Below are 176,357 nucleotides of genomic sequence, written 5' to 3'. Positions count from 1 at the left end.
CGGCCGGCGCGCCGGGCGCCCGGCGACGACGCGCCGGCCGGCGCGGTCACCCGTACCCGCTCCGCCCGGTGCCGGCGCGCCGCCAGCACCGTCAGCCGCCAGCCGTCCGCCACCCGTACCTCGTCGCCGTCCTCCGGAATCCGGCCCAGCCGGGTGGCCAGCAGCCCGGCCAGCGTCTCGTACGGCCCCTCGGGCGCCGCCAGCCCGATGCCGGCCAGCCCGTCCAGGCGCACCCCGCCGTCCGCCTCCCAGGTCCGCGCCCCGGTCCGCAGCAGCTCCGGCCCGGCCACCGGGTCGTGCTCGTCCCGTACGTCGCCGACGATCTCCTCGACGATGTCCTCCAGGGTGACGATCCCGGCCGTGCCGCCGTACTCGTCGATCACCACGGCCATGGTGCGGACCGCGCGCAGCCGGTCCAGCAGCCGGTCGACGGGCAGCGACTCCGGTACGAGCACGGGGTCGGTGGCCAGCTCCGCGACGGAGGTGGCGGCGCGCCGCTCCGGGGGGAGGGCGAGGACGTCGCGGATGTGGACGGTGCCCAGGACCTCGTCCAGGCCGCCGCGGTACACGGGGAAGCGGGAGAGCCCGGTGGCCAGGGTCAGGGTGGCCGCGTCGGCCGCCGTGGCGCGCGCCTCCAGGGCCCGTACGTCCACCCGCGGCGTCATGACGTTCTGCACGGTCAGCTCGCTCAGGTGCAGCGTCCGTACGAACAGCTCCGCCGAGTCGGCCGGCAGCGCGCCCTCCTGCGCCGAGTAGCGGGCCAGGGAGATCAGTTCGGCCGGGCCGCGGGAGGACTCCAGCTCTTCGGTGGGCTCCAGGCCGAAACGGCGTACGAGCCGGTTGGCGGACTGGTTCAGATGGCGGATGAACGGCGCGAACAGCGCGCTGAAGGCGCGCAGCGGGCCGGCCACGAGCCGGGCCACGGCCAGCGGCCGGGAGATCGCCCAGTTCTTCGGCACCAGTTCGCCGACGACCATCAGCACCACCGTGGAGACCCCGACACCGAGCGCGGACGCGACCCCCGGGGCCACCGCGCCGGGCAGGCCGGCCGCCGTGAGCGGGCCGCGCAGCAGCGCCGCCAGCGACGGTTCCGCGAGCATGCCGATGACCAGCGAGGTCACCGTGATGCCGAGCTGCGCGCCGGACAGCTGGAACGCCAGCGAGCGCACGGCGCTCAGCACCCCTTCGGCCCCTCGCTCGCCCTCCTCCACCGCGCGCTCCACCGTGCTGCGCTCGACCGTCGTCAGCGAGAACTCCGCCGCGACGAACACCGCACAGGCCAGCGTGAGCGCCGACGCCACCAGTAGGAGCAGCACCTCGGCCACCGCGTCACCTCCCGCCGCACCTCGGTGCCCGGCGGCGGGCGGGTGAAACCTCACGTACGGCGGAGCGGGCGGTTCGTCGTGGCGGGCCGGGCCGTGCGGCTCAGACCGCTCCCGTACGGCGCCGGGCCCGCAGCCACCCGTGCGCCGCCCACGCGCACGCGGCGCCCACCGCGTACCAGAGCAGATCCGGCGCGTTGAAGGTCGAACCGAGCACCAGGCGGGCCACCACGCTGCGCCGGGAGAGTTCCGCCGGGACATCGCTGAGCTGCGCGAACTCCACCACCCAGCTGACGGCCAGGGCCACCACGGCCGCGACCGGCGGCCGCACGCGCGGCGCGGCCAGCACCACCAGCGTCTGTACGAGCACGGTGTAGAGCGCGTCGCCGGCGTACTTGGCGACCTCCGGGGCCAGCCCCGCGCGGGCCGCTCCGGCCCGTACGCCGAGCCCCGCCGCGACCGTCAGCAGCGCCGCCGCACCCGCCACCAGGCGCGTCCCGGCCGCGCCGCCGGTCCGCCCGCCCCGCCGTTCCCCGCCCCCGTACGTCACGCCGTGCCCTGCCCCTCGTACGTCACACCGTCCCCCCGTACGTCACGCCGGCCGTGCCTCCGGCTCCCGGCCCCGCGCCATCACGACGACCAGCCCGGTGTCCGTGTCGCGCCAGAAGCCCACCGCGTCCGCGATGATCTCCTCCGCGACGCTCCAGTCGTCCGGCGCGGCGGCCGCGTACCGCTGCCAGCCGCACACCACCAGCAGCCGGCCGCGGTCCGCCGGACACCACGACAGGTCGGTGAGGCAGTCCGCGAGCGCGTCCCAGTTGCGGCCGAACCAGTCCGGCAGCCTCAGCGCCCGCGCGCAGCGGTCCATGAACTCCGCCTTGCCGGTGACCCCTTCGAGGTCGAGCAGCGCACCGTGCCAGCCGGCCGCGCGCGCCGCGTCCAGCGCTTCCCCCGCGGGCCGGTCCTGCGGCCAGGGCACCACCCCGGGAGGCGTACTGCCGTCGAGCACCGCCGCGAGCGGCCGGGGCACGGGAGCCGTCATCGGAGCACCGCCTTGAAGGTCCGGTAATGGTCGTCGGTGTAGTACGTCTCGCGGCTGTCCCCGGTGACGATCCGCCGCGCGCCGCGGTCCTTCGAACCCGGCGTGCGGACCGTGTACTCGTGGTAGTAGCCGCGCTTCTGCTTCGGCAGCCGCCGCTCGTGGTTGCCGAAGACCGTGCCGTCCTTCGGGTACGGGAACGGGCCGCGCGCGTCGATCAGCCGCAGCGTCTCGCGGGCCTGCGCGGGCAGCCGGCCGGCCGGCACGGTCGCCATGCCCTTGGCCCAGTCCGGCGTGGGAGCGCTCGCCGAGGGCGCCGCGTGCGGCGGACCGGCGCTCCCCTTGCCGCCCCCGCCACCGCCTCCGGAGCACCCGGACACCGACAGCAGCAGGCAGGCCAGCAGCGCAGCGAGTACGCCGACGGCCGCACGGGGGACGGAGCGGATCACCATGCGCCGATGCTGTCACAGGGCGGCACGGGGTGCGCGCCCGCACCCGTACAAGATCACATGGCTGGCCGGCCGGGGCTCAGGCCCCGTCCGGATCCGCCCGCTCCAGCGCCGGGCGCGGGCCGGGGCCCGTCTCCAGGAGCAGGTGATCGGCGGCAGCGGTGTCCGTCACCAGACTGGTCACCAGCCCGGACCGCAGCACCGCGCCGATCGCCGCCGCCTTCTGGCGGCCGCCCGCGATGGCCACGACCTCGGGGATGCGGCGCAGCCGGTCCGCCTCGACCGTGATGCACCGCTCGCCCAGGTCCCGCCCGATGCGGCGGCCGTCGGCGTCGAAGAGGTGGGCGGACATCTCGGCGGCGGCGCCCAGCGAGGCGTAGTGCTCCCGCTCCTGCTCCGAGAGCATGTCGTAGACGGTCGAGATGCCCGGCGCCCAGGAGCCGATCGAGACACAGGCGACGGTCACCTTGTCGAAGTACTCGAACGCGCGGGCGATGCCGGTCTGGCCGCGCAGCGCGGCGGCCGTCGCCGAGTCGGGCAGCAGCATCGGCGCGTAGATCGGGTGCGCCTCGCCGCCGGAGACGTCGGCCGCCCGGCGTACCGCCTCGACCGAGCCGCGGTCCGCGGTGCCCGCGTCGTACACGCCGGTCAGCTGGACGACCGTGCACGGCGGGAGGCGGTGCAGCGCGGCCGCCATGTGGATGGTGGACCGGCCCCAGGCCAGGCCGAGCACGTCGCCCTCGGTGACCAGTTCGCCGAGCAGGTCGGCCGCGACCTCGCCGAGGTTCTCCGGGTCCGGGGCGTCGTCGGTGACGTCGGCGGGCGACTCCACCACGACCGCGTGCCGCAGGCCGTAGCGGGCCCGCAGCGCGTCGGACCGTTCCGCGTCCAGTTCCGCCGGGACGCGGATCTCGATCCGTACGAGGTCACGCTCCAGCGCCGTCTCCAGCACCCGCGCGACCTTGAAGCGGCTGACGCCGAACTCCTCGGCGATCTGGATCTTGGACTTGCCCTCTAGGTAGAAGCGGCGGGCCATGGCCGCGGCCTGCACCAGCTCGGCGGGGCCCATTGCGGACTGCGGGCGGCTGGCAACCACGAGATTCTCCCCTTGTGCGCACCTGATCGAGTCTTTGCTCATCCTTGCAGAAACCCGAGGTGGTCGGGGACCATCACCGCCCCGGCCGTCGTGAACGCTCGGTAGCGGCGACACCAAGAAACACCGGCGTACGGGGATCGGTGCGCGCTCCCCGCACACCCCGTGCGGCGCCGGCGCCCGCGCTGTCCCGCGGGCGCCCCTCGGGTCAGTGGGCGCAGCCCCAGCCGGCCGCGGCCGTCGCCGACTCGGCCTGCGCCCGCAGCTCGCGCACCGCCTTCGCCGGGTCGTCCGCGCCGTACACCGCCGAACCGGCCACGAACACGTCCGCGCCGGCCTCCGCACACCGCTCGATCGTGGACGCGGAGACCCCGCCGTCCACCTGGAGCCACATCTCCAGACCGTGCTGGGAGATCAGTTCCCGGGTCCGGCGGATCTTCGGCAGCATGATGTCCAGGAACGCCTGACCGCCGAAGCCCGGCTCCACGGTCATGATCAACAGCATGTCCAGCTCGGGCAGCAGGTCCTCGAACGGCTCGATGGGCGTGGCCGGCTTGAGCGCCATCGACGCCCGCGCCCCCTTGGCCCGGATCTCCCGCGCCAGCCGTACGGGTGCGGCCGCCGCCTCCGCGTGGAAGGTGACCGACCCGGCCCCCGCCTCGATGTACTGCGGCGCCCACCGGTCCGGGTCCTCGATCATCAGGTGCAGATCGAGCGGGGTGTCCGTCGCCTTGCTCAGCGCCTCGACGACCGGAGCGCCCAGCGTCAGGTTCGGCACGAAGTGGTTGTCCATCACATCGACATGCAGCCAGTCGGCGCCCTCGACGGCCTTCGCCTCCTCGGCGAGCCGGGCGAAGTCTGCGGACAGGATGCTGGGGTTGATCAAGGCCATACCCCCAGTATGTCCTGTCCCCCGGGGCACGCCTAAGCGGGTGCGCGGGAGACGGGCCGGGGGCGCGAGGCGGGGGTACGGGCGGGGGCGAGAGCGGGCGGAGGGGTGCGGCCGGTGGGGTGCGGGCGCGCGGGCGCCCGCGCGCGCTACGCCGTCCGTCGCAGCAGTGCCAGGTACATCGCGTCCGTGCCGTGCAGGTGCGGCCACAGCTGTACGTCCGGACCGTCGCCCAGTGCGGGTACGCCCGGGATCAGGGGGCGCGCGTCGATCCACTCCGCCGTCACCTCCGCGCCGACCCGGCCCTTGAGGACGTCGTCCACCACGGCGCGCGTCTCGGCCGGGTGCGGCGAGCAGGTCGCGTAACCGACGACGCCGCCGACCCGTACCGACAGCAGCGCCTGGCGCAGCAGTTCCCGCTGCAACGGCGCGAAGCCGTCCAGGTCCTCCGGGCGGCGGCGCCAGCGCGCCTCCGGCCGCCGGCGCAGCGCGCCGAGGCCGGTGCACGGGACGTCCATCAGTACCCGGTCGAAGGAGCCGGGCCGCCACGGCGGGCGGGTGCCGTCGGCCGCGATGACCTCGTACGGGCCGGGGTTGCCCGCCAGCGACCGGGCCACCAGGCGCGCGCGGTGCGGCTGCTTCTCCGAGGCGAGCAGCCGGGCCCCGCGCTGCGCGGCGAGCGCGCCCAGCAGGGCGGCCTTGCCGCCCGGCCCGGCACAGCCGTCCAGCCACATGCTGTCGGAGCCCTCGACCGGCGCGTTGGCCAGGGCCGCGGCGACGAGCTGGCTGCCCTCGTCCTGCACACCGGCCCGGCCCTCGCGCACCGCGTCCAGGGCCCCCGGCTCGCCGCCCTCGGCGAGCCGTACCGCGTACGGGGACCAGCGCCCCGGCAGGGCGCTCTCCTCCCCGACGGCCTCGATGAGTTCCTCGGTGGTGGACCGTCCGGGCCGGGCCACCAGCGTGACCTCGGGCCGCTCGTTGTCGGCCTCCAGCAGGTCCTCCAGGCCGGCGCGGCCGCCGCCGAGGGCGTCCCAGAGCGCCGAGACGATCCAGCGCGGGTGCGCGTGCACGATCCCCAGGTGCTCCTCGGGATCGTCGTCGTACTCCGGCGCGACCCGCTCCAGCCACCCGTCCAGGTCGTCCGCGGCGATCTTCCGCAGCACCGCGTTGACGAACTTGGCCCGCCCGTCCCCCAGCACCACACGCGCCAGTTCGACGGTCGCGCTCACGGCGGCGTGCGTCGGGATGCGGGTACCGAGCAGCTGGTGGGCGCCGAGCGACAGGACGTCCAGGACCGGCGGGTCCACCTCGCGCAGCGGCCGGTCCACACAGCGCGCGATGATCGCGTCGTACGTGCCCTGCCGCCGCAGCGTGCCGTACACCAGCTCGGTGGCCAGCGCGGCGTCCCGCCCGTCGAAGTTCTCGTTCTCGCGCGCCTTGCGCAGCATCGGCGGCAGCACCAGGTTGGCGTACGCGTCCCGCTCGTCGACGGCCCGCAGCGCCTCGAAGGCGAGTATCCGGACCGGGTCCTTCTGGGGCCGGCGGTAGGGCTTGCTGGGACGACGCGACTGACCACTCACGAGAAATGTGCTCCGCTGTTACGGGACGAGGTTCGCCCCCAGCCTACGTGGCGCGCCGGAGCGCGCCACGGGGCGGGCGGAGGGGCGTACGGAGGGCGGCTCCTCCCGGCCCCGCACTCCTCCGGCCCCGCCACTCCTCCGGCCCCGCACTCCTGCGGTCCCTGCCGCCCCGGCCGCACGCCCCGGCCTCCGCCCCGGCTCTCACTCCCCCAGCCGCTCCCCTTCACCGATCCGCACCCCACGCGCCCAGTCCGCGCCGCGCATCGGCTTCTTGCCCTGCGGCTGCACCCACAGCAGCTCGACCGCGTGGCTGCCCGTACCGGCGTACACGGCCTTCTTGGTGACGGCGAGTTCGCCGGGCGCCAGATCCGTACGGTCGGGAACCAGCCCGACCGTCATCAGCTTCAGCCGCTCGCCCCGGAAGACGGTCCACGCGCCGGGCGCGGGCGCGCACCCGCGCACGACCCGGTCCACGCGCAGGGCGGGCGCCGTCCAGTCCGCCTTCGCGTCCTCGACCTCGATCTTCGGCGCGAGGGTGACGCCGTCGGCCGGCTGCGGCACCGGCGTGAGGGTGCCGTCCTCGATGCCGTCCATGGTGGCGGCCAGCAGTCCGGCTCCGGCGAGGGCCAGCCGGGTCAGCAGGTCGCCGCTGGTGTCGGTCGGCCGTACCTCCTCCGTCACCACCCCGAACACCGGCCCGGAGTCCAGCCCTTCCTCGATGAGGAAGGTGGAGGCGCCGGTCACCTCGTCACCGGCCAGCACCGCGTGCTGCACCGGCGCGGCGCCGCGCCACGCGGGCAGCAGCGAGAAGTGCAGGTTCACCCAGCCGTGCGCGGGGATGTCCAGGGCCGGCTTGGGCAGCAGCGCCCCGTAGGCGACGACCGGGCAGCAGTCCGGCGCGATCTCCCGCAGCCGGGCGAGGAAGTCCTCGTCCCGCGGCCTGGCGGGCTTGAGCACCTCGATGCCGGCCTCCTCCGCGCGCTCGGCGACCGGGCTGGCGACCAGCTTCCGGCCGCGGCCGGCGGGGGCGTCGGGCCGGGTGACGACGGCGACGACCTCGTGCCGGTCCGAGGCGATCAGGGCATCCAGGGCGGGTACGGCGACCTCGGGGGTGCCGGCGAAGACGAGCCTCATGGGTGGCGTACTACCTCTCACACGCTGCGGAACGGCGCACCAGTCTATGGGCCACACCTTCGGGGGGCGTGCGAACAGACGCGCGCCCCTCATTGGAACCTGTACGCCCCCATACCGTGACCGAAGCCGCGTCTGTCGCGTTGGTCAAGCAGCATTGACCGACCGGGCCGCCCTCGCGGCCCGCTCGTTTTCACCTCTTGTCACGTTTCTCTGCACATTCAACGCCGGTTCGAGAGGCTTGTTCATGGCCGACCACGCAACCCACGACGCCCAGGCACGCGCCAGCCTGCACCTACTGGTACGGGACATCGAGCGGGTCCGCCGGCAGGTGGACGCCCTGCGCACCCTGACAGCTCAGCTCGGCAACGTCTACCGGCCGCGGCGCACCGGCCCGTCCGCCGGCTTCGTCGTCTACGGCCGCGCCCCCGCCCCGACCGTACGTCTCGCCCAGGAGCTGCGCGACAGCGTCGAGACCCTCGTCACGGCGGCGGTGGACTTCGACCGTTCGCTGGGCTTTTCCTGGGATGCGGTGGGTTCGGCCCTGGGCGTCACCAAACAGGCCGTGCACCGCCGTTACGGCGCCCGCCGCTCCAGCGCCCAGCCCGGCCCCGAGGGCGGCGAGGCGGTCCGTACGCCCGAGCCGTCCGCGGCCCGGAGCATGGCCGTCTCCCCCGGCCTGCCGAGCGCGCCGGCCGTCCCCGCCGCACGCACGCTGCCGGGCCAGTCCCCGGTGCCCGCGCGGGAAGAGGCGCGCCCCGGCGTCTTCCCCGGCCCCCGCAACGGCTGACCGTACGCACCGCCCCGGCCAGCCTCCGGGGCGGCCCCTTTCCTCCCCACCCAGCCGCGCCCGCACCACCACCCGCACGGGCCGGGCCCGCTCATCCCTCATACGTCATGCCCACCCACCCGTAGGCCAAGTGGGCCGAGCCCCCTCCCGCCTCCTGCACGCCTCCTGCCCACCTGATGTCCGATCACCGGAGATCGGGTGGAGCACCCGAGACCAGGCGGATCACCGGAGATGGCGCACCCGAGACCAGGCGGATCAACCGACGTCGGGCGGATCACCCGAGTTCAGTCGGATCACCCGAGATCTGACGGATCAATCGAGGCCGGACGGATCACCCGAGGTCAGGCGGATCCACCCGCACCCGCACCGCCTCCCCCTCCCGCTTGACCAGCCGCGCCGCCTGCGCCGTCTTCAGCGCCGCCGCCAGCGCGGCACCCTGGCCGGGGCGGACCCGCACCAGCGCCCGTACCCATTCCTCCCCGGGCGGCGGATCCCCCGGCCGGCGGGGCCGCCCCGCGTCGGGAGCCGGTACCGGTACGGGGCCGAGCACCTCGGCGCCCTCGGGCAGCGCGGCCGTCCCGAGCATCTCCGCCACGTCCTCGGGGCGGCCCGTCACCGACGCCATCCGGGACACCGGAGGGAAGCCCAGCTCGGCCCGCTCCGCCAGCTCGCGCACCGCGTGCCCGACCGGATCCCACCGCACCAGCGCCTGTACGGGGCGCAGCGTCGCCTCCGCGATGACCGCGACCGTACCGCCCTCGGCCTGACCCCGTACCAGCGCAGCGGCGTGCAGCCAGCGCCGCAGCGCCTCTTCGCCCGCCCGCAGGTCGGGCCGGCTCAGCAGCGCCCACCCGTCCAGCAGCAGCGCGGCGGCGTACCCGCCCTCGGCGACCGGTTCCGCCCCGGGCGTGCTCACCACCAGCGATGGCACGCCCGGCACCGTGTCCAGCACATGGTCACGCCCCGACGTGCGCACCGGCACGGCCGGGAACGCCCGTCCCAGCTCCTCCGCCGTGCGCCGCGCCCCCACGATCTGGGCCCGCAGCCGCACGCCCCCGCACTCCGCGCACCGCCAGTCCCCTTCTTCCCGCCCGCACCATCCGCACCGCAGCTCCCCCGCGTCCTGCGCCTCCAGCGGCCCCGCGCAGGCCCGGCAGCGCGCGGGCTCCCGGCACCGCTCGCACGCCAGCCGCGGTACGTACCCCCGCCGCGGCACCTGCACCAGCACCGGCCCGTGCTTGAGCCCCTCCCGCACCACCTGCCACGCGAGCGTCGGCAGCCGCGCGGTCCGCGCCGCCGCGTCCCGCGCCTCGTCGGCGTCGCCGACCGTACGCACCAGCGGCGCCGCGGCCCGCACCTGCTCCCGATCGGCCGTCAGCGGCCGCGCCCAGCCCGTCTCCACCAGCTGCGCCGCCTCGACCGTGCAGCTCAGCGAACCCAGCAGGAACCCCGCCCGCTCCGTCACCGCACGCTGCAACAGCACCTCGCGCGCGTGCGGCTGCGGCGCGTGCGGATCGCTGTGGCTCCCGTCCCCGTCGTCCCAGATGGCGACCAGCCCGACATCCCGCACCGGCGCGAACATGGCCGCCCGTGTGCCGACCACCGCCCGTACCGCACCCCGGCTGACCGCGAGCCACCGCCGGTACCGCTCCTCAGGCCCGGCGTCGGCGCTCAGCACCACGTGCCGCCCCTCCCCGACCAGCTCCCCCAGCGCCGCGCCCACCCGCGCGGCAGCCCGCCCGTCCGGCAGTACGGCCAGGGCGCCCCGCCCCGACGCCAGAGCCGCGGCCATCGCCCGGGCCAGCTCCTCCGGCCAGTGCGGCCCCGGCAGAGCGGTCCACACCGCGCGCGGCGCGTCCCCCCGCCCCAACGCCTCCAGAAACCCGGGCCCCGCCGCATACCGCTCCCAACTCCGCGGCTCCGGCATGGGGTTGGGCGGCAACGGCGCTCCGGACCCCTTCCCCTCCACCTTCGCCCGCCGCGGCGGCACCGCCAGCTGCACCACGTCCGCGAGCGTCCCCGCATACCGGTCGGCGACCGCCCGGCACAGCCCCAGCAACTCCGGCGTCAGCACCCGCTCGGGCGACAGCACCTGCGCGATCGGCGCGAGCACCCCCCGGAAGTCGCTCTCCGCCACCCGCTCCACCACGAACCCGTTGACCAGCTTCCCCCCTTCCCGCCGGCCCCCCTTCTCCCCGGCCCCGAACCGCACCCGCACCCGCACCCCGGGCTGCGCCTCCGCGTCCATCGCCGCCGGCACCGCATAGTCGAAGTACCGGTCGAGATGCACCAGCCCCTTGTCCACCAGCACCCGCGCCACCGGCAACCGCTCCGCCAACTCGGCCCCCCGCCACGTCCGCGGCTTCGCCCGCGCCCCCCGCACCGCCTCCCGAATCAACGCAAGCTGCTCCGGTCCCGCACCCTGCTCGTCGTCTTGCCTGCTCACGGGATCAGGTTTAGCAGATGGGACTGACAGCGCCGTCCGGGGCCGGGGCCGCCCGGCGGTCTCGACAGCCGTCGCCCCATCCGGTTCGCTCCCAGGTGGAAACGGGAAACGGCCCTGCTCGCCTTGTTCCGCCGTGCCGCCTGCCGCACGCTGAAACGCAACGCTCGCCGGCTGCCCGGACGAACAGTTACGGAGGGTGGAATGCTTCCGCAGCAGCCCCAGTCGTTCGGACCGGAACTCCGCAGACACCGTCTGGCAGCGGACCTCTCGCTGGATCAGCTGGGCCGACGGGTCCACTACAGCAAGGGGCAGCTGAGCAAGGTGGAACGGGGCCTGAAACCCCCGACCCCGCAGCTCGCCCGGCTCTGCGACGAGGAACTCGGTGCACGAGGGGCGTTGACCGGCCTTGTCCCGGTGGCCGCGCCGACGAGCGACCTTCCTCCTACGAGTCATGAGGGTGAGGTGTGGTTGATGCATTTGGACAAGGACGGATCCGGCTCGTTCCAGCCGATCGGCCGCCGCCGCGTGATCAGTGCCGGCGCGGCCTCGGTCCTGGGCATCGGGATGGGCGGTATGCACGTCACCACGGAGACCGGGGCCATGACACTGATCGACGCTTCACGGACGCTGTTCAGCCAGTATCGACGGCTCGGACAGGTGTCGGGGCCCGGCGCGTTGTTACCACAACTGATCTCCCAGACCCACAGCCTGCAGCAGCTGGCCACTCGTAGTGGCACGCGCACCCGCCAGACGCTCCTGGTACTCGCGTCCCGGTTCGCCGAGTACACGGGCTGGATGGCCCAGGAATCAGGGAACGACGCCGCCGCGCTGTGGTGGACCGACCGCGCCGTGGAACTCGCGGAATCGGGCAACGATCACAGTCTGACCGCGTACGCGTCGGCCCGTCGTGCACTGATCAGCCTCTTCCGGGGAGACACCGACGGGGCCATCGGGCTGGCGTCACAAGCCCTCGACAGTCCCGCGGCACCGCGGATCAGAGGTCTGGCCGCACAGAAACTGGCCCAGTGCCAAGCCGTCAAGGGAGACTACGACGCCTGCATGCGCAGTCTGGACCGGTCCCGGGAACTCCTCGCACTCGAACACCGTGACCCGCAGGAGCCCGTCATCGGCGCCTCCCACCTGCCTGACGTGGCGGCGATGTTCACCGGGTGGTGCCTCTACGAACTGGGACGGCCGGGGGATGCCGCGCAGATACTCGGCAGGGAGACCGCCCGGCTTCCCGCACACGCGCTGCGCACCCGCTCCCGGTACGAACTCCGCCGCGCCCTCGCGCATGCGGCGGCGGGCGAAGTAGAACTCGCCTGTCAGGTGGCCCGAGGGTTGCTCTCCACCATCGGTCTCGTGCAATCCGCGACGATCACCAGTGATCTGCGGCGGCTGGCACGCACGCTGGGGCGCCACCACCGAAACCCCTCCGTCCGGGAACTCAGCCCGGAGCTCTCCACAGCGCTGGCCACGGCCTCGCACTAGACGCCACCCGTATCCGCGCGGCAGGCCACGGTCCACCAACTCACCCGACACCATCAGGAAGGTCACTCAGTCATGCCCGAAATCTTCGTCAACTACCGCACCGGCGACGGCAAGGACACCGCGCAACGACTTGCGGAAGCACTCTGCGCACGCTTCGGCGAGAACAGCACCTTCCTCGCCGAGAGGTCGATTCCCCCGGGGGCGAAATTCAGCCGGGTCATGCTCGGCGCCGTACGGCGCAGCAGTGTCCTCCTCGCGCTGATAGGCGAACGCTGGATGAATGCCCCCGACCGACTGCAGCCGGAGCGGCGGGCGCTGGACAATGAGGACGACTGGGTACGCCGTGAGATCGAGGAAGCGTTCACCTGCGGAATCCTGGTCGTGCCGGTGCTGTTGGGTCGTCGTGTGGAGCAACTCGACCCGAAGTTGCTGCCGCCCTCCCTCACGGAGCTCGCAGAGTGCCAGTACGAACGACTGTGGTTGCGCGACGGCCAGGCAGCGATCGCGCGGCTCGGTGACCGTCTCGTCGCACAGGTCCCCGAGTTGGCTGCCTCGGACACGGCGAAGCCGTCCGCCGAACAGACCGGCCAGGAATCATCGGAGGAGCCCGAACCTCCGGTGCGCAACGAGGGACAGCGGGGTGGCATCGGGTCCGTGCGCGGCACCGTCGGCACCTTCGTCAACGAGTCCCACGCGCCGATGCACACCGGGTCCGGCGACCAGATCGGCAGCAGCACGGAGATCAACGGCGACGGAACGACCCAGATATCCGGTGACCACGCCCACGTGCCGATCAGCCACCGGTTCGGTTCCACTCCCCGGCCTCGGGGCGGCGAGCGATGACCGAACGCGTCGATAGCCATTTCGGCTCCTACGTCCACCAGGCACACGCTCCGATGAGCACCGGGGACGGCCCCCAGTTCAACTTCTATCTCCGAGAAGCCGTATCGCGCCTGGCCAACAGGGCCCGGACGCCCCTCGCCATCGCGGAGGACGACCGCCGCTGGCTCTACCAGCGCTTCATCTACCCGTCTGGTTTCCGCCACGCTCGTGAACTGCTGCGCGACCACAGCACCGTCCTGATCACCGGACAGCCCGGAAGCGGCCGGCGGGCTGCCGCACTGATGCTGCTGCACGAACTCTCCGAGGGCGCGAACAGCTTCCACGAACTTCCCGATACGCAGGACGACACAGCCGATCGGGCTCTCGATCCCACGCTGATCGGCAAGCACGACCGGATGCTGCTGGACCTGTCGAGCAGCGACGCCGAACGGTACAACGCCGTGCAGGCCGAACTCTCCGACTTCCGGTGCGTGGTGGAGGCCCGTTCGGCACGCCTCGTCGTTGTCCTGCCGCAGCAGTTCGACTACCTCCGACGCCAGGAGCTGCGCTGGCTCACCGCCGAGATCGACCGCCCGGAGGGCAGGAAACTGCTACTGCGGTACCTGCGCAGGGACGGCATCCGCCCGGAACCGGCCGATCTCGCCACGCCCCAGCTCACCCAGTACATGGCGGACGCCGCGATGCGGGACCTGACCGAACTCGCCGGCCTGATCCGGCGCGCGCGGGATTCCGAAGGAGTGGGCAGTAGCTTCCGGCACTGGTGTGACCGGGCGATGGCCGAGCGGGCCGACAGCCGCAGGCCTCAGGTCGCTGACTTCATCGCCGCTCTCACCGGACGCCGGCGCGCCTTGGCCCTGGCGCTGGCGATGTTCCACGGCTGCGCCCCTGCCATCGTGCTCCGCGCGGCCAACTCCCTGCAGAGCCTCCTCGAACACCCCTGTGACGACCGCCCCCGACTCGACCACACCGACCTCGCGGCCGAATTCAAGGCGGTCGAAGCCAGTACCGACAAGGACGGCGGGGTCCGCTTCCGGTCCATGGGATTCGACGCGGCGATACGAACCCATTTCTGGATCTACTTGGCCGACCTGCACGAGCAATACCGCGACTGGGTGCGTGACTGCGTCACCTGGCAGGATCTGCCCCAGGAGAATCGGACCGAGCTGATTCGCTGGTTCGCGGAACAGTGTCTGGCCAGTGGGCGGCCCCAGGACTTGTGGTGGCTGGCGGAGCAGTGGGGCGAGCAGCACGCCGGACGGTTGCTGGCCGACATCTGCCAGGCTCTGACGGAAGGCCTGAACAGCGACGCATTCGGGCGCGCATTCCGGCAGAAGATCTATGAATGGTCCTTTTGGGCGGGCATTCCCAAGGATCTGCGCCAAGCACTCGTCCTCGTCTGCTCTCAGGTCATGGCCCTGCGGCACCCGGACCAGGCGTTGGTGCGCCTGCATCACCTGGCCCGGGGCGCAGGCCCCCACGACCGGGGAGCGTTCGACGCACTGCTCGCTGTCGCGCGCAAGAGCCGCCGCCTCTTCCGTATGCTGCTCGGTCGCCTGCAGCCGGAACGATGGCCGACCGACGCGGCGGTCCTGCTGACCATGGCCGCGGAGGCGTCCCGTACCCGTGGTCTGTTCGAGAATCCGACGGTCCGGGAGCGGTTGACCGACGGCTGGGCCGTCGTGCTGCGTCACCGTCCTCACGAGGAATGGCGCGATCCGCTGGCGGACTGGCTGACCGCGGCCCTGGCCGCCGGACCACACCGAGAAACCCTGCTCACCGTCGTGGTCGAGGCCGCCGCGCGGACCTCGGGCGTCCTCGCCCGCCTGCACACCGTCGCCCGTGACTGGGTTCCGGCCGCCCCCGCCGAAGAAGCGGAGCGCCGACGGCTCTTCACCGTACTGGAGCGCCGTATCGATACGGCGCACGGTATCGAACCCACCGTTTCCAGCCGGTGACCGGCTCGGCTCCGGGAGATCACCATGAGTTCTGGCCACAAGACCGCCACGGTCTTCATCACCGTCATCTGTGCTCTGCTCCTGGTCATCGCCGGCCTGAGTCTGCGGTGGCCCATCTGGGCCTGGCCGGCGGCAGCAGCCGTGCTGATCACCGGCTCGGGCGCGGCCTTCCGGTCCGACTCCCGACGCCCGGCACGGCGCCCGGCATCCGGTGCCTGGGAGCATCCCGCCCACCCGGACCTGCCGGTGCCACCGGTCGAGCGCTGGGAACGCACGGTGGCGGGGGTGGCTCTCCCCAGCTCCGTGCCGGACTACGACTTCCTGTTCTCCGCCACGGTCCGCTGGCGTCCGCTCATCGCCGCGGTGGACGCCCCTCGCGTGAACGCGGGCGGGCTGGCGGTCGACGCGATCCTCGTCCGGGCCCGTGCCATCACCGAGCGGCAGAATCCGCACCACAGCACCTTGGCCCAGCACCAGCTCGACGGAGCTCTGGGCACCATGGAACCCGATGTGTCGGGCCGGGTCGAGGCCATGGCCGAGAACGTCACGCTGCAATTGTCGGACGCGGACCGGCAGCGTCTCACCAAGCTCTCGACCGTCCGCAAGGACGAGGACGTCTGGGAACACGAACGGAATTACGAACGCAGCAAGCGCGCCTATCTGGGCACCGAGGTGCTGAAGGACACCGGGAGCGCCGTGGTCTGGTGGATGGCCAAACACGACGACCGGGTCGAGAAGACCGTGGACCTGATAGGCCCACTGGCGCAGCTGTCCTCCGCCGCCAACAACCAAGAGGTACCGGAACTGTTCCGGCACTTGGTACCGCGACCCGCCTCGCCGGACGGCCCGCCGTTCACCCTGCATGATGAGGCGATGGACGGCAGCGCCTTTTCTCGCGGCGCGCACTTCTCGTCGTTCGTCGGCCCCGACGGACAACCCTTCCGCAACGGTGAACAGGAACCGGAGGAGCCGGACGTCCCCACCGTTCTGGAATCGTTCCTGGACGACGCCGGCCTCACCCGCGACGAGCACGTACGGGCCCTCTGTGCCCGCCGCATCGCCGACTGCCTGGCCGTCGAGGGGTGCGACGAAGCGGCGTCGGCCATCCGCCTACGCTTCGACTCCCCCGAGTCCACCGACGATTCCGACGAGGAGCCGTCGGAAGAGCCGGGCGAGGCCGATTCAACGGCGCCTGGGGACCGGTGAGGCGGGGCGGACGAGGCCGGCGCGGGTGGCGCTCGCAGCACTTGCGAACTCCGCCGAAGCAGCAGGTCGGCCCCCACGCGAAAGGCCCGCCCCAAGAAGGGGCGGGCCTCCGACGCTGTATGACCAGGAGCCTTACAGCCCCGCGGCCTTCTTCAGTGCCTCCACGCGGTCCGTGCGCTCCCAGGTGAAGTCGTCCAGTTCGCGGCCGAAGTGGCCGTAGGCGGCGGTCTGGGCGTAGATGGGGCGGAGGAGGTCGAGGTCGCGGATGATGGCGGCCGGGCGGAGGTCGAAGACCTCGGCGATGGCGTTCTCGATCTTTTCGACGTCGACGGTGGCGGTGCCGAAGGTCTCGACGAACAGACCGACCGGCTCGGCCTTGCCGATGGCGTAGGCGACCTGGACCTCGCAGCGGGCGGCCAGCCCGGCCGCTACGACGTTCTTGGCGACCCAGCGCATGGCGTAGGCGGCCGAGCGGTCGACCTTGGACGGGTCCTTGCCGGAGAAGGCGCCGCCGCCGTGGCGGGACATGCCGCCGTACGTGTCGATGATGATCTTGCGGCCGGTGAGGCCGGCGTCACCCATGGGGCCGCCGATCTCGAAGCGGCCGGTGGGATTGACCAGCAGGCGGTAGCCGTCGGTGTCCAGCTTGATGCCGTCCTCGACGAGCTGGTTGAGGACGTGCTCGACGACGAACTCGCGGATGTCGGGAGCGAGCAGGGAGTCCAGGTCGATGTCGCTCGCGTGCTGCGAGGAGACGACGACGGTGTCGAGGCGGACGGCCTTGTGGCCGTCGTACTCGATGGTGACCTGGGTCTTGCCGTCGGGGCGCAGGTAGGGGATGGTCCCGTTCTTGCGGACCTCGGACAGGCGCTTGGACAGGCGGTGCGCGAGGTTGATCGGGAGCGGCATCAGCTCCGGGGTCTCGTCGCAGGCGTAGCCGAACATCAGGCCCTGGTCGCCCGCGCCCTGCTTGTCCAGCTCGTCACCCTCCTCACCTGCGGCGGCACCCGCGACGCGCTTCTCGTAAGCGGTGTCGACACCCTGGGCGATGTCCGGGGACTGCGCGCCGATGGAGACGGAGACGCCGCAGGAGGCGCCGTCGAAGCCCTTCTTCGACGAGTCGTAGCCGATCTCCAGAACCTTGTTGCGCACGAGGTTGGGGATGTCGGCGTACGCCTTCGTGGTCACCTCGCCGGCCACGTGGACCAGGCCGGTGGTGATCAACGTCTCGACGGCGACCCGGGAGGCCGGGTCCTCCTTCAGGAGGGCGTCGAGAATGGTGTCGCTGATCTGGTCAGCGATCTTGTCGGGGTGACCCTCGGTGACGGATTCCGAGGTGAACAGGCGGCGGGACACATCGCTCCCTGGGGTTGCAGCGGCTGCTGGCTGATCATTGGCGGAAAGGCCGAGAGCTGCGCTCGGCGCGATCCGGGGCCAGTTTATCGGTCATGAGCGGCGTTCGGGCACGTAGTCTCGATTTCTGGACCTACCGTGACCTGGGACACCTTGCCGGAGAGGGGAAGATCCCGTTCCGGCGGAGGCCGCGCGGACGGCTTCCGGTCAGGGGGTGGGCGGGGCGGGAGGGGCCTGCGGGGCGGGGAGGCGAGGGGTCACGAGATCCCAGATCCGGTCCGAAAGAGCTTCCTTCGGGCCGTACGGTACGGGGGTCTCGGCGCCGTCGGCGGCCATGATCACCGCTTCGTTCTCCGCCGATCCGAACGCCTTGTGGTCGCCCACCTCGTTGACCACCAACAGATCGCACCCCTTTCGGGTGAGTTTGGCGCGACCGTTGGCGAGGACGTCGTCGGTCTCGGCGGCGAAACCGACGATCACCTGGCCGGGGCGGGGGCGGTCCGCGGAGATCTCGGCGAGGATGTCCGGATTGCGGACCAGGGCCACCGGCTCGGGCTCCTGGCCGTCCTTCTTCTTGATCTTCCCGGTGGCGTACGCGGCGGGGCGGAAATCGGCCACGGCGGCCGCCATGACCACCGCGTCGGCGTCCGCGGCGGCCTTCAGCACGGCCTCGCGCAGCTGGACGGCCGTACCGATGTGGACCACGTCCACCCCGGCCGGGTCGGGCAGTTCGCTGTTGCCGGCGACGAGGGTGACCCGGGCGCCGCGGGCCACGGCGGTGCGGGCCAGCGCGTACCCCTGCTTGCCGGAGGAACGGTTGCCCAGGAAGCGGACCGGGTCGAGGGGCTCGCGGGTGCCGCCGGCGCTGATGACGACGTGCCGGCCGGCGAGGTCCTGGACCAGGCCGAGCGGGCCGCGGGCCAGCACCCGGCGGCAGGTCTCGAAGATCTCGGACGGGTCGGGGAAGCGGCCCTTGCCGGTGTCCACGCCGGTCAGCCGGCCGACGGCGGGCTCAATGACGACGGCGCCGCGGCGGCGCAGCGTGGCGACGTTCTCCTGGGTGGCCGGGTGCTCCCACATCTCGGTGTGCATCGCCGGGGCGAAGATCACCGGACAGCGCGCGGTCAGGAGGGTGTTGGTGAGCAGGTCGTCGGCCAGGCCGTGGGCGGCCTTGGCCAGCATGTCGGTCGTACAGGGAGCGACGACCACCAGGTCGGCGGACTGGCCGATGCGTACGTGCGGGACCTCGTGGACCGACTCCCAGACCTCCGTGGAGGCCGGGTTGCCGGAGAGCGCGGCCCAGGTGGCCTCGCCGACGAAGTGCAGGGACGCCGCGGTCGGCACCACCCGGACGTCGTGCCCGGACTCGGTGAGCCGGCGCAGCAGCTCGCACGCCTTGTACGCGGCGATGCCGCCGCTGACGCCGAGGACGACCTTGGGGCGGCGCGCCGGACCGCTCCCGTGCGGCGTCCCGGTCCGGGCGGCTTCGTCGGCCGCCCCACCCGGATCCGCCGTCCCGGCCCCGTCGGCCCGCTGCGGCTCTGCCGGCTTGTGCATCGCGTTTCTCCCCACGCCGTGGGTTCCGTCCCTGGGCGGGTGCGGACCCGGTTGGTTACCTGTCCCATGACACACCAAGGGCCCGGCAGCGGCGCTGCCGGGCCCTTGGTCAAGGCGCCGTGCCGGGGTCCTCCGGACGCCGGGGCGCCCGGTTGCTCACTGAGCCGGGCCCTCGACGGCCTCGGAGGTCAGCAGACCCGCGTTGATCTCGCGGAGCGCGATCGACAGGGGCTTCTCGTGGACGTGGGTGTCGACCAGCGGGCCGACGTACTCCAGCAGGCCCTCGCCGAGCTGCGAGTAGTACGCGTTGATCTGACGGGCGCGCTTGGCGGCGTAGATCACGAGGCTGTACTTCGAGTCGGTGGCCTCAAGAAGCTCATCAATCGGCGGGTTGATGATGCCCTCGGGCGCGGTGATGGAAGAGGACACTCTCTGCCTTCCGAAGGGGGGTGTGAACCGGTGTAAAGATCAAAGAACCTTCATCAAGGCTAGCAGCTCACGACTGACGTCCTCGACGGAGGTGTTGACCAGGGTCTCGTCGAACTCGGTCTCGGCGGCCAGCTCGACCTTGGCGGCCGCCAGGCGGCGCTCGATGACCTCGGGGGCCTCCGTGCCCCGGCCGGTGAGCCGGCGGACCAGCTCGTCCCAGCTCGGCGGGGCCAGGAAGACCAGCTGGGCCTCCTTCATGGACTCGCGGACCTGCCGCGCGCCCTGGAGGTCGATCTCCAGCAGGACCGGCTCGCCGGCCTCCAGGCGGTCCTGGACCGCCTTGCGCGGCGTGCCGTAGCGGTTGCCCGCGAACTCGGCCCACTCCAGCAGTTCGCCGTTGGCGACGAGCTTGTCGAATTCCTCGTCGTCCACGAAGAAGTACTGGACGCCGTGCCGCTCCCCGGGGCGCGGCTTGCGTGTGGTGGCCGACACCGAGAGCCAGACCTCGGGGTGAACCTTGCGCATATGGGCGACGACCGTGCTCTTGCCGACCCCGGAGGGGCCGGAGAGCACGGTCAGCCGCGGACGGGCGTCCGGGGATACGGGGGATGCCCCCCGAGGTGTTGCAGCCATACGGCGATTATTCCAGTTCCCCGGCAGTGCCCGGAAACTCAGCCGGCTTTCTCGCCGAACTCGCGCTCCAAGGCGGCGATCTGGTTGGTGCCCAGACCACGCACCCGGCGGCTCTCGGAGATACCCAGCCGCTCCATGATCTGCTTGGCCCGGACCTTGCCCACGCCGGGCAGGGATTCCAGGAGGGCGGAGACCTTCATCTTGCCGATGACGTCGTTCTCCTGGCCCTGCTTGATGACGTCATGGAGGGAGGCGCCGGAGTTTTTGAGCCGATTCTTGACCTCGGCGCGCTCCCGGCGAGCCGCGGCGGCCTTTTCGAGCGCGGCTGCGCGCTGTTCAGGGGTAAGGGGCGGAAGAGCCACGCCTACGTCACCTCGGATGTAGAACTGTCGGATACGGACCGTGTGGAACCTAGTCGCCCCGCATCTGCGGAGCAACGAGCAACGCGCTTACGTGCACTGCTCTCGTCGGAGACTAGCGGCCTGGGCGCTCGGAGTCAGCGAGAACAGACGAAAAGTCCTGGTCAGACTCTGCTGACCAGGACATAACGGGACTAAAGTCCCTGACGTTCGACCGCTGTGCGCACCTCGTCGGCACATCCGAGGGCGGCCTCGCGAAGTGCGGCGACGTCGGGACCGTGCCGCAGCACCCCCCGGCTGACGCTCGGCACGACGTTGCGCACCGCGTCCCCGAAGACCCGCGGGAGGTCCGCGGGGGTCGCGCCCTGCGCGCCGATGCCGGGTGCGAGCAGCGGCCCGCCGGTCGCCAGGTCGTACGCGGACAGGTCGCCGAGCGTGGCGCCGACGACGGCTCCGTACGAGCCCAGCTCCCCCCGGGAGGCCGCGTCGGCGTTCTCCGCCTTCAGGTGCCCCAGCACGGTCGCGGCGACGGTACGGCCGTCGGCCCGTACCGCGTGCTGGACCTCCTGGCCCTCGGGGTTCGAGGTCAGCGCGAGGGCGAACAGGCCGCAGCCGTTCTCCCGGGCCAGCTCGACGGCCGGGGCGAGCGACCCGAAGCCCAGGTACGGGCTGACCGTGACCGCGTCGGAGAACAGCGGCGAGGCCGGGTCCAGGTAGGTGGCGGCGTACGCGGCCATGGTGGAACCGATGTCGCCGCGCTTGGCGTCCATCAGGACCAGGGCACCGGCCTCCCGGGCCGCCGCGACGGTCTCCTCCAGGACGGCGATGCCGCGCGAGCCGAAGCGCTCGAAGAAGGCGGACTGCGGCTTGAGGACGGCGACGCGGCCGGCCAGCGCCTCGACGACGGTGCGCGAGAAGGCCGCCAGGCCCGCCACGTCGTCGCTCAGGCCCCAGTCGGCCAGCAGGGAGGCGTGCGGGTCGATGCCGACGCAGAGCGGGCCGCGTTCGTCCATGGCGCGGCGCAGGCGGGCGCCGAAGGGTTCGGGGCTCACGAGGAGGTCACCTTCCTGTGCTCGGCGCCGACGGCGTCGGCGAGGGTGGCGTACGGGCTGTTGCGCAGGCGTGCGGCGAGTCCCTTGTGGAGGGCGCGGGCGTAGAACGGGCCCTCGTAGATGAAGGCGCTGTAGCCCTGTACGAGCGTGGCACCGGCGAGGATCCGCTGCCAGGCGTCCTCGGCGTTCTCGACGCCGCCGACGCCGATCAGGGTGACGCGGTCGCCGACGCGGGCGTACAGGCGGCGCAGCACCTCCAGGGAGCGTGCCTTGACCGGGGCGCCGGACAGCCCGCCGGTCTCCTGGACCAGCGCCGGGTCGGAGGCCAGGCCGAGGCTCTCGCGGGCGATGGTGGTGTTGGTGGCGATGATGCCGTCCAGGCCCAGTTCCACGGCGAGGTCGGCGACCGCGTCCACGTCCTCGTCGGCGAGGTCCGGTGCGATCTTGACCAGCAGCGGGACGCGGCGGCCGGGGACGGTGCGGTCGGCCGCCTCGCGGACCGCGGTGAGCAGCGGGCGCAGGTGGTCGACGGCCTGGAGGTTGCGCAGGCCGGGGGTGTTCGGCGAGGAGACGTTGACGACCAGGTAGTCCGCGTGGCGGGCCAGCCGCTCCGTGGACGTCACGTAATCGGCGATCGCCCGGTCCTCGGGGACGACCTTGGTCTTGCCGATGTTGACGCCCAGCGTCGTACGGAAGACGGGGTTGCGGGCGGCCAGACGGGCCGCCACGGCCGCCGAACCGTCGTTGTTGAAGCCCATGCGGTTGATGAGCGCGCGGTCCGGTACGAGGCGGAACAGGCGCTTCTTGGGGTTGCCGGGCTGCGGCTCGGCGGTGACCGTGCCGATCTCGACGTGGTCGAAGCCGAGCATGGCCATGCCGTCGATCGCGACGGCGTTCTTGTCGAAGCCGGCGGCCAGCCCGAAGGGGCCGTGCATGCGGCGGCCCAGGGCCTCGACGCGCAGCTCCTTGTAGCGGGGGGCCAGGACGGCCGCGGCGAAGGTGCGCAGCACCGGGACGCGCGCGGCCAGCCGGATCCAGCGGAAGGCCAGGTGGTGGGCCTTCTCGGGGTCCATGCGGCGGAAGATCAGGTTGAAGAGGAGGGAGTACACGAGCGGGCGGGGCCTTCCGCGGGTCGGGGAGGTCGAAGGAGACGGGGCTCATGAGCGGACCGGGCACGGGGCTCATGAGCGGTCCGGGGCACGGGTCTCATGAAGAGGGGGACACCGCGGCGGTGTCCCCCTCCGGGTGGCCCTACTCCTCGCGGGCCGCGGTCAGCTGCCGCGCGTGTTCCTGGAGGGACCGCACGCCCACGTCGCCGCGGGACATCGCCTCGATGCCCTGCACGGCGGCGGCCAGCGCCTGGACCGTGGTCAGGCACGGGACGCCGCGGGCGACGGCCGCGGTACGGATGTCGTAGCCGTCGAGCCGGCCGCCGGTGCCGTACGGCGTGTTGACGATGAGGTCGACCTCGCCGGCGTGGATGAGCTGGACGATGGTCTGCTCGCCGTTGGGGCCCTCGCCCTCGCTCTTCTTGCGGACGACGGTGGCGTTGATGCCGTTGCGGCGCAGCACCTCGGCGGTGCCGGAGGTGGCCAGCAGCTCGAAGCCGTGGGCGACCAGCTCCCGCGCCGGGAAGATCATCGCGCGCTTGTCGCGGTTGGCGACGGAGACGAACGCCCGGCCCTTGGTGGGCAGCGCGCCGTACGCGCCGGACTGCGACTTGGCGTACGCCGTGCCGAAGACCGAGTCGATGCCCATGACCTCACCGGTGGAGCGCATCTCCGGGCCCAGCACGGTGTCCACGCCCTGCCCCGAGACGTCGCGGAACCGCGACCAGGGCATGACGGCCTCCTTGACGGAGATCGGCGAGTCCAGCGGCAGGGTGCCGCCGTCGCCGCTCTTGGGCAGCATGCCCTCGGCGCGCAGCTCGGCGACGGTGGCGCCCAGCGAGATGCGGGCGGCGGCCTTGGCCAGCGGTACCGCGGTCGCCTTCGAGGTGAAGGGGACGGTACGGGAGGCGCGCGGGTTGGCCTCCAGGACGTAGAGGATGTCGCCCGCCATCGCGAACTGGATGTTGATCAGGCCGCGGACGCCGACGCCCTTGGCGATGGCCTCGGTGGAGGCGCGCAGCCGCTTGATGTCGTAGCCGCCGAGGGTGATGGGCGGCAGTGCGCAGGCGGAGTCGCCGGAGTGGATGCCGGCTTCCTCGATGTGCTCCATGACGCCGCCGAGGTAGAGCTCGTGGCCGTCGTAGAGGGCGTCCACGTCGATCTCTATGGCGTCGTCCAGGAAGCGGTCGATGAGGACCGGGTGCTGGTCGATCAGGCCGGCGTGCCGCTCCAGGTACTCGCCCAGCGACGGCTCGTCGTAGACGATCTCCATGCCGCGGCCGCCGAGGACGTAGGACGGCCGGACCATGACCGGGTAGCCGATCTCGGCGGCGATGCCCTTGGCCTCGTCGAAGGAGTAGGCGGTGCCGTACTTGGGGGCGGGCAGGCCCGCCTCGGTCAGCACCTGGCCGAACGCGCCGCGCTCCTCGGCCAGGTCGATGGCCTCCGGCGAGGTGCCGACGATCGGTACGCCGTTGTCCTTGAGCGCCTGCGCCAGGCCCAGCGGGGTCTGGCCGCCGAGCTGGACGACGACGCCCGCGACCGGGCCCGCCGCCTGCTCGGCGTGCACGATCTCCAGAACGTCCTCCAGGGTGAGCGGCTCGAAGTAGAGCCGGTCGGAGGTGTCGTAGTCCGTGGAGACGGTCTCCGGGTTGCAGTTGACCATGACGGTCTCGTAGCCCGCGTCGGACAGCGCGAAGGAGGCGTGCACGCAGGAGTAGTCGAACTCGATGCCCTGGCCGATGCGGTTCGGGCCGGAGCCCAGGATGATCACGGCGGGCTTCTCGCGCGGCGCGACCTCGCTCTCCTCGTCGTAGGACGAGTAGAAGTACGGGGTCTTCGCGGCGAACTCGGCGGCGCAGGTGTCCACCGTCTTGTAGACGGGGCGGATGCCGAGCGCGTGCCGGACCTCGCGGACGACGTCCTCGGTCAGGCCGCGGATCGCGGCGATCTGGACGTCCGAGAAGCCGTGCCGCTTGGCGTACGCCAGCACCTCGGGGCCGAGCTGGTCGGCGGCCGCGATCTCGTCGGCGATCTCCTTGACCAGGAAGAGCTGGTCGACGAACCACGGGTCGATCTCCGTGGCGTCGAAGACCTCCTCCGGGGTGGCCCCGGCGCGGATCGCCTGCATGACGGTGTTGATCCGGCCGTCCGTGGGGATCTCGGCCTTGACCAGCAGCTCCGCCTTGTCGCCGGGGTCGCCGGTGAAGTCGAACTGGCTGCCCTTCTTCTCCAGCGAGCGCAGCGCCTTGTTCAGCGCCTCGGTGAAGTTACGGCCGATGGCCATGGCCTCGCCGACCGACTTCATGGTGGTGGTCAGCCGGGCGTCCGCCGCCGGGAACTTCTCGAAGGCGAAGCGCGGGACCTTGACGACGACGTAGTCGAGGGTGGGCTCGAAGGACGCCGGGGTCTTCTCGGTGATGTCGTTGGGGATCTCGTCGAGCGTGTAGCCGACGGCCAGCCGGGCGGCGATCTTCGCGATCGGGAAGCCGGTGGCCTTGGAGGCGAGCGCCGAGGAGCGCGAGACGCGCGGGTTCATCTCGATGACGATGACCCGGCCGTCGACGGGGTTGACGGCGAACTGGATGTTGCAGCCGCCGGTGTCCACGCCGACCTCGCGGATGACGGCGATGCCGATGTCGCGCAGGGTCTGGTACTCGCGGTCGGTGAGCGTCATCGCCGGGGCGACGGTGATGGAGTCGCCGGTGTGCACGCCCATCGGGTCGAAGTTCTCGATGGAGCAGACGACCACGACGTTGTCGTTCTTGTCGCGCATCAGCTCCAGCTCGTACTCCTTCCAGCCGAGGATGGACTCCTCCAGGAGCACCTCGGTGGTCGGCGAGAGGGTCAGGCCCTGGCCGGCGATGCGGCGCAGCTCCTCCTCGTCGTGGGCGAAGCCGGAGCCGGCGCCGCCCATGGTGAAGGAGGGGCGTACGACGACCGGGTAGCCGCCCAGCTCCTCGACGCCCTTCATGACGTCGTCCATGGAGTGGCAGATGTAGGAGCGCGCGGACTCGCCGTGGCCGATCTTGCGGCGGACCGCCTCGACGACCTCCTTGAACAGGTCGCGGTCCTCGCCCTTGTTGATCGCCTCGACGTTGGCGCCGATCAGCTCGACGCCGTACTGGTCCAGGGTGCCCGACTCGTGCAGCGAGATCGCGGTGTTCAGCGCGGTCTGGCCGCCCAGGGTGGGCAGCAGGGCGTCCGGGCGCTCCTTGGCGATGATCTTCTCGACGAATTCCGGGGTGATCGGCTCGACGTACGTGGCGTCGGCGATCTCCGGGTCGGTCATGATCGTGGCCGGGTTGGAGTTGACCAGGATGACCCGCAGGCCCTCGGCCTTCAGGACCCGGCACGCCTGGGTGCCGGAGTAGTCGAACTCGGCTGCCTGGCCGATGACGATCGGGCCGGAGCCGATGACCAGGACGGACTGGATATCGGTGCGCTTAGGCACGCTGGCCCTCCATGAGCTGGACGAAGCGGTCGAACAGGTAGGCCGCGTCGTGCGGGCCCGCGGCGGCCTCGGGGTGGTACTGGACGCTGAAGGCCGGCCGGTCGAGGAGCTGGAGCCCCTCCACCACGTTGTCGTTGAGGCACACGTGGGAGACCTCGGCGCGCCCGTAGGGGGTCTCGGAGACCTGGTCGAGCGGCGCGTCCACGGCGAAGCCGTGGTTGTGCGCGGTGACCTCGACCTTGCCGGTCGTACGGTCCTGCACCGGCTGGTTGATGCCGCGGTGCCCGTACTTGAGCTTGTACGTGCCGAAGCCCAGCGCGCGGCCGAGGATCTGGTTGCCGAAGCAGATACCGAACAGCGGCGTGCCGCGCTCCAGCACGCCCCGCATGACGGAGACGGGGTGGTCGGCGGTGGCCGGGTCGCCCGGGCCGTTGGAGAAGAACACGCCGTCCGGGTTCACCGCGTACACGTCCTCGACGGTGGCGGTGGCGGGCAGCACGTGCACCTCGATGCCGCGCTCGGCCATGCGGTACGGGGTCATGCCCTTGATGCCCAGGTCCACGGCGGCGACCGTGAAGCGCTTGGTGCCCTGCGCGGGGACCACGTACGCCTCCTTTATGGCCACCTCGGCGGACAGGTCGGCGCCCTTCATCGCCGGGGCCGACTGCACCTTGGCGAGCAGCGCCGCCTCGTCGGCGAGGCCGGTGCCGGCCGGGCCGTCGAGCGCCGGGCCGGAGAAGATGCCGACCCGCATCGCACCGCGTTCGCGCAGGTGGCGGGTGAGCGCACGGGTGTCGATGCCGCTGATGCCGACGACGCCCTGGGCGGCCAGCTCGTCGTCGAGGGTGCGGGCCGAGCGCCAGTTGGACGGGGTGCGGGCGGGGTCGCGTACGACGAAGCCGGACACCCAGATGCGGGCGGACTCCGGGTCCTCGTCGTTGACGCCCGTGTTGCCGATGTGCGGGGCGGTCATGACGACGACCTGGCGGTGGTACGAGGGGTCGGTCAGGGTCTCCTGGTAGCCGGTCATGCCGGTGGAGAACACCGCCTCGCCGAAGGTCTCCCCCACGGCCCCGTAGGCGCGGCCGCGGAAGCTGCGGCCGTCCTCCAGGACGAGTATGGCGGGAGACGCCGCCCTCCTCTTCGAGGCGTTCCCCTGGATGGAGGTCGTCATCGTGCGCCTTCCGTTTCGGTGGTCTTGCTGTTCTTGCTGATCAGGTCGGTCAGAGCGGCGACCCACGCGGTGTGCTCGGCGGCCCGGTCGGACCGGAAACCGGAGTCGATCTCCTGGTCCCCGTGCGCCCAGGTGATCACCAGCAGGCCGCCCTCGGGCAGGACCTTGCCGGCGATGCCCTTGTCCAGGCGGGCGCCGCGCAGGGCCGCGGCCGGGACGAAGAAGTCCTGCGCACCGGGGCGTACGACGTCCACGCCGGCGTCGGTCAGGGTCAGCTCGGCACGGCTCCGGGTGCCCAGGCCGCGCGCGACGATGCGGTCCAGCCACTGTCCGGCGGTCGTCGAACCGTGGTAGCGGCCGGTCGTCGTCAGCAGCGGCGCACCGGCGTCCTCGGGGGCCGTGGGCAGCTCGGGCAGGTCGCCCTGGAGGGTGCCGCGCCACTTCCAGCCCTCGCGCATCAGCCAGTACAGGAGCGCGACGAACAGGAGCAGTCCGACGACCCAGCCGATCCGGGCCGCCCAGTCGGTGACCTCGGCGGACTTCTGCTCGGCTGCCAGTTGGATGAATGAAGATGTCACGCCAGTTTCCCGTCCACGACCGTTGCCCGGCCCCGCAGGAAGGTGTGGGTCACGCGACCCGGCAGCTCACGGCCCTCGTAGGGCGTGTTGCGGCTGCGGGAGGCGAAGCCCGCGGGGTCCACAGGTCCACGGTATGCCGGATCGAGCAGCGTGAGGTTGGCGGGCTCGCCAGGCGAGACGGGGCGGCCGTGGCCCTTGAGACGGCCGATCTCGGCGGGGCGGAAGGACATCCGGTCCGCGACGCCGGCCCAGTCCAGCAGGCCGGTGTCCACCATCGTGTGCTGGACGACGGACAGCGCCGTCTCCAGGCCGACCATGCCCATGGCGGCCGCGCCCCACTCGCAGTCCTTGTCCTCGTGCGGGTGCGGGGCGTGGTCGGTGGCGACGCAGTCGATGGTGCCGTCGGCCAGCGCCTCGCGCAGCGCCAGCACGTCGGCCTCCGTACGCAGCGGCGGGTTCACCTTGTAGACGGGGTTGTACGACCGTACGAGCTCGTCGGTGAGCAGCAGGTGGTGCGGGGTGACCTCGGCGGTGACGTTCCAGCCCTTGGACTTCGCCCAGCGGACGATCTCGACGGAGCCCGCGGTGGACAGGTGGCAGATGTGCACCCGCGAACCGACGTGCGCGGCGAGCAGCACGTCCCGCGCGATGATCGACTCCTCGGCGACCGCGGGCCAGCCGGCCAGGCCCAGCTCGGCGGAGACGATGCCCTCGTTCATCTGGGCGCCCTCGGTCAGCCGGGGCTCCTGGGCGTGCTGGGCGATCACGCCGTCGAAGGCCTTCACGTACTCCAGCGCGCGGCGCATGATCACCGCGTCGTCCACGCACTTGCCGTCGTCGGAGAAGACCCGGACGCCCGCGGCGGAGTCGTGCATGGCGCCCAGCTCGGCGAGCTTCTTGCCCTCCAGGCCCACGGTCACCGCGCCGACCGGCTGCACGTCGCAGTAGCCGGACTCCTTGCCCAGGCGCCAGACCTGCTCGACGACGCCCGCGGTGTCGGCGACGGGGAAGGTGTTGGCCATGGCGTGCACGGCGGTGAAGCCGCCGACGGCGGCGGCCTTGGTGCCGGTCAGGACGGTCTCGGAGTCCTCGCGGCCCGGCTCGCGCAGGTGGGTGTGCAGGTCGACCAGGCCGGGCAGCAGGATCTGGCCCGCGGCCTCGACGACGGTGACGCCCTCGGCGCTGGAGACGGTCAGGTCCGTGCCGACGGCGGTGACCGTGCCATCGGTGATCAGGACGTCCTGCGGCTCGCCACCCAGGACCTTCGCCCCGCGGATCAGGGTCTTGCTCATGATTACTTGCTCTCCTCGGTGCGAGTGGAGGGGCGGCGCGCAGCGCCTCCGTCCGGGGTGGTGGCGGGCGACGGGTGGGCGGTGGGGGCGGTGGTCGTGACGGCGGGTTCGTTGCCGCCCAGCAGCAGGTACAGGACGGCCATCCGGATGCTCACGCCGTTGGCCACCTGTTCGACGGCGGTGCAGCGCGGCGAGTCGGCGACCTCGGCGGTGATCTCCATGCCGCGGTTCATCGGGCCGGGGTGCATCACGATCGCGTGGTCGGGCATCCGGCTCATCCGGTCGCCGTCCAGGCCGTAGCGCCGCGCGTACTCCCGCTCGGTGGGGAAGAAGGCGGCGTTCATCCGCTCGCGCTGGACGCGCAGCATCATCACCGCGTCGGACTTGGTCAGCACCGCGTCGAGGTCGTAGCTGACCTCGCAGGGCCACCGCTCGACGCCGACCGGCACCAGGGTGGGCGGCGCGACCAGCGTCACCTCGGCGCCCAGCGTGGTCAGCAGGTGGACGTTGGAGCGGGCGACGCGGCTGTGCAGGATGTCGCCGACGATGGTGATGTGGCGGCCGGAGAGGTTCTGGCCCGCGCCGTCGGTCAGGTGCCGGCGCATGGTGAAGGCGTCCAGCAGGGCCTGGGTGGGGTGCTCGTGCGTACCGTCGCCCGCGTTGACGACCGAGCCGCCGATCCAGCCGGAGGTGGCCAGGCGGTGCGGGGCGCCGGAGTCGCCGTGCCGGATGACGACGGCGTCCGCGCCCATCGCCTCCAGAGTCAGCGCGGTGTCCTTCAGGGACTCGCCCTTGGAGACGGACGAGCCCTTCGCGGAGAAGTTGATGACGTCCGCCGAGAGCCGCTTGGCGGCGGCCTCGAAGGAGATACGGGTGCGCGTGGAGTCCTCGAAGAAGAGGTTGACGACGGTGCGTCCGCGCAGGGTGGGGAGCTTCTTGATCGGCCGGTCCGCCACCCGGGCCATCTCCTCGGCGGTGTCGAGGATCAGGACGGCGTCGTCGCGGGTGAGGTCGGCGGCCGAGATGAGATGACGCTTCATCCGGTTTTCTCCGTGAGTGGTGGAGGGGTACGGGTATGTCCGTCGAGCAGGCATGGCTGGGGGCCCGGGCGCACCGGGTCCGTCCAGGGGTGTGCTACTGCTCGCCGGCCGGGGCGGTCTGCTTGACACCGAGCAGTACGGCGTCGCGGCCGTCCTCCTCGGTGAGCTGGACCTTGACCGTCTCCCGCAGCGACGTGGGGAGGTTCTTGCCCACATAGTCGGCGCGGATCGGCAGCTCGCGGTGGCCGCGGTCGACGAGGACCGCCAGCTGCACGGCGCGCGGCCGGCCGATGTCGTTCAGGGCGTCGAGGGCGGCGCGGATCGTCCGGCCGGAGAAGAGCACGTCGTCGACGAGGAGGACCACACGGCCCTCGATGCCGTCACCGGGGATGTCGGTGCGCGCGAGGGCACGGGCCGGGCCCAGGCGCAGGTCGTCGCGGTACATCGTGATGTCGAGCGAACCGACCGGGACGGCGCGTCCGGTGATCTCTTCGAGCTTGGCGGCCAGCCGGCGGGCGAGGAAGACGCCGCGGGTGGGGATGCCGAGGAGCACCACGTCGTCGGCGCCCTTGGCGCGTTCGACGATCTCGTGGGCGATGCGGGTGAGCATGCGCGTGATGTCCGGCCCTTCGAGGACCGGACGCGCAGCGTTGGAGCTGGGGGCGTCCATGACGAACGGACCTCCTTCTCCGCCTCACAGGACGGACTTTAAAGGACGTCGGGGTTACGCCGTTCACGGTACCAGGACCTGCGGCGGAGTCCGAGCGCACCCCTTCGGGGCCACCGTGTGACTCATTCGGCTTGACGATGCCGAATTACGCTGCGTAACCTCACAGTGAGTTACCAGCCGCGCGGCCCGCGCCGCACGTCTACACAGCGTCCGGGGAGCTTTATGTCCAGCGAATACGCCAAACAGCTCGGGGCCAAGCTCCGCGCCATCCGCACCCAGCAGGGCCTCTCTCTCCACGGTGTCGAGGAGAAGTCCCAGGGCCGCTGGAAGGCCGTCGTGGTGGGCTCGTACGAGCGCGGCGACCGTGCCGTGACCGTACAGCGCCTGGCCGAGCTGGCCGACTTCTACGGGGTTCCGGTGCAGGAGCTGCTGCCGGGCACGACCCCGGGCGGCGCGGCCGAGCCGCCGCCGAAGCTGGTCCTGGACCTGGAGCGCCTCGCCCACGTCCCCGCCGAGAAGGCCGGCCCGCTGCAGCGCTACGCCGCCACGATCCAGAGCCAGCGCGGTGACTACAACGGCAAGGTGCTCTCGATCCGCCAGGACGACCTGCGCACCCTCGCGGTGATCTACGACCAGTCGCCTTCCGTGCTGACCGAGCAGCTGATCAGCTGGGGCGTGCTGGACGCCGACGCACGCCGCGCGGTGCAGCACGAGGACATCTGACCTCACGGGGGTCACCTGCAGAAACGTACCGCCGCTTCCGATCGCCTCGGGAGCGGCGGTTTTCTGTGCCCGGGGCCACGTCCTCGGCGTCCCGTACATGCGAAGGGGCCCGGAGCGTGTCGCACGCTCCGGGCCCCTTCACGGATCCACCACGCCTCAGTGCGCCTCGTCGCGCCGCAGGCTGGGCTTCAGTTCCTTCAGGCGGGCCAGCAGTCCGTTGACGAAGGCCGGGGATTCGTCCGTGGAGAACTCCTTGGCCAGCTGTACCGCTTCGTCGATCGCCACGGCGTCCGGCGTCTCGTCCACCCAGATCAGCTCGTACGCACCGAGCCGCAGGACGTTGCGGTCGACCGTCGGCATCCGGTCCAGCGTCCAGCCGACGGAGTAGGAGGAGAGCAGCTCGTCGATGCGCGCGATGTGCTCCGCGTACCCCTCGACCAGTTGCAGGGTGTACTCGTTGACCGGCGGCTGCCGCGGGTCGGTCCGGGCGTGACGCATCCAGTCCGCCAGCACGGACTGCACGTCGGCACCGCGCTGGTCGGCCTCGAAGAGGATCTGGAAGGCGCGCTTACGGGCCTTGTTGCGGGCGGCCACGGTTAGCTGTTCACCCGGCCGAGGTACTCGCCGGAGCGGGTGTCGACCTTGATCTTCTCGCCGGTCGTGATGAAGAGCGGCACCTGGATCTGGTAGCCGGTCTCCAGCGTGGCGGGCTTGGTGCCGCCGGTGGAGCGGTCGCCCTGGACACCGGGCTCGGTCTCCTGGATGGTCAGCTCGACCGCGGCCGGCAGCTCGACGTAGAGCACGTTGCCGTCGTGCTGCGCCACGACCGCCTCGAAGCCTTCGAGCAGGTAGTTGGCGGCGTCACCGACGGTCTTGCGGTCGATGTGCAGCTGGTCGTAGGTGTCCATGTCCATGAAGACGAAGTACTCGCCGTCCATGTACGAGAACTGCATGCCGCGCTTGTCGACGTTGGCCGTCTCGACCTTCACACCGGCGTTGAAGGTCTTGTCCACCACCTTGCCGGACAGCACGTTCTTGAGCTTGGTGCGGACGAAGGCCGGGCCCTTGCCGGGCTTGACGTGCTGGAACTCGACGACGGACCAGAGCTGGCCGCCTTCGAGCTTGAGCACCAGGCCGTTCTTGAGGTCGTTCGTGGAAGCCACGGTTGCGGAATCTCCTGGACTGCGGGTGGTGGGACTTCGGGCACCCGCGCGGCGAACCGGTCCGGCTCAGAGCGCGAGCAGCTCCTTGGTCGTGATCGTGAGTAGCTCGGGTCCGCCGTCCGCCTCGGGGCGGACGACGAGTGTGTCGTCGATCCGGACACCGCCACGGCCCGGGAGGTGAACCCCCGGATCGACGGTGACCGGCACGCAAGCGTCCAGTTTACCCATGGCCGCAGGTGACAGCCGAGGGTCCTCGTCGATTTCGAGGCCCACGCCGTGTCCGGTACCCGGTCCGAGCCGCTCCCCGTACCCCGCGCCGACCAGCACCTGGCGCGCCGCCCGGTCCACCTCACGGCACTCCACACCCGGCGCCAGGGTCTCCCGGCCGGCCCGCTGGGCTGCGAAAACGAGGTCGTACAGCTCGATCTGCCAGTCCGCGGGCGTGGTGCCGATGACGAACGTACGGCCGATCTCGCAACGGTAACCCCGGTAGTTCGCACCCAGGTTGACGGACAGGAAGTCACCTTCCTCGACCCGTCGGTCGGTGGGCAGATGTCCGGGTCGTCCCGCATGGGGACCGGAGGCGACCGAGGTGGCGAAGGCGGGGCCGTCCGCGCCGTGGTCGACCAGACGGCGCTCCAGCTCCAGGGCGAGATGCCGCTCGGTACGGCCCACCAGGATCGACTCCAGCAGTTCGCCGAGGGCCTGGTCGGTGATCTCGGCGGCGATCCGCAGGCAGGCGATCTCCTCGTCGTCCTTGACGACCCGCTGCGCCTCGACGGCGCGGGCCAGGTCGGCGAGCCGCAGCCGCGGGGCGACCTGGGCCAGCGCGCGGTGCCGGGCGACCGTGAGGTGGTGCTCCTCGACGGCCAGCGAGCCCGCTCCGGCCCGTGCGGCCTGCTCGGCGGCGGCCACGACCGTATCGCCGTCCGAGCCGGGCAGCTCGCAGACCCGCAGCTCCTCGGCGGGCCGTCCCTCCGTGGGATCGCCGCTCAGCGGCCCCTCGGTCAGCAGCAGGTCGTCGGCGGGCCCGAGCAGCAGGGCCGCGCCGGGCGGCGCGCAGCCGGTCAGGTAGCGGACGTTGGCGGGACGCGAGATCAGCGCCGCGGCGCTGCCGGCGGCGACGCAGCGGTCGCGCAGCCGCGTACGCCGGGCCGAGTAGAGCTCGGACATGCACCGAGCGTACGGGCCCCGGCCGAACCCGGCCGGTCGGACGGGGCCGGGCGGGGGACTGCGTGGTGCGGGGAGGGCCGCGTGATGCGGGGAGGGCCGCGTGATGCGGGGAGAGTCCGCGTGGTGCGGGGGCCGCGTGGTGCAGGGGGGCCGCGTAGTGCGGGGAGAGTCCGCGTGGTGCGGGGTGGACGGGGGCGCCCACCCACCCCGCCCCCGCTACCAGCTCGGCGGGCTCGCGATGCTCCGGGCGACCACGTCGTCCAGGAGGCGTGCGGTGGTGGGCACGTCGTGCGCGGAGTTGTCGATGATGGGCAGGCCGGAGCCGTACCAGCCCGCCATCCGGCCGTGGATGCGGGCGACCTCCTCGTCGGACAGGCGCCGGTTGCCCGTACGGCGGGCGTTGCGCTCCAGGACGATCTCCAGGCCCGGCAGCAGCACGATCGGCAGCAGCCCGGGGCCCACGTGCCGCTTCCAGCCGCCGAGGCCGATGACCGGGCGGTCCGGGAAGACGGCGTCGTCGAGGATGCAGGAGATGCCGTTGGCGAGGAAGTTGCGGGCCGCGAAGCCGCAGGTGCGGCGGGCCAGGCGGTACTGCGCCTCGGAGTGGTCGTTCCAGCCGGCCTGGGGGTCGGCGAAGCCGGACCGTACCCATTCGCGGACGTCGTCCAGGCTGATGTGCGCGGTGGGCACCCGCCGGGTGTCGGCCCAGTGCCGGGCGACGCTGGTCTTGCCGGCGCCCGCCGGACCGATGAGGAGCACGGCCACGGCGGCGTGCGCCGCGTCCGGCGCCGAGGTGCCGGCGGGCGGGCTGGGCAGCGCGACGGGGGCACCGGGCGGCAACTGGACGTGCCCGGTGGCCTCGGCGGACGGCGGCGCGGTCGGCGCGCCGTGCGGCGGTGCGGCGGGCGGCGGGGGCGCGGGCCAGCCGGGCGCGGGCGGCGCGGCCTGCGGCTGGTGCTGATGCTGGTGCTGATGCGGCGGTATGGGGTGGCCGGGGCCGGTCGCCGGGCTCATGGTGGCGGCCAGGCCCGGCACCGGTCCATGAGGCGGTGGCAGCGGAGTCCCCCCTGCGTGCTGCATCCGGTGGCTCTCCGTCTCGTGCGGTCGAATCTCGTGGCCGCCCGTGGCGTGCGGAGGGCTCGCGGTACGGCGGGACTGTCGTCCGTACGGTGCGCGCGCGTCCGGTGCGCCGGGCGTCCGGCCCGGGTGGGCCGAGGTGGTTGTCCGGCGAACGGTACCCAAAGAAGGTGGCCGCAGTCCTCCCCGGCGGGGCGGCCGGTGTCCCCGGCAGGCGACGGGTGCCCCAGGCAGGGCGGCCGGTGTCCCCGGCAGGACGGCCGGTGACCCCGGCAAGGGCGACGGGTGCCCCAGGCAGGGGCGGTCGGTCTTCCCCGCAGGGCGGTCGGTCTCCCGGGCAGGGCGGCCGACGTCCCCAGCAGGGCGGCGGGTGCCCAAGCGGGGGCGGCCGGTCTCCCGGGCAAGGCGACCGGTGCCCCCGGCAGGCGACGGGTGCCCCAAGCAGGGGCGGCCGGTCTCCCGGGCAAGGCGGCCGACGTCCCCGGCCGTCGACAGGGCGACGGCCGGGGACAGGGCGACGGCACGACGGCCGGGGGCGCGCGGGTGGGCTCAGCCCGTGAGTTCGGCGGCCAGCGCGCGTAGCGCCAGCTCGTAGGAGCCGATGCCGAAGCCGGCGATCGTACCGCTGGCCACGGCCGCGATCACCGAGGTGTGGCGGAACTCCTCGCGCGCGTACGGGTTGGAGATGTGCACCTCGACGAGCGGCGCGGTGCGCTGCGCGGCGGCGTCCCGCATCGCGTACGAGTAGTGGGTGAACGCGCCGGGGTTGATGACGACCGGAACCGAGCCGTCCGCCGCCTCGTGCAGCCAGCGGACCATCTCGCCCTCGTCGTTGGTCTCCCGGACCTCGGCCGCCAGGCCCAGCTCCTTGCCGAGCGCGGTGCAGCGCTCGACCAGCCCGGCGTACGACGTGGCGCCGTACACGTCGGGCTCACGGGAGCCCAGCCGGCCGAGGTTGGGCCCGTTGAGGACCAGGACGCGCCTCACGCGGCGATCTCCGCGTGCGCGGCGAGCAGCATCGCCGGGTCCGGGCCCTCCAGGACCGTGGGCTTGGCCAGGCCGTCCAGGACGATGAAGCGCAGCCGGTCGCCGCGGGTCTTCTTGTCGACCTTCATCGTCTCCAGCAGCTTGGGCCACTGGTCGCCCCGGTAGGTCAGCGGCAGGCCGACCGCGCCCAGCACGGTGCGGTGCCGGTCGGCGGTCGCGTCGTCCAGCCGGCCGGCGATCCGGCCCAGCTCGGCGGCGAAGACCATGCCGACGGAGACGGCCGCGCCGTGCCGCCAGTTGTAGCGCTCGTTCTTCTCGATGGCGTGCGCGAGGGTGTGCCCGTAATTGAGGATCTCGCGGAGTCCGGACTCCTTGAGGTCGGCGGAGACGACCTCGGCCTTGACCCGGATGGCGCGCTCTATCAGCTCGGCGGTGTGCGGTCCGTCGGGGCGCTTGGCACCCTCGGGGTCGGACTCGATCAGGTCCAGGATCGCCGGGTCGGCGATGAAGCCCGCCTTGATGACCTCGGCGAGCCCGGAGACGTAGTCGTGCACCGGCAGGGAGTCCAGCGCGGCCAGGTCGCACAGCACGCCGGCCGGCGGGTGGAAGGCGCCGACCAGGTTCTTGCCCTCGGCGGTGTTGATGCCGGTCTTGCCGCCGACCGCGGCGTCGACCATGCCGAGCACGGTGGTCGGTACGGCGATCCAGCGCACGCCGCGCAGCCACGTCGCGGCCACGAAGCCCGCCACATCGGTGGTGGCGCCGCCGCCGACGCCCACGATCACGTCGGTACGGGTGAAGCCGGTCTGGCCCAGCGCCTTCCAGCAGTACGCCGCGACCTCGGCGGTCTTGGCCTCCTCGGCGTTGGGCAGCTGGACGGCGATGGCCTCGTACCCCTGGCCCGCCAGGTCCTCGCGCAGCGCCTCGCCGGTGGCGGCCAGCGCCTCCGGGTGCAGTACCGCGACCCGCTGGGCCTTCTTGCCGATCAGGCCCGTCAGCTCGCCCAGCAGCTGCCGGCCGACCAGGACCTCGTACGGGTCGGTGCCCGCGGTGCCGCCGACCTGGATACGGGTGGCCTGCTCCGTCACGGGTGTTCCTCTCTCCCGGACGTGCCGGGCGCCGCGGCGTCCGCCGCCGGCGTCCCGGCCTCCGGTGGTGTGTGTAGCTGCAATGCGTCCAGTACGGCGTCGGCGACCTCTTCGGGCGTCCGGCTGTCTGTGGCGACCACGGCCCGCGCGACCTCCGTGTACAGCGGCCGTCGCGCCTCCATCAGCTCGCGCCAGCGCTGCCGCGGGTTGACGGCGAGCAGCGGGCGCGGCGCGTCCAGCCCCACGCGCCGTACGGCGTCGGCCAGTTGGACGTCCAGGAAGACGACGGGCAGTCCGGCGAGCAGGGCGCGGGTGCCCTCGTCCATGATCGCTCCGCCGCCGAGCGAGAGCACCCCGGGGTGGCTCTCGACCGCGGCGCGTACGGCCTGCCGCTCCAGCTCACGGAAGTGCGGCTCGCCGTGGTCGATGAAGATCTCCGGGATGGGCTTGCCCGCGCCCGCCTCGATGTCCGCGTCGGTGTCGCGGTACCCGGCGCCGAGCCGCTCGGCCAGCAGGGCCCCCACGGTGGACTTCCCCGCGCCCGGGGGGCCCACCAGCACCACGAGCGGCGGCGTCACTTGATCGCCAGGCCGTCGAGGAAGGAGCGCACGTTGCGGCGGGTCTCCGGCACGCTGTCGCCGCCGAACTTCTCCGCCACCGCGTCGGCCAGCACCAGCGCGACCATCGCCTCGGCGACGATGCCGGCCGCGGGGACCGCGCACACGTCGGAGCGCTGGTGGTGGGCCTGCGTCGCCTCGCCGGTGGTCACGTCGACGGTGGCCAGGGCGCGCGGGACGGTCGCGATCGGCTTCATCGCGGCCCGTACGCGCAGCAGCTCACCGGTGGTCAGACCGCCCTCGGTGCCCCCGGAGCGGCCGGTGGTGCGGCGAATGCCCTCGTCGGTGGAGACGATCTCGTCGTGCGCCTGGGAGCCGGGCACCCGGGCCAGGTCGAAACCGTCGCCGACCTCGACGCCCTTGATGGCCTGGATGCCCATGAGGGCACCGGCCAGCCGCGCGTCCAGCCGCCGGTCCCAGTGCACGTGCGAGCCGAGGCCGACGGGCACGCCGTACGCCAGCACCTCGACCACACCGCCGAGGGTGTCGCCGTCCTTGTGGGCCTGGTCGATCTCGGCGACCATCGCCGCGCTCGCCTCCGGGTCCAGGCAGCGCACCGGGTCGGCGTCCAGCCGCTCCACGTCCGAGGGCTTGGGCACCACGCCGTACGGGGCCTTGGCGGCGGCCAGCTCGACCACGTGCGAGACGATCTCGATGCCGGCCGTCTCCTTGAGGTAGGAGCGGGCGACCGTGCCGAGCGCGACGCGGGCCGCGGTCTCGCGGGCGGAGGCGCGCTCCAGGATCGGGCGGGCCTCGTCGAAGCCGTACTTCTGCATGCCGGCCAGGTCCGCGTGGCCGGGGCGGGGGCGGGTCAGCGGGGCGTTACGGGCCAGTTCGGCCAGCTCCGCCGGGTCGACCGGGTCGGCCGCCATGACCTTTTCCCACTTGGGCCACTCGGTGTTGCCGACCATGATGGCGACGGGCGAGCCGAGGGTGCGGCCGTGCCGGACGCCGCCGAGGAAGGTGACCTCGTCGCGCTCGAACTTCATGCGGGCACCGCGGCCATAGCCGAGCCGGCGACGGGCCAGGGCGTCCGCCACCATGTCCGTGGTGATCGGGACGCCGGCCGGGAGGCCCTCCAGCGTCGCCACGAGTGCGGGGCCGTGCGACTCCCCCGCCGTCAGCCAGCGCAACCTGCTCAACGATGCTCCTCATGTCCTGCTACTGCGCGAACAGTCTTCCCCTGATCCTCCCACGTCCGCCCGCGCGGCCCGCTTCCCGTCCAGGAAACGGACCGGTACCGGGGCGGGCGGGGCGGACGGGACAGGCGTCAAGGGCCCGGGCGCGGCCGCAGGTGCCGGGTCACCGCCCGGCGAGCGCCGCCTCCCCCGCCGCGCGCATCGCCTCCAGGGGAGCCGGGGACCGCCCCGTCATCTGCTCCACCTGGAGTACGGCCTGGTGGACCAGGAGGTCCAGGCCGCCCACGACCGCGCCGCCACGGGCGCCCCACGCCGTGGCGAGGGTGGTCGGCCACGGCTCGTACAGGACGTCGAAGAGGGTGCCGGGCTGTTCGGGCACGTCGGCGGCGAGCGCGTCGGTGGCCCCGGCCGGGGTGGTGGCGATGACGAGCGGCGCTTCGAAGGCCGCGGCCGCCTGCGACCAGTCGGCGGTACGGACGTCCACACCGAGCCGCTCGCCCCAGCCGCGCATCTCCGCGGCCCGCGCCTCGCTGCGTACGTAGGCGGTCACCTCGCCGACGCAGATCCGGGAGAGGGCCGCGAGCGCGGAGGAGGCGGTGGCGCCGGCGCCCAGGACGGCGGCCTGTTCGACCTGCCGCACACCGCGCTCGCGCAGGGCGGCCAGCATGCCCGGGATGTCGGTGTTGTCGCCCACGCGCCGTCCGTCCTCGGTGAAGACGACCGTGTTCACGGCCTCCACGGAGGCGGCGGTGTCGCTGATCCCGTCCAGCAGCGGGATCACCGCCCGCTTGAGCGGCATGGTCAGGGAGAGCCCCGCCCAGCCGCCGTCCAGCCCCGCCATGAAGCCGGGCAGCGCGGCCTCGTCGATCTCGTGCCGGCCGTACTCCCAGCCGGTCAGGCCCAGCTCGGCGTAGGCGGCCCGGTGCAGGACCGGGGACAGGGAATGGGCGATGGGCGACCCGAGGACCGCCGCACGGTGTCGGCCCTGGACTTCACTGGACATGCTGCTCCTCAGCTCGGACCCGCGAAACGATAGACGAACCGTCGCGCGGCGGCCGGAGCGCCCCCGGACCGGCGGCGGACCTCCCGGACCGGCAGCGGACCTTTCCGGACCGGCAGCGGGAAGCCCCGGACCGGCCGCCGCAGTCCCGCGGCGGCGGCCGGCGCCCGGGCCTACGACTGGCGCTTGCGCTTGTTGAACTGCTCGACCAGCTTCTCGTGGTCCTTGAGGTTGGTCGTGAAGTCCGTCTTCTTGCCGTCGATCGAGATGAAGAACAGCCACTTGGCGCTGTCGTCCGGGTCGATGGTCGCCTTCAGCGCGTCCTCGCCGGGGTTGCCGATCGGTCCCGGCGGCAGGCCCTTGTAGAAGTACGTGTTGTACGCGTCGTCGTAGTTGCGGATCTCCCGCGTACTGATGTCGATCTTGCTCTGGTTCTTCAGGTAGTTGTACGTGGAGTCGAATTCCAGCTTCTGGTTCGTGACCGTGTTGCTGGGCGCCAGCCGGTTGTAGACGACCGCGGCCATCTTGCGGAAGTCGTCGTGGGTGATGCCCTCGGCCTGGGTGAGACTGGCGACCGTGATCAGGTCCAGCGGCGACTTGAGGCCGAACTTCTTCGCGTTCTCCTCCAGGTCGTACTTGGTGTACTCCCGGTTGGCCCGCGCCACCATCTCCTTGAGGACGTCCGCCGGCTTCGCCGCGCCGCTGACGCTGTAGGTGGAGGGGTAGAGGAACCCTTCCAGCGGGTCCTTGATCTTCGGGTTGCTGTTCGCCCAGGACGGCAGGCCGAGGTTCTTGGCCTGGGAGACGGCCACGTCCTTGGTCGTACCGGGCTTCAGGCGCAGCTTCTTGTCGATCAGCTCGTAGACGGCGCCGCTGCGCAGGCCCTCGCGGACGGTGAGGCCGTTGCGGCTCTTGGGGTCCAGCATGAGCTTGACCGCGGCCGCCGCCGACATCTGCTTGCGCAGCGAGTAGGCACCGGGCTGGAGCCGCTTGCCCTGGTCGTTCTCGCTCGCCGCCTCGGTGAAGGCGTCGGCGCTCTTGACCACACCCTCGCGCTTGAGGATCAGGCCCATCTTCAGGACGGTGCTGTCCGCCGGGATCTGGACCTGGACCTCTCCGCTGCCCTCCCCTTCGAAGTCGGGGGCCGGGCCGAAGTGGCTCTTCCAGAAGTCGTAGCCGAAGTAGGCCACCGCGCCGCCGCCGACGACGAAGACACCGGCGACGATCAGGCAGGCCATCCGGCTGCGCTGCTTGGTCTTCTTGCCGCGGCGCTCCCGGCCGGCGCGGCGTTCCTCGCGCGGGTCGGTGTCGGTGCCGGCGTCGTCGTGGCCGTCCCGCTCGTCGCGCTCGTCCTGGAAGAAGGAGTGCGCCGGATCGCGTACCTGCTCGTCCTGGTCCGGCCCGGGAGCGGCCCGGAAGTCGTCGCCGGGCGGGGACGGGTGCGGCGGCTGGCGCAGCTGCTCCGGCCGTACGGCCTCGAACTGGGCGGACTGGCCGACCTGGTCACCCTGGTCGCCCTGGCCCTGCTGCGGTCCGTGGGGACCGGGCTGCCCGTGCGGGCCGGGCTGTCCGTGCGATCCCTGCTGCCCGGCCTGCTGCCGGAGGTGCTGCGGCCGCGGCGGCGGGTAGGCGTCCTGCGTTCCGTAGTAATCGGGACTCTGGCCGCTGTACGGGTCGACCGGCGGGTGCTGTCCGTACGGGTCGTACGGGGCGCCGCCGCCCTGCGAGGCGTCCCATCCGCCGCCGTACTGCTGCTGGGCCGGGGGGTAGGGACCGGACAGCTCGTCCCACTGCCGGTCCTGCGGCCGCTGCCCGTAAGACGGCTGACCGCCGTGCTGCGGACCGCCGTGCTGGGGACCGCCATGCTGTTGGGCACCGCCATGCTGCTGGCCCCCGTGCTGCGGACCGCCGTGCTGCTGCCCTCCGTAGGCGGCCTGCTGCCGGCCGCCGTACTGCCCCCCGTAGGAACCTTGCTGAGGTTGTTGCGGCTGGCCCCCGTAATGACCCTGGTCTCCGTAGAGAGGGTCGTCGGGATGCCACGGTTCGGAGCCGTAGCCCCGGCCATACTCAGTCATCGATCCCCTAGAGCCGCGAGGCGGTGCGCTCCTGGGTGGCAGCGCCTGCGGTACCGACCGCCTCTTTCTGCACGTGCGGTTGTTCGATCCGCCGCGACGTCGCGCGGAACGTTACCGTACCGCGATCAGATGACCACTTCGACGCTCTCTCCGGGTGGGTGACCGGACACCCGTTCGGTCTCCAGCGCGCTCTGCAGAATCACCACGGCAGCGGCCTGATCCACCACCGAACGGCCCTTCTTGCTGCGGACCCCGGAGGCCCGCAGCCCCTGCGTGGCTGTGACGGTTGTCATGCGCTCATCGACGAGACGTACCGCCACCGGAGCGATCCCGCGCGCCATCTCCTGCGCGAAGGCCCGCACCTTGGCCGCGGCCGGCCCCTCTCCCCCGTTCAGGGAGCGGGGCAGGCCGACGACGACCTCGATGGGCTCGTACTCCTCGACGATCGCCTTCAGGCGCCGGTGCGCGGCCGGGACGTCCCGGCCGGGCACCGTCTCCACGGGCGTCGCGAGGACCCCGTCGGGGTCGCACGAGGCGACCCCGATCCGGGCGTCCCCCACGTCGATGGCGAGGCGCCTGCCGCGCCGCATCTCCCTCACGCGCTCAGGCCGCCTCGGCCACGAGGCGCTCGACGGCCTCGACGGCCTCGGGCACCGCGGCGGCGTTCTGGCCGCCGCCCTGGGCCACGTCCGGCTTGCCGCCACCGCCGCCGCCGAGCGTCTTGGCGGCCGTACGGACCAGGTCACCGGCCTTGATGCCGCGCTCGCGGGCGGCCTCGTTGGTGGCGATGACGGTCAGCGGGCGGCCGTTGGCCACGGTGAACAGGGCGACCACGGCCGGGCGGTCGCCCGGGATGCGGCCGCGCACGTCCAGCACCAGCTTGCGCAGGTCGTCGGCGGAGGTGCCGTCGGCGACCTGGGCGGCGGCCAGCGCGACACCCCGGACGTCCTTGGCGCCCTGGGCCAGCCCGGCGGCGGCCTGGAGGACCTTCTCGGCGCGGTAGCGCTCGATCTCCTTCTCGGCCTCGCGGAGCTTGGCCAGCATCCCGGAGACCTTCTCGGGCAGCTCCTCGGGGCGGCCCTTGACCAGCTCGGTCAGCTGCGAGACGACGGTGTGCTCGCGGGCGAGGAACTGGTACGCGTCCACGCCGACCAGGGCCTCCACGCGGCGCACGCCGGAGCCGATGGAGGACTCACCGAGCAGCTTGACCAGGCCCAGCTGGGCGGTGTTGGCGACGTGCGTGCCGCCGCACAGCTCCTTGGAGAAGTCGCCGATGGTCACCACGCGCACCCGGTCGCCGTACTTCTCGCCGAACTCGGCGATGGCGCCCTGCTTCTTGGCGTCCTCCATGCTCATCACCTCGGCCTGGACGTCCAGCTCGCGGGAGAGCACCTCGTTGATGCGCTGCTCGACGTCGGTCAGGACGGTGCCGGGCACGGCGGCCGGCGAGCCGAAGTCGAAGCGGAAGCGGCCCGGGGAGTTCTCCGAACCGGCCTGCGCGGCGGTCGGGCCGAGCGCGTCGCGCAGCGCCTGGTGGGTGAGGTGGGTGGCGCTGTGGGCGCGGGCGATGGCCCGGCGGCGCTTGACGTCGATGGTGGCGTATGCGGACGAGCCGACCACGACCTCGCCGACCTGGACGACGCCCTTGTGCACCGTGACGCCGGGGACCGGCCGCTGCACGTCGCGGACCTCGACGACGGCGCCGGACTCCAGCCGGATGCGGCCGGTGTCGGCGAGCTGGCCGCCGCCCTCGGCGTAGAAGGGGGTGCGGTCCAGGACGACCTCGACCTCGTCGCCCTCGTGGGCGGCGGGCGCGGAGACGCCGTTGGCCAGCAGGCCCACGACGGTGGACTCGCCCTCGGTGTGGCTGTAGCCGGTGAAGACGGTGGCGCCGGCGCGGTCGGCGACCTCGCGGTAGGCGGACAGGTCGGCGTGGCCGTGCTTCTTGGCCTGGGCGTCGGCCTTGGCGCGCTCCCGCTGCTCCTTCATCAGCCGGCGGAAGCCGTTCTCGTCCACCGAGAGGCCCTGTTCCGCGGCCATTTCGAGGGTGAGGTCGATGGGGAAGCCCCAGGTGTCGTGGAGCAGGAACGCCTTGTCGCCGGGGAGCACCGTGCTGCCGGCGGCCTTGGTCTCGCTGACCGCGGTGTCCAGGATGTTGGTGCCGGCCTTGAGCGTCTTGAGGAAGGCGGCCTCCTCGGCGAGCGCCACCGTCTCGATGCGCTTGCGGTCCTCCAGCAGCTCCGGGTACTGCTGGCCCATCGTCTTGATGACGACGTCCAGCAGGTCGTGGACGACCGGGCCGGTGGCGCCGAGCAGGCGCATGTTGCGGATGGCGCGGCGCATGATGCGGCGCAGCACGTAGCCGCGGCCCTCGTTGCCGGGGGTGACGCCGTCGCCGATGAGCATGGTGGACGTCCGCATGTGGTCGGCGACCACGCGCAGCGACACGTCGGTGTCCTCGCCGGCGCCGTAGCGCACGCCGGTCAGCTCGCCGGCCTTGTCGATGACGACACGCAGGGTGTCGGTCTCGTACATGTTGTGGACGCCCTGGAGGATCATCGCCAGGCGTTCCAGGCCGAGGCCGGTGTCGATGTTCTGGCTCGGCAGGTCACCGAGGATCTCGAAGTCCTCCTTGCCGGTGCCGGCGCCGCGCTCGTACTGCATGAAGACCAGGTTCCAGATCTCCACGTACCGCTCGTCGTTGACGGCCGGGCCGCCCTCGACGCCGAACTCCGGGCCGCGGTCGTAGTTGATCTCGGAGCACGGGCCGCACGGACCCGGCACGCCCATGGACCAGTAGTTCTCCGACTTGCCCAGGCGCTGGATGCGCTCCTTGGGCACGCCGACGACCTCGTGCCAGATGCGCTCGGCCTCGTCGTCGTCCAGGTAGACGGTGATCCAGAGCTTCTCCGGGTCCAGGCCGTAGCCGCCGTCCGCCTGCGAGCTGGTCAGCAGCTCCCAGGCGTACGTGATGGCGCCTTCCTTGAAGTAGTCGCCGAAGGAGAAGTTGCCGCACATCTGGAAGAACGTGCCGTGCCGGGTGGTCTTGCCGACCTCTTCGATGTCCGGCGTGCGCACGCACTTCTGGACGCTGGTGGCGCGGGCGAAGGGCGGCTTGACCTCGCCGAGGAAGTACGGCTTGAAGGGCACCATGCCCGCGGGGACCAGCAGCAGCGTCGGGTCGTCCGCGATGAGCGACGCCGACGGCACGACGGTGTGCCCGCGCTCCTCGAAGAAGCGCAGCCAGCGGCGGCGGATTTCAGCCGACTCCATCAGTGGTCCTCATTTCCGGTCGGTCCGGTCGGTCCGGGTGTTCTCGTACGGTGCTGCGTGATCTGGTACTGCGTCGTTTCGAGCGCGGTGCGGGGGCGCGCCGGCGGCAGCTCGCGGGCGTCACCCCGGTCCGTCAGGCCCAGTGCTTCGTGCAGCTGCCCTTCACGGTCCGCCATTCCCGTCCGGACGTCCAACGCGAATTGGCGCAGCCGCTGTCCGGTCTCGACGGCCTTGTCGGCGGCCTGCGCCGCGAGGCTGTCGGGCTGGAGCTTGCGCAGCTTGCGGTTGACCTTGGTGGTGGCCCAGACTCCGGCGGCGGCGCCGGTGGTGAACCAGAATGCGCGGCGGAACATCGCGGCGATCAGTCCTTGGAGCGACGGTTGCGGCGCCCGCCTCGGCGGGCTGCGGGCAGGGTACGGCCGACGACGGTGCGCTTCGGCTCGGGCGGCGCGCCCTTCTTGCCGATCGCGCGGCGCACGCCGTAGCCGAACGCCGCGACCTTGACCAGCGGTCCGCCGAACGCGGAGGAGACGGTCGAGGAGAGCGCGGAGGCGTTGGCGGTGACCTCCTGGACGTCGGAGGCGATCGCGTCGACGCGGGCGAGCTGGGTGTGCGCGGAGCGGACGGTCGCGGACGCGTCGGCCAGGAGGGGTACGGCCTGTTCGGACACCTCGGCGACCATCTTGGTCGTCGCCTTGAGCGTCTGTGCGAGCCTCACCAGCACGAGGGCGAGGAAGGACACGAGGATCGCCCAGAAGACGGCCACGAGGATCCCGGCCACCTCTCCACCGGACACGTTGGCACCACTCTCCGACTGATTTGGTCTGGTCCCGTCCTGCTCGAACGGCAGAGCCCGAGCCTATCGCGCCGCGGCCGTCCGCCCGTACCGCGTATCCCGTGCGGCGCGGGGCCCACCGCCGGGCGATTGTACGGTGCGCACACCTGCGAGTACGCTCCGTGTTCCATGCGACGCTCCCTGCGCCCCGGTCCCGTTTCCCGCCCGTTCACCGCGCGCCTGCGGGTGCCCGGGAACCTGCCCGCGGAGCTGACCCGGTTCGTCGGCCGTGGCGGCGAGCTGGCCGCGCTCGCCGGTCACCTGGAGGATGCCCGGCTGGTGACGCTCACCGGTGTCGGCGGGGTCGGGAAGACCCGGCTCGCCACCCAGGCCGCAGCGATCTTGCAGGATCGCTTCTGCGATGGGGTGTGGCTGGTCGAACTGGCCGCCCTGCGCCACGGCGGCCTGCTGGACCACGCCGTCGCCGAGACGCTGGGCCTCGCCGACCACACCGGCCGGCCGCCGCGCGCCGCGCTGCGCGACCACCTCGCCGGCCGCGAGCTGCTGCTCGTCCTGGACGGGTACGAGCACCTGGTCGACGAGTGCGCCGCGCTCGCCGCCGATCTGCTCCGGCGGGCGCCCGGCCTGCGCGTCCTGGCGGCGGGCCGCCGCCCCCTCGGCCTGCCCGGCGAGCAGAACCTGCCGCTGCCGCCGATGGACGGCCCGGACGCGGCGGTCCTCTTCCGCGACCGCGCCACGGCCGTGCTGCCCGGTTTCCGTACCGACGCGAGCGGTGAGGCCACCGTCGCCGAGCTGTGCCGCCGGCTGGACGGCATCCCGCTCGCCCTGGAGCTGGCGGCCGGGCGGCTGCGGGTGCTGTCGCTGGAGCAGGTGCTGCACCGGCTCGACGACCGCTTCCGGCTGCTGACCGGCGGCGCCCGCACCGGTCCCCCGGCCTTCGCCGCACCGTCGCCGGGCGAGCAGGCGCCCGCGTCGCGCCACCAGACGCTGCGCACGACGATCGGCTGGAGCCACGAGCTGTGCACGCCCGCGGAACGGCTGCTGTGGGCGCGGCTTTCGGTCTTCGCCGGGCAGTTCGACCTCGACGCCGCGGAGTACATCTGCTCGGGCCCCGACCTGCCGGCGGTCGAGCTGCTCGACGTCCTCGGCGAGCTGGTGGCCCAGTCCGTGGTCGTACGGGAGGAGACCGCGGCGGGCCTGCGCTACCGGATGCTGGACACCGTCCGGGAGTACGGGGCGGGCTGGCTGGAAGCGCTGGGCGACGTCGAGCGGCTGCGCCGCAGACACCGCGACTGGTACGTGGGCCTGGCCACCTGGTGCGAGCTGGACTGGTTCAGCCCGAGGCAGGCCGAAGTGGCCGCCCGTATCGAGTGTGAGCTGCCCAATCTGCGGATCGCCCTGGAATACAGCCTCGACAGCCCCGGGGACGCACACCTGGGCCAGTACCTGGCGGGCACCCTGTGGTTCTACTGGGTCGGCTGCGGACGGCTCTCGGAGGGGCGGCACTGGCTCGACCGCTCCCTGGAGCTGGACAGCGAGCACGACGACGCCCGGCTGAAGGCCCTCTGGGTGGCCGGATACGTGGCGGTGCTCCAGGGCGACGCGGTCGGCGCGACGGTCGTGCTCCAGAAGTGCGGCGTGGAGGCGGAGCGCGCGGGCAGCGCCACCGCGGCCGCGTACGCCGTGCACCGCACCGGCTGCCTGGCGCTGGTCCGCGACGACATGCCGCGCGCCGAGCGGCTGCTGCGCGACGCGCTCGGCCGCTACCGGGAGATCGGCGAACTCAACAGCAACGTGCTGATGGGGCAGGTCGAACTGGCGATGGCGGTGGCCTTCCAGGGCGACCTGGCGCAGGCGGTGCGGCTCTGTGAGGACGTACAGCAGATCTGCGACGACCACGGGGAGCGGTGGACCCTGGCGTACGCGCTGTTCGTACTGGCCTATGCGGCCTGGAGCCGCGGCGAGGGGGCGCGGGCGCGCGCGCTGCTGGAGGAGTGCCTGGCCATCGACCACGCCTTCCACGACCTGCTGGGCGCCGTGCTGGCCATCGAGCTGCTGGCCCTGGTCACGCTCGGCGAAGGCGATCCGGCGGAGGCGGCGCTGCTCCAGGGGGCCGCCGGGCGGATCTGGCCCTCGGTGGGGCTGCCGCTGTTCGGCTCCCGCTACTACAACCAGCCGCATCAGCTGTGCGAGGAGCAGGCGCGGCAGCTGCTCGGGGCGGAGCGGTACGAGCGCTGCGTGGCCGCCGGCGCCCGGCTGGACCTGGACGCGGCGGTCGCCCGTGTCCTGGACGGCGACGGGGAGTCCCGGCCGGACGGTGCCGTACCGGGCCCGCGTGCCACGGCGCCGCGACCGCGCCCGGAAACAGACGAACCCGCCGCCTCCCCCACCGCGAGCGGCGGGGAGACGACGGGCTGAGCACGCGGTCGGCTGCGCGCGCGGGGCGCGCGGCCGTGCGGTGACTACGCCTGGATCAACGGGCGTAGTACTCGACGACGAGCTGCTCGTCGCAGATCACCGGGATCTCCTTGCGCTGCGGGTCACGGTCCAGGCGGAACGCCAGGGCCTTGAGGTTGACCTGCAGGTAGCGGGGGGTCTCGCCGTCGGGGGCGTAACCACCCTCGCGAGCGACCTGGAAGGGGTGCTTCTCGCGGCTGCGCTCGCGGACCATCACGACGTCGTCGGGACGGACGCGGAAGGACGGCTTGTCGACCTTGCGGTCGTTCACCGAGATGTGGCCGTGGACGACCATCTGACGGGCCTGGTAGATCGTCCGGGCGATACCCGAACGCAGGACGAGCGCGTCCAGACGGCGCTCAAGCTCGATGATCAGGGCTTCGCCTGTCTTGCCTTCGACCTTCCGAGCGCGGTCGTAGGCGCGCACCATCTGGCGCTCGCTGATGTCGTACTGCGCGCGCAGACGCTGCTTCTCCAGCAGACGGACCTTGTAGTCACTGTTCTGCTTGCGGCCACGGCCGTGCTCGCCGGGCGGGTAGGGACGGGCCTCGAAGTACTTGACGGCCTTCGGCGTCAGGGCGATGCCGAGAGCGCGCGACTTCTTGACCTTGGGACGCGACTGGTTCACGTGGAACGGACCTCCGTGTAGGTTAGGTTAGGCTTACCTTACTTCGAGGAGAACGCATGTTTCGACCTGGGATCCCCCTGCCCGGTGCTGGTCAGAGCACCGGGACGGGTCAGCCGCGTCCCGTGGAAGACGCCCAGCAGCCAGCCGCCGCCGAGCGCGTACGAACCCTCGTCGAGTCCCATGGTATGGCCTCGCTGAGCATCCCCGGAATCGAGGACCCCGACGACGCCGGACTCTCCGCACCAGTATGCCGTACGGTCACCAGTGCTGGTGACGTACTCCTCCTGGTCCCCGGGGACTCCGCGGCCGCCAGAGCCGCCGCGCACGCCCAGGACGACGACCTCACCGCCGTGATGGAGATCACCGATGTGGCACCCGTCTCGGTGCCCCACCGCATCCGCGGCCGCGCCTGGGTCGCGGGCTGGCTCACCCCCGTACGCAACGAGGAGCGCGCCCGCGCCGCCATGCTGCTCGCCGAGCGGCACCCGGTCGGCGAGCTGCTCGGCATCGGCGAGGCGCTGCAGCCGGACCCGCCGCCGGGCATGTTCGGGCGGCCGGCCTGGATGATGCTGCGCATGGAGGTCGGCGAGGCGGCCGTGGACGACCTGTGGGGCGCGCAGTCCGTCGAGCCGGAGGAGTTCGCCAGGGCCGAGCCGGACCCGCTGGCGACCCACGAGGCCGAACTGCTCCAGCATCTCCACTCGGCCCACAGCGACCAGGTCCGCGGCCTGTGCACGCTCCTCGGCGACCGCTCACAGCGCGCCTGCGACTTCCGCGACCGCGCGGTGCCCGTGGCGCTGGACCGCTTCGGCCTGCGCGTCCGCTTCACCGACACCGCGCACCGCTCCTTCGACGCCCGCTTCGACTTCCCGGAACCCGTCCGGGACGTCGCCGAGCTGCGCCGGGCGATGCACACCCTCTTCGACGCGGCCGCTTCGGGATGATCCCGAGAGCCGCCGGTCGCCGGACGGGCAGCCGGCCCGCCCGTCCGGCGACCGGCGAGCGGATCACAGATACAGCGTCCGGTTGACCGGAACGCCCTGCTCCTGGCAGCCGCGCTCGTAGTGGTCGATGAACCAGAAGACGTCGACCACCTCGGTCACCCGGTCCCGCTCGTCGAGGAACTCCACCGGCCCGTTCAGCCAGAAGACGGTCTTCATGCCCTCGTCGGAGACCAGGGTGTGGGTACGGCCCGGGCTCTCCCGGACGAAGTCGCCGGGCCGGCCGATCCAGTCGTACTCCAGGTAGCGCCAGCTGCCGTCGAGCACATAGCCCGAGACCGGGCCGCGGTGGCGGTGCCGGCCCAGCACGCCGCCGGCCTGCACCCACAGGACGTTCGCGGCCGAGCCGCTGCGGATGTCGAACGTCAGGTGCTTGATCATCACCTGCGGGACGAAGGGCAGCCAGGGCGAGTCGGCCTCCGCGATGTGGCCTTCCGGCAGCGCGTACTGGTCCCGGCGCCGGTCGATCCGCGCTTCGATCGCGGCCAGACTGTCCGCACCCGGGTTCGAGCTGATCGTCATGGCGGACGTCCTTCCGGTCGGCACTGCCACGGACACACGAGCACCCGCCATGTTCGACGCTGCCCGGCCCGACGCGACAGTGCCTTCCAGGACGGCCGCGGGCGAGCCCCGCCGGGGGCGGCCCTCAGCCGACCACACCTGACGGCCTCGGCCCGGCACAATGCGCGTTCGCCCGACGCTGGAAAACGCCCCGCAGCCCGGCAAGATCAAGCCCGTCCGGCGCTTGAGGACAACCCCGAACCCAGCAAAACCAAGCCCGTCCGACGCTTGGGAACACCCCCGAACCCAGCACAATCATGCCCGTCCGGCGTTTGAGGACGGCCGCCGGCCACCGGCAACCCGCACCCAGGAGCGGCACCGCCCCCCCCATCACCCCGCCCGTGATCACGGCTCCTCGCCGCGCAAGCGGCTCCGCACTCGCTCCGTCACCTCCGCGTACCGCGCCTCGGAGCCGTACCGCGTCGGCTCGTAATACCGCTTCCCGTGCACCTCGTCCGGCGCGTACTGCTGGGCCGCGATCCCGCCCGGCAGGTCGTGCGGATACTGGTAACCCTTGCCGTGGCCCAGCTTCTCGGCGCCCTTGTAGTGGCTGTCGCGCAGATGCGGCGGCACGGGGCCGGCGAGCCCGGCCCGTACGTCCGCGAGGGCCGCGTCGATCGCGAGGTAGGCCGCGTTGGACTTGGGGGCCAGCGCCAGCGCGATCGTGGCCTGGCTGAGGGTGATGCGCGCCTCGGGGAAGCCGATCAGCGCGACGGCCTGGGCGGCGGCGACCGCGGTCTGCAGGGCGGACGGGTCGGCGAGCCCGATGTCCTCGCTCGCCGAGATCATCAGCCGGCGGGCGATGAACCGCGGGTCCTCCCCCGCCTCGATCATCCGCGCAAGGTAGTGCAGCGCCGCGTCCACGTCCGAGCCGCGGATGGACTTGATCAGGGCGCTGGCGACGTCGTAGTGCTGGTCGCCGGCCCGGTCGTACTTCACGGCCGCCCGGTCGACGGACTCCTCCAGGGTCTGAAGGGTGATCTCCTTCTCCCCCTTGGAGATCGCGGACCCGGCCCCGGCTTCCAGAGCCGTGAGCGCGCGGCGGGCGTCGCCGCCCGCGATGCGCAGCAGGTGCGCCTCGGTGTCCTCGGGCAGCGTGACCGCGCCCGCCAGCCCGCGCGCGTCCGTCAGCGCGCGCTTGAGCAGGCCGCGCAGGTCGTCGTCGGTGAGCGGTTCGAGCGTCAGCAGCAGGGAGCGGGAGAGCAGCGGGGAGATCACCGAGAAGTACGGGTTCTCGGTGGTGGCGGCGATCAGCGTCACCCAGCGGTTCTCGACGGCGGGCAGCAGGGAGTCCTGCTGGGCCTTGCTGAAGCGGTGGATCTCGTCGAGGAAGAGGACGGTCTCCTTGCCGTAGCCGCCGGAGGCGCGGCGCGCGCCGTCGATGACGGCCCGCACTTCCTTCACGCCCGCGGTGATCGCGGACAGCTCCACGAAGCGCTTGTTCGTCGCCTGGCTGACCACGTACGCGAGGGTGGTCTTGCCGATGCCGGGCGGGCCCCACAGGAAGACGGAGGACGGGCCGGCGGGTCCGCCGTTGCCCTCACCGACCAGGCGGCGCAGCGGTGAGCCCGGCTTGAGCAGATGCTGCTGGCCGACCACCTCGTCGAGGGTGCGCGGACGCATCCGTACGGCGAGGGGTGACCCGGTCGGGTCCTTCTCCTGGCGGTCTTCGGCAGCGGCGGTGAACAGGTCGGGCTCCACGCTTCAGAGCCTATGCCACCGCACTGACAACGCGGCCGGGGGCCGATCGGTACGGGCACCGATCGGCCCCCGGCCGCGTTCCGCGCCTCAGATCAGGCTGCTCCAGTAGGACCACCACTTGGTGAGGATCAGCAGCGCGATCACGCCGTACCAGAGCACCGGCACCACCCAGTGGAACTCCAGCACGGCCTTCCGCAGGCCCGCCGGCGCGGGGATGATCCCGTGCTTGAGGTTGTGCACGGTGGTGTACCAGAACATCAGGATGGTGACGCACCAGGTCAGCGTGCACCACAGGCACAGCGAGTTGATGACGTACAGCGACTGCGACATCAGCCACATGCAGAACACGGCGCCCGCGAGCGAGCCGACGTTCAGACCGATCCAGTACCAGGCGCGGTAGCGGGCGCCCGCGAGCAGCCCGACGCCGATCCCGATGACCACGCCGAACGCGATGAGGCCGGCGACCGGGTTGGGGAAGCCGAAGACCTCGGCCTGCGGGCTCTGCATCACGCTGCCGCAGGAGACGATCGGGCTCAGGCTGCACGCCGGCTTGAAGTTGGGGTCTTTCAGCAGCTCGATCTTGTCCAAGGTGATCACCCAGGACGCGAGGAGCCCCAGGGCGCTGGTGATCACCAGCAGCCAGGCCAGACCCCGTCCCGAGCCGACCGTGCCGCCGCCGCGACCGGGGTGATCGTCGCCGGTGGACACGTCGTCAAGCGCTGTCGTCGTCATATCGCCGTTCCGTCGGTGCCTTGGGGAGTGAGCGGACGGCGCGTTCCAACTGGCGCGCGCCGGGCCCTCATTCTGCCCCAACCGGACACGCGACCACCGTTCACTGCGCATAAAGGCCCCCTTCCGAGCCACCGCGCGCACAGCGCGGTGGACGCCCGGAAGGGGGCCTCCTACCCGATGACGGGCGCCCCGTACAGGGGCGGCCGGGATCAGCCGAGCCGGCGGCGGACCTCTTCGACGACCCCGTCCAGGGCGACCGGGGTCTGTTCGCCGCTCTCCAGGTCCTTGAGCTGGACGACGCCTTCGGCCAGATCCCGCTCACCGGCGACCACCGCGAGGCGGGCGCCCGAGCGGTTCGCCGACTTCATCGCGTTCTTCAGGCCCTTGCCGCCGTACGCGAAGTCGGTGGCGACACCGGCCCGGCGCAGCTCGGTGACCGTGGCGAACAGCGCCCGCCGGGCCTCCTCGCCGAGCGGCACGGCGAACACCGCCGTGCTCGCGGGCAGCTCCAGCTCGACGCCCTCGGCCTCCAGCGCCAGGACCGTACGGTCCACGCCGAGCGCCCAGCCCACCGACGGCAGCGCGGGGCCGCCGATCATCTCGGACAGGCCGTCGTAGCGCCCGCCGCCGCCGACCGCGGACTGCGAGCCCAGGCCGTCGTGGACGAACTCGAACGTCGTACGGGTGTAGTAGTCCAGGCCGCGTACCAGCTTCGGGTCGTCCTCGTACACGACGCCCGCCGCCGTCAGCAGCTCGCGCACCTGCTCGTGGTACGCCTTGCACGCCTCGCACAGGTGGTCGCGCAGCAGCGGCGCGCCGACGAGCTGCTTCTGCACGTCGGGGCGCTTGTCGTCGAGCACCCGCAGCGGGTTGATCTCGGCGCGGCGCCGGGTGTCCTCGTCCAGGTCGAGCCCGTACAGGAACTCCTGGAGGGCGGTCCGGTAGACGGGACGGCACTCCTTGTCGCCGAGCGAGTTGAGCAGGATGCGGAAGTTCCGCAGGCCCAGCGACCGGTACGCGTCGTTGGCCAGGATGATCAGCTCGGCGTCCAGCGCCGGGTCCTCGGCACCGATGGCTTCGGCGCCGACCTGGGAGAAGTGGCGGTAGCGGCCCTTCTGCGGACGCTCGTAGCGGTAGTACGAGCCGGAGTACCAGAGCTTGACGGGGAGGTTGCCCGCCTTGTGGAGGTTGGCCTCCAGCGCGGCGCGCAGCACGGAGGCGGTGCCTTCGGGGCGCAGCGCGAGCTGGTCGCCGCCCTTCGTCTCGAAGGCGTACATCTCCTTGGTCACGATGTCGGTGGACTCACCGACACCGCGCGCGAACAGCTCGACGTTCTCGAATCCGGGCGTCTCGATGTAGCCGTACCCCGACCGCTTGAGCGGCCCGGAGATGGCCTCGCGCACCGCCAGGAAGGTCGCGGACTGCGGCGGGATCAGGTCGTAGGTGCCCTTGGGGGCCTTGAAGGTGCTCACGGAAGTTCTCGTCACATTCCTCGTCGCGGAGCCGGGCTGTGTGGTGCGCCGCCTCCGAGGCCGGCGGCCACCTCCCGCAGGAACGGGTTGGTGGCGCGCTCGCGGCCGATGGTGGTCTGGGGGCCGTGGCCGGACAGTACGACGGTCTCGTCCTGGAGGGGCAGGCACACCCGCTCCAGCGACCGCAGTATCTCGGCGTGGTCGCCGCCCGGCAGGTCGGTACGTCCGATGGAGCCGGCGAACAGCAGGTCGCCCGAGAAGAAGACCGGCGGAATGTCGGCCTGCTCGGGCATCCGGAAGGTCACCGACCCCTTGGTATGGCCCGGGGCGTGCGCGACCGAGAACTCCATCCCGGCCAGCTCCAGCGTCGCGCCGTCGCCCAGTTCCTTGACGTCGTCCGGCTCCCCCACGGTCAGCTCGCCCATGAGCTGCTGCCCGATGGAGCGGCCGAGGGCCTTCTCCGGGTCGCTCATCATGTAGCGGTCCTCGGGGTGGATCCAGGCGGGCACGTCGTGCGCGCCGCACACCGGGACGACCGAGGCGACGTGGTCGATATGGCCGTGGGTGAGGACGACGGCGACGGGCTTGAGCCGATGCTTCTTCAGTGCTTCCTCGACGCCCTGGGCGGCCTGGTGGCCCGGGTCGATGATCACGCACTCCTCGCCTGCGGCCGGGGCGACCAGGTAACAGTTGGTCCCCCAGGCCCCGGCGGGGAACCCGGCAATGAGCACGTTCGTCCTCAACATTCGACAGCGGCGGACGGATCACCGCGCGGTGATCCGGAAGATTTCGGCTGTTGAAGAGCCTACCGGCGGGACTCCCACCCGGGCGAACCCGTATACGGTACGGCCCACGGCAGACCTCAGCGCACACCTAGGAGACGACCGGTGGTCAGCAGCGATCAGCGGCGGCGGCAGCTCGCCCGTGAGAAGTTCGAGCGCCAGCGGCAGCGGCGGGAAGCGGCCCGGCGCAAGGCCAAGCGCCGCAACGTGATCGTCGCGTCGGCCGTGGCGGTCGCACTGGCCGCGGGCGCGGCCGCGTACGCCTCCGTCGGGCTGACGGGCGACGGCGGTACGGCGGACGCGGCGGCGCCGAGTCCGAGCAAGGCCGCCGACCCGTGCGGCAAGCCGGCCCCGGGCGCGCCGTCCAAGAAGCGCTGGGAGAAGGAGCCGGCGATGTCGCTGGACACTTCGGCGTCGTACGCGATGAAGCTGGAGACGACGTGCGGCGACATCGGCATCAAGCTGGATGCCGCGAAGGCACCGCACACCGTCAACTCGTTCGCTTTCCTGGCGGGCGAGAAGTTCCTCGACCACAGCAAGTGCCACCGTCTGGTCGACCAGAGCCTCTACGTCCTGCAGTGCGGCGACCCGACCGGCACCGGCTCGGGCACCCCCGGCTACACCATCCCGGACGAGAACCTGAAGGACCCGAAGCTCAAGGGCGACGTCTATCCGGCGGGCACGGTCGCGATGGCGAACCGTTACGACGGCAAGAGCGACAAGACCCGTGACAGCGGTGGCAGCCAGTTCTTCCTGGTCTACCAGGACAGCAAGCTGCCGCCGAACTACACGCCCTTCGGAACGGTCACCGAGGGCATGGACGTTCTGAAGAAGATCGCGGCGGCGGGTTCGACGCCCGACCCGGCGACCGGCAACACCGCCCCCAACGCGACGGTGGTGATCAACCGGGCGACGGTCACGAAATCCTGACCCGGGTGCGCCCCCTGGCACGCCGGAGGCGCCGCCGTGGTGTGCGAACCGCGAAATTTCGGTCGTGCTGGATGCGGACAGCCGACCCGCCGGTCGCCTAGATTGGCGTTGTGTAGGGTGCCTGCTCCGACGGCTGCCACCCGCACCCGCAAGACACCCGTCGGACCGGCCGGGGCGCTGCCCCCGCCGGACAGAAACTGTGGACGATGCCGGGGGGCGACGCTCCCGTCGGCATCATGTGGAGGAGGCGCTGTGAGCAGCGACCCATGGGGCCGCGTCGACGAGACGGGGACCGTGTACGTGCGTACCGCCGACGGCGAGCAGGTCGTCGGATCGTGGCAGGCGGGATCCCCCGAAGAGGCCCTCGCCTACTTCGAGCGCAAGTATGAGGGCCTGGTCGTCGAGATCGGCCTCCTCGAACGGCGGGTCAGAACCACCGACCTGTCGGCCAAGGACGCGACGGCCGCGATCGACCACCTGCGGCAGCAGGTCGACGAGCACCACGCGGTGGGTGATCTGGAAGCGCTGCGCAAGCGGCTGGACCAGCTCGTCACCGATGTCGAGGCGCGCCGCGAGGAGCGCAAGGCGCAGAAGGCCCGGCAGAGCGACGAGGCCCGGCAGGCCAAGGAGAAGCTGGTCGCCGAGGCCGAGGAGCTGGCGGCCAGCGAGCAGTGGCGGGCGGCCGGCGAGCGGCTGCGGGCCCTGGTGGACACCTGGAAGGGCCTGCCGCGGCTGGACCGCAAGGCGGACGACGAGCTGTGGCACCGCTTCTCGCACGCCCGCTCGGCGTTCTCCAAGCGGCGCAAGGCGCACTTCGCGTCGCTGGACGCGCAGCGCGAGGAGGCCCGCAAGACCAAGGAGCGGCTGGTCGCCGAGGCCGAGGCGCTGTCCGGCTCGACGGACTGGGGGCCGACCGCGGCCCGCTACCGCGAGCTGATGGCGGACTGGAAGGCCGCGGGCCGCGCCCAGCGCGAGCACGAGGACGACCTGTGGAACCGCTTCCGCGGCGCCCAGGACGTCTTCTTCCAGGCGCGCAGCGAGGTGTTCGCGGAGCGCGACGCCGAGCAGCGGGAGAACCTGACGCGCAAGGAGGAGCTGGTCGCCGAGGCCGAGAAGCTGCTCCCGGTCTCGGACCTGAAGGCGGCGCGGGCCGCGTTCCGTTCGATCAACGAGCGGTGGGAGGCCATCGGGCACGTTCCGCGGGACGCCCGCCCGAAGATCGAGGGCCGGATGCACGCGGTCGAGCGCGCCATCCAGGAGTCCGAGGAGGCCGAGTGGCGCCGGACGAACCCGGAGGCGCGGGCGCGCGCGGCGGGTCTGACGGGGCAGCTGCAGGACGCGGTCGACAAGCTCCAGAAGCAGATCGACGCGGCGCGTGCGGCCGGCAACGACGCCAAGGCGGACAAGCTCGGACGCGAGCTGGAGGGCCGCCAGGCCCTGCTGGACCAGGCCTTGAAGGGCCTTGAGGAGTTCGGCGGCTGAGACGCCGCAGACGAGGGCCCCGGTACGGATCTCCGTACCGGGGCCCTCGTGCGTACGTGGTCGCTACGGCCTGCGGGCCGACGTGACCCGGTACACGTCGTAGACGCCCTCCACGCTCCGTACCGCCTTCAGGACGTGCCCGAGGTGCTTTGGATCGCCCATCTCGAAGGTGAAGCGGGAGGTCGCCACCCGGTCGCGGGAGGTCTGGACGGCCGCGGACAGGATGTTGACGTGCTGGTCGGAGAGGATGCGGGTGACGTCCGACAGCAGCCGGGAGCGGTCCAGCGCCTCGACCTGGATGGCGACCAGGAAGACCGAGGACTGGGTGGGCGCCCACTCGACGTCCAGGATCCGCTCCGGCTGCTTGGACAGCGAGTCGACGTTGACGCAGTCGGCGCGGTGCACCGAGACGCCGTTGCCGCGGGTGACGAAGCCGATGATCGGGTCGCCCGGCACCGGCGTACAGCAGCGGGCCAGCTTCACCCACACGTCGTCGACGCCCTTGACCACCACGCCCGGGTCGGCGCTGGAGCGGCGCTTGGAGCGCGGCCGGATCGGCGTGGACTCGGCGATGTCCTCGGTCGCCTCGTCCTGTCCGCCGAGTGCCTGGACCAGCTTCTGCACGACGCTCTGCGCCGTGACGTGGCCCTCGCCGATGGCGGCGTACAGGGACGAGATGTCCGGGTAGCGCATCTCGTGCGCGAGGGTGACCAGCGAGTCGCCGGTGAGGATCCGCTGGATCGGCAGGTTCTGTTTGCGCATCGCGCGGGCGATGGCGTCCTTGCCCTGCTCGATGGCCTCGTCGCGGCGCTCCTTGGAGAACCAGGCGCGGATCTTGTTGCGGGCGCGTGGCGACTTCACGAAGCCGAGCCAGTCCCGGGAGGGGCCGGCCCCGGGCGCCTTGGAGGTGAAGACCTCCACGAGGTCGCCGTTGTCGAGGGTCGATTCGAGCGGGACGAGCCGCCCGTTGACGCGGGCGCCTATGGTCCGGTGGCCGACCTCGGTGTGCACCGCGTACGCGAAGTCCACGGGAGTGGCACCGGCGGGCAGCGCTATCACGTCACCCTTCGGCGTGAAGACGAAGACCTCGTTGCGGGACAGGTCGAAGCGCAGCGACTCCAGGAACTCACCCGGGTCCTCGGTCTCCTTCTGCCAGTCCAGCAGCTGGCGCAGCCACGCCATGTCGTTGACTGTGTCCTGGCCGTCGGCCTTGTTCTTCGGTACGTCCGTCCGCACCTTGGACGCGCCGGCGACGGCCTCCTGCTTGTACTTCCAGTGCGCGGCGATGCCGTACTCCGCGCGCCGGTGCATGTCGAACGTACGGATCTGCAGCTCGACCGGCTTGCCGCTGGGACCGATGACGGTCGTGTGCAGCGACTGGTACATGTTGAACTTGGGCATCGCGATGTAGTCCTTGAACCGCCCCGGGACCGGGTTCCACCGGGCGTGGACGGTGCCGAGCGCCGCGTAGCAGTCGCGGACGGTGTCGACGAGGACGCGGATGCCCACCAGGTCGTAGATCTCGGCGAAGTCGCGGCCCCGCACGATCATCTTCTGGTAGACGCTGTAGTAGTGCTTGGGCCGCCCGGTGACGGTGGCCTTGATGCGCGCCGCGCGCAGGTCGGCCTGGACCTCGTCGGTCACTATGGCCAGGTACTCGTCCCGCTTGGGGGCGCGCTCGGCGACGAGCCGCACGATCTCGTCGTACATCTTGGGGTAGAGGATCGCGAAGGCGAGGTCCTCCAGTTCCCACTTGATGGTGTTCATGCCCAGGCGGTGCGCCAGCGGAGCGTAGATCTCCAGCGTCTCGCGGGCCTTCTTCTCCTGCTTCTCGCGCTTGAGGTAGCGCATGGTGCGCATGTTGTGCAGCCGGTCGGCCAGCTTGATGACCAGGACCCGCGGGTCCTTGGCCATCGCGACGACCATCTTGCGCACGGTCTCGGCCTGCGCGGCCTCGCCGAACTTGACCTTGTCCAGCTTGGTGACGCCGTCCACCAGCAGCGCGACCTGGTCTCCGAAGTCGCGGCGCAGGGTGTCCAGGCCGTACTCGGTGTCCTCGACGGTGTCGTGCAGCAGGCCCGCCATCAGGGTGGCCGGGTCCATGCCCAGCTCGGCGAGGATCGTGGTGACCGCGAGGGGGTGGGTGATGTACGGGTCGCCGCTCTTGCGCTTCTGGCCGCGGTGCCAGCGCTCGGCGACCTGGTAGGCGCGTTCGACCTGCCGCAGGGTGGCGGTCTCGGTCTTCGGGTCGTTGCTGCGCACGATGCGCAGCAGCGGTTCGAGGACCGGGTTGTACGGGCTCTGCCGCTGCACGCCCAGGCGCGCCAGGCGGGCCCGTACCCGGTTGGAGGAACCGGTACGGCCGGTGTAGACGGGCGGCGTGGGCTTGGCGGCCGGTACGGGGGACGCGGCGGGCCGGACGGCGGGCGGCTGGGACTTGGGCACGCCGGTGCCCTCGCTCTTGTCGTGCGCACCCGAGGCAGCGCCGGGGCCGGGCTGGTCCGGGTGGGCGGACTGCGGCGCCCCCGGGCGGAGTCCGGGAGAAAGCGGCTGGGCCTCGTCTGGCAAGAGCACTCCTCAAAGGGGGTCCGGACCACAAGACCACGAACGGGTCGGGCTGCCATGGTATCGACCTCGGCGCTCCGGCTCTTCCGCGGCCGCCGGGTCCGTACATGACAGCAAAAGGGCATCCGGCTTTGTTCCGGATGCCCTTTTGCTTACTTTTTGCGGAATATCGTGCGTACGAGTGCGGTGCGAGCACCGCCGCCGTACGCCCCGCAGGCCCGTCAGACCGTGATCAGCGACTCCAGCGGAGCGCCCTTCAGGCCCGGCTCCAGCCGCTGCCGCCCGGCCAGGAAGCCCAGCTCCATCAGCACCGCGACACCCGCGACCTCGGCCCCGGCGCGCCGGATGAGCTCCAGCGACGCCTCGGCCGTACCGCCGGTGGCCAGCACGTCGTCGATCACCAGCACCCGGTCGCCGGGTGCGACGGCGTCCGCGTGTATCTCGATCTCGGCCGCGCCGTACTCCAGGTCGTACGCCTGGCGGAGCGTCGCACCGGGCAGCTTGCCCGCCTTGCGTACGGGGACGAAGCCGATGCCGGCCCGTACGGCCACCGGGGCGGCCAGGATGAACCCGCGCGCCTCCAGACCCACGACCTTGTCGGCCCCGAACCGCTCGCACAGGGCCACGAACGCGTCGGTCAGCGCGCCGAAGGCGGCCGGGTCCGCCAGCAGCGGCGTGATGTCCTTGAACACCACGCCCGGCTTCGGGTAGTCCGGCACGTCCGCGATCCGGCTGAGCAGCAGCTCCCGCAGGCCGTCGGGGGCGCTCATCGGCGCTTGCCCGACGGACGGCCGCGGCCGCGGTTGCGGGACGCGGGCTGGCTGCGCCGGCCGGCCATGCTGCCGGCCGCGGCCGGGTCCTCGTCGTCCGCCGCGTCCTGCGGCGCGATCTCGTCCCCGGCGTCCTGCCCGGCACCCTGCTCCGCCGGTCCCTCGGCCTTGGCGGCGGCCGCGGCACGCTTCGCGCGCACCCGCTTGGCCAGCGCCTTCATCTCCGGGTCGCGCTCCTTGAAGTCGGCGACCAGCGGGGTCGCGATGAAGATCGAGGAGTACGCGCCGGCCGCGAGACCGACGAACAGGGCGAGCGAGATGTCGTTGAGCATCCCGGCGCCGAGCACACCGCCACCGACGAAGAGCAGACCGGCGACCGGCAGCAGCGCCACGACCGTGGTGTTGATGGAACGCACCAGGGTCGAGTTGATGCTGCGGTTGGCCAGCTCGCTGTAGGTGAAGCGGGTCTGCTTCCCGATGTCCTTCGAGGTCTCCTTGAGGCTGTCGAAGACCACGACGGTGTCGTAGAGGGAGTAACCGAGGATCGTCAGCAGACCGATGACGGTGCCCGGGGTGACCTCGAAGCCGACCAGCGCGTACACGCCGACCGTGATGGTGAGGTCGTGGATCAGGGCGATCAGGGCCGCCAACGCCATCCGCCACTCGAAGGCGATGGCGAGGTAGATCACCACCAGGATCATGAAGATCCCCAGGCCCAGCCAGGCCTTGTTGGCGATCTCCTCACCCCAGCTGGGGCCGACGAGCTGGGTGTTGATGTCCTTGACCGGGACGTTCAGGTCCTTGGCCAGGGCTTCCTGCACGGGCAGCGACTGCTGGGTGTCCAGCTCGCTGATCTGGATGCGCAGACCGCCGTTGCCGAGCTTCTGGACGGTGGCCTGGTGGCCCTCCGCCGCGGCCTCGGCCCGGTGCTCCGCCTCCGTGGCGGAGACGCTGGTCTTCGGAGTGGTGAAGACCGCGCCGCCGGAGAACTCGATGCCCATGTTCAGGCCGCGCACCGCCAGGCCGACGATGGCCGTGATGGTGATCAGGATCGAGATGCCGTACCAGATCTTCCGCTTGCCGATGAAGTCGTAACCGACCTCACCGCGGTAGAGCCGGGCGCCGATGTTTCCGAGCTTCGACATCTCACGCCTCCTTCGTCTCGATGGGGGCGGTGGTGCGACGGCGGCGCAGCGGCGGCTTGGCGCCCAGGCGCTTGGGGTCCAGACCGGACCACGGGTGGCCGTTGGCGAAGAACTTCCGCCGGGCCAGCAGCGTCATCAGCGGCTTGGTGAAGAGGAAGACCACGACGACGTCCAGCAGGGTGGTCAGGCCCAGCGTGAACGCGAAGCCCTTGACCTTGCCGACGGTGACGATGAACAGCACGAACGCGGCCAGGAACGACACGAAGTCGGAGACCAGGATCGTGCGCCGGGCCCGCGGCCAGCCGCGTTCGACGGCCGGGCGCAGCGTGCGGCCCTCGCGGATCTCGTCCCGGATGCGCTCGAAGTAGACGATGAAGGAGTCGGCGGTGATGCCGATGGCGACGATGGCGCCGCAGACGGCCGGCAGGTTCAGCGCGAAGCCGATGGCCGGGCCCAGCAGCGTCATGATGGCGTACGTGAGGATCGCGGAGACCGCGAGGCTGGCCAGCGCGACCAGCGCCAGGCCCCGGTAGTACGCGACCAGGTAGACGACGACCAGCGCGAGGCCGATGGCGCCCGCGATCAGGCCCGCCTGGAGCTGCTCGCCACCGAGCGCCGCGGTGACCGTGGTCTCGTCGGCGATCTTGAAGGAGAGCGGCAGGGCGCCGTAGGACAGCATGTTCGCCAGGTCCTCGGCGGTCTGCTGGGTGAAGCCGCCGGAGATGGTGGCGCTGCCGCCGTTGAGCTGCTGGCTGACGCGCGGGTCGGAGACGACCGCGCCGTCCAGCACGATGGCGAACTGGTTCTGCGGCTGGGTCTTGGCGGCCAGCTTGCCGGTGATGTCGGCGAACTTCTTGCCGCCGGCGCCGGTGAAGTCCATCTGGACGATCCAGCCCTGGCCCTGCTGGCTGTCGAAGACCGCGGAGGCGTCCTTGACGTCGGTGCCCTCGACGCCGACCGGGCCCAGCACGTACTTCTGCGAACCGTCGTCCTTGCACGCCACGACCGGGTCGCTCGGCTTGGTGCCGGCGGCCTTCTCGCCGGCCTCGGCACGCGACTGCTTGGTGGAGCAGTCCAGGTCGGCCAGCTGCTTCTGCAGGGCGGCCGGGATCTCGTCGGCGCCGGTGGACGGCTGCGGCGTGCCGCTGGGCTTGGGCGTGCTGCTGCCGGAGGCCTTCGGCGGGTCGGACGGGCCCTTCTTGAGCGCGCTGGTCACGGCGCGGCCCTGGGTCGTGGAGCTGGGCGTCGGCTTGGCGGAGGACTTGTCGTCCTTCTTGCCGTCGTCCTTGCCGTCCTTCTTGCCGTCGTCGCCCTTGCCGCTCGCGGAGGGGGACGGGCTCGGGCTCGTGGGCGGCGTCTTCGTACCGGCGGTGGTGGTCAGCACCGGCCGGAAGCCGAGCTGAGCGGTGGTACCGACCTGCTGACGGGCCTGCTTCGCGTCCGTCCCCTTGGGGATGTTGACGACGATGTGGTTGGTGCCCTGGGTCTGGACCTCGGCCTCGGACACACCGAGACCGTTGACCCGCCGCTCCATGATGCCCGCGGCGGTGTTCATGTTGGTCTCGTTGATCGCGTTGGGCTTGCCGGGCTGGTTACGGGCCTCCAGCGTGAAGCTCGTACCGCCGGCGAGGTCGATGCCCAGCCGGGGCGTCGAGGTCCCCGAGATGAACATCCCGCCGACCAGCGCCACCATGGCGATCATGATCAGGACCAGGGTGCGCCCCGGCCTTCCCTGGCCCCCAGGAGACCTGCGGCCCTTTTTCGGTGCTGCCACCTTCTCGTATCTCCCTGTCCAACCGCCCGGCTCGGTGCCTGCCGAGCGGCCACGAAGTGTAGTGGGGACGTGCCCCCGCCGGAGCCTAGACCGTCCCGGAACCGCGGTGCACCGCTCGAAGGGTGCTCCGCGGTTCCGTCGGGGCGTGGCTACTTCGCGTCGGCGCCGCCGTCCTTCTTGTCGGCCTGGTCGGCCTTGTCGGCCTGGGCACCGCTCTTGGCGCCGTCGGCGGCCTCGGCAGCGCTCGCGTCGTCGGCCTTGGCGGCGTCCTTCGCGTCGGCGGCGGGCTCGGCCTTGGCGAGGTCGGCCTTCGGCGACTTGTCCAGGTTCGCGGGCTTGTCACCGGTGTCGGCCTGGCCGTCCGCGGCCGGGGCGCCCTCGGTCAGCGAGGAGGCGTCGTCCGGGACGACCGCGTCGGTCTTGCCCTCGGCGCCGTCGAGGATGCGGTTGTACTCCTCGTCCGCGAGGACCGCGCCGACCGCGTTCTTGGCGTAGAGAGCGTGCACGCCGGGGGCGACCTCAAGGAGGACGGTGTCGTCGTGGATCTCCTTGACGGTGGCGTACATGCCCCCAATCGTCCGGATGCCGGTGCCGGGCTGCATCTCGTCGCGCATCTGCGCCGCCTGCTGCTGCTTCTTCTTGGCGGAGCGGGTCATCAGGAACATGGCCCCGATGAGGACGATGAAGGGGAGGAGAGTCACGATACTCACGGGACGGAAATCCTTCGCACGACCGCACGTCCGCGGTCTGATATACGGGGGTGGATATGCCGGACCATACGGTCGGCATCGGCGGAGTCTAAGCGAGTCCGCACCGGTGGAACAACGCCCAGCATGGCACCGCAGTTCCTGACCCGGCGAGTCCCCGCGCCGTCACGTCCCGAACAGCCCCTGCTGTCCGCTTCCCCCTGCTTGCTGCTGGGGCGGTGTCAGCCCCAGGTGCGTCCAGGCGGCGGGGGTGGCGATCCGGCCACGGGGGGTACGGGCGAGCAGCCCCTCGCGTACGAGGAACGGCTCGGCGACCTCCTCGACCGTCTCACGTTCCTCCCCCACGGCCACCGCCAGGGTGGACAGGCCCACCGGGCCGCCGCCGAACAGCTTGAGCAGCGCGGTGAGGACCGCGCGGTCCAGGCGGTCCAGGCCGCGGCCGTCGACCTCGTACACGTCCAGGGCCTGGGCGGCGGTCTCCCGGGTGATCACCCCGTCCGCCTTGACCTGCGCGTAGTCGCGGACGCGGCGCAGCAGGCGGTTGGCGATGCGCGGGGTGCCGCGGGAGCGCCCGGCGATCTCCGCGGCACCCTCGGCCTCTATGTGCACGTCGAGCAGACCGGCGGAGCGGTGGATGACGCGCTCCAGTTCACCGGGGGCGTAGAACTCCATGTGGCCGGTGAAGCCGAAGCGGTCGCGCAGCGGCGGGGGCAGCAGGCCGGCCCGGGTGGTGGCGCCGACCAGGGTGAAGGGCGGCAGCTCCAGGGGGATGGCGGTGGCTCCGGGGCCCTTGCCGACGATCACGTCGACGCGGAAGTCCTCCATGGCCATGTAGAGCATCTCCTCGGCGGGCCGGGACATCCGGTGGATCTCGTCGAGGAAGAGCACCTCGCCCTCCTGGAGGGAGGACAGGATCGCGGCCAGGTCGCCGGCGTGCTGGATGGCGGGGCCCGAGGTGATGCGGATCGGGGCGCCCATCTCGGCGGCGATGATCATGGAGAGGGTGGTCTTGCCGAGGCCGGGGGCGCCGGAGAGCAGGACGTGGTCGGCGGTGGCACCGCGGGCGCGGGCCGCGCGCAGCACCAGGTCGAGCTGCTCGCGCACCCGCTCCTGGCCGACGAACTCCTCCAGGTCCTTGGGGCGCAGGGCGGCCTCGACCGCGGTGTCCTCGCCGTCCGCGTCGGCCCCCACCAGCCGGTCGGGCCCCTCGGCCGTACCGCCCTGGAGCGGGCCGGCGGCGGTCTCGGTGGGCTCGTCCCAGTTCACTGCGTCCTGCCTCACGTGGTCGTACCGGCCCGGCGGGCCGGCTTCGCGTCGCGCTTCTTACGGGGGTGGGCGATCGTACGGGCCCGCGCCGCCCGGCCGCCCCGCACCGGGCTCACCGGGCCCGGTTCAACGTCTGGAGGGCGGCCTTGAGCAGCTGCGACACCTGCGGCGTGCCGCCCTCGGCGACGGCCGCCTCGGCCTGCGGCGCGACGGCGGACACCGCCTCTTCGGCCTCCCGGGTGGCGTACCCGAGGCCGATCAGCGCGGCGTGCAGCTGGTCGCTCCAGCCTGCCGTCACGGCGCTGCCGACGCCCCCGCCGCCGGTGCCGACCGGGGCACCGAGCCGGTCCTTCAGCTCCAGCAGCAGCTTCTGGGCGCCCTTCTTGCCGATGCCGGGCACGGCCGTCAGCGTCTTCTCGTCGCCGTTGGCGACGGCGAGGCGCAGCGTGTCCGGGGAGTGCACCGCGAGCATGGCCTGCGCCAGCCGCGGTCCCACCCCGCTGGCGGTCTGCAGCAGCTCGAACGTCTGCCGCTCGTCGTCGTCGGCGAAGCCGTACAGGGTGAGCGAGTCCTCCCGTACGACGAGGGAGGTGGCCAGCTTGGCCTGCTGGCCGACGCGCAGCCCGGACAGGGTGCCGGGGGTGCACTGCACGGCCATGCCGATGCCGCCGACCTCCACGACGGCGGTGTCCGGGGCCAGGGCCGCGACCGGGCCGGAGACGAAGGCGATCATCGGGTGCCCTTCTGGGGTGCCTCGGAGCGCGGTCCGAGAGCGCGTGCGGGGGTACGTCGGCCGGCGGCGGGCGCCGGGCGGGCGCGGACGGCGGCCTGCGCCTGCTGGAGGCGGTTGGCGGCATGGGCCTGTTGGAGGCGATTGACGGCGGGGGCGCGCCAGATGTGGCAGATGGCCAGCGCCAGCGCGTCCGCCGCGTCGGCCGGCTTGGGCGGGGCGTCCAACCGCAGCAGCCGGGTGACCATGGCTCCGACCTGCGCCTTGTCGGCGCGGCCCGATCCGGTCACGGCGGCCTTGACCTCGCTGGGGGTGTGCAACGCGACGGGCAGGCCGCGGCGCGCCGCGCACAGCATGGCGACCGCGCTGGCCTGGGCGGTGCCCATGACCGTACGGACGTTGTGCTGGCTGAAGACGCGCTCGACGGCGACGCAGTCGGGCCGCTGCTCGTCGAGCCACGCGTCGATGCCGCGCTCGATGAGCACCAGGCGGTGCGCGACGTCCGCGTCGGCCGGTGTCCGTACGACGCCGACGGCGGCCATCGTGAGCGGGCGGCCCGCGACGCCGTCGACCACGCCGACACCGCAGCGCGTCAGCCCCGGGTCCACCCCCAGCACCTTCATCGCCACCCCCACTGCTCCCCTCGGCCGAACCGTACGCGCGGGCCTCGACCCGCTGATCAGCACAGTATCCGCTGCCACTGACAACGCAGGACGGGCCGGCGGGGTGTGTTCCCCGCCGGCCCGTCACCGCGCAACCGACCGTCCGTCAGGCGTCGACCTTCGCCATGACCTCGTCGGACACGTCGAAGTTGGCGAAGACGTTCTGCACGTCGTCGCTGTCCTCCAGCGCGTCGATCAGCTTGAAGATCTTGCGGGCGCCCTCTTCCTCCAGCTCGACCTGCATGGTCGGCACGAAGTTGGTGTCCGCCGAGTCGTAGTCGATGCCCTCCTTCTGGAGAGCGGTACGGACCGCGACCAGGTCGGTGGCCTCGCTGAGCACCTCGAAGGACTCACCGAGGTCGTTGACCTCCTCGGCGCCCGCGTCCAGGACCGCGCCGAGCACGTCGTCCTCGGTCAGCTCGCCCTTGGGGACGATCACCACGCCCTTGCGGTTGAACAGGTAGGAGACCGAGCCCGGGTCGGCCATCGAGCCGCCGTTGCGGGTCATGGCGACACGGACGTCGGAGGCGGCGCGGTTGCGGTTGTCGGTGAGGCACTCGATGAGCACCGCGACACCGTTGGGGCCGTAACCCTCGTACATGATCGTCTCATAGTCGGCGCCGCCGGCTTCGAGACCCGCGCCGCGCTTGACCGCGGAGTCGATGTTCTTGTTCGGCACCGAGCTCTTCTTCGCCTTCTGGATGGCGTCGAAGAGGGTCGGGTTGCCATCGGGGTCGGCGCCGCCGGTGCGGGCCGCGACCTCGATGTTCTTGATCAGCTTCGCGAAGAGCTTGCCGCGCTTGGCGTCGATCACGGCCTTCTTGTGCTTCGTCGTAGCCCATTTAGAGTGGCCGGACATCCGCCTGTCTCCTTCGCGTAACCAGGTTGAGAAACGAACGTCACAGATCCTACCGGGACGGGATCGGGCCGCCGCACACACGGCGCCCGACCCTCGGCGGACCCCTACGCGCCGGCGCGCACCATGTCCACGAAGTACGCGTGCACCCGGTGGTCGCCGGTGAGTTCCGGATGGAAGGACGTGGCAAGGACGTTACCCTGCCGGACCGCCACCGTGTGTCCGTCGTACGTCGCCAGTACCTCGGCGGCGGCCCCCGTCGACTCCACCCAGGGCGCCCGGATGAAGACACCCTCGACCGGCCCGCCCGCCACGCCGGCCATCTCGACGGCCGCCTCGAAGGACTCGTTCTGCCGCCCGAAGGCGTTACGGCGCACGATCATGTCGATGCCGCCCAGGGTCTCCTGGTCCGCGCGCCCGTCCAGCAGCTTGTCGGCCAGCATGATCATGCCCGCGCAGGTGCCGTAGACCGGCTTCCCGGAGCGTACAAACGCCCGCAGCGGCTCCAGCATCCCGAAGACGACCGCCAGCTTCGACATGGTCGTGGACTCGCCACCCGGTATGACCAGGCCGTCCACCCCGTCCAGCTCCTCGGGCCGGCGCACCGGCCGGGCCAGGGCGTCCGCCGTGGCCAGCGCCGTCAGATGCTCGCGCACATCGCCCTGAAGGGCCAGCACGCCGATGGTGGGGTTACTCATCGCTCTCCCGCTCGCCGTTCCCTGCTCACCAACCGCGGTTGGCGTAGCGCTCCGCCTCGGGGAGGGTGTCGCAGTTGATGCCGACCATGGCCTCGCCCAGGTTGCGGGAGACGTCCGCGACGACCTTCGGGTCGTCGTAGAAGGTGGTGGCCTTGACGATGGCGGCGGCGCGCTTGGCCGGGTCGCCGGACTTGAAGATGCCGGAGCCCACGAAGACGCCCTCGGCACCGAGCTGGCGCATCAGCGCCGCGTCGGCCGGGGTGGCCACACCGCCGGCGGAGAACAGCACGACCGGCAGCTTGCCCAGCTCCGCGACCTCCTTGACCAGCTCGTAAGGCGCACGCAGCTCCTTCGCGGCGGCGAACAGCTCGTTGTTGTCACAGCCGCGCAGCTTGGCGATCTCACCCTTGATCTGACGCAGGTGGCGCACCGCCTCGACGACGTTGCCGGTGCCGGCCTCGCCCTTGGAGCGGATCATGGCCGCGCCCTCGGCGATCCGGCGCAGCGCCTCGCCCAGATTGGTGGCGCCGCATACGAACGGCGTGGTGAAGGCCCACTTGTCGGAGTGGTTGACCTCGTCGGCCGGGGTGAGGACCTCGGACTCGTCGATGTAGTCGACGCCGAGCGACTGCAGGACCTGCGCCTCCACGAAGTGACCGATACGGGACTTGGCCATCACGGGGATGGACACCGCCTCGATGATCCCGTCGATCATGTCCGGGTCGGACATCCGGGCCACGCCGCCGTCCTTGCGGATGTCCGCGGGCACCCGCTCCAGGGCCATCACCGCGACCGCGCCGGCGTCCTCGGCGATCTTCGCTTCCTCCGGCGTGACGACGTCCATGATCACGCCGCCCTTGAGCTGCTCGGCCATGCCGCGCTTGACGCGGGCGGTTCCGGTCTCGGGAGCGGTGGCGGACGTGGCGTTCGGCGTGCTGGACACGGTATGACCTCACTCAGTGCGGGTGGATGGACTCCGCCGCCCACACAACCGTTTGCCCCGGCCCCCTGAAAAGGGCCAATCACCAGGCAGTGGCTCGTCCGGGCCTCAGCGCCCGGCGGCACGGTCGCCGAGCACGGCCGGCGGCTCGTCGTCCATCTCGAACGCCATCGGGAACGGCGCGTGCCCCGCGAGACGGAACCAGCGCACCACCCGGTGGCGGCGTACGGCCCGGGCCGCCCGTACGGAATCATTGTGGAAGCGCCGCGCCATCGGCACCCGGCGCACCGCCGCCGTCAGCTCGGTGACCGTCTGCTCCCCCCCGGGCGCCTCCCGTACGGCGGCGAGCTGCCCCTCGTCGTCGAACACCGCACGCAACGCCTGGCTCAGGCCGCTCTCGGCCACCTCCCGCTGCTCCTCCGCGGCCTGCCGCGCCTCGTGCGCCACCTCGTAGAGCACGATCGAGGCGGCCGGGTCGAGAATGCCGGACGTCCCCAGCTCCTGCGCCACCGAGGCCCGCCGCAACAGCTGCGCGTCCAGCGCCGCGCGGGCCGCGTCGATACGCGCGTGCAAACGGTCCAGCCGCCCCGCGGTCCAGCTCAGATAGACACCCACGACGACGAGAACCGCCGCGATCCAGATGAAAGTGGTCACACCGCGTCACAGTACCGGTCCGCGGGGATCAGGCTGTGCGTCTGTTCGGTGGGCGGTTTTCGGCTTTCCCGCCGTGGGGGGGCGGGGTTCCTGTTGTCCTCAATCGCCGGACGGGCTTGTGGGGGCGCCGGCCTGGTGTGAGGGTGTGGGGGCCTTGTGGGGGTGCGCCGTGTGCGCGATGGGTCCGGTGGGTGGGGGCTCGGGGCCACACAGGGGTCACTCCTCGGCACCGTGTACGTCGCCCGGGGCGTGAAGTGAACCCGGGCTCCCGGCTGACCTGCGGGGAGACCCCTGTATGTCCCCGAGCCCGCGCCGTCGGGCGGGTCTCCCGCCATCGTGGCCAAAAATTCCGCAACCTCACTCGCGCGCAGCGCGAAGGGCGACTTTCCCTCGCGCGCAGCGCGAGGGAGACGGGCACGCACCCGGGCCGCCTTACGAGGCTCACGTGACGCGCAATGACGTCCCTACCGCCACGTGAGCCTCACCATGTGGTCAGGGCACACCAGGGTGATCGACCCCCTCCCCCCTGCTGTCCCGGCCTCGCCGAACGGCCTGAGGGGGTGCGTAGGGGGCCATCCCCGCAGGTCAGCCGGGAGCCCGGGTTCACCTCACGCCCCGGGCGACGTACACGGTGCCGAGGAGTTGGCCCCCTGCGCGCCCCCGCCCCCAAACCAACCCATGCGAGCCGCGCGACAGCGCAAACCCTCGCGCGAAGCGCGAGGAGGCGGGCCGGCATCCAGGCCGCGATTGAGGGCTCACGTGCAGTGGGGCCACGTCCCCGCCCCGGCGTGAGCCTCACCATGTGGTCAGGGCACACCAGGGTGATCGACCCCCTCCCCCCAGCTGTCCCGGCCTCGCCAAACCGGCCTGAGGGGGCGTGTAGGGGGCCATCCCCGCAGGTCAGCCGGGAGCCCGGGTTCACCTCACGCCCCGGGTGACGTACACGGTGCCGAGGAGATGGCCCCCTGCGCGCCCCCGCCCCAAACGAAACCAATGCGAGCCGCGCGACAGCGCAAACCTCGCGCGCAGCGCGAGACCAGGTCCACAGCCACCCGCCGCGACAGCGGCCCGTCAGGACCGAGCCACCCCCCACCTCCCCCGCAACCCCACCCGCTCATCCGTAGCCACCATCGCCGCCCCCGCAGTAACCGTCTCGTACACGGCAAGAATGTCCGCCCCGACCGTCGACCAGTCGAACTGCCGCACGTGCCGGCTCCCCCGTTCCCGCAGCTCGGCCAGCCGCTCCGGATCGCCGAGAAGCCGGACGGCCGCGGCGGCGAGCGCCCCCGCGTCCTCGTTGGCGAACAGCTCTCCCGCCTCGCCCTGCCCCAGCACCTGCGCGAACGCGTCCAGGTCGCTGGCGAGCACCGGCGCCCCCGCGGACATCGCCTCGACGAGGATGATCCCGAACGACTCGCCACCGGTGTTGGGCGCGACGTACAGGTCCACGCTGCGCAGCAGCCGCGCCTTGTCCTCGTCGCTGACCATGCCCAGGAACTCCACCCGCGAGCGGAGCTCGGCGGGCAGCCCCGCCACCGCTTCCTCCTCGTCACCGCGGCCCGCGACCAGCAGCCGCGCGTCGGGGACCGCGGCGAGGATCTCCGGGAGCGCCCGCATCAGGACGGGCAGGCCCTTGCGGGGCTCGTCGATCCGGCCGATGAAGCCGATCGTGCGGCCCTGCCACTCCTCCCGCGGCGCGGCCCCGGCGAAGAAGTCCACGTCGACGCCGTTGGGGATGACCACCGCGTCCCCGCCGAGGTGTTCGACCAGGGTGCGCCGGGCGTACTCGCTCACCGCGATCCGCGCGCTGATCTTCTCCAGCGCGGGCTGCAGGATCGGGTACGCCGCGATCATGACGCGGGAGCGCGGGTTGGAGGTGTGGAAGGTCGCCACGATCGGGCCCTGCGCCGCCCAGCAGGCGAGCAGTCCGACCGACGGGGTGCCGGGTTCGTGGATGTGGATGACGTCGAAGGCGCCGTCGTGCAGCCAGCGGCGGACGCGGGCGGCGGACAGGAAGCCGAAGTTGAGCCGGGCAACCGAACCGTTGTACGGCACGGGCACGGCACGTCCGGCGGAGACGACGTACGGCGGCAGTGGTGTCCCGTCGTCCGCCGGGGCGAGTACGGACACCTCGTGCCCGAGCCGGATCAGGTGCTCGGCCAGGTCCCGCACATGGAACTGGACGCCACCGGGGACGTCCCACGCATACGGACAGACAATCCCGATTCTCAAGACCGCTCCGTCTCCCCTGCGCCGGCAGACGCGCCATCACGGACCGCCCCGGCCCCCGACGCCCCCGTCTCCAGATCCCCGAGCCACAACCGCTGCAACATGTGCCAGTCCTCCGGATGATCAGCGATGCCGGAGGCGAACGCATCGGCCATCCCCTGCGTCATCGCGGCAGCCTTCTCGGCACGCGTACCGGTCTGCGGCACCTCGATCTCCGGATGGACCCGCCCCCGCATGACGGAGCTCTCGTCGTACCACAACGTGACCGGCAACAGCATCGCCCCGGTCTGCACCGCGAGCATCGCGGGCCCGGCCGGCATCTTCGCGGCCTCGCCGAAGAATTTCACCTCGATGCCGGAGGCGGACAGGTCCCGGTCGGCGACCAGGCAGACCAGGCCGCCGGCCCGCAGCCGCCGGGCGAGGATGCCGAACGCGGCGCCCCCGGTGTGCGGCAGCACCTCCATGCCCAGCCCCTCGCGGTAGGCGACGAACCGGTCGTAGAGCGACTCGGGCTTGAGGCGTTCGGCGACGGTGGTGAAGGGCACGCCCAGCTTGGTGGTGACCCAGGCGCCCGCGAGGTCGTAGTTGCCCATGTGCGGCAGCGCGAGGATCACGCCGCGGCCGCTCTTCAGGCCGTCCACCAAGTGGTGCACGTCCGCCGGCGCGAAGCCGCCCCTTATCCGCTCCTTGCTCCAGGCGGGCAGCCGGAAGGACTCCATCCAGTAGCGCACGTAGGAGCGCATCCCGGCCCGGGACAGCTGGGCGAGCCGCTGCGGCGTGGCGTCCGGCACCACCCGCGCGAGGTTCGCCTCCAGCCGCAGCACGCCCTTGCCGCGCCGCTTCCAGACCGCGTCGGCGATCCGCCGGCCGAGCACTTTCGCGGCCGGCTCGGGCAGTCTCTTGACCGCGCTCCAGCCGAAGGCGTACGCCCCGTCGGTCAGCTGTTCGCGGTCGATGATCGTGCGGGTACGGTCGGCGACCGTACGCGTCATGCGCTTCACGCGCTGTTCCCCCCTTGTGCGACGGCATCGGCTTCGGCGGACTCCCGGCGTACGGTCACCACGCGCTGGGCGAGGGTGACCGCGCTGCCGACGGCCACCACCCACAGGGCGACCGGCAGCAGGTACTGCACGCCCGGCACCCCGAAGGCGTGCAGCCCGGCGAGGCCGGCGGCGACCAGGGTGATGACGAGCCGCTCGGCCCGTTCGACCAGTCCGTTGACGTTCACCGGCAGCCCGATGCTCTCGCCCCTGGCCTTGGTGTACGAGACCACCTGCCCGCTGGCCAGGCAGAAGATCGCCACCGCGCAGAGCCACAGGCTGTCGCCGGCCCCCGCGTACCAGAGCGCCAGCCCGCCGAAGATCGCGGAGTCGGCGACCCGGTCGAGGGTGGAGTCGAGGAAGGCCCCCCAGCGGCTGGACCGGCCCAGCTGCCGGGCCATGTTGCCGTCCACCAGGTCCGAGAAGACGAACAGCGTGATGACGATCGTGCCCCAGAAGAACTCGCCGAGCGGGAAGAAGACCAGGGCGCCCGCCACCACACCCCCCGTGCCGACGAGGGTGACCGCGTCCGGGCTGACCCCGAGGCGGATGAGCAGGGCGGCGAATGGCGTGAGGACACGCGTGAAGAATGCACGCGCGTACGTGTTCAGCATGGCCTTCCCGGAGGTCGATACGGGCCGCGCGGTCAATGGGGCCACCGGCTGGCCCATCGTAGCCAGGCGGCACCCGCGTACCGCGAACGCACCACGGCCCGGGACACGACCCGTGACCGGCCAAGACGTCGGCGCCGCAGCCGGCGCGCCGGCGCGGGGCCCGCGCACCGGCGCGTACCGCAAGATCCCTGATCGTCCCTTGTGCGATGTATGGACGCACCATGACCAGGGTGGAAAGCTCGAACCACCGCAAAGTGTCGACCGGGAGGCGAGACACATGGGCGAGAAGACGAGGACACATCCGGGAGCCGCCGGCAGGGCGACATCGGCCGACCAGCCCACGTCCCTGAGGAATGTGGTGCTGGTCGGCCACAGTGGTGCGGGGAAGACGACGCTGGTGGAGGCGCTCGCGCTGGCGACCGGGGCGGTCAACCGGGCCGGCCGGGTCGAGGACGGCGGCTGTCTGTCGGACTACGACGAGATCGAACACCGGCAGCAGCGTTCGGTGCAGCTGTCCCTGGTCCCCGTCGACTGGGGCGGGATCAAGATCAATGTGTTGGACACACCCGGGTACGCCGACTTCGTCGGAGAGCTGAGGGCCGGTCTGCGGGCAGCGGACGCGGCCCTCTTCGTCGTTTCGGCCGCGGACGGTGTGGACGGCGCGACGCGCATGGTCTGGGACGAGTGCGCCGCCGTCCGGATGCCGCGCGCCCTGGTCATCACCCACCTGGAGGCCGCGCGCTCCGACTTCGACCAGATGACGCGGCTGTGCGGCACCGCCCTGGCCGGCGACGACCCCGACGCCGTACTCCCCCTGTACCTGCCGCTGTACGGCCGGGCCGGCGCCGACGGCCACGCGCCCGTGCACGGCCTGATCGGCCTGCTCACCCAGCGGGTCTTCGACTATTCCTCCGGCGAACGCGTCGAGCGCGCGCCGGAGCCCGACGAGCTGCCGCTGATCGAGGAAGCCCGTAACCGGCTCATCGAGGGCATCATCGCCGAGAGCGAGGACGAGTCCCTGATGGACCGCTACCTCGCCGGCGAGGACATCGACGTGAAAACGCTCATCGGTGACCTGGAGACGGCGGTCGCCCGCGGCACCTTCCACCCCGTGCTGGCCGCGGCTCCGGCCGCCGAGGGGGCCAGGCAGGGGCTGGGCACGGTCGAGCTGCTGGACCTGATCGCCCGTGGCTTCCCCACCCCCGCCGAGCGCGAGGCCCCCGCGGTCACCACCCCCGACGGCAAGCCGCGGCCCGCGCTGACCTGCGACCCGGCGGGCCCGCTGGTCGCGGAGGTGGTCAAGACCTCCTCCGACCCGTATGTCGGCCGGCTCTCGCTGGTCCGGGTCTTCTCCGGCACCCTGCGTCCCGACGAGACGGTGCATGTGTCCGGGCACGGCCTGGAGGACCGCGGCCACGAGGACCACGACGTGGACGAGCGGATCGGCGCGCTGTCCGCCCCGTTCGGCAAGGCGCAGCGCTCACTGACCAAGGCGATCGCCGGCGATCTGGCCTGTGTGGCGAAGCTGACCCGCGCCGAGACCGGTGACACCCTCTCCGACAAGGACGCGCCGCTCCTGATGGAGCCGTGGTCCATGCCGGATCCGCTGCTGCCGGTCGCCATCCAGGCGCACAGCAAGGCGGACGAGGACAAGCTGTCCCAGGGCCTGTCCCGCCTGGTCGCCGAGGATCCGACGATGCGCCTGGAGCACAACCAGGGCACCCACCAGGTGGTGCTGTGGTGCCTGGGTGAGGCACATGTCGACGTGGCGCTGGAGCGGCTGCGGTCGCGGTACGGCGTGCAGGTGGACACCGTGCCGTACAAGGTCTCGCTGCGGGAGACGTTCGGCGGGAAGGCGGCGGGCCGCGGACGGCACGTGAAGCAGTCCGGCGGGCACGGCCAGTACGCGATCTGCGAGATCGAGGTGGAGCCGCTGCCCGGTGGCAGCGGCATCGAGTTCGTGGACAAGGTCGTGGGCGGCGCGGTGCCCCGGCAGTTCATCCCGTCCGTCGAGAAGGGCGTACGGGCGCAGGCGGCGCGTGGCGTCGCGGCCGGGTATCCGCTGGTCGACGTCCGGGTCACGCTGCTGGACGGCAAGGCCCACTCGGTGGACTCCTCCGACGCCGCGTTCCAGACGGCGGGCGCCCTGGCGCTGCGCGAGGCCGCGGGCGACGCCCGTATCCATCTGCTGGAGCCGGTGGCCGAGGTGACCGTACTGGTTCCGGACGATTTCGTGGGCGCGGTGATGAGCGACCTGTCCGGGCGGCGCGGGCGGGTGGTGGGTACCGAGCAGGCCGGGCACGGCCGCACCCTGGTGCGGGCGGAGGTGCCGGAGATCGAGATCAGCCGGTACGCCGTGGACCTGCGCTCCCTCTCGCACGGCACCGGGCGCTTCCACCGCTCCTACACGCGGCACGAGCCGATGCCACCGCAGCTCGCCGCGAAACTCCGCGAACAGGAGGAGAACGGCTCCTGATCCGCCGGCCGTCGCCGGCCGTCCACCTCGGCATCTTCGGGGTGGACGGCGGCGGTACGCTGTGATCGCAGCTCAGAAGGTGTGCGACGGACGGTAGTTGGGAAGAAGGCCGCAGCAGCGGATGCGTGCGGGCGATGGGGGCGGCAGTGGCAGCAGACGGCTTCGACTTCAGTCCCGGGGCGCAGGTCCCGCTGTCCGGCGGTGCCGGACAGACCGCGGCCACCCAGGCGTTGGCCTCGGCTGCGTACCGGGACAATCCGCTCTCCGACATCGCCATGGCCGACTCCGCGACCACGAAGTCGGGGATCAAACCGCCCAAACTCTCCTTGTTCGAGCCGAATCTGGGCGAGGCGTTCTCCCGCGCGCTGCAACTGCGGATGCTCGGTGGCGCCCGCGGCGCGCTCATCCAGTCGTTCGGCATCGAGCCGCAGACGGTCGTCGAGCACTGCCTGGCCGCCAGCCGCATCCGCAAGATCCGCGATGTGAAGCTGACCGTCCTGATGCTCTGCTTCGGGCTGCTCTTCCTGCCGGGCGTACTGCTGTGGCTGGGCGCCTTCCAGCTCAAGAAGCTGCTCGCGCGGGCGCAGGGGACCGGCACCTCGGCGCTCGGGGTCGCGCTGATGCTCGCGGTCGGCGCCATCGCGGTGCTCTTCCTGGTCAAGCTGCCGTTCACCGGCTTCTGGTCGGTGTATCTGCGCGCCATGGTGGTGGTGCCGGTGATCGGCTGGTGGTGGGCCAAGCGGATCAGTGAGGCCACCGCCAAGGACCTGCGGGACGCCTGGAAGGGCCTGCTCGAAGGCGGCGGCGTGGGCGCCAAGATCCCCGAGGCGGTGCCCAAGGACCCGAACGAGACCGCCGCCGAACAGATGCGCCAGAGCCTGGCCAAGCTCACCGCCGAACAGCAGAGCAACGTCGCCTTCTACGCCGGCCCCAACGGCATACTCGGCATGGGCACCCGCTGGGGCAGCTGGCAGATGGCCGAGGAGCTGCGGCCCGCCGAGGAGGGCGGCGAGATCAACCCGTTCCGCAGCTACGACGTGATCCGCGTCATCCACGACCGGCTGCGCCTGCTGGAGCGCAGCCCGCTGCACACCGGCGGCTTCAAGGACGCCCCCTCCGTACGCCACTGGATCGTGGTGCCGGTCGGCGAGAAGGCCGGGTCCGTCTCCCGCCCCGAGGGCACCGAGGTCGAGGCGTTCCAGGTGCGCCAGCACGAAATAGAGCGGATCTGCAACGAGCAGCAGTTCGGCGCCGGCAGCCGGCACTACCTCGGCGTCCAGTTCGTGCTGTGGGACGGGCAGCTGGTGATAACCCTGCTGATCACCGTGACCGTGCTGCACGAGACGCTGCGCGTGGAGGTCACCGGCCACGCCCTCGGCCCGGTGAACCCGCTGTTCACCTCCAAGCCCGCGCCGAAGAGCAAGAGCGTCTCCAAGACGGTCAAGTTCTGGGAGACCAAGTCGGTGAGCCTGCCGCTGGTCGACGCGAGCGAGGTGGTACGGCTCGCCGCGCGCGCCCCGCTGACGTGGTTCCCCGGCATCCTGGAGTTCCTCGGCGGCAAGCTGACCCTGCCGGAGCCGTTCGGCCTGCGGCACGCCTGGGCCGACAAGCCGTGGCGGCACCGCTTCATGGCCGACGACGCGTTGCGCGCGGCGACCCCGGTACTGCGCGTGGTGCACTCCGCCGCGCTGAGCGTGCTCAAGGAGAACGGTGTGGACATCGCGCGCTTCGACAGCCGTTCGCTGGTGCTCAGCGGCCAGGTGCAGGCGGCGGAGCCGAAGCGGGCGGACGAGTACAACGCGTAGCCGCCGGCCGCGGGCCGGCCCTGGCCGCGCCCGCCGGTCGGTCCGCCCGCCAGCCCGCCAGCCCGCCAGCCGCGAACCGGCTACCGGAAGATCCCTGTGTGCCCCAGTGAGTACCTTCCCGGCTGCGGGTACACCGCCAGCCCGTGCGGCCCCTCGCCCACCGGGATCTTGGCGAGGGTCTTCCCGGTCCTGGTGTCCATCGCGTAGACCTCGGAGTTGTAGCGGCCGGACAGCCACAGCACCTTGCCGTCGGCGGACACCCCGCCCATGTCCGGGCTGCCGCCGCCGGGAATGTGCCACTTGTCGACGAGCTTGCCGCTCTTGAAGTCGAGCAGGGACACCGAGCCCTCGCCCCGGTTGGAGATGTACATCTTCCGGGAGTCGCGGCTGACGTAGAGGCCGTGGGTGCCCTTGCCCGTCGGCATCAGCTTCGGCTCCTCGAACGTGTCGCCGTCCAGCACCCACATGCCGTCGGCCATCATGTCCGCGACGTACCAGGTCTTTCCGTCCGGCGACATCTTCACGTCCTGCGGCATGGCGCCCCGGAACGGCAGTTTCCGCTGTCCGATCACCTTCATCTTCTCGGTGTCGACCTTCAGCAGCTCGCCGGAGAACTCGCAGGAGACGATGAAGTACTTCCCGTCCGCCGAGAAGTCCGCGTGGTTGACGCCCGCGCAGGTCACCGGGACGGTCTTGCGCACCTCCATCGTCTTCGGGTCGCGGAAGACCAGCTCCTTGTCCATGGACGCCATCACGACCGCGTACCTGCCGTTCGGCGTGAAGTACAGGTTGTACGGGTCGTGCACGTCCACCGCCCCGCCGGACTTGCCGGTCGCCGGGTCGATCGGGGTCAGGTCGTGGCCGCGGTTGTTGTTCACCCACAGGGTCTTCATGTCCCACGACGGGACGACGTGCTGCGGCTGCACGCCCACCGGGATGGTCTCGATGACCTTGTACGTCTTCGGGTCGATGACGCTGACCGTGTCGGAGCCGGTGTTGGGCACGTACACCCGGGACGGGAAGTCCTTGACCTGCGGCGCGAGCTTGCCGGGGCGGTCCGCCGCGTACACGTCGCGCTCGTCCAGCGGCGGCGGCATGCCCGGCAGCAGCGACGTGGCGGCCTTCGCGGGCGAGGCCGGGGCCGACGCCCCGGCGCTGCTGCCGCCGGCCTTCGCCCCGCTGCCGCCGCCGCACCCCGCCGCCACCAGAGCGCAGGCGACGGCCAGCAGCGCGGCCCGCCGGCCGGTACGGGCACGTTTCCGATCGTGGAGGAAGGTCCGGTCAGCCATCAGGTCACAAGCTCCGTTGTCGTCACCGCGCGCAGTCCGCGCCGGTGCAGGCCGTCGAGGATCGGGGGCAGCGCGGCAACCGTGCCGGCGTGCCCGAGGTGCAGGCTCACGATGGATCCCGCGCGGGCCCGGTCCAGCACGGTGCGCTGGACGGCGGGGGCGCCGGGGTCGTCCGCGTCGAGGGAGTCGACGTCGTAGGAGAGGACGTGCGGATAGCCGGCCTTACGGGCCAGCCGGGTCACCAGCGGGGTGGCGTACTGCGTACGGGAGGGGCGGAACCAGCTGCCGATCGTGCCGGTGAGCTTGCGCAGGCGGTCGGCGCACCCGCTGATCTCGGCGTACGCCTCGTCCGCCGCGAGGGCGCAGATGTCGAGGTGGCGCTGGGTGTGATTGCCCAGTTCGTGGCCGCCGTCGAGGATCCGGCGGGCCATCCGGGGCTGCTCGTCGAGCCAGCTGCCGACGGCCAGTACGGTCACCCGGGCACCGGCCCGCTCGGCCTCGCCGAGCAGCGCGGCGGCCGTCTTCGGGTCGCCCTGGCCGTGGAAGGTGAGGGCGACGGCGTTGCCGCGCGGGAGGCCGTGCTGGATCTGGACGGGCAGGCCGGGCGCGCGGGTCGGCGGGCGGGCGGCGCGGGCGGCGCCCGAGGCGGCCGGGCCCGAGGGGTGCCCCGGTCCGGGCGGGCCGGTCCCGCCCGGCGGCGGGGAGCCGGAGGCCCGTACGGAGACGGTGTCCGTACGGGCCGTCGCGCACCCCGTCGCGAGCGCACCGGCGGCCACGGCCGAGGCGGCGCGCAGCATGGAGCGACGATGCAGGGAAGTCACCCCACCATTAGAGGGCAACGTGTCCGCATTTGTCGCTTTGTCGGATTTACCGCAGCGCGTGTCCCGGCCGTCGCTGCGGCGTCCGGGCTACTGCGGCCAGGCGTCCGCCAGCATCGTCCGGGTGTCGGCCAGCAGCTGCGGAAGCACCTTCGTCTGGCCCACCACCGGCATGAAGTTGGTGTCCCCGCCCCACCGCGGCACCACGTGCTGGTGCAGGTGGGCGGCGATACCGGCGCCGGCCACCGCCCCCTGGTTCAGGCCGATGTTGAAGCCGTGCGCACCGGAGGCGGCGCGCAGCGTGGTCATCGCCCGCTTGGTGAACTCGGCCAGCTCCAGGGTCTCCGCCCGGTCCAGCTCGGTGTAGTCCGCCACGTGGCGGTACGGGACCGACATCAGGTGGCCACCGTTGTACGGGTAGAGGTTGAGCACCGCGTACACATGCTCGCCACGGGCGATCACCAGCCCGTCCTCGTCCGACTTGGCCGGAATCGTGCAGAAGGGGCAGCCGTCCTCGGCGCCCGGTCCGGACGGTTTGTTCTCCCCCTGGATGTACGCCATCCGGTGGGGCGTCCACAGTCGCTGGAAGGCGTCCTGTGTCCCGACTCCGATCTGCTGCTCCGGCTCACTCGTCATGCGGGCCAGCATATTCCCCGGCCCGCGCCGGAATGCGGCGAGGGGCGGCCCCGGACCGGGACCGCCCCTCCTTCAGCGTCCGAGCCTCACACCTGGATGCGGCGCTCCACCGCGTCCAGCATCTCCTCGATGGCCTGCGCCTTCGGGATGCCGTTCTTCTGCGACCCGTCGCGGTAGCGGAAGGAGACCGCGCCGTTGGCCACGTCCTCGTCACCCGCGATGATCATGTACGGCACCTTGCTGCGCTGCGCGTTGCGGATCTTCTTCTGCATCCGGTCCGAGGAGGCGTCCACATCGATCCGCAGCCCCCGCTTCTTCGCCTCGGCGGCGAACTCCTGGAGGTACGGCACGTGGTCGTCACCGATCGGGATACCGGTGGCCTGCACGGGGGCCAGCCACACCGGGAAGGCGCCCGCGTAGTGCTCCAGCAGCACCGCGAAGAAGCGCTCGATGGAGCCGAAGAGGGCGCGGTGGATCATCACCGGGCGCTGCTTGGAGCCGTCCGGCGCGGTGTACTCCAGGTCGAAGCGCTCCGGCAGGTTGAAGTCCAGCTGGACGGTCGACATCTGCCAGGTACGGCCGATGGCGTCCTTGGTCTGCACCGAGATCTTCGGGCCGTAGAACGCGGCGCCGCCCGGGTCCGGGACCAGCGGCAGGCCCTGCTTCTCGGCGACCTTGCGCAGCGTCTCGGTGGCCTCTTCCCAGACCTCGTCCGAGCCGACGAACTTCTCCGGGTCCTTGGTGGACAGCTCCAGGTAGAAGTCGGTCAGGCCGTAGTCGCGCAGCAGGTCCAGGACGAAGGTGAGCGTGGCGTCCAGCTCGTCCGCCATCTGCTCCTTGGTGCAGTAGATGTGCGCGTCGTCCTGGGTGAAGCCGCGGGCGCGGGTCAGGCCGTGCACCACACCGGACTTCTCGTACCGGTACACGGTCCCGAACTCGAACAGACGCAGCGGCAGTTCGCGGTACGAGCGGCCGCGCGCGTCGAAGACCAGGTTGTGCATCGGGCAGTTCATGGGCTTGAGGTAGTAGTCCACGCCCTCGTCGAGCTGCATGGGCGGGTACATGCCGTCGGCGTACCAGTCCAGGTGGCCCGACTTCTCGAAGAGCTTCCCCTTGGTGGCGTGCGGGGTGTAGACGAACTCGTAGTCCGCCTCCTCGTGACGCCGCCGCGAGTAGTCCTCCATGACCCGGCGGATGATGCCGCCCTTGGGGTGGAAGACCGCCAGACCCGAGCCGATGTCCTCCGGGATGGAGAACAGGTCCAGCTCAGCGCCCAGCTTGCGGTGGTCGCGCTTCTCGGCCTCGGCGAGGAACTCCAGGTACGCCTTCAGCTCGTCCTTGGTCGGCCACGCGGTGCCGTAGATGCGCTGGAGCTGCTTGTTCTTCTCGCTGCCGCGCCAGTACGCGGCGGCCGAGCGCATCAGCTTGAAGGCGGGGATGACCCGGGTGCTGGGCAGGTGCGGGCCGCGGCACAGGTCCTTCCAGCACAGGTCGCCGCTCTTGGCGTCGAGGTTGTCGTAGATGGTCAGCTCACCGGCGCCGACCTCGGCGGACGCGCCCTCGGCGGCCTCCGCGGCGGAGCCCTTGAGGCCGATCAGCTCCAGCTTGTACGGCTCGCCGGCCAGCTCGGCGCGGGCGTCGTCGTCGCTCACCGCGCGCCGGGCGAACTTCTGCCCGCGCTTCTGGATCTCCTGCATCTTCTTCTCGATGCGCTTGAGATCCTCGGGGGTGAACGGGGTCTCGACGTCGAAGTCGTAGTAGAAGCCGTCCTTGATGGGCGGGCCGATGCCGAGCTTCGCCTCCGGGAACAGCTCCTGCACGGCCTGCGCCATCACGTGCGCGGTGGAGTGGCGCAGGATGTTCAGGCCGTCCTCGCTGGTGATGTCGACGGGCTCGACCTCGTCGCCCTCGGCCAGCTCGTACGCCAGGTCCTTGAGCTGCCCGGCGACGCGGGCGGCGACGACGGAGCGCTCGCCCTGGAAGAGGTCGGCGGCCGTAGTGCCCGTGGTCACCACGCGTTCTTCCCGCTCGGAATCGCGTTGGATGGTCACACGGACGTCTGACACCGGTCTCTCCTGACTTCTCGGGCACGTCAGCGATTTTGCTGCGCAGGCGAATCGTACCGAGCGACCGGCGCTCCTCGCGAAACGGTTATGGCGGTGGGGGGCGGGGGGCTGCTTCTGGGCCGCTGCGGGGTGTGCGCCGTGGGTGCGGGGCCCTTGTGGGGGTGCGCCGTGTGCGCGATGGGTCCGGTGGTGGGGGGGCTCGGGGCCACACAGGGGTCACTCCTCGGCACCGTGTACGCAGCCCGGGACGTGAAGTGAACCCAGGCTCCCGGCTGACCTGCGGGGAGACCCCTGTATGTCCCCGAGCCCGCGCCGTTTGCGGGTATCCCGCCATCGTGGCCAAAAATTCCGCAAGCTCCCTCGCGCGCAGCGCGGGGGGACCTTTCTCGCGCGCAGCGCGGGGCCCCCTTCCTCGCGCGCAGCGCGAGAGGGCGGGCAGGCATCCGGGCCGCGATTCAGGGCGCGTGCAGTGCGGCCTCGCCCCTACCGCCACGTGAGCCTCACCATGTGGCCAAGGCACACCAGGGTGATCGACACCCTCCCCCCAGCTGTCCCGGCCTCGCCGAACCGGCCGGAGGGGGCGTGTAGGGGGCCATCCCCGCAGGTCAGCCGGGAGCCCGGGTTCACCTCACGCCCCGGGCGACGTACACGGTGCCGAGGAGTTGGCCCCCTGCGCGCCCCCGCCCCCGGCACCAACCTCTGCGAGCCGCGCGACAGCGCAACCCTCGCGCGCAGCGCGAGAGGGCGGGCAGGCACCCGGGCCGCCTTATGACGCTCACGTGACGCAGAGTGCGCCCCTGCCCCGGCGTGAGCCTCACCATGTGGTGGGGGCACACCAGGGTGATCGACACCCTCCCCCCAGCTGTCCCGGCCTCGCCGAACCGGCCGGAGGGGGTGCGTAGGGGGCCATCCCCGCAGGTCAGCCGGGAGCCCGGGTTCACCTCACGTCCCGGGTGACGTACACGGTGCCGTGGGGGCACCCCCGGCCGAAGGCTGGGGGAGAGTTGGCCCCCTGCGCGCCCCCGCCCCCGGCACCAACCTCTGCGAGCCGCGCGACAGCGCAAACCCTCGCGCGCAGCGCGAGACCGAGAACCGCACACCCCCTCACTCCCCCGGCAACGGCCCCCCACACGCCTCCTCAAAAAAGTCCAGGTTCTCCTGGAGCGACTTGAGCAACCGATCCCGCTCCGCCTCGTCCACCTGAACGGGCGTGACATCCGAAGCCCCCGTGATGCGGCGAAAGCCGCCCCGGCTCTCCAGTCGCCCGCTGACCCGAATCGGCAACCCCACCAAATGCGCATGCCCCGCGATCCGGTAGTCCTCCTCGTCCAGCGCGACCCGCACCTGGAGCACGTCGGCCCCGGACAGCACCCGCAGCCGCACCGCGCCAGGCCCCCCAGGCCGCTCGCGCCGCAGCCGTACCACCGCGCCGGTCACCCGTACCGGCAACGACGGCTCGTCGCGGACGTAGCGCTGGGCGGCCGCCTGGAGCGCGGGCAGGTCGCCGGGCGAGAACTCCACCGGTTCGGGCCGGGCCGCGAACCCGGGCGGCGGCCCCGCACCCGGCGACCACTCCACCGAGATCCGCACCCCCTCCGCATCCCGCACCAGCGAGATCAGCGCCTCCGCCAGCTCGTGGCAGACGCCCAGCTCCACGGCGGCGTCGAACGCCTCCATGCCGCCGGTCGCCCGCTGGTAGTCCGTGGCGTCACGCGTAGCGTGCAGCGCTCGCTGGAGCCCGGCGACGGCCGCCCGGCCCGCCGCCACCGGCACGTACGCGGTCAGCCGCCGCCCGGCCGGCGCGGGCCCGACCAGCACGTCCGCCATGAACGCCTCGGCCTTGCGCTTGTGCCGGGCGCCGTAGAAACCGGCCCGCCCGTACGTGCCGAGCGCCCCGGCCATCAGCATCGAGCGCGCGGCGGTCCGCAGCTGCTCCTGTGCCACCCACGGCGTACCGCCCACCCCCTCGTCCGGCACCTCGCGCTCCCAGCGCACCTCGTCGCTGGGCACCGCCAGCGCCGCCAGGACCTCGCGCGCGGACGGCGCGGCGCTGTGCGCGAGGGCGGCCAGCGCCTCCGCGATGAGGTCGGTGCTGTCCGGGAACGTCCGGGTCTGCGGCACGAGCAGGCTGGTGCCCCCGGCGGCACCGCCGGGCGGCGTCCAGCGGGCGTAGTGGCCGGCGGCGCCTCCCCGCCGCCGCCAGCCGTGCCGCGCCAGCAGGGCGCCCAGCACCGCCGGGTCCAGCTGTGCCGGGTCCGGAAGCCGGAATGCGTAATCGTCGGTCGGCCGGTGCATCAGGGTCTCCCTCCCGCCCCGACCCGCGTCATGATCTCGCAGAGCGCGCGGTCGTCGAAGATCCGCGTGGTCGGGATCCGCACGTTGGTCCTGCGCCGGCCGGTCACCTTGTGGCCGGCCAGATTGGTCCAGTAGCAGCTGTGCCGCAGTTCGAGCCGGTCCTGGTCCGCCCGCAGCCAGTCCTCCTGGGTCCGCGGCACCAGCATCACGACCAGGATCTTGTGCACCGCCACGGGTGTCCGCGCGAGCTTGACCAGGTGCGCGTTGTCCAGGGTGAAGCCGAAGTCGGCACCCGGCGGCCGGGGGCCGACCTGGTACGTGCACTTCAACTGCACCTTGATGGTCACTTCGTCGTCGACGGCATGGCCGGGCGCGCCGTGGCTGACGTGCCAGTCGATGCCGTTGTCCGGGAAGGGCTGGGCCAGCGAGCAGCCCGACGCGGCGGCCACCGCGTGCAGATAGCCCACCTGGAGTGTCTCCATGCAGGCCGTGGTGGCGAGCGCGCCGCGCGGCGAAGCCGTGTGCGCGGGCACCGGTCCCCCCGGGTCGGGCTGCGCGAGCGTCATCGCTCAAGTGCCTTCCGGGCCGGGTCGTTCGAAGGGGCCGCCCCCGTGGCGACGGCCCGTTGTGATGTTCTTGTCCGCCCCAAGTGGTCAACAAACCAGGACGGTTCGACAACCGGAACCCTCGGGTATCACCTGGTCGGGTGGCCGCTTCGGCTCACCCGCCGCACGAGCGCGAGGAGTTGTGAACATGCCGTGCTGGTACGACGGTCCGCTGGCTTCCTTCGACACCGAGACGACCGGGATCGACGTGGAGCGAGATCGCATCGTGTCCGCCGCCCTGGTCGTCCAGGAAACTCCGCGCAGCGTGCCCCGCGTCACCCGGTGGCTGGTCAACCCGGGGGTGCCGATCCCCGAAGCCGCCACCGCCGTGCACGGCCTGACGGCCGAACACCTGGCGCTGTACGGCCGCTGGCCGTCGCCGGTCATGGAGGAGATGGCCCGCGCGCTGACCGACCAGTCACTCGCGGGGCGCCCGTTGATCGTGATGAACGCGCCGTTCGACCTGACGCTGCTCGACCGCGAACTGCGGCGGCACCGCGCCGCCTCGCTCGACCGCTACCTGGGCGCCCACCCGCTGTCCGTGCTGGATCCGCGGGTGCTGGACAAGCACCTGGACCGCTACCGCAAGGGCCGCCGTACGCTCACGGACCTGTGCGCGGAGTACGGCGTCGAGCTGACCGGCGCCCACGAGGCCGCCGCGGACGCCCTGGCCGCGCTCCAGGTCGTACGGGCGCTGGGCCGGCGGTACGCCGAGCGGCTGGAGTCGCTGAGCCCGGCGCAGCTGCACACCCGGCAGGCGGTGTGGCACGCGGCGCAGGCGCGTGGTCTGGAGGCGTGGTTCGCGCGCAACGGCACGGAGGAGGCGGTGGATCCGCACTGGCCGTTGCGCCCGGACCTGCCGGCCGCTGCCTGAGCGGGCCGGCGTACGACGGAGGCGGGCGGGGGCCGGCCGCGGCATGGACGTGCCAATGCCGAGGGCCGGGCTGCCTGTTGGCAGCCCGGCCCTCGGTCCCGGTGGGCGATACTGGGTTCGAACCAGTGACCTCTTCGGTGTGAACGAAGCGCTCTCCCACTGAGCTAATCGCCCGGGTCTTTTCCCGTTCCCGGGGTTTCCCCCGCGAACGACCTGAACAATACAGGCCGTCGCGCCTTTCCATCAAATTCCCGGTCCGCGCATTCCCGTTCCCGCCTCCGGACGCACCCCTCGGCGGCCGGGCCGGGCCCGGCGGCGGATCACTCGCGGCCGAGCCGGGAGGCCAGCCCCCGGCGCCCGGCCCGCATCATCAGCGTGTGGTTGGCGACGAAGAACGGCCGCCCCGGCAGCGCGAGCCGGCGCAGTGCCGGCTTGCGCACCTCGACCTCCTGCTCGAAGACGGCGCGCGTCCCGCGGCCGGCCGCGCCCACCGTCCAGCGCGCGAAGCCCTCCAGGTCGCCGCGCATCGCTATCTCCAGGACGCCGGTGCCCGGGTCGCGGCGCGTCTCGGTGGCGGTGACGGTGAGGACGTACGGGAGCAGGGACCGGAAGCTGGCGGTGCCGCTGCGGTCGTCGACGCGGGTCACCCGGCGGACCTGGGGCCACCACTGCGGATACATTTCTGCGTCCTCCAGGGCGGCGAAGACCGCCGGGGGCGGCGCGGCCAGCCGCCATTCGCTGCGGAAGCGGTACCGGTGCAGGACGTGCTGCCAGTCGGACATGGCCCCAGTCTGCCGCCCCGGCGGCGCCCGGTACGGGGAAACGGCGACGGCCCGGAGGTCTGGGACCTCCGGGCCGTCGTACGGTGTGGGCGATACTGGGTTCGAACCAGTGACCTCTTCGGTGTGAACGAAGCGCTCTCCCGCTGAGCTAATCGCCCGGGCGCAGAGAGAACATTACCGCACGTCGGAGGGGTTTCACGACCACCCGTCGGCCGAGGCCGCGGGGCGCCGGTCACTCACCGGCGTGCCATGGCATCACGAAGCCGAACTTCCACAGGTAGACGGCCAGCCCGGCCACAATGATCACGGCTCCGATGCTGGTCAGAATGATGTTGCGGCGCCGCACCTTGGGATCCAGGGCCTTCTGCGTGGCCTCGGTGACCTTGCGCTTGGTCCAGCGCAGCACCAGCTGCGCCCAGACGAACTCGGTCGCCCAGATCGCCATGCCCGCGAAGATCACCAGCCAGCCCGGTCCGGGCAGGGGCAGCATGATGATGCCGCCGACGACCACCGCGAGGCCGACGATGAAGATGCCGACCTGCCAGCTCAGATGCAGGGGCCGGGAGCGCTTGATGAAGTGCGGCGCCCGGGAACCGAGTCGCTGTTCCACCTTCGCAGTTTCTCCCGCGGCGCTCTCGTGCGCAGCCGGGGCCGTCGCCGCCTCGGTGATCCCGGCTCCCCCGTTACTCTCCGTATTCATACGGCCCAACCTACCCGACGGAAGACGGTCACCGGAATGGCCGCCGAGGAGGATGGGCAACTCCGCCGTAAGAGGTACCGGAAGTCACCCAAAACCCTCAGAGGGGTTTACAACGGCACCGTAGGTGGCATGTCGATTTCGCCGACGTGCGAATCCCCGAGCGCACACTGAGCGAAAGGCCCTGGCGCTTATGAACACCACGGTCAGCTGCGAGCTGCACCTGCGCCTCGTTGTGTCGAGCGAGTCGTCACTGCCTGTACCCGCGGGCCTGCGGTATGACACGGCCGATCCTTATGCCGTGCACGCGACCTTCCACACCGGAGCCGAGGAAACCGTCGAGTGGGTCTTCGCCCGCGACCTCCTCGCCGAGGGCCTGCACCGGCCCACGGGCACCGGCGACGTCCGCGTATGGCCGTCCCGGAGCCACGGACAGGGTGTTGTCTGCATCGCCCTGAGTTCCCCGGAGGGCGAGGCCCTTCTGGAGGCCCCGGCGCGGGCCCTGGAGTCGTTCCTCAAGAGGACCGACGCGGCGGTTCCACCCGGTACGGAACACCGGCATTTCGATCTCGACACGGAGCTCTCCCACATCCTCGCGGAGAACTGAAAGGCGGCGCAGCAGCCCATCGCAGCCATCCACCGCACCGAACCGCTCACACCTGCACCGTCCGACTCGGGGCGACGGAACAGGCCCGACAAATTCATACGGCACGAGCCGGCGCCGTCACCGCGGACCCATCGCGGAGACGGCGCCGAGGCTTGTTGGACGCGCTAGAGTCGGCGACCATTCGGCAAGGACACCGGGGAGCGGCGCCGTCCGCCCCCACCCGGCCAGGGAGCGAAACCGTGATGATCACCCACGACACCCGGTGCGCGCTCGACGCGGTCGTCGACCTGTTGAACACCGCTCCGGAGGGCGACGCCCCCGGCGCCACCGACAGCCTGACCGACCTCGCGGCGCTCCAGGCGTTCGTCACGCGCAACGCGATCAGCGACGTGGGCACGCTCGGCGACCGTGACCTGGCCTCCGTACGGGCCGTACGGGCACGGTTCGCCGAGGTCTTCTCGGCGCCGGACGACCGTACGGCCGCCGAGCGGCTCAACGACCTGGTCGCGGCGGCCGGCACGACGCCGCGGCTGACCGACCACGACGGCTACGACTGGCACGTGCACTACTTCGCGCCGGGCGCCTCGGTCGCCGAGCACCTGGCGGCGGACGGCGGCATGGCGCTGGCGTTCCTGGTGGTCGCCGGGGAGCGCGAGCGGCTGCGGCACTGCGAGGCGCCGGACTGCCGGTTCGCCTTCGTGGACCTCTCCCGCAACCGCTCGCGCCGCTACTGCGACAGCCGTACGTGCGGCAACCGGCTGCACGTCGCCGCGTACCGGGCACGCCGCCGCGAAGCCACCCGCTGACGGCAGGGTCCGGCGCCGGCCTCACAGCAGGAGGAGGTCGTGCAGGGCGCCGATGAGCAGGAGGACGGCGATGACGGTGAGGAAGAGCATCAGCGGCGGCTGCGACAACGCGAAAAGGCAGCCACACGGTTCGGGGGCCGGGGGGTCCGCCGCTGTGACGGCGGGTTCCCGGGGAAGGGCGCACTCGTCGTTCATCTCGCGCCGATGATGGCGTAAGTGATCACGCGGAAAGTCCCGGATCACCCTTCAGCGACGGGAGTTCATCAGATCCCGTGCACTTGCGTGATCGCTACGGTGTCCGAGAGGTCACCCGTGCGGGCCGCGGGGCTCCGCCGTACCGCGTCGGCCTATTCGGCGGGCCGCCCCACGCAGACCCGGATGCCGGGCCCTCCCGGATGCCGAGGGCGCCAGGAATGACCGGCTGCCCCCGAAGACCCGGCTTCCGTCAGATGCCGTGCTTCTTCAGGATGGCCTCGATGTCGGAGAAGTCCTCCTCCGGCGCGCCGCCCTTGCTCCGGTTCTTGGCCCCGTCCTGGGCCTGGGGCCGGCCCGCGGGCTGCCCGGCCCGGGTGCCCGCGCCGAGCGACGGCGCGGAGGCCTTCGGCGCCACCGCCGCCGGCCCCTGCTGCCGGGCCGCGGCGCGCCGCTCCTTGCGGCTGCCGCCGGCCTTGAGGCTGTGCCGCTCGGCCACCCTCGCGATCATGAACAGGACGACGGAGAGGGCCAGCACCCCGAAGCCCGCCCAGACGACGGGCTTGAAGACCACGCCGGTGAGCCAGTCGATCACGCCGGTCATCGCCAGGCCCACGGGGACCAGCGAGACCGCCGCGATGCGGGTGGCGGCCAGGAAGCGCTTGCGGTAGGCGGTCAGCGCGGCGATGCCCAGGCCCGCCACCGACGCCACGGTACAGATGGTCGAGCTCAGCATCCCGGTCCTCCTGCCGATCGTCTGCTCCGGGGCGGCGCGCGCTGCGGGCAGCCGTCGGCCCGGTCGCGTGGAGCGGTTCGCGACGCCCTCTTGCCCCGTTCTGCCTCCATCCTGCCTCTTCCCGGGCGCCCGGTGCCACGATCCGGGGCAGGCTCAGGGACATCTAAGGGTCCGGCTCCTCCGCAGGTGCCGGTCCGGGGGCGCGGCCCCGGCCCCGGGCCGGCGCGGATCCCGGTTCGGCCGGGGCGCGGCGGGCTGGGAGACTGGGCGTATGAACGACGCCACCACCTCCGGTTCCGCCCGCCCCGTCGTCCTCGACGTGTGGTGCGAGCTGCAGTGCCCGGACTGCACCGCCGCCCTGGACGACCTGCGGGCCCTGCGCGAGCGCTTCGGGGACCGGCTGGACATCCGGCTGCGCCACTTCCCGCTGGCCAAGCACCAGCACGCCTACGCCGCGGCCCAGGCCGCCGAGGAGGCCGTGGAGCAGGGCAAGGGCTGGCCGTACGCGGAAGCCGTCCTGGCCCGTACGGAGGAGCTGGGCGCCCGGGGCGAGCAGCTGCTGCTCGCGGTCGCCGGTGAACTTGGCCTGGACGCCGAGGAGATGGACACCGCCCTCATCGACGGCCGGCACCTGCTCGCCGTCGACGCCGACCAGGCGGAGGGCAAGGCGATCGGAGTGACCGGCACGCCCACGTACTTGATCGGCGGGGAGCTGCTGGACGGCAGCAAGAGCCAGGACGGCCTGCGCGAACGCATCGCGGAGACCGTCGGCCGGCTGCTGGCGGAGCAGGCCTGACACGCCCCGCCCGCCGGGCGGCCGGCTCTCAGAGCAGCAGTTTGTGCAGGGAGTACTCGGTCGGCCGGTAGCCCAGGGTCTCGTAGAGGCCGCGGGCCCGCGGATTGTCCACGAAGACGTTGAGCCCCAGGACGGTGCGGCCCGCCGCGAGGGTCTCCCGTTCGGCGATCAGCATGAGCGTGCGGCCGTGGCCGCGCCCGCGGTGCTCGGGCGCCACGCGGACGTCCACGACGTAGCCGCCGGGCCGGTCCGGGTGGTACGTCGTGGTCCAGACCGTGCCGACGTCGGCGCCCTGATGGGTCAGCACCCGCAGCGACTGGTGCGCGGTGGCCGGCCCGTCCGGGAGCAGCGCCGCGTGGTCCTGCGCCGACTTGCGTTCCGCGCGCTCGCGCGGCATCCCGTTGGCCACCTGCGCCTCGACGAAGTGAGTGTGCGCTGCGGACAGCCAGGCCGGGTACTCCGCCGCGCCGAGCGGCCGGTCGGCGCTGCCCGCGGGGAGCCCGGGCGGCGAGGTCAGCTCCTTGAGCATCCGGCGGCTGTGCTCCGTGTAGCCGAGGGCGGCGGCCAGCTGGAGCGCGGGCCGCGCGGCGGCCGGCACGTCCACCATGATCCGCCGGCAGCCCCAGCCGCGCAGTACCTCCTCGGCGGCGAGGGCCGCGACGGTGCCCCGGCCGCGGTGCCGGTCGCGCTCGTCGATGCGCAGGTCCGCGATGTGCCCGGTGGACAGGCCCTGCCGGGGGTCGGTCACCAGACTTATCCGGCCCACCGGACGGCTGTTGACGCAGACTTCGTACGTACGGGCCCGGCCGCCGTCGTCGCGTCGTTCTTCGGGTCCGGCGGGGCGCAGCGTAGTGGTCACGCTGGCTTTCTACCCGGTTTCGCGGGCGTACGTCAGCAGCGGGGGTCGAAGTCGGCGGCGGCGCGCTCCGCGAAGACCCGCATGGCCTCGGCGGTCAACGGTCCGGGCGCGTCACCCAGTTGGCGTCCGTCGATCCGGGTGACGGCCTGCACGTCGCGCAGCGTGGAGGTCAGGAAGATCTCGTCGGCGTGTTCCAGGACGTCCAGCGGCAGGTCGGTCTCCTTGGCGCCGGTCCACTCGACGGTCAGGGCGCGGGTGATGCCCGCCAGGCAGCCGGAGGACAGGGGCGGGGTGTGCAGGACGCCGTCCAGGGCGACGAAGACGTTGGAGCCGGTGCCCTCGCAGAGCTGGCCGACGGTGTTGCCGAACAGCGCCTCGGAGGCGCCCGCCGCGCGGGCACGGGCCAGCGCGACCACGTTCTCCCCGTACGACGTGCTCTTCAGGCCTGCCAGCGCGCCGCGCTCGTTACGGGTCCAGGGGACGGTGACGACCGCGGTGGTGTCGGGGCGGCGCGGTGCCTCGCCGAGCGCGACGACCAGGGTGGGGGCCGCCTCGCCGCGGTCCGAGCCGAGCGGCGAGAGGCCGCCGGTGTAGGTGATCCGCAGCCGGCCGAGGGCGACCGGGTTGGCCTCCAGGACGGCCGTACACGCGCGCCGGACCTCGTCGAGGTCGGGGTCGGGCAGGCCCAGGCCGCGCGCGGAGGAGCGGAGCCGGTCCAGGTGGCGGGTGAGGGCGAAGGCCCGCCCGTCGACGGTCCGCAGGGTCTCGAAGATGCCGTCGCCGACGGTCAGGCCGTGGTCGAGGACCGAGACGCGGGCGCCCTCGGCGTCGCGCAGCTCTCCGTCGAGCCAGATCTTCATGGTCGTGTCCCTCCGCTCGGCTCGTGCAGGCCCGACGCTACCGCGAGCAGTCTGCGGGCCTTCAGCTCGGTCTCGTCCCACTCCCCCTCGGGGTCGGAGCCCCAGGTGATGCCGGCTCCGGCGCCGAAGCGCAGCATCGGTCCCTCGGGGGCCGTGCGGTCGATCCAGAACGTACGGATGCCGACCGCCAGCTCGCCGGTGCCGCGGTCGGCGTCCACCCAGCCGATGCCGCCGCAGTAGGGGCCGCGGGGCGCGGTCTCCAGTTCCTCGATGATGCGCTGCGAGGCGAGCTTCGGGGCCCCGGTGATGGAGCCGGCCGGGAAGGTGGCGCCGAAGAGGTCCGCCCAGCCGGTCTTCTCGTGCTCGTCGGCCAGCTCGCCGCGGACCGTGGAGACGAGGTGGACCAGGCCGGGGTGGGCCTCGACGGCGCAGAGTGCCGGGACGGTGACGGAGCCGGTGCGGCAGACCTGGCCGAGGTCGTTGCGGACCAGGTCCACGATCATCACGTTCTCCGCCCGGTCCTTGTCCCGCAGGTCCTCGGGCACCCGGCCGGTGCCCTTGATCGGGCCGGACTCGACGGTGCGCCCCGAGCGGCGCAGGAACAGCTCCGGGGAGGCGGTGGCGACCTCGGTGCCGTGCGCGGGCAGGCGGACCGTGCCCGCGTACGGGGCGGGGTTGCCGCGGGCCAGGACGGCGGACAGCGCGTCGACGTCGGCGCGGGCGGGGTCCGGCAGCGGCGCGCTGAGAATCCGGCAGAGGTTCACCTGATAGACCTCGCCCGCGGCGATGTACGCGCGTATGCGCCGTACGCCCTCGATGTAGGCGGCGCGGTCCAGGGAACTGCGCCAGTCCCCGGGGGCCGGGCCCCGCCAGCGGGCGGGGTCCGGCGCGGCCGCCGCCCCGGTCTCCCGTACGTCTCCGAAGCGCGCGCAGAGCAGACCGCCCTCGTAATCGGCGACGACGGCCCACCAGCCCGCCGAGTCCAGGGCCTCCGGATCACGGGTGACATCGCGCAGGTCAGTGGCTGTACGGCCGCCGAAACGGGCCAGCGGGGGGAGGTCGTTCACGCCATCGAGTCTATGGCTGGGGCCCGGCGGCCGCCCCGATCGGGCGAGCAGCGCAGCACGCTGCACAAACGCGTTTTTGTACTGGCCCAGGAATCCGCTAGAGTTCAACACGTCGCCGGGACGCGGAAGCGAAACGGAGACGGTTCCTCCCCGGACCTGGTCCGGAAAGGCACCTGCGGACGTAGCTCAGTTGGTAGAGCACCACCTTGCCAAGGTGGATGTCGCGAGTTCGAGTCTCGTCGTCCGCTCGAAGTGGGGGATCTTCCCGACCCCCGCACTCCTGGTGGAGTGGCCGAGAGGCGAGGCAACGGCCTGCAAAGCCGTCTACACGGGTTCAAATCCCGTCTCCACCTCCAAGGACGATTAGCTCAGCGGGAGAGCGCTTCCCTGACACGGAAGAGGTCACTGGTTCAATCCCAGTATCGTCCACTGGTCCGCAAGGACCGACCCCCGGCCTTCGGGCAGGGCGGAACCCGCGCGATTAGCTCAGCGGGAGAGCGCTTCCCTGACACGGAAGAGGTCACTGGTTCAATCCCAGTATCGCGCACGCAGCACCCCGCGGCTCCTGGCCGCGGTCCCGAGGACGATTAGCTCAGCGGGAGAGCGCTTCCCTGACACGGAAGAGGTCACTGGTTCAATCCCAGTATCGTCCACATGTCAGGCCGAGGGCCGGAGCACTGCGCTCCGGCCCTCGGTCGTTGTCGGCTCACGGATGGCGTGCCCCGGCTCAGGAGGAGAACAGCATCCGGCCGAAGCCGCGGTTCCCGTGATGGCCGTGGTGTCCATGGTGGCCGTAGTGACCTTGGTGCGGGGCGCCCCACGCGGGAGCGGCCGGGTACGCCTGCGGACCGGGCGGGGGCGGCGGGGCCTGCTGGGCCCACTGGGTCTCCAGACGGGACAGCGCCTCCAGCTCCCCGTAGTCCAGGAAGATCCCCCGGCACCCGGCGCACTGCTCGATCTGCACGCCGTTGCGGTTGTACGTCTGCATCGGCGCGTGGCACTTGGGACACTGCATGTCGCTCATCTCCTGTCGGGAGGGCGGCCGCGGCCTGGCGGAACGGCCGTCCGGCGGTGACGTCCTCACCCTACGGCTCCGCCCGGTCCGCCAACTCCGGTCCTGCGCAAGCCATCCGGCCGCAGGCGGCCACGACGGCGCACTCGTCGTCGTCCAGCGGGCGGCCCGCCGTCGCGGCCTTCGCGACGGCGAGCGCCGCGGTCTGGACCGTCAGGGCGCGGGCGGGTACGTCCAGCTCCGGCCAGGGGTCGCCGTACGGGCGTACCGCGGATCCGCCGGCTGCCCGATAGGCGCCGAGGAACCGGGACCAGACGGCGGGGTCCAGCAGCCCGGTGGCGAACCAGGCGGCGGGGCGGGCCAGGTCCCATGCCGGGTCGCCGAGCCCGAGGTCGTCGACGTCGATGAGGAGCCAGGGGCCGCCGTCGGCCGGGTGCCTGACGAGCTGTCCGAGATGCAGGTCGCCGTGGCAGAGGGCGGCCGTGCGGGGCGGCGGGGCCTCGTCGCGGGCCCATGGGGGCAGCAGCGACCAGGCGCGGTCGACGGTGGTGGCGGCCCTGAGGAGGGCGGCCGCCGCCCCCGGTGCGGTGGTCGCGGCACGCATACGGGCCAGGGCGCGGGCGGCCTTCGCCGGGCCGCGCATCGGCGGGACCGGGCCGGGCAGCCGCGACGGCGCGACCCGGTGCAGGCGGGCGAGCAGCCGGGCCGTCTCCTCCCAGGGGGCGGCGTCCGGTGCGTCCGGGGAGACGGGGCTGCCGTACGGCCAGCGGGTCGCGGGGCGGCCGTCGTCGAGCAGGGTGAGCAGGCCCCCGGAACCGGTGACCGGCAGTGGCGGCAGCAGGATGCCGCGCAGGGCCGGGTGCGCGGCGATACGGAGCCGGACGGCCAGCCCGCCCGGGTCGCACTCCGGAGCGTGGGCCTTGGCCACGACATGTCCGCAGCGGACGACGGTGGCGTCGGGGCGGTCCGCGAGGACGGTGGTGGGGTGGCGGGTGGGGGCGGCGCCGCGGGCGGGTACCGGGCCGGTGCCGGGGCCGCGGGCGGGCTCCAGGCCGAGGCCGGGGCCGGTGTCACGGGCAGGTTCCGGGCCGGGGCCGGCGGCCAGGCGGGCCAGGCGGCCGGTCAGTGCTGCGGGCCCGTGCGGAGCCGCCGGTGTGCCCATCGCTCCCCCGATCGAAGCGGTACGCCGGGGATCGTACGCGGTCGGGCGGGCCCGTACCGGCCGATGGGCCGACGGGTCGGCTCCGGACAGGCCGATGGCCGGGCATCTCCCCAGATGCCCGGCCACTCGTGCCGTCCGCCGCACCCCCGTCCCCACGGGGTAGTCGGCCGGAAGATCCCCCGTCCCGGGCCGCTCTCCCAGGACCGGGGCGCCTCAGCGCCCCAGCATTCCGGCCACGGACGACGCCTGTGTCATGACGGCCTCCCAGCCGCCGAACACCACGGCGAGCAGGACCGCCAGCGGCAGCACCATGGCCACCGCGACGAGCGGATGGCGGGTACCTGAGGGCTGCCGGCCGAACGCCGAGGCGACCCTGCGCCCTTGCGTACGGACGACCGTGCGCCCAGAGATCCCTGCCACCGCCCCGCTCCCGTCGAATGTGGGCGGCGGGCGTCTGACCTCGGGGGACGAGTGCGTTCGCCCGCCGCTTGCACCCCACATTAGGCAACCGGCGGGCCCCTGGCGTCATGCCGTCGTACCTATTGGGCGGCCTCCAGGAGGATGACGGTACGCCGCGCCGCGTACTCCCCTGGGTGGAGACGCCTCCCCCGAACCCCGGGACATCCCGGAGGGGACACCTCAGCCGGCGGCCGCCTCCGACTCCTCCGTCCGCGGAACGGGGTGCTCGACCAGGGCCAGGACCCGGCTGGCCATGAACCGGGCCGTGCGCACCACCGAGCCGCTCCGGGTGACTTCGCTCACTTCCACCACTCCCCTGCGCACCGCCGTCTCGACCCTGCGGCCCGCCCTGCTCGCCACCACTTCGTACGTCCGGGTCGTGTCCCCGGCGTCCACGACGATCTCGACTCGGTCACCCTTCACCGCGTCAATCCCCCTTCCGCGACGGATCATTGGGAGCACGCACGGCAGGCCGGGCCGCGCCGCGCCCGGATTCCTCCCGCTTGTTCAGGATCCCACCCGGCACTGACAATCCGGCTGCCGACTCATGCGCGGCCTATCAGCACAGCGAGCCGTCAATCCGTAAGCTGTGCCACGTCAGACGGGACCGGGCAGCGGGGATGGACATGGCGATGATGCGGCTCCGGCGCGAGGACCCGCGTGTCGTCGGTTCGTACCGGCTGCACCGGCGTCTCGGCGCGGGCGGGATGGGCGTGGTCTACCTCGGCTCCGACAAGCGCGGGCAGCGGGTGGCCCTGAAGGTCATCCGGCCGGACCTCGCCGAGGACCAGGAATTCCGCTCGCGGTTCGCCCGCGAGGTGTCGGCCGCGCGGCGCATCCGCGGGGGCTGTACGGCGCGGCTGGTGGCCGCCGACCTCGACGCGGACCGGCCGTGGTTCGCCACGCAGTACGTCCCCGGCCCGTCGCTGCACGACAAGGTCAACGACGAAGGCCCCCTGTACCCGGCGCAGGTCGCCTCGATCGGCGCCGCGCTCTCCGAGGGCCTGCTGGCGGTGCACGACGCGGGCGTGGTCCACCGCGACCTGAAGCCGTCCAACATCCTGCTCTCCCCCAAGGGCCCGCGCATCATCGACTTCGGTATCGCGTGGGCCACCGGCGCGAGCACGCTCACGCACGTCGGTACGGCGGTCGGCTCGCCCGGCTTCCTCGCGCCGGAGCAGGTGCGGGGCGCCGCGGTGACGCCGGCGACGGACATCTTCGCGCTCGGCGCGACGCTCGCGTACGCGTGTACGGCGGACTCGCCCTTCGGCCAGGGCAGTTCGGAGGTCATGCTCTACCGCGTCGTCCATGAGGAGGCGCACCTGGGCGGCGTGCCGGACGCGTTGGCGCCGCTGCTCGCGGCCTGCCTGGCGAAGGACCCGGCGGACCGGCCGTCCACGCTGTCGCTGTCGCTGCGGCTGAAGGAGATCGCCGCGCGGGAGGCCCAGGGGCTGTCGCTGCCGGGCGGGTCCGGTGGCGAGGTGGTGCCGGGCGCCGGCGGGCGCGGGCGGGGCGGGCGCGGGCCGTCGTCCGAGCGGGGGGCCGCCGAGCGGGGGCCGTCCGACCGTGGCGCGTCGTCCGAGCGGAGCACGCCGGCCCGGGCCAGGTCCGTACGGCCGCAGGCGGACCGGCCGACCGGGAAGCGGGCGGAGGAGTACGCGCGGCAGCGGACGGAGCGGCGGGCGGCCCACACGCCTACGCCACGGCCGCAGGCGCCGCGTGGTGGAGCGCCGGGGCCGTCGGGCGGCCCGCACGCGGGAGCGCCCGGAGGTGCCGCGCCGGCGTCGCGTGGCGGCAGGCGGCCGTCCGTGCCGGGGGCACGTACCTCGGGACGAAACGGTTCGCGTCCGGCGCGGGGGCCGCGTACGGGCCCTCGTACGGGGGCGCGGACGTCGTCCGGGGGGCGTCGGCCCGGACCCGACCGGCGGCTGCTGCGTCAGCGGATCATTGTGTTCATCACGGTCACGCTGCTGGTCGCGCTGGGCATCGCGGCGGCGCAGGGGTGCCAGGGGCCGGCTCGGGGCCTGGGCGCCGAGCGGTCCGGGGTGACGTCTTCGGCCGCGGGGGCGGGCGCGTGGGCCCGTCCCGCCGTCACCCCGTAGCCGCGTCCCCCCGCCCCGCCGTCACCGCGTAGAACGCCACCGCCGCCGCGGCTCCCACGTTCAGGGAGTCGACGTCGTGGGCCATCGGGATGCGGACCCAGGTGTCGGCGGCGCGCAGTGCCTTCGGGGAGAGGCCGTCGCCCTCGGCGCCGAGCATCAGGGCCGCGCGGTCCATGCGGTGCGGGGCCACTTCGTCCAGGGGAACGGCCTCGGCGTCGGGGGTCAGGGCGAGGAGGGGGAAGCCCGCCGCACGGACCGTCTCCAGGTCGCGGGGCCAGCTCTCCAGGCGGGCGTACGGCACGGCGAAGACGGCGCCCATGGAGACCTTCACCGAACGGCGGTAGAGGGGGTCGGCGCAGTCCGGGGAGAGCAGGACGGCGTCCATGCCGAGTGCGGCCGCGCTGCGGAAGATGGCGCCGATGTTGGTGTGGTCGTTGACCGCTTCCATGACCGCGATACGGCGGGTGCCGGGGCGGGCGAGGAGTTCGGACGCCGTCGGCAGGGGCTTGCGGGCCATCGAGGCCAGGGCGCCGCGGTGCACGTGATAGCCCGTGACGCGCTCGGCGAGCGCGGGCTCGACCACGTACACCGGGGCCTCGGCCTCGTCGATGACGTCCCGCATGACGTCGACCCACTTGGCGGACAGCAGCATCGAGCGCATCAGGTATCCGGCCTGCCGGGCGCGCCGGACGACCTTCTCGCCCTCCGCGATGAACAGGCCCTCGGCCGGTTCGCGGCGGCGGCGCAGTTCGACGTCGGTCAGGCCCGTGTAGTCGCTCAGGCGGGGATCGTCCGGGTCGTCGACGGTGATGATGTCAGCCACGGGTGGGTGCCTTGTCGGTGAAGGGTTGCGGTGGGTCAGTGGGTGCGGTGCACGGCCACGACGTCGCCGATGACGATGACGGCGGGCGGCCGGACGCCTTCGGCCCGTACCGTCTCGCCGAGGGTGCCGAGGGTGGCGTCCACGCGGCGCTGGGCGGCGGTGGTGCCTTCCTGGACGACGGCCACGGGCGTGTCGGCGCCGCGTCCGTGCGCCATGAGCGTGGCGGCGATGGCGCCGCTGTTCTCGACGCCCATCAGGACGACGAGGGTGCCGCGCAGGCGGGCGAGGGCGGACCAGTCGACGGTGGAGCGCTCGTCGTCGGGGGCGACATGGCCGCTGACGACGGTGAACTCCTGGGCCACGCCGCGGTGGGTGACGGGGATGCCGGCCGCGGAGGGCACGCTGATGGAGCTGGAGATGCCGGGCACGACGGTACAGGGGATGCCGGCCTCGGCGAGGGCCTGGAGCTCCTCCATGCCGCGGCCGAAGACGTACGGGTCGCCGCCCTTGAGGCGGACCACGGACTTCCCGGCGCGGGCGTGCTCGATCAGCGCGTTGTTGATCGCTTCCTGGGCCATGAACCGGCCGTACGGGATCTTCGCGGCGTCGATGACCTCGACGTGCGGCGGGAGTTCGGCGAGCAGGTCGCGGGGGCCGAGCCGGTCGGCGATGACCACGTCGGCCTCGGCGAGCAGCCGGCGGCCGCGTACGGTGATCAGGTCGGGGTCGCCGGGTCCGCCGCCGACCAGGGCGACGCCGGTGGCGCGGGCGCGGTGGTGCGGGGCGGCGAGGGTGCCGTCGCGCAGGCCCTCGACGATGGCGTCCCGTACGGCGGCGGAGCGGCGCGGGTCGCGGCCGGTGAGGACCGCGACGGTGACGCCCTCGCTGCGGCCGGTGGCCGGCGTCCAGGCGGTGGCGGCCTCGGCGTCGTCGGAACGGACGCACCACACCCGGCGGTCCTCGGCCTCCTGGGAGGCGGCCGCGTTGGCCTCGGGGTCGTCGGTGGAGATCAGCGCGTACCAGGCTTCGGCCAGGTCACCGGGGGCGTACCGGCGGCGCTCCCAGCGGATCTCGCCGGTGTCGGCCATGGCCTCGACGGACGGCTTGGCGGACGGGGAGATCAGCAGGACGTCGGCGCCGGCGGCGACCAGGGAGGGCAGACGGCGCTGGGCGACCTGGCCGCCGCCGAGGACGACCACGCGGCGGCCGGACAGGCGCAGTCCGACGGGGTAGGCGGCGTGTTCGGCGTGCTCGGCCATGGCGGTACGGCTCCTTGTACGGGTGGCGCTGTGCGTGCGGCAGCGCTCGCGGGCGGGGGAACGGGGGACGCGTTCGCCGCTGCGGCGCTGGAGCGGCTGGTGAGGGCGGGGCGGCTGCCGCCCCGGAGGTCCGTACCTGGTGAGGGGTACGGGCCCGGCCCACAGCCTATGCGGCTGCGGGCCGGGGGTCATGCTCAGGGCCGGTGGCCCGGTGGTCAGCTCTTCTCGGTGACTCCGGCGGAGTCGAAGGTGGCGACCTCGTGCATGGCGCGGGCGGCGCTCTGCACGACGGGCAGCGCCAGCAGCGCGCCGGTGCCCTCGCCGAGCCGCAGGTCCAGGTCGACCAGCGGGCGCAGTCCGAGCTTGTTGAGCGCGGCGACGTGGCCGGGCTCGGCGCTGCGGTGGCCCGCGATGCAGGCGGCCAGCGCCTCGGGCGCGATGGCGCGGGCCACCAGGGCGGCGGCTCCGGCGCTGACGCCGTCCAGGATGACCGGCGTACGCAGCGAGGCGCCGCCGAGGATCAGGCCGGCCATCGCCGCGTGCTCCAGGCCGCCGACCGCGGCGAGGACGCCGATGGGATCGGCGGGGTCGGGGCGGTGCAGCTCCAGGGCGCGGCGCACGACGTCGACCTTGCGGGCGTGCGTCTCGTCGTTGATGCCGGTGCCGCGGCCGGTGACCTCGGCGGGGTCGGTCTCGGTGTAGACGGAGATCAGGGCGGCCGAGGTGGTGGTGTTGGCGATGCCCATCTCGCCGGTGATCAGCGCCTTGTTCCCGGCGGCCACCAGGTCGCGGGCGGTCTCGATGCCCACTTCGAGGGCGCGCAGCACCTCCTCGTGGCTCATCGCGGGGCCGACGGTGAAGTCGGCGGTGCCGGGCCGGATCTTGCGCGGCAGCAGGCCGGGGGTGGCCGGCAGGTCCGCGGCGACGCCCACGTCCACGACGCAGACCTCGGCGCCCACCTGGTTGGCGAAGGCGTTGCAGACCGCGCCGCCGCCCAGGAAGTTGGCGACCATCTGCGCGGTCACCTCCTGGGGCCAGGGGGTGACGCCCTGCGCGTGCACGCCGTGGTCGCCCGCGAAGATCGCGACGGCGGCGGGCTCCGGGATCGGCGGCGGGCACTTGCGGGACAGCCCGCACAGCTGCGCGGAGATGATCTCCAGCATGCCGAGGGCGCCGGCCGGCTTGGTCATCCGCTTCTGCCGCTCCCACGCCTCGCCGAGCGCCTTGGCGTCCAGCGGGCGGATGCCTTGCAGGGTCTCCTGGAGGAGGTCGGCGGGCGCCTCGCCGGGCAGGGCGCGGCGGCCGTACGTCTCCTCGTGGACCACCCAGGACAGCGGGCGGCGCTTGGCCCAGCCCGCCTGCATCAGCTCGGGCTCGTCCGGGAACTCGTCGACGTACCCGACGCAGAGGTACGCGACGACCTCCAGGTGGTCGGGCAGGCCCAGCTCGCGGACCATCTCCCGCTCGTCGAAGAAGCTGACCCAGCCGACGCCCAGGCCCTCGGCGCGGGCCGCCAGCCACAGGTTCTCCACCGCGAGGGCGGAGCTGTACGGGGCCATCTGGGGCTGGGTGTGCCGGCCGAGGGTGTGCCGGCCGCCGCGGGTGGAGTCGGCGGTCACCACGATGTTGACCGGCGTTTCGAGGATGGCCTCGATCTTCAGCTCGCGGAACTGCTTGGCGCGCGCCTTGGGCAGCGACTTCGCGTACGCGTCACGCTGCGCCGTCGCCAGCTGGTGCATCCGCTCCCGGGTCTCCTGCGAGCGGATGACGACGAAGTCCCAGGGCTGGGAGTGGCCGACGCTGGGGGCGGTGTGGGCCGCCTCCAGGACGCGCAGCAGCACCTCGTTGGGGATGGGGTCGGGGCGGAAGCCGTTGCGGATGTCGCGGCGCTCGCGCATGACGCGGTGCACGGCGGCCCGCTCGGAGTCGTCGTAACCGGTGGCGGGAGGGGTGGTGGGGACGGCCGGGGCGGCCGGGACGGTTTCCGTGGCGGGACCGGCTTCCGTGGCGGGGTCCGTGCCGGCTTCCGGCACGGGCTCCTGGGTGGGTTCCCCGGTGGCGGGCTCGGGCTGCGCGTCCGGGACCGGGGCCTCGGTGGTGGCGGCCGCGGCGGGCTGCTCCTGGGGGGCTTCGGCCGGGGTGGCTTCAGCCGGGGTGGCCTCGGTGTCCGGGGGGTTCTGGGCCTGCGGTGCCTCCGTGGGGGCCGGGGCGTCGCCGAGCTGGACGAGTTCGGAGACGTCCTGCTCCGGGACCGGCTGACCGGCCTCCTCCGACGCTCCGGCCTGGACGGTCACCACGGCCTCGGGGGCCGGGGTCGGGACCGGGGTCTGAGTCTCCTCGGCCACCGGAGCGGGCTGCTCCGCTTCGGCTGCCTGGGGCTGCGGCTGCTCCGCCTGGGCGGCGGGCTGCTGCGGTACGGCCGCCACGGGCACGGCGGTCCGGTCCTGCTCCGGTACGGGCACGGTGGCCTCACCCTCCACGGGGGCCGCGGGCTGCTCAGGGGCGGCCTCAGGAGTCGCGGCCGGTACATCCTGGGCCTCGGCGGCGGCCTCCTCCGGCCCGGCGGCCGGTGCGACCGCTTCCGGGGTGACCGCGGACGCCTCGGCCGGTGCCTCCTCGGCGGGCTGTATGGGCTGCGGCACCTGCGCCGCTTCCACCGGCTGCGCGCCCTCGGCGGTGCCCGTGGCGTGCGTCGTCCCGCCGGCGCCCGGCTCGGCCTGGGCCGGTTCCGCGGACTGCTCGGCCGGTACGGGCTCACCGGCAGCCGCGGGCTCGACGGCGGCCGGGGCCTGGCCGTCGGGGGCCGGCTCGGCCGCGCCCTGATCGGCCGGTACCTGCTGCTGTCCGGCTTCCACGGCAGGATCCGGCTGCGCGGCCTGCACTGCCTGCTCGGCACCGTCGGTGACCGGCTGCGGCGCGGCACCCTCCGGAGTCACGTCCGGAGTGACGCCCGGAGTCACATCCGGAGTCGCTTCCGAAGGCACACCCGGAGTCGCCTCCGTAGCCACCACCGCGACCGCCTCCGGCGCCATCCCGGCGCCGTCCGGCGCAACCTCCGGCTGGGCCGGGGCGGCCGGAGCAACCGGAGCAGCCGGAGCGACCGGGGAAGCCTGGGCAGCCGCCTCAGCCTCCCCCGCCATCTGCGCCTCCTCCGCCTCGACCGTTTCGGCGGCCTCAACCGCCTCGACCGCCTCAGCCACCTCTGTCGCCTCGGTCGTCACATCAGCCACCGCGGCCTCAGCGGCCTCATCAGCACCGCGATCGACCGTTTCTGCAACCGGAGCGGTGGCAGCCTCGGAAACGTCATCGGCCCCGGAAGCAACAACAGCCTCGGGCGCAACGCCGACCTCCGAAGCATCAGCAGCCTGAGGAGCAGCCATCGCCTCAGCCGCCCCAGCAGCCTCGGCCGCGCCCGCGTGAGCACTCGCACCCGCACCCGCATCCGCATCCGCATCCGCATCCGCGCCCGCATCCGGACCAGCCTGCATCGCGGCAGCCGCCTGCGCGGCGACCGGCGCCACCGGGGCCGCCTGCGCCGGGGCGCTGTCCCAGGACGGCGCCTGGGCGGGGATCTGGCCGAGCTGCGGTCCGGGGAGCGGTGCCGTGCCGGGGGCCGCGTACGCCTCGGCGGGCGCCTGCTGTTCGGCGGGCGCGGCGGCGGGAGCCTCCGCCTGCTGCGCGCCCTCCTCGACGTCCAGGTACTCGGGGCCGGTCGTCGGCGGGCCGGGGGTGCCGCGCACCGGGGTGTTCGGCGGGGCGCCGGCCGGGCCGCGGTCGGCGAGCGAGCGGACCACGCCGCCGGTCGCGTCGGGGACCGGCGGGCCCATGTGCAGGGGGCGGCGCGGCGGCGCGGGGGCCTGCTGCGGCGCGGCGGGCGGCGTCGCGCGTACGCCGCCCAGGTCGACGGAGGCGGAGTCGCGGCCGCCGCTCTCGTGGTCGCCGGGCTCCTGCGGCGCGGGCTCGTACGCCATGGCGCCGTGCGGCGCGGAGTCGTACGGGCCCGCCTGCCCGGGCACGGTCTGCTGGGGCTGCGCCTGCGGCGGCTGGGTCTGCTGCGGGAACTGCGGCTGGTGGTGCTGCTGCTCGCTCCCCCACGCGCCCTGGGCCCCCGGCATCAGCAGCAGGTCGTCGTCCTCGGCGCCCGCGTCCGCCGGGTCCAGGAAGGTGTACGTGTCGGGCGCCTGGGGCATCCCCGGCGGCTGCGTCGGGCCGGCATCGGCAGGGGAGGGAACGGCCGCCGGCTGCGGCTGTCCGGGCTGTCCGCCTGCGTTCTCCGGCTGCCCCTCGCCCGGGACCTGGCCGGTGTCGGTCATGCGTACCCCTCGCCCATTGGTAGTGCTCCTTCCAACCGCTCGTGCGACGCGCTCCACCGCGGCGCGCCGACCGCCCCTATAGCTAGAACGAGCGAGCGCGCCTCGCGGCACGTCCGCCCTTGAGTGCTTCATTTACGGCCAAAACCACAGCATGTTCCGGATATTGGCGTACGAAACCGAACGTGGGGCGGCGGCGCAACGATCCGCCAGCCTACCCCGCGCCGGTTGCGAGCCCGGTCACGGGTGAGCAACCCGGTAGCCGCTGAGCAGGAAGACGACGGCGCGTTCCCGCTCGACCCAGGCGGAGGTGTCCAGTTCGACGGACTGGAGCAGCGCGCACTCGGTCTCGTACCCGCCGTCGGCCAGCGCGCGGCCGATCGCCTCGGCCTCGTCGCGGGTCGACGCGTGCGTCACGATGCGCTCGGGCCGGCGGGCGGCGCAGGCGGTGACCACCGCCGCTCCCCCGCCGCCGACCCGTACGACGTCCGGTTCCGGCAGGTCCTCCAGCACCTGGGGCGCGCGGCCCGGTACGACCTGGAGCTGGACGCCGTACCGGCGGGCGACCGCGGCGGTGCGCCCGCAGGCGTCCGGGTCGGCGTCGACGGCGATGACGGCGGCCCCGAAGCGCGCGGCCTCGACGGCGGCGGCGCCGCTGCCCGAGCCGATGTCCCAGAGGAGGTCGCCGGGCCGGGGCCCGAGGCGGGCGAGCTGGGCGCTCCGCAGCTGGACGGATTCGCCTTCGTCCAGGACGCCGCCGTACGCCTGTGCGGGCAGTCCCCAGCCGCGCGGCTGCGCCGGGTAGGCGACGTCGCGCCCGGCCAGCCAGCCGCTGCCCTGGGTGGCGGCGTTGGCCCCGCCGACGACGATGACGACGTTGGGGTCGCGCCACACGTGGTCGGCGACCTTGTCGGAGGTGAGGACCGTCACCTGCTCACGCGCGGTGCCCAGTTCCTCGCAGATGACGAAGGTGCGGTGCACGCCGTCCAGCAGGAGGGCGAGTTCGGCGGGGCCGGCGCCGGGCGCGGTAAGCACCGCGACCTTGGTGTGCGCGCGGCAGACATTGACGGCCCGCCGCAGGTCGCGGCTGTGGGCGACGACGATCTGGGCGTCGTCCCAGGGCATCCCGGCGCGGGCGAAGGCCGCCGCGACGGACGAGACGGCGGGCACCACCTCGACCTCCAGGCCGTGCTCGGGTGCCCGCAGGGTCCGTACGACGCCGAAGAAGCCGGGGTCGCCGTCGGCGAGCACCACGGCGGTGCCGCGGTGCTGGGCGATGCGGCGGGCGGCCAGGCCCACGCTGCCCAGCCGGATGTGTTCGGCGTGCGGGGGGACTTCGGGGAGGGCGAGGTGGTGGGCGGCGCCGGCCACGAGGGTCGCCGCGCCGAGGGCGGAGCGGGCGGCGGCGGTCAACGGCGAACCGTCCCACCCGATCACCGTGACCCGGTCGGCCATCGTCGTCAGTCTCCTGGGCTTCGCTGGACGGAACAGGACTGGGCGGTACGGGAGCAGGACTGGGGACCACGCGGCGCACGTGCCGGACGGCTCACGCGGCAGCGGTCAGCCGGTGCCGGAGTGCTGCGGGCAGGCCGAGACTACCCCGAGAGGTACGGACCACAGCGAAGCGGGCCGGTGCTTCCGGCCGGGCAGCCCACGTCCGGCCGGTGGTTGCGGCCGGGCAGCCCGGGTCCGGCCGGTGGCTGTGGCCGCGGGACTCAGTTCCACTCGGGATAGGCGAAGCCGTTGGCGTCGGCCATCCGGCCCGGTACCCCGTCGAGGTCCTCGGGCAGCAGGCTCCAGACGATGAGGTCCGTACGGATGTCCGTCCAGCCGCCGTCCTCGGTGCGCGAGCGGGCTATCCAGGCGTTGCGCAGCACGCCCTCGCTGATGCAGCCGACCTTCTGGGCGACTTGCTGGGCGGCGGTGTTGTCGGCGGCGGTGCGCAGCTCGACCCGTTCGAACTTCTGGTCCCGGAAGAGCCACTGCGCGACGGCGAGCACGGATTCGGAGGCGTAGCCCTCGCCGCGTGCCCAGGGGGCGGTGACGTAGGCGATCTCGGTGCTCAGGATGCGCCAGTCGGTGTGGTCGAGTTCGATCGTGCCGACCAGCCGCTGGGTGAGGAATTCGGTGACGGCGAAGGCGATGCCGCGGCCTTCGGTGCGGACCGCGGCGGAGCGGCGGGTGGCCCAGTCACGGGCGGTCTCGGTGGTGTACGGGTGCGGCCGCGCGGTCCAGGCCGCGGTCAGCTCGTCGTTCATCATCTCGGTGAGCGCGGGCACGTCGGCCTCTTCGAACGGGCGAAGCACCAACCGATCCGTGCTGATGGAGATGTCCGGAAAGGTGGATGTCATGCCGCTGCTCCAACGCCGTTGACCGTGCTGCTCCGAAGTTCGGGCCCTGTTGACCGTCTTGAGTGCACCAGGATGCAGCATCCGACCGGGGATGTGCCACGCACGCGGGCCCCGGCGGCGCACGGCGCGCGCCCGGGGCCCGTCGTCGTACGGCTCAGCCGTCCGTACGGTGCTGACCTGGAGTGACGGCGGTCAGCTCTGCGGAGCGCCGAAGGCGGGGATGACCGAGCCGTCCTTGTACTTGTCCTCGATGAACTTCTTCACCTCGGGCGAGTTCAGCAACTTCGCCAGCTTCTTGACCCGCGGGTCGTCCTCGTTGCCCTTCTTGACGGCCAGGAAGTTGGCGTACGGGTTGCCCTCGGCCTTCTCCAGGGCGAGCGCGTCGGTGGAGGGCTTGAGCTGGGCGCCGATGGCGAAGTTGCCGTTGATCACGGCGGCGTCCACGTCGGCCAGGCGCGGTGCGATCTGGCCGGCCTCCAGCTCGGTGAGCTTGATGCCCTTGGCGTCCTCGACGTCGGTCAGCTTCGCGTCCGAGCCGACGCCCTTCTTGAGGGTGATGACGCCGTTGTCGGCGAGCAGCTTGAGCGCGCGGCCCTCGTTGGAGGGGTCGTTCGGCACGGAGACGGTGTTGCCGGCGGTCAGCTCGGAGAGCTTCTTGACCTTCTTCGAGTACACGCCGAGCGGCTCGATCGCGACGTTGACGACCGGCACGATGTGGGTGCCGTTCTTCTGGTTGTAGGTGTCCAGGAACGGCTTGTGCTGGAAGAAGTTCGCGTCGACCTGGCCGTCCTCGGTGACCTTGTTCGGCAGGTTGTAGTCGTTGAACTCCTTGACCTCCAGCGTGAGGCCTTCCTTCGCCGCGAGCTTGTCCTTGACGAAGTTGAGGATCGCCCCGTGCGGGGTCGGGCTGGCGGCGACGGTCAGCGGCGCGCTGCTGTCCGCCTTCTTGCCCCCGGAGGAGGACACGTCGGAGGGCGCGCTGCAGGCGCTCGCGCCGAGGGCGACGGCTGCCGCGGCCACGGCGGCCACGGTGATGTTGCGGGTGGTACGCACGAAGAGTGCCCCTATCTCGGTTTCTCGGTCACCCGGGACCGACGGTCCCGGGCGCGCCCGGCAAAGGGTCCGGGCTCCAAAGGGTCCGGTGCGGACCCGGGTCTCAGGCGCCGGCACGCTCCTTGGGAGCGTCGGCGGGTACGGCGGCTTCCGCGGGCTGTCCGGCGGCGGTGGCCGGGGCGGGCGCCTTGCGCAGTCCGACCCGTACGGAGGAGGAGCCGCGGCTGCCGCGGCCGGCCAGCCTGCGCACGATCAGGTCGCCGAGCAGCTGGACGGCGATGACCAGGACGATCAGCAGCACGATGGTGATGATCATCAGGTTGGTCTCGTACTGGAGGTAGCCGTAGGTGTAGGCCAGGTTGCCCAGGCCGCCGCCGCCCACCGCGCCGGCGATGGCGGAGTAGCCGATCAGCGTGATGACGGTGGTGGTGACGGCCGCGACCAGGGCGGGCAGGGCCTGCGGGAGCAGCACCTTGAAGACGATGGTCCAGGTGCCGCCGCCCATCGACTGGACGGCCTCGACCAGGCCGTGGTCCACCTCGCGCAGCGCGGCCTCGACCAGCCGGGCGAAGAACGGGATGGCGGCGATGACCAGGGGCACGACCGCGCCGGTGGGGCCGATGGAGACGCCGACGACCAGGCGCGTGAAGGGGATCAGCGCGACCATCAGGATCAGGAAGGGGAAGGACCGGCCGATGTTCACCACCGCGCCGATGATCTTGTTGACCACGACGTTCTGGAGGACGCCGCCGCGGTCGGTCAGGATCAGCAGGACGCCGAGCGGGATGCCGAACAGGACGGCGTAGAACGTCGACCACCACACCATGAAGAGCGTGTCGAGCGTGTTGTTGTACAGCAGCGGCTGCATCTGCGACCAGGTCACTTGGCACCTTCCTTCACCAGCGCGCCGGCGGGCGCCGTCGTCGCGGGGGCGGCCGGATCGGCGGCCACGTCCACCTGGAGGCCCTGCTCGCGCAGGAAGCCGATGGGCACGACGTTCTCCTCGAAGCGGCCGGGCAGCTCGATGCGCATCCGGCCGATCTGCTTGCCGCCGACGGTGTCCATGGCGGCGCCGAGGATGGAGATGTCCACGTTGTACGTACGGGACAGCTCGGAGATCACCGGGCGGGTGGCGGCCTCGCCGTGGAAGGTGACGTCCACGACGGTGCGGTCCGGGCCGGAGGGCTCGCCGCCGACCGGGAACAGCTCGCGGGCCAGCTCGGAGCCGGGGGTGGCGAGCAGTTCCGAGACGGTGCCCTGCTCGACGACGCGGCCGTTCTTCATCAGTGCGGCCGAGTCGCAGATCGTCTTGACGACGTCCATCTCGTGCGTGATCAGCAGCACGGTCAGGCCGAGCTGGCGGTTGAGGTCGCGCAGCAGCTGGAGGATGGAGCGGGTGGTCTCCGGGTCCAGGGCGCTGGTGGCCTCGTCGGAGAGCAGCACCTTGGGGTCGCCGGCCAGGGCGCGGGCGATGCCGACGCGCTGCTTCTGGCCGCCGGAGAGCTGGGCGGGGTAGGCCTTGGCCTTGTCGGCGAGGCCGACCAGGTCGAGGAGTTCCAGCGCCTTGCGGGAGCGCTCGCGGCGGTCGACCTTGAGGATCTCCAGCGGCAGCTCGATGTTGTCCTGGACGGTGCGCGAGGACAGCAGGTTGAAGTGCTGGAAGACCATGCCGATGTGGCTGCGGGCCGCACGCAGCGCGGCGTTGGCGCGCTGCCCCTTGCCGGCCAGCGAGGTCAGCTCCTGTCCGGCGACGGTGACCGTGCCGGAGGTGGGGCGCTCCAGGAGGTTGACGCAGCGGATGAGGGTGGACTTGCCGGCGCCGCTCTGGCCGATGACGCCGTACACCTCGCCCTCGCGGACGTGCAGATCGACGCCGTCCAGGGCGGTGACTTCGCGGTCTCCTGAGCGGTAGACCTTGGTCAGGCCCGTTGTGGTGATCACAGGGAATTCCGTCACTGTCGTGTGCCGGGCGGCTCGCCCGCCGGGCACGGGGCATTCATGGCTGAGTGCGGCATGGAGGACCGAGAGGGGGCGCTGTGGGCGCGGTGGCCCGGCTTCGGGTTCCGGTGACGCGGGGCGGCCAGGGCCGTGGCGTACGGACGGGCGTACGGTTCGCACGGCGCAAGGCGGCGGGTCTCGCTTCGGGGCGCGAGGCTCGGCGGGGGCCCTCAGCGGTCACACATTCGACACATGCAACGAGCACCGGGCGTCAGGGGCGCCTCGGTCGCAGGGGTGCGGTTGCTCGTCGTGGTCATGTTCGCCAGTAAACCAGACAGGCGTACGGACCGATCAAGCCTGTCCGTATGCCGGACACGTCCGACCGAGGCGTGGACGGCGCCTCAGTCCGCCGTGACGATCTCCAGCCCGTCCGCCGTGGCCTGCACGGACACCGCCGACAGGTCCGCGACGAGCACGTCGGCGGACAGCTCGCCGGCCCGGTGCGTTGTGGTCAACGCCACGGTGGTCATGCCGGCCGCGCGGCCGGCCGCCAGCCCGGCGGGCGCGTCCTCGAAGACCACACAGCGGGCCGGGTCCACCCCCAGCCGCCGGGCGGCCAGCAGGAACGGCTCGGGGTCCGGCTTGCCGCGGGTGATGTCGTCGGCGGCTATCAGGGTCTTCGGGTGGATGCCGACCTCGGCGAGCCGGGCCTCCGCGAGGCGTGAGGTGGCGGAGGTGACCACCGCCCACCGCTCCGGCGGCAGCTGGGCCAGCAGCTCCAGGGTGCCGGGCAGCGCCACCACGCCGCCCGCGACGTCCTCGACCTCCAGCTGCTCGATACGGGCCAGCGCCTCGGGTATCCGGGCGGCGGGCAGCAGATCGGCGATGATCTCGGCGGCCGGGCGGCCGTGCAGTTCGACGCGGGCGAAGTCCTCGGCCGTGATGCCGTACTCCCCGGCCCACCGGGCCCAGCAGCGCTGGACGGAGTCGATGGAGGAGACGAGGGTGCCGTCATTGTCGAACAGCAGCGCGGCTGCGGAGATCTTCATGCTGCGCCAGCGTACGTGACGCGGGGTGACCGGCCGGGGGCCGGTCGCCGGTGACCGAGAGTGACCGGCTGGTGGGGGCGAGGGTGACCGGCGGGGCCGCGCATCAGGGGCGGCGGCCCGCCGTTTAAAGTCGCCTCATGGCCATTTCTTCCACTGCGCGCACCCGCGCCGCGCGGAGGTCCCGGTGATCGACGCGCTGACGGTCGCGATCGGCGTGACCGCGCTCGCCCTGGCCGCCTGGTGCGGCTTCGCCGCGTACCGCGACGAGCCGACGAAGGACTGGCACTTCATCGGCATGGCCGTGGTCTCCCTGCTGGGCGTGGTCCAACTCATCGTCGGACTGGTGCAGTTGGGGGGCGGTCAGACACCGAAGGACGGTACGGCGATCTTCGTCGCCTATCTGATCGGGGCGGCAGCCTGCGTACCGGCCGCCGGTTTCCTGTCGCTCTCGGAGCGCACCCGCTGGGGCTCGGCGACCGTCGCGGCGGGCGCGGTGGTCCTCGCCGTACTGGAAGTGCGGCTGTTCGACATCTGGGGAGGCGGCCATGCCTGAGACGTCCACGGGAGCCCGCTCCCCCGAATCCCTGCCGGACGGCGCCGCCGGGAAGCGGCGCTCGCTGGGCACCGGACCGGGGCGGCTGCTGGTCGCCCTGTACGGCGTCTTCACCGTCGCCGCCGCGTCGCGCGCTGCCTACCAGCTGATCGCCCAGTTCGACCGGGCGCCGCTGGCGTACATCCTGTCCGCGGTCTCCGCGGTGCTCTACGCCTTCATCCTGTTCTCGTTGGTGCGCGGCGGCGACGGGGCGCGCAGGGCCGCGGTCGTGTGCTGCGCGCTGGAGCTGATCGGCGTGCTCGGCGTCGGTACGTGGACGCTGGTGGACCGCTCCGCCTTCCCGGACGCCACCGTCTGGTCGAACTTCGGGATGGGCTACCTCTTCATCCCGATCTTCCTGCCGGTGACCGGCCTGCTGTGGCTGCGGCGGGCCCGCCGGGCGTGACGCGTTCCCCGGCGGGCCCGTACCGCGCGGCTCCGGCCGGTCAGGCGCTCGCCACGTAGTCCTGCGGCGCACCGTCCGCCGCGGGTCCGGCGGCGACCGCCTCCTTCTCCAGCGTGACCAGGCTGAGCCGGGTGCTGAGCTGTTCGGTGCCGACGGGCGTGTAGCCGTGGCTGCGGTACAGGCGCAGGTTGCCCTCGCTGCGGTGGCCGGTGGACAGGCGGTAGCGCTTGGCGGAGCGTTCGGCGGTCAGCCGCTCCTCGACAGCGGTGAGCAGCCGGCCGCCGAGGCCGTGGCGCTGCATCCGCGGGTGGACGACGAGCGTGCCGATGGCGGCGGTGCCGTCGGCGTCGACCGTGCCGCGCACCGCCCCGACGACCTCCGTGCCGAGCCGGGCCACCACCACGCAGGCGTCGCTCAGTTCGGCACGCAGGTCATCCAGGGTCTGGGTGAGCGGCTGGATCGAGTAATCGTCGTACAGCGCGGCCTCCGGCTGGTAGCAGAGGTACTGGAGTTTGAGGATCTGCTCGGCGTCCTGGTCGGTCGCCGCAGAGATGGTCACGCTCATGCCCATGCGCGAGTGCCTCCCCTTATTCGGTTCGGTGCGCCCGGGCGTGCAGAGGGTGTGAGGGTACGCCCGGACCGGTTGCCCTGACCGGCGGAGGCGTGTGGTGCACGCCGCCGTCATGGCGGGGCTGACGCTGCTGCTTCCGGACTCCCCGGATTCGCGCAGCGGCAACCTCCGCCGTGAGCATTCTGCGCAGGCATCCCAGGCAACGGGAACGGACCGGCCCCAAGCTCCCTTGTGACATTCCCAACTCAGATGAGATCTCCCGGTAGGTGAGGTCGGAGCGCGAGAGCAGGGCGCGCACCAGGGCGGGGCAGCGTCCGGGAAGCCGTTCGACGGCGGCGAGCAGCGCCCGCCGCTCCTCGGTCTCCAGTGCCGCGCGTTCGGCGACGGGGGCGATCACGGGCTGTGGTCCGGTGGGGTCGTACGGGACCTCCCGCAGCGCCAGCCGCCGTGCGCCGCGGGCTTCGGCGCGGACCGCGCGGCGCAGCCAGCGGGCGGGTTCGGCGGGCGGCCCGGCTTCCCGGGTGTGCTCCAGCAGCCGGGTCCACACGCTCTGTTCGAGGTCGTCGGCGTCGGCTCCGGCGGCGGGCGCCTCGGCCGCGACTTCGGCGGTCAGCAGGGGGCGCAGCGTACGAATGAGGTCGTGGTCCGTGGTGGCGTGCCGCATGGCCTGCGAGACGTGGCGGCGCGGCCGGGTGGTTTCGCCGGTGCCACGGCCTCACTCGTCCGTGGCACCGGCGGTGCCGGATTGACGCTTTGCGGCGTCTTCCGGCGGGCGCCCGGATCAGCGCCTGCGGAACTCGGCGGCGGCCAGCAGCGCCGTGTCGCAGTTGTCGGAGAAGAGCCCGTCGATGCCGGTGGCCAGGCACTTCTTGAAGTAGCCCAGCGCGTCGCCGTACGCGTTCGGGTCGCTGCCGCGGCGGAAGTCGGCGGGCAGGAAGGTGTTCTCGTTGCGTCCGGTGTACGGGTGCAGGACCAGCCCGGCGGCGTGCGCGTCCTTGACGACGGAGCTGGGCTTGTCCAGCTTGTCGTCCTTGGTGCGCGGGAGGATGACCGTCAGGTCCGGGCCGATGCCCTGCGCGAAGCCGGCGATCCACCGCAGGCCGGCCGGCTTGACCAGGTCGGCGGTGGTGCGCGGGTCGCCCGCCACCTCGAAGTCCCAGGGGCGGTCCTTGAGGGTGCCCAGCAGGACGACCTTGGGGCAGTCGACGAGCTTGTCGAGCCGCTGGATGCTGCTGGGCTCGAAGGACTGGAGGAAGTTCGGGGAGTGCTTCTTGTGGCGGCCGTACTTGCGCAGCAGCCGGGCGAGACGTTCCTCCAGGCCCAGTCCCAGCTTGCGGAAGTAGGTGGGGTGCTTGGTCTCGATGTGCAGCCAGATGCGGCGGCCGCGCTTGCGGCCCTCGCGGTCGGCCCACTTCAGTACCTCTTCGAAGGTGGGTACGTCCCACACCCCGTCATAAAGGGTGTTGTGCTGCCGGGTGCCCGGAATGCGCTCCTTCGCCCGGAGCGTCTTCAGCTCGGCGAGTGTGAAGTCCTCGGTGAACCAGCCGGTGAGCTTGGTCCCGTCGACCGTCTTGGTCGTCTTGCGGTCGGCGAACTCCGGGTGCGCGGAGACGTCCGTGGTGGCCGTGATGTCGTTCTCGTGACGGCAGACGAGGTGGCCGTCCTTGGTGGGCACCACGTCCTGCTCGATGACGTCGGCGCCCATGTCCAGCGCGAGCTGGTACGAGCCGAAGGTGTGCTCGGGGCGGTAGCCGCTGGCGCCGCGGTGGCCCACGATCAGCGGTACGGGCAGCTCGTCGTGCGCGCCGTGGCCGCGCCCGCGGGAACTCGCGGCGCTCGCCGTGCCGGTGCCGCCCCAGACCGCCGCACCCGCACCGAGGGCCGCCGCGCCCAGTACCGTCCGGCGTCCAGGCTGCTGCCGTTCCTGCATGATCGCGCTCCTCGCTCCACGGCACCGGTGAGGGTGTCCGGCACCTGTCAATGGGTCGGGGCGATCCTAGGCACGTACACCTTTCGAACGGGAGACCCGGCCCCGAACGCGCGGGAAACCCACGTCAACTCTGCGTATCGCTCCCGTGAACCCGATGTGCGATCGAGGTCGGCCGACGAGTATCGTCCTGGGCTGCATACTCTTGCACGCTCGCGGCGACCGCCGCGGACCACCCACGACCGGAGGGCCCGTTGTCCCGCATTCTGCTGAAGGCGTTTCTCGGATTCGTCATGCGTGTCCTGTTCCGCCCGAAGGTCGAGGGCGCGGAGCACATTCCGGACAGCGGACCGGTGATCCTGGCCGGCAACCACGTCACGTTCATCGACTCGCTGTTCCTGACCCTGATCGTCAAGCGGCCGGTGTTCTTCATCGGCAAGGACGAGTACGTCAAGGGCAAGGGCCTCAAGGGCCGCCTGATGGCCTGGTTCTTCACCACCGCCGGCATGATCCCGGTGGACCGGGACGGCGGGCACGGCGGTGTCGCCGCGCTGATGACCGGCCGCCGGGTGCTGGACGAGGGCCACGCGTTCGGCATCTACCCCGAGGGCACCCGCTCCCCCGACGGCCGCCTGTACCGCGGCCGTACCGGCATCGCCCGCCTCGCCCTGATGACCGGCGCGCCCGTCGTGCCGTTCGCGATGATCGGCACCGACAAGGTGCAGCCCGGCGGCAAGGGCCGCCCGCACCTGGCGCCGGTGACCTGCCGCTTCGGTGAGCCGCTGGACTTCTCCCGCTACGACGGCATGGACCGGGACCGCTACGTGCTGCGCGCCGTCACCGACGAGGTGATGAGCGACGTCATGGAGCTGTCCGGCCAGGAGTACGTGGACATGTACGCCACCAAGGCCCGCGCGGCCTGACCGCCGCCGCACCCGCCGTACGCAGGGCCCCGTCCGATTCCGGGCGGGGCCCTGCGCGTTGCCGTACCGGTGTACGGCCTGGTGCTGGTGCCGGGCACCGGTGTGCGACCTCGTGCCGCCGTACCGCTCAGCAGGGCACCCGGAATCCTTCCGCCGTCGGCCGTCCGCCGGCGAGCGCCGCGGCCTCCGCCCGGGGCAGCACCTTGCCGTCCGCGCTGCGCAGCCGCGGCGGCACCGTGGTCTCGCCGATCCGCGCCTGCGGGGCGCTGCCGTTCTTCACCGTCACCCGGTTCAGCGGCGCGGGCGCGATCCGCTGCCGCTCCTTGATGTACGCGACGAAGCTCTCGAAGTCGCGGTTGTGCCGGAAGGGCCGGGTGAAGCCGGTGAACGCCGGATACCCGTCCTGGTTGAGCAGCGTGTACGAGGGCGCCGCGACCCGGTACGAGCGGGTCACGTCCAGCGCGGTGCCGTCGATGAACACATCGGCCGGGTCGACCCGGTCGCCCGCCGCGCCGGTGGCGTCGAAGCTGTAGCGCACGTTCGCGGAGACGGCCAGCGGCGCGTACTTCAGACCGCCGCCCGCGGGCACGGTCCACTGCTGCTCCAGCGCGTCATGGATCTGCTGCCCGGTGACGGTGGCCGTGACGATCGGGTCGCCGAAGCCGACCGCGTTCCACGCCTTGGCGAAGGCGACCGTGCCGCCGGTCGCGGAGTCGTACGTCAGGTCCCCGGCGATGATGGCCTGCCCGATGCGCGGCGCGATGGCGATGACGGCCAGGTCGGCGGGGACGGCGGGGTCGAGGTTGGCGTCGTTCATCGGGCCCTGCGGCTGCCGGCCGGCCCACAGGGCCCAGTCGGCCACCAGGTCGCCCATGGTGGACTCGCCCGCCGCGTTGCGGGTGCGGGTGAAGGAGGCGGTCTGCTTGCCCAGGGGGACGGCGGCGCGCCGGGTGCCGTACCCGGCCCAGTACTTGACGACCTCGGCCAGCTCCGGATGCGGTGCCACGTCGCGGGTGTTGGGGTGGTTGGTGGAGGTGGTCAGCTCACGGACGACCTTGCCGGTGCTCGGGTCCAGCCGGAGGCTGATCTCGTTGACGAGCTGGCCGTGGCAGCCGGCCTCGACGAACGGGCGGGGCCTGCCGTCGGGGTCGGGCACCATCATGTTGAACGCGGTGTGCCAGTGGCCGCAGACGATGGCGTCGATGTCCGGCGAGCAGCGCAGTGCCAGCTCGTAGGCGGGCCCCGAGGGGTTGGTGCCGCTGTTGAAGTCGCCGCCGGCCACCGCGCCGTCGTGCATGCTGAGCACGATCGCGTTGACGCCCCGTGACTTCAGCTCGGCAGCACAGCGGTTGGCGGTGGTCAGCTGGTCGAGGGTGCGCAGCCCGGGCTGGTAGGAGGCGGGCATGGTCTCGGTGCCGATGGCGGTCAGGTGGATGAAGCCGATCGGCAGCCGCCGGCCCTTGCCGGCGTCCACCCACTCGATGTTGTACGGCGGCAGCACCAGCTCGCCGGTGGCGGCCCACACCGTGTTGGCGCCGTAGTACGCGAAGTCGGCGCCGTGGAAGCGCTGTCCGGTGGAGTCGACGAAGGAGTTGTCCCAGTCGACCGTCGGATACGAGATGCCGTCCACCATGTGCTGGGACAGGAAGGCGGGCGACTTGTCGAACTCGTGGTTGCCGGCCGAGGCGAAGTCCATGCCCATCCGGTTCAGGGCTTCGATGGTCGGTTCGTCGGCGAGCGACTCGGCCGGGAACTCCCAGCCGGAGAAGAGGTCGCCGGGCGCGAAGAAGAGCGAGTTGGCGCGGCCCGCCCGCAGCCGCTCCAGGTGCGTGGCCATATAGGCCACGCCGCCCACGGTGTACTTCTTGCCACCGGCGCCGGTGATGACCGCGTTGCTGGCCGGCGCCGCCTGGAGGTATCCGTGGAGGTCGGTGATGTTGAGCAGTTGCACGTCCACGTACTCGTCCGCCGACCGCGCGTCGCGCGCGTGGCCGGAGGCGAAGGCGTGGGTGCCGACCGCGGTGGCGGTGGCCAGGGCCCCCGCCGCGGTGAAGAACATGCGTCTGCCGAGCTCTGCCAAGGTCGTCACCCTCCTGAGAGTGCCCGAGTGCGGGGGAACGACTGGAGAGTCAAACGAGCCATGGGAGCCTCCCGGCCCACTTGAGGCGGCCGGAATGTGAACGGGCGGGGGACAACTGCTGCCCCCCGCCCGGTACCGAAGATCATCCGGATCGGTGACGCACAAGGTCCGGTTCGGCGGCGTACGACGATCGGTTCAGTGGCGCACAACGATCGGTCCAGCGGCGTACGGCGACCGGTTCGGCGGCGCACGCCGACCGGTTCAGTGACTGTCGGCGCCCGGTTCAGCGGTGTACGGCGACCGGTTCCATAACCGTCGGCGCCCGGCTCAGCGACGTGCGGCGACCGGTTCAGGTAACCGTCAGCGCCCGGCTCAGTAGACGTCGGCGCTCGGTGTCAGCGGCGTACGCGACCGTTTCGCTGACCGTCCGGCCCCCGGTTCGGGCCCGGACGCCCGCAGCTTCCGCGACGCCCGGCCCGCCGGCTGCGGCTTCACTGACGTACGTCCTCCGGCTCGGTCTCCGCCGCGCTGGTGCCGTCCTCCAGCCGCTGGCCGCGCAGCAGGAACCACGCGGCGCAGGCGGCGGCGATCAGGACGGCCGCGCCGACCCCGGCCGCGGTGTCCAGGCCGTCGACGAACGCGTGCTGGGCGGCCTTCAGCAGGCCGTCCCCGGCTTCGGCCGGGAGCGAACCGGACGCCTCGACGGCACCGCCGAGCGATTCCCGGGCGGCGTTCGCGGCCGTCTCGGGCACGCCGTCCGGGGTCGCGAAGTCCCGGTAGATGCCGGTGACGATGGAGCCGAGCAGCGCGATGCCGAGTGCGGCGCCCAGCTCGTACGCGGTCTCCGAGACCGCGGACGCGGCGCCCGCCTGCTCCTTGGGCACGCTGGAGAGGATCACGTCCGCGGTGACGGTGAAGGCGAAGCCCGCACCGACGCCGACGACGAACAGGATCGTGCCGAGGGTCAGGGTGCTGGTGTCCTGGTCCAGGCCGATGCAGCCGGCCAGGGCCAGGCCGACGACGCCCAGTCCGCCGGCGACGACGAGCCGTACGGACAGCCGCCGGGCGACGTATCCGGCGGCCAGCCCCGCACCCACCGCGCCGATCGCGGCGGGCAGTTCGACCAGGCCCGCGTTCAGCGGCGAGCGCAGCTGCACCATCTGGAGGAACTGCGAGAGGAAGAAGACCAGGCCGGACAGGCCCAGGATGGTCAGCAGGTCGGCCAGTACGGCGCCGGAGAAGCCACGGTGCTGGAAGAGCTTCATGTCCAGCAGCGGCGAGGCCAGGGTCTGCTGCCGGCGGACGAAGGTGACCAGCGCGAGCGCCCCCAGGACGGCGGCCGCCGCGATGTCCCAGCGGAGGCCGTGCGCCGACGCCTCCTTGATCGCGTAGACGATGCCGATCATGCCGACGAGGGACAGGCCCACGCTGGGCAGGTCCCACGGCCCCGGGTCCGGGTTGCGGGACTCCGGCAGCACCTTGGCGCCGATGATCACCAGCAGGGCCATCACGGGCAGGTTGATCAGGAAGACCGAGCCCCACCAGAAATGGCCGAGCAGGAAGCCGCCGAGCACCGGGCCGACGGCCGCGCCCGCCGAGGCCATGGCGCCCCAGATGCCGATGGCCAGGCTGCGTTCCTTGGGGTCGTGGAAGAGGTTGCGGATCAGGGCCAGGGTGGACGGCATCAGCGTCGCGCCCGCCACGCCCAGCAGCGCCCGCGCCACGATCATCATGGCCGGTGTGCCCGCGTACGCGGCCAGCAGCGACATGGCGCCGAACACGACCGAACCGGTCAGCAGCAGCTTCTTGCGCCCGATGCGGTCGCCGAGGCTGCCCATGGAGACCAGCAGGCCCGCGATGACGAACGAGTACACGTCGCCGATCCACAGCAGCTGGGTGCCGGACGGGCGCAGGTCCTCGCTGAGGAACGGGGTGGCCAGGCCCAGGACCGTGGCGTCCACGCCGACCAGCAGGACGGCGAGGACCAGAACGGCGAGCGCGAGCCAGCGTCCGGGGCGGGGCTGGTGCTCCGCGGTGCTGCCGGTGCGGTCCGCGGTCTCCTTGGCAGGCTTGCTCATTTCTCCATGCTCCGTCGGATGCCGCCGAGCAGCAGCTCGGCGATCGAATGGTTGAGTTCCCTGCGGGCGACGCGCCCCTCGTGCACGGCCCACGCGCCGGCGCCGATCAGCCCGTACAGCGCCTCGGTGAGCCAGACCGGGGTCAGGTCGATACGGAAGTCGCCCTCCTCCTGGCCGCGCCGGAACAGTGCGTGGATACGGGCGTCCAGCCGCTCCCAGCCCTGGTTGACCTCCTCGCCCTCGAAGAGCTGGTTCTCGGTGTAGAGGAAGGCGAGGAACCCGGCGACCGGCTCGGCTTCGCCGATCAGCCGGCGCAGCGCCGTGACCGCGTCGTCCTCGTCGAGACGGGCCGCGTCCAGCGCTCTGCCGAACTGCTCGATGCCCAGCTCCTCCAGCGCCTTGATCAGGGCGTCCCGGCCCGCGAAGTGGCGGTGGAGGGTGGCGCGGCTGATCCCGGCGGCCTTGGCGATCTCGTCCATGCCGGCGGTCGCCTTGCGGGTGAGCAGGCCGGCGGCTTCTTTCAGTACATGTTCACGGTCAACGGCCATGAGACCGAGGATACCCGAATGAGACACAAACGTCTCATGCGATCCACGTACGTCTCCCGATGCCCTCGCCTCTCAGCACAACGGCCGCGGCCCCCTCGGAATCTCCGAGGGGGCCGCGGCCCAGGGGGTGAGCACCGCCGTCCGACGCTCACCACCCGCCATCGCCGTCCCGCGCCGTCACTCAGCGGCAGGCGCGCCATCCGTCACCTCAGCGCTCGGCGTCCGCCCACGCCCGCTGTGTCGCCAGGTCCGCCTTGACCTCCGCCAGCTGGACGGCGACGGCGGACGGGGCCGTGCCGCCCCGGCCGCTGCGCGAGGCGAGCGCGCCCGGCACGTTCAGCACCGTCCGCACCTCGGGCGTCAGATGCGGCGAGATCGCGGCGAACTGCTCGTCGCTCAGCTCGTCCAGCTCGATGCCGTGCCGCTCGCACTCCTTGACGCACTCCCCCGCGACCTCGTGCGCCACCCGGAACGGCACGCCCTGCCGCACGAGCCACTCGGCGATGTCCGTGGCCAGCGAGAACCCGGCCGGCGCCAGCTCCTCCATGCGCTCCCGGTTGACGGTCAGCGTGGCCATCATCCCGGTGAACGCGGGCAGCAGGATCTCCAGCTGGTCGCAGGAGTCGAAGACCGGCTCCTTGTCCTCCTGGAGGTCCCGGTTGTACGCCAGCGGCAGCGCCTTCAGGGTGGTCATCAGGCCGGTCAGGTTGCCGACCAGCCGGCCGGACTTGCCGCGCGCCAGCTCGGCGATGTCCGGGTTCTTCTTCTGCGGCATGATCGAGGAGCCGGTGGAGAACGCGTCGTGCAGGGTCACGAAGGAGAACTCCTTCGTGTTCCAGATGATGATCTCCTCGGCGATCCGGGACAGGTCCACGCCGATCATCGCGGTGATGAAGGCGAACTCGGCCACGAAGTCCCGCGACGCCGTCCCGTCGATGGAATTCGCCGCGCTGCCGCCCTCGAACCCGAGGTCGGCGGCGACCGCCTCCGGGTCCAGACCCAGCGAGGACCCGGCCAGCGCCCCCGAGCCGTACGGCGAGACGGCCGTCCGCGCGTCCCACTGCCGCAGCCGCTCCGCGTTCCGCGACAGTGCCTGGACGTGCGCGAGGACGTGGTGCGCGAAGAGCACCGGCTGCGCGTGCTGGAGGTGCGTACGGCCCGGCATCGCGACGTCCGGATGCGCCTCCGCGAGTCCGACCAGCGCCTCCTGGAGATCCGCGATCAGCCCGCCGATGATCCGGGCGTGGTCCCGCAGATACATCCGGAAGAGCGTGGCGACCTGGTCGTTACGGGACCGCCCGGCGCGCAGCTTGCCGCCGAGGTCCGGACCGAGCCGCTCCAGCAGGCCCCGCTCCAGCGCGGTGTGCACGTCCTCGTCGGCGACCGTGCCGACGAAGCTGCCGTCCGCGACGTCGGCCTCCAGCCGGTCCAGCCCCGCCAGCATCTTCCCCAGCTCGTCCTCGCTGAGCAGCCCCGCCGTGTGCAGCACACGCGCGTGCGCTCGGGAACCGGCGATGTCGTACGGCGCCAGCCGCCAGTCGAAGTGGACGGAGGCGGACAGCTTCGCCAGGGCCTCGGCGGGCCCGTCGGCGAACCGGCCGCCCCAGAGCCGGACGTCACCGCTGTTGCTGCTCACTTGCTCAGCTCCTCGTGGATGGTGAGATAGGACGGTCCCCGGCGGCCGGACGAACCGGCCGCCGGGGACGGAGTCGGAACGGCGCGCCGGCCCGGACCGGTGCCCGGTCCTACGCCAGGTCCCGCTTGGCGGCGATCTTCGACGACATCCCGAAGATCTCGATGAAGCCCTTCGACAGCGACTGGTCGAAGGTGTCACCCGTGTCGTACGTCGCCAGGTTGAAGTCGTACAGCGACTGCTCGGACCGCCGCCCGGTGACCACCGCGCGCCCGCCGTGCAGCGTCATCCGGATGTCACCGGACACGGCCTGGTTGGCCTCCTCGATGAACCCGTCCAGCGCCCGCTTGAGCGGCGAGAACCACAGGCCGTCGTAGACCAGCTCGCCCCACCGCTGCTCGACCTGCCGCTTGTACCGGGCCAGCTCACGCTCGACGGTGACGCTCTCCAGCTCCTGGTGGGCGGTGATCAGCGCGATCGCGCCGGGCGCCTCGTAGACCTCCCGGGACTTGATGCCGACCAGCCGGTCCTCGACCATGTCGATCCGGCCGATGCCCTGCGCGCCGGCCCGCTCGTTCAGCTGCTGGATCGCCTGGAGCACGGAGACCGGCTTGCCGTCGATCGCGACCGGCACCCCCTCCTTGAACGTGATGACGACCTCGTCGGCCTCGCGCGGGGCCGCCGGGTTGGAGGTGTACTCGTACACGTCCTCGATCGGCGCGTTCCAGATGTCCTCCAGGAAGCCGGTCTCCACGGCCCGCCCGAAGACGTTCTGGTCGATCGAGTACGGCGACTTCTTGGTCGTCGTGATCGGCAGGTTCTTGCTCTCGCAGAACGCGATCGCCTTGTCCCGCGTCATCGCGTAGTCCCGCACCGGAGCGATGCACTTCAGATCCGGCGCCAGCGAGGAGATCCCCGCCTCGAACCGCACCTGGTCGTTCCCCTTGCCGGTGCAGCCGTGCGCCACGGTGCTCGCGCCGTGCTTCTCGGCCGCGGCGACCAGGTGCTTGACGATCGTCGGCCGGGACAGCGCGGAGACCAGCGGGTAGCGGTCCATGTACAGCGCATTGGCCTTGATCGCCGGCAGGCAGTACTCGTCCGCGAACTCGTCCTTGGCGTCCGCGACCTCCGCCTCGACCGCGCCGCAGGCGAGCGCGCGCTTACGGATGACGTCCAGGTCTTCACCGCCCTGGCCGACATCCACAGCCACGGCGATGACCTCGGCGCCCGTCTCCTCGGCGATCCAGCCGATGGCGACGGAGGTGTCCAGGCCGCCCGAGTAGGCGAGTACGACGCGCTCGGTCACGGGTTTCTCCTTACGGTGCATTCGCTGATGGGTATAACTATGCACTCCACCGCATGATTCGTCAACGCGAGCCACCCGAATGGCGCAACCGCCTCCCCCACCCACCCATCACCGCAGGTCAAGCCCGCTCTGAGAACTCCACCCGCTACTCCCCCAGCACCTCCGCCAACACCGTCACATGACTGAACTCGACCCCCTTGGTCGCGGTCAGCAGCGTCAGCGGCCCGGCCGCCGCATACTCCCGCAACCGCCCCAGCGCCTCCTCGGCCGGCGCGGCGGCCAGCTCCGCCCGATACCGCTCGGCGAACTCCTCGTACCGTTCGGGCCGGTGCCCGTACCAGGTACGGAGCTCCTTCGACGGCGCCACGTCCTTGCACCACTCGTCCAGCCGCGCCGCGTCCTTCGCCAGCCCCCGCGGCCACAGCCGGTCGACGAGCACCCGCACCCCGTCCGCCGCCTCGGGCTCCTCGTACACCCGCCGCTGCCGAATCTCCCCGCGGTGACCACCCATACCGCCATGCAACCACGCCCCCGAGCCCCCCGCACGGCACTCCACGACCCCACCCGCACCCCCTCCAAGACACCCCGCTTTGGAATCCGGGCCCCCGACAGGGTATTTTTCTTGTGCACGCCCCGACCGGGGAAAACCCGGCCGAAGCGAGCACCGGGACGTGGCGCAGCTTGGTAGCGCACTTGACTGGGGGTCAAGGGGTCGCAGGTTCAAATCCTGTCGTCCCGACTCGTAAGAGTCGCAGGTCAGAGGCCGTATTGGAGGAATCCGGTACGGCTTCTCGATCGTTTCCGCCCTGTTTACGCCGACGGTAGGTCCGCAATCATGACCGCGTACACCGGTGAGTCCGGGAACGGCTGGTCCTCACCGATCTTCCGGTACCCCCAGGTCTCGTACAGGGCCAGCACTCTCGGGTGAGTGACATCCACCAGCAGGGCGGCAAGGGCTTCGCTCCTGGCCTCCATCAACGCCCGGTGCAGCCGCTCAGCCGTACCCGTCTTCCGCCAGCGCTCGCGCACCATCAGCTCGGAGAAGTGAAACGTGCGGTCCTCTCCGGGTGCGGGTACGGGCTCCAGGTGGCCCCGCCACCACTCACGCCCCGGCGCGCCGGGAGCGCCGTACGCGAAGCCCACCGCCTCGCCACCGTCGTACGCGATCACGCAGGAGAACCCGGGGTTGCCGCCCCAGTGATCCACGAACCAGGGGAACTTCTGCCGGAAGGCGTCGTCCGTCATCCGGGCGGCGTGCACATCGGCGTGCACATCGATCAATGTCTGCCGGATCTCGGCGAGGTCGTCGTGGGTGAAGTGGCGCAGTTCCAGGGCGGGGGTCATCGGTTCTGACTCCATTCTGATCGGTAGCGGTCCTTCCACTCGCGTGCGATATCGGTATCCGGGGCAGCAGAGATCAAGTCTCGGTAGAAATCTCCGAGGAATGAGCGCATCCGCCCTGGCAGGGGGACGCCTTCCATCAGCGCGAACACCTTCTCCGCAGTCGCGCACGCCTGGTCGATGTCACGCTGGTGGAGTTGCGTCAAGGCGAGCTGGAGCGTAGCCAGCGCCCGGTTACGACGGAACTGCTGCGGGATGGCCACCAGAGCGCGGTGAGAGGCTGCCTCCGCTCCGGCCGCGTCACCGATGTCGTCCCGGACGATCGCGGTGATTGCCAGAAGCTCAGCGGCACCGTAAAACGCTACCCAGGATGGGCGGGACTCATCGGGAGCAGCCTTCACCAACGCTTCCTCGGCGCGTCCGAGGGAGCGCAAGGCAGCTTGCCGATCCCCAAGGCTGGAATACCCGATTGCCGTGCGCGCATGGGCTAGCGAGGCGTACAGCGGATCCCGGCGCGCCACGGCAGTGCCCTGTGCGGCCCTGCCTGCGTCCACAGACTGCGAGAAGTCTCCTCGATGGCAGGCAAGCATGGCGTGCGAATTCCACACGCGCAGCTCGGCGACGGAATCCTTGCCCATGCCCGCCAGATAAAGGGCCCTGTTCAGGTGTCCCTGCGCCCGGTCGCTCTGGTGCGCGTCCACAGCCGACCAAGCGGCGCTGGCAGTGTAGTTGGCGGCGAGGCTGAAGAGGCGCTGGCGAATGCGTTGCGACGCTGCCCGCTTCTGTAATCCGAGCGCATCAGAGGCACCTGCCAGCGCGGCCCGCTCCAGGCTCTCGTGCCCGCCTCGTGTGGCATCCAGGGCGGTAAGGGCATCCAAGCCACCACGGAGCCGTATGACGTCGGCGGTGCCGACTGCGTACGGCCGAGCAGCGACCAGAGGCACGGCCGCTGCTGCCGTCGCGGTGGTGGCCGTTATGAAGTTGCGACGCCGCACAGGGGCCTCCGTGGCACTGATAGGAATTCTTTTGCCCGCTGGTGGTTCGAAGCCCATATCCTCAGCCGTACAGCCGAAAACAGTTTCCAAGGCCTCGCGTTGCCGAGGGTGAGGCCAGCGGGTCTTTCCGGTCAGCCAGTACCGCACAGTGCGATCACTGACCGTTCCCTCCAGGCCGAGAGATCGCAGGTAATCATTCACTGCGTCCGCCAACTCGGCCTGGGTCAGTCCGGCTTGACCGAGTGCGACTGCCAGGTGCCTGTTCGCCTCCACATCCTCAAGGTAGCCAGAATGAACGATCTCGGCACCGGAGCAGCCGCGAAATTTCCGGTCCCTCGCCCGGCACAGTGGCGCGACATTTCCTCACGCTCAGTCACGACGCGGCGTTTACTGAGCAGCCGGCTGCCATGGCATCCGCTCACGGACGAGGGTTCTCATGATCGCGACCACTTCCCGCCCTACTGGGCCTCCGGGTTACACCGAGACCCTCTCCCGCACCCCCGGGAGCGCGGCCACCGCCAGACGCCTGGTGCGCGCCGCTCTCGCCGCCTGGGATTTGGAAGAGCTGGCGGAGGACGGTGCCCTGATCGTGTCCGAGCTGGTGTGCAACGCCGTCCGGCACGCGCGGAGCCGTTCCGTCCGGGTCTCGGTCACCCGGCCGGGGGCAGCCCGAGTGCGGATCGCTGTCGTGGACAAGTCGATGCAGCTCCCGGAACTCCGCGAGCCGGGCGGAGAGGACGAGAGCGGACGCGGTCTGACGCTCGTGGCCGGTCTGGCGCCGGCCTGGGGTGCCGATCCCCTGCCCTGGGGCAAGCGGGTGTGGGCGGAGTTGCATGGAAAGGAGACGAGGACAGGGGGCGGGCAAAGCCCGTGGGTCGGCGACCTGATCCACGATGAGGATGCCCGTCGACGCGGCATCGTCACGGACGTGCACGGCGGGACCGTGTGGGTGCTACGACCGGAGTGGGGACAAAGGCTGTGGACATCCCGGCGTCCCGACCGCCTCACCCTGATCATGCCGCGCGAGCAGATGGAGGACCGGCGGTAGCGGCGTGGCCCACCGGCCTCGGCTCAGTACTCTTCCTACCCCACCCGCACCCCACCCCGAATCACCGCCACCACATCAACCACAGCCGACACATCCGCCACCGGATCCCCGCCCACCGCCACCAGGTCCGCGTCGTAGCCCGCCGCGATGCGGCCCTTGCGGTCGCTCACGCCGGTCACCAGGGCGGCTGTCGAGGTGGCGGCGCGCAGGGCCTCTACGGGGGTGAAGCCGAAGTCGGTCATGGCGGTGATGCCGTACGGGTGGCTGCCGTGGGCCTTGATCGGGAAGATGCCGGAGTCGCTGCCGAGGGCGAGGGTGACGCCGGCTTCGCGGAGGGTGGCCAGGCCGGTGATGAGGGACGGGATGCGGCGGGCGATGTGGGGTGGTGGGGGTGGGCCGCCGGGGAGGGCGCCGAGGGTGAGGGAGGCGGTCACGCCGCGGCGGGTCATGTCCTCGATCACTTCGCGGTCGAAGTCGACGCCGGATTCCGTGAGGAAGAAGCAGTGTTCGATGGTGTCGAAGCCGGTCGCCACCGCTTCGCGGATGCCCGCGACGGCATGGGCGTGGGCGGTGACCGGGAGGCCGTGGCGGTGCGCCTCGTCGACGACGGCGCGCAGTTCGTCGCGGCCGTACTGGACGCTGTACGGGTCGGAGCCGGGGGTCAGGTCGCCTCCGGTCACCATGACTTTGACGAGGTCCACGCCGCGCTCGGCCCGTTCCCGTACGGCCGCGCGGACGCCGTCCACGCCCTCCGCCTGGCCGCCGAGGAACCAGCAGTGGCCGCGGGTGGTGGTGAGCGGCGGGCCGGAGGCGATCACGTGCGGGCCCGCGGCCGGATCGGCCGCCGTTTCCGCGCGCAGGCGCAGGGTGAGGTAGGCGCGGTCGCCGAGGTCCCGTACGGTCGTGACCCCGGCGGCCAGCGAGGCGCGCGCGGCGGCCCGGATCCGGTCGAGGAGGGTGGCGTCGTCGGCTTCGGTGAGCCGGCCGATGACGTCGTCGCTCGCGTCGAAGGACAGGTGGGTGTGGGTGTCGATGAGGCCGGGGAGGAGGGTGGCGGTGCCCAGGTCGAGGATCTCGGTGCCGATGAGCGGCAGCCCGCCGGGGCGGACGGCGGCGATCCGGCCGTTTTCGATCAGTACGGTGGGCCGCTCGATCAGTCCTGGTCCTACCCCGTCGAACAGCGCTCGTGCGCGTACCGCCAGCATCGGTCCTCCCGTGCCGCCCGGCCGCCGCGGCCGGGCTCCGGGCCCAGTACAGCCGGACGGCGGGCGGAACGGGGGGAACGTGCGGTTCAGCGTGCCTTTTGCGCCAGGTTCAGCAGGTGGTCGGCGAGGGCCTGGCCGCCGGCCGGGTCGCGGCTGATCAGCATCAGCGTGTCGTCGCCGGCGATGGTGCCGAGGATGTCGTGCAGTTCGGCCTGGTCGATGGCGGAGGCGAGGAACTGGGCGGCGCCGGGCGGGGTGCGCAGGACCACGAGGTTGGCGGACGCCTCCGCCGAGATGAGGAGTTCGCCGGAGAGCCGGCGCATCCGCTCCTCCTTGGCGGACTCCCCCAGCGGCGCCCGCGGCTTGCGGTCGCCGCCCTCGCTCGGTACCGCGTAGATCAGCTCGCCGCCGGTGTTGCGGATCTTCACCGCGCCCAGTTCGTCCAGGTCACGGGAGAGGGTGGCCTGGGTGACGGACAGCCCGTCGTCGGCGAGCAGCTTGGCGAGCTGGCTCTGGGAGCGGACGGCCTGCCGGTTGAGGATGTCCACGATCCGGCGGTGGCGGGCGGTGCGGGTCTGCGGTACGGCAGGTCCCCCGTGCGGCGTCTCGTTGTCCTGCGCCTCGGTCATCGTTGTCGTCAGTCTCCGGATCGTTGTACCCCGTGTGCCCCGGCGAGGGCCGCGTCGAGGACGGCGGGGAGCTTCCGGAGGAACGTATCCGCTTCGTCGTCCGAGACGATCAGCGGCGGGGCGAGCCGGATGACGTCCGGCGCGACCGCGTTCACCAGGAGGCCCGCGTCCTGAGCCGCTCGCTGCACCTGCGGTGCGACGGGCTCGGACAAGACGATACCCAGGAGGAGTCCCGCGCCGCGGACCTGGCCGACGAGCGGGTGCGCCGACGCCTCGATCCCGCCACGCAGCCGCTCCCCCACCTGCTTGACGTGGTCGAGGAGTCCGTCGGCCGCGATCGTGTCCAGGACGGCGAGCGCCCCCGCGCACACGACCGGGTTGCCGCTGAACGTCGAGCCGTGCGTGCCGGGCGTCAGCAGGCCGGCGGCCGGGCCGAAGGCGAGGGTGGCGCCGAGGGGCAGGCCGCCGCCGAGGCCCTTGGCGAGGGTGATCACGTCGGCCTCGACGCCCTGGGCCTGCGACGCCAGCCAGTGGCCCGTACGGCCGATGCCGGTCTGGATCTCGTCCAGGACGAGCAGCGTGCCGGTGGCGGCGGTGATCTCGCGGGCGGCGGCGAGGTAGCCGGGGGGCGGTACGACGACGCCGTTCTCGCCCTGCACCGGTTCGATGATCACGAGGGCGGTGTCGGTGGTGACGGCGGCGCGCAGGGCGTCGGCGTCCCCGTACGGGACGAAGTCGACGTCGCCGGGGAGCGGCCGGAACGGGTCCTGCTTGGCGGGCTGGCCGGTCAGCGCGAGGGCGCCCATGGTGCGGCCGTGGAAGCCGCCGGCCGTGGCGACCATGTGCGGACGGCCGGTCAGCCGGCCGATCTTGAAGGCGGCCTCGTTGGCCTCCGCGCCGGAGTTGGAGAAGTAGACCCTTCCGGGGCGGCCGGCGATGTCCAGCAGCCGTTCGGCGAGCGCGACGGTCGGCTCGGCGACGAAGAAGTTGGAGACGTGCCCGAGGGTGGCGATCTGCTCGGAGACGGCGCGCACGACGGCGGGGTGCGCGTGGCCGAGGGCGTTGACGGCGATGCCGCCGAGGAAGTCGAGGTAGGCGTTGCCGTCGGCGTCCCAGACCTGGACGCCCGCGCCGCGTACGAGGGGGACGCGCGGCGTGCCGAAGTTGTCCATCATCGAGCCCTGCCAGCGCTCGGTGAGTGCGGTGTTGGACACCGCCGCTCCGGGCGTGGTGCAGGTCGTCGTCCCCGTGGCCGTGCCGGTCATGCCGCTCCCGCCTTCTCGCTGGTGCCGGTGGCCGGCGCGCCGACAGCCGCCGCGCCGGTGTCCGGCTGCTCGTCCGGCACGACCATCGTGCCGATCCCCTCGTCGGTGAAGATCTCCAGCAGGATCGCGTGCTGGACCCGGCCGTCGATGACCCGGGCGGTGTGCACCCCGTTGCGTACGGCGTGCAGGCAGCCCCGCATCTTCGGCACCATGCCGCTGGCCAGGTCGGGCAGCAGCTTCTCCAGTTCGGTGGCGGTGAGCCGGGAGATCACCTCGTCGCTGTGCGGCCAGTCCTCGTACAGGCCTTCCACGTCGGTGAGGACCATCAGCGTCTCGGCGCCGAGGGCCGCGGCCAGGGCCGCCGCCGCGGTGTCGGCGTTGACGTTGAAGACGCCGGTCCCGTCGCCCTCGTCGGCGCTGCGGGCGACGGAGGAGATGACCGGAATGCGGCCGTCGTCCAGCAGGGCCTGTACGGCGCCGGTGTCGATCGCGGTGACCTCGCCGACCCGCCCGATGTCCACCCGTTCCCCGTCCACCTCGGCGTAGTGCCGGGTGGCGCTCATGAGGTGGGCGTCCTCGCCGGTCATGCCGACGGCGAGCGGGCCGTGCTGGTTGAGCAGTCCGACCAGTTCGCGCTGCACCTGTCCGGCGAGCACCATCCGTACGACGTCCATCGCCTCGGGCGTGGTGACCCGCAGGCCCGCCTTGAACTCCGAGGTCAGGCCCAGCCGGTCCAGCTGGGCGCTGATCTGCGGGCCGCCGCCGTGCACGACGACCGGGCGGAGTCCGGCGTGCCGCAGGAAGACGACGTCCTGCGCGAAGGCGGCCTTCAGCTCCTCGTCGACCATGGCGTTGCCGCCGAACTTGATGACGACGGTCTTGCCGTGGTGCCGGGTCAGCCAGGGCAGCGCCTCGATGAGGGTGCGGGCCTTGGGCAGCGCGGTGTGCTTGCGGGTGCTCATGAGGAGTACGCGCTGTTCTCGTGGACGTAATCGGCGGTGAGGTCGTTCGCCCAGATCACCGCGGACTCGGTGCCCGCGCTGAGGTCGGCGGTGATCCGTACCTCCCGGTAGCGCATGTCGACCTGGTCCCGGTCCTCGCCCACCGACCCGTTCTTGCACACCCATACGTCGTTGATGGCGACGTTCAGCCGGTCCGGGTCGAAGACGGCGGAGGTGGTGCCGATCGCGGACAGCACCCGGCCCCAGTTCGGGTCCTCACCATGAATGGCGCACTTCAGCAGGTTGTTCCGGGCGATGGACCGGCCGACCTCGACCGCGTCGTCCTCGCTCGCCGCGTTCACGACCTCGATGCGGATGTCCTTGGTCGCGCCCTCCGCGTCCCCGATGAGCTGCCGCGCCAGGTCGTCGCAGACCGTGCGGACCGCGTCGGCGAACGCGTCGTACTCCGGCACCTCTCCGGACGCGCCCGAGGCGAGCAGCAGCACCGTGTCGTTGGTGGACATGCAGCCGTCCGAGTCGACCCGGTCGAAGGTGGTCCGCGTCGCGTCGCGCAGCGCCCGGTCCAGGACCGGCGGCTCCAGGTCGGCGTCGGTGGTCAGGACGACGAGCATGGTGGCGAGCCCCGGCGCGAGCATGCCCGCACCCTTGGCCATGCCGCCGACCGTCCACCCGTCCCCGCTGACCACCGCGGTCTTGTGCACGCTGTCCGTGGTCTTGATCGCGATGGCGGCCTTCTCCCCACCGTGCACACTCAGCTCGACGGCGGCCTTCTCCACGCCCGGCAGCAGCTTGTCCATCGGCAGCCGGACGCCGATCAGTCCGGTGGAGGCGATGGCGATCTCGCCCGCGCTGTGCCCCTTGAGGACCTCGGCGGCCTTCTCGGCGGTGGCGTGGGTGTCCTGGAAGCCCTCGGGGCCGGTGCAGGCGTTGGCGCCGCCGGAGTTGAGGACGACGGCCGAGACCTGGCCGCCCTTGAGGACCTGCTCGGACCAGATGACCGGAGCGGCCTTGACGCGGTTGCTGGTGAAGACGCCGGCGGCGGCCAGTCGCGGACCGTTGTTCACCACCAGGGCGAGGTCCGGGTTCCCGTTCTCCTTGATCCCGGCGGCGATGCCCGCCGCCGAGAAACCCTTGGCTGCCGTGACGCTCACGGTGCGACTCCGATCGTTGAGAGCCCGGTGGCCTCGTCGAGGCCCAGGGCGATGTTCATGCTCTGCACCGCGCCGCCGGCGGTGCCCTTCGTCAGGTTGTCGATGGCGCTGACCACGACGATCCGGCCGGCCGCCGTGTCGTGGGCGACCTGCACCAGTGCGGTGTTCGCCCCGTACACGGCCGCGGTGGACGGCCACTGCCCCTCCGGGAGCAGCTGGACGAACGGTTCGTCACCCAGCGCCTTCTCGTACGCGGCCCGCACATCGGCCGCGTCCACGCCGGGCCTGGCCTTGGCGGAACAGGTGGCGAGGATGCCGCGGGACATGGGCGCGAGCGTCGGCGTGAAGGAGACCGTGACCGGCTCCCCCGCCGCGGCGCTCAGGTTCTGCGCCATCTCGGGCGTGTGCCGGTGCCCGCCGCCCACGCCGTACGGGCTCATCGAGCCCATCACCTCGCTGCCCAGCAGGTGCGGCTTGGGCGCCTTGCCCGCGCCGGAGGCGCCCGAGGCGGCGACCACGACGGCCTCCGGCTCGGCGAGCCCCGCCGCGTACGCGGGGAAGAGGGCCAGCGAGACGGCCGTCGGGTAGCAGCCCGGGACCGCGATGCGCCGGGCGCCGCGCAGTGCCTCGCGTGCGCCGGGCAGCTCGGGCAGCCCGTACGGCCAGGTGCCGGCGTGCGGCGAACCGTAGAACTTCTCCCAGTCCGCGGCGTCCGTCAGCCGGAAGTCCGCGCCGCAGTCCACGACCAGCACCTCGGGCCCGAGCGCCTCGGCCACCGCGGCGGACTGCCCGTGCGGCAGCGCGAGAAAGACGACGTCGTGCCCGGCCAGCGCTTCGGCCGTGGTGGCCACCAGCTCGCGCCCGGCCAGCGGCACCAGGTGCGGCTGCACCGCCCCGAGCCGCTGCCCGGCGTTGCCGTGCGCGGTCACCGCGCCGATCTCGACCTCCGGATGCCCCAGAAGCAGCCGCAGAACCTCTCCCCCGGCATAGCCACTCGCTCCGGCCACTGCTGCTCGTACTGACATGGACCCTCCTCCTTGAGGGCATGACTATACGGATATTGGCAGGATTATGCAATGGCGGGGTCTGGTGGGTGGGGTGGGTGTGACTGAGCGCCTCGGTCAGCGGGTGTGCGGTGACTCGGCCAGGCGCGCGGATGGGTCACGGCTGACCCTTCGGAACGTGGGCGGTGGCCGGTTGCCGCTGACGTACCGTGGGCCGATGGGGAACGTGTTCCGGGGCGGTGGGCAGAGTCTCCACCTGTCCAATGGCGGCACTGTGGTGTTCATCGACGTACTGATGCTTGCGGTGTCTGATCTTGCCGATGACGAGTGGGACTACCGGTTCGCCGCTCTCCTGACGTTGCAGGACCAGAACGTGATGGGGCGCGGGGCCGTCGGCTTCGACCTGCGGGACATCGCGTGGGGCGCGTCCATGGTGGAGCGCGCCCGATCGAAGGACTTCGTCCTGCGCACCGCCGCACTGGCACTGAGCCGCCACCGGTGGAACGAGTTGGAGTACGACCCGCCTTTCGCCCGTGACTACCTGCTGCAGTTCACCTCCATGGTCACGTCCTTCGTGCCGAGCGGCGGTACTCAGCTCGGTGGAGGCTTTCCGTCTCCGGAGGAACGTGCGGTGGCCTCGTGCGCACGACATCGGGTGCTCAGCGCGCTGCCGCACTGGGAGGGCTGCTTCCTCTGCAACCGTCCGGAATCATCCTGAGCGCTTCGGGCGGCGAGAGGTACCGGCCGGAGCTCTCGGGCGCAGTGGGGCAGGAGCAGGGACAGGGTGGGTCCTGGCAGGCGGAATGGGGCAGGGCGGGGCGGTCAGTCGCCGCGTAGGCGGAGGAGGTATGTCGCGGTCAGGGCGACGGCGCGGTCCTCGTCCTGTGACAGGTCCGTGAGGGCCTGGGTCGCCGTCGCTCCCGGGATGCCTGCCAGTGCCTGGGTCAGCCGTCCGCGGGCAGGTGCTTCGGTGGTGTCGCGGGTGAGGCGGTCGACGAGTGCGCCGGCGATCCGGTCAGCCGTCGCGGTGTCGCCCGCCAGCACGCTCAGTGCGTCGGCCGCGTCGGTGTCGTTCCGTCCTTCCGCGATCATGCCGATGAGCGCCGGGACCGCATCGGACACCCCGCGCGCCCCGAGCGCCACGGCCGCATGTCCGCGGACCACGGCGTCGGGGCTCGCGAGAGCGTCCCGCAGCTGGGCGGTGGCCTCGTCACCGGGCATTTCGGCCAGGGACCGGACGGCTCGTTCCCGCACCGCGGCCACCGGTGCGCGCAGGCCCTCGGCCAGCAGTGCCGGGCCGCCGTCGCCCGAGCGGGCCAGCGCCCATCGCAGGGCTCCGGCGACGTTCGGGTCCGTCTCGCTCAGTGCCGCCTCGGCCAGCGCCTCCACCGGTACCGGGACCTCGTCGGCCGAGGAGAGCGCCGCGCGCTGGCGCACGTCGGCGCTCTTCGACCCCAGTGCCTGAAGGAGCGCGACGACTTGGAGGACGTCCTCCCAGCCGGCGGGGTCCGCGGCATCGATCCGGCGCAGCCGCGTGAGCAGCTCGGTCTCCGCCGCGATGCGTTCGCGCGTCTGACGGATGAGGTCGTCGACGAGCGCCGCGGGCGTGAAGCCGGGCTCGTCGAGCGCGCGCCCGATCTCCCGCAGCGACAGACCCAGCGACCGCAGGCTCTCGATGTGGAAGATCCGCCGGACGTCCTCGGCGGAGTACTCCCGGTAGCCGGAGCCCGTACGCTCCGAAGGGCGCACCAGGCCGAGCGACTCGTAATGCCGGAGCATGCGGGCACTGACCCCGGAACGCCGCGCCACCTCGCCGATCAACACGTCCTATCGTCCCTCGTCCACGGATCCGCCGAGGGCCACGACGCGCTTCGCCTCCTCGATCGCCGCCTCGAAGCCGGCCTCCGGGTCGCGCAGCAGGCGTCGAGTGGCGAGCGCGTGCGCCCGTACGCGCGGGTCGGCGGCCGTCGCCGCGGTACGCAGAGCCGGTACCGTCGCCTCGCCCAGCGCGACCAGTGCCCGGCTGAGGCTCAGCTGCGTCTGCCGCCCGCCGCGCCCGAGCTGCGTCGCCAGCGCCGTGGCCAGGGCGGGCTCCTCACCTGCCGGTACGAGCACGGTCGCGGCCCGCCAGGCGCTGCGCGCCACCTCGTCGTCGGCGTCGGACAGCAGCTCCGGTGTGATCACCGCCCACCCCCGCCGGTCCCCGATCTTGGACAGCGTGTGCAGTGCCTGGCTCCGTGCCTGCGCACGCTCCGAGCGCACTTCGCGGACCAGCGCGGGGAGCGTCAGGGACACCGGGTGACGGGTGAGCGCCCAGGTCAGCATGTCGCGGACGAAGAACTCGGGCTCGATCGCGCAGCGCTCGACGAGCGGGCCGACGCAGCGCGGGTCGGGTGTCGCGCCGACCGCCAGCGCGGCTCGCAGCCGCACCGACGCACGGTCGTCCGCCAGCCTCTGGAGCGCCCGTACCGCACCGGTGTCCTTTGCCGCGCCCGCGTCCCTTGCCGTGTCCATGCTCGTGGTCGTCATCGAGACCACCTCCTCGGCAAGCAGTGAAGACCTTGTCACCGTGTCAAGGTCAACCGCAGCCCGCCGCCCGGGCCCGCGGGGCTCAGCGCACGAGCACGACGGAGTTGATCGGCGTCATGTTGTACGGCGCGGACTCGCCCACGCCGCGCATCACGACGGAGCAGCCGCCGGTGCCGTTGTATCCGTAGCAGAACTGGAAGCCTGCGCCGCCGGTCTGGTTGTTGACGATCACCCGGTCACCGGTGACGTTGGACAGGTTGTGGGCGCCGTAGCTGTAGAAGATGTTCTTGCTCAGGATGCTGCCGTTCGTCTCGCGGATGCAGACCGCTCCGGACGGACAGGGCGTCGCCGCGGTGGCGGCGGGCGCCATGGCGAGCCCGAGGGCTCCCACGGCGAGCGACACACTGGCGGCGGACATGGCGAGCTTGCGCATTTTTCCCCCTGGCTTCGGGCGCCCCGGTGGGGCCACCTCGTCCCAGGAAGTCACCGGTGTCAACGAAACGGCACCAGAGGGGCGGCGGAAGCGCGGGTGCCCGTTCCGCTTCGGGGCCGGCGAGCTTACGGGGAACGGGGCATCAGGAGCGCGGACGGGCACCCCGCGCCCTCTTGCGCGCCTCGCGCCCCGTTCCGCGCCCCGCGCCTTCCGTCACTCGCCCTGCTGCTCGCGCTTCGCCTGCTCCGCCTTGTGCTTCTCCTTGATCCGCACGGTCTCCTTGCGGACCTCGGCCTGGGTGGCGCGCTCCTTCTGGAGCCACTCGGGGGACTCCGCCTTCAGCGCGTCGATCTGCTCCGTGGTGAGTGCCTCGGTGATCCCGCCGCGGGCGAGGCCCGAGATGGAGACGCCCAGCCGGGCCGCCACGACGGGGCGCGGGTGCGGGCCGTTGCGTCGCAGCTCCCGGAGCCACTCGGGCGGGTCGGTCTGCAGCGCGTTCAGTTCGGCGCGCGAGACGACACCCTCCTGGAATTCGGCGGGGGTGGCTTCGAGGTACACACCCAGCTTCTTCGCCGCGGTCGCGGGCTTCATCGTCTGGGTGTTCTGGTGCGACGTCATGGTGTCAAGGGTATCGATCGTGTGCGCTACCTCTGACCACGACCGGTAACCTGGCGGAGTGACAGGCTCGGAAGAAACCCTCTCGTTCCGGCTCGCGTACGTCCCGGGGGTGACGCCCACCAAGTGGGTGCGTATCTGGAACGAGCGGCTGCCCGGCATCCCGCTGGAACTCGTCGCGACGCCCGCCACCGAGGCGTACGACGTCCTGCGGGACGGCGGCGCCGACGCGGGTTTCGTACGGCTGCCGGCCGACCGTACGTTCTTCAGCGCGATTCCGCTCTACACGGAGACGACGGTGGTCGTGGTCCCGAAGGACCACCTCTTCACGGCGGCCGACGAGGTCTCCACCGAGGACCTGGCCGACGAGATCGTGCTGCATCCCCAGGACGACACCCTCGGCTGGGAGCGCCCGCCGGGGCAGCCTGCGTTCGAGCGGCCCGCGACGACGGCGGACGCCATCGAGCTGGTGGCGGCCGGCATCGGCCTGCTGGTCGTCCCGCAGTCGCTGGCCCGGCTGCACCACCGCAAGGACCTGAAGTACCGGACGCTGACGGACGCCCCGCAGTCCCAGGTCGCCCTGGCCTGGCCGGAGGAGCGGACCACCGACCAGGTCGAGGACTTCATCGGTATCGTCCGCGGCCGGACCGTCAACAGCACCCGCGGCCGCGACCGGTCCCCGGAGCAGACGGAGACCAAGGACCGGGCTCAGGGCCGGCCGAAGTCCGGGAACGCGGGCAAGGCCGGCGCCCGGCAGAAGCCGACGGCCGGTAAGCCGGCCGGCAAGGGCACGAGGAGCCCGCGCAGCGGCTCGGCGGCCGCGAAGGGCGCCCGGCGCGGCAAGCCCCGCCGCCGCTCGTAACCAGCATCGGCACCGGCCCGGCGGGGGCGTACCTGGCTCTCGACGGGGCCGCGGCATGCCGTCAGCTCCGAGGACGGACCGCCTCCCACCCCCGTTCCAGCAGAGCGAAGATCTCTTCGGTGGCCCGGCGGGGCACGGGGTGCTGCTCGGTGAGTGTGCGGGAGGCGAGGGCGAAGTGGGCCAGGGCGGCGCAGGTGATGTCGTCCTCGGGGGCGCCGACCGCATCGGCGATGGCGCGCGCCAGGGCCGTTTCGTGGCGCATCCACATGCGCTGGGCGTACTCGCGTAGCGCCGGGGTCTCGGTCACCAGCCGGCTGAACGCGGAGAAGTCGTGGTGCGCGGCGTGCTCCTCGGTGAGCAGCACGTAAGCGCGCAGGGCCTGGAGGACCGACTGGCCGGGGGCCCGGTCGCGTACGGCGGCGACGAGGGCGGCCTCGATGTCGTCGTCCTGGTCGAAGACGAGCGCTTCCTTGCCGGCGAAGTGCTTGAACAGGGTCGTGACCGACACGTCGGCGGCGTCGGCGATCTCCTTGACGCCGACCTGCTCGTAACCACGTTCCAGGAAGAGCCGCAGGGCGGCGTCGGCCAGCGCCTTGCGCGTCTGGGCCTTCTTGCGTTCGCGGCGGCCGACGGGGGCGTCGGGCTTCGGGGGCGCGGGGGGCTCGATGCGGGGTGGGAGTTCGGTCACGGGTGCAGCCTACCTCGCAGTGTAGCGACTCCGAAGGTTTAGCGATTGCGCTTTTTTAGTGGGTGTGCTTTTTTTGGTTCGGTGCCGGGCGTTCGACCCGGCTTTCCCTGCACCCCTGGAGGGGGACCGACTCATGAACCTCACCCGTGCGGCCCGTGTCGCGATCGTCGGCGCGGGCCCCGGTGGCCTGGCCTGTGCCCGCGTGCTGCAACTCCACGGCCGTTCCGTGACCGTCTTCGAGCGCGAGGCGGCCTTCGAGGCCCGCCCGCAGGGCGGCTCGCTCGACCTGCACCCGGACACGGGCCAGGCGGCTCTGCGCGCGGCAGGACTGCTCGACCGGTTCCGCGCCCTGTCCCGCCCCGAAGGCCAGGAGTGGCGGAAGGTGGATCACATCACCGCGGCCGCCCTGGAGCAGGAGTGGCCGCCCGGGGACGAGGGCGCGGGCGAGGAGGACCGGCCGGAGATCGACCGGGGGCAGCTGCGGGGGCTGCTGCTGGACTCACTCGCACCGGGTACGGTCCGCTGGGGGCACCCGGTCAGCAGCGTCCGGCCGCTCGGCGACGGCACCTGCCGCCTGGTGTTCACGGACGGCACCACCGAGGACTTCGACCTGGTCGTCGGTGCCGACGGCGCCTGGTCGCGGGTCCGTCCGGCCGTCTCGGACGCCCTGCCGGCATACACCGGCGTCACCTTCGTCGAGACCGGCTTCGACGACAGCGACGTCCGCCACCCCGGCCTGGCGGAGCTGGTCGGCCCGGGCACGCTGGTGGCGGGGTCCGACGCGACGCACCTGTTCGTCCAGCGCAACAGCAACGGCCACATCCGTACGTACGTGGCGTTCCGGGCTCCGCAGGACTGGCACGCGACCGTCGGAGTGGACCCCGACGACACGGCGTCCGTACGCGCGTACCTGGCGCAGCGGCTCGACGGGTGGGCCGAGGGCCTGCGGTACGCGGCGCTGAACGGCGACCACGACTTCGCCCACCGGCCGCTGTTCGCGCTGCCCGTACCGCATGTCTGGGAGTCCGTCCCCGGCGTCACGCTGCTGGGTGACGCCGCACATCTGATGCCGCCGCTCGGCGTGGGCGTCAACCACGCATTGCTCGACGGTACCGACCTGGCGCAGGCGCTGGCCGGCGAGGAGCGGGTGGACGACGCCGTGCGCGCGTACGAGCAGCTGATGCTGCCCCGGTCCTCCGAGCTGGCCAAGCAGTGTGCGGAGGGGCTGAAGCATCTGGTGCCGTAGATGCCTGTGCCTGGGGCTGTCGGTTCCGGTGACCGGCCGGGGCCGTCGGCTCGGTGACCGGCCGGGGCCGTCAGTATCCGGTCGGCCGTATCAGCCCCGTCTCGTACGCGAAGACCGCCGCCTGTGTACGGTCGCGCAGCCCGAGCTTGACCAGGATGCGGCTGACGTGGGTCTTCACGGTCTGCTCGGCGACCACCAGGCGGTCAGCGATCTCCGCGTTCGACAGGCCCTGGGCGATCAGGGAGAGGACTTCGGTCTCGCGTTCCGTCAGGTCGCCGACGCGGTCCTTGAGGGGTGCGCGCGGTGGGCCGGTCATCCGGGAGAACTCGGCTATCAGGCGTTTGGTGATGTTCGGCGCGAGCAGTGCGTCACCGGCCGCCACCACGCGTACCGCTTGGGCGAGTTCGGTGGCCGAGGCGTCCTTGAGCAGGAACCCGGACGCGCCGGCGCGCAGCGCCTCGTACACGTACTCGTCGAGGTCGAAGGTGGTCAGGACGAGCACCTTGGCGGTGGATCCGGGGTCGCCGGTGAGGCGGCGGGTGGCCTCGATGCCGTCGAGGCCGGGCATCCGGATGTCCATCAGGACGACGTCGGGCTCGAGTTCGGCGGCCTGGGCGAGGGCGTCCAGGCCGTCCACGGCTTGGCCGGCGACCTCGATGCCGGGTTCGGCGTCGAGCAGCACCGTGAATCCCTGACGGACCATGACCTGGTCGTCGGCGATGAGCACGCGGATGGTCGTCATGGGGTGGCCTCGGCGGGGTCGGGACGGGCGGCGGGGGTGGACAGGGCGGTGGGGCCGGCGTGCGGTTCGGTGGGCAGGACGGCGGTCACCTCGTAGCCGCCGTCGGGTGTCGGGCCGGCGGCCAGGTCGCCGGCCAGCATGGCGGTACGTTCGCGCATGCCGAGCAGGCCGTGGCCGGCGCCCGGGGAAGGGGCGACAGGCCGGTCCGGCGCGGTGTTGACGACGCGTACGGTGAGTGCGGCCGGGCGGTAGGCGATGGTCACGGCGACGCGCGCGCCGGGCGCGTGCCGCATCGCGTTGCTGAGCGCTTCCTGAACGATGCGGAACGCGGACAGTTCGACGCCCGGCGCCAGCGGGCGCCGTTCCCCGGTGTGTGTGGTGGTGACCGTCAGCCCGGCGCTGCGGACGTTGGTGACCAGTTCGTCGAGGCGGTCGAGAGTGGGCTGCGGGGCGTGCGGGGCAGCGCCGCCCGCTCCCGGCGCGTCCTCGGAGCGCAGTACGCCCAGTACGCGCCGCAGTTCGGTCAGCGCCTCCACCGCGTTCGTGCGGATGCCCGCCAGGTTCTCCTTCAGCGCGTCGGACGGGTTCTCGGCCAGGTGCGGGGCGACCTGCGCCTGGATGGAGATCACGGACATGTGGTGGGCGACCACGTCGTGCAGTTCGCGGGCGATCCGGCTGCGCTCCTCCAGGAGGGTGCGGCGGGCCCGCTCCTCGCTGGTGATCTCCTCCTGTACGACGAGTTCGGTACGGGCCACTTGGCGGCCGCGGAGGGCTGCGCCGACCACGACGACGGTGACGAGGACGGCCGTGGCACTGCCGAGGGAGACGGGGTGGAGCGGTCCGGCGCTGATGCTGCACGCCAGCACCGTGAGGACCGTGAGGGTCAGCGCTCCGGCCGCCACGCGGAGGCGGTGGCGCAACGCGAGCAGGAACAGGATCCCGGCCTGAACGGCGAGCCCCGGTCCCAGCCAGGGGTGCACCACGTCCGCGGTGAACGCCTGGGTGAGGGCCCAGGGGTGCGGCCCGTCCCCCGGATGCGGGGTGTCCATCGCCACGGCGATGACGATCGTGCCGGCCGTCGCCGCCCACCAAGCCGCCACCGGCCGGAATGCCGCCACGACGAGGGCCAGCGCCTGGCCGCCGCCGAGGAGCACGGCGAACCCCATGGCGAAGCGGTAGCCCGGGGCGAAGGCCAGGAGGTTGATGCTGAACACGCTGATGATCAACGCGAGAGACCCCAGCAGGAGCACGATGAGCGGCTGCCAGACCAGCCAGCCGGGCCGTTCCCCCGTCGGCAGGGGCCGGCCGGCACCGCTCACCAGATCCTCACGCAGCGCGCGCGGCACTCCCCGTACGAACGTCGACAGCCGCCTTGCCGGCCCCGTTCGGGCGCCCACACCGTTCTCCCCCACATGCTGAACCCTAAGCACCGTGCACGATCTCCTCCTGGAGGGGCCTTCCATCACCAATGAAGCGCGCGCTTCGGTACGGAAGTTACGGCTCACGGTGTGTGGTCGGCGTCCCGCCGGGGAGGGCACCCGTCACGTAGCTCCGAAGTACTACGGGTACGGGGCGGGTACCGGAACACGTACGGGCACCGGTACACATACGCGCACCGGTACCCGTACGGCCACGGGCACGGATACACGTACACGTACAGGTCCGCCCCGGCCGGGCGGATGTGCCGGCCGGGGCGGACCCGTCACGCAGGCGCGGGGCGCGGCGGACGGAAGCGTCCGTCCGCCGTGCCCTGCTGCCGTGTCAGCTGCCGAGGGTGGCGAGCGCCTGGTTGAACGTCTGCGACGGGCGCATGACGGCCGCGGCCTTGGCCACCGAGGGCTGGTAGTAACCGCCGATGTCGGCCGGCTTGCCCTGGACGGCGATCAGCTCGTCGACGATCGTCTGCTCCTGCTCGGCCAGCGTCGCCGCGAGCGCCGCGAAGGACTCCGCGAGCTGCTTGTCCTCGGTCTGCCGGGCCAGCTCCTGGGCCCAGTACAGGGCCAGGTAGAAGTGGCTGCCGCGGTTGTCGATGCCGCCGAGCTTGCGGCTGGGCGACTTGTTCTCGGCGAGGAAGGTGCCGGTCGCGCGGTCGAGGGTGTCGGCGAGCACCTGGGCGCGCGCGTTGCCCGTCTTCTGCGCGAGGTGCTCGAAGCTCACCGCGAGCGCGAGGAACTCGCCCAGGCTGTCCCAGCGCAGGTAGTTCTCCTTGACCAGCTGCTGGACGTGCTTGGGCGCGGAGCCGCCGGCGCCGGTCTCGAAGAGGCCACCGCCGTTGATGAGCGGCACCACCGAGAGCATCTTGGCGCTGGTGCCCAGCTCCAGGATCGGGAACAGGTCGGTGAGGTAGTCACGCAGGACGTTGCCGGTGACGGAGATGGTGTTCTCGCCGCGGCGGATGCGCTCGACGGAGAACTTGGTCGCCTCGACCGGCGACATGATCTCGATCTGCAGGCCCTCGGTGTCGTGCTCCGGGAGGTACTGCTTGACCTTGGCGATGAGGTTGGCGTCGTGGGCGCGGCCCTCGTCCAGCCAGAACACCGCCGGGTCGCCGGTCGCGCGGGCGCGGGTGACGGCCAGCTTCACCCAGTCGCGGATCGGCACGTCCTTGGTCTGGCACATGCGGAAGATGTCGCCGGTGGCGACCGTCTGCTCCAGGACCGCGTTGCCGTCCTTGTCGAGGACCCGCACCGTGCCGGTGGTGGGGATCTCGAAGGTCTTGTCGTGGCTGCCGTACTCCTCGGCCTTCTGCGCCATCAGGCCGACGTTCGGCACCGAGCCCATGGTCGACGGGTCGTACGCGCCGTTCGCCTTGCAGTCGTCGATGACGGCCTGGTAGATGCCGGCGTAGCTGCTGTCCGGGATGACGGCCAGGGCGTCCTGCTCCTGGTCGTCCTTGTTCCACATGTGACCCGAGGTACGGATCATGGCCGGCATGGAGGCGTCCACGATGACGTCGCTGGGGACGTGCAGGTTGGTGATGCCCCGGTGGGAGTCGACCATGGCCAGGTCCGGGCCCTCGGCCAGCTCGGCGTCGAAGGACGCCTTGATCTCCTCGCCCTGGGGCAGCGACTCCAGGCCCTTCCAGATGCCGCCGAGACCGTCGTTCGGGGTCAGGCCGGCCTTGGCGAGCACGTCACCGTACTGGGCGAAGGTCTTCGGGAAGAAGGCGCGCACCACGTGGCCGAAGATGATCGGGTCGGAGACCTTCATCATGGTGGCCTTGAGGTGCACCGAGAACAGCACGCCCTCGGCCTTGGCGCGCGCGACCTGCTCCTTGAGGAACTCGCGCAGCACGGCGACGCGCATGACGGAGGCGTCCACGACCTCGCCCGCGAGGACCGGTACCGACTCGCGCAGGACGGTGGTGGAGCCGTCGTCGCCGGCCAGCTCGATGCGCAGGGTGCCGTCCTCGGCGATGACCACGGACTTCTCGGTGGAGCGGAAGTCGTCGCCGGTCATGTGCGCGACGTTGGTCTTGGAGTCGGCGGACCAGGCACCCATCCGGTGCGGGTTGGCCTTGGCGTAGTTCTTGACCGAGGCGGGGGCGCGGCGGTCGGAGTTGCCCTCACGCAGCACCGGGTTGACGGCGCTGCCCTTGACCTTGTCGTAGCGGGCGCGGATGTCGCGCTCCTCGTCGGTCTTGGGGTCGTCCGGGTAGTCCGGCAGCGCGTAACCCTGCTCCTGCAGTTCGGCGACGGCCGCCTTCAGCTGCGGGATGGAGGCCGAGATGTTCGGCAGCTTGATGATGTTGGCCTCGGGCGTCTTCGCCAGCTCGCCGAGCTCGGCGAGGGCGTCGTCGATGCGCTGGTCCTCCTGGAGCCACTCCGGGAAGCCGGCGATGATCCGGCCCGCCAGCGAGATGTCACGGCTCTCCACCGTGACCCCGGCCGTCGAGGCGTAGGCCTCGATCACCGGCAGGAACGAATACGTCGCCAGGGCCGGGGCCTCGTCAGTGTGTGTGTAGATGATGGTCGAGTCAGTCACCGGGTGCTCCGCTCCACGTCTGCAACATTGCTCGACATCAAGATATCTCGTGATCGGGTCCTTGCCGGAAGGGCCCTGGTCTGTCGGGGGCGGGTCGGGGGCGGCTGGGGCCAATGCCGGGGGGTGACTGCCGGGATGACTGTCGCAGTTCTCCGCCGGGATGCGCCTCGGCAGCTGCCCGGGAGACCGCGGTCACGTGCCGGCCTGGCGAACGATGCGACTGCGACCGGAATGCGCCTGGGACCAGCGACCCGGTTGGTAACTTCCCACAACTCAGCCCCACCCAACTCCGTGGAAGCTCCCACCTCCAGCCCCCGCGGTTCCCTGACAGAGTGAGCACCAAGTCGATCACTCCCTCGTCCGACCTGGCCCGGGGAGTTGTCTCTATCCGACAAAGGGGGTTCGTGCCATGCGTACTGTCACCGAAGACGTGCTGGTCACCGGAATCGGGGCCACCACGCCGCTGGGCGGGGACGCCGCCTCGACGTGGGACGCCATGCTGGCCGGGCGGTCCGGTATCAGCGCCATCGAGGAGGAGTGGGCCGCCGGCCTGCCCGTACGGATCGCGGGCCGGCTCGCGGTCGAGCCGGGCACGGTCCTGGACCGGGTGCAGGCCCGGCGCATGGACCGGTGCGAGCAGGTCGCGCTCGTCGCGGCGCGCGAGGCGTGGGCCGACGCGGGCGCGCCGGCCGTCGATCCGGAGCGGCTCGCCGTGGTGATCGGTACGGGTACGGGTGGGGCGCTCACCATGCTCGGCCAGGACGACGTGCTCGAAGCCTCCGGCGTACGGAAGGTGTCCCCGCACACCGTCCCGATGCTGATGGCGAACGGCCCCGCCGCCTGGGTCAGCATCGAACTGGGAGCGCGTGGCGGCGCGCACACCCCGGTCAGCGCGTGCGCCTCGGGGGCCGAGGCCATCGCGATGGGCCTGGACCTGATCCGGCTCGGCCGGGCCGACGTGGTCGTGGCGGGCGGCGCCGAAGCCTGTCTCCATCCGCTGCCGCTCGCGGGCTTCGCCCAGGCCAAGGCGCACTCGACGCGCAACGACGAGCCCCACCTGGCGTCCCGCCCGTTCGACGTCGACCGGGACGGCTTCGTGATCGGCGAGGGGTCGGCCGTGGTCGTCCTGGAGCGCGCCGGGTTCGCCGCCGCCCGCGCGGCCCGTGCGCACGCCACCCTCGCGGGCGCGGGCGTCACCTCGGACGCCCATCACATCACGGCCGCCCACCCCGAGGGCCAGGTCCGCGCGATGCGGCTGGCCCTGTCCGCCGCCGGGCTGGCCCCGCACGACATCGATCATGTGCACGCCCATGCGACGTCCACGCCCCAGGGCGACCTTGCGGAGGCCCACTCGATCACGGAGGCCGTCGGCACCCACCCGTCCGTCACCGCGACCAAGTCGATGACCGGCCACCTCTTCGGGGCGGCCGGGGCGACGGGCGCGCTGGCCGCGATCCTCGCCGTACGCGACGGCGTCGTCCCCGCGACGCAGAATGTCGACACTCTCGATCCGGAGATCGGCCTCGACGTCGTGACGGGCGAGCCGCGGAAGGGCCCCGTGTCCGCCGCTCTCACGAACTCCTTCGGTTTCGGCGGGCACAACGCGTGCCTGCTGTTCACGGTGGCGCGCTGAGGGCGGGGCGAGACGGCCGTACGCGTCCGCAGCCGACGCGGGAGCCCTCGCCCCGCCGGAACCCGTACTCGTAGAGTGCCGCCCATGCTCCTGTGGATCAACGGCCCGTTCGGCGGCGGCAAGACGCAGACCGCGCACGAGCTCCGGCGCCGGCTGCCCGGCAGCGTCATCTGCGACCCCGAGCACGTCGGCTTCGGGCTGCGGCGGATGACGCCGCCGGCCCTGCGTGGCGACTTCCAGGACCTGCCGGCCTGGCGGCAGGGCGTGTACGAGGTGCTGGACCTGGCCCTGACCGAGCACCCCGGTACGGTGATCGCCCCGATGACGCTCGTGGAACCGGCGTACTTCCACGAGATCATCGGCCGGTTGCGGGAACGCGGCCACGACGTCCGGCACTTCGCGCTGCTCGCCGACCGGCGTACGGTGCTGCGGCGGCTGCGTGAGCGCGGCTTCGGGCACCTCCTGGGTCGCGTCGCCGGCAAGGACACCCCGTTGGGGCGGGAGAGTTTCGCCGTGTCGAAGCTGGATCACTGTCTGGAGCGGTTGCGCGGGCCGGAGTTCGCCGAGCAGGTGTGGACCGACCGGCTCACGGTCGCGCAGGTCGCCGACCGTATCGCCGGTTCGGCCGGGCTGGAGCCGGCCCCCGACACCGACAGTGCGCTGCGGGGGCGGTTGCGCCGTACGTGGACGAGCGTCAAGCACATCCGCTTCGACTGACTGCCGCGGGCGGCCCGGGGAGCGATTCCGCGAGCCGGTGTGCCACCTGTCGGGGCGGCGCACCGGGCGCTGTCACCAGGCCGGGCCCGCGACCTGCCGGGTGGAGACGTTGATCCGGTTGAAGAGGTTCGTCACGCCGATCATGAGGACCAGGCCGGAGAGCTGCCGCTCGTCGTAGTGGCGCGCGGCCTCGTTCCAGACCGCGTCCGGTACCGGGTCGGTACGGTCGCTGAGCCGGGTGACGGCCTCGGTGAACGCCAGCGCGGCGCGCTCGGCCGGGGTGAAGAAGGGGGCGTCGGCCCAGGCCGCCACGGTGTGCAGCCGTTCGTCGCGCTCACCGGCCTTCTGGGCCTGGAGCGTGCCGCCGTACACGCAGTAGCTGCATCCGTTGATCTGGCTCGCCCGGAGGTGGACCAGATCGAGCGTCGCCTGCGGGACACCGGCCTTCTTGACCGCCTTCAGAACGGCGAGGAGCGGGTCCACGACACCGGGGAGAAGCTGGGCCGGATTCTGGATCCGGGCTTGCAGGGGGGCCGCCGAAGCCTGGGTGCCCTGTATGTCCTGAGGGTTCTGTGAGCCCTGAGCACTCCGTGCGTCCTGAGTACTCTCTGCGTCCTGAGTGCTCTCTGCGTACTCGGTGCTCACAGCGCTCTGTGTGTTCTCTCTGTCCTGCATGACGGGCTCCTGTTCCTTCTCTCTCCTGCCTCGGTCCGAGGCGCCGGGCTGGTGCGGGGCGGTCTGTCACATCGCGCGGGATCGGTTCGTCATCCTTTTGACGGAACGCGACGGGAGAATGTGACCAGTGGACGAGAAAGATTTCCTGGCGGAGCGCTTCGAGGAGCACCGGGCGCATCTGCGGGCGGTGGCGTACCGGATGCTCGGCTCGCTGAGCGAGGCGGACGACGCCGTACAGGAAGCCTGGCTGCGGCTCAGCCGCTCCGACGTCAGCGGCGTGGCGAATCTCGGCGGCTGGCTGACGACCGTCGTCGGCCGGGTGTGCCTGGATCTGCTGCGGACGCGTACGGCGCGGGGTGAGGAGCCTTTCGACGTACGGGTGCCCGATCCCGTCATCGGCAGCGTCACCAGCGACGGCAGCGGTACGGAGGGGGCCGATCCGGAGCACCAGGCGCTGCTGGCCGACGCGGTCGGGCTGGCCCTCTTGGTGGTGCTCCAGACGCTGGCTCCGGCCGAACGGCTGGCGTTCGTCCTGCACGACATGTTCGCGGTGCCGTTCGACGAGATCGGGCCCGTCGTCGGGCGTACCCCGGCCGCCGCCCGGCAGCTCGCCAGCCGGGCCCGCCGCCGGGTGCGGGGCGCGGCCACCGCGCCGGACGCCGATGTCGCCCGGCAGCGCGAGGTGGTGGACGCCTTCCTCGCCGCCGCACGCGACGGTGACTTCGAGGGGCTGCTCGCGGTGCTCGACCCGGATGTGGTGCTCCGCGCCGACACGGGAGCCGGGTTCCCCGGGCTGTCCAGGACGGTTCACGGGGCGCGCGAGGTGGCCGGCCGGGCCCTCGCCTTCCAGCGGTTCGCGCACGGAGCACGGCCCGCGCTGGTGAACGGGGCCGCGGGCGTCGTGACGGTCGCGGACGGGGTGCCGGTGTCGGTGATGGGCCTGACGGTCGCGGGCGGAAAGGTCGTCGCGATCGACATCCTGGCGGATCCGGAGCGGCTGCGGGGGCTGAAGCTGACGGTGCTTCAGTGAGGGGGCGGCCGGAGCCGGCCGGGGACGGCGACCTGTGGAATCCCGCAGGTGGAACCGGTGGTTTTCCTCATGTTCGTGGCCGTGGACGGCGCTCTAATCTGAGGATCGCCGCGCGGGGAGCGCGGTGGTCCGCACCGCCCACGTGACCCGTGGGCGGCGCACCACGCACTACACCAGGGGGAAGCTGTGCGTCGTCATCTCCGTGTCCTCGCGGCCGTTGCGTCGGCCGGTGTCGCTGTGAGCGCGCTGGGCGCGTGCGGGCTCGTGGCCCGTTCCCCGTACGAGGACGAGGCCCGAGCTCTCCGCCGACATCACGTCCGTACGCCTGGACAGCGACTCCGGAGACCTGACCCTGCACGGGAAGACGTCCCTCGCCGCGGTGTCGGTCCACCGCGAACTCCGGTGTTGGGGCGCCCGGTCCGAGAAGGCGAGCCACCACGTGGAGAACGGTGGGCTGGTGCTCGGCGACTGCGGGGACAACTGCTCGGTGCACCAGCTGCGCAGATAGCGGCAGCACTCCGGGAACTTGGTCCGGTTCTCCTTCGGCTTGACGTGGCCGAAAAGCCTGTCCCGGTCCAGGTCACGGGCGGCAAACAGCACCATCTGCGCCCGGCGTCAGGTCACCACGGGTCCGGTGCCCCTGCGGATGATCCGCAGCAGCCGTCTGCCCTCGACGTCATCGGTCTCACGGACCCACACTGCCTCTGCCATCAGCCCAGTACGAGGGGCGCTGACGCGAAGCTAGCCGAGCCGCAGGACCACATCGTCCGCGTGCGCGCCGAACTCGGCGACGCGCACCTCCGCGATGTGCTCGTACCGGCTGATCCGGTCGGTCCACTCCGCATCGACACCGAACGCCACCTGCGCGAAGCCCACCCGACCGACGGCCTCGGCCAAGTCCGGATCACCAGGGGCCAGCAGCCGTACCGGCGCGTCAAGCGCCACGGTGTGCGGCGGCACGAAGTACTCGTCCGGCAGAACGGTGCGCGCATGGACCAGCGCGCCGACAGCGACGACCGACCCGGCCCCCAACCGTGCGCACTGCAGGACCGTCGCCGTGGTCGCCACATAGACGCACCTGCCGACCTCGCAGCCCAGCAGCGTGGCATGAGGCCCCACGAAGACGTGGTCGTCGACGAGCACCGGCTGGTCACCGGCGACCGCAGACCCGCGCAACACCGCGTTCTCGCAGATCACCGCCGCCTCCCCGACCTCGATCCGAGACCCCTCGGCATCGAGCACCGCACCGTACATCACCCGTGCCCCCGCCCCCACGCGGACATCACCGACCAGCGTGGCCGTCGGGGCGACATAGGCCGTGGGGTGGACCCGCGGTTCATGCCCGCGATGCCGGATGCGGGTGCCCTGCATTTCAGCGATCATGGCCGGATTCTCGTCCGACCGGCCGCGAGCATGCTGGCGGATTTCAGACGTCGCGTTCGTCGAGACCTGCGGCATCCGCGATCTGAGGAACTACAGGGCGAACGTTGCCGGATGCGGAACCAGGTCGGGGCGGGGCTCGGCGAGCGGCAAGCGGCGAGTGGGGCGGGGCTCGGCGAGCGGCGAGTGGGGCGGGGCTCGGCGAGCGGCGAGTAGTGAATGGCGAGCGCGGGGGGGGCGGGGCGGGCAGGGGGTGGGGGCGGGGGGGGAGCCGGGGGGGAGGTGAGCGGGCGCCCGGGTGCGCTGCCGCGGGCGCCCGCCTCCGTCAGGGGCTCAGGTGCCGGGCCGGTTGCTCTCCCGGCTGGGCGCGAGCCGGCGCGCTCAGGTGGACGGGGTGTCCGGAGCGGACGGCGTGCCTGGGGTGCCCGGGGCGGACGGCGTGCCTGGGGTGCCCGGGGCGGACGGTGTGCCTGGGGTGCCCGGGGCGGACGGCGTGCCTGGGGTGCCCGGGGCGGACGGCGTGTTCCGAGTATTCGGAGTATTCGGGGCGGACGGAGTTGTCTCCGCGTCGCTCGGGGCCGCTACTGGGTCGCCGCCTCCGTGCGGGCGGGTGATGATCTCCATCGCGTGGCCCGCCGGGTCGAAGAAGTAGACCCCGCGTCCGCCGTCGTTGTGGTTGATCTCCCCCGGCTGCTTTCCGTGCGGGTCGGCGTAATAGGTGAGACCGGCCTGCTGGATGTGCGCGAAGGCGGTGTCGAATTCGGCTTCGCTCACGAGGAACGCGTAGTGCTGCATGACGATCGACTCCGCCGGGATGGTGGCGAAGTCCAGGGTGACGCCGTTGGTGGTGTCGACCGGGATGAACGGGCCCCATTCCGGGCCGACTTCGAGTCCGAGGAGGTTCGCCAGGAAGGTGGCGGATTCCCGGTTGTCCCGGGAGTGGATGATGAGGTGGTTCAACTGCACTGACACTGTGGAATGCCTCCGTAAGGCAAACTCACGGGCACCTCCATGCCTCACCCGGTCGGTGACCGACACGCGATGCCGTCGCGGCCGATGCTAAGCGGCTCCCCCGGATTCGTCGAGCCGGACCCCGAGAGACCCTCCGGCGCCGTGCGGCTCATGTGCCGGGGCGTGTGACCGCGTGGGCTGCGCCAGGGCGTTTGACCGCGTGGCCGACGATGACGATCTCGACGCCGGCGATGCCCAGGCCGGTCAGGTCCTCGGTGATCAGCCGGTACAGGGCGGCCAGGTCCCGTACCCAGACGGCGACGTGCAGGTTCGCGGTGCCGCTGGTGGCGAACGCGCCGTGGACGGCGGGGTGTCGGGCCAGCGTGCGGCCCACGGTGTCCAGGTGGTCCGGGGGCACCTGCATCATCAGGTTGGCGTCGATGGACAGGCCCAGCCGCTTGGGGTCCACGACCACCTGGGTGGTGAGCCGGCCGTCGGCCACCAGACGGGCGAGGCGGCGCCGGACGGTGGAGGCGGGGTGCCCGGTACGGGTGGCGATCGCGGCGGCCGGGGTGCGGGCGTCGTCGTACAGGGCGGCCAGGATGTCGGCGTCGACGCTGTCGGGCGTCAGACCGGAGGCGGCGGGCCGGGCTGACGGTACGGAGGCAGCGGGCCGGGCCGACGGTACGGAGGCAGCGGGCCGGGCCGACGGTACGGAGGCAGCGGGCCGGGCTGACGGTACAGAAGCGGCGGGATCCGGGGCCAGGGCGGCGCGTTCGTCAGCGGACAGGACGTCGAGGCGCCAGTCGGATGCCTCGGAGAATACGTGCAGCACGGTGGCCGCGGACACGGATGCCACCGCGGGCGTGGCGGGCAACTGCCGGAAGACCAGGTGGTCGCGGGAGCCCGGAGCGGTGAAGGAGATCGCGGAGATCTCGTCGCCCGAGGCGGACAGGTCGATGAAGGGGATGTCCGGGCGGGCGGCCAGGGCTGCGGTGAGGGCGTCCAGCTTGCCCTTGAGCACCTTGATGCGCAGCAGCAGCGCGCCGACCGAATCGGGGCGCGCGGGCTGGGCGATCACTTTCACCGTGCCGTCGCCGATCAGCGCCTGCCACCGGCGGTGCACCGTACGGGGGTTCTCCCCCAGCACTTCGGCAGCCCGTTCCGCGCTCAGCCGCCCGTCGCACTGCAACGCGGCGATCAGACGTTGGTCACGAAGTCCGAGGGTGGGCGACGGCGCGGGCAGGGGGGAGGGAAAGGGGGTGGCGGGGGTGGAGGAGGGGGCGGGATCGCTCGGCTTTCGGGGCACAGGTGACAGTTTCGCTCACTTCTGGGCTACGGAAAGTCCGGGACGGACCGCCGCGGCGCAGGATCGACGGCAACAGCCGCTCCCGCCGCGCTCAGCGCCGGGGCAGGGCCGGACACGGAGGAGAACCCCATGACGTACGCATACGCATCCTTGCTCGCCCCGATGGCAGCCGCCGCTCACGAAGTCGGCGCGCTCCTGGCGAGGACACCGCGCCGCGCCGCCGCGCCCGCCGACTCGATGGCGGAACTGGCCGGCCGTTACCTGGACTTGGAGGCGCCGGCCGTCGCCGTCATGCGCCGGCACCTGGACGCGTTGCTTCCCGGTGTGCCCTGGGCCGAGGAACTGCACGGCGGCAGGAGTCTGAGTACCGAGCCGGGCACCACGACCGCCTCCGTCACCGCCCCGGCCGCGGAGCTGCCGGCCGTGGGGGAGGTGTGGATGGTGGACGTGATCGACGGCGCGGTGCAGTTCATGCAGGATCTGCCGTACTTCTGTGTCAGCCTCGCGTTGGTCCGGGACGGCGAGCCGGTGGCCGCGGCTCTGCACGCGCCGCTGCTCGGTGAGACGTATCTCGCCGCGGCCGGGCACGGCGCCACCCGTAACGGCCAGGCGATCGCACCGTCGGCCAGGACCCGGCTGGAGGCGGCCCTGGTGGGCACCAGCCAGCCGCCCTTCGTCGCGGGGCAGCCCGAGGCCGTGGTGGCGGCCGGCCGGTCGCTCACCGCCGTGCTGCCCGCGGTGGGGGCCGTGCGGAACCTTGGTCCCACCTCGTGGCAGATCGCCGATACGGCGGCGGGGCGGCTGGACGCGTTCTGGGAGTACGGCCGGGACGACGCCAATCTGCTGCCCGGCGCCCTGGTGGCCCGCGAGGCGGGAGCCGTCGTCTCCGACACGGCGGGCCGTCCGTGGCGGGCCGGCGCGTCCGGTTTCCTCGCCGCGCCGCGCGAGCTGCACGGCGCGCTGCTGGAGCTGCTGCGCCGGGACCGTGATCAGGTGGCCGGGCGGGGCGTGAACTCCCTGCCGTCCGAGGCGGGGGCGGTCTCGGTGCAGCCGAACGTGGCGTAGAGGTGGCGGGCGTCACCGTCGGCGATCAGGGAGACGTAGGCACCCGCCGGTGCACGGCGCTCCAGTTCGGCGGCGAGCGCCGCCATGATGCGTTGGCCCAGGCCGTGGTCCTGGTGCCGTGGCAGTACGCAGATGTCGACGATCTGGAAGAAGCAGCCGCCGTCGCCGATGATCCGGCCCATGCCGACGGGTTCGGAGTCGCCGGTCGTCCGCACGGTGACCTGTACCAGGTGTTCGGCAGGCCGATCGCCGCGCCCTCGGCCGACTTGGCGCCGAGGCCGGTCGCCCGGCGCAGCTGCCGGTACGCGTCGGCTGTCGGGACGCCGGGCGTGATCGCGTAACCGTCGGTCTGCGGGGCCGGGGCGCCGGTCCGTTCGCCGTTGCCGTACGGGCTGCCGCCATCGCCCGGGCCACTGCTGCGGCCGCTGTCCGAACCGTCGCTCTGACTGCCGCTCCGGCCGCCGCTCTGACCACTGCTCCAGCCGTCGCTCCGGTCGCTGCTCCGGCCGCCGTTCTGACCACTGCTCCAGCCGTCGCTCTGGTCGCCGCTTTGACCTCCGTACGCGTCGACATCACCGTTCCCCTGATTCATACCTGTCAGATTGGCGGTCTCCCCGGCCACGGCCCCGAAGACCCGTCGCTGACGGCCCGGCGCTGGCGGCCCGACGCTGGCGGCCCGTCGCTGACGGCCCGTCGCTGGCGGCCCGACGGCTGACGGCCCTGCCCCTCAAAGGTCCTCGGGGCCGCAACCCAACTGCCTGGCAAGGCGCTTGCCCGCCTGCCATGATCGGCGCATGACTGATCCGGGGGACACGGCAGCCGTGACGGACGTGACCGAACGCGCTGTGTGGGTACGCGCGGCAGCTCGTAACAACGCCGAGTGGTGCGAGGCGGTCTGCCGCGCCCACGGTCTACGGGGCGACTTCGGCGACAGCGCTTGGGCCAGCCCCCGCCGCACTCCCCCGCTCTACCCGGACGCCGTGACGCTCACCGACCGCGTCAGCACGTCCGCCGGGCTTCTGGACCGGATCGACACGGCGTCTCCCGGGTGTTCGGTCAAGGACAGTTTCGCCTGCCTGGACCTGACCCCGGCCGGCTTCGAGGTGCTGTTCGAGGCTCAGTGGATCCACCGCCCGGCCCACGTACCGGCCCCCACGCCGTCGGTGCCACCCGCCACCCACATCACCTGGGACGTGATCACCTCGCCCGGTGACCTGCCCGCCTGGGCGGCGGCGTGGGGAGCCGAGGCAGGCGGCTGCGGCCCGTTCCGGCCGGAACTGCTCGCGGACGATGCCACCCGTTTCCTGCGCGCCCGTTCCGCCGACGGGAGGGTCCTGGCCGGAGCCGTCGCCACCCTCAGCCGCGACGTGGTCGGCCTGTCGAACGTCTTCACCGCTTCCGAAGCCACGGCTCACGGACTCGATTCCCGGAACAGCTGGGCCGGTTGCCTCTCCGCCGTGGCTGTCCGGTGGCCCGGCCTGCCGGTCGTCGGTTACGAGTCCGGTGCCGACCTGGAGGCGGCGGTGGCGAGCGGATTCCGGCCGGTGGGGCCCCTGCGGGTGTGGTGGCGAAGGTAGTGGAGCCCGCCGAGAGCCGGTTGCTGCCGCAGGTACGTGACCTGTGGCAGACGTTGAGCGCGTCACCCGTGACGTTTCCCCCGCCCGGCAGCCCCCCTGCCGTGGCCGTCTCCCCGGACTCCGCCCTGTGTCCGCCTTCGTGGGTGGGGATCGTGGCGCTCGGATCGTCGTCGGCCATCGTCACCGCCCCGGACCCGGCCACCGCTCACACCGTCCGCACCGCGCTGAGCACCGTCCCTGCCCACGCGCTGACCTGCCCGGAAGCGCTCCGCGCGGTGCTGCCCGCCGCGGACGTCCTGGGTCCGGCCACCCTGGCGTACGCGACGGAGGACACGTTCCGCCCCGTGCCGGACGGTGGTGGCGTGCGGCGGCTGCCGGCCGGGCATGCCGCCGTGGCGGCCCTGTTGCGGGCCGCGGGCCGTACGGACGCGGAGGAGAGCGGCCTGGCGGAGATCACCTCGCCCGCCTTCGTCGTCCGCACGGACGCGAAGGAGCCGTGCGCTGCGTACGATCCGGCTGTCCCGGACGACGCGTACGCCCCGAACGATGCGCCCGGAAACTCCCTCGACACGCCCATCACCGCCGCAGCCGGTTACCGCCGCTGGCCCTGTGGGGTCGCGCACCTCTGTGTGCTCACCGCGCCGGGCCGTCGCGGTCAGGGCCTCGCCCGTCGCGTGGCGTCCGCTGCCACCGCGCACGCGCTCGCGGCCGGTCTGCTGCCCCAGTGGCGCGCCCGCCCTCCGGCTTCGCGGCGCGTGGCGCGGGTGCTGGGGTTCCGGGAGGTGGGGAGCCAGTTGAGTGTCCGGCCGGCAGCGGGCCGGGCGCCGGGGCCACCGTAGGGCTTCCCCTGCACCGGTCCGCCGCCCCACCCGTCGCCGCAGCACCATTGCACTGATCGGTGGCTGCTGGTTAGCTCTTGAGGGCTTCCGGCCGTACGGTGCGGGGCCCGGGGCGGGCGCGGGCGGTTCAGGTGAACGGTCCGTGCACACGGTTCCGCGGAACCTGGACCGGTTCTTCGAGGGGGTGGCCGGTGATGCGCGACGCGACCGGCGGGGACACGGGCTCGGCAGGCTTACCGGACGACACCGGCAACGCGGACGGCGGCGCACGGCACCTCGCCGGGCCGTCCCGGCGCCGTCTCCTGCACACCGGCGCCGCGCTGGCGGCCGGCGTCACGGGCGCGCCGCTCCTCGGCGCCTGCCGGTCCTCGGCGGCCGGCAGTGTCGGTGCCGACGGCAGGATTCTCGTCGAACTGTGGCACGGACAGGCCGACACCGGCCGCAAGGCCGTCCAGGCCCTGGTCGATGATTTCAACCGGCGGCAGTCGCGCATCCGGGTGGACGCCGGGGGCGGCGGGGTGGTGGCCGACGCGATGCTCCAGAAGGTGACGGCGGCGCTGGCCGCGGGCTCGTACCCGGACATCGCGTACGTCTTCGGGGCCGATCTGGCCCGGGTGGCCCGCAGCCCGCGCGTCGTCGACCTCACCGGCACGCTGCGCGGCACCGCGTACTGGCCGCAGTTCTGGGGCTCGGTGCGCGACGCGGTCGAACTCAACGGGCAGGTGCGGGCCGCGCCCGCCGTACTGGACTCGCTGTGCGTCGTCTACAACCGGAAGCTGTTCCGGCAGGCCGGGGTGCCGTATCCCAAGGCGGGCTGGACGTGGGACGACTTCATCCGTACGGCGCGGCTGCTGACCGACCCGCGCCGCGGCACCTTCGGTACGAGCTGGCCCGGCACCGGCGACGAGGACACCGTGTGGCGGCTGTGGCCGCTGGTGTGGGACCTCGGCGGCGAGGTCATCGCCCCGGACGGGCACAGCATCGGCTTCAAGGACGTCGGGGAACAGGCGCTGGGCACCCTGGCGCGGCTCGCCGCCGACCGGAGCGTCTACGTCGACCCCAAGCCGGGCAGCGAGCAGATGCACCAGGTCTTCATCGGCGGCCGGATGGGGATGATGGCCACCGGCCCGTGGGAGCTGCCGGACATCATCGAGGGCAGGGTCGATTACGACGTGGTGGCGCCGCCGACGTACAGCGGCCGGCCGTGCACGATCTCCGGGCCCGACACCTGGACCGTCTTCGACAACGGCCCGGAGCGTTCGCGGGCGGCGGTCGAGTTCCTGCGCTGGCTGGGTGATCCGGCGCAGGACGTGCGGTGGGCGATCGGCGGCGGCAGCCTGCCGCTGAGCCGGGCGTCGGCCGCGCGCCCCGAGTGGCGGCGGTACTCGGCGCGGACCACCGGGCTGCCGGTGTTCACCAAGGCGCTGGACACCGCGCGGGTCCGGCCCGTCCACCCGGCCTATCCGCAGATCTCGCAGGCCGTCGGCGAGGCGGTGGTGGCCGTACTGCTCGGCCGCAGCTCCCCCGCCGACGCGCTGCGTACCTGCGCCGAGAAGGCCGACGCGGCCCTGCTGATCCCGCGATGAGACCGGACGACGCCCCTGAGGCGGCGGCCGGACACGGCCGGACGGGAGAAGGTGTCATGCCGTCAGGACCCCAGGGGGGCCGCGGAACGCCGCAGGAGAGGGCCAGGTCCGGGCGCGCAGCTGTGCGCCGTACGCCGGCCTCCCGCACCACCCCCCGCGCCCTCACCCTCGATCCGCGCCGCGATACCGCCGGCCGGGGCTCCGGGAACCGGCCCCCGGATCCCGCCACGCCCCGCCGGCCCCGTACCCTCGCCGGACGTGCCCGCCGGGAGAACGCCACCGCCTGGGCGTTCATCAGCCCCGCCGTCCTGATCATCCTCGGCCTGGGCATCGTCCCCGTCGTCTGGTCGCTGCTGCTCTCCTTCCGGGCGGACGACCTGGTCACACCGGGGCGCTGGGTGGGCCTGGACAATTACCGGGCGCTGGTGCGGGATCCGGGCTTCCGTACGGCGGTGGGGAACACCCTCGTGTACGCGGCGCTGTACGTGCCGCTCAGCCTGGCCGGCGGGCTGGGGCTCGCGCTGGCGCTCAACCGCCGCATCCGGCTGATCGGCCTCTACCGGACGCTGATCTTCATTCCGTTCGTGATCTCCGCCGCCGCGCAGGGCGTGCTGTTCTTCTTCATCCTCGACCCGCAGTTCGGGGTGGCCAACTCCCTGCTGCACCACCTGGGCGTGTCCCCGCAGGGTTTCCTCTCCGACCCCGGGCAGGCGCTGTACCTGCTGGTGCTGATCTCGCTGTGGAGCGGGATCGGCTTCTGTGTCGTCGTCTATCTGGCCGCGCTCCAGGACGTACCGCCGGAACTGATCGAGTCGGCGCGGCTGGACGGCGCGGGCCGGCTGCGGGTGCTGTGGCACATCAAGCTGCCGTCGCTGACGCCGGTGACCGTCTTCCTGCTGCTGTGGCAGCTGATCACCGCGCTCCAGGTGTTCGACCTGATCTACGTCACCACGAAGGGCGGCCCGCTCGGGTCGACCACCGTCATCGTCTACTTCGTGTGGGAGCAGGCGTTCCAGATGTTCACCGCCGGATACGGGGCCGCCGCCGCGTACGTCCTCGCGGTCGCCCTGCTCGTCGTGGGCACCGCCCTGCGCCTGTACCGGCGGCGCCGGCCGGGCACCGCGCCGGACGGAGCGGTCCGATGAGCGCGGTGCCACGGCGGCCGGGCCGGTGGCGTCCGCCCTTCAGCGCGTGGCGTCTGCCTTTCAGCGCCTGGCATCTGCTGTTGGCGCCGCTGTCGCTGGGGTTCGCGCTGCCGCTGGTGTGGCTGGTGCTCAGTTCGGTGATGACCAACGCGGAGATCAACCGCTTCCCGCCGTCGCTGTGGCCGTCCGGCATCGACCTCGGCGGGTACGACTACGTGCTGGGCAACGCGATGTTCCCGCGGTGGTTCGCCAACTCCTCGGTCGTCGCGGTCACCGCGGTCCTGTCCAACCTGGTGCTCGGTTCGCTGGGCGGCTACGCCTTCGCGCGGATGCGGTTCGCCGGGTCGCGGGTGCTGCTGGGGCTGATGCTGGCGACCATGGTCATCCCGTTCCAGCTGACCATGATCCCGACGTTCCTGGTGATGAAGAACCTGGGGCTGATCGACACGCTGGGGGCGCTGATCGTGCCGTCCCTGGTCACGCCGTTCGCGGTCTTCCTCTTCCGGCAGTTCTTCCTGGCGCTGCCCCGGGAGCTGGAGGAGGCGGCCTGGATCGACGGGTGCTCGCGGCTGCGGGTGCTGTACTCCGTCGTCCTGCCGCTGGCCCGTCCGGCGCTGGCCACCGTCGCCGTACTGACCTTCCTGACCACCTGGAACGATCTGACCTGGCCGCTGATCGCGATCAACCACGACACCCAGTACACGCTCCAGCTGGGCCTGACCACCTTCCAGGGCCAGCACCACAACCGGTGGTCGGCGATCATGGCGGGCAATGTGATCACCGTGCTGCCGGTCCTGGTGGCGTTCCTCTTCGCGCAGAAGACCTTCATCCAGTCGCTGACGTCCAGCGGGCTGAAGGGATAGCCCGCCCCGCTCCCCGCTTCTCTGCCGCCGTCCTTCCCGGAGGTACCCGTGCCCCGCTCCTTCGACCTCGTCGTGATCGGGGACGCCAACCCCGACGTGGTGGTCGGCCCGGTCCCGCGCGCCCTGGAGTGCGGGCAGCGCGAGCAACTCGTCGCCTCCGCGCGCCTGTTGACGGGCGGCTCGGCCGCGATCACGGCCTGCGGCGCGGCACGGCTGGGACTGCGGGTGGCGTTCGCCGGGCGGGTCGGTGACGATGCCGCGGGCGCCTTCGTCCGTACGGCGCTGGCCGGGCGCGGTGTCGACGTGTCGGCCCTGGTCACCGACCCGGAACTGCCCACCCCGCTCACCACCGTCCTCACGCGGGGCGACGACCGCGCCATCCTCACCGCCCCCGGCTGCCTGGCCGCCACCGGGCCGCAGGACGTGCCGGACCGGCTGCTGGCCGACTGCCGCCATGTGCACGCCGGATCGTTCTTCCTGATGCCGCGGCTGGCCCGGTCGCTGGGCGAGGTGTTCGCGCGGGCCCGCGGGCACGGTGCGGCCACCTCGCTCGACACCAACGACGACCCCGCGCGGCGCTGGGACGCCGAACTCCTCACGCCGGTGCTGAAGTTCACCGATGTACTGCTGCCGAACGCGGCGGAGGCACGGGCCCTGGCCGGGACACTGGCGCCCCAGGAGCCGTCCGGGGCGCCGGAGCCCGGTGGCCCGGACGCGCCGCCGGAGCCCGCCACCGGCCCGGCCGCCGCTGCCGCCGCCCTCGCCCGCCTCGGGCCGCTGGTCGTCGTCAAGGACGGCGCGGCCGGCGCGCTCGCCCACGACGGTGTCACCCTCACCCGTACCGCCGCCGTCCCCGCCGACCCGGTGGACAGCGTCGGCGCCGGTGACAGCTTCGACGCCGGTTTCGTCGCCGCGGTCCTGCACGGCATGGACCGGCCCGCGGCGCTCGCCTTCGCCGCCGCCTGCGGCGCCCTGTCCACCCGCGCCCACGGCGGTACGGCGGCCCAGCCCACTTGGGACGAGGCCCGTGCCGCCGCCACCCTCACGACCCGACCAGGGAGCCACGCATGACCAGCACCACCAAGGCCGGCCGCTCCGGCCCCGTGAAGATCGCCTTCATCGGCGCCGGCAGCGTCGTGTTCACCCAGGGCCTCCTCGCCGACCTGCTCGCCTTCCCCGAGCTGCGGCGCGTCCACGTCGCCCTGCACGACATCGACCCCGAACGCCTCGCCACCGCCGAGGGCGCGGCCCGCCACATCGCCGCCACCCGCGACGCCGAACCCGAGATCACCGCGCACCTCGACCGGCGCGCGGCCCTCGACGGCGCGCACTTCGTCATCAACACCGTCCAGGTCGGCATGAACGAGGCCACCCGTACGGACTTCGGCATCCCCGCCCGTTACGGGCTGCGCCAGACCATCGGTGACACGCTCGGCATCGGCGGCATCTTCCGCGCCCTGCGCACCTTCCCGCTGCTGCGCGCCCTCGCCGACGACATCGCCGGACTCTGCCCGGACGCCTGGCTGCTGAACTACACCAACCCGATGGCCATGAACGTGATGTACCTGGACCGGGCCACGCCCCTGCGCCGCGTCGTCGGCCTGTGCCATTCGGTGTACTGGACGGTGCACGACCTCGCCGGGCTGCTGGGCGTCCCGTACGAGGAGGTCTCGTACCTGGCCGCCGGCGTCAACCACCAGGCCTGGGTGCTGCGGTTCGAACGTGCCGGGCGCGATTTGTACCCGCTGCTCGACGAGGCGATCGCCAAGGACCCGCAGCTGCTGCGCCGGGTCCGCGTGGACATGTACCGCAGGCTCGGTCACTACCCGACCGAGACCAGCGAGCACTCCTCCGAGTACGTGCCCTGGTACCTCCACCACGACAGCGAGGTCGAGCGGCTGCGGCTGCCGATCGGCACGTACCTGGACATCATCGAGGAGAACACCGCGGAGTACGAGCGGACCCGGGAGGCGCTGGCCGCCGGATCGCCGCTGCCGGTGGAGGGGACGACGGAGTACGCGCCGCAGATCATCCACAGCATCGTCTCCGGCACCCCGCGCACGGTCTACGGCAACGTCCCCAACCGCGGTCTGGTGGACAACCTGCCCGGCGCGGCGGTGGTGGAGGTGCCGTGCCTGGTGGACTCGCTGGGGGTGCAGCCCACCCGGGTCGGTGCCCTGCCGCCGCAGTGCGCGGCCCTGAACCGGGCCTACGTCAGCGTCAACGAACTGGTCGTACAGGCGGCCGTGACCGGCGATCCGCGGCACATCAGGCACGCGGCGATGGCGGACCCGGCCACCGCCGCCGCGCTGCCCGTCGAGCGCATCTGGGACCTGTGCGACGACCTCGTACGCGCCCACGCCGACCTGCTCCAGCCGGAGCTGCGGGAGGTACTGGGGCACTGAGCCGAGGGGAGGCGGGCCGGGCCCGGCGCCGCTACTGGAGGCCGAGCGCCATCCACTTGCCGGGCTCGGCCAGCGGCTCGAAGCCCACCCGCGCGTACACGTCGTGGGCGTCGCCGGTGGCCAGCAGGATGCGACGCAGGCCGTACGGCGCCAGGTGGTCGCGGATGTGGGTGACGAGGGCCGTGCCCAGGCCTTTGCCCCGGGCCGTGGGGGCGATGTAGACGTCACAGAGCCAGGCGAAGGTGGTGAGGTCGGTGACGACCCGGGCGTAACCGACCTGCCGCCCCGGACCGGACGGGGCGGAATCCGCTGCGTACAGGCCGAAGTTGAGCGATCCGGCCACCGCCCGGTCCTGGCGCTCGCGGGGGCGGCCGAGCGCCCAGTAGGCGTCGGTGGAGAGCCAGTGGTGGATGAGGGCCAGGTCCAGCCGGTCCGGGTCGGTGGAGACCTCGTAACCGGCGGGGATGCCGTCGGTCACGGGCTCGGGGGCGATGTCGCCGCGGGTCGTGTCGTTCATGCCGGGAGGCTGGCAGAGGACGCGGCCGGAGTCGAACGCATTATCTTCCGCCCCGCCCGTCGCACTCACCCGCCGCCCGCCACCTCCTCGTACGCCGCGCGCAACCGCCGCGCCCCCTCGCTCAGTTCGGCCGTCCCGGCGGCCGAGGCGAACGTCAGGCGCAGGTGCGGGGCCGGGGGCTCGGCGGCGAAGTACGGGCGGCCCGGGGCCACCGCGACGCCCGCGCGCAGGGCCGCGCCGGCGAGCGCTTCCTCGTCCGTACCGTCGGGCAGGCGCAGCCAGAAGTGGTAGCCGCCGGGCGGGACGATCCGCACCCCGGGGCCGGGACCGGACGGTTCCGTAGCGCCGAAGCGCATCCGGAGCGCCGCAGCCAGCGCGTCCCGGCGTACCGCCAACTGGCCCGATATCGTGCGCAGGTGGCGGCTCCACGCCGGGGAGCCCACCAGCTCCAGGGCCGCCTCCTGGAGGGGCCGGGGGACGAAGAAGCTGTCCACGACCTGGATGGCGCGCAACCGGTCGAAAACCGGACCGTGCGCGGCGAGCGCGCCCACGCGCAGGCTGGGCGAGGTGGCCTTGGTCAGCGAGCAGACGTGGACGACCGTGCCGTCCGGGTCGTCGGCGATCAGCGTGGGCGGCAGCGCAGGCGCGTCCTCGTGGACGAGGCGGCGCGCGAAGTCGTCCTCGACCACGAAGGCGCCGGCCGCGCGGGCGATCCGCAGCACCTCGGTCCGGCGTCCGGCGGCCAGCACGGCTCCGGTCGGGTTCTGGAAGAGCGGCTGGCAGACGAAGAGCCGGGCCCCGCTGGCGCGGAACGCCTCGGCCAGCAGGTCGGTGCGTACCCCGTCCGCGTCCATCGGCACGGGTACGGGGCGCAGCCCGGACGCGCGGGCGGCGGCCAGCATGCCCGGGTAGGTCGGCGACTCGACCAGCACCGGCGCGCCCGGCGGGGCCAGTGCCCGCAGCGCCGCGGTGAGCGCGCTCTGCCCGCCCGCCGTCACCAGTACGTCCGAGCCCGCGAGCGCGCCGCCGGGGCCGCCGATCTCGCGCGCGAACCAGGCGCGCAGTTCGGCGACGCCTTCCATGGGCGGCCGGCCCCAGGCCCCGGGGCGGCGTCCGGCCCGCGCGAGGGCGGCGGCGAGCGCGCGCTCCGGTTGCAGGGAGGGGTGCAGGTAGCCGCCGTTCAGCTCGATGACGCCGGCGGCGGGGGCGGCCAGGGTGGCCAGTACGCCGGAGGCGTCCACGCCGCGCGGCGCGTGGTCGTCGGCGGCCTCCGCGCTCAGCGCGATCTCCTGCCAGGAGGTGTCCACCGGGCGGGCCGGCGGCCGGGCCTCGGCGCGGAAGGCGCCGGCGCCGGGCCGGGTGACGACCAGCCCTTCGGCCGCCAGCTCGGCCAGGGCCCGGGAGACCGTCACCGGGCTCACCCGGTGCCGCTCCACCAGGGCACGGCTCGACGGCAGCTTCTCGCCCGGGGAGTAGCGGTTGAGGCCGTCGCGCAGAATGGCGGCCAGTTCAGCGACGCTGCTACGCTCGTGCATGAGAGATCACGATAGCGCTACTCCGGGTTCGACGATAGCGGTGAACGCACCGGGCGGCGTCCGCACCGCCGAAGCCGGCGGCCCGACCCCGGAGGGCGTCCGGCCGGCCACCGCGGCGCCCGCCGCCACTCCCCCCGGCGCCACCGCCCCCTCACCCGCCCCCGCCGCCCGCGGCACCCTGCTCGCCGCTCTCGGCGTCGCCTCGTTCTCCCTGACGTTCCCCGCCACCGCCTGGGCCCTCGAAGGCATGGGCGCCTGGACGGTGGTGACCCTGCGCAGCGTGCTCGCCGCCCTCGTCGCCGGCTGCTGCCTGGCCGTCTGCCGCGTCCGACTGCCGGAGCGCAGGCACTGGGCGGGGCTGGCGGTCGTGGCGGCCGGTGTCGTCCTCGGCTTCCCGCTGCTGACCACCCTCGCGCTGGAGACCTCCACCACCTCGCACGCCGCGGTCGTGGTCGGCCTGCTGCCGCTGACCACCGCCGCGTTCTCGGCCGTACGGACCGGTGCCCGGCCGTCGCGTACCTTCTGGGCCGCGGCGCTGGCCGGCGCGGCCGTCGTCATCGGCTTCGCCGTCCAGCAGAGCGGCGGTGCGCCGAGCACCGGCGACCTCTACCTCTTCGCCGCGCTCCTGGTGTGCGCGGCGGGCTACACCGAGGGCGGCCGGCTCGCCCGCCACCTGCCCGGCTGGCAGGTGATCGGCTGGGCCCTGCTGCTGGCCCTGCCGGTCACCGTGCCCGGCGCGGCCCTGGCGCTGCTCGCCGAACCGCCGCACCTGACGGGGCACGCGGTGGCGGGCCTGCTGTGGCTGGCCCTCGGTTCGCAGTTCCTCGGCCTGGTGGTCTGGTACCGCGGCATGGCGGCCGTCGGCGTGTCCAAGGCCAGTCAGCTCCAGCTCGCCCAGCCGCTGCTGACGCTGGTCTGGTCCGTGCTGCTGCTCGGCGAACAGCTGCCGCTGGCCGCCCCGGTCGCCGCCGTCGCCGTCCTCGTCTGCATCGCGGTCACCCAGCGCTCGGCCGCCTGACCGGCAGGTGGCCGAGGACCGCCCAGGTCCCCCGTACGGTGGCGCGTTCCACGGGTGCATCGGCGGGGCCCGGCCGTAGACTTGCCGCCACGGAACAGTCACCCTCCGACCGACTGACGAGGAGGCCGTAGCCGATGAGAGCCAGTGTGGGAGACCGGCTGCTGGTGCACGGCAGGATCGTGGGGCAGCACGACCGGACCGCCGAGATCATCGAAGTCCTGGGGGCGGACGGCACCCCGCCGTACCGCGTGCGTTTCGAGGACGGCCACGAGACGCTGATGTCGCCGGGCCCGGACACCGTCGTACGGCACTTCACGGCCGACGCCCAGGAGTAGCGGCCCGGCCGCCGCCCCGGAGTCGGGGCGTCGGGGCCCGGCCGCCGGTCACGCGGGGCGCGGGGGCCGGACCGGCCCGTGGTAATGGTCGGCGACGACCCGCGCCATCGCGCCGGTGCGGTCCTCGGCCACCTCCTTCGCGGAGAAGAAGAGGTGGCCGCGCACCTGCGGGTACCCGCGCGCCAGGGTGAGGTGGCGGGAGAGTTCGGCGGGGTCCTGCCAGGCGGGCGGCTGGCCGGGCGCGCCCGCCTTGTACAGGGCCTCGCCGATGCACAGCTGGACGCGGGTGCCGGCGACCGTGCGCGACCACCAGGGCAGCAGCTTGGCGTAGTCCGCGGCAGGGAAGCCGATGTTCCAGTACACCTGCGGCACGATGTAGTCGATCCACTCCTCCCGCACCCACCTGCGGGTGTCGGCGTAGAGATCGTCGTAGGTCTGCACGCCCGCGCGGGTGTCCGAGCCCTCCGGGTCGGTGGCCTGGTTGCGCCATATGGCGAAGGGGCTGATGCCGAACCGTACGGGGCGGTGGTGCGTACGGCGCGGCCGGCGGCCCCTGCCGCGGCCGGGCCACCGGCCGCCGCCCGGCGACCGCGCGTCCCGGACCCGCTCCCCCGTCTCGCGCACCAGCCGGTCGATGTTGTCGCGCCGCCAGTCCGCGCGGGTGGCGAAGCCTCCGCCGTACTCCTCGAACGCGGCGTCGTCGTCGAAGGTCCGGCCCGCCACCGGGTAGGGGTAGAAGTAATCGTCGAAGTGGACGCCGTCGATGTCGTAGCGCTCCACCGCGTCCAGGATCGCGTCCTGCACGAAGGCGCGGACCTCGGGCAGGCCCGGGTTGTAGTACAGCTTGCCGCCGTACGGCACGGCCCAGTCCGGGTGCAGCCGCGCCGGGTGGGTGGGCACCAGTCGTGTCGGGTCGGTGTGGTTGGCGATGCGGTACGGGTTGAACCAGGCGTGCAGTTCCAGGCCGCGGCGGTGGGCCTCGCGCACGGCCGAGCCGAGCGGATCCCAGCCGGGGTCGCGGCCCTGGACCCCGGTCAGGTACTCCGACCAGGGCTCGTACGGGGACGGCCACAGCGCGTCGGCCGTCGGCCGTACCTGGAAGACCACCGTGTTCAGGCGGCGCGCCACCGCCGCGTCCAGGTAGGCGCGCAGTTCGGCCTGCTGCGCGGCGGCCGGCAGCCCCGGCCTGGACGGCCAGTCGCGGTTGGCGACGGTGGCCAGCCACATGCCGCGGAACTCCGGCCGGCCGCCGTCCGCCTCGCGGCCACGGGCCGCCGCGCTCCCCGGTGCCGGTGCCGCGGCGGCCGCCGAGAGGGCCGCGACCGCGAAGGCTCTTCGTGTGATCCGTCTCATGCCGGGCCCCCAAAGTGTCCGGAACGTCCGTCTCAGGACAACAGAATGCCCGCCCCTGCCCCCGCTGCACAGCATCCCGCGGAGTAACGTCGGGGCCGAGGCGGACGCCGGGGCCCTGCCGCTGACACGGACGGCCCCGCGCGCCCCCGCCGGACCCCGAGATCAGCGAAAGGCACGATGTGACCGACATCGAACGCGTCGGAGTGGTGGGCTGCGGCCAGATGGGCGCCGGTATCGCCGAGGTGTGCGCCCGCTCCGGCCTGGACGTGATGGTCGCTGAGACCACCGGCGAGGCGCTGGAGCTGGGCCGTACGCGGCTGACCAACTCCCTCGGCAAGGCCGCCGAGCGCGGCAAGATCACCGTCGCGGAGCGGGACGCGACGCTCGGCCGGCTCAGCTTCACCACCGACCTCGGCGAGTTCGCCGACCGCGACCTCGTCATCGAGGCGGTCGTGGAGAACGAACAGGTCAAGACGGAGATCTTCCAGGTCCTCGACCAGGTGGTGACCCGCCCGGACGCGATCCTGGCCTCCAACACCTCCTCCATCCCGCTGGTGAAGCTGGCCGTCGCCACCTCCCGCCCCGACCAGGTCATCGGCATCCACTTCTTCAACCCGGCGCCGGTGCAGAAGCTGGTCGAGCTGATCCCCGCGCTGACCACCGGCGAGGAGACGATCAAGCGCGCCGAGGCGCTGGTCCAGAACGTCCTGGGCAAGCACGCGATCCGCGCCCAGGACCGCTCCGGCTTCGTCGTCAACGCGCTGCTGATCCCGTACCTGCTCTCGGCGATCCGGATGTTCGAGTCCGGCATCGCCAGCCGCGAGGACATCGACAACGGCATGGAGATGGGCTGCGCCCACCCGATGGGCCCGCTCAAGCTCTCCGACCTGATCGGCCTGGACACCGTAGCCTCGGTAGCCGCCTCCATGTACGAGGAGTACAAGGAGCCCCTGTACGCCGCTCCCCCACTGCTCGCCCGCATGGTCGACGCGGGGCGCCTCGGGCGCAAGACGGGGTCGGGGTTCTACCCGTACTGATCCGCAGCCCGCGGTACCACGGCGCGAGGGCCGCTCCCCCACCCGGGAGCGGCCCTCGCGCGTCATGCCACGGCAGCACCGTCACCGCCGTGTCCCGCGCTTGGCCATCGAGCCCGTCACCAGCCAGATCACTCCCAGGATCACCGCCCCCGCGGCCCAGAGCATGATCAGGAACCAGACGCCGACGGCCGTACCCGCGTCGTTCACGTCCTGGCACAGCCGGAGCGCGTCGCCGGTCTGCGCGCCGCAGTCCTCCGCGTCACCGGCGGCGTTGAGTCCCGCGATCAGCCAGATCAGCATGAGGACGTTGAAGGCGAGCACCACCCACGTCATGATCCGCCAGTGCGGACGCCAGGACCGGTGCGGCCGGTCCGCCGGAGGCGGCGGGGTGGGAGCGGCCCACCCCTGGGAGGGGTGTGTGGTCATGGCGCACCTCCCAAATCGTGCTTAATGCACCAATACTTGGACGTTACGCCCCTACTCGCCGGTCGCCTAGAGCGGAGCCCCGGCCGCGCACCGCACGCCCCACCCCCGCGTAAGGGCGGACCCGACCCCCCGAGCCCGCCCTTTTCCGCGTCGCCGGTGTGATGCCCGCGACCGTGTGTGCCGCCCGCCGTCCTTTCGGTCCCCTGAGTGGCGTCCCCCGTTGTGGTCCGCCCGCCGCTCGGGGGAAAGACGGCGGGCGGACAACCGGCCGATGGGCGCCCGTCCACCGGCAGCGGCCCCCGTTGGAATCCAGCGTCGGCCTTGCGGGGCCCGGCCGGGACCGTGTGAACGGGGCCTCTTGTGGTGCGCGGTTCACACCCCGTGTGAAGTCCGCACTCCCTCGGGGGCCGTCACGGCGGGTGACTTCACACGGGGTGTGCGCGGCAGACCCGCATATTCGTCCCGCACACGCTCCCGCGGTACGTGCCGAGGCAGTTGACTGGTGCGCGTATGGACAACGAAGTCCCGCCCGAGAGAGGAAAGAGGAGCGGACCGTGACCGCCCACCCCGAACCCGACCTGGTTGCCACCGATACGGCGGAGTTGAGACGCTGCCTGGATGTGCGGACCGCACGTGTCGACGGCCAACTCGCGCTGCTCGCGCAGCGCTCCGAACAGAACGAGCGTGACGCGGGCGACCTGCAGGCCCGCGTCACGCGGTTGGAGCACGGCCGCTGGCCGCTGCCCTCCATCGCCGCACTCACGGGGCTCGCGGCGCTGGCGATCGCCGTATGGCAGGCGATGGGGCGCTGAGGCCGGCGGGCCGGCGGCGCACCGGACGCGCCGCGGCCCGGGTCACCCCAGCCGGATGTGATGCAGCAGCAGCAGAGCGGCCGCCATGTTGGCGGCCGGCACCTCCCCTCGCGCGATCATGTCCGGTACCAGTTTCAGGGGAACCCACTCCCGTTTGTCGGACTCGAAGTCGTCCTCGGGATGGCCCACGTACGCGCCCCGGTCGGACCAGAAGATGTGGTGCCGGGCGTCCGTGAGGCCGTTGGACGGCTCCACGGAGAGGAGGTGTTCGAGGGGGCCGGGGCGCCACCCGGTCTCCTCCTCCATCTCCCGGGCGGCCGCGGCGGCGATGTCCTCGCCGTCCTCGACCACCCCTGCGGCGAGTTCCCATCCCCAGGTGTCGGTGATGAAGCGGTGCCGCCACAGCAGCAGCACCTCGTTGGCCTCGTTGACCACTGTGGCCACGGCGACGGGCCGCAACCGGATCAGGAAGTGATCCAGGTGGCGGCCGTCGGGGAGTTCGACATCGGCGAGGTTGACCCGGAACCAGCGGTTCTCGTACACGGTCTGCTCACTGAGATTCTTCCATCGCACGTAAGTGCCACCTTCCGCCGTTGAGCCGGCAAGGTGACACGGGCCGGCCTCACAGTGGAACGCGCAGCGCCTCGTCGATCAGATCGGCAGCTTCGTCGGTGGCGGAACCTCCGGTCTCGGCCAGGTGCTCGCGCACCGCCCGCAGCCGGTCCCGTAACCGCTGCGACTCCATTCCCCGCGCCTGTTCGGTCATCTGCGCGGCGTTGGCCACAGCCTGGTCCGCGTCCCCTTGGCGCAGCTCGATATGGGTGAGCATGGCCAGCCGGTGGACCCGGCCCCGGTCGTGCGCGGGGGTGTCGACGGCGGCGTCCGCGTGGGCCCGGGCGGCCCGCAGGTCGCCCAGGCTCAGCAGTGCCTCCGCCACTTGGACGTTCACCAGGCCCGGCTGGACGTAATCCGTTTCGTCGGGTTCCTGACCAGGGCGTATGCGCTCGGCCGCGGCCTCCGCCCGCCGGATGCAGGAGAGCGCGCTGGCGCCGTCCCCCAGGCGTGCGTACGCCTTGGCCTGCATGGCGTAGAGATCCGCCGCGAGCGCCGGGGTGATCTGCGGCCCCGCCGCCCGCAGGGCCGCCTCCGCGAAGGCGACCGCCTGGCGGTACTCCCGTACGAACAGGGACTGGTTGACCAGCAGCGCGATGACGTACGCGCCGAGCCCCCGGTCCCCGCTCGCCTTGGCCAGCCGCAGCGCCTGGTGGAAGTAGCGCTGGGCCAGCCCGAGGGCGTCCGAGTCGTACGCACAGATTCCCGCGACGGCCACCAGTCCGCCGGTGGCCCGGTGGAGCTGGCGTCCCGTCGCGTCGGTGTAGCTGCCGCGCAGCAGCGGCGCCGCCTCGGTGTTGAGGAATCCCACGATCCGCGTTCTCGTCGCGATACCACCCGCCTTCCGGTACATCTGCTCGTAGTGCGTACGCGCCGCGCGGAGCATTTCGATGTCCGCCATGGAGACCCTGGTCAGGCCCTGCCGGGACACGTCGGAGTCCTCGGGCGGGTTCTCCCACTCCCAGACGGGGATGACCGCCGAGGTACCGGTGAGGGCGGGGGCGGACAGGACGTGGGGGCGCTGCTGTTCGTCGGAGCGCCACAGGGCGGTGGCCCGTTCGACGAAGCCGGAGAGCGGCGTGTCCGGGGCGCGGCGCACGCCCGGCCGGCTCAGTCCGATGTCGTCCAGGCCCACCGCCCGGTGCAGCCGCTCGCTGAGGACTTCGCAGATCAGGTCGGGTACCTGGCCCCGTGGCCGCTGGCCCTTCAGCCACCGGGCCACGGCCGTGTGTTCGTAGCGCAGCGCGAGGCCGCGCTGCCGGCCGAGCTGGTTGACGTGCAGCGCCAGTCCGGCGTGCGAGATGCCTGCCTCGTCGAGGATCGCGTCGAGCAGGCTGTTGGGCTCCATGGTGCCCTCCTGACGGGGCCGCCCCGCCCGCCGGCCGGGACGGCCACTCGTAGACTTGTCGACTCAACTCCCCCTGCGATCAGCGTAATGAAGCACCCTTCACACGGGGTGTGAACCGGTCGCGCCCTGCTTCACTCCGCCCGCCCTGCCCGGACACGCCCGCGCGCCAGGGCCGCCGCGTCCGCCTGGGCGGGTACCCGCAGGCGGTCGTTGCACAGCACCAGCAGCGCCACGTCGTCGCACAGCCGCCCGCCGGAGTGGCGCAGCAGCGCGGCCCGTACGTCTTCCACCAGCGCGGCGGCGCGGCAGTCCCGGACCGAGCGGACACTGTCGTCCAGCGCCCGCGGCAGCGGGAAGAACGTGCCGTCGGCGTCCCGGGCGTCCGTCACCCCGTCCGTGTGCAGGAAGATCGCCTGGCCGGGCAGCAGCGGCGGACAGTCCGTCAGCGGCAGCTCGGCGGGGAGCGGGAAGAGGCCGAGCGGCGGCATCGGTTCGCCGGGCGCGTCCGGCAGCGCGCCGCTGCGGCTGAGCCGGTACGGCCACGGGTGCCCGCAGTTCAGGGTCCGTACGGCGCCGTCCCGGGCGATCTCCACCAGCAACAGCGTCACGAACTCCTCGGAGAGCGGGTTGTCCGGCTCCCCGCCGCCCGCCGACGGGTGCTCGGCGCGGGCCCGCTCGCGCAGGTGCCGTTGCAGGGCACGCTCCAGACGCCGCAGCACACCGCCGAGGTCCGGCTCGTCGTGGGCCGCCTCACGGAAGCTGCCGAGCACCGCGGCGACCGTGCCCAGGGCGCCCAGGCCGTGGCCGCGCACGTCGCCGATGACGACCCGTACGCCGTGCCGCGTGGCCACCACGTCGTACAGATCGCCGCCGACCGTCGCCGCCTCGCCCGCCGCCAGGTGGTCAGCGGCGACCACGATGCCGTCGACGCGCGCGGGCAGCGGACGCAGCAGCACCCGCTGCGCGGCCGTCGCCACTTCCTTCGTACGCTCCAGTTCCCGCAGCAGGCGCAGGCGGCGTCCCGCGGTCAGATAGCTGGCGGCGACGACCACGAGAACCGCGCAGCAGGTGCCGACACGGGTGAGGGTGTGCACGCCGGGGGACGTCCCGAACGGGAGCAGCGCGAGCAGGGCGCACAGGCCGCCGAGCACGACACACTGACGCCGGCCGGTGCCGGCGCAGGCTATGGCGGGGGCCGCGGCGAGGAGCTGGAGGAACTGGCCTTCGGCGGAGGTGCACAGCTCCCAGAGCAGTACGCCGAGCACCCACAGGCCGGGCAGCACGAAGACGAGGGCCCGCCGGAGCCGCGCGGCCCGCGGCAGGCACCCGCCGTCCCGCCGCGCCCAGGTTCGGATCATGCCGATGCTCCCCCAGCAACCATCGAGGCGGTCGGCCCTGCCCTGAGACCTGTCGTCGACGTCCCGTGCCCCTAGGGCCGGCTACGGGAGTGCGACGGCATGCCCTTGCCCCGCGGCAGACCCTCTGTCTGAGCAAGCCGCATCGTCCGATGACGATTCTTGCGACCGGGTGTGGTCAAACGGACACTTTGCGCTCTGATCTCACTCGAACGGGTGACAGCAGAGGAAACGCACCGGGGCCCGGTGACGAACCTGAGGTTCGTCACCGGGCCCCGGTGGGGTTGCCGTGGCGTACGGCGCCGACAGCGCGTGGCTCACGCGCCGCGCAGCACCGCCCCCGTCCGCTCGACCGCGGCGGCGATCGCCGCGTCACGGGCGGCGGACGCCTCGTCGGCGGTCAGCGTGCGGTCCGGCGCCCGGAAGCGCAGCGCGTAGGCCAGCGACTTCTTGCCCTCGCCGACCTGCTCGCCGGTGAACACGTCGAACAGCCGCAGCTCTTCGAGCAGGTCACCCGCGCCGGAGCGGAGCGCCGTCTCGACCTCCGCCGCCGGGACCGACGCGTCCACGATCAGCGCGACGTCCTGGGTGGCGACCGGGAAGGTGGAGATCCGCGGCGCCTGGACGACGCCCTGGCCGGCCCGCTCCAGGCGGTCCAGGTCGATCTCCATCGCGCCGGTGCGCTCCGGCAGGCCGAGCGCCTTGGTGACGCGCGGGTGCAGCTCACCGGCGTTGCCGACGAGCACCTCCTCGCCGTCGATCACGGCGAGCAGCGCCGCGCAGCGGCCCGGGTGGAACGGCGCGTGCTGGTCCTGGCGCACGATCAGCTCGACGCCCGCCTCGCGCGCCACGATGCGGCCCGCCTCGACGGCGTCCGCCCAGGTGGCCGGGCGGCCCTTGCCCCACCAGCCGTCCTGCTCGCGGGCGCCGGCGAACACCACCGCGACGCGGCGCGGCTGCTCGGGCAGCGCGGCGTCGAGCGCGGCGATCTGCTCGTCGCTCGGCCGGCGGTCGACGGGCAGCCGCACGGACGGCCGCTCGTCACCGGTCGACCGGAAGACCAGGCCGGTCTCGAAGAGCGCCAGGTCGTGCGAGCCCCGGCCGTCGTTGCGGCGCAGCGCGGTCAGCAGGCCCGGGATCAGCGTCGTACGGAGCAGCGGCTCCTCGTCGGAGAGCGGGTTGACCAGCCGCACGGTCTGCCGGCGGGGGTCGTCGTCCTCGATGCCGAGCTGGTCGAGCACCGGCTCGCCGATGAACGGGTAGTTCAGCGCCTCGGCGTAACCGGCGCCGGCCAGTGCGCGGCCGACCCGGCGGTGCAGGCGCTGACGCTCGGTCAGGCCGCGTCCGGCGGGGGGCTTCGGCAGCGTGGAGGGCAGGTTCTCGTAGCCCTCCAGGCGGATGACCTCTTCGGCGAGGTCGTTCGGGTCGGTCAGGTCGGGCCGCCAGGACGGCACCGTCACGACCAGCTCGTCCTGGCCGTACACGTCGCAGCCGACCTGCTGGAGGCGGCGTACGACGGTCTCCCGGCCGTACGTGACGCCCGCGACGCGGTCCGGGTGGTCCGCGCGCACGGTGATGGTGCGCGGCCCGCTGGGCGAGACGACCTCGGTGACACCGGCCTCGGCGGTGCCGCCCGCGAGCAGCACCAGCAGGTCGACGGTGCGCTGCGCCGCGGCGGACGCGGCCTGCGGGTCCACGCCGCGCTCGAAGCGCTTGGACGCCTCGGAGGTCAGCCGGTGGCGGCGGGCCGTCCGGGCGATGGAGACCGCGTCGAAGTGCGCGGCCTCGATGACGACCTCGGTGGTGCCGTCGACCACGCCGGTCTCCGGGTCGGCCACCGCGTCGGCGATCTCGGTGTTGGCGCCGCCCATGACACCCGCGAGGCCGATGGGGCCGCGGTTGTCGGTGATGACCAGGTCACCGGCGTCCAGGACGCGCTTCGTGCCGTCCAGGGTCGTCAGCTTCTCGCCGGGCTCCGCGCGGCGCACGCCGATCGTGCCGTCCACCCGGGTGCGGTCGTAGGCGTGCAGCGGCTGGCCGAGCTCCAGCATCACGTAGTTGGTGACGTCGACGGCGAGCGAGATCGGGCGCATGCCGGCCTTCTGCAGGCGGCGCTGGAGCCAGATCGGGGAGCGCGCCTCCGGGTCGAGCCCGACGACCGTACGGGCCGTGAAGCGGTCGCAGCCCATCGGGTCGGCGACCTTGACCGGGTAGCCGAAGGAGTTCGGCGGCGGCACGTCCAGCAGCGCGGGGTCGCGCAGCGGCAGGCCGTAGGCGATGGCGGCCTCGCGGGCGATGCCGCGCATGGACAGGCAGTCGCCGCGGTTGGCGGTGACGGCGATGTCCAGGACCTCGTCGACGAGCTGGAGCAGCTCGATGGCGTCGGTGCCGGGCTCGTACTCCGGAGGCAGCACGATGATGCCGCCGCTGCCGTCGTCGCCCATGCCCAGCTCGTCGCCCGAGCAGATCATGCCGTGCGAGACCTTGCCGTACGTCTTGCGCGCGGCGATCTTGAAGTCGCCGGGCAGGGTGGCGCCGGGGAGCACCACGACGACCTTGTCGCCGACCGCGAAGTTGCGCGCGCCGCAGACGATCTCCTGCGGCTCACCGGTGCCGTTGGCCTGGCCGACGTCGACCGTGCAGAAGCGGATCGGCTTCTTGAAGCCCTCCAGCTCCTCGATGGTCAGGACCTTGCCGACGACCAGGGGGCCCTTGAGGCCGGCGCCCAGCTGCTCGACGGTCTCGACCTCCAGGCCGCTGGCGATGAGCTTGGCCTGTACGTCACGGCCGGTTTCGCCGTCCGGCAGGTCGACGTATTCCCGCAGCCAGGAAAGCGGGGCCCGCATCAGATCTCCATCCCGAAAGGCCGGGTGAACCGGACGTCACCTTCGACCATGTCTCGCATGTCCTCGACGTTGTGGCGGAACATCAGCATCCGCTCGATGCCGAACCCGAAGGCGAATCCGCTGTACTTCTCCGGGTCGACGCCGCAGGCCACCAGCACCCGCGGGTTGACCATGCCGCAGCCGCCCAGCTCGATCCAGCCCTCGCTGGAGCAGGTGCGGCACGGGCGCTCCGGGTCGCCGACGGAGGCGCCGCGGCAGACGTAGCAGACCATGTCCATCTCGGCGGACGGCTCGGTGAACGGGAAGTAGTTCGGCCGCAGCCGGGTCTGCATCCCCTCGCCGAAGAGCGCCTCGACCATGTGGTCCAGGGTGCCCTTGAGGTCCGCCATGGTCAGGCCCTCGTCGATGGCGAGCAGCTCGACCTGCGAGAACACCGGGGTGTGGGTGGCGTCCAGCTCGTCGGTGCGGTAGACGCGGCCGGGGCAGACCACGTACAGCGGCGGCTCGCGGTCGAGCATCGACCGGATCTGCACGGGCGAGGTGTGGGTGCGCAGCACCACACCGGACTGGTCGGCGCCGGTCGCGGCGTTCTCGACGAAGAACGTGTCGTGCGTGGTGCGGGCCGGGTGGTCGGGCGAGAGGTTCAGGGCGTCGAAGTTCAGCCACTCCGACTCGACCTCGGGGCCCTCGGCGACCTCGTAGCCCATGGCCACGAAGACGTCCTCGATCCGCTCGGACAGGGTGGTGAGCGGGTGCCGGGCGCCCGGCCGGACGCGGTCGTACGGCAGCGTGACGTCCACCGCCTCCTCGACCAGCACCCGGGCGTCGCGCTCCGCCTCCAGCTCCTCCTGGCGCTTCTTGAGCGCCTGGCTCACCTGGCCGCGGGCCTGGCCGACGCGCTTGCCGGCCTCGGCCTTGGCCTGCGGCGGCAGCGCGCCGATCTCGCGGTTGGCCAGCGCCAGCGGCGAGGTGCCGCCGGTCTGCGCGACCTTCACCTCGT

Annotated in this window: 160 protein-coding genes, 8 tRNA genes and 3 pseudogenes (1 of these 171 cut by a window edge); 45 read left to right on the top strand and 126 right to left on the bottom strand. The window is 72.3% G+C overall.

Annotated elements, in window-relative coordinates:
• From AB0L45_RS21680 to fmt, 8 genes are all read right to left on the bottom strand, one after another.
• The coding region (locus AB0L45_RS21680; RefSeq protein ID WP_365842224.1) for a hemolysin family protein at nt 1-1,325 on the bottom strand (1,325 nt) is incomplete at its 3' end.
• 100 nt (nt 1,326-1,425) lie between these two features.
• Nucleotides 1,426-1,812, bottom strand: coding sequence for a DUF2809 domain-containing protein (locus AB0L45_RS21675; protein ID WP_365842244.1), 387 nt, complete (start codon nt 1,810-1,812; stop codon nt 1,426-1,428).
• Nucleotides 1,813-1,914: 102 nt separating this feature from the next.
• Entirely contained in the window at nt 1,915-2,364 is a 450-nt protein-coding gene (locus AB0L45_RS21670; RefSeq protein ID WP_365842222.1) for a barstar family protein, read from the bottom strand.
• A complete protein-coding gene (locus AB0L45_RS21665) occupies nt 2,361-2,813 on the bottom strand; it encodes a ribonuclease domain-containing protein (protein ID WP_365842219.1) in 453 nt (150 codons plus the stop codon). Before AB0L45_RS21665 ends, AB0L45_RS21670 begins: the two co-directional genes overlap by 4 nt.
• Nucleotides 2,814-2,889: 76 nt before the next feature.
• Nucleotides 2,890-3,879 (bottom strand): sugar-binding domain-containing protein, encoded by a 990-nt coding sequence (locus AB0L45_RS21660; RefSeq protein WP_365842242.1) that lies wholly within the window; start codon nt 3,877-3,879, stop codon nt 2,890-2,892.
• 232 nt (nt 3,880-4,111) lie between these two features.
• Nucleotides 4,112-4,795, bottom strand: a complete 684-nt coding sequence (gene rpe / locus AB0L45_RS21655) for a ribulose-phosphate 3-epimerase (RefSeq protein WP_365842217.1) — start codon at nt 4,793-4,795, stop codon at nt 4,112-4,114.
• Nucleotides 4,796-4,941: 146 nt separating this feature from the next.
• A complete protein-coding gene (locus AB0L45_RS21650) occupies nt 4,942-6,372 on the bottom strand; it encodes a transcription antitermination factor NusB (RefSeq protein ID WP_365842215.1) in 1,431 nt (476 codons plus the stop codon).
• 201 nt (nt 6,373-6,573) lie between these two features.
• Nucleotides 6,574-7,506, bottom strand: a complete 933-nt coding sequence (fmt, locus tag AB0L45_RS21645; protein ID WP_365842213.1) for a methionyl-tRNA formyltransferase — start codon at nt 7,504-7,506, stop codon at nt 6,574-6,576.
• 244 nt (nt 7,507-7,750) lie between these two features.
• On the opposite strand from fmt, the gene AB0L45_RS21640 reads away from it, so the two are divergent.
• Nucleotides 7,751-8,293, top strand: a complete 543-nt coding sequence (locus tag AB0L45_RS21640) for a hypothetical protein (RefSeq protein ID WP_365842211.1) — start codon at nt 7,751-7,753, stop codon at nt 8,291-8,293.
• 331 nt (nt 8,294-8,624) lie between these two features.
• Here the strand turns inward: AB0L45_RS21640 and AB0L45_RS21635 are convergent, their stop codons facing one another.
• Nucleotides 8,625-10,739 (bottom strand): primosomal protein N', encoded by a 2,115-nt coding sequence (locus tag AB0L45_RS21635; protein ID WP_365842209.1) that lies wholly within the window; start codon nt 10,737-10,739, stop codon nt 8,625-8,627.
• 201 nt (nt 10,740-10,940) lie between these two features.
• Between AB0L45_RS21635 and AB0L45_RS21630 the strand changes: the two genes are divergently transcribed.
• From AB0L45_RS21630 to AB0L45_RS21615, 4 genes are all read left to right on the top strand, one after another.
• Nucleotides 10,941-12,230: a helix-turn-helix domain-containing protein gene (locus tag AB0L45_RS21630; protein ID WP_365842208.1), complete on the top strand. Its 1,290-nt coding sequence runs from the start codon at nt 10,941-10,943 to the stop codon at nt 12,228-12,230.
• Nucleotides 12,231-12,302: 72 nt separating this feature from the next.
• On the top strand, nt 12,303-13,073 hold the full coding sequence (locus tag AB0L45_RS21625) for a toll/interleukin-1 receptor domain-containing protein (protein ID WP_365842207.1): 771 nt from the start codon (nt 12,303-12,305) through the stop codon (nt 13,071-13,073).
• Complete coding sequence (locus AB0L45_RS21620) at nt 13,070-15,028, top strand: ABC transporter substrate-binding protein (protein WP_365842206.1); 1,959 nt, start codon at nt 13,070-13,072, stop codon at nt 15,026-15,028. The genes AB0L45_RS21625 and AB0L45_RS21620 overlap by 4 nt, the downstream gene beginning before the upstream one ends.
• Nucleotides 15,029-15,052: 24 nt before the next feature.
• A complete protein-coding gene (locus AB0L45_RS21615; protein WP_365842204.1) occupies nt 15,053-16,234 on the top strand; it encodes a hypothetical protein in 1,182 nt (393 codons plus the stop codon).
• Between the two features lie 132 nt (nt 16,235-16,366).
• Here AB0L45_RS21615 and metK read toward each other — a convergent pair whose 3' ends face one another.
• The 13 genes from metK to pyrR all read right to left on the bottom strand — a co-directional run bounded on the left by metK (nt 16,367) and on the right by pyrR (nt 30,934).
• Entirely contained in the window at nt 16,367-17,590 is a 1,224-nt protein-coding gene (metK, locus tag AB0L45_RS21610) for a methionine adenosyltransferase (protein ID WP_365842202.1), read from the bottom strand.
• A gap of 204 nt (nt 17,591-17,794) precedes the next feature.
• On the bottom strand, nt 17,795-19,144 hold the full coding sequence (gene coaBC / locus AB0L45_RS21605) for a bifunctional phosphopantothenoylcysteine decarboxylase/phosphopantothenate--cysteine ligase CoaBC (RefSeq protein WP_365842200.1): 1,350 nt from the start codon (nt 19,142-19,144) through the stop codon (nt 17,795-17,797).
• A gap of 156 nt (nt 19,145-19,300) precedes the next feature.
• Entirely contained in the window at nt 19,301-19,573 is a 273-nt protein-coding gene (gene rpoZ, locus AB0L45_RS21600) for a DNA-directed RNA polymerase subunit omega (protein ID WP_003982715.1), read from the bottom strand.
• Between the two features lie 39 nt (nt 19,574-19,612).
• The gene (gmk, locus tag AB0L45_RS21595; RefSeq protein WP_365842198.1) at nt 19,613-20,206 is read right to left on the bottom strand and encodes a guanylate kinase; all 594 of its coding nucleotides are present in this window, start codon (nt 20,204-20,206) and stop codon (nt 19,613-19,615) included.
• 38 nt (nt 20,207-20,244) lie between these two features.
• The gene (locus AB0L45_RS21590; RefSeq protein WP_365842196.1) at nt 20,245-20,568 is read right to left on the bottom strand and encodes an integration host factor; all 324 of its coding nucleotides are present in this window, start codon (nt 20,566-20,568) and stop codon (nt 20,245-20,247) included.
• A gap of 191 nt (nt 20,569-20,759) precedes the next feature.
• Nucleotides 20,760-21,617, bottom strand: a complete 858-nt coding sequence (pyrF, locus tag AB0L45_RS21585) for an orotidine-5'-phosphate decarboxylase (protein ID WP_365842194.1) — start codon at nt 21,615-21,617, stop codon at nt 20,760-20,762.
• Nucleotides 21,614-22,726, bottom strand: coding sequence for a quinone-dependent dihydroorotate dehydrogenase (locus AB0L45_RS21580; protein ID WP_365842192.1), 1,113 nt, complete (start codon nt 22,724-22,726; stop codon nt 21,614-21,616). The genes pyrF and AB0L45_RS21580 overlap by 4 nt, the downstream gene beginning before the upstream one ends.
• A gap of 142 nt (nt 22,727-22,868) precedes the next feature.
• On the bottom strand, nt 22,869-26,180 hold the full coding sequence (gene carB / locus AB0L45_RS21575; protein ID WP_365842190.1) for a carbamoyl-phosphate synthase large subunit: 3,312 nt from the start codon (nt 26,178-26,180) through the stop codon (nt 22,869-22,871).
• A complete protein-coding gene (carA, locus tag AB0L45_RS21570) occupies nt 26,173-27,354 on the bottom strand; it encodes a glutamine-hydrolyzing carbamoyl-phosphate synthase small subunit (RefSeq protein ID WP_365842188.1) in 1,182 nt (393 codons plus the stop codon). The genes carB and carA overlap by 8 nt, the downstream gene beginning before the upstream one ends.
• The gene (locus tag AB0L45_RS21565; RefSeq protein ID WP_365842186.1) at nt 27,351-27,932 is read right to left on the bottom strand and encodes a hypothetical protein; all 582 of its coding nucleotides are present in this window, start codon (nt 27,930-27,932) and stop codon (nt 27,351-27,353) included. The genes carA and AB0L45_RS21565 overlap by 4 nt, the downstream gene beginning before the upstream one ends.
• Entirely contained in the window at nt 27,929-29,224 is a 1,296-nt protein-coding gene (locus AB0L45_RS21560; RefSeq protein ID WP_365842184.1) for a dihydroorotase, read from the bottom strand. Before AB0L45_RS21560 ends, AB0L45_RS21565 begins: the two co-directional genes overlap by 4 nt.
• Nucleotides 29,225-29,226: 2 nt before the next feature.
• Complete coding sequence (locus tag AB0L45_RS21555; protein ID WP_365842182.1) at nt 29,227-30,264, bottom strand: aspartate carbamoyltransferase catalytic subunit; 1,038 nt, start codon at nt 30,262-30,264, stop codon at nt 29,227-29,229.
• Between the two features lie 94 nt (nt 30,265-30,358).
• Nucleotides 30,359-30,934 (bottom strand): bifunctional pyr operon transcriptional regulator/uracil phosphoribosyltransferase PyrR, encoded by a 576-nt coding sequence (gene pyrR, locus AB0L45_RS21550; RefSeq protein ID WP_030999392.1) that lies wholly within the window; start codon nt 30,932-30,934, stop codon nt 30,359-30,361.
• Between the two features lie 222 nt (nt 30,935-31,156).
• On the opposite strand from pyrR, the gene bldD reads away from it, so the two are divergent.
• Complete coding sequence (bldD, locus tag AB0L45_RS21545) at nt 31,157-31,657, top strand: transcriptional regulator BldD (RefSeq protein ID WP_003982726.1); 501 nt, start codon at nt 31,157-31,159, stop codon at nt 31,655-31,657.
• Between the two features lie 156 nt (nt 31,658-31,813).
• Here bldD and nusB read toward each other — a convergent pair whose 3' ends face one another.
• The 14 genes from nusB to AB0L45_RS21475 form a co-directional block, all read right to left on the bottom strand.
• Entirely contained in the window at nt 31,814-32,251 is a 438-nt protein-coding gene (nusB, locus tag AB0L45_RS21540; RefSeq protein WP_365842179.1) for a transcription antitermination factor NusB, read from the bottom strand.
• Nucleotides 32,252-32,253: 2 nt separating this feature from the next.
• Nucleotides 32,254-32,820, bottom strand: a complete 567-nt coding sequence (efp, locus tag AB0L45_RS21535; protein WP_365842177.1) for an elongation factor P — start codon at nt 32,818-32,820, stop codon at nt 32,254-32,256.
• Nucleotides 32,821-32,886: 66 nt separating this feature from the next.
• Nucleotides 32,887-33,993, bottom strand: a complete 1,107-nt coding sequence (locus AB0L45_RS21530; RefSeq protein WP_365842175.1) for an aminopeptidase P family protein — start codon at nt 33,991-33,993, stop codon at nt 32,887-32,889.
• A 216-nt stretch (nt 33,994-34,209) separates the two neighbouring features.
• Nucleotides 34,210-35,073 carry a Pro-rich N-terminal domain-containing protein gene (locus tag AB0L45_RS21525; protein ID WP_365842173.1) on the bottom strand — a complete coding sequence of 288 codons (864 nt, stop codon included), beginning with the start codon at nt 35,071-35,073 and terminating at the stop codon, nt 34,210-34,212.
• A gap of 546 nt (nt 35,074-35,619) precedes the next feature.
• Nucleotides 35,620-36,057 carry a type II 3-dehydroquinate dehydratase gene (gene aroQ, locus AB0L45_RS21520; RefSeq protein WP_365842171.1) on the bottom strand — a complete coding sequence of 146 codons (438 nt, stop codon included), beginning with the start codon at nt 36,055-36,057 and terminating at the stop codon, nt 35,620-35,622.
• The gene (aroB, locus tag AB0L45_RS21515; RefSeq protein ID WP_365842169.1) at nt 36,054-37,145 is read right to left on the bottom strand and encodes a 3-dehydroquinate synthase; all 1,092 of its coding nucleotides are present in this window, start codon (nt 37,143-37,145) and stop codon (nt 36,054-36,056) included. The genes aroQ and aroB overlap by 4 nt, the downstream gene beginning before the upstream one ends.
• Nucleotides 37,142-37,723 carry a shikimate kinase gene (locus AB0L45_RS21510; RefSeq protein ID WP_365842167.1) on the bottom strand — a complete coding sequence of 194 codons (582 nt, stop codon included), beginning with the start codon at nt 37,721-37,723 and terminating at the stop codon, nt 37,142-37,144. Before AB0L45_RS21510 ends, aroB begins: the two co-directional genes overlap by 4 nt.
• Nucleotides 37,720-38,904 carry a chorismate synthase gene (gene aroC / locus AB0L45_RS21505; RefSeq protein ID WP_365842165.1) on the bottom strand — a complete coding sequence of 395 codons (1,185 nt, stop codon included), beginning with the start codon at nt 38,902-38,904 and terminating at the stop codon, nt 37,720-37,722. The genes AB0L45_RS21510 and aroC overlap by 4 nt, the downstream gene beginning before the upstream one ends.
• Before the next feature lie 160 nt (nt 38,905-39,064).
• Nucleotides 39,065-39,904: a shikimate dehydrogenase gene (locus AB0L45_RS21500; RefSeq protein ID WP_365842163.1), complete on the bottom strand. Its 840-nt coding sequence runs from the start codon at nt 39,902-39,904 to the stop codon at nt 39,065-39,067.
• A gap of 170 nt (nt 39,905-40,074) precedes the next feature.
• A complete protein-coding gene (gene mltG, locus AB0L45_RS21495) occupies nt 40,075-41,976 on the bottom strand; it encodes an endolytic transglycosylase MltG (RefSeq protein WP_365842161.1) in 1,902 nt (633 codons plus the stop codon).
• Nucleotides 41,977-42,101: 125 nt separating this feature from the next.
• Nucleotides 42,102-42,566, bottom strand: coding sequence for a Holliday junction resolvase RuvX (gene ruvX / locus AB0L45_RS21490; RefSeq protein WP_003984688.1), 465 nt, complete (start codon nt 42,564-42,566; stop codon nt 42,102-42,104).
• 13 nt (nt 42,567-42,579) lie between these two features.
• Complete coding sequence (gene alaS / locus AB0L45_RS21485; protein ID WP_365842159.1) at nt 42,580-45,249, bottom strand: alanine--tRNA ligase; 2,670 nt, start codon at nt 45,247-45,249, stop codon at nt 42,580-42,582.
• Nucleotides 45,249-45,602, bottom strand: coding sequence for a DUF6167 family protein (locus AB0L45_RS21480; protein WP_365842157.1), 354 nt, complete (start codon nt 45,600-45,602; stop codon nt 45,249-45,251). Before AB0L45_RS21480 ends, alaS begins: the two co-directional genes overlap by 1 nt.
• An 8-nt stretch (nt 45,603-45,610) precedes the next feature.
• Complete coding sequence (locus tag AB0L45_RS21475; protein ID WP_365842155.1) at nt 45,611-46,045, bottom strand: DUF948 domain-containing protein; 435 nt, start codon at nt 46,043-46,045, stop codon at nt 45,611-45,613.
• 168 nt (nt 46,046-46,213) lie between these two features.
• On the opposite strand from AB0L45_RS21475, the gene AB0L45_RS21470 reads away from it, so the two are divergent.
• Entirely contained in the window at nt 46,214-48,463 is a 2,250-nt protein-coding gene (locus AB0L45_RS21470; protein ID WP_365842153.1) for an AAA family ATPase, read from the top strand.
• A 55-nt stretch (nt 48,464-48,518) separates the two neighbouring features.
• Here AB0L45_RS21470 and rpsD read toward each other — a convergent pair whose 3' ends face one another.
• Both rpsD and AB0L45_RS21460 read right to left on the bottom strand, forming a co-directional pair.
• A complete protein-coding gene (rpsD, locus tag AB0L45_RS21465) occupies nt 48,519-49,130 on the bottom strand; it encodes a 30S ribosomal protein S4 (protein WP_365842151.1) in 612 nt (203 codons plus the stop codon).
• A 38-nt stretch (nt 49,131-49,168) separates the two neighbouring features.
• The gene (locus tag AB0L45_RS21460) at nt 49,169-49,312 is read right to left on the bottom strand and encodes a hypothetical protein (RefSeq protein ID WP_365842149.1); all 144 of its coding nucleotides are present in this window, start codon (nt 49,310-49,312) and stop codon (nt 49,169-49,171) included.
• A 3-nt stretch (nt 49,313-49,315) separates the two neighbouring features.
• On the opposite strand from AB0L45_RS21460, the gene AB0L45_RS21455 reads away from it, so the two are divergent.
• Complete coding sequence (locus tag AB0L45_RS21455; RefSeq protein WP_365842147.1) at nt 49,316-50,074, top strand: DUF2470 domain-containing protein; 759 nt, start codon at nt 49,316-49,318, stop codon at nt 50,072-50,074.
• Between the two features lie 63 nt (nt 50,075-50,137).
• Here the strand turns inward: AB0L45_RS21455 and AB0L45_RS21450 are convergent, their stop codons facing one another.
• From AB0L45_RS21450 to AB0L45_RS21430, 5 genes are all read right to left on the bottom strand, one after another.
• On the bottom strand, nt 50,138-50,653 hold the full coding sequence (locus AB0L45_RS21450) for a 2,4'-dihydroxyacetophenone dioxygenase family protein (protein WP_365842145.1): 516 nt from the start codon (nt 50,651-50,653) through the stop codon (nt 50,138-50,140).
• Between the two features lie 384 nt (nt 50,654-51,037).
• Nucleotides 51,038-52,393 carry a replication-associated recombination protein A gene (locus tag AB0L45_RS21445; RefSeq protein ID WP_365842143.1) on the bottom strand — a complete coding sequence of 452 codons (1,356 nt, stop codon included), beginning with the start codon at nt 52,391-52,393 and terminating at the stop codon, nt 51,038-51,040.
• An 87-nt stretch (nt 52,394-52,480) separates the two neighbouring features.
• Nucleotides 52,481-53,125 (bottom strand): vitamin K epoxide reductase family protein, encoded by a 645-nt coding sequence (locus AB0L45_RS21440; protein ID WP_365842141.1) that lies wholly within the window; start codon nt 53,123-53,125, stop codon nt 52,481-52,483.
• 209 nt (nt 53,126-53,334) lie between these two features.
• On the bottom strand, nt 53,335-54,597 hold the full coding sequence (gene hisS, locus AB0L45_RS21435) for a histidine--tRNA ligase (RefSeq protein ID WP_365842139.1): 1,263 nt from the start codon (nt 54,595-54,597) through the stop codon (nt 53,335-53,337).
• Between the two features lie 11 nt (nt 54,598-54,608).
• A complete protein-coding gene (locus AB0L45_RS21430) occupies nt 54,609-55,328 on the bottom strand; it encodes an MBL fold metallo-hydrolase (RefSeq protein WP_365842137.1) in 720 nt (239 codons plus the stop codon).
• A 156-nt stretch (nt 55,329-55,484) separates the two neighbouring features.
• Between AB0L45_RS21430 and AB0L45_RS21425 the strand changes: the two genes are divergently transcribed.
• Entirely contained in the window at nt 55,485-56,309 is an 825-nt protein-coding gene (locus AB0L45_RS21425; RefSeq protein WP_365842135.1) for a peptidylprolyl isomerase, read from the top strand.
• A gap of 252 nt (nt 56,310-56,561) precedes the next feature.
• Nucleotides 56,562-57,791, top strand: coding sequence for a DUF349 domain-containing protein (locus AB0L45_RS21420; RefSeq protein ID WP_365842133.1), 1,230 nt, complete (start codon nt 56,562-56,564; stop codon nt 57,789-57,791).
• A gap of 63 nt (nt 57,792-57,854) precedes the next feature.
• Here AB0L45_RS21420 and AB0L45_RS21415 read toward each other — a convergent pair whose 3' ends face one another.
• The 15 genes from AB0L45_RS21415 to pgsA form a co-directional block, all read right to left on the bottom strand.
• Nucleotides 57,855-60,359, bottom strand: a complete 2,505-nt coding sequence (locus AB0L45_RS21415; RefSeq protein WP_365842131.1) for a RelA/SpoT family protein — start codon at nt 60,357-60,359, stop codon at nt 57,855-57,857.
• A gap of 218 nt (nt 60,360-60,577) precedes the next feature.
• The gene (locus AB0L45_RS21410) at nt 60,578-61,126 is read right to left on the bottom strand and encodes an adenine phosphoribosyltransferase (protein WP_365842130.1); all 549 of its coding nucleotides are present in this window, start codon (nt 61,124-61,126) and stop codon (nt 60,578-60,580) included.
• Nucleotides 61,123-62,271: a protein translocase subunit SecF gene (gene secF / locus AB0L45_RS21405; protein WP_365842128.1), complete on the bottom strand. Its 1,149-nt coding sequence runs from the start codon at nt 62,269-62,271 to the stop codon at nt 61,123-61,125. Before secF ends, AB0L45_RS21410 begins: the two co-directional genes overlap by 4 nt.
• Nucleotide 62,272: 1 nt before the next feature.
• Entirely contained in the window at nt 62,273-64,045 is a 1,773-nt protein-coding gene (secD, locus tag AB0L45_RS21400; protein ID WP_365842126.1) for a protein translocase subunit SecD, read from the bottom strand.
• A 149-nt stretch (nt 64,046-64,194) separates the two neighbouring features.
• Nucleotides 64,195-64,755, bottom strand: a complete 561-nt coding sequence (gene yajC, locus AB0L45_RS21395) for a preprotein translocase subunit YajC (RefSeq protein WP_365842124.1) — start codon at nt 64,753-64,755, stop codon at nt 64,195-64,197.
• Between the two features lie 162 nt (nt 64,756-64,917).
• Complete coding sequence (ruvB, locus tag AB0L45_RS21390) at nt 64,918-65,946, bottom strand: Holliday junction branch migration DNA helicase RuvB (protein WP_365842240.1); 1,029 nt, start codon at nt 65,944-65,946, stop codon at nt 64,918-64,920.
• A 184-nt stretch (nt 65,947-66,130) separates the two neighbouring features.
• Entirely contained in the window at nt 66,131-66,751 is a 621-nt protein-coding gene (gene ruvA, locus AB0L45_RS21385; protein WP_365842122.1) for a Holliday junction branch migration protein RuvA, read from the bottom strand.
• Nucleotides 66,748-67,371, bottom strand: coding sequence for a crossover junction endodeoxyribonuclease RuvC (gene ruvC / locus AB0L45_RS21380; protein WP_365842238.1), 624 nt, complete (start codon nt 67,369-67,371; stop codon nt 66,748-66,750). The genes ruvA and ruvC overlap by 4 nt, the downstream gene beginning before the upstream one ends.
• A 145-nt stretch (nt 67,372-67,516) precedes the next feature.
• A complete protein-coding gene (locus AB0L45_RS21375) occupies nt 67,517-68,269 on the bottom strand; it encodes a YebC/PmpR family DNA-binding transcriptional regulator (protein WP_365842120.1) in 753 nt (250 codons plus the stop codon).
• A 104-nt stretch (nt 68,270-68,373) separates the two neighbouring features.
• A complete protein-coding gene (gene pdxT, locus AB0L45_RS21370; protein WP_365842118.1) occupies nt 68,374-68,964 on the bottom strand; it encodes a pyridoxal 5'-phosphate synthase glutaminase subunit PdxT in 591 nt (196 codons plus the stop codon).
• A 25-nt stretch (nt 68,965-68,989) separates the two neighbouring features.
• Nucleotides 68,990-69,907 (bottom strand): pyridoxal 5'-phosphate synthase lyase subunit PdxS, encoded by a 918-nt coding sequence (gene pdxS / locus AB0L45_RS21365; RefSeq protein WP_365842116.1) that lies wholly within the window; start codon nt 69,905-69,907, stop codon nt 68,990-68,992.
• A 105-nt stretch (nt 69,908-70,012) separates the two neighbouring features.
• Nucleotides 70,013-70,558: a hypothetical protein gene (locus AB0L45_RS21360; protein WP_365842114.1), complete on the bottom strand. Its 546-nt coding sequence runs from the start codon at nt 70,556-70,558 to the stop codon at nt 70,013-70,015.
• Between the two features lie 1,071 nt (nt 70,559-71,629).
• On the bottom strand, nt 71,630-72,790 hold the full coding sequence (locus AB0L45_RS21355) for a glycosyltransferase family 4 protein (protein WP_365842113.1): 1,161 nt from the start codon (nt 72,788-72,790) through the stop codon (nt 71,630-71,632).
• Nucleotides 72,787-73,779: a phosphatidylinositol mannoside acyltransferase gene (locus AB0L45_RS21350; RefSeq protein ID WP_365842236.1), complete on the bottom strand. Its 993-nt coding sequence runs from the start codon at nt 73,777-73,779 to the stop codon at nt 72,787-72,789. The genes AB0L45_RS21355 and AB0L45_RS21350 overlap by 4 nt, the downstream gene beginning before the upstream one ends.
• Nucleotides 73,780-73,784: 5 nt before the next feature.
• Nucleotides 73,785-74,441 (bottom strand): phosphatidylinositol phosphate synthase, encoded by a 657-nt coding sequence (gene pgsA / locus AB0L45_RS21345; RefSeq protein WP_030024195.1) that lies wholly within the window; start codon nt 74,439-74,441, stop codon nt 73,785-73,787.
• Between the two features lie 277 nt (nt 74,442-74,718).
• Here pgsA and AB0L45_RS21340 point away from each other — a divergent pair, with 277 nt between their 5' ends.
• Together AB0L45_RS21340 and AB0L45_RS21335 are read left to right on the top strand one after the other, a co-directional pair.
• On the top strand, nt 74,719-76,917 hold the full coding sequence (locus tag AB0L45_RS21340) for an elongation factor G-like protein EF-G2 (RefSeq protein ID WP_365842111.1): 2,199 nt from the start codon (nt 74,719-74,721) through the stop codon (nt 76,915-76,917).
• Between the two features lie 134 nt (nt 76,918-77,051).
• On the top strand, nt 77,052-78,722 hold the full coding sequence (locus tag AB0L45_RS21335) for a hypothetical protein (RefSeq protein WP_365842109.1): 1,671 nt from the start codon (nt 77,052-77,054) through the stop codon (nt 78,720-78,722).
• An 80-nt stretch (nt 78,723-78,802) separates the two neighbouring features.
• Here the strand turns inward: AB0L45_RS21335 and AB0L45_RS21330 are convergent, their stop codons facing one another.
• From AB0L45_RS21330 to AB0L45_RS21305, 6 genes are all read right to left on the bottom strand, one after another.
• Complete coding sequence (locus tag AB0L45_RS21330; RefSeq protein WP_365842108.1) at nt 78,803-80,011, bottom strand: hypothetical protein; 1,209 nt, start codon at nt 80,009-80,011, stop codon at nt 78,803-78,805.
• A complete protein-coding gene (locus AB0L45_RS21325) occupies nt 80,011-80,808 on the bottom strand; it encodes a polysaccharide deacetylase family protein (protein WP_365842234.1) in 798 nt (265 codons plus the stop codon). The genes AB0L45_RS21330 and AB0L45_RS21325 overlap by 1 nt, the downstream gene beginning before the upstream one ends.
• Before the next feature lie 111 nt (nt 80,809-80,919).
• Nucleotides 80,920-81,477: an HIT domain-containing protein gene (locus AB0L45_RS21320; RefSeq protein ID WP_365842106.1), complete on the bottom strand. Its 558-nt coding sequence runs from the start codon at nt 81,475-81,477 to the stop codon at nt 80,920-80,922.
• Nucleotides 81,478-81,551: 74 nt separating this feature from the next.
• Complete coding sequence (thrS, locus tag AB0L45_RS21315; protein WP_365842104.1) at nt 81,552-83,531, bottom strand: threonine--tRNA ligase; 1,980 nt, start codon at nt 83,529-83,531, stop codon at nt 81,552-81,554.
• Nucleotides 83,532-84,635: 1,104 nt separating this feature from the next.
• Nucleotides 84,636-85,826, bottom strand: a complete 1,191-nt coding sequence (locus AB0L45_RS21310) for a hypothetical protein (protein ID WP_365842102.1) — start codon at nt 85,824-85,826, stop codon at nt 84,636-84,638.
• Nucleotides 85,826-86,392, bottom strand: coding sequence for a DUF4365 domain-containing protein (locus tag AB0L45_RS21305; protein ID WP_365842100.1), 567 nt, complete (start codon nt 86,390-86,392; stop codon nt 85,826-85,828). Before AB0L45_RS21305 ends, AB0L45_RS21310 begins: the two co-directional genes overlap by 1 nt.
• 187 nt (nt 86,393-86,579) lie before the next feature.
• Here AB0L45_RS21305 and AB0L45_RS21300 point away from each other — a divergent pair, with 187 nt between their 5' ends.
• Nucleotides 86,580-87,305 carry a 3'-5' exonuclease gene (locus tag AB0L45_RS21300; RefSeq protein WP_365842098.1) on the top strand — a complete coding sequence of 242 codons (726 nt, stop codon included), beginning with the start codon at nt 86,580-86,582 and terminating at the stop codon, nt 87,303-87,305.
• Between the two features lie 102 nt (nt 87,306-87,407).
• On the opposite strand, the gene AB0L45_RS21295 is transcribed toward AB0L45_RS21300, so the two are convergent.
• The 4 genes from AB0L45_RS21295 to AB0L45_RS21280 form a co-directional block, all read right to left on the bottom strand.
• Nucleotides 87,408-87,479, bottom strand: a tRNA-Val gene (locus tag AB0L45_RS21295).
• Nucleotides 87,480-87,625: 146 nt separating this feature from the next.
• A complete protein-coding gene (locus tag AB0L45_RS21290) occupies nt 87,626-88,087 on the bottom strand; it encodes an SRPBCC family protein (protein WP_365842096.1) in 462 nt (153 codons plus the stop codon).
• Nucleotides 88,088-88,173: 86 nt separating this feature from the next.
• Nucleotides 88,174-88,245: transfer RNA gene (locus AB0L45_RS21285), tRNA-Val, on the bottom strand.
• Nucleotides 88,246-88,319: 74 nt separating this feature from the next.
• On the bottom strand, nt 88,320-88,787 hold the full coding sequence (locus AB0L45_RS21280) for a TIGR02611 family protein (protein WP_365842094.1): 468 nt from the start codon (nt 88,785-88,787) through the stop codon (nt 88,320-88,322).
• 190 nt (nt 88,788-88,977) lie between these two features.
• Here AB0L45_RS21280 and AB0L45_RS21275 point away from each other — a divergent pair, with 190 nt between their 5' ends.
• Together AB0L45_RS21275 and AB0L45_RS21270 are read left to right on the top strand one after the other, a co-directional pair.
• Nucleotides 88,978-89,391 carry an SsgA family sporulation/cell division regulator gene (locus tag AB0L45_RS21275; protein WP_003987206.1) on the top strand — a complete coding sequence of 138 codons (414 nt, stop codon included), beginning with the start codon at nt 88,978-88,980 and terminating at the stop codon, nt 89,389-89,391.
• A gap of 239 nt (nt 89,392-89,630) precedes the next feature.
• Nucleotides 89,631-90,197 (top strand): CGNR zinc finger domain-containing protein, encoded by a 567-nt coding sequence (locus AB0L45_RS21270; RefSeq protein ID WP_365842092.1) that lies wholly within the window; start codon nt 89,631-89,633, stop codon nt 90,195-90,197.
• 21 nt (nt 90,198-90,218) lie between these two features.
• Here AB0L45_RS21270 and AB0L45_RS21265 read toward each other — a convergent pair whose 3' ends face one another.
• Together AB0L45_RS21265 and AB0L45_RS21260 are read right to left on the bottom strand one after the other, a co-directional pair.
• Nucleotides 90,219-90,392 (bottom strand): hypothetical protein, encoded by a 174-nt coding sequence (locus AB0L45_RS21265; protein ID WP_365842090.1) that lies wholly within the window; start codon nt 90,390-90,392, stop codon nt 90,219-90,221.
• Between the two features lie 250 nt (nt 90,393-90,642).
• The gene (locus AB0L45_RS21260; RefSeq protein WP_365842088.1) at nt 90,643-91,125 is read right to left on the bottom strand and encodes a hypothetical protein; all 483 of its coding nucleotides are present in this window, start codon (nt 91,123-91,125) and stop codon (nt 90,643-90,645) included.
• A 271-nt stretch (nt 91,126-91,396) separates the two neighbouring features.
• On the opposite strand from AB0L45_RS21260, the gene AB0L45_RS21255 reads away from it, so the two are divergent.
• Nucleotides 91,397-91,921 carry a DsbA family protein gene (locus AB0L45_RS21255; protein ID WP_365842086.1) on the top strand — a complete coding sequence of 175 codons (525 nt, stop codon included), beginning with the start codon at nt 91,397-91,399 and terminating at the stop codon, nt 91,919-91,921.
• Between the two features lie 28 nt (nt 91,922-91,949).
• Here AB0L45_RS21255 and AB0L45_RS21250 read toward each other — a convergent pair whose 3' ends face one another.
• From AB0L45_RS21250 to AB0L45_RS21240, 3 genes are read right to left on the bottom strand one after another with little or no spacing between them, the layout of a single operon-like run.
• A complete protein-coding gene (locus AB0L45_RS21250; protein WP_365842084.1) occupies nt 91,950-92,780 on the bottom strand; it encodes a GNAT family N-acetyltransferase in 831 nt (276 codons plus the stop codon).
• A gap of 32 nt (nt 92,781-92,812) precedes the next feature.
• Nucleotides 92,813-93,640: an aminodeoxychorismate lyase gene (locus AB0L45_RS21245; protein WP_365842082.1), complete on the bottom strand. Its 828-nt coding sequence runs from the start codon at nt 93,638-93,640 to the stop codon at nt 92,813-92,815.
• Nucleotides 93,637-94,707: a chorismate-binding protein gene (locus tag AB0L45_RS21240; RefSeq protein WP_365842080.1), complete on the bottom strand. Its 1,071-nt coding sequence runs from the start codon at nt 94,705-94,707 to the stop codon at nt 93,637-93,639. The genes AB0L45_RS21245 and AB0L45_RS21240 overlap by 4 nt, the downstream gene beginning before the upstream one ends.
• Nucleotides 94,708-94,882: 175 nt before the next feature.
• On the opposite strand from AB0L45_RS21240, the gene AB0L45_RS21235 reads away from it, so the two are divergent.
• The 5 genes from AB0L45_RS21235 (at nt 94,883) to AB0L45_RS21215 (ending at nt 95,360) form a co-directional block, all read left to right on the top strand.
• Nucleotides 94,883-94,955 (top strand) — tRNA-Gly (locus tag AB0L45_RS21235).
• 34 nt (nt 94,956-94,989) lie between these two features.
• Nucleotides 94,990-95,063 (top strand) — tRNA-Cys (locus tag AB0L45_RS21230).
• Nucleotide 95,064: 1 nt separating this feature from the next.
• Nucleotides 95,065-95,136 (top strand) — tRNA-Val (locus AB0L45_RS21225).
• 46 nt (nt 95,137-95,182) lie between these two features.
• Nucleotides 95,183-95,254, top strand: a tRNA-Val gene (locus AB0L45_RS21220).
• A 34-nt stretch (nt 95,255-95,288) separates the two neighbouring features.
• A tRNA-Val gene (locus tag AB0L45_RS21215) sits at nt 95,289-95,360 on the top strand.
• Nucleotides 95,361-95,434: 74 nt separating this feature from the next.
• Here AB0L45_RS21215 and AB0L45_RS21210 read toward each other — a convergent pair.
• The 4 genes from AB0L45_RS21210 to AB0L45_RS21195 all read right to left on the bottom strand — a co-directional run bounded on the left by AB0L45_RS21210 (nt 95,435) and on the right by AB0L45_RS21195 (nt 97,763).
• The gene (locus AB0L45_RS21210) at nt 95,435-95,722 is read right to left on the bottom strand and encodes a zf-TFIIB domain-containing protein (RefSeq protein WP_365842078.1); all 288 of its coding nucleotides are present in this window, start codon (nt 95,720-95,722) and stop codon (nt 95,435-95,437) included.
• Nucleotides 95,723-95,792: 70 nt separating this feature from the next.
• Nucleotides 95,793-96,881: an aminoglycoside phosphotransferase family protein gene (locus AB0L45_RS21205; protein ID WP_365842076.1), complete on the bottom strand. Its 1,089-nt coding sequence runs from the start codon at nt 96,879-96,881 to the stop codon at nt 95,793-95,795.
• A gap of 213 nt (nt 96,882-97,094) precedes the next feature.
• Nucleotides 97,095-97,301 (bottom strand): hypothetical protein, encoded by a 207-nt coding sequence (locus tag AB0L45_RS21200; RefSeq protein WP_365842074.1) that lies wholly within the window; start codon nt 97,299-97,301, stop codon nt 97,095-97,097.
• A 219-nt stretch (nt 97,302-97,520) separates the two neighbouring features.
• Entirely contained in the window at nt 97,521-97,763 is a 243-nt protein-coding gene (locus tag AB0L45_RS21195) for a hypothetical protein (RefSeq protein ID WP_365842072.1), read from the bottom strand.
• Nucleotides 97,764-97,960: 197 nt separating this feature from the next.
• On the opposite strand from AB0L45_RS21195, the gene AB0L45_RS21190 reads away from it, so the two are divergent.
• Nucleotides 97,961-99,442, top strand: a complete 1,482-nt coding sequence (locus tag AB0L45_RS21190) for a protein kinase (RefSeq protein WP_365842070.1) — start codon at nt 97,961-97,963, stop codon at nt 99,440-99,442.
• Here the strand turns inward: AB0L45_RS21190 and AB0L45_RS21185 are convergent.
• The 9 genes from AB0L45_RS21185 to AB0L45_RS21145 all read right to left on the bottom strand — a co-directional run bounded on the left by AB0L45_RS21185 (nt 99,432) and on the right by AB0L45_RS21145 (nt 112,225).
• The gene (locus AB0L45_RS21185; RefSeq protein ID WP_365842068.1) at nt 99,432-100,265 is read right to left on the bottom strand and encodes an RNA methyltransferase; all 834 of its coding nucleotides are present in this window, start codon (nt 100,263-100,265) and stop codon (nt 99,432-99,434) included. The two genes, AB0L45_RS21190 and AB0L45_RS21185, sit on opposite strands and share 11 nt — an antisense overlap.
• Before the next feature lie 35 nt (nt 100,266-100,300).
• Complete coding sequence (gene cobA / locus AB0L45_RS21180) at nt 100,301-101,524, bottom strand: uroporphyrinogen-III C-methyltransferase (RefSeq protein ID WP_365842066.1); 1,224 nt, start codon at nt 101,522-101,524, stop codon at nt 100,301-100,303.
• 215 nt (nt 101,525-101,739) lie between these two features.
• A complete protein-coding gene (gene cobT / locus AB0L45_RS21175; protein WP_365842064.1) occupies nt 101,740-105,837 on the bottom strand; it encodes a nicotinate-nucleotide--dimethylbenzimidazole phosphoribosyltransferase in 4,098 nt (1,365 codons plus the stop codon).
• A gap of 237 nt (nt 105,838-106,074) precedes the next feature.
• Nucleotides 106,075-107,289 carry a precorrin-6y C5,15-methyltransferase (decarboxylating) subunit CbiE gene (gene cbiE, locus AB0L45_RS21170; protein WP_365842062.1) on the bottom strand — a complete coding sequence of 405 codons (1,215 nt, stop codon included), beginning with the start codon at nt 107,287-107,289 and terminating at the stop codon, nt 106,075-106,077.
• A 260-nt stretch (nt 107,290-107,549) separates the two neighbouring features.
• Nucleotides 107,550-108,185 carry a GNAT family N-acetyltransferase gene (locus AB0L45_RS21165; RefSeq protein WP_365842060.1) on the bottom strand — a complete coding sequence of 212 codons (636 nt, stop codon included), beginning with the start codon at nt 108,183-108,185 and terminating at the stop codon, nt 107,550-107,552.
• 192 nt (nt 108,186-108,377) lie between these two features.
• On the bottom strand, nt 108,378-109,238 hold the full coding sequence (locus AB0L45_RS21160; RefSeq protein WP_365842058.1) for a MetQ/NlpA family ABC transporter substrate-binding protein: 861 nt from the start codon (nt 109,236-109,238) through the stop codon (nt 108,378-108,380).
• 103 nt (nt 109,239-109,341) lie between these two features.
• Nucleotides 109,342-110,121 carry a methionine ABC transporter permease gene (locus AB0L45_RS21155; RefSeq protein ID WP_365842056.1) on the bottom strand — a complete coding sequence of 260 codons (780 nt, stop codon included), beginning with the start codon at nt 110,119-110,121 and terminating at the stop codon, nt 109,342-109,344.
• A complete protein-coding gene (locus tag AB0L45_RS21150) occupies nt 110,118-111,179 on the bottom strand; it encodes an ATP-binding cassette domain-containing protein (protein WP_365842055.1) in 1,062 nt (353 codons plus the stop codon). Before AB0L45_RS21150 ends, AB0L45_RS21155 begins: the two co-directional genes overlap by 4 nt.
• 398 nt (nt 111,180-111,577) lie before the next feature.
• Entirely contained in the window at nt 111,578-112,225 is a 648-nt protein-coding gene (locus AB0L45_RS21145; RefSeq protein ID WP_365842053.1) for an HAD-IA family hydrolase, read from the bottom strand.
• 184 nt (nt 112,226-112,409) lie between these two features.
• Between AB0L45_RS21145 and AB0L45_RS21140 the strand changes: the two genes are divergently transcribed.
• Complete coding sequence (locus tag AB0L45_RS21140; protein ID WP_365842051.1) at nt 112,410-112,778, top strand: hypothetical protein; 369 nt, start codon at nt 112,410-112,412, stop codon at nt 112,776-112,778.
• On the top strand, nt 112,771-113,223 hold the full coding sequence (locus AB0L45_RS21135; RefSeq protein WP_365842049.1) for a hypothetical protein: 453 nt from the start codon (nt 112,771-112,773) through the stop codon (nt 113,221-113,223). The genes AB0L45_RS21140 and AB0L45_RS21135 overlap by 8 nt, the downstream gene beginning before the upstream one ends.
• A gap of 40 nt (nt 113,224-113,263) precedes the next feature.
• Here the strand turns inward: AB0L45_RS21135 and AB0L45_RS21130 are convergent, their stop codons facing one another.
• The 3 genes and pseudogenes from AB0L45_RS21130 to AB0L45_RS21120 all read right to left on the bottom strand — a co-directional run bounded on the left by AB0L45_RS21130 (nt 113,264) and on the right by AB0L45_RS21120 (nt 115,724).
• A complete protein-coding gene (locus AB0L45_RS21130; RefSeq protein WP_365842047.1) occupies nt 113,264-113,794 on the bottom strand; it encodes a GNAT family N-acetyltransferase in 531 nt (176 codons plus the stop codon).
• Nucleotides 113,795-113,936: 142 nt separating this feature from the next.
• Nucleotides 113,937-114,458 (bottom strand): annotated as a pseudogene (locus AB0L45_RS21125) (sigma-70 family RNA polymerase sigma factor); the annotation flags it as partial.
• 117 nt (nt 114,459-114,575) lie between these two features.
• Nucleotides 114,576-115,724: a glycerophosphodiester phosphodiesterase gene (locus AB0L45_RS21120; RefSeq protein WP_365842045.1), complete on the bottom strand. Its 1,149-nt coding sequence runs from the start codon at nt 115,722-115,724 to the stop codon at nt 114,576-114,578.
• Nucleotides 115,725-115,975: 251 nt separating this feature from the next.
• Between AB0L45_RS21120 and AB0L45_RS21115 the strand changes: the two genes are divergently transcribed.
• Nucleotides 115,976-116,644, top strand: a complete 669-nt coding sequence (locus AB0L45_RS21115) for a lysophospholipid acyltransferase family protein (protein WP_365842043.1) — start codon at nt 115,976-115,978, stop codon at nt 116,642-116,644.
• Nucleotides 116,645-116,771: 127 nt separating this feature from the next.
• Here the strand turns inward: AB0L45_RS21115 and AB0L45_RS21110 are convergent, their stop codons facing one another.
• The 6 genes from AB0L45_RS21110 to AB0L45_RS21085 all read right to left on the bottom strand — a co-directional run bounded on the left by AB0L45_RS21110 (nt 116,772) and on the right by AB0L45_RS21085 (nt 124,800).
• Entirely contained in the window at nt 116,772-118,724 is a 1,953-nt protein-coding gene (locus tag AB0L45_RS21110) for a bifunctional metallophosphatase/5'-nucleotidase (RefSeq protein WP_365842232.1), read from the bottom strand.
• A 491-nt stretch (nt 118,725-119,215) separates the two neighbouring features.
• Nucleotides 119,216-120,802 (bottom strand): MFS transporter, encoded by a 1,587-nt coding sequence (locus AB0L45_RS21105; protein ID WP_365842041.1) that lies wholly within the window; start codon nt 120,800-120,802, stop codon nt 119,216-119,218.
• Nucleotides 120,799-121,350 (bottom strand): TetR/AcrR family transcriptional regulator, encoded by a 552-nt coding sequence (locus AB0L45_RS21100; protein ID WP_365842039.1) that lies wholly within the window; start codon nt 121,348-121,350, stop codon nt 120,799-120,801. The genes AB0L45_RS21105 and AB0L45_RS21100 overlap by 4 nt, the downstream gene beginning before the upstream one ends.
• Nucleotides 121,351-121,558: 208 nt before the next feature.
• A complete protein-coding gene (gene argH / locus AB0L45_RS21095; protein ID WP_365842037.1) occupies nt 121,559-122,986 on the bottom strand; it encodes an argininosuccinate lyase in 1,428 nt (475 codons plus the stop codon).
• A gap of 109 nt (nt 122,987-123,095) precedes the next feature.
• On the bottom strand, nt 123,096-124,289 hold the full coding sequence (locus AB0L45_RS21090) for an argininosuccinate synthase (protein WP_365842035.1): 1,194 nt from the start codon (nt 124,287-124,289) through the stop codon (nt 123,096-123,098).
• A 145-nt stretch (nt 124,290-124,434) separates the two neighbouring features.
• A complete protein-coding gene (locus AB0L45_RS21085; protein ID WP_365842033.1) occupies nt 124,435-124,800 on the bottom strand; it encodes a DUF488 family protein in 366 nt (121 codons plus the stop codon).
• 154 nt (nt 124,801-124,954) lie between these two features.
• On the opposite strand from AB0L45_RS21085, the gene AB0L45_RS21080 reads away from it, so the two are divergent.
• Nucleotides 124,955-125,028, top strand: a tRNA-Pro gene (locus tag AB0L45_RS21080).
• A gap of 71 nt (nt 125,029-125,099) precedes the next feature.
• Here AB0L45_RS21080 and AB0L45_RS21075 read toward each other — a convergent pair.
• Nucleotides 125,100-125,633 (bottom strand): GNAT family N-acetyltransferase, encoded by a 534-nt coding sequence (locus AB0L45_RS21075; RefSeq protein ID WP_365842031.1) that lies wholly within the window; start codon nt 125,631-125,633, stop codon nt 125,100-125,102.
• Complete coding sequence (locus AB0L45_RS21070) at nt 125,630-126,898, bottom strand: XRE family transcriptional regulator (protein WP_365842029.1); 1,269 nt, start codon at nt 126,896-126,898, stop codon at nt 125,630-125,632. Before AB0L45_RS21070 ends, AB0L45_RS21075 begins: the two co-directional genes overlap by 4 nt.
• 163 nt (nt 126,899-127,061) lie before the next feature.
• Between AB0L45_RS21070 and AB0L45_RS21065 the strand changes: the two genes are divergently transcribed.
• Nucleotides 127,062-127,673, top strand: coding sequence for an ATP-binding protein (locus tag AB0L45_RS21065; protein ID WP_365842026.1), 612 nt, complete (start codon nt 127,062-127,064; stop codon nt 127,671-127,673).
• A gap of 35 nt (nt 127,674-127,708) precedes the next feature.
• On the opposite strand, the gene AB0L45_RS21060 is transcribed toward AB0L45_RS21065, so the two are convergent.
• The 6 genes from AB0L45_RS21060 to argC form a co-directional block, all read right to left on the bottom strand.
• On the bottom strand, nt 127,709-128,878 hold the full coding sequence (locus AB0L45_RS21060) for an amidohydrolase family protein (RefSeq protein WP_365842024.1): 1,170 nt from the start codon (nt 128,876-128,878) through the stop codon (nt 127,709-127,711).
• Nucleotides 128,879-128,964: 86 nt separating this feature from the next.
• Entirely contained in the window at nt 128,965-129,507 is a 543-nt protein-coding gene (locus AB0L45_RS21055) for an arginine repressor (protein ID WP_365842022.1), read from the bottom strand.
• Nucleotides 129,508-129,515: 8 nt separating this feature from the next.
• Complete coding sequence (locus AB0L45_RS21050) at nt 129,516-130,772, bottom strand: acetylornithine transaminase (RefSeq protein WP_365842020.1); 1,257 nt, start codon at nt 130,770-130,772, stop codon at nt 129,516-129,518.
• The gene (argB, locus tag AB0L45_RS21045) at nt 130,769-131,734 is read right to left on the bottom strand and encodes an acetylglutamate kinase (RefSeq protein ID WP_365842018.1); all 966 of its coding nucleotides are present in this window, start codon (nt 131,732-131,734) and stop codon (nt 130,769-130,771) included. Before argB ends, AB0L45_RS21050 begins: the two co-directional genes overlap by 4 nt.
• Nucleotides 131,731-132,885: a bifunctional glutamate N-acetyltransferase/amino-acid acetyltransferase ArgJ gene (gene argJ / locus AB0L45_RS21040; RefSeq protein WP_365842016.1), complete on the bottom strand. Its 1,155-nt coding sequence runs from the start codon at nt 132,883-132,885 to the stop codon at nt 131,731-131,733. Before argJ ends, argB begins: the two co-directional genes overlap by 4 nt.
• Nucleotides 132,882-133,910 (bottom strand): N-acetyl-gamma-glutamyl-phosphate reductase, encoded by a 1,029-nt coding sequence (argC, locus tag AB0L45_RS21035; RefSeq protein WP_365842014.1) that lies wholly within the window; start codon nt 133,908-133,910, stop codon nt 132,882-132,884. The genes argJ and argC overlap by 4 nt, the downstream gene beginning before the upstream one ends.
• Nucleotides 133,911-134,106: 196 nt before the next feature.
• Between argC and AB0L45_RS21030 the strand changes: the two genes are divergently transcribed.
• Entirely contained in the window at nt 134,107-134,607 is a 501-nt protein-coding gene (locus AB0L45_RS21030; protein ID WP_365842012.1) for a hypothetical protein, read from the top strand.
• 104 nt (nt 134,608-134,711) lie between these two features.
• Here the strand turns inward: AB0L45_RS21030 and AB0L45_RS21025 are convergent, their stop codons facing one another.
• The 4 genes from AB0L45_RS21025 to AB0L45_RS21010 form a co-directional block, all read right to left on the bottom strand.
• Nucleotides 134,712-135,713 carry a MerR family transcriptional regulator gene (locus AB0L45_RS21025; RefSeq protein ID WP_365842010.1) on the bottom strand — a complete coding sequence of 334 codons (1,002 nt, stop codon included), beginning with the start codon at nt 135,711-135,713 and terminating at the stop codon, nt 134,712-134,714.
• Nucleotides 135,714-135,716: 3 nt separating this feature from the next.
• Nucleotides 135,717-136,418 carry a HEAT repeat domain-containing protein gene (locus AB0L45_RS21020; protein ID WP_365842008.1) on the bottom strand — a complete coding sequence of 234 codons (702 nt, stop codon included), beginning with the start codon at nt 136,416-136,418 and terminating at the stop codon, nt 135,717-135,719.
• An 82-nt stretch (nt 136,419-136,500) separates the two neighbouring features.
• The gene (locus tag AB0L45_RS21015) at nt 136,501-136,851 is read right to left on the bottom strand and encodes a hypothetical protein (RefSeq protein ID WP_365842006.1); all 351 of its coding nucleotides are present in this window, start codon (nt 136,849-136,851) and stop codon (nt 136,501-136,503) included.
• Nucleotides 136,852-137,064: 213 nt separating this feature from the next.
• The gene (locus AB0L45_RS21010) at nt 137,065-137,469 is read right to left on the bottom strand and encodes a DUF5997 family protein (protein WP_365842004.1); all 405 of its coding nucleotides are present in this window, start codon (nt 137,467-137,469) and stop codon (nt 137,065-137,067) included.
• A gap of 58 nt (nt 137,470-137,527) precedes the next feature.
• On the opposite strand from AB0L45_RS21010, the gene AB0L45_RS21005 reads away from it, so the two are divergent.
• Nucleotides 137,528-138,328 carry a LysR family transcriptional regulator substrate-binding protein gene (locus tag AB0L45_RS21005; protein WP_365842003.1) on the top strand — a complete coding sequence of 267 codons (801 nt, stop codon included), beginning with the start codon at nt 137,528-137,530 and terminating at the stop codon, nt 138,326-138,328.
• A gap of 61 nt (nt 138,329-138,389) precedes the next feature.
• Here AB0L45_RS21005 and AB0L45_RS21000 read toward each other — a convergent pair whose 3' ends face one another.
• Complete coding sequence (locus AB0L45_RS21000; RefSeq protein ID WP_365842001.1) at nt 138,390-139,016, bottom strand: helix-turn-helix domain-containing protein; 627 nt, start codon at nt 139,014-139,016, stop codon at nt 138,390-138,392.
• Nucleotides 139,017-139,149: 133 nt separating this feature from the next.
• Between AB0L45_RS21000 and AB0L45_RS20995 the strand changes: the two genes are divergently transcribed.
• Entirely contained in the window at nt 139,150-140,262 is a 1,113-nt protein-coding gene (locus AB0L45_RS20995; RefSeq protein ID WP_365841999.1) for an NAD(P)/FAD-dependent oxidoreductase, read from the top strand.
• A gap of 70 nt (nt 140,263-140,332) precedes the next feature.
• Here the strand turns inward: AB0L45_RS20995 and AB0L45_RS20990 are convergent, their stop codons facing one another.
• From AB0L45_RS20990 to AB0L45_RS20980, 3 genes are all read right to left on the bottom strand, one after another.
• Nucleotides 140,333-141,004 carry a response regulator transcription factor gene (locus AB0L45_RS20990; RefSeq protein WP_365841997.1) on the bottom strand — a complete coding sequence of 224 codons (672 nt, stop codon included), beginning with the start codon at nt 141,002-141,004 and terminating at the stop codon, nt 140,333-140,335.
• A complete protein-coding gene (locus AB0L45_RS20985; RefSeq protein WP_365841995.1) occupies nt 141,001-142,401 on the bottom strand; it encodes a sensor histidine kinase in 1,401 nt (466 codons plus the stop codon). The genes AB0L45_RS20990 and AB0L45_RS20985 overlap by 4 nt, the downstream gene beginning before the upstream one ends.
• A gap of 364 nt (nt 142,402-142,765) precedes the next feature.
• The gene (locus AB0L45_RS20980; RefSeq protein WP_365841993.1) at nt 142,766-144,988 is read right to left on the bottom strand and encodes an NADP-dependent isocitrate dehydrogenase; all 2,223 of its coding nucleotides are present in this window, start codon (nt 144,986-144,988) and stop codon (nt 142,766-142,768) included.
• A 409-nt stretch (nt 144,989-145,397) separates the two neighbouring features.
• Between AB0L45_RS20980 and AB0L45_RS20975 the strand changes: the two genes are divergently transcribed.
• Together AB0L45_RS20975 and AB0L45_RS20970 are read left to right on the top strand one after the other, a co-directional pair.
• Entirely contained in the window at nt 145,398-146,621 is a 1,224-nt protein-coding gene (locus AB0L45_RS20975) for a beta-ketoacyl-[acyl-carrier-protein] synthase family protein (protein WP_365841991.1), read from the top strand.
• An 84-nt stretch (nt 146,622-146,705) separates the two neighbouring features.
• On the top strand, nt 146,706-147,338 hold the full coding sequence (locus AB0L45_RS20970) for an AAA family ATPase (RefSeq protein WP_365841989.1): 633 nt from the start codon (nt 146,706-146,708) through the stop codon (nt 147,336-147,338).
• 72 nt (nt 147,339-147,410) lie between these two features.
• Here the strand turns inward: AB0L45_RS20970 and AB0L45_RS20965 are convergent, their stop codons facing one another.
• Nucleotides 147,411-147,866: a carboxymuconolactone decarboxylase family protein gene (locus tag AB0L45_RS20965; protein WP_365842230.1), complete on the bottom strand. Its 456-nt coding sequence runs from the start codon at nt 147,864-147,866 to the stop codon at nt 147,411-147,413.
• 274 nt (nt 147,867-148,140) lie between these two features.
• On the opposite strand from AB0L45_RS20965, the gene AB0L45_RS20960 reads away from it, so the two are divergent.
• Nucleotides 148,141-149,043: a sigma-70 family RNA polymerase sigma factor gene (locus AB0L45_RS20960; protein ID WP_365841987.1), complete on the top strand. Its 903-nt coding sequence runs from the start codon at nt 148,141-148,143 to the stop codon at nt 149,041-149,043.
• 168 nt (nt 149,044-149,211) lie between these two features.
• Here the strand turns inward: AB0L45_RS20960 and AB0L45_RS20955 are convergent, their stop codons facing one another.
• From AB0L45_RS20955 to AB0L45_RS20940, 4 genes and pseudogenes are all read right to left on the bottom strand, one after another.
• Nucleotides 149,212-149,646 carry a hypothetical protein gene (locus tag AB0L45_RS20955; RefSeq protein WP_365841984.1) on the bottom strand — a complete coding sequence of 145 codons (435 nt, stop codon included), beginning with the start codon at nt 149,644-149,646 and terminating at the stop codon, nt 149,212-149,214.
• 138 nt (nt 149,647-149,784) lie between these two features.
• Nucleotides 149,785-150,501, bottom strand: coding sequence for an acyltransferase (locus AB0L45_RS20950; RefSeq protein ID WP_365841982.1), 717 nt, complete (start codon nt 150,499-150,501; stop codon nt 149,785-149,787).
• Between the two features lie 516 nt (nt 150,502-151,017).
• Nucleotides 151,018-151,395 (bottom strand): annotated as a pseudogene (locus AB0L45_RS20945) (VOC family protein); the annotation flags it as partial.
• Nucleotides 151,396-151,543: 148 nt separating this feature from the next.
• Nucleotides 151,544-152,683, bottom strand: a complete 1,140-nt coding sequence (locus tag AB0L45_RS20940) for an AsnC family transcriptional regulator (protein WP_365841980.1) — start codon at nt 152,681-152,683, stop codon at nt 151,544-151,546.
• Nucleotides 152,684-152,812: 129 nt separating this feature from the next.
• On the opposite strand from AB0L45_RS20940, the gene AB0L45_RS20935 reads away from it, so the two are divergent.
• Nucleotides 152,813-153,748, top strand: a complete 936-nt coding sequence (locus AB0L45_RS20935; protein ID WP_365841978.1) for an inositol monophosphatase — start codon at nt 152,813-152,815, stop codon at nt 153,746-153,748.
• Here the strand turns inward: AB0L45_RS20935 and AB0L45_RS20930 are convergent.
• Nucleotides 153,673-154,082 (bottom strand): annotated as a pseudogene (locus AB0L45_RS20930) (GNAT family N-acetyltransferase). The gene AB0L45_RS20935 and the pseudogene AB0L45_RS20930 overlap by 76 nt on opposite strands.
• Before the next feature lie 460 nt (nt 154,083-154,542).
• Between AB0L45_RS20930 and AB0L45_RS20925 the strand changes: the two are divergent.
• The 7 genes from AB0L45_RS20925 (at nt 154,543) to AB0L45_RS20895 (ending at nt 162,163) form a co-directional block, all read left to right on the top strand.
• On the top strand, nt 154,543-155,325 hold the full coding sequence (locus tag AB0L45_RS20925) for a hypothetical protein (protein WP_365841976.1): 783 nt from the start codon (nt 154,543-154,545) through the stop codon (nt 155,323-155,325).
• Entirely contained in the window at nt 155,313-156,164 is an 852-nt protein-coding gene (locus AB0L45_RS20920; RefSeq protein ID WP_365841974.1) for a GNAT family N-acetyltransferase, read from the top strand. The genes AB0L45_RS20925 and AB0L45_RS20920 overlap by 13 nt, the downstream gene beginning before the upstream one ends.
• A gap of 194 nt (nt 156,165-156,358) precedes the next feature.
• Nucleotides 156,359-157,750: an extracellular solute-binding protein gene (locus AB0L45_RS20915; protein ID WP_365841971.1), complete on the top strand. Its 1,392-nt coding sequence runs from the start codon at nt 156,359-156,361 to the stop codon at nt 157,748-157,750.
• 122 nt (nt 157,751-157,872) lie between these two features.
• Nucleotides 157,873-158,895: a sugar ABC transporter permease gene (locus AB0L45_RS20910; RefSeq protein WP_365841969.1), complete on the top strand. Its 1,023-nt coding sequence runs from the start codon at nt 157,873-157,875 to the stop codon at nt 158,893-158,895.
• Nucleotides 158,892-159,758 carry a carbohydrate ABC transporter permease gene (locus AB0L45_RS20905; protein ID WP_365841967.1) on the top strand — a complete coding sequence of 289 codons (867 nt, stop codon included), beginning with the start codon at nt 158,892-158,894 and terminating at the stop codon, nt 159,756-159,758. The genes AB0L45_RS20910 and AB0L45_RS20905 overlap by 4 nt, the downstream gene beginning before the upstream one ends.
• 48 nt (nt 159,759-159,806) lie before the next feature.
• Nucleotides 159,807-160,829: a carbohydrate kinase family protein gene (locus AB0L45_RS20900; RefSeq protein WP_365841965.1), complete on the top strand. Its 1,023-nt coding sequence runs from the start codon at nt 159,807-159,809 to the stop codon at nt 160,827-160,829.
• On the top strand, nt 160,826-162,163 hold the full coding sequence (locus AB0L45_RS20895; RefSeq protein WP_365841963.1) for an alpha-glucosidase/alpha-galactosidase: 1,338 nt from the start codon (nt 160,826-160,828) through the stop codon (nt 162,161-162,163). Before AB0L45_RS20900 ends, AB0L45_RS20895 begins: the two co-directional genes overlap by 4 nt.
• 31 nt (nt 162,164-162,194) lie before the next feature.
• Here the strand turns inward: AB0L45_RS20895 and AB0L45_RS20890 are convergent, their stop codons facing one another.
• Together AB0L45_RS20890 and AB0L45_RS20885 are read right to left on the bottom strand one after the other, a co-directional pair.
• Entirely contained in the window at nt 162,195-162,680 is a 486-nt protein-coding gene (locus AB0L45_RS20890; protein WP_365841961.1) for a GNAT family N-acetyltransferase, read from the bottom strand.
• Between the two features lie 65 nt (nt 162,681-162,745).
• Nucleotides 162,746-164,215 (bottom strand): PLP-dependent aminotransferase family protein, encoded by a 1,470-nt coding sequence (locus tag AB0L45_RS20885; protein ID WP_365841959.1) that lies wholly within the window; start codon nt 164,213-164,215, stop codon nt 162,746-162,748.
• Here AB0L45_RS20885 and AB0L45_RS20880 point away from each other — a divergent pair.
• Together AB0L45_RS20880 and AB0L45_RS20875 are read left to right on the top strand one after the other, a co-directional pair.
• Nucleotides 164,214-165,233 (top strand): DMT family transporter, encoded by a 1,020-nt coding sequence (locus tag AB0L45_RS20880; RefSeq protein WP_365841957.1) that lies wholly within the window; start codon nt 164,214-164,216, stop codon nt 165,231-165,233. The genes AB0L45_RS20885 and AB0L45_RS20880 overlap by 2 nt on opposite strands.
• Nucleotides 165,234-165,367: 134 nt before the next feature.
• A complete protein-coding gene (locus AB0L45_RS20875) occupies nt 165,368-165,568 on the top strand; it encodes a DUF1918 domain-containing protein (protein WP_030017679.1) in 201 nt (66 codons plus the stop codon).
• Nucleotides 165,569-165,616: 48 nt separating this feature from the next.
• Here the strand turns inward: AB0L45_RS20875 and AB0L45_RS20870 are convergent, their stop codons facing one another.
• Nucleotides 165,617-166,921: a family 10 glycosylhydrolase gene (locus tag AB0L45_RS20870; protein ID WP_365841955.1), complete on the bottom strand. Its 1,305-nt coding sequence runs from the start codon at nt 166,919-166,921 to the stop codon at nt 165,617-165,619.
• 179 nt (nt 166,922-167,100) lie between these two features.
• On the opposite strand from AB0L45_RS20870, the gene AB0L45_RS20865 reads away from it, so the two are divergent.
• Nucleotides 167,101-167,958: a 3-hydroxybutyryl-CoA dehydrogenase gene (locus tag AB0L45_RS20865; protein ID WP_365841953.1), complete on the top strand. Its 858-nt coding sequence runs from the start codon at nt 167,101-167,103 to the stop codon at nt 167,956-167,958.
• 81 nt (nt 167,959-168,039) lie between these two features.
• On the opposite strand, the gene AB0L45_RS20860 is transcribed toward AB0L45_RS20865, so the two are convergent.
• Nucleotides 168,040-168,384, bottom strand: a complete 345-nt coding sequence (locus AB0L45_RS20860) for a hypothetical protein (protein ID WP_365841951.1) — start codon at nt 168,382-168,384, stop codon at nt 168,040-168,042.
• A 554-nt stretch (nt 168,385-168,938) separates the two neighbouring features.
• Here AB0L45_RS20860 and AB0L45_RS20855 point away from each other — a divergent pair.
• Nucleotides 168,939-169,196 (top strand): hypothetical protein, encoded by a 258-nt coding sequence (locus AB0L45_RS20855; RefSeq protein WP_365841949.1) that lies wholly within the window; start codon nt 168,939-168,941, stop codon nt 169,194-169,196.
• Nucleotides 169,197-169,238: 42 nt separating this feature from the next.
• On the opposite strand, the gene AB0L45_RS20850 is transcribed toward AB0L45_RS20855, so the two are convergent.
• The 5 genes from AB0L45_RS20850 to pheS all read right to left on the bottom strand — a co-directional run.
• The gene (locus AB0L45_RS20850; protein ID WP_361156361.1) at nt 169,239-169,769 is read right to left on the bottom strand and encodes an NUDIX domain-containing protein; all 531 of its coding nucleotides are present in this window, start codon (nt 169,767-169,769) and stop codon (nt 169,239-169,241) included.
• Nucleotides 169,770-169,818: 49 nt separating this feature from the next.
• A complete protein-coding gene (locus tag AB0L45_RS20845; protein ID WP_365841947.1) occupies nt 169,819-171,156 on the bottom strand; it encodes a transcriptional regulator in 1,338 nt (445 codons plus the stop codon).
• Nucleotides 171,157-171,287: 131 nt separating this feature from the next.
• A complete protein-coding gene (locus AB0L45_RS20840; protein ID WP_365841945.1) occupies nt 171,288-172,514 on the bottom strand; it encodes a PP2C family protein-serine/threonine phosphatase in 1,227 nt (408 codons plus the stop codon).
• A 314-nt stretch (nt 172,515-172,828) separates the two neighbouring features.
• Nucleotides 172,829-175,357, bottom strand: coding sequence for a phenylalanine--tRNA ligase subunit beta (gene pheT / locus AB0L45_RS20835; protein ID WP_365841943.1), 2,529 nt, complete (start codon nt 175,355-175,357; stop codon nt 172,829-172,831).
• Nucleotides 175,357-176,357 carry the 3' portion of a phenylalanine--tRNA ligase subunit alpha gene (gene pheS, locus AB0L45_RS20830; RefSeq protein WP_365841941.1) on the bottom strand. The gene runs 124 nt beyond the window's last position, so only the last 1,001 of its 1,125 coding nucleotides appear in the window; its start codon lies off the right edge, out of view; its stop codon occupies nt 175,357-175,359. The genes pheT and pheS overlap by 1 nt, the downstream gene beginning before the upstream one ends.

Source organism: Streptomyces sp. NPDC052496 (genome assembly GCF_040679095.1).
Taxonomy (GTDB): Bacteria; Actinomycetota; Actinomycetes; order Streptomycetales; family Streptomycetaceae; genus Streptomyces.
The sequence above is the reverse complement of the archived record's forward strand: the minus strand, read 5'-3'. Positions and strand labels throughout refer to the sequence as shown.

Excerpts from the sequence above, each read along its gene's own strand:
- AB0L45_RS21020 (WP_365842008.1), bottom strand. The coding sequence starts at position 136,418 with ATGACGACCACGAGCATGGACACGGCAAGGGACGCGGGCGCGGCAAAG.
- AB0L45_RS21480 (WP_365842157.1), bottom strand. The coding sequence starts at position 45,602 with ATGTTCCGCCGCGCATTCTGGTTCACCACCGGCGCCGCCGCCGGAGTC.
- AB0L45_RS20990 (WP_365841997.1), bottom strand. The coding sequence starts at position 141,004 with ATGACGACCATCCGCGTGCTCATCGCCGACGACCAGGTCATGGTCCGT.
- AB0L45_RS21050 (WP_365842020.1), bottom strand. The coding sequence starts at position 130,772 with ATGACCGGCACGGCCACGGGGACGACGACCTGCACCACGCCCGGAGCG.
- AB0L45_RS21340 (WP_365842111.1), top strand. The coding sequence starts at position 74,719 with ATGGGCGAGAAGACGAGGACACATCCGGGAGCCGCCGGCAGGGCGACA.
- AB0L45_RS20845 (WP_365841947.1), bottom strand. The coding sequence starts at position 171,156 with ATGGAGCCCAACAGCCTGCTCGACGCGATCCTCGACGAGGCAGGCATC.
- AB0L45_RS20935 (WP_365841978.1), top strand. The coding sequence starts at position 152,813 with ATGACGTACGCATACGCATCCTTGCTCGCCCCGATGGCAGCCGCCGCT.
- AB0L45_RS21275 (WP_003987206.1), top strand. The coding sequence starts at position 88,978 with ATGAACACCACGGTCAGCTGCGAGCTGCACCTGCGCCTCGTTGTGTCG.
- AB0L45_RS21320 (WP_365842106.1), bottom strand. The coding sequence starts at position 81,477 with ATGCTGGCCCGCATGACGAGTGAGCCGGAGCAGCAGATCGGAGTCGGG.
- AB0L45_RS21500 (WP_365842163.1), bottom strand. The coding sequence starts at position 39,904 with ATGTCCAGTGAAGTCCAGGGCCGACACCGTGCGGCGGTCCTCGGGTCG.
- AB0L45_RS21620 (WP_365842206.1), top strand. The coding sequence starts at position 13,070 with ATGACCGAACGCGTCGATAGCCATTTCGGCTCCTACGTCCACCAGGCA.
- AB0L45_RS20880 (WP_365841957.1), top strand. The coding sequence starts at position 164,214 with ATGAGAGATCACGATAGCGCTACTCCGGGTTCGACGATAGCGGTGAAC.
- argB (WP_365842018.1), bottom strand. The coding sequence starts at position 131,734 with ATGAGCACCCGCAAGCACACCGCGCTGCCCAAGGCCCGCACCCTCATC.
- AB0L45_RS20840 (WP_365841945.1), bottom strand. The coding sequence starts at position 172,514 with ATGATCCGAACCTGGGCGCGGCGGGACGGCGGGTGCCTGCCGCGGGCC.
- AB0L45_RS21030 (WP_365842012.1), top strand. The coding sequence starts at position 134,107 with ATGGGGAACGTGTTCCGGGGCGGTGGGCAGAGTCTCCACCTGTCCAAT.
- alaS (WP_365842159.1), bottom strand. The coding sequence starts at position 45,249 with ATGGAGTCGGCTGAAATCCGCCGCCGCTGGCTGCGCTTCTTCGAGGAG.
- AB0L45_RS21335 (WP_365842109.1), top strand. The coding sequence starts at position 77,052 with ATGGGGGCGGCAGTGGCAGCAGACGGCTTCGACTTCAGTCCCGGGGCG.
- AB0L45_RS21555 (WP_365842182.1), bottom strand. The coding sequence starts at position 30,264 with ATGAAGCGTCATCTCATCTCGGCCGCCGACCTCACCCGCGACGACGCC.
- AB0L45_RS20915 (WP_365841971.1), top strand. The coding sequence starts at position 156,359 with ATGCGCGACGCGACCGGCGGGGACACGGGCTCGGCAGGCTTACCGGAC.
- AB0L45_RS21665 (WP_365842219.1), bottom strand. The coding sequence starts at position 2,813 with ATGGTGATCCGCTCCGTCCCCCGTGCGGCCGTCGGCGTACTCGCTGCG.
- AB0L45_RS21630 (WP_365842208.1), top strand. The coding sequence starts at position 10,941 with ATGCTTCCGCAGCAGCCCCAGTCGTTCGGACCGGAACTCCGCAGACAC.
- AB0L45_RS21310 (WP_365842102.1), bottom strand. The coding sequence starts at position 85,826 with ATGCACCGGCCGACCGACGATTACGCATTCCGGCTTCCGGACCCGGCA.
- AB0L45_RS20970 (WP_365841989.1), top strand. The coding sequence starts at position 146,706 with ATGCTCCTGTGGATCAACGGCCCGTTCGGCGGCGGCAAGACGCAGACC.
- argC (WP_365842014.1), bottom strand. The coding sequence starts at position 133,910 with ATGTCAGTACGAGCAGCAGTGGCCGGAGCGAGTGGCTATGCCGGGGGA.
- AB0L45_RS21255 (WP_365842086.1), top strand. The coding sequence starts at position 91,397 with ATGAACGACGCCACCACCTCCGGTTCCGCCCGCCCCGTCGTCCTCGAC.
- AB0L45_RS21325 (WP_365842234.1), bottom strand. The coding sequence starts at position 80,808 with ATGCTGCGCGCCGCCTCGGCCGTGGCCGCCGGTGCGCTCGCGACGGGG.
- pheT (WP_365841943.1), bottom strand. The coding sequence starts at position 175,357 with ATGCGGGCCCCGCTTTCCTGGCTGCGGGAATACGTCGACCTGCCGGAC.
- pyrR (WP_030999392.1), bottom strand. The coding sequence starts at position 30,934 with ATGGACGCCCCCAGCTCCAACGCTGCGCGTCCGGTCCTCGAAGGGCCG.
- rpe (WP_365842217.1), bottom strand. The coding sequence starts at position 4,795 with ATGGCCTTGATCAACCCCAGCATCCTGTCCGCAGACTTCGCCCGGCTC.
- AB0L45_RS21205 (WP_365842076.1), bottom strand. The coding sequence starts at position 96,881 with ATGGGCACACCGGCGGCTCCGCACGGGCCCGCAGCACTGACCGGCCGC.
- AB0L45_RS21085 (WP_365842033.1), bottom strand. The coding sequence starts at position 124,800 with ATGGGTGGTCACCGCGGGGAGATTCGGCAGCGGCGGGTGTACGAGGAG.
- coaBC (WP_365842200.1), bottom strand. The coding sequence starts at position 19,144 with ATGCACAAGCCGGCAGAGCCGCAGCGGGCCGACGGGGCCGGGACGGCG.
- AB0L45_RS21470 (WP_365842153.1), top strand. The coding sequence starts at position 46,214 with ATGCGACGCTCCCTGCGCCCCGGTCCCGTTTCCCGCCCGTTCACCGCG.
- AB0L45_RS21245 (WP_365842082.1), bottom strand. The coding sequence starts at position 93,640 with ATGAAGATCTGGCTCGACGGAGAGCTGCGCGACGCCGAGGGCGCCCGC.
- AB0L45_RS21290 (WP_365842096.1), bottom strand. The coding sequence starts at position 88,087 with ATGTCCGACTGGCAGCACGTCCTGCACCGGTACCGCTTCCGCAGCGAA.
- secF (WP_365842128.1), bottom strand. The coding sequence starts at position 62,271 with ATGTCGAAGCTCGGAAACATCGGCGCCCGGCTCTACCGCGGTGAGGTC.
- AB0L45_RS21450 (WP_365842145.1), bottom strand. The coding sequence starts at position 50,653 with ATGACGATCAGCTCGAACCCGGGTGCGGACAGTCTGGCCGCGATCGAA.
- AB0L45_RS21135 (WP_365842049.1), top strand. The coding sequence starts at position 112,771 with ATGCCTGAGACGTCCACGGGAGCCCGCTCCCCCGAATCCCTGCCGGAC.
- AB0L45_RS21010 (WP_365842004.1), bottom strand. The coding sequence starts at position 137,469 with ATGACGTCGCACCAGAACACCCAGACGATGAAGCCCGCGACCGCGGCG.
- AB0L45_RS21640 (WP_365842211.1), top strand. The coding sequence starts at position 7,751 with ATGGCCGACCACGCAACCCACGACGCCCAGGCACGCGCCAGCCTGCAC.
- AB0L45_RS21455 (WP_365842147.1), top strand. The coding sequence starts at position 49,316 with ATGGCCTCGCTGAGCATCCCCGGAATCGAGGACCCCGACGACGCCGGA.
- AB0L45_RS21460 (WP_365842149.1), bottom strand. The coding sequence starts at position 49,312 with ATGGGACTCGACGAGGGTTCGTACGCGCTCGGCGGCGGCTGGCTGCTG.
- AB0L45_RS20925 (WP_365841976.1), top strand. The coding sequence starts at position 154,543 with ATGACTGATCCGGGGGACACGGCAGCCGTGACGGACGTGACCGAACGC.
- AB0L45_RS20870 (WP_365841955.1), bottom strand. The coding sequence starts at position 166,921 with ATGAGACGGATCACACGAAGAGCCTTCGCGGTCGCGGCCCTCTCGGCG.
- cbiE (WP_365842062.1), bottom strand. The coding sequence starts at position 107,289 with ATGGCCGACCGGGTCACGGTGATCGGGTGGGACGGTTCGCCGTTGACC.
- AB0L45_RS21330 (WP_365842108.1), bottom strand. The coding sequence starts at position 80,011 with ATGGCTGACCGGACCTTCCTCCACGATCGGAAACGTGCCCGTACCGGC.
- AB0L45_RS21055 (WP_365842022.1), bottom strand. The coding sequence starts at position 129,507 with ATGACCGAGGCGCAGGACAACGAGACGCCGCACGGGGGACCTGCCGTA.
- cobT (WP_365842064.1), bottom strand. The coding sequence starts at position 105,837 with ATGACCGACACCGGCCAGGTCCCGGGCGAGGGGCAGCCGGAGAACGCA.
- AB0L45_RS21260 (WP_365842088.1), bottom strand. The coding sequence starts at position 91,125 with ATGCTGAGCTCGACCATCTGTACCGTGGCGTCGGTGGCGGGCCTGGGC.
- pgsA (WP_030024195.1), bottom strand. The coding sequence starts at position 74,441 with ATGCTGAACACGTACGCGCGTGCATTCTTCACGCGTGTCCTCACGCCA.
- AB0L45_RS20975 (WP_365841991.1), top strand. The coding sequence starts at position 145,398 with ATGCGTACTGTCACCGAAGACGTGCTGGTCACCGGAATCGGGGCCACC.
- AB0L45_RS20905 (WP_365841967.1), top strand. The coding sequence starts at position 158,892 with ATGAGCGCGGTGCCACGGCGGCCGGGCCGGTGGCGTCCGCCCTTCAGC.
- cobA (WP_365842066.1), bottom strand. The coding sequence starts at position 101,524 with ATGGCCGAGCACGCCGAACACGCCGCCTACCCCGTCGGACTGCGCCTG.
- AB0L45_RS21105 (WP_365842041.1), bottom strand. The coding sequence starts at position 120,802 with ATGAGCAAGCCTGCCAAGGAGACCGCGGACCGCACCGGCAGCACCGCG.
- AB0L45_RS21280 (WP_365842094.1), bottom strand. The coding sequence starts at position 88,787 with ATGAATACGGAGAGTAACGGGGGAGCCGGGATCACCGAGGCGGCGACG.
- AB0L45_RS20890 (WP_365841961.1), bottom strand. The coding sequence starts at position 162,680 with ATGAACGACACGACCCGCGGCGACATCGCCCCCGAGCCCGTGACCGAC.
- AB0L45_RS20950 (WP_365841982.1), bottom strand. The coding sequence starts at position 150,501 with ATGCCGCAGGTCTCGACGAACGCGACGTCTGAAATCCGCCAGCATGCT.
- gmk (WP_365842198.1), bottom strand. The coding sequence starts at position 20,206 with ATGGCTGCAACACCTCGGGGGGCATCCCCCGTATCCCCGGACGCCCGT.
- fmt (WP_365842213.1), bottom strand. The coding sequence starts at position 7,506 with ATGAGGCTCGTCTTCGCCGGCACCCCCGAGGTCGCCGTACCCGCCCTG.
- AB0L45_RS21145 (WP_365842053.1), bottom strand. The coding sequence starts at position 112,225 with ATGAAGATCTCCGCAGCCGCGCTGCTGTTCGACAATGACGGCACCCTC.
- ruvC (WP_365842238.1), bottom strand. The coding sequence starts at position 67,371 with ATGAAGGTGCTGGGGGTGGACCCGGGGCTGACGCGCTGCGGTGTCGGC.
- AB0L45_RS21300 (WP_365842098.1), top strand. The coding sequence starts at position 86,580 with ATGCCGTGCTGGTACGACGGTCCGCTGGCTTCCTTCGACACCGAGACG.
- AB0L45_RS21525 (WP_365842173.1), bottom strand. The coding sequence starts at position 35,073 with ATGCAGCACGCAGGGGGGACTCCGCTGCCACCGCCTCATGGACCGGTG.
- AB0L45_RS21210 (WP_365842078.1), bottom strand. The coding sequence starts at position 95,722 with ATGCAGTGTCCCAAGTGCCACGCGCCGATGCAGACGTACAACCGCAAC.
- AB0L45_RS21075 (WP_365842031.1), bottom strand. The coding sequence starts at position 125,633 with ATGACCCCCGCCCTGGAACTGCGCCACTTCACCCACGACGACCTCGCC.
- mltG (WP_365842161.1), bottom strand. The coding sequence starts at position 41,976 with ATGACTGAGTATGGCCGGGGCTACGGCTCCGAACCGTGGCATCCCGAC.
- AB0L45_RS21670 (WP_365842222.1), bottom strand. The coding sequence starts at position 2,364 with ATGACGGCTCCCGTGCCCCGGCCGCTCGCGGCGGTGCTCGACGGCAGT.
- AB0L45_RS21375 (WP_365842120.1), bottom strand. The coding sequence starts at position 68,269 with ATGTCCGGCCACTCTAAATGGGCTACGACGAAGCACAAGAAGGCCGTG.
- pdxT (WP_365842118.1), bottom strand. The coding sequence starts at position 68,964 with ATGAGTAACCCCACCATCGGCGTGCTGGCCCTTCAGGGCGATGTGCGC.
- ruvA (WP_365842122.1), bottom strand. The coding sequence starts at position 66,751 with ATGATCGCCTTCGTCTCCGGCCCGGTCGCGGCCCTGGCCCCGGACACC.
- AB0L45_RS21660 (WP_365842242.1), bottom strand. The coding sequence starts at position 3,879 with ATGGGCCCCGCCGAGCTGGTGCAGGCCGCGGCCATGGCCCGCCGCTTC.
- AB0L45_RS20860 (WP_365841951.1), bottom strand. The coding sequence starts at position 168,384 with ATGACCACACACCCCTCCCAGGGGTGGGCCGCTCCCACCCCGCCGCCT.
- AB0L45_RS21615 (WP_365842204.1), top strand. The coding sequence starts at position 15,053 with ATGAGTTCTGGCCACAAGACCGCCACGGTCTTCATCACCGTCATCTGT.
- AB0L45_RS21265 (WP_365842090.1), bottom strand. The coding sequence starts at position 90,392 with ATGAACGACGAGTGCGCCCTTCCCCGGGAACCCGCCGTCACAGCGGCG.
- AB0L45_RS20885 (WP_365841959.1), bottom strand. The coding sequence starts at position 164,215 with ATGCACGAGCGTAGCAGCGTCGCTGAACTGGCCGCCATTCTGCGCGAC.
- AB0L45_RS21060 (WP_365842024.1), bottom strand. The coding sequence starts at position 128,878 with ATGCTGGCGGTACGCGCACGAGCGCTGTTCGACGGGGTAGGACCAGGA.
- AB0L45_RS20995 (WP_365841999.1), top strand. The coding sequence starts at position 139,150 with ATGAACCTCACCCGTGCGGCCCGTGTCGCGATCGTCGGCGCGGGCCCC.
- AB0L45_RS21305 (WP_365842100.1), bottom strand. The coding sequence starts at position 86,392 with ATGACGCTCGCGCAGCCCGACCCGGGGGGACCGGTGCCCGCGCACACG.
- AB0L45_RS20895 (WP_365841963.1), top strand. The coding sequence starts at position 160,826 with ATGACCAGCACCACCAAGGCCGGCCGCTCCGGCCCCGTGAAGATCGCC.
- AB0L45_RS20875 (WP_030017679.1), top strand. The coding sequence starts at position 165,368 with ATGAGAGCCAGTGTGGGAGACCGGCTGCTGGTGCACGGCAGGATCGTG.
- AB0L45_RS21130 (WP_365842047.1), bottom strand. The coding sequence starts at position 113,794 with ATGGGCATGAGCGTGACCATCTCTGCGGCGACCGACCAGGACGCCGAG.
- AB0L45_RS21015 (WP_365842006.1), bottom strand. The coding sequence starts at position 136,851 with ATGCGCAAGCTCGCCATGTCCGCCGCCAGTGTGTCGCTCGCCGTGGGA.
- AB0L45_RS21065 (WP_365842026.1), top strand. The coding sequence starts at position 127,062 with ATGATCGCGACCACTTCCCGCCCTACTGGGCCTCCGGGTTACACCGAG.
- AB0L45_RS21100 (WP_365842039.1), bottom strand. The coding sequence starts at position 121,350 with ATGGCCGTTGACCGTGAACATGTACTGAAAGAAGCCGCCGGCCTGCTC.
- AB0L45_RS20955 (WP_365841984.1), bottom strand. The coding sequence starts at position 149,646 with ATGGTGCTGTTTGCCGCCCGTGACCTGGACCGGGACAGGCTTTTCGGC.
- carA (WP_365842188.1), bottom strand. The coding sequence starts at position 27,354 with ATGACGACCTCCATCCAGGGGAACGCCTCGAAGAGGAGGGCGGCGTCT.
- AB0L45_RS21120 (WP_365842045.1), bottom strand. The coding sequence starts at position 115,724 with ATGCAGGAACGGCAGCAGCCTGGACGCCGGACGGTACTGGGCGCGGCG.
- AB0L45_RS21190 (WP_365842070.1), top strand. The coding sequence starts at position 97,961 with ATGGACATGGCGATGATGCGGCTCCGGCGCGAGGACCCGCGTGTCGTC.
- AB0L45_RS21350 (WP_365842236.1), bottom strand. The coding sequence starts at position 73,779 with ATGACGCGTACGGTCGCCGACCGTACCCGCACGATCATCGACCGCGAA.
- AB0L45_RS21560 (WP_365842184.1), bottom strand. The coding sequence starts at position 29,224 with ATGAGCAAGACCCTGATCCGCGGGGCGAAGGTCCTGGGTGGCGAGCCG.
- AB0L45_RS21530 (WP_365842175.1), bottom strand. The coding sequence starts at position 33,993 with ATGTCCGAGCTCTACTCGGCCCGGCGTACGCGGCTGCGCGACCGCTGC.
- bldD (WP_003982726.1), top strand. The coding sequence starts at position 31,157 with ATGTCCAGCGAATACGCCAAACAGCTCGGGGCCAAGCTCCGCGCCATC.
- AB0L45_RS21625 (WP_365842207.1), top strand. The coding sequence starts at position 12,303 with ATGCCCGAAATCTTCGTCAACTACCGCACCGGCGACGGCAAGGACACC.
- ruvX (WP_003984688.1), bottom strand. The coding sequence starts at position 42,566 with ATGCGGCGCGGCAGGCGCCTCGCCATCGACGTGGGGGACGCCCGGATC.
- AB0L45_RS21410 (WP_365842130.1), bottom strand. The coding sequence starts at position 61,126 with ATGAGCGCCCCCGACGGCCTGCGGGAGCTGCTGCTCAGCCGGATCGCG.
- AB0L45_RS21440 (WP_365842141.1), bottom strand. The coding sequence starts at position 53,125 with ATGACGACGACAGCGCTTGACGACGTGTCCACCGGCGACGATCACCCC.
- AB0L45_RS21165 (WP_365842060.1), bottom strand. The coding sequence starts at position 108,185 with ATGACATCCACCTTTCCGGACATCTCCATCAGCACGGATCGGTTGGTG.